The 230,686-nt window shown below is 44.1% G+C and carries 209 protein-coding genes, 1 tRNA gene, 2 other RNA genes, 1 pseudogene and 2 riboswitches (2 of these 215 only partly in view); of the genes and pseudogenes, 50 read left to right on the top strand and 163 right to left on the bottom strand.

Annotated elements, in window-relative coordinates; translation table 11 throughout:
- Positions 1–590, bottom strand: partial view of a branched-chain amino acid aminotransferase gene (locus EDD70_RS05085; protein ID WP_092752358.1) — the 5' portion only. 487 nt of this gene lie to the left of the window's left edge; 590 of the gene's 1,077 nt are visible here — the first part of the coding sequence; the start codon lies at positions 588–590; its stop codon lies off the left edge, out of view.
- A gap of 183 nt (positions 591–773) precedes the next feature.
- Complete coding sequence (gene gdhA, locus EDD70_RS05080) at positions 774–2,126, bottom strand: NADP-specific glutamate dehydrogenase (protein WP_092752360.1); 1,353 nt, start codon at positions 2,124–2,126, stop codon at positions 774–776.
- Positions 2,127–2,415: 289 nt separating this feature from the next.
- On the opposite strand from gdhA, the gene EDD70_RS05075 reads away from it, so the two are divergent.
- Both EDD70_RS05075 and rnpB read left to right on the top strand, forming a co-directional pair.
- Positions 2,416–2,853 carry a TM2 domain-containing protein gene (locus EDD70_RS05075; RefSeq protein ID WP_092752362.1) on the top strand — a complete coding sequence of 146 codons (438 nt, stop codon included), beginning with the start codon at positions 2,416–2,418 and terminating at the stop codon, positions 2,851–2,853.
- Between the two features lie 29 nt (positions 2,854–2,882).
- An RNA gene (gene rnpB, locus EDD70_RS05070) (RNase P RNA component class A) lies at positions 2,883–3,229 on the top strand.
- 73 nt (positions 3,230–3,302) lie between these two features.
- On the opposite strand, the gene EDD70_RS05065 is transcribed toward rnpB, so the two are convergent.
- From EDD70_RS05065 to EDD70_RS05055, 3 genes are all read right to left on the bottom strand, one after another.
- Positions 3,303–4,154, bottom strand: coding sequence for a YitT family protein (locus EDD70_RS05065; RefSeq protein ID WP_092752364.1), 852 nt, complete (start codon positions 4,152–4,154; stop codon positions 3,303–3,305).
- A 128-nt stretch (positions 4,155–4,282) separates the two neighbouring features.
- Positions 4,283–4,549 (bottom strand): pro-sigmaK processing inhibitor BofA family protein, encoded by a 267-nt coding sequence (locus tag EDD70_RS05060; RefSeq protein WP_092752366.1) that lies wholly within the window; start codon positions 4,547–4,549, stop codon positions 4,283–4,285.
- A gap of 86 nt (positions 4,550–4,635) precedes the next feature.
- Entirely contained in the window at positions 4,636–4,893 is a 258-nt protein-coding gene (locus EDD70_RS05055) for a DUF2508 family protein (protein WP_092752368.1), read from the bottom strand.
- Positions 4,894–5,061: 168 nt separating this feature from the next.
- On the opposite strand from EDD70_RS05055, the gene EDD70_RS14895 reads away from it, so the two are divergent.
- The gene (locus EDD70_RS14895) at positions 5,062–5,229 is read left to right on the top strand and encodes a hypothetical protein (RefSeq protein WP_162840809.1); all 168 of its coding nucleotides are present in this window, start codon (positions 5,062–5,064) and stop codon (positions 5,227–5,229) included.
- A 39-nt stretch (positions 5,230–5,268) separates the two neighbouring features.
- On the opposite strand, the gene EDD70_RS05050 is transcribed toward EDD70_RS14895, so the two are convergent.
- The 6 genes from EDD70_RS05050 to ybaK form a co-directional block, all read right to left on the bottom strand.
- Entirely contained in the window at positions 5,269–5,721 is a 453-nt protein-coding gene (locus EDD70_RS05050) for a PTS sugar transporter subunit IIA (protein ID WP_162840810.1), read from the bottom strand.
- 31 nt (positions 5,722–5,752) lie between these two features.
- Positions 5,753–6,904: an N-acetylglucosamine-6-phosphate deacetylase gene (gene nagA, locus EDD70_RS05045; RefSeq protein ID WP_092752372.1), complete on the bottom strand. Its 1,152-nt coding sequence runs from the start codon at positions 6,902–6,904 to the stop codon at positions 5,753–5,755.
- Between the two features lie 53 nt (positions 6,905–6,957).
- A complete protein-coding gene (locus EDD70_RS05040; RefSeq protein ID WP_092752374.1) occupies positions 6,958–7,620 on the bottom strand; it encodes a DUF6320 domain-containing protein in 663 nt (220 codons plus the stop codon).
- Positions 7,607–8,902 (bottom strand): hypothetical protein, encoded by a 1,296-nt coding sequence (locus EDD70_RS05035; protein WP_092752376.1) that lies wholly within the window; start codon positions 8,900–8,902, stop codon positions 7,607–7,609. The genes EDD70_RS05040 and EDD70_RS05035 overlap by 14 nt, the downstream gene beginning before the upstream one ends.
- 114 nt (positions 8,903–9,016) lie before the next feature.
- Positions 9,017–10,612, bottom strand: a complete 1,596-nt coding sequence (locus EDD70_RS05030; RefSeq protein ID WP_092752378.1) for an N-acyl-D-amino-acid deacylase family protein — start codon at positions 10,610–10,612, stop codon at positions 9,017–9,019.
- Between the two features lie 19 nt (positions 10,613–10,631).
- The gene (ybaK, locus tag EDD70_RS05025) at positions 10,632–11,108 is read right to left on the bottom strand and encodes a Cys-tRNA(Pro) deacylase (RefSeq protein ID WP_092752380.1); all 477 of its coding nucleotides are present in this window, start codon (positions 11,106–11,108) and stop codon (positions 10,632–10,634) included.
- 153 nt (positions 11,109–11,261) lie between these two features.
- On the opposite strand from ybaK, the gene EDD70_RS05020 reads away from it, so the two are divergent.
- Entirely contained in the window at positions 11,262–12,155 is an 894-nt protein-coding gene (locus EDD70_RS05020) for a radical SAM protein (RefSeq protein WP_092752382.1), read from the top strand.
- Positions 12,156–12,198: 43 nt separating this feature from the next.
- Here EDD70_RS05020 and EDD70_RS05015 read toward each other — a convergent pair whose 3' ends face one another.
- Positions 12,199–13,239 carry a DNA adenine methylase gene (locus tag EDD70_RS05015; RefSeq protein WP_092752384.1) on the bottom strand — a complete coding sequence of 347 codons (1,041 nt, stop codon included), beginning with the start codon at positions 13,237–13,239 and terminating at the stop codon, positions 12,199–12,201.
- A gap of 174 nt (positions 13,240–13,413) precedes the next feature.
- Here EDD70_RS05015 and EDD70_RS05010 point away from each other — a divergent pair, with 174 nt between their 5' ends.
- Positions 13,414–14,763: an MATE family efflux transporter gene (locus EDD70_RS05010; protein ID WP_205408582.1), complete on the top strand. Its 1,350-nt coding sequence runs from the start codon at positions 13,414–13,416 to the stop codon at positions 14,761–14,763.
- 60 nt (positions 14,764–14,823) lie between these two features.
- Here EDD70_RS05010 and EDD70_RS05005 read toward each other — a convergent pair whose 3' ends face one another.
- The 28 genes from EDD70_RS05005 to EDD70_RS04870 form a co-directional block, all read right to left on the bottom strand.
- Positions 14,824–15,051 (bottom strand): hypothetical protein, encoded by a 228-nt coding sequence (locus EDD70_RS05005; protein WP_092752386.1) that lies wholly within the window; start codon positions 15,049–15,051, stop codon positions 14,824–14,826.
- Positions 15,052–15,099: 48 nt separating this feature from the next.
- Entirely contained in the window at positions 15,100–15,732 is a 633-nt protein-coding gene (locus EDD70_RS05000; RefSeq protein ID WP_092752388.1) for a precorrin-8X methylmutase, read from the bottom strand.
- Between the two features lie 33 nt (positions 15,733–15,765).
- Positions 15,766–17,283 (bottom strand): cobyric acid synthase, encoded by a 1,518-nt coding sequence (locus EDD70_RS04995; RefSeq protein ID WP_092752390.1) that lies wholly within the window; start codon positions 17,281–17,283, stop codon positions 15,766–15,768.
- A gap of 1 nt (position 17,284) precedes the next feature.
- A complete protein-coding gene (locus tag EDD70_RS04990; protein ID WP_092752392.1) occupies positions 17,285–18,400 on the bottom strand; it encodes an alkaline phosphatase family protein in 1,116 nt (371 codons plus the stop codon).
- Complete coding sequence (locus EDD70_RS04985; RefSeq protein ID WP_092752394.1) at positions 18,391–19,455, bottom strand: pyridoxal phosphate-dependent aminotransferase; 1,065 nt, start codon at positions 19,453–19,455, stop codon at positions 18,391–18,393. Before EDD70_RS04985 ends, EDD70_RS04990 begins: the two co-directional genes overlap by 10 nt.
- A 16-nt stretch (positions 19,456–19,471) precedes the next feature.
- Positions 19,472–20,440 (bottom strand): adenosylcobinamide-phosphate synthase CbiB, encoded by a 969-nt coding sequence (gene cbiB, locus EDD70_RS04980; RefSeq protein WP_092752396.1) that lies wholly within the window; start codon positions 20,438–20,440, stop codon positions 19,472–19,474.
- On the bottom strand, positions 20,441–21,046 hold the full coding sequence (locus tag EDD70_RS04975) for a histidine phosphatase family protein (RefSeq protein ID WP_162840811.1): 606 nt from the start codon (positions 21,044–21,046) through the stop codon (positions 20,441–20,443). It lies immediately after the preceding gene.
- Positions 21,043–21,435: a bifunctional adenosylcobinamide kinase/adenosylcobinamide-phosphate guanylyltransferase gene (locus EDD70_RS04970; protein WP_092752400.1), complete on the bottom strand. Its 393-nt coding sequence runs from the start codon at positions 21,433–21,435 to the stop codon at positions 21,043–21,045. Before EDD70_RS04970 ends, EDD70_RS04975 begins: the two co-directional genes overlap by 4 nt.
- The gene (locus EDD70_RS04965) at positions 21,432–22,202 is read right to left on the bottom strand and encodes an adenosylcobinamide-GDP ribazoletransferase (RefSeq protein WP_092752402.1); all 771 of its coding nucleotides are present in this window, start codon (positions 22,200–22,202) and stop codon (positions 21,432–21,434) included. Before EDD70_RS04965 ends, EDD70_RS04970 begins: the two co-directional genes overlap by 4 nt.
- On the bottom strand, positions 22,199–22,738 hold the full coding sequence (locus tag EDD70_RS04960) for a bifunctional adenosylcobinamide kinase/adenosylcobinamide-phosphate guanylyltransferase (protein ID WP_092752404.1): 540 nt from the start codon (positions 22,736–22,738) through the stop codon (positions 22,199–22,201). The genes EDD70_RS04965 and EDD70_RS04960 overlap by 4 nt, the downstream gene beginning before the upstream one ends.
- A 14-nt stretch (positions 22,739–22,752) precedes the next feature.
- Positions 22,753–23,811, bottom strand: coding sequence for a nicotinate-nucleotide--dimethylbenzimidazole phosphoribosyltransferase (gene cobT, locus EDD70_RS04955; RefSeq protein WP_092752406.1), 1,059 nt, complete (start codon positions 23,809–23,811; stop codon positions 22,753–22,755).
- Positions 23,801–25,195: a cobyrinic acid a,c-diamide synthase CobB gene (locus EDD70_RS04950; RefSeq protein WP_092752408.1), complete on the bottom strand. Its 1,395-nt coding sequence runs from the start codon at positions 25,193–25,195 to the stop codon at positions 23,801–23,803. The genes cobT and EDD70_RS04950 overlap by 11 nt, the downstream gene beginning before the upstream one ends.
- Positions 25,185–26,426, bottom strand: a complete 1,242-nt coding sequence (gene cbiE / locus EDD70_RS04945; RefSeq protein WP_092752411.1) for a precorrin-6y C5,15-methyltransferase (decarboxylating) subunit CbiE — start codon at positions 26,424–26,426, stop codon at positions 25,185–25,187. The genes EDD70_RS04950 and cbiE overlap by 11 nt, the downstream gene beginning before the upstream one ends.
- Positions 26,427–26,448: 22 nt before the next feature.
- Complete coding sequence (gene hemL / locus EDD70_RS04940) at positions 26,449–27,765, bottom strand: glutamate-1-semialdehyde 2,1-aminomutase (protein WP_092752413.1); 1,317 nt, start codon at positions 27,763–27,765, stop codon at positions 26,449–26,451.
- Entirely contained in the window at positions 27,766–28,749 is a 984-nt protein-coding gene (gene hemB, locus EDD70_RS04935) for a porphobilinogen synthase (protein ID WP_092752415.1), read from the bottom strand.
- 15 nt (positions 28,750–28,764) lie between these two features.
- Positions 28,765–30,264, bottom strand: a complete 1,500-nt coding sequence (gene cobA, locus EDD70_RS04930; protein WP_092752417.1) for a uroporphyrinogen-III C-methyltransferase — start codon at positions 30,262–30,264, stop codon at positions 28,765–28,767.
- Positions 30,261–31,151, bottom strand: a complete 891-nt coding sequence (hemC, locus tag EDD70_RS04925; RefSeq protein ID WP_092752419.1) for a hydroxymethylbilane synthase — start codon at positions 31,149–31,151, stop codon at positions 30,261–30,263. Before hemC ends, cobA begins: the two co-directional genes overlap by 4 nt.
- Positions 31,152–31,240: 89 nt before the next feature.
- Positions 31,241–32,482 (bottom strand): precorrin-6A reductase, encoded by a 1,242-nt coding sequence (gene cobK, locus EDD70_RS04920; RefSeq protein ID WP_162840812.1) that lies wholly within the window; start codon positions 32,480–32,482, stop codon positions 31,241–31,243.
- A 28-nt stretch (positions 32,483–32,510) separates the two neighbouring features.
- Positions 32,511–33,248, bottom strand: coding sequence for a precorrin-3B C(17)-methyltransferase (cobJ, locus tag EDD70_RS04915; RefSeq protein ID WP_092752423.1), 738 nt, complete (start codon positions 33,246–33,248; stop codon positions 32,511–32,513).
- On the bottom strand, positions 33,245–34,474 hold the full coding sequence (gene hemA / locus EDD70_RS04910; protein WP_242943133.1) for a glutamyl-tRNA reductase: 1,230 nt from the start codon (positions 34,472–34,474) through the stop codon (positions 33,245–33,247). Before hemA ends, cobJ begins: the two co-directional genes overlap by 4 nt.
- On the bottom strand, positions 34,474–35,508 hold the full coding sequence (locus EDD70_RS04905; protein WP_092752428.1) for a cobalt-precorrin 5A hydrolase: 1,035 nt from the start codon (positions 35,506–35,508) through the stop codon (positions 34,474–34,476). The genes hemA and EDD70_RS04905 overlap by 1 nt, the downstream gene beginning before the upstream one ends.
- Before the next feature lie 33 nt (positions 35,509–35,541).
- Complete coding sequence (gene cobM, locus EDD70_RS04900; protein WP_092752430.1) at positions 35,542–36,297, bottom strand: precorrin-4 C(11)-methyltransferase; 756 nt, start codon at positions 36,295–36,297, stop codon at positions 35,542–35,544.
- Entirely contained in the window at positions 36,294–37,001 is a 708-nt protein-coding gene (gene cobI, locus EDD70_RS04895) for a precorrin-2 C(20)-methyltransferase (RefSeq protein WP_092752432.1), read from the bottom strand. The genes cobM and cobI overlap by 4 nt, the downstream gene beginning before the upstream one ends.
- Before the next feature lie 12 nt (positions 37,002–37,013).
- Positions 37,014–38,153 carry a cobalt-precorrin-5B (C(1))-methyltransferase CbiD gene (gene cbiD, locus EDD70_RS04890; protein ID WP_242943081.1) on the bottom strand — a complete coding sequence of 380 codons (1,140 nt, stop codon included), beginning with the start codon at positions 38,151–38,153 and terminating at the stop codon, positions 37,014–37,016.
- 18 nt (positions 38,154–38,171) lie between these two features.
- Positions 38,172–38,996 carry an energy-coupling factor ABC transporter ATP-binding protein gene (locus EDD70_RS04885; protein WP_092752436.1) on the bottom strand — a complete coding sequence of 275 codons (825 nt, stop codon included), beginning with the start codon at positions 38,994–38,996 and terminating at the stop codon, positions 38,172–38,174.
- 4 nt (positions 38,997–39,000) lie between these two features.
- Positions 39,001–39,780 carry a cobalt ECF transporter T component CbiQ gene (gene cbiQ, locus EDD70_RS04880; RefSeq protein ID WP_092752438.1) on the bottom strand — a complete coding sequence of 260 codons (780 nt, stop codon included), beginning with the start codon at positions 39,778–39,780 and terminating at the stop codon, positions 39,001–39,003.
- 3 nt (positions 39,781–39,783) lie between these two features.
- Positions 39,784–40,089 carry an energy-coupling factor ABC transporter substrate-binding protein gene (locus EDD70_RS04875; protein ID WP_092752440.1) on the bottom strand — a complete coding sequence of 102 codons (306 nt, stop codon included), beginning with the start codon at positions 40,087–40,089 and terminating at the stop codon, positions 39,784–39,786.
- Positions 40,090–40,099: 10 nt separating this feature from the next.
- Positions 40,100–40,846, bottom strand: coding sequence for an energy-coupling factor ABC transporter permease (locus tag EDD70_RS04870; protein ID WP_092752442.1), 747 nt, complete (start codon positions 40,844–40,846; stop codon positions 40,100–40,102).
- A 141-nt stretch (positions 40,847–40,987) separates the two neighbouring features.
- Positions 40,988–41,182: riboswitch (cobalamin riboswitch) on the bottom strand.
- Positions 41,183–41,341: 159 nt separating this feature from the next.
- On the opposite strand from EDD70_RS04870, the gene EDD70_RS04865 reads away from it, so the two are divergent.
- Positions 41,342–42,640, top strand: a complete 1,299-nt coding sequence (locus EDD70_RS04865; RefSeq protein WP_092752444.1) for a patatin-like phospholipase family protein — start codon at positions 41,342–41,344, stop codon at positions 42,638–42,640.
- A gap of 36 nt (positions 42,641–42,676) precedes the next feature.
- Here the strand turns inward: EDD70_RS04865 and EDD70_RS04860 are convergent, their stop codons facing one another.
- Entirely contained in the window at positions 42,677–44,068 is a 1,392-nt protein-coding gene (locus EDD70_RS04860) for a D-alanyl-D-alanine carboxypeptidase family protein (RefSeq protein ID WP_092752446.1), read from the bottom strand.
- A 179-nt stretch (positions 44,069–44,247) separates the two neighbouring features.
- Between EDD70_RS04860 and EDD70_RS04855 the strand changes: the two genes are divergently transcribed.
- Positions 44,248–44,766 carry a peptidylprolyl isomerase gene (locus EDD70_RS04855; protein ID WP_092752448.1) on the top strand — a complete coding sequence of 173 codons (519 nt, stop codon included), beginning with the start codon at positions 44,248–44,250 and terminating at the stop codon, positions 44,764–44,766.
- 47 nt (positions 44,767–44,813) lie between these two features.
- Here EDD70_RS04855 and ptsP read toward each other — a convergent pair whose 3' ends face one another.
- Positions 44,814–46,544: a phosphoenolpyruvate--protein phosphotransferase gene (gene ptsP / locus EDD70_RS04850; protein ID WP_092752451.1), complete on the bottom strand. Its 1,731-nt coding sequence runs from the start codon at positions 46,542–46,544 to the stop codon at positions 44,814–44,816.
- Positions 46,545–46,578: 34 nt separating this feature from the next.
- A complete protein-coding gene (locus tag EDD70_RS04845) occupies positions 46,579–46,890 on the bottom strand; it encodes a hypothetical protein (protein ID WP_092752453.1) in 312 nt (103 codons plus the stop codon).
- Positions 46,891–47,058: 168 nt separating this feature from the next.
- Between EDD70_RS04845 and EDD70_RS04840 the strand changes: the two genes are divergently transcribed.
- Both EDD70_RS04840 and EDD70_RS04835 read left to right on the top strand, forming a co-directional pair.
- Positions 47,059–47,538 carry a DUF6530 family protein gene (locus EDD70_RS04840; RefSeq protein ID WP_092752455.1) on the top strand — a complete coding sequence of 160 codons (480 nt, stop codon included), beginning with the start codon at positions 47,059–47,061 and terminating at the stop codon, positions 47,536–47,538.
- 1 nt (position 47,539) lies between these two features.
- Positions 47,540–47,887: a GIY-YIG nuclease family protein gene (locus EDD70_RS04835; RefSeq protein ID WP_092752457.1), complete on the top strand. Its 348-nt coding sequence runs from the start codon at positions 47,540–47,542 to the stop codon at positions 47,885–47,887.
- Between the two features lie 50 nt (positions 47,888–47,937).
- Here the strand turns inward: EDD70_RS04835 and EDD70_RS04830 are convergent, their stop codons facing one another.
- The 11 genes from EDD70_RS04830 to EDD70_RS04780 all read right to left on the bottom strand — a co-directional run bounded on the left by EDD70_RS04830 (position 47,938) and on the right by EDD70_RS04780 (position 60,742).
- Positions 47,938–48,972 carry a 2-hydroxyacid dehydrogenase gene (locus tag EDD70_RS04830; protein WP_092752459.1) on the bottom strand — a complete coding sequence of 345 codons (1,035 nt, stop codon included), beginning with the start codon at positions 48,970–48,972 and terminating at the stop codon, positions 47,938–47,940.
- Between the two features lie 95 nt (positions 48,973–49,067).
- Positions 49,068–49,994 carry a CobW family GTP-binding protein gene (locus tag EDD70_RS04825; RefSeq protein WP_092752461.1) on the bottom strand — a complete coding sequence of 309 codons (927 nt, stop codon included), beginning with the start codon at positions 49,992–49,994 and terminating at the stop codon, positions 49,068–49,070.
- A 15-nt stretch (positions 49,995–50,009) separates the two neighbouring features.
- Positions 50,010–51,386, bottom strand: coding sequence for a uroporphyrinogen decarboxylase family protein (locus EDD70_RS04820; protein WP_092752463.1), 1,377 nt, complete (start codon positions 51,384–51,386; stop codon positions 50,010–50,012).
- 233 nt (positions 51,387–51,619) lie between these two features.
- Positions 51,620–52,687 carry a hypothetical protein gene (locus EDD70_RS04815; RefSeq protein ID WP_092752465.1) on the bottom strand — a complete coding sequence of 356 codons (1,068 nt, stop codon included), beginning with the start codon at positions 52,685–52,687 and terminating at the stop codon, positions 51,620–51,622.
- Positions 52,688–52,696: 9 nt separating this feature from the next.
- Positions 52,697–53,749 carry a phosphodiester glycosidase family protein gene (locus EDD70_RS04810; RefSeq protein WP_205408583.1) on the bottom strand — a complete coding sequence of 351 codons (1,053 nt, stop codon included), beginning with the start codon at positions 53,747–53,749 and terminating at the stop codon, positions 52,697–52,699.
- Entirely contained in the window at positions 53,746–54,813 is a 1,068-nt protein-coding gene (locus EDD70_RS04805; protein WP_092752467.1) for a bifunctional glycosyltransferase family 2/GtrA family protein, read from the bottom strand. Before EDD70_RS04805 ends, EDD70_RS04810 begins: the two co-directional genes overlap by 4 nt.
- Before the next feature lie 19 nt (positions 54,814–54,832).
- Positions 54,833–56,209: a PIG-L deacetylase family protein gene (locus EDD70_RS04800; RefSeq protein WP_092752469.1), complete on the bottom strand. Its 1,377-nt coding sequence runs from the start codon at positions 56,207–56,209 to the stop codon at positions 54,833–54,835.
- A gap of 12 nt (positions 56,210–56,221) precedes the next feature.
- Positions 56,222–57,406 carry a CapA family protein gene (locus EDD70_RS04795; protein ID WP_092752472.1) on the bottom strand — a complete coding sequence of 395 codons (1,185 nt, stop codon included), beginning with the start codon at positions 57,404–57,406 and terminating at the stop codon, positions 56,222–56,224.
- A 16-nt stretch (positions 57,407–57,422) separates the two neighbouring features.
- Positions 57,423–58,697, bottom strand: a complete 1,275-nt coding sequence (locus EDD70_RS04790; protein WP_092752474.1) for a serine hydrolase domain-containing protein — start codon at positions 58,695–58,697, stop codon at positions 57,423–57,425.
- 170 nt (positions 58,698–58,867) lie between these two features.
- Positions 58,868–59,515 carry a fructose-6-phosphate aldolase gene (gene fsa / locus EDD70_RS04785; protein WP_092752477.1) on the bottom strand — a complete coding sequence of 216 codons (648 nt, stop codon included), beginning with the start codon at positions 59,513–59,515 and terminating at the stop codon, positions 58,868–58,870.
- Between the two features lie 180 nt (positions 59,516–59,695).
- Positions 59,696–60,742, bottom strand: coding sequence for an aldose epimerase family protein (locus tag EDD70_RS04780; protein ID WP_092752479.1), 1,047 nt, complete (start codon positions 60,740–60,742; stop codon positions 59,696–59,698).
- 191 nt (positions 60,743–60,933) lie between these two features.
- Between EDD70_RS04780 and EDD70_RS04775 the strand changes: the two genes are divergently transcribed.
- Complete coding sequence (locus EDD70_RS04775) at positions 60,934–62,217, top strand: redoxin domain-containing protein (protein ID WP_092752481.1); 1,284 nt, start codon at positions 60,934–60,936, stop codon at positions 62,215–62,217.
- A 33-nt stretch (positions 62,218–62,250) separates the two neighbouring features.
- On the opposite strand, the gene EDD70_RS04770 is transcribed toward EDD70_RS04775, so the two are convergent.
- Positions 62,251–63,015 carry a peptidylprolyl isomerase gene (locus EDD70_RS04770; protein WP_092752483.1) on the bottom strand — a complete coding sequence of 255 codons (765 nt, stop codon included), beginning with the start codon at positions 63,013–63,015 and terminating at the stop codon, positions 62,251–62,253.
- 980 nt (positions 63,016–63,995) lie between these two features.
- Here EDD70_RS04770 and EDD70_RS04765 point away from each other — a divergent pair.
- The 5 genes from EDD70_RS04765 to EDD70_RS15285 all read left to right on the top strand — a co-directional run bounded on the left by EDD70_RS04765 (position 63,996) and on the right by EDD70_RS15285 (position 66,155).
- Positions 63,996–64,322 (top strand): DUF1292 domain-containing protein, encoded by a 327-nt coding sequence (locus EDD70_RS04765; RefSeq protein WP_242943082.1) that lies wholly within the window; start codon positions 63,996–63,998, stop codon positions 64,320–64,322.
- Between the two features lie 27 nt (positions 64,323–64,349).
- A non-coding RNA gene (gene ssrS / locus EDD70_RS04760) (6S RNA) lies at positions 64,350–64,542 on the top strand.
- Positions 64,543–64,581: 39 nt separating this feature from the next.
- Positions 64,582–65,295: a tRNA threonylcarbamoyladenosine dehydratase gene (locus EDD70_RS04755; protein ID WP_092752487.1), complete on the top strand. Its 714-nt coding sequence runs from the start codon at positions 64,582–64,584 to the stop codon at positions 65,293–65,295.
- Between the two features lie 135 nt (positions 65,296–65,430).
- Positions 65,431–65,781, top strand: a complete 351-nt coding sequence (locus EDD70_RS15290) for a sulfite exporter TauE/SafE family protein (protein ID WP_092752489.1) — start codon at positions 65,431–65,433, stop codon at positions 65,779–65,781.
- On the top strand, positions 65,778–66,155 hold the full coding sequence (locus EDD70_RS15285; protein ID WP_092752491.1) for a sulfite exporter TauE/SafE family protein: 378 nt from the start codon (positions 65,778–65,780) through the stop codon (positions 66,153–66,155). Before EDD70_RS15290 ends, EDD70_RS15285 begins: the two co-directional genes overlap by 4 nt.
- A 20-nt stretch (positions 66,156–66,175) precedes the next feature.
- Here EDD70_RS15285 and EDD70_RS04740 read toward each other — a convergent pair whose 3' ends face one another.
- Complete coding sequence (locus EDD70_RS04740; protein ID WP_092752493.1) at positions 66,176–66,679, bottom strand: NUDIX hydrolase; 504 nt, start codon at positions 66,677–66,679, stop codon at positions 66,176–66,178.
- A gap of 161 nt (positions 66,680–66,840) precedes the next feature.
- On the opposite strand from EDD70_RS04740, the gene EDD70_RS04735 reads away from it, so the two are divergent.
- Entirely contained in the window at positions 66,841–67,185 is a 345-nt protein-coding gene (locus EDD70_RS04735) for a PadR family transcriptional regulator (protein WP_092752495.1), read from the top strand.
- Positions 67,175–67,846 (top strand): permease prefix domain 1-containing protein, encoded by a 672-nt coding sequence (locus tag EDD70_RS04730; RefSeq protein WP_092752497.1) that lies wholly within the window; start codon positions 67,175–67,177, stop codon positions 67,844–67,846. Before EDD70_RS04735 ends, EDD70_RS04730 begins: the two co-directional genes overlap by 11 nt.
- 69 nt (positions 67,847–67,915) lie before the next feature.
- Here EDD70_RS04730 and EDD70_RS04725 read toward each other — a convergent pair whose 3' ends face one another.
- The 8 genes from EDD70_RS04725 to EDD70_RS04690 form a co-directional block, all read right to left on the bottom strand.
- Positions 67,916–68,392 (bottom strand): acyl-CoA thioesterase, encoded by a 477-nt coding sequence (locus tag EDD70_RS04725; RefSeq protein WP_423230121.1) that lies wholly within the window; start codon positions 68,390–68,392, stop codon positions 67,916–67,918.
- A complete protein-coding gene (gene ruvX, locus EDD70_RS04720) occupies positions 68,392–68,817 on the bottom strand; it encodes a Holliday junction resolvase RuvX (RefSeq protein WP_092752501.1) in 426 nt (141 codons plus the stop codon). Before ruvX ends, EDD70_RS04725 begins: the two co-directional genes overlap by 1 nt.
- Positions 68,814–69,494: a histidine phosphatase family protein gene (locus tag EDD70_RS04715; RefSeq protein WP_092752503.1), complete on the bottom strand. Its 681-nt coding sequence runs from the start codon at positions 69,492–69,494 to the stop codon at positions 68,814–68,816. Before EDD70_RS04715 ends, ruvX begins: the two co-directional genes overlap by 4 nt.
- An 81-nt stretch (positions 69,495–69,575) precedes the next feature.
- Positions 69,576–70,205 (bottom strand): uracil phosphoribosyltransferase, encoded by a 630-nt coding sequence (gene upp, locus EDD70_RS04710; protein WP_092752506.1) that lies wholly within the window; start codon positions 70,203–70,205, stop codon positions 69,576–69,578.
- A 33-nt stretch (positions 70,206–70,238) separates the two neighbouring features.
- Complete coding sequence (gene rpiB, locus EDD70_RS04705) at positions 70,239–70,682, bottom strand: ribose 5-phosphate isomerase B (RefSeq protein ID WP_092752508.1); 444 nt, start codon at positions 70,680–70,682, stop codon at positions 70,239–70,241.
- Complete coding sequence (tsaB, locus tag EDD70_RS04700; protein WP_242943083.1) at positions 70,663–71,382, bottom strand: tRNA (adenosine(37)-N6)-threonylcarbamoyltransferase complex dimerization subunit type 1 TsaB; 720 nt, start codon at positions 71,380–71,382, stop codon at positions 70,663–70,665. Before tsaB ends, rpiB begins: the two co-directional genes overlap by 20 nt.
- Positions 71,383–71,465: 83 nt before the next feature.
- Positions 71,466–71,891 carry a tRNA (adenosine(37)-N6)-threonylcarbamoyltransferase complex ATPase subunit type 1 TsaE gene (tsaE, locus tag EDD70_RS04695; RefSeq protein WP_092752510.1) on the bottom strand — a complete coding sequence of 142 codons (426 nt, stop codon included), beginning with the start codon at positions 71,889–71,891 and terminating at the stop codon, positions 71,466–71,468.
- A gap of 18 nt (positions 71,892–71,909) precedes the next feature.
- On the bottom strand, positions 71,910–73,577 hold the full coding sequence (locus EDD70_RS04690) for a formate--tetrahydrofolate ligase (protein WP_092752512.1): 1,668 nt from the start codon (positions 73,575–73,577) through the stop codon (positions 71,910–71,912).
- Between the two features lie 207 nt (positions 73,578–73,784).
- On the opposite strand from EDD70_RS04690, the gene EDD70_RS04685 reads away from it, so the two are divergent.
- The 4 genes from EDD70_RS04685 to EDD70_RS14890 all read left to right on the top strand — a co-directional run bounded on the left by EDD70_RS04685 (position 73,785) and on the right by EDD70_RS14890 (position 78,718).
- Positions 73,785–74,924, top strand: a complete 1,140-nt coding sequence (locus EDD70_RS04685; protein WP_092752514.1) for an FtsW/RodA/SpoVE family cell cycle protein — start codon at positions 73,785–73,787, stop codon at positions 74,922–74,924.
- A gap of 222 nt (positions 74,925–75,146) precedes the next feature.
- Entirely contained in the window at positions 75,147–76,955 is a 1,809-nt protein-coding gene (locus tag EDD70_RS04680) for a cache domain-containing sensor histidine kinase (protein ID WP_092752516.1), read from the top strand.
- Positions 76,945–78,495 (top strand): response regulator, encoded by a 1,551-nt coding sequence (locus EDD70_RS04675; RefSeq protein WP_092752518.1) that lies wholly within the window; start codon positions 76,945–76,947, stop codon positions 78,493–78,495. Before EDD70_RS04680 ends, EDD70_RS04675 begins: the two co-directional genes overlap by 11 nt.
- 61 nt (positions 78,496–78,556) lie before the next feature.
- A complete protein-coding gene (locus EDD70_RS14890) occupies positions 78,557–78,718 on the top strand; it encodes a hypothetical protein (RefSeq protein ID WP_162840814.1) in 162 nt (53 codons plus the stop codon).
- A 205-nt stretch (positions 78,719–78,923) separates the two neighbouring features.
- Here the strand turns inward: EDD70_RS14890 and EDD70_RS04670 are convergent, their stop codons facing one another.
- Both EDD70_RS04670 and guaA read right to left on the bottom strand, forming a co-directional pair.
- On the bottom strand, positions 78,924–79,691 hold the full coding sequence (locus EDD70_RS04670; protein WP_092752520.1) for a hypothetical protein: 768 nt from the start codon (positions 79,689–79,691) through the stop codon (positions 78,924–78,926).
- Between the two features lie 212 nt (positions 79,692–79,903).
- Entirely contained in the window at positions 79,904–81,433 is a 1,530-nt protein-coding gene (guaA, locus tag EDD70_RS04665) for a glutamine-hydrolyzing GMP synthase (protein WP_092752523.1), read from the bottom strand.
- Positions 81,434–81,744: 311 nt separating this feature from the next.
- Between guaA and EDD70_RS04660 the strand changes: the two genes are divergently transcribed.
- Positions 81,745–81,954: a DUF378 domain-containing protein gene (locus EDD70_RS04660; RefSeq protein WP_092752525.1), complete on the top strand. Its 210-nt coding sequence runs from the start codon at positions 81,745–81,747 to the stop codon at positions 81,952–81,954.
- 56 nt (positions 81,955–82,010) lie between these two features.
- On the opposite strand, the gene EDD70_RS04655 is transcribed toward EDD70_RS04660, so the two are convergent.
- Both EDD70_RS04655 and EDD70_RS04650 read right to left on the bottom strand, forming a co-directional pair.
- Positions 82,011–83,063: an FAD-binding protein gene (locus EDD70_RS04655; RefSeq protein ID WP_092752527.1), complete on the bottom strand. Its 1,053-nt coding sequence runs from the start codon at positions 83,061–83,063 to the stop codon at positions 82,011–82,013.
- A gap of 177 nt (positions 83,064–83,240) precedes the next feature.
- A complete protein-coding gene (locus EDD70_RS04650; RefSeq protein WP_092752529.1) occupies positions 83,241–84,440 on the bottom strand; it encodes an acetate/propionate family kinase in 1,200 nt (399 codons plus the stop codon).
- 189 nt (positions 84,441–84,629) lie between these two features.
- Between EDD70_RS04650 and EDD70_RS04645 the strand changes: the two genes are divergently transcribed.
- The 4 genes from EDD70_RS04645 to EDD70_RS04630 all read left to right on the top strand — a co-directional run bounded on the left by EDD70_RS04645 (position 84,630) and on the right by EDD70_RS04630 (position 88,666).
- Entirely contained in the window at positions 84,630–85,826 is a 1,197-nt protein-coding gene (locus EDD70_RS04645) for a tRNA(Met) cytidine acetate ligase (protein ID WP_162840815.1), read from the top strand.
- A 270-nt stretch (positions 85,827–86,096) separates the two neighbouring features.
- Positions 86,097–86,969, top strand: coding sequence for a transporter substrate-binding domain-containing protein (locus tag EDD70_RS04640; RefSeq protein WP_092752533.1), 873 nt, complete (start codon positions 86,097–86,099; stop codon positions 86,967–86,969).
- Between the two features lie 156 nt (positions 86,970–87,125).
- Positions 87,126–87,920, top strand: coding sequence for an amino acid ABC transporter permease (locus tag EDD70_RS04635; protein ID WP_092752536.1), 795 nt, complete (start codon positions 87,126–87,128; stop codon positions 87,918–87,920).
- Positions 87,920–88,666: an amino acid ABC transporter ATP-binding protein gene (locus tag EDD70_RS04630; protein WP_092752537.1), complete on the top strand. Its 747-nt coding sequence runs from the start codon at positions 87,920–87,922 to the stop codon at positions 88,664–88,666. The genes EDD70_RS04635 and EDD70_RS04630 overlap by 1 nt, the downstream gene beginning before the upstream one ends.
- A 96-nt stretch (positions 88,667–88,762) precedes the next feature.
- Here EDD70_RS04630 and carB read toward each other — a convergent pair whose 3' ends face one another.
- The 21 genes from carB to EDD70_RS04525 form a co-directional block, all read right to left on the bottom strand.
- Positions 88,763–91,954: a carbamoyl-phosphate synthase large subunit gene (carB, locus tag EDD70_RS04625; protein ID WP_092752539.1), complete on the bottom strand. Its 3,192-nt coding sequence runs from the start codon at positions 91,952–91,954 to the stop codon at positions 88,763–88,765.
- A complete protein-coding gene (locus EDD70_RS04620; protein ID WP_092752542.1) occupies positions 91,954–93,063 on the bottom strand; it encodes a carbamoyl phosphate synthase small subunit in 1,110 nt (369 codons plus the stop codon). The genes carB and EDD70_RS04620 overlap by 1 nt, the downstream gene beginning before the upstream one ends.
- A 118-nt stretch (positions 93,064–93,181) precedes the next feature.
- The gene (gene pyrF / locus EDD70_RS04615) at positions 93,182–94,114 is read right to left on the bottom strand and encodes an orotidine-5'-phosphate decarboxylase (protein ID WP_092752544.1); all 933 of its coding nucleotides are present in this window, start codon (positions 94,112–94,114) and stop codon (positions 93,182–93,184) included.
- Positions 94,115–94,167: 53 nt separating this feature from the next.
- On the bottom strand, positions 94,168–95,442 hold the full coding sequence (locus tag EDD70_RS04610; RefSeq protein ID WP_242943084.1) for a dihydroorotase: 1,275 nt from the start codon (positions 95,440–95,442) through the stop codon (positions 94,168–94,170).
- A complete protein-coding gene (pyrR, locus tag EDD70_RS04605; RefSeq protein WP_092754534.1) occupies positions 95,436–95,975 on the bottom strand; it encodes a bifunctional pyr operon transcriptional regulator/uracil phosphoribosyltransferase PyrR in 540 nt (179 codons plus the stop codon). The genes EDD70_RS04610 and pyrR overlap by 7 nt, the downstream gene beginning before the upstream one ends.
- A gap of 362 nt (positions 95,976–96,337) precedes the next feature.
- Positions 96,338–97,861, bottom strand: a complete 1,524-nt coding sequence (lysS, locus tag EDD70_RS04600; RefSeq protein WP_092752548.1) for a lysine--tRNA ligase — start codon at positions 97,859–97,861, stop codon at positions 96,338–96,340.
- A 135-nt stretch (positions 97,862–97,996) separates the two neighbouring features.
- Positions 97,997–98,476, bottom strand: coding sequence for a transcription elongation factor GreA (gene greA / locus EDD70_RS04595; protein ID WP_205408584.1), 480 nt, complete (start codon positions 98,474–98,476; stop codon positions 97,997–97,999).
- A gap of 153 nt (positions 98,477–98,629) precedes the next feature.
- The gene (locus tag EDD70_RS04590) at positions 98,630–99,478 is read right to left on the bottom strand and encodes a hypothetical protein (RefSeq protein ID WP_123811014.1); all 849 of its coding nucleotides are present in this window, start codon (positions 99,476–99,478) and stop codon (positions 98,630–98,632) included.
- 98 nt (positions 99,479–99,576) lie between these two features.
- On the bottom strand, positions 99,577–100,842 hold the full coding sequence (locus tag EDD70_RS04585; protein ID WP_092752554.1) for a S41 family peptidase: 1,266 nt from the start codon (positions 100,840–100,842) through the stop codon (positions 99,577–99,579).
- A gap of 91 nt (positions 100,843–100,933) precedes the next feature.
- Positions 100,934–102,127, bottom strand: coding sequence for a murein hydrolase activator EnvC family protein (locus tag EDD70_RS04580; protein WP_092752556.1), 1,194 nt, complete (start codon positions 102,125–102,127; stop codon positions 100,934–100,936).
- Positions 102,128–102,228: 101 nt separating this feature from the next.
- Positions 102,229–103,128, bottom strand: coding sequence for a permease-like cell division protein FtsX (gene ftsX, locus EDD70_RS04575; RefSeq protein WP_162840816.1), 900 nt, complete (start codon positions 103,126–103,128; stop codon positions 102,229–102,231).
- A gap of 1 nt (position 103,129) precedes the next feature.
- On the bottom strand, positions 103,130–103,804 hold the full coding sequence (gene ftsE, locus EDD70_RS04570; protein ID WP_092752561.1) for a cell division ATP-binding protein FtsE: 675 nt from the start codon (positions 103,802–103,804) through the stop codon (positions 103,130–103,132).
- Positions 103,805–103,895: 91 nt separating this feature from the next.
- On the bottom strand, positions 103,896–104,981 hold the full coding sequence (locus tag EDD70_RS04565) for a PucR family transcriptional regulator (protein WP_092752564.1): 1,086 nt from the start codon (positions 104,979–104,981) through the stop codon (positions 103,896–103,898).
- 276 nt (positions 104,982–105,257) lie between these two features.
- A complete protein-coding gene (locus EDD70_RS04560) occupies positions 105,258–105,980 on the bottom strand; it encodes a pseudouridine synthase (RefSeq protein ID WP_092752567.1) in 723 nt (240 codons plus the stop codon).
- Complete coding sequence (locus EDD70_RS04555) at positions 105,977–107,317, bottom strand: MATE family efflux transporter (protein ID WP_092752569.1); 1,341 nt, start codon at positions 107,315–107,317, stop codon at positions 105,977–105,979. Before EDD70_RS04555 ends, EDD70_RS04560 begins: the two co-directional genes overlap by 4 nt.
- A gap of 86 nt (positions 107,318–107,403) precedes the next feature.
- On the bottom strand, positions 107,404–108,108 hold the full coding sequence (locus EDD70_RS04550; RefSeq protein ID WP_092752571.1) for a DUF4830 domain-containing protein: 705 nt from the start codon (positions 108,106–108,108) through the stop codon (positions 107,404–107,406).
- An 83-nt stretch (positions 108,109–108,191) separates the two neighbouring features.
- Positions 108,192–109,379: a cation:proton antiporter gene (locus EDD70_RS04545; RefSeq protein ID WP_092752573.1), complete on the bottom strand. Its 1,188-nt coding sequence runs from the start codon at positions 109,377–109,379 to the stop codon at positions 108,192–108,194.
- A gap of 47 nt (positions 109,380–109,426) precedes the next feature.
- A riboswitch (Fluoride riboswitch) is annotated at positions 109,427–109,498 on the bottom strand.
- 108 nt (positions 109,499–109,606) lie between these two features.
- Entirely contained in the window at positions 109,607–111,679 is a 2,073-nt protein-coding gene (locus EDD70_RS04540; protein WP_092752575.1) for an elongation factor G, read from the bottom strand.
- A gap of 220 nt (positions 111,680–111,899) precedes the next feature.
- Positions 111,900–114,836, bottom strand: a complete 2,937-nt coding sequence (locus EDD70_RS04535; RefSeq protein ID WP_092752577.1) for a cation-translocating P-type ATPase — start codon at positions 114,834–114,836, stop codon at positions 111,900–111,902.
- 48 nt (positions 114,837–114,884) lie between these two features.
- Positions 114,885–115,646, bottom strand: a complete 762-nt coding sequence (gene rlmB / locus EDD70_RS04530; RefSeq protein ID WP_092752579.1) for a 23S rRNA (guanosine(2251)-2'-O)-methyltransferase RlmB — start codon at positions 115,644–115,646, stop codon at positions 114,885–114,887.
- A 122-nt stretch (positions 115,647–115,768) separates the two neighbouring features.
- Positions 115,769–116,032, bottom strand: coding sequence for a hypothetical protein (locus EDD70_RS04525; protein WP_092752581.1), 264 nt, complete (start codon positions 116,030–116,032; stop codon positions 115,769–115,771).
- Positions 116,033–116,537: 505 nt separating this feature from the next.
- On the opposite strand from EDD70_RS04525, the gene EDD70_RS04520 reads away from it, so the two are divergent.
- The 3 genes from EDD70_RS04520 (at position 116,538) to EDD70_RS04510 (ending at position 120,126) form a co-directional block, all read left to right on the top strand.
- A complete protein-coding gene (locus tag EDD70_RS04520) occupies positions 116,538–117,371 on the top strand; it encodes a DNA-3-methyladenine glycosylase family protein (protein ID WP_242943085.1) in 834 nt (277 codons plus the stop codon).
- A gap of 172 nt (positions 117,372–117,543) precedes the next feature.
- The gene (gene fba / locus EDD70_RS04515; RefSeq protein ID WP_092752583.1) at positions 117,544–118,407 is read left to right on the top strand and encodes a class II fructose-1,6-bisphosphate aldolase; all 864 of its coding nucleotides are present in this window, start codon (positions 117,544–117,546) and stop codon (positions 118,405–118,407) included.
- 186 nt (positions 118,408–118,593) lie between these two features.
- A complete protein-coding gene (locus EDD70_RS04510; protein WP_092752585.1) occupies positions 118,594–120,126 on the top strand; it encodes an oligosaccharide flippase family protein in 1,533 nt (510 codons plus the stop codon).
- Between the two features lie 146 nt (positions 120,127–120,272).
- Here EDD70_RS04510 and EDD70_RS04505 read toward each other — a convergent pair whose 3' ends face one another.
- Both EDD70_RS04505 and EDD70_RS04500 read right to left on the bottom strand, forming a co-directional pair.
- A complete protein-coding gene (locus EDD70_RS04505; RefSeq protein WP_092752587.1) occupies positions 120,273–120,707 on the bottom strand; it encodes a hypothetical protein in 435 nt (144 codons plus the stop codon).
- A gap of 289 nt (positions 120,708–120,996) precedes the next feature.
- Positions 120,997–123,330, bottom strand: a complete 2,334-nt coding sequence (locus EDD70_RS04500) for a SpoIIE family protein phosphatase (RefSeq protein ID WP_092752589.1) — start codon at positions 123,328–123,330, stop codon at positions 120,997–120,999.
- A 315-nt stretch (positions 123,331–123,645) separates the two neighbouring features.
- Between EDD70_RS04500 and gltX the strand changes: the two genes are divergently transcribed.
- Positions 123,646–125,100, top strand: coding sequence for a glutamate--tRNA ligase (gene gltX / locus EDD70_RS04495; RefSeq protein WP_092752591.1), 1,455 nt, complete (start codon positions 123,646–123,648; stop codon positions 125,098–125,100).
- 447 nt (positions 125,101–125,547) lie between these two features.
- Here gltX and EDD70_RS04490 read toward each other — a convergent pair whose 3' ends face one another.
- Complete coding sequence (locus EDD70_RS04490; protein ID WP_092752595.1) at positions 125,548–126,246, bottom strand: response regulator; 699 nt, start codon at positions 126,244–126,246, stop codon at positions 125,548–125,550.
- A gap of 12 nt (positions 126,247–126,258) precedes the next feature.
- Positions 126,259–127,836 carry an ATP-binding protein gene (locus tag EDD70_RS04485; protein WP_092752597.1) on the bottom strand — a complete coding sequence of 526 codons (1,578 nt, stop codon included), beginning with the start codon at positions 127,834–127,836 and terminating at the stop codon, positions 126,259–126,261.
- A 188-nt stretch (positions 127,837–128,024) separates the two neighbouring features.
- Here EDD70_RS04485 and EDD70_RS04480 point away from each other — a divergent pair, with 188 nt between their 5' ends.
- The 3 genes and pseudogenes from EDD70_RS04480 to EDD70_RS15375 form a co-directional block, all read left to right on the top strand.
- Positions 128,025–129,212 carry an NAD(P)-dependent malic enzyme gene (locus EDD70_RS04480; protein WP_092752599.1) on the top strand — a complete coding sequence of 396 codons (1,188 nt, stop codon included), beginning with the start codon at positions 128,025–128,027 and terminating at the stop codon, positions 129,210–129,212.
- Positions 129,205–130,512, top strand: coding sequence for a 2-hydroxycarboxylate transporter family protein (locus tag EDD70_RS04475; RefSeq protein ID WP_092752601.1), 1,308 nt, complete (start codon positions 129,205–129,207; stop codon positions 130,510–130,512). The genes EDD70_RS04480 and EDD70_RS04475 overlap by 8 nt, the downstream gene beginning before the upstream one ends.
- A gap of 24 nt (positions 130,513–130,536) precedes the next feature.
- A pseudogene (locus EDD70_RS15375) lies at positions 130,537–130,793 on the top strand (transposase); the annotation flags it as partial.
- A 228-nt stretch (positions 130,794–131,021) separates the two neighbouring features.
- Here the strand turns inward: EDD70_RS15375 and EDD70_RS04470 are convergent.
- Positions 131,022–133,007: a fructose-1,6-bisphosphatase gene (locus EDD70_RS04470; protein WP_092752603.1), complete on the bottom strand. Its 1,986-nt coding sequence runs from the start codon at positions 133,005–133,007 to the stop codon at positions 131,022–131,024.
- 99 nt (positions 133,008–133,106) lie between these two features.
- The gene (locus EDD70_RS04465; RefSeq protein ID WP_092752605.1) at positions 133,107–133,856 is read right to left on the bottom strand and encodes a DUF975 family protein; all 750 of its coding nucleotides are present in this window, start codon (positions 133,854–133,856) and stop codon (positions 133,107–133,109) included.
- A 181-nt stretch (positions 133,857–134,037) separates the two neighbouring features.
- Here EDD70_RS04465 and EDD70_RS04460 point away from each other — a divergent pair, with 181 nt between their 5' ends.
- Together EDD70_RS04460 and trpS are read left to right on the top strand one after the other, a co-directional pair.
- Entirely contained in the window at positions 134,038–135,225 is a 1,188-nt protein-coding gene (locus EDD70_RS04460) for an aminotransferase-like domain-containing protein (RefSeq protein WP_092752607.1), read from the top strand.
- Positions 135,226–135,276: 51 nt separating this feature from the next.
- Entirely contained in the window at positions 135,277–136,287 is a 1,011-nt protein-coding gene (gene trpS / locus EDD70_RS04455; protein WP_092754540.1) for a tryptophan--tRNA ligase, read from the top strand.
- Positions 136,288–136,513: 226 nt separating this feature from the next.
- Here trpS and EDD70_RS04450 read toward each other — a convergent pair whose 3' ends face one another.
- From EDD70_RS04450 to EDD70_RS04420, 7 genes are all read right to left on the bottom strand, one after another.
- Positions 136,514–137,263: a GNAT family N-acetyltransferase gene (locus tag EDD70_RS04450; protein ID WP_092754543.1), complete on the bottom strand. Its 750-nt coding sequence runs from the start codon at positions 137,261–137,263 to the stop codon at positions 136,514–136,516.
- A 151-nt stretch (positions 137,264–137,414) separates the two neighbouring features.
- On the bottom strand, positions 137,415–138,278 hold the full coding sequence (gene prmC / locus EDD70_RS04445) for a peptide chain release factor N(5)-glutamine methyltransferase (RefSeq protein ID WP_092752609.1): 864 nt from the start codon (positions 138,276–138,278) through the stop codon (positions 137,415–137,417).
- The gene (locus tag EDD70_RS04440) at positions 138,272–139,210 is read right to left on the bottom strand and encodes a DUF1385 domain-containing protein (protein ID WP_092752612.1); all 939 of its coding nucleotides are present in this window, start codon (positions 139,208–139,210) and stop codon (positions 138,272–138,274) included. Before EDD70_RS04440 ends, prmC begins: the two co-directional genes overlap by 7 nt.
- Before the next feature lie 29 nt (positions 139,211–139,239).
- Positions 139,240–140,667: a HAMP domain-containing sensor histidine kinase gene (locus EDD70_RS04435; RefSeq protein WP_341465112.1), complete on the bottom strand. Its 1,428-nt coding sequence runs from the start codon at positions 140,665–140,667 to the stop codon at positions 139,240–139,242.
- A gap of 49 nt (positions 140,668–140,716) precedes the next feature.
- Positions 140,717–141,424: a response regulator transcription factor gene (locus EDD70_RS04430; protein ID WP_092752616.1), complete on the bottom strand. Its 708-nt coding sequence runs from the start codon at positions 141,422–141,424 to the stop codon at positions 140,717–140,719.
- A 33-nt stretch (positions 141,425–141,457) separates the two neighbouring features.
- Positions 141,458–142,807 carry an RNA-binding protein gene (locus tag EDD70_RS04425; protein WP_092752618.1) on the bottom strand — a complete coding sequence of 450 codons (1,350 nt, stop codon included), beginning with the start codon at positions 142,805–142,807 and terminating at the stop codon, positions 141,458–141,460.
- 190 nt (positions 142,808–142,997) lie between these two features.
- A complete protein-coding gene (locus EDD70_RS04420; protein ID WP_092752620.1) occupies positions 142,998–143,699 on the bottom strand; it encodes a helix-turn-helix domain-containing protein in 702 nt (233 codons plus the stop codon).
- Between the two features lie 143 nt (positions 143,700–143,842).
- Here EDD70_RS04420 and EDD70_RS04415 point away from each other — a divergent pair, with 143 nt between their 5' ends.
- The 3 genes from EDD70_RS04415 to EDD70_RS04405 are packed head-to-tail and all read left to right on the top strand — an operon-like array spanning position 143,843 to position 146,671.
- Positions 143,843–144,607: a histidine phosphatase family protein gene (locus tag EDD70_RS04415; protein WP_092752622.1), complete on the top strand. Its 765-nt coding sequence runs from the start codon at positions 143,843–143,845 to the stop codon at positions 144,605–144,607.
- Between the two features lie 36 nt (positions 144,608–144,643).
- Complete coding sequence (gene leuB / locus EDD70_RS04410; RefSeq protein ID WP_092752624.1) at positions 144,644–145,729, top strand: 3-isopropylmalate dehydrogenase; 1,086 nt, start codon at positions 144,644–144,646, stop codon at positions 145,727–145,729.
- Positions 145,730–145,744: 15 nt separating this feature from the next.
- Positions 145,745–146,671 (top strand): DUF975 family protein, encoded by a 927-nt coding sequence (locus EDD70_RS04405; RefSeq protein ID WP_092752626.1) that lies wholly within the window; start codon positions 145,745–145,747, stop codon positions 146,669–146,671.
- Between the two features lie 67 nt (positions 146,672–146,738).
- Here the strand turns inward: EDD70_RS04405 and EDD70_RS04400 are convergent, their stop codons facing one another.
- Entirely contained in the window at positions 146,739–146,984 is a 246-nt protein-coding gene (locus tag EDD70_RS04400; protein ID WP_092752628.1) for an AbrB/MazE/SpoVT family DNA-binding domain-containing protein, read from the bottom strand.
- A 201-nt stretch (positions 146,985–147,185) separates the two neighbouring features.
- On the opposite strand from EDD70_RS04400, the gene EDD70_RS04395 reads away from it, so the two are divergent.
- Positions 147,186–147,812: a nucleoside recognition domain-containing protein gene (locus EDD70_RS04395; protein ID WP_092752630.1), complete on the top strand. Its 627-nt coding sequence runs from the start codon at positions 147,186–147,188 to the stop codon at positions 147,810–147,812.
- Between the two features lie 16 nt (positions 147,813–147,828).
- Positions 147,829–148,353, top strand: a complete 525-nt coding sequence (locus EDD70_RS04390; RefSeq protein WP_092752632.1) for a spore maturation protein — start codon at positions 147,829–147,831, stop codon at positions 148,351–148,353.
- A gap of 88 nt (positions 148,354–148,441) precedes the next feature.
- Here the strand turns inward: EDD70_RS04390 and EDD70_RS04385 are convergent, their stop codons facing one another.
- The 28 genes from EDD70_RS04385 to EDD70_RS04250 form a co-directional block, all read right to left on the bottom strand.
- A complete protein-coding gene (locus EDD70_RS04385; protein WP_092752634.1) occupies positions 148,442–148,612 on the bottom strand; it encodes a DUF362 domain-containing protein in 171 nt (56 codons plus the stop codon).
- 114 nt (positions 148,613–148,726) lie between these two features.
- Positions 148,727–149,593 (bottom strand): PSP1 domain-containing protein, encoded by an 867-nt coding sequence (locus EDD70_RS04380; RefSeq protein ID WP_092752636.1) that lies wholly within the window; start codon positions 149,591–149,593, stop codon positions 148,727–148,729.
- A gap of 124 nt (positions 149,594–149,717) precedes the next feature.
- Positions 149,718–150,686: a DNA polymerase III subunit gene (locus tag EDD70_RS04375; protein WP_162840817.1), complete on the bottom strand. Its 969-nt coding sequence runs from the start codon at positions 150,684–150,686 to the stop codon at positions 149,718–149,720.
- A gap of 24 nt (positions 150,687–150,710) precedes the next feature.
- Positions 150,711–151,034, bottom strand: a complete 324-nt coding sequence (locus EDD70_RS04370) for a cyclic-di-AMP receptor (protein WP_092752640.1) — start codon at positions 151,032–151,034, stop codon at positions 150,711–150,713.
- 67 nt (positions 151,035–151,101) lie between these two features.
- Positions 151,102–152,460 (bottom strand): aminotransferase class I/II-fold pyridoxal phosphate-dependent enzyme, encoded by a 1,359-nt coding sequence (locus EDD70_RS04365; protein WP_092752642.1) that lies wholly within the window; start codon positions 152,458–152,460, stop codon positions 151,102–151,104.
- Positions 152,461–152,464: 4 nt separating this feature from the next.
- Positions 152,465–153,520, bottom strand: coding sequence for a lipid II:glycine glycyltransferase FemX (locus EDD70_RS04360; RefSeq protein ID WP_092752645.1), 1,056 nt, complete (start codon positions 153,518–153,520; stop codon positions 152,465–152,467).
- 55 nt (positions 153,521–153,575) lie between these two features.
- A complete protein-coding gene (locus EDD70_RS04355; protein WP_092752647.1) occupies positions 153,576–154,310 on the bottom strand; it encodes an epoxyqueuosine reductase in 735 nt (244 codons plus the stop codon).
- Between the two features lie 234 nt (positions 154,311–154,544).
- Positions 154,545–156,818 carry a vitamin B12-dependent ribonucleotide reductase gene (locus EDD70_RS04350; RefSeq protein ID WP_092752649.1) on the bottom strand — a complete coding sequence of 758 codons (2,274 nt, stop codon included), beginning with the start codon at positions 156,816–156,818 and terminating at the stop codon, positions 154,545–154,547.
- Between the two features lie 139 nt (positions 156,819–156,957).
- Positions 156,958–157,758, bottom strand: a complete 801-nt coding sequence (locus EDD70_RS04345) for a DeoR/GlpR family DNA-binding transcription regulator (RefSeq protein WP_092752651.1) — start codon at positions 157,756–157,758, stop codon at positions 156,958–156,960.
- A 176-nt stretch (positions 157,759–157,934) separates the two neighbouring features.
- Positions 157,935–158,381, bottom strand: a complete 447-nt coding sequence (locus EDD70_RS04340; RefSeq protein WP_092752653.1) for a hypothetical protein — start codon at positions 158,379–158,381, stop codon at positions 157,935–157,937.
- Positions 158,382–158,530: 149 nt separating this feature from the next.
- Positions 158,531–159,685, bottom strand: coding sequence for a ribose-phosphate pyrophosphokinase (locus EDD70_RS04335; RefSeq protein ID WP_092752656.1), 1,155 nt, complete (start codon positions 159,683–159,685; stop codon positions 158,531–158,533).
- 180 nt (positions 159,686–159,865) lie between these two features.
- Positions 159,866–160,351 carry a hypothetical protein gene (locus EDD70_RS04330; protein WP_092752658.1) on the bottom strand — a complete coding sequence of 162 codons (486 nt, stop codon included), beginning with the start codon at positions 160,349–160,351 and terminating at the stop codon, positions 159,866–159,868.
- Positions 160,352–160,514: 163 nt separating this feature from the next.
- On the bottom strand, positions 160,515–160,889 hold the full coding sequence (locus tag EDD70_RS04325) for a hypothetical protein (protein ID WP_092752661.1): 375 nt from the start codon (positions 160,887–160,889) through the stop codon (positions 160,515–160,517).
- A 343-nt stretch (positions 160,890–161,232) separates the two neighbouring features.
- Positions 161,233–161,309 (bottom strand) — tRNA-Arg (locus EDD70_RS04320).
- 150 nt (positions 161,310–161,459) lie between these two features.
- Positions 161,460–162,659, bottom strand: coding sequence for an elongation factor Tu (tuf, locus tag EDD70_RS04315; protein ID WP_092752663.1), 1,200 nt, complete (start codon positions 162,657–162,659; stop codon positions 161,460–161,462).
- 97 nt (positions 162,660–162,756) lie between these two features.
- Positions 162,757–164,838, bottom strand: a complete 2,082-nt coding sequence (fusA, locus tag EDD70_RS04310) for an elongation factor G (RefSeq protein ID WP_092752665.1) — start codon at positions 164,836–164,838, stop codon at positions 162,757–162,759.
- Positions 164,839–164,939: 101 nt separating this feature from the next.
- Positions 164,940–165,410, bottom strand: coding sequence for a 30S ribosomal protein S7 (gene rpsG / locus EDD70_RS04305; RefSeq protein WP_092752667.1), 471 nt, complete (start codon positions 165,408–165,410; stop codon positions 164,940–164,942).
- A 142-nt stretch (positions 165,411–165,552) separates the two neighbouring features.
- Positions 165,553–165,978: a 30S ribosomal protein S12 gene (gene rpsL, locus EDD70_RS04300; protein ID WP_092752669.1), complete on the bottom strand. Its 426-nt coding sequence runs from the start codon at positions 165,976–165,978 to the stop codon at positions 165,553–165,555.
- Positions 165,979–166,208: 230 nt separating this feature from the next.
- Positions 166,209–169,778, bottom strand: a complete 3,570-nt coding sequence (rpoC, locus tag EDD70_RS04295) for a DNA-directed RNA polymerase subunit beta' (protein WP_092752671.1) — start codon at positions 169,776–169,778, stop codon at positions 166,209–166,211.
- Positions 169,779–169,796: 18 nt separating this feature from the next.
- Positions 169,797–173,564, bottom strand: coding sequence for a DNA-directed RNA polymerase subunit beta (gene rpoB / locus EDD70_RS04290; protein WP_092752673.1), 3,768 nt, complete (start codon positions 173,562–173,564; stop codon positions 169,797–169,799).
- Between the two features lie 369 nt (positions 173,565–173,933).
- The gene (locus EDD70_RS04285) at positions 173,934–174,533 is read right to left on the bottom strand and encodes a LysO family transporter (RefSeq protein WP_092752675.1); all 600 of its coding nucleotides are present in this window, start codon (positions 174,531–174,533) and stop codon (positions 173,934–173,936) included.
- Positions 174,530–174,805, bottom strand: a complete 276-nt coding sequence (locus EDD70_RS04280; protein WP_092752677.1) for an aspartate-alanine antiporter-like transporter — start codon at positions 174,803–174,805, stop codon at positions 174,530–174,532. Before EDD70_RS04280 ends, EDD70_RS04285 begins: the two co-directional genes overlap by 4 nt.
- 153 nt (positions 174,806–174,958) lie before the next feature.
- The gene (locus EDD70_RS04275; RefSeq protein ID WP_092752679.1) at positions 174,959–176,368 is read right to left on the bottom strand and encodes an aminopeptidase; all 1,410 of its coding nucleotides are present in this window, start codon (positions 176,366–176,368) and stop codon (positions 174,959–174,961) included.
- A 19-nt stretch (positions 176,369–176,387) separates the two neighbouring features.
- On the bottom strand, positions 176,388–176,966 hold the full coding sequence (locus tag EDD70_RS04270; RefSeq protein WP_162840818.1) for a lytic transglycosylase domain-containing protein: 579 nt from the start codon (positions 176,964–176,966) through the stop codon (positions 176,388–176,390).
- Between the two features lie 40 nt (positions 176,967–177,006).
- Complete coding sequence (coaE, locus tag EDD70_RS04265) at positions 177,007–177,609, bottom strand: dephospho-CoA kinase (RefSeq protein ID WP_162840819.1); 603 nt, start codon at positions 177,607–177,609, stop codon at positions 177,007–177,009.
- Positions 177,610–177,646: 37 nt separating this feature from the next.
- Positions 177,647–178,702, bottom strand: a complete 1,056-nt coding sequence (locus EDD70_RS04260) for an L-threonylcarbamoyladenylate synthase (protein ID WP_092752686.1) — start codon at positions 178,700–178,702, stop codon at positions 177,647–177,649.
- Between the two features lie 18 nt (positions 178,703–178,720).
- On the bottom strand, positions 178,721–179,800 hold the full coding sequence (gene prfA, locus EDD70_RS04255) for a peptide chain release factor 1 (protein WP_092752688.1): 1,080 nt from the start codon (positions 179,798–179,800) through the stop codon (positions 178,721–178,723).
- Between the two features lie 83 nt (positions 179,801–179,883).
- Positions 179,884–180,075: a DUF951 domain-containing protein gene (locus EDD70_RS04250; RefSeq protein WP_092752690.1), complete on the bottom strand. Its 192-nt coding sequence runs from the start codon at positions 180,073–180,075 to the stop codon at positions 179,884–179,886.
- 186 nt (positions 180,076–180,261) lie between these two features.
- Between EDD70_RS04250 and EDD70_RS04245 the strand changes: the two genes are divergently transcribed.
- Positions 180,262–181,191, top strand: coding sequence for a S1 RNA-binding domain-containing protein (locus EDD70_RS04245; RefSeq protein WP_092752692.1), 930 nt, complete (start codon positions 180,262–180,264; stop codon positions 181,189–181,191).
- A gap of 61 nt (positions 181,192–181,252) precedes the next feature.
- On the opposite strand, the gene EDD70_RS04240 is transcribed toward EDD70_RS04245, so the two are convergent.
- Positions 181,253–182,419 (bottom strand): iron-containing alcohol dehydrogenase, encoded by a 1,167-nt coding sequence (locus EDD70_RS04240; protein WP_092752694.1) that lies wholly within the window; start codon positions 182,417–182,419, stop codon positions 181,253–181,255.
- Positions 182,420–182,604: 185 nt separating this feature from the next.
- Here EDD70_RS04240 and EDD70_RS04235 point away from each other — a divergent pair, with 185 nt between their 5' ends.
- A complete protein-coding gene (locus tag EDD70_RS04235; protein ID WP_092752696.1) occupies positions 182,605–183,939 on the top strand; it encodes a CCA tRNA nucleotidyltransferase in 1,335 nt (444 codons plus the stop codon).
- Between the two features lie 230 nt (positions 183,940–184,169).
- Here EDD70_RS04235 and dinB read toward each other — a convergent pair whose 3' ends face one another.
- The 9 genes from dinB to EDD70_RS04190 form a co-directional block, all read right to left on the bottom strand.
- Positions 184,170–185,402: a DNA polymerase IV gene (gene dinB, locus EDD70_RS04230; RefSeq protein WP_092752698.1), complete on the bottom strand. Its 1,233-nt coding sequence runs from the start codon at positions 185,400–185,402 to the stop codon at positions 184,170–184,172.
- Between the two features lie 68 nt (positions 185,403–185,470).
- Positions 185,471–187,066 (bottom strand): ribosomal protection-like ABC-F family protein, encoded by a 1,596-nt coding sequence (gene abc-f, locus EDD70_RS04225; protein ID WP_092752700.1) that lies wholly within the window; start codon positions 187,064–187,066, stop codon positions 185,471–185,473.
- 415 nt (positions 187,067–187,481) lie between these two features.
- Positions 187,482–188,447, bottom strand: coding sequence for an ABC transporter permease (locus EDD70_RS04220; RefSeq protein ID WP_092752702.1), 966 nt, complete (start codon positions 188,445–188,447; stop codon positions 187,482–187,484).
- Positions 188,447–189,526 (bottom strand): ABC transporter permease, encoded by a 1,080-nt coding sequence (locus EDD70_RS04215; protein ID WP_092752704.1) that lies wholly within the window; start codon positions 189,524–189,526, stop codon positions 188,447–188,449. The genes EDD70_RS04220 and EDD70_RS04215 overlap by 1 nt, the downstream gene beginning before the upstream one ends.
- On the bottom strand, positions 189,523–191,061 hold the full coding sequence (locus EDD70_RS04210; RefSeq protein WP_092752706.1) for an ABC transporter ATP-binding protein: 1,539 nt from the start codon (positions 191,059–191,061) through the stop codon (positions 189,523–189,525). The genes EDD70_RS04215 and EDD70_RS04210 overlap by 4 nt, the downstream gene beginning before the upstream one ends.
- 284 nt (positions 191,062–191,345) lie before the next feature.
- The gene (locus EDD70_RS04205) at positions 191,346–192,503 is read right to left on the bottom strand and encodes a BMP family ABC transporter substrate-binding protein (RefSeq protein ID WP_092752708.1); all 1,158 of its coding nucleotides are present in this window, start codon (positions 192,501–192,503) and stop codon (positions 191,346–191,348) included.
- Between the two features lie 329 nt (positions 192,504–192,832).
- Positions 192,833–193,408 carry a nucleotidyltransferase family protein gene (locus tag EDD70_RS04200; protein WP_092752710.1) on the bottom strand — a complete coding sequence of 192 codons (576 nt, stop codon included), beginning with the start codon at positions 193,406–193,408 and terminating at the stop codon, positions 192,833–192,835.
- 281 nt (positions 193,409–193,689) lie between these two features.
- The gene (locus EDD70_RS04195; protein ID WP_092752712.1) at positions 193,690–194,895 is read right to left on the bottom strand and encodes a quaternary amine ABC transporter ATP-binding protein; all 1,206 of its coding nucleotides are present in this window, start codon (positions 194,893–194,895) and stop codon (positions 193,690–193,692) included.
- The gene (locus EDD70_RS04190) at positions 194,888–196,759 is read right to left on the bottom strand and encodes a glycine betaine ABC transporter substrate-binding protein (protein ID WP_092752714.1); all 1,872 of its coding nucleotides are present in this window, start codon (positions 196,757–196,759) and stop codon (positions 194,888–194,890) included. Before EDD70_RS04190 ends, EDD70_RS04195 begins: the two co-directional genes overlap by 8 nt.
- Positions 196,760–197,116: 357 nt before the next feature.
- On the opposite strand from EDD70_RS04190, the gene EDD70_RS04185 reads away from it, so the two are divergent.
- Entirely contained in the window at positions 197,117–197,782 is a 666-nt protein-coding gene (locus tag EDD70_RS04185) for a hypothetical protein (RefSeq protein WP_092754546.1), read from the top strand.
- A 104-nt stretch (positions 197,783–197,886) separates the two neighbouring features.
- Here EDD70_RS04185 and EDD70_RS04180 read toward each other — a convergent pair whose 3' ends face one another.
- From EDD70_RS04180 to EDD70_RS04165, 4 genes are all read right to left on the bottom strand, one after another.
- A complete protein-coding gene (locus EDD70_RS04180; RefSeq protein WP_092752716.1) occupies positions 197,887–198,699 on the bottom strand; it encodes a hypothetical protein in 813 nt (270 codons plus the stop codon).
- Positions 198,693–199,391: an ABC transporter ATP-binding protein gene (locus EDD70_RS04175; RefSeq protein WP_092752718.1), complete on the bottom strand. Its 699-nt coding sequence runs from the start codon at positions 199,389–199,391 to the stop codon at positions 198,693–198,695. Before EDD70_RS04175 ends, EDD70_RS04180 begins: the two co-directional genes overlap by 7 nt.
- Complete coding sequence (locus tag EDD70_RS04170) at positions 199,391–199,759, bottom strand: GntR family transcriptional regulator (RefSeq protein ID WP_092752720.1); 369 nt, start codon at positions 199,757–199,759, stop codon at positions 199,391–199,393. Before EDD70_RS04170 ends, EDD70_RS04175 begins: the two co-directional genes overlap by 1 nt.
- Before the next feature lie 153 nt (positions 199,760–199,912).
- Positions 199,913–200,206, bottom strand: a complete 294-nt coding sequence (locus EDD70_RS04165) for a helix-turn-helix domain-containing protein (protein ID WP_092752722.1) — start codon at positions 200,204–200,206, stop codon at positions 199,913–199,915.
- 154 nt (positions 200,207–200,360) lie between these two features.
- Here EDD70_RS04165 and EDD70_RS04160 point away from each other — a divergent pair, with 154 nt between their 5' ends.
- Positions 200,361–200,585 carry a hypothetical protein gene (locus tag EDD70_RS04160; RefSeq protein WP_092752724.1) on the top strand — a complete coding sequence of 75 codons (225 nt, stop codon included), beginning with the start codon at positions 200,361–200,363 and terminating at the stop codon, positions 200,583–200,585.
- 151 nt (positions 200,586–200,736) lie between these two features.
- Here the strand turns inward: EDD70_RS04160 and htpG are convergent, their stop codons facing one another.
- The 3 genes from htpG to EDD70_RS04145 all read right to left on the bottom strand — a co-directional run bounded on the left by htpG (position 200,737) and on the right by EDD70_RS04145 (position 205,971).
- Positions 200,737–202,629: a molecular chaperone HtpG gene (htpG, locus tag EDD70_RS04155; RefSeq protein WP_092752726.1), complete on the bottom strand. Its 1,893-nt coding sequence runs from the start codon at positions 202,627–202,629 to the stop codon at positions 200,737–200,739.
- A gap of 211 nt (positions 202,630–202,840) precedes the next feature.
- The gene (locus EDD70_RS04150; protein ID WP_092752728.1) at positions 202,841–205,072 is read right to left on the bottom strand and encodes a HelD family protein; all 2,232 of its coding nucleotides are present in this window, start codon (positions 205,070–205,072) and stop codon (positions 202,841–202,843) included.
- 125 nt (positions 205,073–205,197) lie between these two features.
- Positions 205,198–205,971 carry a hypothetical protein gene (locus tag EDD70_RS04145; RefSeq protein ID WP_092752730.1) on the bottom strand — a complete coding sequence of 258 codons (774 nt, stop codon included), beginning with the start codon at positions 205,969–205,971 and terminating at the stop codon, positions 205,198–205,200.
- Between the two features lie 129 nt (positions 205,972–206,100).
- Between EDD70_RS04145 and EDD70_RS04140 the strand changes: the two genes are divergently transcribed.
- The gene (locus tag EDD70_RS04140) at positions 206,101–206,655 is read left to right on the top strand and encodes a GNAT family N-acetyltransferase (RefSeq protein WP_092752732.1); all 555 of its coding nucleotides are present in this window, start codon (positions 206,101–206,103) and stop codon (positions 206,653–206,655) included.
- Positions 206,656–206,725: 70 nt separating this feature from the next.
- Here EDD70_RS04140 and EDD70_RS04135 read toward each other — a convergent pair whose 3' ends face one another.
- The 7 genes from EDD70_RS04135 to EDD70_RS04105 all read right to left on the bottom strand — a co-directional run bounded on the left by EDD70_RS04135 (position 206,726) and on the right by EDD70_RS04105 (position 215,546).
- Entirely contained in the window at positions 206,726–207,955 is a 1,230-nt protein-coding gene (locus EDD70_RS04135) for a glycosyltransferase family 4 protein (protein WP_092752734.1), read from the bottom strand.
- A 123-nt stretch (positions 207,956–208,078) separates the two neighbouring features.
- Complete coding sequence (locus tag EDD70_RS04130; protein ID WP_092752736.1) at positions 208,079–209,452, bottom strand: O-antigen ligase family protein; 1,374 nt, start codon at positions 209,450–209,452, stop codon at positions 208,079–208,081.
- A gap of 3 nt (positions 209,453–209,455) precedes the next feature.
- Complete coding sequence (locus EDD70_RS04125; RefSeq protein ID WP_162840820.1) at positions 209,456–211,333, bottom strand: polysaccharide biosynthesis protein; 1,878 nt, start codon at positions 211,331–211,333, stop codon at positions 209,456–209,458.
- 185 nt (positions 211,334–211,518) lie between these two features.
- On the bottom strand, positions 211,519–212,730 hold the full coding sequence (locus EDD70_RS04120) for an aspartate kinase (protein ID WP_092752740.1): 1,212 nt from the start codon (positions 212,728–212,730) through the stop codon (positions 211,519–211,521).
- Positions 212,731–212,894: 164 nt separating this feature from the next.
- Positions 212,895–213,785, bottom strand: coding sequence for a homoserine kinase (gene thrB, locus EDD70_RS04115; protein ID WP_092752742.1), 891 nt, complete (start codon positions 213,783–213,785; stop codon positions 212,895–212,897).
- A 24-nt stretch (positions 213,786–213,809) separates the two neighbouring features.
- On the bottom strand, positions 213,810–215,054 hold the full coding sequence (locus EDD70_RS04110) for a homoserine dehydrogenase (RefSeq protein ID WP_092752744.1): 1,245 nt from the start codon (positions 215,052–215,054) through the stop codon (positions 213,810–213,812).
- A gap of 51 nt (positions 215,055–215,105) precedes the next feature.
- On the bottom strand, positions 215,106–215,546 hold the full coding sequence (locus tag EDD70_RS04105) for an ACT domain-containing protein (protein WP_092752746.1): 441 nt from the start codon (positions 215,544–215,546) through the stop codon (positions 215,106–215,108).
- 338 nt (positions 215,547–215,884) lie between these two features.
- On the opposite strand from EDD70_RS04105, the gene ytvI reads away from it, so the two are divergent.
- Positions 215,885–216,979, top strand: coding sequence for a sporulation integral membrane protein YtvI (gene ytvI / locus EDD70_RS04100; RefSeq protein ID WP_162840821.1), 1,095 nt, complete (start codon positions 215,885–215,887; stop codon positions 216,977–216,979).
- A 43-nt stretch (positions 216,980–217,022) separates the two neighbouring features.
- Here the strand turns inward: ytvI and EDD70_RS04095 are convergent, their stop codons facing one another.
- The gene (locus tag EDD70_RS04095) at positions 217,023–219,503 is read right to left on the bottom strand and encodes a transglycosylase domain-containing protein (RefSeq protein ID WP_092752750.1); all 2,481 of its coding nucleotides are present in this window, start codon (positions 219,501–219,503) and stop codon (positions 217,023–217,025) included.
- A 204-nt stretch (positions 219,504–219,707) separates the two neighbouring features.
- Between EDD70_RS04095 and EDD70_RS04090 the strand changes: the two genes are divergently transcribed.
- The 4 genes from EDD70_RS04090 (at position 219,708) to EDD70_RS04075 (ending at position 222,765) form a co-directional block, all read left to right on the top strand.
- On the top strand, positions 219,708–220,043 hold the full coding sequence (locus EDD70_RS04090; RefSeq protein WP_123811012.1) for a hypothetical protein: 336 nt from the start codon (positions 219,708–219,710) through the stop codon (positions 220,041–220,043).
- A 66-nt stretch (positions 220,044–220,109) separates the two neighbouring features.
- Positions 220,110–220,481: a VOC family protein gene (locus EDD70_RS04085; RefSeq protein WP_092752754.1), complete on the top strand. Its 372-nt coding sequence runs from the start codon at positions 220,110–220,112 to the stop codon at positions 220,479–220,481.
- A 125-nt stretch (positions 220,482–220,606) separates the two neighbouring features.
- Positions 220,607–221,962: an alanine/glycine:cation symporter family protein gene (locus tag EDD70_RS04080; protein ID WP_092752756.1), complete on the top strand. Its 1,356-nt coding sequence runs from the start codon at positions 220,607–220,609 to the stop codon at positions 221,960–221,962.
- A 56-nt stretch (positions 221,963–222,018) separates the two neighbouring features.
- Positions 222,019–222,765, top strand: coding sequence for a YdcF family protein (locus EDD70_RS04075; RefSeq protein WP_092752758.1), 747 nt, complete (start codon positions 222,019–222,021; stop codon positions 222,763–222,765).
- A 22-nt stretch (positions 222,766–222,787) separates the two neighbouring features.
- On the opposite strand, the gene EDD70_RS04070 is transcribed toward EDD70_RS04075, so the two are convergent.
- The 7 genes from EDD70_RS04070 to mraY all read right to left on the bottom strand — a co-directional run.
- Positions 222,788–223,855 carry a M23 family metallopeptidase gene (locus tag EDD70_RS04070; RefSeq protein ID WP_092752760.1) on the bottom strand — a complete coding sequence of 356 codons (1,068 nt, stop codon included), beginning with the start codon at positions 223,853–223,855 and terminating at the stop codon, positions 222,788–222,790.
- Positions 223,856–223,990: 135 nt separating this feature from the next.
- The gene (ftsZ, locus tag EDD70_RS04065) at positions 223,991–225,145 is read right to left on the bottom strand and encodes a cell division protein FtsZ (RefSeq protein ID WP_092752762.1); all 1,155 of its coding nucleotides are present in this window, start codon (positions 225,143–225,145) and stop codon (positions 223,991–223,993) included.
- 173 nt (positions 225,146–225,318) lie between these two features.
- Positions 225,319–226,566, bottom strand: coding sequence for a cell division protein FtsQ/DivIB (locus tag EDD70_RS04060; protein WP_092752764.1), 1,248 nt, complete (start codon positions 226,564–226,566; stop codon positions 225,319–225,321).
- A gap of 29 nt (positions 226,567–226,595) precedes the next feature.
- A complete protein-coding gene (gene murA, locus EDD70_RS04055; RefSeq protein WP_092752766.1) occupies positions 226,596–227,867 on the bottom strand; it encodes a UDP-N-acetylglucosamine 1-carboxyvinyltransferase in 1,272 nt (423 codons plus the stop codon).
- A gap of 123 nt (positions 227,868–227,990) precedes the next feature.
- On the bottom strand, positions 227,991–229,121 hold the full coding sequence (gene murG / locus EDD70_RS04050) for an undecaprenyldiphospho-muramoylpentapeptide beta-N-acetylglucosaminyltransferase (protein WP_092752768.1): 1,131 nt from the start codon (positions 229,119–229,121) through the stop codon (positions 227,991–227,993).
- Positions 229,122–229,125: 4 nt separating this feature from the next.
- Positions 229,126–230,313 carry a putative lipid II flippase FtsW gene (ftsW, locus tag EDD70_RS04045; protein ID WP_242943086.1) on the bottom strand — a complete coding sequence of 396 codons (1,188 nt, stop codon included), beginning with the start codon at positions 230,311–230,313 and terminating at the stop codon, positions 229,126–229,128.
- A 109-nt stretch (positions 230,314–230,422) separates the two neighbouring features.
- Positions 230,423–230,686, bottom strand: the final stretch of a protein-coding gene (gene mraY / locus EDD70_RS04040) for a phospho-N-acetylmuramoyl-pentapeptide-transferase (protein WP_092752770.1). 747 nt of this gene lie beyond the right edge of the window; 264 of the gene's 1,011 nt are visible here — the last part of the coding sequence; the start codon falls outside the window, past its right edge — the gene reads right to left on this strand; its stop codon occupies positions 230,423–230,425.

Here is a 230,686-nt window from a genome sequence, read left to right as displayed (position 1 = left end):
CATTTTGCAGCGCCTGTGCCGCCTTTTACTGCACGGACAAATTGAGTTTCGATGTAAATTTTAACAGGATTGAGCCCACTCTTGTAATAAGGACCTGACGGAGAAAGAACAACCACGTAAAGATATTTAGAAGATGGCTTTACACCCAGTTTCGGCTCGGTTGCAATAATGAAAGGACGGATGTAAAGAGATGCACCGCTGGTATGGGGCACCCAATCTTTTTCAATTTCAATCAGCTTTTCAAGACCTTCGAGCAGCAGCTTCTCATCTACAGCGGGAATCTGCAAGCGGTCGTTGGATTGATTGAGACGCTTAAAGTTCTCCCACGGGCGGAACATGAGGATACGGTTATCTTCGGTACGGTAAGCCTTCATGCCCTCAAATACGGTTTGGCCATAATGCAGGCACATAGCAGAAGGGTCCATAGGGATTGGTCCGTAAGGCACGATACGAGGGTCATGCCAACCTTTGCCTTCTGTATAATCCATGAGAAACATATGGTCGGTAAAAATTTCGCCAAAGCCTAATTTTCCTTCATCTGTCGGCTTTGTTTTTAGTGTTTTAGCAAGTTCCACTTGAATATTGCTCATATTAGTCACAACCTTATATTATATTTCATTGTCATTTAAACTCATTACTCAACATTTTAGCACTTTACTGTGTGAACGTCAAGTACAGAGAGTACAAGAAAAGGGCGCTGTACGCGCCCCTTTTGCAGCAAACTGCTGTTGCATTTTCATTTATTTTATGTGCATTAATTAGGAATTGCAGGTTTAGTAAGCAACGCCTTGTGCAATCATAGCTGCAGCTACTTTTAAGAAGCCTGCAATATTTGCACCTGCCATAATATTATCATTCAAACCAAACTCTTTTGCAGCATCGTAAGATGCATGGAATATATTCTTCATGATGCCTTTGAGTTTTTCGTCAACCTCATCAAAACTCCAAGAATAGCGCATGGAGTTTTGGCTCATTTCAAGGCCGGAAACAGCAACGCCGCCTGCGTTGGATGCTTTGCCGGGAGCATAAAGAACACCATTGCTGTGAAACGCGTTGATTGCTTCGGGAGTGCAAGGCATATTGGCACCTTCTGCAACTGCTATCACGCCATTTGCAATCAGTTTGTTTGCAGATTCGCCGTCAAGCTCATTTTGTGTAGCACATGGCAATGCAACATCGCATTTTACTCCCCAAATGCCGGCGCAGCCTTCATGGTACTCTGCACCTGCAACACGTTTTGCATACTCGCTGATACGTGCTCTCTCAACCTCTTTGATTTGTTTCATCACATCTAGGTCGATACCGTTTGCATCAAAAACATAGCCGTCGGAATCGCTCATTGCAACAACCTTGCCGCCCAGTTCGGTTGCTTTTTCGGTTGCATAAATTGCAACGTTACCCGAACCGGAAACAACAATGGTTTTGCCCTTTATGCTGTCGTTTTTCATACAGTTGAGCATCTCTTCGGTAAAATAAAGCAAACCGTAGCCGGTTGCTTCGGTTCTTGCGAGTGAGCCGCCAAATGTTAGCCCTTTACCGGTAAGAACGCCCGTAAACTCATTGCGCAAACGTTTGTATTGGCCAAACATATAGCCTACTTCGCGCGCACCAACGCCGATATCGCCTGCCGGTACGTCGGTATCTGGGCCGATATGTTTTGCAAGCTCTGTCATAAAACTCTGGCAAAAGCGCATAATCTCATTATCCGATTTGCCTTTGGGGTTAAAGTCAGAACCACCTTTACCACCGCCCATAGGCAGAGTTGTCAGGCTGTTTTTAAAGGTTTGCTCAAAACCCAAAAATTTAATAATTGAAAGATTGACTGAAGGGTGAAAGCGGCAGCCGCCTTTGTATGGACCGATTGCAGAGTTGAACTGCACGCGATATCCGCGGTTTACCTGTACCTTTCCGTTATCGTCCACCCACGATACACGGAACATAATCATTCTTTCAGGTTCAACCATTCTGTCAATAACGCCTTTTTCAACGATGTCGGGGCGTTTTTCTACTACAGGTTCAAAGCTTTCGAGAACCTCGCCGACTGCTTGTAAAAACTCAGGCTCGTGCGGATTTCTTTTACAAACGCTGTCATATACGCCTTGTAAGTAGGCACTTTTAAATTGCATGGAAATTCCCTCCTAATCTAATATCTGAATGTAATTATATCTTTTTTTATAAAAAAACGCAATAGACATATGCAACTTTCATGCTCATTCATTTCAAATTTTGTCCTTATCACTGATAGTATCTGCTTTGATATATTATGTTTTGCAAGTTTTGCATATAATCATTTCAAAATTAGCAACGATTTACAGCAAGAAAGCGAAGTTTTAATAATTATTAGACAACAGATACATAATATGTTATAATAAGGCGTTGATATCCATATTATTATACTATTGGGGGTATTAAAACATGTTTTGCAGAAATTGCGGTGCAGAGTTATTACAAAATGCCAATATTTGTACACAATGCGGTGTACCCGCAGGGCAAGGCAGACATTTTTGCCCCAACTGTGATGCACCAACCGATGAGTTGGCGGTAGTTTGCATAAAATGCGGCTGCTCGCTGAAGCACTACTATAACTCCTATACTGTAAACGGAGTTCAGGTACAAAGAAAATCAAAACTGGCAGCCGGCCTGTTGGGTATTTTTGTAGGTGCATTTGGTATACACAACTTTTACCTGGGATACACCGACCGCGGAATTGTTCAGCTTTTATTGGGTACCGTCGGCAGCCTTGCCTGCGGAATAGGCCCTGTGGTATCGGCTGTTTGGGGGTTGGTTGAGGGTATCCAAATACTAACCGGCAGTATTAATACCGATGCAAACGGTGTACCCCTCGGCGATTAATTTGCAAAAACTAAATATAGTTAAAACTGCGAGCAAGCAAGACGGCAGCGTGCGTTATCGAAAGGTAACGTATGAGGAAAGTCCGGGCTCCTCAGGGCAAGAATAGCTGCTAACGGCAGCCGGAGGCGACTCTAGGGAAAGTGCAACAGAGATATACCGCCGCGTAAGCGGTAAGGGTGGAAAGGCGAGGTAAGAGCTCACCGGCGCACAGGAGACTGTGCGGCCATGTAAACCCTATTCGGAGCAACACCGTGTAAAGAGGACGAATACGCAGCCCTGCGCGTCCTTGATAGAGGTGGCTGGAGGTGGTTGGCGACGACCATCGTAGATAGATTGCTGTCAAATACAGAACCCGGCTTAAATGCTTGGTCGCATTTTTATAAACAACAAAAAGCTGTTCCGCTAAGCGGAACAGCTTTTTAATTTTGGTGAATTCTATTTTTGTTTCATCAGGCAACACCACGAAAACCTTTTCCGATAATTTCGCTGGTGTTTGTTATAAGTATAAATGCTTTTGCATCTACCGAACGAACATAATGACGTAATTGTACAGCTTGTGCACGGTGCACCGCACAAATAATAACCGTTTTATTCTCATGAGTAAATACACCGTTTGCATCCATACTGGTGGCACCTCGATGAAGGTTTTTCACAATAAAATTGCTAATTTCTTCTGGTTTGGATGTAATAATGGTAAAATATTTGCACAGGTTAATACTCTCTATGACTGAATCGACAACCAAAGCTTTTAGGGCAAGACCAAGGAACGAAAACAACCCTATTTTTATACCAAACACTGAGCCTGCAGCAACGGTAATCAAAAAATCGCTGAGAAGTAAAGCTCGTCCGATATTGATAGCGGTGTATTTTTTTAGTATCATCGCAATTACATCAGTACCGCCTGTAGAAGCATCGATATTGAACAAAATAGCCGAACCGATAGCAGGCAGCATAACGGCAAATACAAGTTCGAGCATTGGCTCATCGGTAAAAGGGTGATTCATGGGGAAAATACGTTCCAGCACCCAAATCTCGGCTGAAAGCATAAAACTAGCATACGCTGTTTTTATACCAAAACCTTTACCAAATACAGCGAAGCCCAACAACATCAACAGCATGTTTAAAATGAATACGAAAGTTCCCGGTGAATAATTTTTGATAAGATCCCCCAAAATAACCGATATGCCACTGACACCGCCAATAGAAAACTTATTTGGAAATTTGAAAAAATAAACACCTACGGCGACTATGAATATACCTAAATTGAGCATCCAAAATTCTTTTGATTTTAACTTTTTCATGCTTGCGTTAACGCTCCTTTAGCGAATAAAAATAGGAAACAGATTCTGTAAAAAATCCATTCCCTATTATACATGGTTATTTAGATTGCCGCAAGCCAAACGCATGAATTAAATTGTATGGTAATCTCTTACAGAGCCCAAATTAGTTTTAAAATAAAAATAGAGATAACACCCGGAAGGCCCAAAAATACGGCCGTAAAAAGAGTACCCACATTCACCAGCAATCCAACACCTGTAAAATACGATGCATAATTGATGACTGCAAGCGACAACACACCCGGCACCGCAGTACCCAGCAGCGAACGCAGAGGTTTTCCGGTTCGTGCATAAATCGTAATCATGAATATCGCCAGCATAATACCGCATACCAAAAAAACAGCTTGTGTCGTAGTCATGTTGTCACTCCGTTTCTGCAGAAATTCCGCACATAGATTGTCTTTACTATTTTCGCTTTTTTGTTTTACACTTTGTGTAAGATGATTTACAGCGAGATTCGAATTCTGTCACTGGTGATGTTTTGCGCTTTCGCTTTTTTTATCAAAAATTCGTAACGTGCCATCAATCCTATCCGCTGATAAATAAGGCTGTCAATTAAATCGCTGTCACCTATCATATTATAACAAGAGTCGATGCTGTCTAATTGTCGGCGAAGCTCAATCAGCTCATCTTGCAGCTCTTTATGAGATGTATCCTGTTGCTCTTTTCCAAAAGCTTTAAGTTTGGCCAATAATTCTGTCATACCATAATCCGCCTTTCGTTTTATTCTATGCGGAAATGATTGACAGTTATACCGTAATTTATACGATTACAGCAATTTGTTTTAAAAAATGAGCGGTTTATTTTTTGCAAATGCGGCATATAATAGTGCTGTGAGAAACGGAAGAATTTAAAAAGGAGGCGATTGTCTTTGGGCGATTTTCAATCCATTATTGAGCGGTATTGCCCTGTTGTGGAGAAAAATGTGCCTGTAGAAATCTCCTATCAAAAAACGGGAACGAAATGCGAGAGCTGCCTGCGTAAACATTTATGTATGCAGGAGCACGGAACCTGCTTGGGTTTCAATCAGGAGAACTGAGCAAAACGGGCTGAATCTGATTAGACTCAGCCCGCTTTACTATTGTTCTTCAAATTTTTTTACAATCGCAATCAATTCATCGGGGGAACTGCATGCTCTCAATTCATTCAAGAAGCAATCCTTCATTAGTAATTCTGCTATTTGCTGTACAAAACGTACATGCCCGTCTTGATCGGGGCTGGCAAAAACCACCGCAACATCAACAGGGTCTTTATCACCTGCACCGAAATTCACCGGATTTTTTAATGTAATTACGCCGGCACATTCGCGGTTAACGCCGTACTCGGGGCGTGCATGCAGCAACACAAAACCTTTGGTAAGCACCATATAGGCACCCTCGGTTTGTACTGTTTGAACGATAGCATCTGCATAACGCTGATGAACTCCTCCGCAGCGAACCAACAACTCCCCTGCCAGCTTTGCCGCTTGCTGCCAGTCATCAGCTTCTGCGCCAAGCTGTATCTGCTGCGGATGAAGCAAGTGAGAAATCATATTCATTCTCCTTTATAAAAAGATGGTGCTATCAGCGTTTATCGTGGATTACTTTACCGTCTATCATAGTAAACACAACATTGTAATTGTCATCAATCGCAATAATATCTGCGGCTTTACCCTTTTCTAGGCTGCCTGTTTTAGAGAGAATCCCAAGCTGACGGGCAGGGTTTTCGGTTGCGTATAAGATAGCGGTTTCAAACGGTACGCCGACCAGTTGTACGGCATTTTTTACGCCGTTAATCAGTTTGAGCGTACTGCCTGCAAGTGCACCTTCTTCGGTGCGTGCAACACCGTTATTTACAATGGTAATCAATTCACCAAGGTAATATTTACCGTCCGGCATACCGCCTGCACACATACAGTCTGTAATAAGAATGACATCTTCAGGGTGCTTACAACGGGTTACAATTTCCATTGAGCGGGGATTTACATGAATCCCGTCGCAGATCATTTCGGCAGCAAAACCATCGGTTGTAAGCGCGGCACCCAAAATGCCAGGTTCGCGGTGGTGCAAAGGACGCATCGCGTTGTAAATGTGTATACAGGCACGCGCGCCAGCTTTGATTGCCGCCTGCGTCTCTTCATATGTAGCGTCAGAATGACCAATCGCTACTGTAACCCCTTGTTTGGTAAGATATTCTATTGCCTCGATTGCCCCTTGTTTTTCAGGTGCGATTGCAATAGTGCGTACATTGCCCCGCGCAGCCTCCAGTACCTCTTTGAGATGCTCAAGATTAATATCCACAATGAATTCTTCGGGGTGTGCACCTTTCATCTTTTTATTGATATAAGGACCTTCGAGAAAAATGCCCCCTATCTTTGCACCTTTTACGCCGCGGTCTTTACAATCGGCAACTGTTTTTACGGCATTTTTCGTGCGTTCAAGAGATGAAGTAACAGTGGTTGGATAAAACGTGGTGACACCCACCGAAGCGAGGTAATCACACATTCCGTCGATAGATTCTTCCTTACAATCCATCGTGTCAAAGCCATTGCCGCCATGCATATGCGTATCGATAAGCCCTGGGAGTACACGATATCCGGTTAGATCAATCAACTCACCACTCACCGACGCATCATCTGAAATGACATTTTTGATCGAAGCACCATCTACTGCAAGTACACCCGGCTGCAGCTTATGGTTAAAATAGATTTGGTCGCTTTTAATCGTATAGGACATTTCTATTACCTCCTTAACGGCAATTGCCGTATTTTATCAAATATAGGTTTGCACTAAAAATGAAAGCGCTTTTTTAACTCGTGCCGTGTTTTTCTCGGAGTAAAAATTACGATACCCAAGATGGTAAGCCCAGAATAAACCGCACCTACAATCGCCGTCCATGCAACTGTGTTTTTATTGAACAAAGAAATTACCGATACAACAATGCCGAGAACCGAAATACCAAGTTGATATAAAATATAATCGCGAAAACGTTTGGGGCGCAGCAAAATCACTGCACTCATAAGCCCTGCGGCAGAAATAAACACAAACGGAATAACATAATTCGTACTCCATTGGTAATAACCTGTAGCGGAATCTATTACAAAGGACAATAACGAAATACCGAAAATTTGAATTAAAGCCAGCAAACCGATATTGCGGCGGGATTTTTTTATAAAGCGGATACTGAGCCACAAATAAACGAGCCCAACTGCTACGATTGCCGACCAGTGCACCGTTTTCGAGGTTAAAATATCAATCAGTACGCAGGCGGTTACCACAACCACCGATAAAAAAATAAGCAGCTTGGTATACTTTTTGGTTTCCGGGATCACAGGCGTTGCCGGAAAATCCTGCTCAAAGTGCTCACCGCGCCGAACAAGCTCACTGTCGCAAAGGGGGCAGCAAAACAAATCGTTTTGTATGGTAACCTTACAGTTTTCACAATACTTCATCTTCATCCACCCTGTTGCTTACAATTTGTACATCCAATCCTTTATCCGATAGGAATCGAAAGAAATACCGTTCCACATCCTTGTCCTCCATGCCCGAAACAAAAGAAACCGTCATCTTATCGCCAAGCGAACATAGGCACACTTTAAAGCACTGCCGCTTGGTGATATTGTTGAGCGACTCAATACGCTCTATAAACGGCAATTGCTCAGCGGGGAGCTTAATCTGCCCCAGATTTGAAATCGTGCTGGTGTATCCTTTCTCCCCTTTGCTGTAAATTGCCCTAAGAAAAATATTTTTAAAAAACAGAGGAATAAAACGTATGGCGAGGTTGCGCTCGGCATTTACGTTATAGGCTATTCGCTCTGTAATATTTTCAATCTTCAATGCATCCTTCATCTGCTTAGAAATTTGCTGAAGAACCTCTTCAAACGTATAGTCGTGCTCGTAAAAGTTGACCGCTACGGTAATAAACGAGAAAAAGTTACGGATGGTGTTAGACTGAAAAAAGCCGCGCAGATTAATAGGTACCGAAAACACAATCGGTTTATTCTCGGCGTAATACTTATAATTGTTCTGATAAATCGAATACATCAGCAGTGACGTAAGATATACCGTAACAGTAACCCCTGCTGCTTTGGAGAGTGCAACCACTCCCATTGTAGGCAAAATACCTTGCGTCACATCAACACGGTCGCTAAAATAACGTGTCCCTTTCATCTGATATGCAGGATTTACTTTGGGCGCTTTGATATGCAAATTGCCTTTACGCAAACGAAGAAAGCTGTCTTCATCCAAAGCATGTTGAGAAAAACCTGTTTCTGCAATCAATTCATTTACGGTAATTGCATCGGGGTAACACTGCTTTAGATAAAAATAGACAATGGTTTTAAGCAATACAACCGCACCAGCACCGTCGGTGAGAGCGTGGAACATTTCAAGATTGATTTTTTTACCCAAATAAGTAACTCGAAACATAAAGCCGTTGTTCTGACTCTTGTCAATCCGGCGAAGAGGGTAAGTACTATCCTCTGTGACGACCGGAGGCTGAAAATTTGTCTCCCAATAGTACCAAAACATCCCTTTGCGCAGCTTGACGTTAAAGGTAGGTAATTCTGCTAAAGCTTTTTCAACCGCTGTGGTTAAGATAGAGGGGTCTATTATATCGGTAAGCTTGGCCGTAATGCGGAACACGCTTGAGTTGCTGGAACTGCGCACTGCAGGGAAAACCTTCGCCGCGTTATCCAATTTATGCCAATAATATTCTTCCCTTTGCTTGCTCATTGGGTATTCGTGCTCCTCTGCCGTTGTTTTTTACAGTATCTCAAACGAATAATATTTTCATATCTCTGGGATTATTATACTACATTTTTTGCTTAGTTAACAGCAACTGCTGTTTTATATTCTGAAAAGTGTTTTGCCTGCGGGAATGTGGGTTAGCACATCGTGATCTACAGCGATTTTACCGCCCACCAAAATAAAGTCAAAACCTTTTGCAAACCTGCGCGGTTCTTGGTAGGTTGCATCGGTGGATAGATTTTTGAGAGCAAATACGTTGATGTCGGCATCGCAGCCCTCGCGCAGAATCCCTTTGCCTTTGAGATGGTAGACGCTTGCGGGCAGTGCCGTCATTTTATGAATTGCCTGTTCGATGGTAAGCACAGGCGACTCACGCACATATTCAATCAGCACTTTGGGGAACGCTGCATACAGTCTTGGATGAGGTACACCGCCTGTGGGATACACAGAATCCGATATAACCGAAGTATATGGATAGCCCAGTATGGTTTTAATATCATCTTCTGACGTGATATAATCCACCATAGAAATTTTACATTGCTCTGATATCAGCATATCGTAAGCGCAGTCATAAGGGTCTTTCCCCTGCTCTGCCGCAATCTGCTCTACCGATTTGCCAATATACTTTTGATTTTCCGGCTGTGTAAGCGTGCTCATAACAATATTACCCCAGCCAACCATATTAACCAGATTTTCAAAGTAATCGGATGGTTTTTTGAGTATCTCAGTAAGTTCACGCCGCTTTTCGGGGTTACTGAGTGCTTTTACAATCCCCGCTGAGCCGCCCTCGAGAAACTGCGGAGGAAGAATTTGAATAAGCTGTGTGGAGCCCGCAGTGTAGGGATAGGCATCGCAGGTAATATCCATACCGCTTTGGCGGGCATTATCTAGTATTTCAAGCGCTTTGGTTACCCCATGCCCCCAATTGCGGCTGCCAATGCATTTAAGGTGGCTGATGTGTAGCGGAACACCGAGCCTGCGGGCAATTTCAATAACCTCATGCAAAGATTGATGAAACGTATCGCCCTCGCCGCGGATGTGGGTGACAAGCGGAACTTGAAAATCGCGCATTGGCTGTAAAACCTCAACAAAACCGTCGATATCATAGCAGTTTTCGGGTGCATATACGATGCCAAGGGTAACACCCAGTGCACCCGCTGCAAGCGAACTGTGCAAATAGTGGTGTGCCTGTGCAAGCTCGGTTGGGGTGAGCCTGCCCGTTTCGTAACCCTTTACCGAGGCTCGTACCGTTCCGTTGCCAATGAGCATACCTACGTTCAGCGGCAGCGGCTGTTTTTGCACCAAAGCAATATATTCTTCAAAATTTGTAAATTTTAACGAAGAGTCAACCTCGCCGATGACCGGCTGCAAAAAAGTAAAAATCTCATCGCGGTGTTCGGGTGGGCACGGCACCACAGAAAGCCCGCAGTTGCCGTTGATAATGGTGGTAAGCCCCTGACGAAGTTCAGGTTCGCCAAACTCCGAGGTAAAGAGGTTCACATCGGCGTGGCGGTGTATATCAATAAAACCAGGCGTAATCAGCCTGCCAGCGGCATCAATTATTTTTTGGGCATCCACAACAATATGCGGTGCAATTTGCGCAATCTTACCATCCTTTACAGCAACATCCGCACAATAGGCGGGGCTGCCGCTGCCGTCCACCACAGTTCCGTTCTGTATTAAAATATCGAACATAAAGCATACCCCCGTTATCTTAATCTGTCAGATCATCAAACCTGCCGCCAACATACGCGGCAAGTGCCTGCGGTGCGAGTTCTACCTGATAGCCGATTTTGCCCCCGCTTACAATGATGTTTTGCTGAGTTAACGCAGATGAATCGAACACTGTCATATATTGTTTTTTCATCCCAATGGGCGAACAGCCCCCGCGAATATAGCCTGTAATTTTGTTGATATCACTGACGTGAATCATTTCCACTGCTTTTTCTCCAACCGATTTGGCACATTTTTTAAGGTTTAGCTCTTTTGCAACGGGAATGACGAATACATAAAAATCTCTGCCCGTCCCCTTGGTTACCAGGGTTTTAAAAACGGCATCGGGGTTTTGCCCCATTTTTTTTGCAACACTTATCCCATCGATACACCCATCGCTATGGTCGTAGCTGTGGGGAGTATATGGGATTTTTTCTTTATCTAAAATACGCATTACATTTGTTTTGAAATCTGCCATGGTCATACCTCCAATATAAAATAATTATAGCACCAACAGTCAAGAAGTTCCAGATACAGGGCTATTGACATTTTAGCCATTTGATGATAAACTTTTTAAGTTTAAAAACTGCTTGTACGTCCTAAAATATAACTGAATGGAGAAAACATCGCTATGAGCGTTTGTAATATCTGCCCTCGTCATTGCAACATCGAGCGCCGCGAAACGCAAAACGGCAGCGGGCAGCTTGGTGTTTGCGGTATGGGGCGGTTGCCTGTGGTAGCGCGCGCGGGCATTCACCATTGGGAGGAACCTTGTATCAGTGGCACGCGCGGCAGCGGTACGGTATTTTTCAGCGGATGCAACTTGAAGTGTTGCTTTTGCCAGAATTATAAAATAAGCACACAGGGCTTTGGTAAAGAAATAACCGTAACACGTCTGCGCGAAATTTACTATGAGTTGATTGAAAAAGGTGTGCATAACATCAATTTGGTAAGCCCTACCCATTATATAGAGGCAGTTTCACAAAGCCTTTGTGAGCCGTTGCCTGTGCCGGTTGTTTACAACAGCAGTGGTTATGAGAGCGCAAATGCCCTCAAACAACTCGACGAAAAGGTGCAGATTTATCTGCCTGATTTTAAATATTCAGATAACGACTGTGCTGTTCGATACTCGAAAGCCGACCGTTATTACGAAACGGCTGCTGACGCAATATACGAAATGTACCGCCAGGTTGGCAGTTACCGCATAAACGATGAAGGTTTACTGCAAAGCGGTGTGGTCATTCGTCATATGATTTTACCGAACAATATTGAAAACACACTGGGTGTGATTGACTGGGTTGCAGACCATTTTAAAAATGGTGAAGTGCTGTTCAGCCTCATGTGCCAATATGTACCATGCGGCAAAGCGGCAGACTACCCTGAAATCAACCGCGTACTTACACCGGAAGAATACAAACGCGTAGAAGACTATTTGTTTTACAGCGGGATAGAAGACGGATTTTTGCAAGAACAAGAGGCTGCAAGCTGCGAGTTTATCCCCAATTTTGATTTGAGCGGCGTATAAAAAACCGGAGTGCAATTGTTCACTCCGGTTTTATTTAATGGTGTTAAGGGTTTTTCACAAGTATATGTAAATACTCCGTGGTCAGCTTATTTTTGTGCCTGCGGTTTTCATCACTATCCGCTTTAAAGCGCCGATAACTCTTTGTACGAACACTGTAACTGCCGTAGAGGCTCATGATTGCTTTAATTTGATCAAGCGGCATGAGCCCTTCGTTGTTGTAACTTAAAAATATGTAACGAAAATCAGCATTCGCAATTAACCGTTCAAATTCCATCAATACATGGCGTGATGAGCAAAAACGGCTTTTTTTCTGGTCGGTTCGAACTCCTGTTTTACCGCGGATAATGGGACTATCGCCCCGTGCGATGGTTTCGAGCATGTGGTAATTTGAACTGTATTGGCGCGCGTTGTAAGGGGGATCGAGATATAAGACATCGCCAGACAGCTTTGTTATAAGCTCGTTTGCATCGCAATTGTGCACCAGATAATTACCATTACCCTTTACAATAGGCATGGGGGTAAGCACAACTTTACGCAGAGCGGTCTTCTTTATCTTTTTTAAAAATGAACCGTAAACGGATGCGGTATTTGCATATTTATCAATGGATGTAAGTAAACTTGCAAGCAAAAAGAAATATTCGTCTTCGGTTATCTCTTTTTGCTGTCTCAATCGTTCGAGTGCAACGCGCATGCCGTCACACTTTGCTGCATTGTAATCAGAAAAATAGCAGCGAGGCGTACTGCTGTCCTGAGTACCGCCAAGAGAGTAGTTTTTATAGATAAAGCCCTCGGTGCATTCGGCAGAACTGAGCAGACTGCAAAGTTCGGCAGCACGTTTTTCTGTTAAGTTGTTGCCCCCCGCCACAAGATGGCGGCACAGTACATAGCTGTAATACATTAAATCGTTTGCAGTAACATTACATCCCAGTTCTTTGGCGGCTGCACTCACTGTGCCTGTACCCGCAAACAAATCTGCAAAATAAAGCTGCCTAGGCAAGCGCTTGTCGCCGTTTGATATTAAAGTATCTTGAATGGTATCTTTTAAAAAATCTATTAAAGAAAGCTTGGAGCCAATATAGTTCATAAAAACTCCTTGTACTGTGTTGTTTTTTAGTCATATAAATCTATTATACATCAAAGCATATTAAAAAGACAGCCTCTATTGAAAAGCCCGCTATTCAATGTTATAATTAGTGGCTGTTGTGCTTTTTTAAAACACAAGTACCTTATTATTTGTCCGAAAAGGAGTGTCAATTATATGGCAGCTGCTGTTATTGATAAAAAATTTTATACTGCAATTTATACAATTGCAATGCCGATTGCCTTGCAGAATATCATTTCGTTCAGTGTAAATCTGATGGATACAGTTATGCTGGGTAAATTGGGAGAGATCGCGCTTTCTGCATCTTCGCTTGCAAACCAGATGTTTTTTATTTTTAATGTAGTATGTTTTGGTGTAGCAAGCGGTGCAATTGTTTTGGCAAGCCAATACTGGGGCAAGCGCGATTCCGTTGCAATACAAAAAATTACGGGACTTGCAGTTAAAATCATCATTGGTTTTTCAGTGCTGTTCACAATCATAGTGGTAGCGTTCCCTACACAGATTATGAGCATATTTTCGCCTGACCGCGAGGTAATTGAGGCAGGAGCACGTTACTTGCGCGTAGTAGCGTTTTCATACACGACGGGCGGCATAAGCGCAACATTTTTAATGATACTGCGCAGTGTGGAAACGGTAAAAATCTCGGTTCTGATTTATTCGATTTCGTTCTGTGTGAATGTATTCTTTAACTACATATTCATCTTCGGTAAGTTTGGTGCACCCGTAATGGGTGTTACCGGGGCAGCGGTGGGCACGGTAATTGCACGTGTAACCGAGTGCATTGTGCTTGTGTTTTATCTCAAATTTTTTGAGAAGAAAATTCAATATAAACTGCGTACTTTGCTATCATTCGATAAAGATTTGATGCAGGATCTTATCCGCTATGGTATGCCGGTTATGATTAACGAATTTTTATGGGCGGTAGGTGTTTCGGTACATTCGGTGATTCTTGGGCATATCAGTGCATCGGTTGTTGCCGCAAACAGTATCTGTAACGTAGTGTATCAACTTGCAACCTCGTTTATATTTGGTGTAGGCAGTGCAACAGCAGTGATTACCGGGAACATCATCGGCTCAGGCGATATTCCCTATCTGCAAAGCTGTGTAAAAAAGTTTAAAAAGCTTTACTTTTTTCTTGGGGTTGCGTCGGCACTTCTTCTCATTCTATTGAAAAAGCCTGTACTATCCATCTATAATATCGAGCCCCAAACGCTTGATTTTGCGAACCAGTTAATGGTAGCTTACGCGTTTGCCATTTTCTTTATGGCTTATACTTGTCCCCTCATTACCGGAATTTTTCGCGGCTCGGGAGATACAAGATTTGCGGCGCTTGTGGATATAGGCTGCCTGTGGTGTGTAATACCAATCGGTGCTGTTGCAGCATTTGTATTTCATCTGCCGCCGCTCATTGTATTTGCATGTTTAAAGATGGATTATCCGCTAAAAACAATGTTTTGTCTGCTGCGGCTGCGCGGCACCAACTGGATTCGCTCTGTTACCCGATAAGAAAAGTTTTAAGGTCATCATCCACTGTAGATGATGACCTTATTTTTTATTGTTTGAAGTTTATCCTTTTTTAAAATACTCAATCCCTAACACTACCAGCCCAGTTATTAAAATGGCAAAGAAAATAAATAGTATCCCAAGCATGCCAAGTTCACATACGGTTGATAATAACCGCCCAGGCGGTGTACTCCACTCCGAAGCCATATTTTTTGCCGCAATAATGATTACTGCCAAATGACCTAATGTGCCAATAATTGCAAGAACGCCACCGATTATAGTTTTTTTCATTGCGGTCATTTCCTTCTATGTTAAATTATCCACCATAATCTTTTGTGGTTACTCTTTTGCCTTATAAAGCAGAGCGTTGCAGATAGCCGCTGCCACGTTGCTGCCTCCCTTGCGCCCTTTTGCAACAATATAAGGTATCTTCGTCTGCATAATCAGTTCTTTCGATTCCACTACGTTTACAAATCCTACCGGTACACCAATAATCAGTTCCGGCGTGATGATTCCGTCTTGTATCAACTCATACAAACGAACCAGTGCGGTTGGTGCATTACCGATGGCAAAGATAACCGGCTTTTTTAACGTTACTGCTTTATCCATACTCGCGGTGGCACGGGTGGTTCCGTTTTGTTTTGCAGTTTGTGCGATATCTTCGTCCGACATAAAACAAAAAGCTTCACCGCCGAAAGCTGCCAGTGTACTTTTGTTGATGCCCGAACGCGCCATTTGGGTATCGGTTACAATGCAAGCACCCGCCTTGATTGCGGCAATGCCCTTTTCAACCGCTTTTTCAGAAAAGCAAAGTGTACGCGCATAGTCAAAATCGGCTGTAGTATGGATTACGCGTTTGATAACAGGCTCGTTTACGGGGTCTAGGCGAATGTTGCCAAGCTCCTCACCGATTATCTCAAAACTTCTGCGCTCTATTTCAGCAGGCAGCACCTTTTGCAATTGTACTTTCATAGGCTCCAACCTTTCTCTTTTTCGTATTTAGGGTTATACGCCGTGCTCTAAAATCTTGTAAATCTGTTTCATGTCAAAAGCTTCTCGTACGCTGTCGGCAAGCAAATCATATTGTTTTTGCTTATAACCGGTAAGGTCAACCGCAGTTACCTTGCTGTAATCAAGCCCCTTTGCTTTATAAAGTGACGTTACAACCGCTTTTGCAACCTCTTCCCTATCAAAAAAGCCATGCATATAACTGCCGTAGACATTGCCGTTGACCGCACCATCGTTAAGTGTTACAGCACGTCCGCCCACTTCGGTAACTGTATTCAAGAATGCACAAGATTCTCCCTCACACGGTGCGGTTCTGCCCATGTGGATTTCGTAGCCTTCAAACGGCGCATCGGAAAGCTCACTTAGTACACCGCCCACGCAGTTTACTGTACCGCAAGCACGTGTGCGTGCCTTTTGCAGTTCGAATACCGTGGTGACAGGCAGCAAACCGATACCTGCCATACTTCCGCCATGTTCCACGTTGTGCGGGTCGTGCAGTTCTTTACCGAGCATCTGGTAGCCGCCGCAGATGCCAAACACCGCACCTCCATGCGCCGCATGCTTCTTGATTTCGGATTCCAATCCGCTTTGACGCAGCCAGAGCAAATCCTCCATTGTGTTCTTTGTACCGGGCAGTATGATTAAATCGGGCTTACCCAACTGTGCAACCGTGTTTACATACCGCAGAGATACACCGGGAACATATTCCAACGCGTTAAAATCGGTAGCATTGGAAATTCGCGGCAAACGGATAACGGCAATTTCGATATCACCTGCGGCGTTGCTGCGTTTAAACCGGTCGGAAAGGCTGTCTTCGTCATCAATATCAATATGCAGATAAGGCACTACTCCCAAAACAGGCACATGGGTGATGTCTTCAAGCATGCTAAGCCCCGGACGAAGAATCTCTTTATCGCCGCGAAATTTGTTTATAATTGTACCTTTGACCATGTCGCGCTCGTCGTCGTCCAGTAGCATCAAGGTACCTGCCAACGCTGCAAATACGCCTCCGCGGTCAATATCTCCGCACAGCAATACGGGGGCTTTTGCAAGCTTTGCCATGCCCATGTTGACAATGTCATTTTCTTTTAGGTTGATTTCAGCCGGGCTGCCGGCGCCCTCCAACACGATGATATCGTACTCTGCAGCAAGCTCGCTGTACGCCTTCATAATGTGCGGGATAAGCTCACATTTCTGCTTATAATATTGTGCGGCACTCATATTGCCCCATACTTCGCCATTTACAATCACCTGTGAACCTACGTCGTTGGTAGGTTTGAGCAAGATGGGGTTCATTCGCACGTCAGGCTCGATACCTGCCGCTTCTGCCTGCATTACCTGTGCCCTACCCATCTCCAATCCATCTGATGTGATAAACGAATTGAGTGCCATGTTTTGCGATTTAAACGGGGCAACGGTATAACCATCCTGCTTAAAAATACGGCAGAGCGCTGCGGTAAGCAGGCTTTTTCCTGCATTGGAGGTTGTCCCTTGTACCATAATTGCCTTTGCCATTCTAAATCAATCCTTTCAGGAGTGAAATCGCCTGTAAAGCGTTGCGTGTGCCAAGATTTCCGTGCTGTTGTTTGGAATTATTATATAGAATAAACGGCTGCGGGTCGGCACGGTGCCTGCCTGTAGCAGAAATAGTAGAGTGGTCTGAGCATACCAAAAATGTTGTGTCTTGCGGTGCCTGCTCAATAAGCGGTGCAACAAGTTCTGCATCAATGCGCTGAAGAAATGCCGCTTTGCCTGCTGCGTCGCACCGATGAGAAAGTTCGTCGGTACCGTTGACATGCACCATTATAAAGTCATATTTATGCACGAGTGTAAGCGCTGTGCGCACTTTGGCAGTTAGGTCGGTATCTGCATCGGCTGTAGCACCTTGCGGTGTAACCACTGTAAGCCCCATTGCAAGGGCAATGCCACGTACAATTTCAGTAGCACATACGGCTGCCCCCGATAAATTATGCAGCTCGGCAAAACTCGGCAAATTTTGTTTCACAGTCACATCCCACGGCAGCAACATATGCGTATGGGCGCTATTTTCATCTTTCCAGCAGTTTTGCAAGGCAAATTCGCTTAAACGTTGGGCAAGTGCATTGCCCTGGGGCAGCAGCTTGCTAATTGGCTCGCCGAGGTGCTGATGAGGAGGATAGGTACAAATTTTGTTTATTCGGCCCGCGCTGTTTTTAAGCACGAGCAAATTTTTGTACCCGCCTATAGGGTAAAACTTGAAGTTTTCGTGAGTTACTCTTTTATAAAGTTGGTTCTTTTGCATATCCGAAAGGTCGGCTGCACAAGAGCTTTGCAGTATGCCGTGCGCATCAACCGAAACTAAGTTGCAACGGCACACAGCATCCTCTTCTGTCAATGCAATCCCCGCAGAAACTGCCTCGAGGTATGCCCTACCTGTGGGGAGTGTTTGCGAAGGCACGCCCAGCAAGGTTGCAATACAAGTGAGGCTGTCCACCTCAAAACCCTGCGGTACGGTTAAAAACTTGCCGTATGCACCATATTGCTTCATATGCAGTAAATGCTTACAATCAGCCGCTTGGAATGGGGTTTTACCGCCTAAAAAGTCTACAGGGTCGTCGGTAAGCCCGTCTAAAATCAGCATCATCATGGGCATAAGGCAAATTCCTCCATTGCACAAATCAGCTTGATGTTATCGTTGTGCGATTTTACGGCAATGCGGCAAAACTCACCTGTAAGCCCCTTGTAATTGCCGCAATTGCGAATCAGTATACCTTTTGCCTCCAGCTTGCTAGATAAGTTGCTGATATGCGGGCGAAAAAATATAAAGTTTGCATGCGAGCCATAAACTTTACATCCAAGACGGCACAACTCGGCTCTGAGGTAGGCACGCTCTTGCGAAATGATTGTTTTGGTTCGGGTTATATACTCTTTTTCGCGTAACGCCTGCACACCCGCAGCCTGCGCAATGTTGGATACACCCCAAGGTGAACCGCAGAGATACATTTTATCTAGCAGTGCATGGTTGCTGCACAGGCAGTACCCAAGCCTCAAACCTGCCATGGCATACATTTTGGTAAATGCACGCAATAAAAACAGATTATCGTAACCAGACAAGAACTCGCTCATGGTATACTCATCGGGGTCATCCAAAAAATCGCAAAAGCACTCGTCCAGTGCAAGTAAAATTTTATGCTGACGGCAATACTGTAATATTTTTTTGAGCAAAGTTTGGCTGATTGGCTGACCGGTTGGGTTGTTGGGGTTACATAAAAACAAAATATCCACATCATCTGTGAGGTCGTCCAAAATACGTTGGGTAAGTAAAAATTCCTCATTCTCTTGCAGCAAATGGTGCTTTACCTCGCACCCCGCGGCGGTAAGTGCCTGCTCGTATTCTTCAAAAGCAGGGGCTGTAACCAACGCTTTTTGTGGGCGAACCGCATACACAAGGCGGTAAATCAAGTCGGAAGCGCCGTTGCCGCAGAGGATGTACGCGGGCGGCAGGTTTTCGCTTTGAGCAATGGCGGCGGTAAGTTCGCGGCAGAGCGGATCGGGGTAGTTGGCACTGTTTTCAAGTGCAGAGATGATTGCCTTTTTTACACCCCACGGTAAACCCTGCGGGTTGATATTCGCTGAAAAATCCAGCACACCATTGGGATGATTTTCTATATAAGAGTAAATATCACCGCCGTGAACTAACTGAACCATCAGAAAACCTCCTTATTTACATAAAGCACAAAACAGCAAATTTTATTGCTGCGCTAACCGCGAAGCATAACACTGCCCCACCATACATCAAATGGTTGGCAGCAGGGATGTCATCGTAATTTACGGGGCGCAAAGCATCACCAATAGTAGGTTTTTTATAAAGCTTACCAAAATAATAAGCATCGCCCGCAAGCTGAATACGCAGTGCGCCCGCACACACACTCTCGGTTTGAGCACTGTTTGGGCTGGCATGGTTGTAACGGTCGCGCCGAAAGATTTTGACAGCATTTTTGCTATCGAGCCCCAACAGAAAAGCCGAAACAATCATAAAGTAGGCGCATAAACGCGCGGGTATATAATTTACTGCATCGTCGAGTTTCGCTGCAAAGCGCCCGAAATGCAGATATTTTTCATTTTTATAACCAAGCATAGAATCCATTGTGTTAACGCCTTTATAGAAAAAGCCCAACGGAGCGCCCCCGATTGCCAAAAAAAGCATAGGCGCCACAACACCGTCCGAGGCGTTTTCTGCAACAGTTTCTACTGCCGCTTTCGCTACCTGAATATCGGTAAGGGCAGCGGTATCGCGCCCTACAATCATTGAAACAGCCGTGCGCGCTGCGGCAAGGTTGCCTTTTTTTAGCTGGGCATATACTTTCATACTCTCGGTTTTTAAGGACTTCGTTGCAAGAATCTGGTAGCACATCAGTGTCTCCAAAGCAAGGCGTAGATAGGGGCTTATCCAATTTGCGGCTGCCAATATACCAAACGGCACAAAAGTACAAATGGCAAGTACAATCAAAACGGTAAGTACACCGCCTCGGCGCAGTGAGCTTTCATCCTTGTCAATGCGACGGCGCAGAAATGTTTCTGTTTTTTCAATAAAAATACCGATAAAGCGAACGGGGTGTGGCAACCAGTGCGGGTCACCGAAAATAAGATCAAGTACAAAGCCAAGACAAAACGCAACGAGAGAAAAAGCCATTTACAGTTCCTCGCAATCAATTTTAGAAAGTAGGGTAATCGTTTTTTGTTCGAGCCAGCTATCGGCATCAAAAAGAAAACCGCACCCGTTTGCAGCATGCCAATCGTAAAAATTACGCTGCGGTGTGGCATAGATGCTCAGCAATGCCATCAGCACACCGCCATGCGCCACAATGGCAATATCATCATAATGGTGTTTCTGTGCATCCTCTAAAATTTGCAGTAGCGCAGTACGGCATCTGGCAAAAAACTCGATTTGCGGTTCTCCGTTTGGGGCATCACTTGCACCCGAAGTATCAATCCAACGACGAAATGCGGGCACATCCTGCAACTCATCGTATGTTTTATACTCGAAATCTCCGTAATGCTGCTCACGTATATTTTCAATTACCGTATAAGGCGTATCATGGTACGCAATATCAGCCGTTTGCATGCAACGCATCATCGGGCTGACATAAACATGCTGTACCGAGGGATAATTTTTTTTTTGCGATAGCTTTTGTATTTCTTTTATACCAATTTGGCACAAAGGCATATCGGTAGAGCCTATGTAACGGCGCTGAATGTTACCCTCTGTTTTACCATGGCGGATAAATGCAATTTTCACAAGCTCTCCCCTTTCAGAACAGTGGCAATACCACAAAATACACGCTCTACGCGCTGTGCATTTTGCGCAAGGCTACAGCATATTCTACCTGTAGTTTCGCGCCAATCACGTTCAAAACGCTCCAACGGCACCACACCGCAACCGATTTCATCGGTGATAATAATGACCTCGGGGTTGTTCACAAGCAGCCTTTCTACATAAGCGTGAGGGTCATCTCCCTGTTGTATGAGCCTTTTTATTACCCGATGCAAGCCGTTGAGAACGACGATATTTTGCACATCAGAAACACTACAGGTGCTGCCCTGAGTAACCTGTGCTTTCGTTAAATTTGTTTGAGCAAGGGCATAATTCAGCTTGCCTTGGTGCGCCCCGCCAATAATCAGCGTCATTGCAAAATCCCCCTAACCGCTACCACAGCTGCCAGCATTGCAAGCTCGCATAAAGATAAAAAGTGCCCTGCGAGGTCTCCCGTAATGCCACCAAAAACGCGGTAAGACATCAAACGGTAGTATAGAAAAACAAGTAATGCAGAGGTAGCAACTGCCCCGCCGATAATCGGTGAAATGATAAGCATTGCACCAATACAAAAAAAGATAAATACAAGCATTGTAATACGTACATTCTTTTTTTGTGCACCATCCGAAAATGCCGCAACCAAACCGCTGCCCTTTGCACAGCGAAAGGTGACAACCGAAAACCCGCTGAGCGAACGAGATAAAACGTACCCAATTGCCAGCACAGACAAGTTTTTTGAGGTAAAGGCAAGCTCTGCCCAAAGTGCAAAACTGAGCAGCAAGTAGGAGATACAGCCCATTACTCCAAAAGCACCGATATGCGGGTCGCTGAGAATTTCCAACTTGCGTTGGGTACTTTGGTGCGAAGACAACGCATCTGTTGTATCGCAAAATCCATCCAGATGAATACCGCCAGTTACAAGCAAAGGCAGCAAAGTACAAACTGCAGCACGTAAAATAACGCCAATTTGCATTGCACCCGCCAAAACTGCCCACAGGTAAAGCAATGCACCCAAAACCGCGCCAATCAACGGAAAAAAGCACATGGCATATTTCATGTTCTGTTTGTTCCAGTCAACACGCGGCATTGGGATTTTAGAATACATGGCAAAGGCAATTACACAAGATTGCAACAGCTTCATTTGCCTTCGCTCCCTTCTTTTTTATGGTAAACGGGTATGGTATAAACAACCTCCACTACACGATGTGCAAGCTCTGCGATGCCGCGGTTAAGGCTGCCGAGCAGCTGCAAATATTGCTGCGTGCTTTCATCGTAGCTTACACCGTCGCTGAATATCTCGTTTGAAACAATAATAACGTGGTTTGCCTGCTCACAAAGGTGATGTACCCCTGTAAGTATGGCTTGTTCTGCTTGTATTCCTACACCTGTTTCACTGTAAAACTCGTTGGCGGCAAGATTGGACAAACATTCGAGCAGCACGGTAGAACCCTGCTCTACCGTAACACCGGCAAGATTGGTATAGCATTCGATGGTTTCAAACCCTTTTTGAGCACGCATTTTGCGGTGACGTGCAACGCGCGCCTCAAATTCTGTATCGTTTATACCCATGGGTTGCATGGTGGCAATATAATAGCGTTTGCCGTTGCATGTAGCAGCAAGCCCTTCGGCATATTCACTTTTACCGCTTGCAGAACCGCCTGTTACCAGTGTAAGCACAGAATTCACCGCCTTTAAACAAGAGGCTGATAATCCTCGATTTCGATTTCGGAAAAAGTACTCATATCATTGTAAACCCTGCATGCCATGCTGAGGATGGGCATAGCGGCAACTGCGCCTGTTCCCTCGCCAAGGCACATACGGCAGGTGAGAAACGGGTGCAAATTCAGTTCCTCCATCAGCAGTTTGCCCGCGGGCTCGTTAGAAACATGCGAGGCGAGCATATAACCTAGCGCATCGGGGCAAAGGCGTACCGCGCACAATGCCGCCACAGCAGATATAAAACCGTCGATGAGCACGGGGAGCTGCATCACCGCACCGCCGAGGAACACCCCAATCAGCCCTGCAATATCAAATCCACCAACCTTTGAAACGGTATCAAGCACATCATCGGGGTTGGGGTGGTTTACCGTAATGGCACGGCGAATCGCTGCTATTTTGCGTTTTAATCCTTCGCCGGAAAGGCCTGCACCGCGGCCGGTGACTTCACTAACGCTTTTATGTAACAATACAGCAGTAATGGCACTGCTTGTTGTTGTGTTGCCAATACCCATTTCTCCTGTTGCAAACAAGTCGTACCCCTGCTGTGCAAACTCTATAACGGTATTAATACCAACCTCGATGGCTGCAACTGCTTGTTCGCGTGTCATGGCAGGCTCTACCGCCATGTTTCTTGTGCCGTAGGCTATCTTTTTTACAATCAACCCATCGGCATCCACATCGCGTGAAACACCAATATCAACAGGTACAACCTTTGCACCCGCAACTTGCGCCATACTGCACACACTGGTGGCACCCGTAGTAAAATTTTTGGTAACCACAGCGGTTACCTCCTGCGATGTTTGGGTAACGCCCTCGGCAACCACACCATTGTCGGCACACATTACAACTACACAAGGCTTTGCAATTTCTATGTTTTTGCCGCGCTTCATAGCCGCAAGCGAAATGACGGCATCTTCAAGCAACCCTAGGCTCTGCAAAGGCTTGGCTATGCTATTCCAGCGCTGCTGTGCCTGCTGTGCCGCTGTATGGTCGGCAGGCTGTATTTGAGAGAGTGCTTCTTCAAAGGTCATCAAGGTCACGTACCTTTCTGTAATTATCGCATTGCTTTAAAAAACGATAGGCGAGATTTGGTTGGGAATAAAAATGCATGTGAGGATAACCCGCATATAAATTGCTGTTCGCATGCACACACTGCCAACTACGGTTGCCTGTGGGCTTTTGTGCGAGAACACCGTTCCCGTTATCGGTACTGTCCCAGTAATGGAACTCGTGTGCCGGCGTAACCTCCCCTGCTTTATGCAGCATACTGTCGCACTGTGCGGTAAGGTTTGCATAGCCAAAACGGCAAAGCTTGTGCGTATTAAAACTTTTCGCATCGATAATGCCGACCATGGGGTAAACTAATCCGTCTGCCCCCTCTATGGATTGATGCAAATACATAAACCCCCCACACTCGGCAATACAAGGCAGCCCTTTCTGAAGTGAAGTATATACACTTTGCAGCATAGCTTTATTGCTTGTAAGCTGCTCGGCATATATTTCGGGGTAGCCACCGCCTAAAAATAAACCGTCAATTTTTGAGGGCAAGGCTGTGTCGGCAATGGGGCTAAACTCAACCAGCTCAGCGCCTAGTTCGCGCAGCAGGTCGAGAGAATCTTCATAATAAAAGCAAAAAGCATTGTCGCGTGCTACGGCAACACGCAAAGGCGGTGTGTTTTGCAAAGGTACAGGCAGCTTGGGCGGTGTAAATGTGGGTTTTTGTGCGGTCTGAGCAAGTTCCAATAAAAAGCCCAAATTAATCGTCTGCTCTGCCTGTGCGGCAAGTTCTTGCAGCTTTTGCTTTAGGTTTTGTATTTCTGACGCTGTTACCAAACCAAGGTGACGGCTTTCGAGTGAACAATCTTTTAGGTTGGGCAGATAGCCTGCCACAGAGATACCTGTTTCCTCTTCAATCACCTGTTTGAGCATGGGGTAGGTCATCGAATTACAGCGGTTGAGCACAACAGCTTTTATGTTATTGTCATCGCGCAAAGATAGAAAACCCTTCACCTGCGCCGCCGCAGAAAGTGACATACCCTGCACGTTGAGCACCAGTACCACAGGGGTTGCGGTTGCTTTTGCAAGATGGTAACTGCTGGCTTGCGTCGTAGTGCCACCCACTCCATCGTAAAAGCCCATGACACCTTCAAGAATCGACAGGTCGCATTCTGCAGCATTTTTTGCAAGTAAATAATTTGCCGTGTTTTCACTGTAGAAAAACAAATCCAAATTACGGCTTTTGGCACCGATTACCTGTGAATGAAACATCGGGTCGATATAATCGGGGCCGCATTTAAACGATGCCAATTTTAGCCCGTGGTTGACAAACGCCTGCAAAACAGCACATGTTACCGTTGTTTTGCCCGCACCGCTGTTTGCCGCCGCAAACATGATGCGCGGAACATTACCGTTCATCGGTATGCCCTCCTCCGCTTAATACATAGACAGGGTTCTGCCCCATCATCATGTGATGGCTGCCCACCACCTTAGCGCGTGCAACCGAAAGCTGTACAATACTGGTATTAACAAGTTGATATTGACAAAAACAATTGGTTGCCGCGGCTACCGTTTCTAATGTAATCGCATTAACTACGATGCGCACGTGCGGATTCTTTTGCAGTGCAATCGCAACAATCTCGGCAAGGCTGCCGGAAGAACCGCCGATAAACAGCGCATCGGGTGCAGGCATGTCTGCAAGTGCCTCCGGTGCCGTACCCGCTACGATATGCAGGTTGTACACACCAAAATTCGCCTTGTTTTGGTGAAGAAGCTCCAACGCGGCAGGGTTCTTTTCGATTGCGTACACTACGCCATCGGGCAAAATACGCGCAATCTCTACACAAACCGAACCGGTTCCCGCTCCCACATCCCAAACGGTATTATCACCGCGCAGGTTGAGAGCGGAGATAGACACCGTGCGCACCTCCGACTTGGTCATGGGTGCATCACCGCGTAAAAAGCATTCATCGGGTAAACCATGCGTAACAGGCGGCGAAACAGGATGACTGTTAAAAACAAGCATCGCGGCAAGCGGCGAAAACTGCTGCTGCATACACTTATGTGCTGTAGCATAGGTAATCTTTTCGTCTTGGTAAGATAACCGCTCGCCCACGCAAACTTGCACATCCCCCAAACCTACAGCACAAAGCTGCGCACATAGCTCGGATACACTTTGATTTTTACCGCCCGTAAGTACAAACACCTTTGCATGATGCCGAACAGCCGTAACTAGGTTTTGCTTTCTCCCGTGCATACTGATGAGTTTTGCATCATCCCAAGTGGTTTTTGCTTTGGCACAAAGGTACTGTACACTGCTAATGCCCGCAATGCACTCCACCTCGTAATGGCAAAGCAGCTCGCAGAGACGTTTTGCTCCGCTGTAAAAGCCTACATCACCGCTCATAAGCACCGACACTTTATAATAATCGGGGTGCTCTTTAAGATAATCAACTATTTCTTCTGCCGAGCAGGAAGAAAAGCGCGCGGCATTTACTTCGCCAAAACTATCGAGCATACGCTGTGCACCAATGAGACAATCGCTGTTTGCAATAATTTGTTCTGCTTGCGAGGTGAGGGTAGCGGGGTTGCCCATGCCAATCCCCACTAAGTAAATTTTCGCCGTCTTCGCCTTTTCTTTCTCGTTCATAAGTACCTCCTGTATGGAGATTTTATATTAATCGGTCATTCTCATTTTCGTGCTCAAAAAAGCTGTTTGCACATTGTAAAGTAAAATCAATATCCTCATCCGTGTGCGCATAAGATAGGAACATCGCCTCGAACTGCGAGGGTGCAAGGTATACACCGTCTCCCAACATCTTTTTAAAGTAACGGGCAAAACGGGCGGTATCAGCCTGCTTTGCCGATGTGTAATTTGTAACAGGCTTATCGGTAAAGAACAGGCACCCCAGAGAACCGATATGATTGACTGTACAACCGTTTTGTTGTGCTATTTTTTGCAATTCATTATAAAAACGGTCGCCAAGTGAGTTGATGCGATGGTAAATTTCGGGGTTGTCACGCAGAATTTTAAGCTGTGTAATACCGGCTGCCATCGCCACAGGGTTGCCCGAAAGCGTACCCGCCTGATAGACACTGCCAACAGGTGCAATCATCTGCATAACATCGCGCCTGCCGCCGTACGCACCTACCGGCATACCTCCGCCAATTATTTTGCCAAACGTGGTAAGGTCCGGTTTCACACCAAACCAACCCTGCGCACCGTCAATCCCCAAACGAAAGCCTGTGATAACCTCATCAAAAATGAGCAATGCTTTGTTTGCTGTACACATTTCTCTAAGTTGTTTTAAAAAACCGTCTTCTGGCAAAACCACGCCCATATTCGCCGCCACAGGCTCGATAATGACCGCGGCAACTTTGTCTTTATTGTCTTCAAACAGCTTTTGCACACTGTCAATGTCGTTGTAAACAGCTGTGAGAGTATCTTCTGCCGTACCCTTGGGCACACCTGCACTGTCGGGCACACCTGCTGTCATCACGCCACTGCCTGCTTTTACAAGCAATGCATCAAAATGCCCGTGGTAGCAACCTTCAAACTTGATGATTTTTGCTTTTTGGGTGTAGCCGCGTGCCGCGCGAATCGCGCTCATCACCGCTTCGGTGCCCGAGTTGACCATACGCACCATATCGATTGACGGCACAAGGTCGCAGATAAGGCGAGCCATAATCACCTCCGCCTCGGTTGCGGCACCAAAACTAAGCCCGTTTTCGACAGCCTGCAAAACTGCCGCTTTTACCGCAGGGTGATTATGCCCAAGAACCATCGGCCCCCAAGAGCAGATGTAATCAAGGTAGGTTCTGCCGTCGGCATCGGTGATGCGAGCACCATTTGCACTTTGCATAAAACGTGGTGTACCCCCTACCGACTGAAAAGCACGCACGGGGCTGTTTACGCCACCGGGAATATACTGCTGAGCCTCACAAAACAACGCACGAGATTTTTCATGCCTGGTTCTTTTCAGTTCCATTTAGCCGATTCTCCCTTCATCAATATAGTGAGCCAAATCAATAGCAAAATAGGTGATAAGAATATCTGCGCCCGCACGAAAGATGCTTACTGCGGTTTCGCATACAATCGCCGCCTCGTCGATAAGCCCTGCTTTTGCAGCAGTTTTTATCATAGCGTATTCTCCGCTGACGCTATAAGCTGCCATGGGTACATCAAAGCTTTGCGCCACCTCGCAGATCACATCGAGGTAAGAAAGCGCGGGTTTTACCATGATAATGTCCGCACCCTGTTCTACATCAAGTGCCGCTTCTTTCATTCCCTCACGGCGGTTGTGGTAATCCATCTGATAACCCTTACGGTCGCCAAACGACGGCGCAGAACCTGCTGCCTCGCGAAACGGGCCATAAAACGCAGAGGAATATTTGACGGCATACGACATAATGGGGATATCGCTATAGCCGTTTTTATCCAAAACATCGCGGATAGCAAGAATTCTGCCATCCATCATATCGGAAGGTGCAACCATATCTGCACCTGCTTTTACATGAGACAGTGCAGTTTTTGCAAGTACCTCAAGGGTTTTATCGTTATCCACCTGATGCCCGCATAATATGCCGCAGTGACCGTGGTTGGTATATTCACACATACACACATCGGTAATCACATAAAACTGGGGGAAGTTTTGCTTTATAGAACGTATTGCCTGTTGAACCGCACCGTTTTCGTCCCACGCGCCGCTGCCGATTTCGTCTTTGTGCTCGGGGATGCCGAACAGCAGCACCGTGTTTACCCCTGCCTCGGTAAGCTCGGTAAGAATACCCGAAAGGCGGTCGGGGCTGTAGCGTTTCTGTCCATCCAGCGAGGGGATGTCCTCAATAATATTGCTGCCCTCCCGCACAAAAAGCGGATAAACAAGAGCGCTTTTTGAAACGCGTGTTTCACGTACCATATTACGGATAGTTTGATTGCTGCGAAGTCTGCGAGGTCTATTTAAAAGTTCCATTTCTTGTAATTCTCCTTACTTTTGGCGGCGCAGGTTGACCAGCAAATCTACCATGCTATCGATGGTTGCCGCCTGTGCTGTCGCTGTTTTCATATGATGCTTCAGTGCCTCCGATGCAGTTTGTTCGCCGATGCAAATGGCATTGACCTGTGAAAAATCAAAATCGCCGATTGCACCTACAAAGCCCCTGACTGTAGACGCGCTGGTAAATGCGACATAATCCATTTCGCCGTTCTCCATTTGGGTGCGTACCATATCTGTGTTTTCACAAGTATAAAGTGTTTCGTATAAAGGAACATCATCGTACGGTACGCCTGCCGCGTCAAGGGCGGCGGTAAGTTCGTGGGAACCGACGCGTGCACGGGTAATCAGTACACGCATACCCTTTGCCACTGCACCCAATTCTGCACCAAGGTGCCCCGCGTTATAGGTGTTGGGTATTAAATCAACAAAAAGCCCGCGAGCTTCCAGTTCATGCGCAGTTGCTGAACCGATTGCAGCAATTTTAAGCCCCGCAAGGCTGCGGATATCCTGCCGCATTTTACGCAGTTCTTCAAAAAAGATGCGCACGCCGCTGGGGCTGGTAAAGGTAATCCAGCCATAACGGCTGAGGTTGTTCAGCGCGGAGTGAAGAACGGTATTATTCTCGATTGCCGCAGTTTGGATGGATGGCAGCTCAACTACCTCAGAACCGAGGGTACGTAATTTTTGAGTGAGTTTGGACGATAATTCGCGCGGGCGGGTAACGACGATACGAACCCCGCCAAGCGGGCGGTCTTCCGCCCAATGAAACTGCTCTGCAAGCGCACACACCCTGCCTACCACAATAATAGCCGGTGTTTGAACGTTTGCCGCCTGCGCATCGCATACAAGGTTTTGTACTGTAGAAACGATTCTGCGCTGATGAGCCGTGGTGCCGCGTTCCAGTACTGCCGCCGGCATATCGGGTGGCATACCGCCTGCAAGCAAACCGTTGCAAATGCTCTCCATCGCACTAACACCCATTAAAAAAACAAGAGTACCGTTTAGTTTAACCAGTGATGGATAATCAATTTCAGCCTCGGGTGCACTTTTGGTGTGCCCCGTAATGATGTGCAGAGATGAAGTAAAATCGCGGTGGGTAACGGGTATGCCCGCATAGGCGGGAACCGAAAGCGCAGAGGTAACCCCCGGAACAATTTCGAAGGATATCCCATGTTTTACAAGTAGCTCCAGTTCTTCGCCGCCGCGCCCGAATAAAAATGGGTCGCCGCCTTTCAGCCGCACTACAAGGTTGCCTGCCAGCGCCTCATCCAACAATATTTGGTTGATTTGGTGCTGCGGTACAGGGTGATTGTTTGCGCGTTTACCCACATTAATACGGCGGGCGGTGGGCGGAATCAGTGCCAAAACGCCCTGCCCTACCAGTTTATCATAAACTACAACATCCGCTTGCTGCAACAAGGCTTTTCCTTTCAATGTAAGCAGCTCCACATCACCGGGGCCTGCACCTACCAAGATAACCTTACCATTCATCGAGGTATCTCCCCTTTCAGCCTGTTTGCAAGGTCAACGCCCATCTGTTCGCCGTCTTCGGCTTTTCCTATAGCAAAACCAATCACGTGCTGCCCTGTTTCTTCATCGTAATAAAGGCCGGTGAGTTTCATTTTATCGTCGGCAAGCTCGGCATGTGCCGCGATGGGGGAACTGCACCCGCCGTCCAGTTCGCGAACAAAAGCACGTTCGGCAATGGCGGCATATTCTGCATGTTTATCATTCACACACTCTAAAAAATCGTAGTTTTCGCCCGCTCTGCCTTGTATAGCCAAAATGCCTTGCCCTGCGGCGGGTATCATTTCATCATACGTAAAAATACGGCTGATGCGATAACCCAAATCCAGGCGATGAAGCCCCGAACAGGCAAGCACCAAAGCAGAGTATTCACCCGCATCCAACTTTGCAAGGCGGGTAACGACGTTGCCGCGAATCAGCTTGGTTTGTACATTGGGGTACAGCTTTTTCAGTTGAAGATTGCGGCGTGCACTGCCGCACCCAATAGGTTTGGTATCATCGAACACCTTGGTGCCATACGGTAAAATCAGTGCATCGCTCGGGTCACCTCGTTTGGAAAAAGCCAAAATAGGCAAATCTTCGGGGGTGTCCATAGGCATATCTTTTAGGCTGTGGACGGTAACATCTACCTTGCGGTCACGCAGTGCGCGGTCAAGCTCTTTCACAAACAACCCTTTACCGCCGATTTTATCCAAGCTTTTGTCTAAAATTACGTCACCGGTCGTTTTCATCGTGACAAGCTCCAGTTCAAGTTCAGGGTGATTGGCGGCAATGGTATCCATCACCAATTTCGTTTGCGCCACAGCCAAACTGCTGTCGCGGCTGCCGACGATGATTTTTCGTTTTTCCATTTGGTCTCCTTTCTACCTAAAACAGCTATTCAAAATACTTGATAGTTTCAGAAAAGCTGTAAAGAAAACGGCGCAAACTGCGTCAAATTTTAATCTATGATAGTGCTGATATGTTTTCGGATATGATCCGTTATTTTCTTAGCTAGATGGTGGTCACTTCCGCTTGCCGTAATACCGATAACAGCGTTTCCGCTCTGCACAATCCCCGGGAAATAGAAACTGCATTCTGCTTTGCAGTCTGCTACGCTTACCAGTATATTTTGGGCAGTGCATTCTTCGTAAACACTGTGGTTTACTGCACGATTGTTAGTGGCTGCAACAGCCAGTGCAGAGCCTTTGCAATCTCCACACCGATATTCGCGCAGTTTAAGTGTAATTCGCCCCTCTTTTGCAAGTGCTTGTATTGGTTGTGTTGCCGTTGGCGAAACAACTTGAACCTTACACCCAAACCCCAGCAGAGTATTCATCCTGCGGGCGGCAATGTTGCCCGCGCCAACCACCGTGACATCTTTGTTACGAAGAGATACAAACAGAGGAAAATAGGGGCTTGCTTGTTTATTTATGTTTGCTTCGGGCAGATAGCCGTACCGCTGTTCCAGTATCTTCGGCAGTTCGCGCAGGGTTACACCGTTTGTTTGCGGTGGCCTGCCTATTACAACAAGATGTGCACCCACAGCGCGTGCCGCTTCGCATTTTTCTGCAAAGCCGCCCGCACTGCCCGAATCTTTGGTGACAAGGCAGGCTGCCCCAATTTGTTTTAGGGTTGCGATGTTCAGCTCGGTGCTAAAAGGGCCCTGCATGCAAATGATATTTTTCGCTGCAAAACCAAGTTGGATACAGCGAGAAAGAGAATCGGGTGTGGGCAGTACGCGCGGAATAATCCGTGTAGCATAATCGGATACTGTAGTAAAACAGTCCAACTCTTTGCTGCCCGTTGTAAGCAGTATCTTTCCGTCGATTCGATTGCAGTATTCCGCGGCTTCTTTTGCATTTTGTACATAAGTGCAGTTTTGCGTGGCACTTTCTTCGCGTAAAATACGCAGATACGGCGTATCGGCTGCAATGCAAGCGGTTTGAATATTGTGTGTAACAGCCGTTGCATAAGGGTGTGTTGCATCAAAAACACAGTCAAAGCGCTGCTCGCGCAAAAGTTGTTCTATATCATCGCTGCCTCGCCTGCCCGCTAATACGGTAAGGTTGGGGTGCTCGGGCAGAACTTCTTCACCGTAATCGGTAGCCACACAAGCGGTAATGTTACACGGGTTAGCTGCAAGCAATTCAATCAGCTGCCTGCCCTCGGTGGTACCTGCAAAAACCAAAAAAAACTGCATCCGTTCTCCCTCCCCTATGTGCTTTAACTCAGCCATTCGACGTATGGCGGTAACCGCGCGGTGTTACCATTTTTCCACCGATATTTTGGGTATTGGAATTACCGATGTAAACGGTGGTAAACATATCAACCTGTGTGTTACGCAATTGCGAAAGCGGCAATACCTGCGCACATTCACCATCGCGCCCGATATTTTGCACAATGCCGCAAATAGTATCTCCGCCGCGGCTTTTTAGCACGATATCGCACGCCTTTTGCAGATAATCGCTGCGTTTTTTACTTGATGGGTTATAAAGGCATAGAACAAAATCACCCTGTGCAGCAAGGTCGAGCCTTTTTTCAATTAGTTCATACGGTGTAAGCAAGTCGCTGAGCGAAATAACCGCAAAATCGTGTATCAACGGGGCACCCAGCACCGCTGCACCGCTGCATGCCGCGGTAATCCCCGCAACAACCTCAATTTCGATAGGCGGATAGTTCTGCGCCAGCTCGTAGATTAGCCCAGCCATGCCGTAAACGCCGGCATCGCCGCTGCACACCATGGCAACCGTGCTGCCTTTGAGCGTTTCTTCAATCGCCATTTTACAGCGGTCAACTTCTTGTTTCATTGGGGTAGAAAGCAGCTGCTTATTAGGAAAATGTTCTTTTATCAAATCAATATATACGGTATAACCGGCTATTACGTCGCTTTGTTCCATCGCTGCAATGGCTCGCGGAGTAATCTGGTTAAAATTGCCCGGGCCTAAACCAACAACATATAGTTTCATGAATGTACCGCCTTTTCTAATCCTTGAATGCAATCTTCCCATTTATCACGGTCAAGATTATCGCGCAAACCAAACATCAGTTTGGCTACCACTTTAATGGATGCATTCTCCACCAATTGGCTTAGACGCTCTTGCTCATCGGTATCGATTGCTAACCGCTGAATGGTTTTGTGGATGCGTCCTGTAATATCTGTGGCTGCAAGTGCACTGATATCGTTTATTTTCGGTACTAACCCGCGGAAATAATACCAGTTTTCAAACTCCTCGTAATATTCTTCTAAAATACGGTTAGCAAGGGCTACCCCTTCGTTTTCAGCTTCCGATACAGATGCTCCGCCCAGGCTGTCGATATCAAATAAACGAACCCCGCGTACATTTGCCAGCTCGCATGAAATATCGCGCGGAACGGCAAGGTCTATCATCAACTTGGGCGAACCATCAAGGTATGGCAAAGCCTCATCGTATTTAATGGTATGATGCGGGCTTACAGTTGCACTTACCACTACCCGGCATTGTGCAAGCTGTTTGTAACGGTCATCGTACGGAACAACACAGCAGCCGGAAGGAATGATGACTTCGCCGGTTTTATAAGTGCGCAAAGTGATTTTAACATTGCAGCCCTGCTCAACAAGTGTTTGGGCAGTAAGCCTGCCCATTTCTCCGTTACCGATGACCAGACAGCACACATCTTGCAAATCGCCGAGTTCTTTATGCAGCAAATCTGCAGTGCGCGTGGCAACGGAAGAATCCAATGCGGTAAGATGTACGGTGGTTTTTACCCGTTTTGCTGCTGTAACCGCAGTACGAAACAACCGCTCCAGTACACTGTCGGAGCATTCGCAATCGTGCGAGAGCGCCAGTGCATCACCCACTTGCGTAATGATTTGGTCTTCACCAAACACCTTACTTTTCATCCCGCAGGATGTAAGCAGCAAATGACGAAGTGCCTGTGCACCGCTTCGTTCGATAAAATAGTTTTCGTAATCTTGCGGGTTTATATTTTTTACCGCACACAGAATTTCGTAGGGTGTTCTGCTCGGCTCGGTTTCGTAACTAAGCCACAGTTCGGTGCGGTTACAGGTAGACAAGATAACACACCCCTCAACACCAAACTCAGCCAAAACACGCTGCATCGCTGCCGCTGCGGTAGATTTGGTAAACGAAAACAACTCACGGTATTCAATTGTTGCTTTGCTGTGGTCGATACCGACCATCTTGATATTCATCAAAACCGTATTCTCCAATCTTCGCATGCAAACGCTGAAGTAACACCGTTTGCGCCGTACTTTTTCACAATGAGCTTTCCGCCCGAGCCGAGCACAGCGGCACGCTCACACACGTTATCTACACCGGTAACACTAGTTACAAACTGCGACGATGCAAATTCACCCTGAACTCGCTCTAGCTGCTGTGCCGTATAAGTAACAAACGGCAATTTATGTGCAAGGCAGAAACCGGTAAGCCCCTGCTCGTTAGCTTTCAAATCAATCGAGCAAACCTGCCGCAGTGCATAGAGAGAAAGATGATGGCGTTGCAGTTCACTGAGCAGATGGCTCTCTATCGTTTTCTGTTCTGTCCCCCGCCTGCACCCAATCCCTGCCGTAATGATACGTGGCACAAGGTTTAAGGTGCAGCCAAAAGGCTTTTTGTTTTCATCCAGCGAAACCATAATACCTATTTCGCTACACGGCTTTTGTGTAAGCCCCTTGGGCAGATCGCCTTCAAAGGCAAAATCGCTTGCAAAACCAATGGATTTTCCATCAAGTAAAGCGGCGGAAATATGTTTTGCGGCTTTTAAATCTGCAATATAAAGTTGATTCTGTACCGCCCAGCTATCCACCGCAAAAATCTGCCTGCAGTCGGTAGCCGTAGAAATCACCGGCTGTGCGCCCACAATAGACGCTACCTGCAACGCAAGGTTGTTTGCACCGCCAATATGCCCTGAAAGCAGAGAAACCACAAAATCGCCTTGTTCGTCGATAACGACAACGGCAGGGTCGGTGGTTTTATCTTTGATATAAGGGGCGATTGCGCGCACTGCAATCCCTACGGCGGATACAAATATCAATCCATCAGAATTTGCAAATGCATTTTTTGCCCACTCGCTTATATTATTTTCAAGAGGGGTTAAACCCGTATCACAAACAAAGCGAGGCATAGTATATGCACTGCAGCTTTGCCCCCGCAAGCTTAAGCCTTTGGCAATATGGGCGCACAGCTGCGCGCCTTTTGCGGTAAACGAGATAAGCGACAAATGCATACAATTCCCCCTTGCTAATGCAGTATTATTATATTATTTTGTAGCCTTGCGGAACTCGGTGGTAAAGGCAGGGTCGTAAAGCTTGCTCCGCTCGTATTTGTCACCGAGAAAACCGCCTACGAGGATAAGCGCTGTTTTAGAAATACCGTGTTCTTTTGCCATCTGGGGCAACGTGCCCACGGTACCAATGACCTGTTTTTCATCGGGCCATGTTGCTTTATACACAATGGCTGCCGGGGTATTTTCGGTGTAACCGCCCTTCAGCAGACGTTCACGAAGCTGCTCGAGCATACCGGCAGAAAGAAAAATCGCCATCGTTGCACCGTGAGACGCAAGAAGTGAGATTTCTTCTTTTTCGGGTACCGGTGTTCTGCCTGCCATACGCGTGATAATAACGGTTTGCGAAACATCGGGCAAAGTATATTCGGCTTTGAGTGCCGCCGCTGCCCCGCAAAACGAGCTAACACCGGGGGTAACATCGTAATCAAAACCCGCCTCATCCAATAAATCCATCTGTTCGCGGATAGCACCGTAAATGGATGGGTCGCCCGTGTGCAGGCGCACTGTGGTTTTGCCTTGCTTTTCCGCCGCAGTCATAACCTCAAGCACATGCTCAAGCGTCATTTTTGCACTGTCGTATATTTCGCAGCCCGCTTTTGCGTTGTCAAGTAAGGCAGGGTTTACCAGTGAGCCCGCGTAGATAATAACATCTGCCTGCTGTAACAAGCGCTGACCGCGTACGGTAATCAAATCGGGGGCACCGCTGCCCGCACCTACAAAATGTATCATGCTTCATCCCCCTCATCTTTCACCACAATCACCGAAAAATAGCTTGCTCCGTCATCGGCATCATCCAGATTACAGAAAACCCGCTCGCCCTCCATCCCGCACTTTTGCACCATCTGCGCGTGTTTCATCTGCCCGCGGGCTTTGAGCTGTTGCTTAACTTCATCAAAAGCTTTCCCTGTTTTCATAAGTATCTTAGTACCGCGCATATCCAAACCCGATTCTGCGCCTTTATACGAAGCAGGCAGCACATGAAGCGGCTGTGCACCCTCGGTAAGCGGTACATTCAGCCTTGCTGCCACCGCACAAAATGACGGAACCCCTGCCACAAATTGTGCTGCCAGCCCCATTGCAATAATGCGTTTATGGATATAAGTGTAAGTAGAGTAAATTGTCGAATCGCCAAGCGTTAAAAATGCAACATTGTTACCCTCTTTAAGCAACTGGGCAATTACCTTTGCACTTTCATCATAGTTTTTATTGAGCAGAAATTTGTCGCGCGTCATAGGCATATACAGCTCGATAATTTTCTTGTTTTCAAGATGATTTGGCACTGCACCGCGCGCAATTTGCAGCGCAACACCCTCGCCGTCACCGGTTTTAGGTACCGCAACAATCTCGCAGTGCTCTATAGTACGAACCGCCTTCATGGTAATCAGCTCAGGGTCACCAGGGCCTACCCCGATGCCGTATAATGTTCCGTTCATTGCTTTTTTCTCCTATCCTTTTGTTGAGTTGATATGAAAATGCTGCATTAATTTTGGCGCGTCGGCGGTCATCCCAAGTGTACCGTAACGGTTTGAGAACAGCACAGCGCCAATTTGCAGTTCGCCGTAAGTTCTTGCCTTGATATGGTCATCTATCTTTTGCAGAATGCTCTGCATTACTTTCTCTTTTAAATGAGCCGTTTCTAAAAGTTCGACGGCTTCATCGGTGGTGATGCATCCCATCAGATGCTGGAGTAAAGGGATTTGTGCACCTGCAAGCGCACTGTGTGCTGTTAAAATTTCCATACGGCAATCGGCATAGCGGGAGTGGGTGTTGAATACCCCGCCCGCAAGCTTTACAAATTTGCCCAAATGCCCCACCAGCAGTACACCTTTCAGCTCAAGCTGCACCGCAAAATCCAGCACGTCGCCCACAAAATTACTGCATTTTACAGCGTTGCACAAATCAATGTGCAGTGTGTTCTGCGCATACACCTCGCCATAGTTGCCCGGTGTTACTACAATATACTGCGCACCGTTTGCCTTGAGCATCTTCATTTCCACCTTGATGGAATCAATCAGTGCCTGTTCGCTCATGGGCTCAACAATACCAGTGGTGCCGAGCACCGAGATGCCGCCCTCGATGCCCAAACGGGGGTTATATGTTTTTTTTGCAATCTCCGCCCCATCGGGAATAATAATTTCTACGGCAATTCCACCGCCGTAGCCGCACTCTTCACAGATTTCAAGCACTGCATCTTCAATCATACGGCGGGGCACGCGGTTGATGGCAGCAGACCCCACTGGGCATTCCAGCCCTGCGCGGGTTACCCTGCCAACGCCTATCCCGCCGTCAATTGTAATGCCTTTTTCGGCATAAGAAACCTTTGCGTAAACGAGAATCCCGTTTGTAATATCCGGGTCATCTCCGCTGTCTTTTTGGATGGCGCACATGGCATAATCCTCACCATGTGACGGGTTATGAACATGCAGTGCAAGCGAAAAGCCCTTGGGTGTCATCAGGTTAATATGAGTAACCTCCTGCCCCGATAAAAGCATCAGCGCAGCTGCCTTTGCCGCCGCAGCTGCGCATGAGCCTGTGGTGTACCCATATCGCAACTTTTTGTTATCAACATAACAATACTTCTCCACTGCTCGCACCATCCTTTATTAAAACAAGTTTTCTAATTCTTCTATGGTTCTGGGGGGCGTTTGTGCTTTTGCAAGCATGCCTTTTTCACAAAGTTTTTGGTACATACGCAGCACAAACGGTATTTGCAAGCCTGTTTTTTCGAGCAAAGGCAAGTCGCTAAATACAACCGGTGGCGTACCCGCTGCCTGTACTTTGCCGTCGCCCAATACCAAAACCCTGTCTGCCCAAGCGTAAGCGGTATTAACATCATGCGTAGCCATTAGTATGGTGATGCCTTCGGCGCTGAGCTTATTAATTTCCTGCATCAAACGCTGCGCATGAATCGGGTCAAGCGCTGAGGTGGGCTCATCAAACAAAATCACCTGCGGGTTCATCGAAAGTACCGATGCAACCGAAACACGTTTCTTCTGTCCGCCGCTTAAAAAATGGGGTGGCTTGTCCTTAAACTGCATCAAATCCATTGCATCAAGGCTTTGCATTACACAGTTATGTACCTGTTCTTTGCTGTACCCCAGGTTGTGGGGGCCAAATGCAACTTCTTGGTAAACATCTACGCAAAACAGCTGCGTTTCAGGGTCTTGAAACACAATGCCAACATTTTTTCGCATTTCAATCAGCCCTTTTTTATCGTAGGTCATCCGCTTACCATCAAACAAAATGCTGCCCGAAAGTGCTTTGTGAACCCCGTTAAGACAAAGGAACAACGTACTTTTGCCCGAGCCGTTTGAACCAAGTACCGCAATACGCTCTCCGAGTTCAATATCAATGCTAACACCCTTGAGTGCCGTGGTACCATCGGGATAGGTATATTTTAAATCTTGTATAGATAGTATTGTCTTCAATGTGTTACCCCGCAATCAATTTGGTAAGAACCGCTGTGACAAGGAGCACCAGCTCGTACACTGCCAATACTGTTTTTTGCCTATTGCTCATACCGGCAAGTTCACCGGTAAAAGCAAAGTCGCCATTGTACCCGCGCGATTCCATAGCATCGTATAGTTTTGTAGATTTTTGAAACGCCCCTACAAACACCGAAGATGCAAGTACCGAGATGGAGCGAAAAGACGCACCGTAGGTAATATTGCCCAAACGCGCTTTTTGCGCCAGCGCCATTTGTTCTGCCATACCGATTAGGATAAAAATGAAACGATAAATCATCATCATGAGTTCTGTAAGCAGTTTTGGGGTATGCATACGGTCGAGCAGACCGAGCAAACAGCCAATCGGTGTGGATACATATAAAAAATACAGGCACGAAATACTTGCCATTGATTTTAAAAATACATTGACAGCCAGTATGGCACCTGCTTGTGTTATGACAAGATAATTGCCCCAAAAAGGCAGGCTGATAAATCCGACAGGCACAGGAGAAAAACCTACCGAAATAGTTACTGTACCTATTAGTAAAAAGCCAAACGGAATGGCACACATTTTTAAAAATCGGCGCATCGGCAGCCCCGAAAGCAGGGTACAAAGCAGCGCCATTAACGCAAAAATGCCGATGGAAAACAGAGCATTGTCCACCAATAATGTGTACACTAACGCAGAGATGGAAAGCCCCGCCTTAAAAGCGGGGCTCACATCCTTGATCTTGGAACTGTATGCGAGCCGATCCATTGTAATCATTAATTATTGATCCTTCTTTTTATACTTCTTGCTGGCTGTGAGATAACCGATGCAAAAGAAGAATACTCCGGAACCCAGCGCAGCCTGCAAGCAGAACAACAAACTTTCGGTTTCGCCGCCCGGAGGCGCCCACATAGGCTCAAACCACGGCTCATATTCAGTATCGATGGAAGTAATAATTTCGTCTGCGGCGCCGTCTGCCCCGCCAAACTCAGAATCTTTTATCGTAAGTAGCGGATAAATAAGAATACCCGCGCAAACAGCAAGTGCTAAAATTACACCTAAAATCTTTTTCGTTTTCGTATTCATTTTTTCCCTCCTATTTCACGGTAACACAAAGCGTATTGAGCTCATCGGAACAAAGCGATGCAATTGCATTGTAAACAAGTACAGTCAGAATACCTTCGACAATGGCAAGAGGGATTTGTGTCATTGCAAAAATACCCATAAATTTGCCCCAAGACTGCATAAAGCTAACACTTTCGTTGTTAAACGCAAGTGCAAGCTGAGTTGCCGTGACTGCATAGGTAAACAAATCCGCCACAAATGCCGCTAAAAACACCTGAACGTTTTTATGTGCTTTGCACTTTTTAGCAAGCAGATATACCCCATAGCCTACAAAGGGCCCTGCTACAGCCATGGAAAAAGCATTTGCACCGAGTGTGGTAAGCCCGCCATGTGCAAGCAAAATTGCCTGAAACAGTAATACAATAAACCCCAGCACTGCCATTGCAGCCGGACCGAACAAGATAGCACCAAGCCCTGTACCCGTTGGGTGAGATGAGCTTGCCGTTACCATAGAAGGCATTTTTAAAGCAGAGAGTACAAAGCAATAAGCACCCGACATTGCCAAAAGCATTTTGATACGGTTGTTACCCGCACACTGCTTTTTGATGGCTAAAAAGCCCCATACAAAAAACGGGAGGAAAATTGCGCTCCATATGAGGCTCCAGTTAGCAGGGAGCATTCCCTCTGCAATGTGCATACCATAGGCAGGCACTGAACTGAGCATCATCATGGACACGAGGATAGATGCTTTTAAGATGTTTTTTTGCGACTTGTTCATTCGTCATTCTCCTTTTTCTTTTTTAGGTCAAGTTCGCATACATGATAAAACACCGCCCCAGCATCTGCACATGCCAAAGCGGTGTTATGAAAATCTACATTCAAAATTTTCAAAACGTACGCTGGCTACCGCAGAACTGTACGCATTTATAAACTGTAGGCAGATATTCTGGCTTGTGCATCTTCACACCGATACGCCTTCCCAGAGGATTTCTCCAGTGACATTTTGATCGGCACTCCGCACTTACAGCAGCGGCCCTGCGCGGGATTTTCACCCGACTTCCCATTTCAACATACTGCCTAAAAGCAATATGTGACCTACAGTTGTAATTATATATTTTATCACTAAAATTGTACCTAAATAAGTACAAACTGTCAAGGGAATATCTTACGATAAACTACAATATATTGTGATTAGCATGATTATATTGCAAGGATTTGCATTGTCTGTTGTGGTATAATGTGGTAATATAATAACAAAAAGGGGGTATGCAATTTGGGTAAAACTGCACTGGTTTTGGCTGGCGGCGGCTCGCGCGGCTCGTACGAGCTGGGGGTTTGGCAGGCATTGCGCGAGATGGATATTGGCATAGACATTGTAACGGGCACATCCATAGGCGCAATCAATGGCTCGCTAATTACACAGGGGGACTACGAAACAGCAGTTGCGCTTTGGGATAAAATAGAAACCAGCCATGTGTTTGATGTACAGATTGACGAACAGCAAAATGTACGGCAAAAAGTAGTGCAAACCTACCGTACGTTTGTACGCAACTTTATCAAACACGGCGGTACAGGCAGCAACCCCTTAAAAGAAACATTAAGCTCTTATTTTGATGAAGAAAAAATCCGTTCATCTCCCATTGATTATGGTGTGGTAACTATGGAAATGGATTCTCGCAAACCTCATGAGCTTTACAAAAATGAAATGCCGAAAGGCAAAATGATTGATTACATCCTTGCAAGTGCATCCATCTACCCTGCCATAAAGCCCTATTTGATAGACGGCATACGTTATATTGACGGTGCATATTATGACAATCTGCCTGTTAAAATGGCGTTGGCACGCGGGGCAACAAACATTATTGCAGTGGATTTGGAAGCATTTGGTGTTGTTAAAAAAGAAGAGCTCCGTCTGGCAAGGCAGGTAAAGCTCATCCGCTCATACTGGGATTTAGGCCCAACACTGGTGTTCGACCGTATGACCATACGGCGCAACATACGATTGGGCTATTTGGATACACTGAAAGCATACGGCGCTTACGATGGACATGCGTACACATTTATTTGCGGGTTTGCTAAAAAACTAACCCAAGATTTTAGTAAAAAAGCCGAAGAAGCAGGAATATTACTCCATAATACAACAGATAAAAATTCGATGCTGGACAAGATGTTTTGGGGACGTATTACAAAATTTTTGGTAGAACGGGGCGTTACTGAAACTAACACAAGCAACATCGCTTTGGTTTGTGCTGAAGTTGCGGGAGAAACCTTTGGGTTAAGCAGCGAAAAAATCTATTCGCAAGATATATGGCTGAAACGCTTAAAAAAAGAGGTTGACGCCGTACAAATACCAGATAAATTGAAAGGCAGTACCGATAATAAACAAGGCATTTTGGATACTCTGCGTGACACCACAACCCTGTTTAATAAGCGTGTACGTACAAAATACGCGGCGTTGGTGATTAAAGAGATACTTAAAACACAAGATACTCAAAAACTGCTTACCAATGTTACGATTATGCCGGATGCTTTTTTCGGCGGCGCTTACCTTGTATTGCAAAATTTAGTGTAAAAAACCGCCATCGGCTTCTGCCGGTGGCGGTTGATTTTATTTTTTACGTCTTGTAGCAGGCGGCAATGGCCTTGTAATAATATCGGGGTCATCATATTGCTGAATACGTTTTATACGCTTTTGGCGGCGATGCCATTTGCAAAACTGGTTGTAGCCACGAATAATCAGCATAACCAAAAACAATAATACAACAAGACCGAGAACGGATAACACCACGATACCAATCACTTTGAGGATACCTATGAGCTGGGAGGTAATGGTAGGTTTTTTAGGAACATCGGCATTTGTGGAGTCTGCTTCGGCATCCAGTGCAAGGATTTGATAATCCATGGGGTAACTGCCAATCTTTTCGTACATGCTTATACTGCTGGTTTCAAAAACAACAGCAGGATGGATTTTTTCATCGGAATAATATTCTGGAACATCATAATCTATGCTGACGTCGGCATCCGACATATTTTTGTGCACAAGAAAACTGTACTCTTTTTCGCCGTAAATATTAACATTTTCAGCCGAACCGCCCGAACGGTAATGCGAAATATTAAACGTTTTCAGTTTGTCTTTGGTGATTGACATGCGTTTAAAATTATCAAAGCTGTAATCCAACAAGGCAATGGAATCTTTAAACTTATCGTACTTGTCCGATTTCAGCACTACAACAATTAGCTTCATACCGTTTTTTTCAGCAAGCGTAACACTGGTATGCTTTGCCTCTTGTGTCCAACCCAACTTGCCCCCGAGAGTACCCTCGTAGTAGAATTTAGACTCAACAAGCATCATATGCTCGGTAGCAAACTTACGCTCTTTTGGCTGCTTGTTTGTGGGGTATATTGTATAGGTATCCTTCATTCCGAATACATCCATAAAACCGGGCACACTAATAGCATATTTTGTAATAAGCGCCATATCGTATGCTGTTGTATAATGGTCATCATCGGGCAACCCGTTTGCGTTAACAAAATGGGTGTTTTTAGCACCTAGTTCTTCCGCTTTTTGGTTCATCATATCGGCAAAATCTTTCATTGTACCGCCGATATGTTCTGCAATCACGTTTGCCGCATCGTTTGCCGAGGGCAGCATCGTTGCATAAACAAGGTCTTTCATTGTTACAATTTCGTCTGGTTGAAGCGCAATGTGAGAACTGTTCGGCTCAATCGCAAATACGGCATCTTGCGTAACATTTACGCTGTCCTCCAGCTTACCTTTTTCAAGCCCCAAAGCAACGGTTAAAATCTTGGTGATACTTGCAGGATACTCTTTTGTATTCATATTTTTTTCAATCAAAACTTGTCCCGTTTCTGCATCCATCACCACGTATGCCTCTGCGACAGTGGGTGGCGGGGTTGAAGCCTCGGCAGCAAAAGCAGTTATTGTATAAGAAGCCGCTATCGCGGCAGAAATGAACAATGCAATCATTTTTTTAAACATAAATAAATCTCCCTACACATATTATCTGTCGCGAATCGACAACCACGTATTTTTTATTATATCAATTAATGGTGTAAAATAAAATAGTATGACGAAAAAAAGTTTTACATTTTAAATTACTAAATCTTGTGGTATAATAACAAACATATTTATTTAAAATATGAAATGAGGTTTATACAATGAAAAACCCAATTGTTACGATTGAAATGGAAAGCGGCGGTATGATCAAAGCGGAATTGTATCCGGACATTGCACCGAATACCGTAAAAAACTTTGTATCACTGGTAAACCGCGGCTTTTATGACGGGGTTATTTTTCACCGTGTCATCCCCGGCTTTATGATTCAGGGCGGCGACCCGCAGGGGATTGGTATTGGCGGCCCCGGTTACTCGATAAAAGGTGAATTTAGCGGAAACGGTTTTAAAAATGACCTTGCCCACACCAAAGGGGTGCTTTCGATGGCTCGTGCACAGAACCCCAACAGCGCAGGCTCACAGTTTTTCGTTATGGTTGACGATGCACCTTTTCTGGATGGCCAATACGCTGCTTTCGGCAAGGTGATTGAGGGCATTGAAGAGGCTGACCGCATTGTGGCTGTTCCGCGTGACCGCAGTGACAAGCCTTATGAAGACCAACGCATGAAAAAGGTGACCGTAGACACTTTTGGCGAAACCTACGATGAACCCGAAACCATATAAGATTGCTACAAACAAAAACAGGGCTTCTCAATGAGAAGCCCTGTTTTTTATTGTGAAAATTTTTTTAAGAGCCTGCGCACATCATCCGCTGAGGTACAGCACAAAACTTCGTCTAAAGATGCACGTATGCCGTTACAGTGCATCTGGCGCACATGATACTTTACCTGTGCCGCATCACAAGGCAAAACGCTGAGTTCATTGATACGCAGCGCCGCCCAAAGAGGTATCAATTCGGTATCGCCCGCAGCCTCGCCGCAAATAGACACGGGGATTTTATGTTTTTGTGCATTGCGTACTACTAACGCAATACTTCGAAGCACCGATGGACTGCAAACATCGTACAACTTTTCTACCTGAGGGTTCAGACGGTCCGCCGCCAAAACAAACTGGGTTAAGTCGTTGGAACCAATACTAAAAAAATCTGCTGTTTTTGCCAAAACGTCGCTAGTGATAACCGCAGCAGGTGTTTCAATCATTACCCCAACAGGCAGGTGCTCATCAAAATGAACATTCTCTTTTTTCAATTGCTTCATTACCCTGTAAAGCAAATGCCGCGTCTGTTTCACCTCATCTGTACCAGAGACCATAGGCAAAAGCAATTTTACCCTGCCATATGCACTTGCTTTAAGAACAGCACGCAGTTGTATACAAAACAGGTCGGGGCGTTCAAGACAAATGCGAATTGCCCTTTTGCCTAAAAACGGGTTTTCTTCTTTAGGCAGCTGCATATAATCTGCGCATTTATCTCCCCCGATGTCAAAAGCGGAAATCACCACATCTCTGCCTTTTGCCTTTTCTGCTGCGCTTTTATAAGCACGAAACAATTGGGCTTCACTTGGATAATCCTTTCCCGAAAGATAAAGAAAATCGCTGCGGTACAAGCCCACTCCGTCAATTAAATCCCAGTCGGCTTTATTCAAATCCTCTGCACTAAAGATGTTTACCGTTACGCGCAGCTCCTGCCCATCCAGCGTAACTGCCTTGAGATCTGCCGCCTTTTCGTAACGGTGGCGTTGTTTATCGTGCTCTGCAATTTGCGCCATATAGCGTTCAATAATTGCCTCATCCGGTTCGCAAACCACTTCGCCCGTATCACCGCTCACCGCAACTGTTGCGCCATCGGTTATACAGCAGGTAGCACCTTGAGCCTCAACAACCATAGGCATACCCATGGCACGGCACAAAATAGAGGCATGCGAATGTATGCTGCCGTGTTCTGACACCACACCTTTGATACAACTGCGGTCGAGCCCTACGATATCAGCAGGGGTAAGTACATCTGCCACCAAAATTAAATTTTGCTTTCCTTTGCTTTTATTAATTTCAAGCGAGGTATTCGTACCCTGCATACGCATGATCAGCTCGTTGGCAATGTTTTCGATATCCGAGCTGCGCTCACGCATGTACTCGTCCTCCATAGCAGAAAAAAGCTCGAATAGACGTTTCATTTCCGATTGCAATGCGTAATCTGCATTCATATGCTCTGTTCGTACCATTTGTTCAATGTTATCGATAATGTCGTCATCTTCCAACAACATGCTGTACATCAAAAATATATCGGCAGAGGGCTGATCCATTTTTTGAAGAGTTTGCTTATACAGCAACGATAACTCTGTACCATACTCTTCACGTGCTTTGCTCAGCCGAGCCAGCTCCGCCTCAGGGTCGGTTATTATTCTGCGCGGAACAATCTGCCGTTTTGGTGTAAATACAACCGCTTTTCCCAATGCACAACCGCTTGCTGAACCAACTCCCCAAACGGTGTTCAGTTCCTTCACCTCCCTATATCAAAAAATATCATATTAAAAAAGTTTATTGCTTCCCTTTTAAATAACAAGCAGTGATATGAGGCTGATAATATTTTTGCTTGGGCAGCAGCCCCGTTTTATTAAAATGCTCGCGGCATGCTGATGTGAGTGCAGCAAGCACTTTTTGGCACAGTTCAACCGATAAATTCTGATTATCATCAAATTCTAAACTTGATTTTTGAAAGGATAATCCATCTTCAAATGTAATAGCTACATTGTATACCAAAAAGCCCGCATAATCTACCGGAACAACCTCAGGCTGATACACCTTGTCTGCAATCACCACATAGTTTTGCTCTATCTGTCTTGCTGTCAAAACCCACCACTCCTCATCCTATTGTTATTGTATCATTTTTAAGATTGTAAAAATAGGTATTTTTTGTAAATACTGTACCTCTTTTATGTATTGACATAAGTTTTACATTATATTATACTTTACTAAATTACTAATTTACTAATTTACTAAATATAAAGGATGAGTAAAATGAAAATACCTACTATGTTAAAACATAAACCGGTAATTGTTTCGGAAAATTACGAAAATGTTGACGGCAGATATGCTTATCAATCGGATGCAAAAGGATTATCTTTGGGGCTTGCACAATGGAATGACCGCGGTAAAGTAGATGTTTCTGCAAAGGTATGGCGCCATACAGGCGAAAAATGGTCACGTCAATCGGAGGAATTGCCCCTGCACCGTGTAATAGACCTTGCCATATTAATATGCCGCACCAAGCAGCATTTTCGCGATGCGTACCGCTACCCTAAATTGTATGATACCGAACAGCCCGTTATCGACCGCGTAGGCATTCAAGGTGACGCTATGACGGTTGCAGTGTGCACGGATAACGAAAATATTGATGAGGACATTGCATTGTTTCGCGACGCATTGGCAGTAGATGATGAGATGTTGGGGGAACGTTTTGCCGTTCTTTCGCGCATTTTAAAAGAAATGGGGTACTGATTTGGACGTAAAAACCCGTAAAAAAGAGATTTTAAAAGAATATAAAGAGCGTGCAATAACCGGTGGTGCTTATGTAATAACCAACAAAGTAACAGGCAAAATGCTGTTAATGTGTGAAACAGATTTGAAAGGGTCGCAGAACCGTTTTAATTTTATGTCGATGACAGGTTCATGCTTTAACAGTAAATTGCAAAAAGATTGGAACGAGTTTGGGGCACGATCATTTACATTTACTATTTTAGAAGAGCTTGAAATGAAAGAGACTCAGAATATTGTAGAGTTTAAAGAGGATTTGAAAATCCTGGAAGAGCTGTGGAGAGAGAAACTAGGCGAAGATAAGCTTTATTAAACCAAAAATACGGCACTGCAAATCAATAAAGATTTGCAGTGCCGTATTTTTTAAAAGCAGCGCCCATTAGGTAATTTTTCGCATTTACCCAACTTGTCGCATTGGTAGCAAATTTCGTTTTGAAGCAATTTGCCTGCAAAGTATTCTTCCAGATTTTTCAACGTGGTTTCTGCAATGTTCTGCAGTGCCTCGTTGGTTAAAAACGCCTGATGCGAAGTGATAAGCACGTTGTGCATTGAAATGAGGCGTGCAAGCACATCATCTTGAATGTTGGTGTTTGAAAAATCTTCGTAAAACAGGTCGGATTCCTCTTCATAAACATCGAGTGCTGCGCCCCCTACTTTACCGGATTTAATTGCTTCCAGCAGTTCATCGCTGTCAATAAGTGCTCCGCGAGAGGTGTTGATGAGGACAACGCCGTCTTTCATAAGTGCAAGTGTTTTTTTGTTGATGATGTGAGCAGTTTCTTTTGTCAGCGGACAATGTAGCGAAATCACATCCGCACGGGCAAACAATTCTTCCTGCTCTACATATTCAATACCGCTGTCTTTTGCCGGGTAAGGGTCGAACGCAAGAACGTTCATACCAAAACCACGGCAGATATCAATAAACACACGGCCAATTTTACCTGTGCCGATAACACCTGCCGTTTTACCGTGCAGGTCAAATCCCGTCAAACCGTTTAGGCTGAAGTTATATTCGCGGGTACGGTTAAAAGCACGGTGCAGCTTGCGGTTAAGGCAAAGCAGCATTGCCATAGCATGCTCTGCAACTGCATAGGGCGAATAAGCCGGTACGCGAACCACATGCAACTTTTGAAACGCCGCCTTAAAATCGATGTTGTTATAACCCGCGCAGCGCATAGCAAGGATGCCAACACCGTTTTTAGCAAGCGTTTCGATCGCATTTTTATCGATTGTATCGTTTACAAAGGCAATGGCTCCGTCATACCCCTGCACCATAGATGCAGTATTGCTGGTGAGTTTTTCTTCAAAGTAAACCAGTTCAAAATCGTAATCGGCTTTTATTTGGTCAAACCAAATTTTATCATAGGGCTTGGTGTCAAAAAAAGCAATTTTTTTCATTTTTCTCCTTCTCCTATGCACCCATTTTTATACATAGTATAAGGTTTCCCACAGCCAATTACAAACATACCAAAAAGAAAAATTTAATTGGGGGTTTAGTCGCCTCGTTCTACCCGTTCAATCTTATCGCGGTACCATTGGGCAGCCTTTTCTAAACTTTTTTGCATTGGCATACCGGGGCCGGCAAGCACTACTATTTTGTTGCCGTTTTCAACCAAACCATCATAAGGCTTTACATCTACCATAGAGCCTACACAATCGACAAGATAATGCTCACCGCCAAGTTTTACAAAACCTTTGATACGATAGGTATCTTCCACAAACATTTCAAGAAACTTTGTAAGCTCATATCCTGTCATATTATCCTTGATGGTTACGAGTGCCTTTTGCAAACCGAGGTCTTTCGTTTGAAACCGCGGCATGTCCTCTTCTTTAACCGCATCCCGCAATTCTTCCAGCCATTGCGGTTTCATATCGCCAAAGCTGGTGCGGTGCATAACAATATGAGGGTAAAATTGGCGAATCAGCTGCTCGGTTTCGGCAATTTGCATTTCATCGGCAAGGTCGGTTTTATTGATGATGAGCAAGTCGCTGATACTGATTTGTTTTTTGCATACTCTCGCAGTATCAAATACCTTTTTCAAGTTGACCGCATCTACAATACAGATGCTGCCTAAAAACTCAATGCCTCCAAATTTATCTTGCTGCGCTAAAATTTTTCGGATATTGGTAGGGTCAGACAGACCGGAAGCCTCAACGATAATCAGTTCGGGAGCATCCATCAGAGCATCTTGAAGTACCGCCTCAAACTTATCAAGGCGGCACGAACAGAAGATGGAACCGTTATTGATTTCATCGACCAGTACGCCCAACTCGGATAACAGCTTGCCGTCAATACCTTCGCGCCCAAACTCATTGACAAGAATGCGCATGCGTTGCCCTGCCATTTGACGAATGAACTTTTTAAGGAATGTTGTCTTCCCCGCTCCTAAAAATCCTGTGATGAGATACAATCCGGTCATATCGTCACCTCGCAATCATTTGCTGTTTATTTCTGCAATGGCAGTTTCAATGGCAGTTTGCAGTTCATCTTTGCTGGGAATAATGGAAGAGAATTTCAGCTTGCCGTTGATGTAGATACATGGCAGATTGGTAACCCCCATCTTTACACAGCGTGCAATGTTCTCTTTTTTGGTAAACTTATATTCTACCATATCAATGGCATCACCAAAATGCTCTTTTGCTACATTTGCTGCCCCCATCATATAGGTGCAAGCAGCGCAGGTAAGCGAATCGAGGGTAAATACCTCTACAAGTGTTTTCTCCAAATGATCGTAGTCGGGCAAGTCCACCTGAATATCTTCTTGCACCGCAACATAATTTTTAATCATCTCGCGTACATCGTCGGGCTGCAAAACCGCCTGTGCAATACCGATGGTGTTTTCAACGGGAATATCAAACGGCATATCACATCCGGGCGCGATGATAAGGTTTTTCTTGTTCTCGATTTTGTCCATTAAGTCTATTACATATTTCATGTTATCCTGCTGTGTACCATGCAGCATAACCGATGTGAGCGGAATATTGCCGCCGATAGCTATGTTGTAACGGTCGGTAATCTCTTTTGCTTTAACTAAATCCACATTTTCATCCACAGAGATCGAGTCGGGATTGGTTTTGCACATTACCTCGATGTTTCTGGTTGCATTGCCGCAAACAAAGAAGGAAGAAAACGCTTTTAGATTGCGGATATGGTCAAACAGCTCGGTGAACGGTTTGGAGAGGAACTCCTCAAAATGGTCGGACGAAACCTGCGAAACCAACGGGTCAACCACTGCAATGATATCCATGCCCGCTTCAATGTAATATTCACAGATTTTTTTCCCCACTTCGGTACAGTAATCCAACAGATTATGTACATAATCTTCATCATCAAACATATCCATAAAAATGTCGTTGCCGCGCAGATGCGAAGCCAATGTGAACGGGCCGCAGATAAGACCGTAAAGAGCAGTTGTATCGCCCACCGCGACTTTCATACGGCGCATTACATCCAAAACCATGGGCAGCCTGCCATCTTCTTTGGTTGGAACAGTGCACTTGCAGGGAATATCGGTTGTATCTTCAAGCGGATGCGTTTTGACAGACGGCGGGCCGTCTTTTGTCCAGACTAGCTCGCACCCTAAAATTTCAGCTTCGATTTGCAGGTCGAATACAACGGGCTGACCGTTGGGCTTGTAAAGTTTGTTCACTTCCATTAGTGCCTTGTACAGCTTTTCGCCGTCGGTTAATACTTCGGTTGCATCGTAGCCTACCAGCTTTCCTGCATGAACACCTGCAAACGGAACCCACGGAACTGCATTGGTTGCCTCATGCCTTAATGTTGCAAAAAGTAAATCTTTTGGTTTGCTCATTGTATACTACCCCTTTACCTATTGATTCAAAATTCGGACTTATTTGATAGCTTTATTATATAATGTTTTTCGGTTGTATTGATTGTAATATCAAACGGGTTTTTGTAACTATTTATTCTTTCATTTTTACAAAATAAATAAAACTGTAACCCAATCGCTCTTATTTTCATATTAAATAACTATGAAATGTGATGCAAAAAAAGCCGCGCACATCATGCACAGCTTTTAGAGTTTTAGCGTGTTACAATGTTTATTAGCTTCCATTGATTGTTTATTTTGATAAACGAAAGCTGATAACTGGAAGGATAAACGTATTCTTTTGTACCCTTTTTTATCACATAATCAAAAGAGATGCTGCCTGTATAATCGTTATCAGAATATTCAAATAAATCCGATAATTTTACATTACGGCATTCAAAAGAATCATGCGGAATATACCACCCGTTGTAAAAATCTTTGATTGCATTGTAAAATTCTGTTTTATCAAAAAGGTATTGCCGCAGTTCAGAAAAACCGGCATCCATGGTGATATACGCGGCATAAGTTTTAGCTGCTTTTTCGAGCAGTTCTTCGTGCTGTTTTTGCACTTCTTTGCTAACGGGCACCGAAACAATTATTTTTGTTGCGCTTTCTTTAATAACTTTGCAAGGTTCTCCGTTTTGTTTTTGTGCAGTAACAACCGGGGGTAAAAGCAGCCCTTCTACATCGTATCGTATTTGATTGGGAATCAAATCTTGCTGTTGTACACCATTGTAGTATTTTGCAGGTTCGTTGTTTGAAGAAACATCGATGCCGAGTTCTTCGCCGTTTACCATAACCTTGACATGCGCAGGTGCAGTAATTGTAAATTTCTCTATGCACGGCAATTGAGCACGTGCCGTCCACCGATAATCGCTGCCCGGTGCAGATGGTGTAACCTCTAGGCTACCTGCCCGTTTCCCTTCAAGATACATATCATACAGCATACTATTGGGGGTTTGCGATGGTTTTTTAATAAAAGTTGCCGTACTCTGCTCACCTTTAAACGTGGATTTTATGTAGCGGATATAATCTTCTTTTTTGGTGAATCGATTAGCTTGAAAGCCGGATGATGCATAAATAGCATCATAATCCCCTGCTTTCAACCAATCGGCATAGCGCTGTAAGGATGCATTAGGAGTGTTTGCCTCATAGCGTGCAAGATACTGCCACAGCCAGGCTAAACTACATATAACTATAATCAGCATAGTTAAAAAAAAGAGGAGAAGCGCCATAAGAAAAAGCCGTTTCTTCTTTTTAGCGGGTATGTATGTTTGCTGCATTTTGTTTACCTACTTTACAATAAAGGCTGTTGGCAATTTGCGTGAACCGTACAGTGATGCACTGACATTGACCACCTCGCCGTTGTATATCATCATACTGGAGGAGCCTCCGTCCAGATTGGCTGCATTGATTGCCCCGTATTGCATCATCACGTCAATGCAATCTTTGTAAGATGCACCGATACTGTGCGCCTGCCTGCCATCAATGACGAGCATGAGCACTGCACCGTCTGCGCGCTGACCAATTACAGTGCGGGGGTTTAGTCCTCCGCCCGTCCCTGCTACATCAACAGGCTTCCCGTTTACAATAAACACAGGGCCAAAACTCACTGCATCCCGCAGCTTCAAGTCGAGCGCCTCTTGCCCTGACATTTTGCCCACAATTAGCTTGTTGCTTTGGTCAAAGCCTATTACTACAGAATCTGCCGTGTTAAGCGACCCATTCACCAGTTTAGAGTCTTTTATAACTACGCCCAGAGGCATCCCACCCCTGCCTACACCGTTCTCATCATAAAAAGCACCGCCGTTAATGCCCGCCGTTGCTTTCTCGTTTTTCACAAAATCCTCCATTCTCACCCCGTCTATGTCTTTGCCAAACACGGGCGCCGTTGCAACCCTAATGCGTGACGGATCATGGACAATGAGCATTTTCCCCTTAAAGGTAGAACCGCCCACCTCCAGCAATTCAATGGTATCTTTGGGTAAAACACTATCACTTTGTATAAACTCTACGCTTGTATCGGTCACCTCTTGAATGTCTACTACCGCATTTTTCAGCTGGATTACTCTAATTTCGTCATCCGAAAAGTACATATGGGCCAAAAATTTAGCCGCACTGGTTTCCATCACAGTTGTTACAAACAAATCCCGCACGGTAGGCGAAGGGCCGCGGCATATCATTGTTATAGCGCCAAACAAAAAAATCAATATAGAAAGCAACAACGTGCCAATCACCGCTAAACAACGTAAAATAGTGCGCCTAACAGGCGAACCTCTGCCTTGTTTGCGTTCGCGGATTTCGGCAAAACGCTTGTTTTTTCGCTGCATTATTTCCGTTGTCAAAATGATTGCTCCTTATTTGTTTTATTAAAGATCAGTTCGCGCTGAATTTTAAAACTGATAAAAAACAGAATAGAATCTGCAATTAACTTTGATACAGCAGCAGGCACATAAAATACCGATGTGAATAAAAACACGGCGCCATAACTTGCCATCATTTGCAAAATACATAAAATATAATATTTAACCATCGTTGTTTTTACCGGAGTTTTGCTGCCAAACACATAGTTTTTATTGAGCAAATAGTTTAAAACCGATGAACATAAACGTGCACCTGCTGTGGCTATCAACAACCTATGCCGTAAAAGCTGCCCTGCAAACAACCGATTCAGCAGCAGAAACAGCGAATAATCACACCCGACAGATGCAATACCCGACCATAAAAATTTTAATATCTGATGATAGATACTAAAGGAATCGCGCAGAGGATTGAAATGCGAGGTAGCATTGTCGTTGATATAAACCGTGCTGATAGGTACTTCTAAAATAGCAATATCAAGGCGTTTCGCTTGCATCAGCATATTGGTTTCATATTCAAAACGTTCGCCGGAAAGGTCAAGTATTTCATAGGCAAATGCAGCGGATATTCCGCGAAGTCCTGTCTGTGTATCCGTTACAGAAATACCGCAAAGTGCTTTAAAACACCATGCCGTTACTTTGTTACCAAATGCGTTGCGGGGCGGTACATCCGGCAAAGAAAAATCACGGCAGCCAAGCACTAGGCTTTCGGGGTTCTGTTCCAGTGCTTCGGCACAGGCGAGAACATCCTCAACCTTGTGCTGATTATCTCCGTCAACGGTTATTACGCCGATGTCGTTGTTTTGGTTATTCAGAAAATAATTTAATGCAGTTTTTAGCGCCCTGCCCTTGCCAAGGTTTTTATTATGGCGCAACAAAACACACTGGCGGTTTTCTGTAACAGCAGCGTTAAAGTAATGTTTATTCTCTTGTTTGCTGCCGTCATCCACCAAAATAATACGTTGGAAGCCGGCTTTTACAAGCCCGCTCACCACCGTTAATAACTTTTCATCGGGGTTGAGTGAAGGCACAATAATACTTACTCTCACCGTTAACTCCTTGTTTGTATTAGTGTTTGGGCTTTCTGCTTTTTCTGTAAGCGAGAATAGTTGCCGCTCCTGTTGTTAAACCCACTGCCAAACAAGCAAGGAGTGCCACCCAAGCGGAAGGCTTGCCAATAATTTTATCATCGGCATTTTCTTGTATCTCTTTAGCCGCAGGTGTTGTTTCAGGTTTTTTTATCTCCAGTTGTTCTTCTACCGATACAGGCTGAGATTCAGGAACCTCAAAACAGATGTTCTCAAAAAAGTCACCGCCTATAACATCCGGCCCAACGGTTGTGCGATAAAGACCGAATTTTCTGCAGTCATAGGGCCCATAATCCTCTACCGTAAAGTATTTTTGCTGAGATACATGCTTTGCAAACCCCTGTTTTGCCATTTCGATTGCGCTTTTTCCGCCAAAATGTTTTAGGGGGATATTCCAATCCATAAGCATCGTGTTTTTATCATAAAGATGCAAATAGGTTTTGGGCACATCCCATACACCGTATTGCTGTGCGCTGCTGGGATATTGAGTAGGGTCGTTACTTCGTTCAAGCGCTTTCTGCAAGGTGAGCGTGTTGTAAATATGTACCCCGTGGCCGTATTCGCCGTTAACATCGTGCCCTACAACTACGTCTGGTTTAAAACGCCGCAATTGCTCTACCTGATAAGCCATAACATCCTCTTGCTTATAAAGCCTCTGCGCCTGTTCCAAACTGCCTGCATATCTATCTGCAAAGCCGGAAATCACCGGGTATGCGGTTATACCAACCTCCCACAATCCATCAATCAATTCGTGTGGACGGTAAGGCTCTGCCCAATGGTTGGTTAGGTAGGCAACCTGCACTTTTAAACCTTTTTCGCCTGCATAATAGGGCATTGTACCGCCAAAAAACAAATGCTCATCGTCTGCATGGGTGGGCAACAGCAGCATGTCTGCATCTTGATAAGGCGGCTGCCAGAGCTGCACCCAAGCGGGCAATTCTCCTTCCGCAAATACATAAATATCACAGATGGTGTTTTTATCGTTGTTTACAGTAAGGGTTACCGTATTTTGCGGCGACTGTAATTCAATAAATTCGTGAATAAATCCATAAGAACCAAATGGTAAGCTGCCTTGTTCGGCAGCCAACGTCCACGGTTGAGGCGGTGTATCCCATATAATATAAAGGCTTTTAAACGGCTGCTCGTTTGTAAGTTTAATGTTGGTTTCGCCTGCACTGCAATATCGTGTGGTACGGTTACCGTCTTTTAACGCCCATACGTCACTGCTGTTTTGTGATGTTGTAAATACACATCCCGCAGTAAGCTCGGCTGCCTGCTCTGCCGCAAAAGTGTTATGGCTGCCAAAAAATATGAAAGGCAGCAGCAATATACAAAATTGTAGCAACAATCGTTTCAAGCCTTGTACTCCTTATTCTATAAACTGTTTATCTATCACTTCTTCAACAAAATTTTTTATAAACTTTGTATCAAACCATTTGCCGTATTTTAACACAACACCATGTTTTTCGGCAAGTTCATCGGTATAATCGGCTAGCGGATAGAGCTTTAAATCGTGAAAGCCTAAACCAAAATGAGTAATCACAACCGAGAGTTTTGGGTCTATAACGCTGATTTTACCCGTAGTATCGTTTTTTTGCACGGTAATTTTTGCAATGCCGCCAATTAAATTTTCGGGGTCTACCTGTGCGGATACAAAATTGCCCAACGAATAGAAAACCAATGCTTTATGCCCGTCTGCACCATCGACATATTCTATCGGTTGCAGCACATGCGGATGCGTACCGATTACAATGTCTGCACCGTATTGAGCAAAATGTTTTGCAATGTTTTGCTGATAAAGCGTCGTCTGCTTCATCCCCTCTTCGCCCCAGTGGACCGAAACCACTACGACATCGGCAACTTTGCGTGCAGCTGTAATCTGCCGTTCGATTGCCTCGAGCTCATCGGTGTAAACAAGCATACCGGCATTTTCATCGGGTAGGCGCAAACCGTTTGTGTGTTGGGTAAAACCCAAAAATGCAAACTTGATACCGTTTTTTGCTATCAACGTTGTTGTGTCGTATTCTTTCTCTGATTGATATGCCCCGATCATAGTAAGCCCTTGTGTAGAGCGCAATATATCAATGGTTTCTGTAAGGCCTTGCAAGCCCTTATCCAGTATATGATTGTTTGCAATATTTACTACATCAAAACCAAGTGTTTTCAAGTCTCCGGCAAGTTGTGTGGGTGCATTAAAGCGGGGATAGCTGGAGGGCGGAAACCCTTTGGCGATGGGAGCTTCTTGATTAATAAAAGAAATATCGGCAGCCGCAATTTGTGCATTCATATTCTCATACACCGGCAAAAAATTATAGCCCTTGTTTTGTGTACGCCGCAAAGCCTGCTCATATATCACATCGTGAATAAGATTATCGCCCGCTGCAAATAAAGTTGCAGTATGTATGGCTTCATCCTTCGGCGGTTTGCTTTCCGCATCGCCCGAGTTAACCGTTTCAGATGAGCCCTGTTTCGAAGAATCGCCTGCAAGCAACCCTCCGGTACAACCCGAAAGCAACAAGCAGGCAAATAACATTATAAAAATTCGTTGTTTCATCCCAAAAATACTCCCATCATAGGTATTGCCAAATCTGTTTCACAATGGCATCATTTACCGCATAAATCTGACTTTCTGCGCGCTTTGCACTCGCCCCGTTGGTAAGGAATACCACGCCGCGCTGAGTACTAGGATCATAGAAAATACAGGAAATAGCGCCATAGGCGTTGCCTTGATGCCCATATAAAGTTACACCCTCAATAATATCGGATGTTATTTGCACAGCAAGCCCCCGCGTTACGTTTGTTTTATAGTCATACACACGAGGGGAATGAATATTATCTAAAGTTTCTTTTTTGAGATAGCACTTACCCTGGTACGTTCCGTCACCAGACAAAATGATGCCGATTTGTGCTGAATCTTCAGCGCTGATAAAAAGGTTGCCATGCCCTAATAGATACATCTGCCCTACCGGGATTTGCCCGTAAATTTCTTTCATATTACCCCAACTTAGCGGGTCTTCGCTGCCAAATGTGGCAATGGAATTACGGTCTTTAATATAGTCGGTGACAAACGATGCATCTATGCCAAGTGGTTCAAACAAAGCATTTTTAGCATAGTCGCAAAATGGCTCGCCCGTAACATTTTCAATGGCACCTGCCACCAAGCCCATACCAAAATTAGAATAGCTATAGGAGGAACCCGGTTTTAAGCCGCTGAAATTATTACGCTGCAAAACTACATCGAGCGCAGGGAACGGTTGTTTATTAATGGCACTTTTGTAACCCGCTCCGTCGATAATTCCCGAGGTATGTGTCATCAGCATTTCTATGGTTGCTTTGTCGTTTGGATAATAAGGATTTTGCAGTTTTTCGTTTACAAGTGCAGCAATATCCGTTTCGAGGCTAAGCCTGCCTTGTTCTTGCAGCTGCATAGCCAACATCGTAGTTACTATTTTAGAGATGGATGCAACCCTGTATTTTGTACCGCAATTTGCAGGAGTTGTATCAGCAGTTGTAACTTCGCCTGTTATTTCGTTGATGCTTTGTGTTTTTCGCAAACTTGCAGTGCCGTAAGAATGGCTGTAAACAATGGCATCATGCTCCCACACAGCAACACTGCTGCCCATTACACCATAATCTTTGTTAATTTGATCTACTGCCGCATCGAGCTTTTCTTTATTGGCAGAAATATGGTTGCTGTATGGTATTTGGGGTTCTTCTATTTGAACAGGCTCAACTTGTACCGGATCGGATTGGATTGACCCTGTTTTATTGCTCTTGGTACACCCGGTTAACATACCGCTGCAAAGAGACAGTGAAAGAATTGCGCAGAAAATTTTAGTAAACATTTTAACGCTTGACCTTCTAAATATAGTATTTAACTATATCATTACAACTATATACCATTTTATTTATAGCGTCAATAAATTACACCTGAAAACCGGCTTGCCAAAAGATAACAAACAGCAAAAAAGCACCATCCACTGCGGTAGATGGTGCTTTACCTTGTAACCGTTGCTTATTTCTTGGGTACAGTCTCCCAATCTTTAAGGAAGCGTTCGATACCCTGTGTTGTGAGAGGATGGTCGATACATTTTTTCATTGTCTCATAAGGCACGGTAGCAATATGAGCACCGGCCATTGCACAAGCAGTAACATCTTCCGGTTTGCGGATAGAAGCGGCAATAATCTCTGTTTCTATACCGTGGATATTAAAGATAGTCGCGATCTCTTCGATCAGTTCAATGCCATGTGCACCCACGTCATCCAATCTGCCGACAAACGGCGAAACAAAGGTTGCTCCCGCTCTTGCAGCGAGCAGTGCCTGTGCTGCTGAAAAAATAAGTGTTACATTGGTTTTAATACCCATTTTGGTTAGAGCTGCAGCAGCCTTCAAGCCCTCTGCACACATTGGAATTTTTATAACAATATTTTTATGAATTTTTACAAGTTCTTTTGCCTCAGCAACCATGCCCTCTGCTTTCATGTCAATAACCTCTGCAGAAATAGGGCCGTCAACGATGGATGTAATCTCGGTAACAACCTCTTTAAAATCTCTGCCTTCTTTCGCTATGAGGCTGGGGTTTGTTGTAACACCGCAGATAACGCCCAAATCGTTGATTTCTCTGATGTACGAAACATTTGCAGTATCCAAAAATAGTTTCATTCGTGTTTCTCCCTTTCTCCTGTGGCTTTTTACCACTTTTCCATTTTCTTTATCATTATAGGTCAAATCGGTTGTTCATACAAGTGTAAAGCGTAAATTACTGTATAAAGCCGATAAAACTATACTAAACCGAAATCAGCCAAGGCTAATTTACAATAATTAGTTAGTGCTTAAAAAATTTCATTTTACTTCAAAACGATAAACGGTGGTATGCCGATAAGTATCTCCTGCACGCAATACCGGGCTGGGGAAATGTGTATGCTTCATCGCATTGGGGTAAAACTGCGTTTCGAGGCACACACCGGTGCGTTTGCCATAGGTTTTACCGCCTTTTGCAGTAAAATTGCTTTGCAAAAAATTACCGGTATAAAGTTGAACTCCGGGCTTTGTGGTAAAAGTTTTCATTAAAATGCCGGTGGATTCTTCCCAAAGCTGCGCTGCTTCTGCTAATCCCTCAGAGGTACGTCTGATAATAAAATTATGATCATAACCTCCGCAGTTTTTAAGCTGTATGTAGTCATCTTCAATGCGTTTGCCTATTGTTTCAAACGTTGTAAAATCAAGCGGTGTGCCTGCAACAGGGGCAATTACACCGGTAGGCAGGCATTCGCTGCTGTTTTCGGTATAGGTATCGCAATTAAGCATCAGCTTATGGTTAAGAATGGTGCCATTGCCTTCCCCCGCAAGATTAAAGTAACAGTGGTTTGTAAGGTTGATAATCGTATCTTGGTCAGTAACGGCACTGTAATCGATAAAAAGCTCGTTATCGTCAGTAAAGCGGTAAATAACCTTCACTGTAAGGTTACTGGGGTACCCCTCTTCCCCGTTGGGGCTGAACAAACTGAGTTCCAAAGCATCCCCCTTAATTTCGCCGTTCCATACACGCTGATTAAAACCAATTTTTCCGCCATGCAAGTGGTTGTTACCGTTGTTGCAATACAGGTGATATTCTACACCGTTTAGTGTAAATATACCTTTTTCAATACGGTTGGCAAAACGCCCTACCAACGCACCAAGGCTTGCATCCTGCTTTTCATAATCTGCAACTGTATCGCATCCAAGGCATACATCAACGAGTTTACCTGTTTTATCAGGCACGTTAATGAATACAAGGCTGCCCCCATAGGTAATTACCCCAACATTGGCACCGCTGCTGTTTGTGAGGGTAAACAATGCAACCGTTTCACCGTTCTTTGTTGTTCCAAATGGCTTTTTGGTAATACTCATACTGAATACGCTCCTCTGTTTTATGTTAATTTCACGCAGCAGAATATGGTTTTATTATAGCGCATCCTTACCGAACCGACAACCCGATATTTTACCGATACACCGTAATTTTTTATACTCGACCTAATTAGGTTGCACTATTGTACAATTATGGTATAATATAAAAAATTATTTAATATAAGGAGGTTCTTATGTTTGAAGGACTTGTCAGCACGGACCACATCAGTTTTTTGTTTGTGTTTTTCGAGGGATTAATTTCGTTCTTTTCACCCTGTGTTCTCCCTCTGATACCCATTTATATCAGTTATCTTGCAGGCAATGCAAAACGCACAGACGAAAACGGCGTGATTACTTATGAACGCAAACGGGTGTTTTTTCATACGCTGTTTTTTGTACTTGGCATATCGTTTTCATTTTTCATATTAGGTTTGTCGTTTTCGGCACTGGGCAGTTTTTTCAACAATTATAAAACGTTATTCAGCCGCATCGGCGGTATCTTGATTGTTTTACTTGGTCTTTTCCAAATTGGCTTTTTAGATATGAAAATGCTGGACCGAGAGCATCGACTGCCGTTTAAATTAAAACTGCAAAATATGAACCCATTGGTGGCATTCCTTATGGGCTTTACTTTTAGCTTTGCATGGACACCCTGTGTAGGGCCGGCGCTGTCATCGGTGCTGATTTTGGCATCGGGTGCAAAAAGTGCACTTATGGGCAACTTATTGGTGTTGGTTTACGCTTTGGGTTTTGTTTTGCCGTTTCTTGCGCTGGGGTTGTTTACTACACAAACACTCAATTTCATCAAAAAACGCCAGCGTATGCTGAAATATACCATCAAAGCAGGCGGTGTTTTGCTCATTCTTATTGGTATTATGACATTTACCGGATGGATGAACGGCATTACAAGCTATCTCAACTCGTTCAGCGGAGGCAACTACACAGCAAACAGCAGTCAATCAGAGAGCACTTCTTCTGCGTCTGAAGATAATTCGTCCTCTGAAGCTTCTTCGCAGCAAGACAAAAAAACAATACCTGCGTTTGATTTTACTCTTACCGATCAATACGGCAACACACACACACTTTCGGATTACAAGGGCAAGGTCGTATTTTTAAACTTTTGGGCAACGTGGTGCCCACCTTGCAGGCAGGAGATGCCGCACATAGAAGAACTGTACAACGAATATGGTAAAAACAGTGAAGATGTAATTTTCATCGGGGTAACCAACCCCAAAACAGACGATCATCCGAATAACACGGACGTATCAATCGATGAAATCAAAACGTTTTTAACCGAAAACGGCTATACATTTCCATCTGTATTCGATGAAACCGGCTCAGTACTGACAGACTACTATGTAAATGCATTCCCCACCACTTATATGATTGACCGGGATGGCAATATTTTTGGTTATGTAAGTAGCGCTCTTACAAAAGATATGATGAAAAATATTATTGAACAAACTTTAGAAGGTTAAAAAAAGGAGCGGAAATATTCCGCTCCTTTTTATTTATCGTTCTATTATAGTAATTTGGGTGATGATAACATCCTCCACCGGTACCCTGTTTTCATCTACCTCAACAGAAGCTATTTCTTCTAGAATATCCATTCCGTCAATCACATAACCAAACACTGTGTTTTTACCGTCCAACCACGGTGCCCCACCAATTTCTTTGTACTTATCAATCACTTTTTTGGGGAACGCAGCCTCTTCCATTTTTGTTAAAGTTTCATCTTCCAGCACAGAATTTTGCACAATGTAAAACTGGCTGCCGTTGGTTCCGTCACCCGAAGGTGCCATACCTACCGCACCTTTAAAGTTCCACAAGTTGAGTGAATGCTCCTGTGCAAACCCTACTTTATTTTCGCTTTCATCCTTAAAGCTACTCTCTCCGCCTGTTCCAGTACCTGTAGGGTCGCCGGATTGAATGAGATAATTATTTACCACACGGTGGAATTTTAAGCCTGTATAATAACCGGAGTGGGTTAGTGCTAAAAAGTTCTCTACAGCTTTCGGTGCAAATTCGGGATAAAGCGCAACGGTAATGTCGCCCATACTGGTTTCGATTAAAGCAACTTCTGCGCCTGCGGGTACATCATTAAACTGAACAAGATTTACTTGATCATCGGTAATTTTCTTATTTTCTTCAACCTGTTCCTCAGGTGTTTTTAATGCATTTTCATCAGAAACAACATTATTTTTACCGCACCCTGCAAAGCTGAGTGCAAGCGCCAATGCCAATACAAGGCTTGCCAATCTCATAAATTTTTTCACAAAAGTCACCCCATCGAACTGTCGTGGTTTTTACTCCGACAGCATCGTTTTCATCTAAAATTAAAACGCTTACTTCACTGCGCGTTTCTAATTTATTATATAATATTCAACCGACGGTGGCAAGCCCTTTTTACTATACTAAAAATGCAAACGCAAATCGAAATTTGTTTGCATGCAAAAAGCCCACAGCAGCTTTTGTTGCCGTGGGCTTGAATTATTGATTGTTTTAAGGCTTATAAATGAATACCTTACGTACTATTTATATAATTTTTATACAGGTTATATCTCCTATCTTCATTTAATGTTCGAATAAAATTGCTGAGGATTACTTACAAAAACAAAATGCATTCTTGCAGTATAATTGGTAGCAAACTATTCGTAAATTAGAGATAGCGCTTTGCCTGCAAATAGGCACTTGCCTCTATTTCCATTGGACTCACCCTTATGAATTCTTTAATGGGGGTAGCCTGACTATTTCATTGGACTCAACCTTTACAATTCAATTTTGCTATTTTTGGAAATATACCAAAAATAATATTAAGTTGTAAACCTTCTCGCTGCATAAACCGCTTACCAATTTAGGCAACCGCCGTTAGGTTAAAGTGATGCGTTTTAACAAACATATAAAACGATGAAACTTTCTTTTTAGGTACGGGTTATGCTTTGAGATTGGTTGCGCATTCCATTTGCAATACGCAACCTGTAAACTGAATTGGTTCTGTTTCCGCGTACACTGGAATCGCCACCTTTCATTGATTGTTGCACTTTATATTTCTCTCTTCTGTGTCTTTAATATAGCACGATTTATATGAAATGTCAATAGTTTTTTTTAATAATTAGAATCTAATTTGTTAAAATAGTATTAAAATTACTTTCTAGTTGACTTATACCTCATTTGTATTATAATATGAAAGTAACAGAAATTCTGTGCAGCTTAAAAGATTACCGGCTGTACCGTTTCAATGAATTTGATGTGCTGTTTGGCACGATGGAGGTTTATTATGGACACCAATGAAGAGATGGAGTTTGGCCCGGATATCTTGACTTTGCAGGATGAAGAAGGCGTTGAACACGAATTTGAAGTGCTTGACACATACGAGGAAGACCACAATCGTTACATTGCTGTTATCCCCGTGGAAGACGAAGAAGTGTTGGCAGATGACGATGGCGAGCTCATTGTTTTAAAAGTAGAAGCTGATGGCGATGAAGAATTTCTGATGGCAATTGAAGATGAAGACGAATTCAACAAGATCTCTGGCATTTTTATGGAGCGACTTGAAGATTACTACGATTTCACCGAAGAATAAACAACTGAATAAATTATAATTTTGCATTGTCTCCTGCCTTGTGCGATATGTATGGTATATATAATCCAACACTTATTAAAAGGGATTCCGGGCTCTTTCGGCAGATTGCAGACCTCCCGCTTTGGTGGACGAAGGGAGCATGAAACCGAAAGGAGGATTTTACCCACCCTGTCTTACGACGGGTTTTAATAAGCCATACTAACGGCAAGGCGGGATATAATATTTTTATGAGCTATTTTTTTAAAGTGAGGGAGCCCGATTGACTGATTTTCTAAAGCGTTCTGCCCTGCTATTGGGTGAAGATAATATGAAAACACTGCAGAATTTGCGAGTAGCGGTAATCGGATTGGGCGGTGTAGGCTGCGCAGCTGCCGAAGCAGTATGCCGTGCAGGGGTAGGACATTTGTTGCTGGTGGATCATGACACGGTGGACATCACCAATTTGAACCGCCAGATTTTTTATACCCAAAAACATGTGGGCTGCAAAAAAACAGAAATTGCAAAATCGCATCTTTTGGAGATTAACCCCAATGCCGATATTCAGGTAGCCGACTGTTTTTATCTGCCTGATACCAGTGATATGGTGTTTGATTTTGCACCGGATTATATTATAGATGCGATTGACACAGTAACCGCAAAATTGCACCTTGCCCAAACCTGCTATGCAAAACAGATCCGCTTAATTTCTTGCCTGGGTACAGGTAACCGTTTGAACCCTATGCAGTTAAAAGTGGGAGATATTGCAGACACAGCAAGCAGCGGCTGCCCCCTTGCGCGTGTTATGCGCCGTGAACTTAAAAAACGTGGTGTACCCAACCTTAAGGTGGTTTTTTCGGATGAACCCGCAGCAAAGGTTTTGGCAAGCAGCGAAAACGGTCGGCACAGCCCGGGCAGTATTTCATTTGTTCCTCCCGTTGCAGGATATATTTTGGCATCCGAAGCGATCAAGGATAGCATCCGATTAAGCAAGTGAGGGATACTTTAACCCCCATTTATCCCAACCAATTCTGTATAAACCAACACGACCTATGGAACACTGTTTTATAGGTCGTGTTTTTTTGCTCATGCGCATCGACAGCCTGACATAATAATTACAGGGGGATGAAAGATGAATTTTGTCATGCACGCTTTGGCAGGTGCATCTATCGGTGTGCTCAACGGTCTGTTCGGTGCAGGCGGAGGAATTGTTGCCGTAGGCTTTTTAAGCAGACTGGATGGGAATATCAAATCTGCACATGCAACTGCTATTTTAATCACATTATTTTTATCAGCGGCAAGTTCCTATATGTATGTTACAAGCGGCAACGTAACATTTTCTGACGCACTCCCCTTTTTACCGGGCGGTATGATCGGGGCAATTGCGGGTGCACTTTTTCTGAAAAAGATACCTGACTTTTGGCTTAGAAAGGTGTTTGCAGTCTTTATACTTTATTCTGCAACTCGGTTACTGCTGCGATGAACGGAATTTGGATATTTGTGTCTTCCCTGCTCGCGGGTATTGCCGCATCCATGGGTGTGGGGGGCGGCGCAATTTTGCTTTTATATCTCACCGCTTTTGCAGGGATGAATCAGCTTACAGCACAGGGAATCAATCTCATCTTTTTTTTACCAATTGCAATAATCGCAGTTTGTATCCATGCAAAAAACAAACTCATCAATTATAAATCGGCTGTCATCTGCATTGCATTTGGGTTTGTTGGTGTATGGTGCGGTTTGTGGCTGACTAAGATAATCAGCGAGGAACTATTGAGAAAGCTGTTTGCAATACTCCTCATTTATATGGGATTACGTGAATTATTTGCTAAAAATAAGAAAAAAGAAAAGGACAGGTGATTATACAATCACCGCCCTTTTTATGTACGTATAAATTGTTCGACTAACGTTATTATTTCGTCTATTTCAGGGTAAGCAAAGAATTGACCATCTTTCAGCATTTCTCTAAGCTCATCAAATGTAATCCACTTCACCTCGCTGACCTCCTCTTGCTGCAGTACCAGTTGCGCCAAATCGGCATTTTTATGTGCAACATACACATCCCAAATGGTGTTGGTACGGAATATTCTTTGCAAAAATATTATGTCATCAGCGGTTAAAGAAATGCCAATCTCTTCCTGCACTTCGCGGATACATCCAGAAACAGAATCTTCTCCCGCAACAATGCATCCTGTCGTCATACCCCAAATATCCGGTAAAATTTTTTTGCTCTGTGCCCGTCTTTGTATCAAAAGCTGTTTTTCTTCATTTACAATCCAAATCTCCATCGCCAAATGGAATTCACCGCTTAACAACTGGCTGCCTCTTTGTTTAATCTTCCCCGTTTTACAGCCGCCTCTGTCATAAACATCCCATAGTTCCATACAATTTTACTCCTTTAAGCCCTACATACAGTCTTCATGTTATTTTAACGCATTTGTCAGGTTCTGTCTAAAAATATTTTTCAAAAAGTACTTTACCTGTCGTAGTAATTATGATATACTACTGTTACTACGACAGACGTAGTAGTTTGTGAGGTGATAGCTTGATCAGCAGTGATGTCATCCGCGGATACAACGATACGATTATTTTGCATTTGCTGTTGGAGCATGACTCCTACGGTTATGAAATCTCGAAAGAGATTGAAGCGCGCTCGGGCGGAGGATACAGCATAAAAGAGACCACTCTTTACTCTGCATTCGCACGTCTTGAAAAAAAGGGGTACTTGGTATCTTATTACGGAGATGAAACTTTTGGCAAGCGGCGCACTTACTATAAAATAACACGGGAAGGCGCAGCTTATTATCGTGAAAAATGTGTGGAGTGGCAGCACACAAAAGCAGTTATTAATTGTTTTACCATTGAGGAGGAGTTGCAGAATGAACGATAAGATTCGAGATTTTGTAGAGGCAATGTTCGCAGGGCTACCCAAAACGCAAGATGTAGTTGAGGCAAAGCTTGGTATTATTGAAAATATGCAGGATAAATACGACGAGCTGATTGCACAGGGCAAAAATGATAACGAAGCATTCGGCATAGTAATATCGCAATTTGGCAGTATGGATGAATTAAAGCGTGAACTGGGTATTGAAGACCAAGCCGATTATAACACATCGGATAATTCGAAGGAAATAAATTCGGAGCTTACCGCAGAATACGAGATTTTTCGTAAACGTTACAGTGTATTTGGCGCTATTGCTGTTGGATTGTACATTCTTTCAGGTGCCTTCTTTATGCTATTTGAAGCTGCTTTTAGCGAACTGGCGGGAATTATTGCATTCTTCATCCCCATAGCATTTGCAACGGCAATTTTTGTGTTTTTTGGTATGAAAGACAGTCGATATCAAGAACGGCTAGGCAGAAGAAAACCTAAATCAGACGTTGATGACGATGATGACCCTGTTGTAGGTGCAATCTATATCGGTGCTACTGTAATTTTTCTTTTATTAGGCTTTATTTGGGGCTTATGGCACCCCGGATGGATTGTATACCTAATTGCAACAATGATTGTGGTACTATATGAAGGCATAATAAAAAACAAAAAAGCGTAGCAAAAACGGGTTGTCTTTGACAACCCGTTTTTTGTACAATAATTATAAGCAACGCAAGTTAAATTCGTTTTAGTAGCCCTCCATACGGCGCTGCTTGCGCAGTTCATGGCGGCGCTCACCCGATGCCCACTCTGCACGTTCCATCTCGGTTTCGAGAATAAGGCCGGGTACCTCGGTAGGTTGTTCTTTTTCATCAAGAGCAACCATCACCAAATAGGCGCGGTTTACCGCACGGCGAAAGCCACCCAAATCCTCCACATAAGTATCGACGCGTACCTCCATAGAGGTTCTCCCCACATGGGTGATACGCCCGATGAGCACGAGTGTATCGTTGGCATATGCACCCGCTTTAAATTGCAGGTTATCAATGGCAGCTGTAGTAATGTTACAACCCGAATGCCTGCGCGCCACCACACCGGCAACAACGTCAATCCACTCCACAAGCTGCCCGCCAAACAGCCTGCCTGCGCCGTTGATGTGTTCGGGCATTAAAATTTGGATTTGTTCGGTTTTGGAATCGGATACATGTTTTGGTTGTCTCATCATCATTCATCCTTATGGTTTTTTCTGTATGCCAGATAACTTTCTAAAATAATGGTTGCGGCTACAGCATCAATCACTTCTTTGCGCTTTTTACCGCGCGTGTTCGTCTCATTTAGGTAGCCAATCGCAGAAACCGTAGTGGAGCGTTCATCCCACAATTTAACGGGAGCGGAAACTAACTCTTGCAGCTTTTGGCTGAACAACTCACATTTTTGTGCACGTTCACCCACGGTTCCGTTCATATTTTTTGGGTAACCTACAACAACCTCCTGCACACCATATTCTTCTACTGCATACGAAACTTTTTTTATGCATTGTTCAAAATCTTTTTCATGTATTACACCTATGGGGGATGCTAGAAATTCGGTGCGGTCACATACGGCAAGCCCTGTTCGAGCATCGCCGAAATCTACTGCCATAATTTTCATTTTGTTTCCTCCGTTATGGTTGTTTTCCACCAACTTTGGTGCGCCAATGTACAAAGCTCGGGAGATAGATGGGTGGTATCGTTTTGATAAACTATTACAGGGGTACAATCTGCGCCATGATACTCGATACAGCACACTGAGGTGTTTTCTTCCCACATCACATCACGCAAACGCTCAATGCCCCAACCGTGGGCATAACAAAGGTAATTTCGAATAGCGCAGCCATGGCTTACAATAGCAATCGTTTTACCTGTATTTTCGTGTACGATATGGTTTACGGTAGATGTAATGCGCTCGTATACTTCTGACATTTTTTCGCCGTTGGGTGCCCAGTACTCATGCGGGGCATTGTCCCACATCTCCTGCTGTTCGGGATATTTCAGCGGAATATCCTCCCACCCCATCCCCTCAAGGTCTCCGCCATTAATCTCGATAAGCCCTTGATTGATATGGACATCCAACCCATGATATTTATTTACCGCAGCTGCTGTTTGGCGGGTGCGCAGCAGCGGGCTGGAATAAATAATATCAAGATGAACATCTTTAAACCGCTCGGCAAGACAAGCTAGCTGTTTATGCCCTTTTTCGGTAACCTCACAATCGTTATGCCCTTGAAAGGTTTTTGCGACATTGCCTGCGGCTTCGGCATGGCGCACCAGATAGACTTTTGTAATCATAGTATCTCCTATTCTGTAGCAATAATATTAAATAAAAAGCCCGCTTCAATAGTTGAAACGGGCTTTTTGAAAGCTATAAAGCTATTTCGTACCAAAAATCCGATCGCCTGCGTCGCCAAGGCCCGGAACGATGTATTTCTGATCGTCGAGCCTCTGGTCGAGCGATGCACAATAGACGGGAACATCGGGATGTGCCTTTTGCAGTGCCTCCAAGCCCTCGGGTGCAGCGATGATGCACATAAACTTAATGCTCTTGACATTGCGCTTTTTAATCATTTTAATGGCATCAATTGCAGAACCGCCGGTTGCAAGCATCGGGTCAAGAACAATAACATCTCTTTCTTCGATATCTGCAGGAAGCTTGCAGTAATATTCAACAGGCATATGGGTGGTTTCGTCGCGATATAAACCGATATGACCAATTTTAGCTGCGGGAACCAGCGAAAGAACGCCTTCCACCATGCCAAGGCCTGCTCTTAAAATGGGGACAAACGCCAGCTTACGGCCGGAGATCACCTTTGTTTTTGCAGTTGCGATAGGAGTTTCAATTTCCACTTCTTTGAGGGGCAGGTCGCGCGTTGCCTCATAACACATGAGCATACCAACTTCGGAAACCAGCTCGCGAAATTCTTTTGAACCTGTGTTTTTGTCTCTCAAAAGAGAAATTTTGTGTTGAATCAAGGGGTGATCCATAATAAGTGCTTTAGCCATTTTTTTGTCCTCCATATATATCAGATTAGTTTATTAACAATCTTCTTTTTCAATGTTCATTAATTTTTGCACTCTTGCGGAATGTCGTCCGCCTTCAAACTCGGTATTTAAAAATACATCAACCAATTCGCAAGCCAAGCCTGCACCAATGGTGCGTCCGCCAAAGCAAATAATATTTGAGTCGTTGTGTTTGCGAGTATATTTTGCACTGAAGTAATCGCTGCAAAGCGCTGCGCGGATACCATGTACTTTATTTGCTGCAATAGAAATACCAATGCCTGTACCGCAACACAAAATGCCTTTATCGCACTCACCGTTTACCACTGCATGTGCCACGGGCAATGCGTAATCGGGGTAATCGCAACTGTCGGTGTTATAGGTACCAAAATCTTTATACTCATAACCGTTTGCGTTAAGCCATGTCATAATTTCTTGTTTCAGCGCAAAACCGCCATGGTCACTGCCGATTGCAATCATGTTTTGTTCCTTCTTTCTTCAAAAGTTCGCGCTCTGCCTGCGGCAGACGCAGGTAAGCAGGCACAAGTTCACCTGCGCCTACCGAAGCTGCCGTTTTTTGCAGTGCCGCCCTGCATACGCTGTTTGCATGTTGATAACGCAGCTGAGGGGGCGCAAGTTGATAACGGCTTTTTTCACCAAAACTATTATAGCACAACAATGCGCCATCTCCAACCATTATTATTGGTTTTTTACTTTGTAATTGTAAAAGATTTTCTTCCAATTCCGTTATGGTAATCGCTTCGTCCGCCGTCAAGCGGGTAACGCTATCACCTTCTACATCAAAGCAAGCGGTATACACCTGCTTACAGCGCGCATCCATAGCACAGCAGGCAATGCAGCTCTGCCCGGTAAGGTTGTAAGCAAGCCCTTCTAATGTAGATACCCCAATGCATGGTATTTTACGCGGAAACGCCATACCCTTTACGGCAGATATCCCTATACGCAGCCCCGTAAACGAACCCGGGCCAACCGACACAGCCAAGTAGTTCAAATCATCCAAAGTAAGCGCAGCGCAGTGCAGCATTGCATCCAGCATAGGCATCAGCGTTTCGCTGTGAGTCAGTTTTACATCCACGTAACTTTCGCATAAAATGCGTTCTTCATCACATACCGCTGCAGAGGCTGCACGTGCCGATGTATCAATTGCCAATATCTTCAAAATCAGTCATCTCCCTACGGCAAAGCACACATCAATTACGTCTTTGCTCTTTTCGTTCCGTTAGCATTTCGCCATTGTAAACACTAAAACCGCTCATCACCCTCAATACAGATTGTGCGTTTATCGCCTTCCCCTGCTGTTATGGTGATAAAGGTTGTATTCTCCGGCAGTGCATCGTCAATCATTTCGCTCCATTCTATAGCAAGAATAGCACCGGTTTCGAGGTAATCGAAAAAGCCGGTGGAATACAGGTCATCGATTGATGTAATGCGGTACATATCGAAGTGATAAAGTTTTGGAGTACAGCGGTATTCGTGCACGATGGCAAAGGTAGGGCTAGAAACTTCACTGCTGTCGCCCAAACCGGCAGCAAGCCCCCGTACAAAAGTAGTTTTGCCTGCACCAAGCCCGCCCCGAAATGCGAGAACATCATCGGGGCGCAGTTTTTCCGCAAGGTCACGCGCCAAGGCTTCGGTCTGTGGTGCACTTGTGCTTTGATAGGTTAACATAAAATCATAATCCTTATTCTAAAATAATCCTGAAATGTGCCCGTTTGCATCTACATCAATCGAGTTTGCCGCAGGCACTCTGGGCAGCCCCGGCATAGTCATAATATCGCCGGTAAGCACTACAATAAAACCCGCTCCCGCACTCAACTTCACATCCTTAACCGTGATGGTAAAGCCTGTGGGGCGGCCAAGTTTTGCGGGGTCATCCGAAAGAGAATACTGGGTTTTGGCAATGCATATAGGCAGTTTGTCTTTACCCAAAGCTTCAATTTCCTTTATAAGCTTTTCTGCCTGTGCGGTGTAATTCACTCCGTTGGCTCCGTAAATTTCTTTTGCAATCATTTCTACTTTTTCTTTGATAGGCAGTTGTTCATCATACAGCAGTTTAAATTTGCTCGGTTTTTCGCAAGCCTCCACTACTTTTTTGGCAAGTTCAGTCGCACCTTCGCCGCCCTTTGCAAATACATCGGATAGCGCAAACTCTACGTCGAGTTCTTCGCAGCAATGCGAAAGTGCGGCAATCTCCTCATCGGTATCGGTAAGAAAGCGATTGATAGCAACCACAACCGGAACACCGTATTTGCGCATATTTTCTACATGCGCCTGCAGATTGCATAAACCGCGATGCAATGCCGCAACATTTTCTTGAGCTACCTCTGCTTTGGGCACGCCGCCGTTGTATTTGAGTGCACGCAAGGTTGCTACCAACACAATTGCAGACGGAGCAAGCCCCGCAAAGCGGCACTTGATATCCATAAACTTTTCGGCACCCAAGTCGCTGCCAAAACCGGCTTCGGTAATACAGTAGTCGGCAAGCTTCAAGCCAAGCTTTGTGGCACGTATGGAGTTACACCCATGTGCAATATTTGCAAACGGCCCACCATGCATCAGGGCAGGGGTGTTTTCGAGTGTTTGAACCAAATTCGGCTTGAGTGCATCTTTCAGCAAAGCAGCCATAGCACCATGCACTTGCAGGTCGCGGGCATATATAGGTTTGCCGTCAAGACTATAGGCAACGAGAATCGAACCCAAACGTGCTTTCAGGTCAGTCAAGTCTGACGCCAGGCATAAAATAGCCATAATCTCACTGGCTACTGTAATCTGAAAGCTATCCTCACGCGGTATTCCGTTGATTTTTCCGCCAAGCCCTACAATGGTGTTGCGCAGTGCGCGGTCGTTCATATCCATACAGCGTTTAAATAAGATTCTGCGCTGGTCGATACCGAGTGCGTTTCCCTGCTGCATATGGTTGTCTAGGATAGCACAAAGCAAATTGTTTGCTGCCGTTATGGCATGCATATCTCCGGTAAAATGCAGGTTGATGTCCTCCATTGGCACAACCTGCGAGTAGCCGCCGCCCGCAGCTCCGCCCTTAATACCAAAAACAGGGCCGAGAGATGGCTCACGCAGCGCAATAATCGCTTTTTTACCTAATTTTGCCATACCCTGCCCCAAACCAACCGTGGTGGTTGTCTTTCCTTCGCCTGCAGGGGTGGGGTTAATAGCAGTGACCAAGATCAGTTTACCGTCATGTTCATCTGCCAAACGGTCGTATATCGACTCGGAAAGTTTTGCTTTGTAATGCCCGTATGGCTCTAACTCATCGTTTTGAATATTCAGTTTCGCTGCAATTTCGGTAATCGGCAGCATTTTCGCAGTCTGTGCAATCTCAATATCACTCAGCATCGATGAATCCCCCTCTATTGTCTGTGCGTTTGCACAATATTGTTTAGATTATATCATATTTCTGTTTCTTATTACAGAGAAAGCCCTGTTATTTTGTTAATTTTTTTCGTTTCATGCAATTTCAACGGGTCATCAATTGCGTTTTGCTGTAGTGTATACTATAATGTATAAGGCTATAAACATTACTATTTTTAAGGATTGTAAAGAATGAAGAAGTTTTTTGGATATATTGGCGATTACTGCAAAACAACCGATTACTGGCTGATTTTACTGAGCCTTTGCTGTTCGGGATTAGGTGTTGTTTTACTGATGGGTATTGCCGGCGACGGTTATATTGGCAGAGGTAAAATTATTACACAAGCTGCTGCTACTTGTGCAGGATTGCTGGCGGCAATCATCCTCTCAAAAATCGATTACCGCTTTATTGCAAAAATGTGGAAGCTGCACGTTCCGCTTGCGCTGTTTTTGGTTATTCTAACATTTACCCCTTTGGGCAAGCAGGTAAAAGAATCGGTTGATGACAGGGCTTGGCTCGAAATTTTCGGTATCGGTTTACAGCCGTCTGAGTTTTTCAAAATCAGCTTTATCATGTCGTTCGCTTATCATCTTTCGCTTGTAAAGGATGATTTGAATTCCACCAAAAACATTCTTTTGCTTTGTGCGCATGGTGCAGTACCGGTACTGCTTATCCACTTTCAGGGCGATGACGGCTCTGCACTTATATTTGCCTTTATTTTTATATTAATGCTTTTCGCCGCGGGTATTGCTTGGAAATACATCATTATGGCGTTTGGCGCCGTTGTAATAGCAATACCGGTAATATGGTTTGGCGGCATTATGAACAACGACCAGAAAATGCGTTTTCTTGCTATCTTTCATCAAGACGATCCTCAGTTTAAAGATATATTCTATCAGCAGTACCATGGTAATATCTCAATTGGGTCTGGCGGAGTTTGGGGCAAAGGCATATTTCATGTAGAGCACCGCTTTGTACCCGAGATGCAAAACGACTTTATTTTTTCGTTTGCCGGTGAGGCAATCGGTTTTATAGGATGTATCAGTATTATTGCACTGCTTGCTGCGGTTTGCTTAAAGATATTGCACAATTCACGCCGTTGCCCTGATGCGCTCGGACAGAACATCTGCGTAGGAGTATTTGCAATGTTGGCATCGCAGTCTATCATCAATGTGGGGATGAACCTGAGTGTAATTCCGGTTATTGGCGTAACGCTGCCGTATTTCAGTGCAGGCGGGTCATCTGTTCTTTCAACCTACATGGGTGTAGGGCTCGCATTAAGTGTTTATATGTTTAATACAAAAGGCTTGTTCGCAGATAATATAGGATAAGCAAGCACCACCAAAGTTGCAAAACGGCTTTGGTGGTGCTTTTGTATTACTCTCCTTTTTAATTTACATAAGGCAATTTTATTATCACCCAACACTTCCATCTTTTGTCCTCTGTAGATGAGGCGGACAAAACTGATCAAAGCGTAGTTTTCCACATGAATATGGATTGCATTGAAACTTTTGCTATGTTATTCTTACAGTATCAGTAAAGGAGAGAGTTGCATGAAACTTTTTCAAACTATCCGTGCACGGTTGTTTCTTTATTACGCGAGCATTATTGTATTGCTCGTTACATTGTTCACATCATATTTTTACTTATATACATCCGTTATGCTGGAAAAACGCGCATCGGAGTCACTGCAGCAAATTGCCATCAACACCAATCAGTATCTTGATGCGGAGTTTAAAAATATGAACTCGGTTGCAAACAGAATTATTTCTTCTGAACCCATAAAGGCAATTTACTATGACAAAACTGCAGTTGAATCAAAATTTTTTGAAAATCAATTGAAAATGTTTCAACTATTATTTACGGTGACAGGTTCTTCTATTAATTACCAAATCAATCTTGTAGGTACCGACGGTAGCTTTACCGAGTTTGGACGCAAGTTTGACATCGGCCGGAGAAGCCCTGAATTGATTTCTGGCCTGCCGTGGATTCAGGAGTGCCTGATGCTGGATGGACGATTCAGTATTTCTCCCCCACGCATCAATGAATGGAATAGCCAAGGCAAACAAGTGATTTCGCTATCCAGGGCTTTTTCGGAGGTGCTTGGCGCAAAATATGATAGCATTGTAGAAGTACAAGAGAATTACAGCGTATTTTCGGAGATGATTGAAAATGCCGTGTCTTTACCTGGCCGCAACTCTAAAACCGGTATAAAAGCTTATGTGTATGATGGAAAAGGAAATCAGGTTTATCCTTTTCCTGGGGAATACCCGCCCTCCATCGATTATTTTCGCTCTATAGATGTTACAGAAAAAAATTATGGTACATGCCCCATTTCCAACGACAAAACACAGGAGATTATTGCTTTTTCCCGCTCTGAATACAGCGGTTGGACCGTAGTGGTGAGTGAATCGGAGAAACAGCTGCTTGCCCCTGTGCGCAGTTTTCGCAACGGAATTTTTCTGCTCGGTTTATTGGTTCTGGTTATTACGCTTGCCATCACCTATGCCATTGCCCAACAGCTCACAGAACCTATCCGCAGCATCCAGCATTCTATCAACAAACTGAATTTGGAAGATCTGAACCCTGCCGAGCCTGCTTCCGACAAAAGTTCCACTTACGAACTGAACAAGCTAAACCAAGCTTATGTACAAATGGTAAACCGCCTGCAAGCCTCGCTGGAAGAAACCGTAACCGCCAAATCGCAAGAAATACAGGCGCGGATGCTTGCCCTTCAAGCACAGGTAAACCCGCATTTTCTTTACAATACCATTACGATCATCAGCATAAAGGCAGAAAAAAACAACGAGACCGAAATTGTTGAAATGTGTGAAAATTTAACGACTATGCTACGTTATATCGCCAAAGAAACATCATCGGCTGTAACGATTGATGTAGAACTCGATTATCTGCAAAAATATCTTTCTTTAATGGAAAGCCGTTATCCAAATCAATTTCGTGTGCAAATCAATCTACCCGATGAATTGAAAAAGGTATGCGTACCTAAGCTGATTATACAACCTATTATAGAAAATTGTTTTAAATATGCTTTTAATATTCGTGCCCCGTGGCTGATTGATATTAAAGGTACAATCAGTGAAAATTACTGGACAATTTCGGTTGCAGATAATGGTATTGGCTTTGATGACGAGGTTCTGCAAACCATCAAATGTAAAATTAATGCCGATACCTTTGAATTTGCCTCGGATGAAAAAGATAAAATCGGGCTGCTGAATATTTATTACAGACTGAAACTGCAATACAAAGACCAAGCCTTATTTACGATTGCCAACAAACCTGAGGGTGGCTCTGTTGTAACCATCGGAGGGTTCATAAAGGAGGAAGGACATTATGAGTGGTAATCCGAACTATCGGGTAGTGGTGGCAGAAGATGAACTGCCTATTTTAGAAAATATAGTCGACAAAATCCATTCGCTGGATTTTTGCTTTACTGTTGTTGGTACAGCAACAAACGGCGAAGATGCACTGGAGATCATTAAACAGCAGCCGCCGCATATTTTGTTTACCGACATCCGTATGCCTATTATGGATGGACTGGAACTGATTAAAAATGCGCTGCTCATTCAACCTAATTTAAAAATTGTTATTATAAGCGGCTACGATGAATTTGAATATGCACAAAAGGCTATCCGATATGGCGTAACCGATTATCTTTTAAAGCCCGTAAAGCTTGCACGCTTGAGCGAAACTGCCCAAAAATTGTACGACTCTTTACGCCAATCTTCAGCTATCAGTGAGCGTGAAATTATCGCAAGCGGGCTTTCGGGGCGCATCAGCCCACATGACCTTCCGTCGGAACTTTCAGGAACTGCTTTTTCCATGCATCTGATTTGCCTCGGCAACCGATACGACCGCTGCCATGACGCCCTGAATATTGAAGCAATTAATGCCTTATGGAATAAAATGAACCCTCAGGGTGTTTTAAATAAAATGTTTGGTGACAGCTTTAAATGGTGGCTGGCAGACGAAAAATATCCAAACTGCAAAATGCTGATTGCAGCCTTTAACGCAGAAAATTTGGGAGAAGTGCTGTATTCCACCCTACGTGCACCTCTTGAACAGCTTTTCCCCATTACTGTTTGCAGCACCTGTTTCCAAATTAATTTTTCTGAAATCTGGAAAGTTGCACAGGAGTTAAGACTTTTACTTCAAAACAATCTGCGTCCGTGCGTTTCCTCCTATATCCCGCTGAAAAGTAACCATGCTACGCAATGTTATACCGAATACGAAGAAAACTCTGAGATTTCCGCCATCGAACTTGCATGTAAAAACGGGCAATTTGAAAGTGCAAAACGCACGTTGGCTTGTTTGCTGCAAAAATGGCAGCAACTGCATATTACTCAATGCAGCTTAGAAAAACAACTGTTTAGTTTGTTAAAAAAGCTAACTGAAATTGGCAGCATACCCAGTTCAGATTTTGCTTTGATAGAAGCAGAAGCTAGCCAAATAATAGCAGAAAACACAGAGGAAACCACTTTATACAGCGAACTTGAGGAGTTGGTATTGCGCCATATAAACATATGTTTTCAGCCAAACGATACTTCTGAAGAAATATATTTTAAAATCAAAAAGTACCTTGATGAAAATTACCATAATCCCATCACCGTAGACTCAATTGCAGAAAATTTTCACTTCAGCTCCTCTTATATATCACGCATTTTTAAAAAGCACAGCGGGCTGCCCCCTTTTCGGTATTTATTAACGCTTCGGATAAACGAAGCCAAACGTTTAATTAAAGAAAACGACGGTATAAATTTTTGCTTAATTTCAGAAATGGTAGGTTATCCCGATCCGCACTATTTCAGCCGTATCTTTAAAAATATGACAGGTTTAAGCCCTTCCGATTATAAAAATAAACATTTTAAAGATAAGCTAGAGTAGTTTAAAATATGCTTTTAATAAATAAAAAAGATGTTTATTAAAACTTGCAGAGATTTTAAAGGTGCAACCATCTGTTTTAACTACTCCTGATATACCCGACAACACCGCTATGACACAACTTATTATGGCTTTGGACGAATACCCAAACATAGATTTGGATATTGAAGAAGACGGAACCGTCAAGATAAAAATCAAAGGTATGGAGGCGCATTTTAAGCTTTGAGAGAAAAAAGGCTTGAAATGATGAGCAACGAACTGCCCGAAGAACTTTACACCGAGTGGCTGCTTAACTGGCAAAAGGGTGAGAATATTTAGGTAGAAAATAAAAAAGCTCTTGAGCAAGAAGAACTTACCCAAGAGGAATAAATAATTAGTAATTATATGATTTTATATAACTCACCTTTATCGGTTTTAAAATTAACCTGCTCTTATTTTACTAAATCCAAAGCCTGTTTAGCAAATTTATCACACTTTCTAATTAAAATATTGGGTAAGAGTTCACCTCCAGTGTCAGCAGAAGCATAAATTAAATTAAAATTTTTAGGCAAATAGAAATCTCCCCAAATCGGTAAATGCCTTGCATTAAATTTTTCAATCTTATCCAAATCACTATCAACTATAACTGCAACAGAATGATTACACTTTTTAGAATTGATTTGAAAATTAGCGGAATCTATGACCTTAGCCCACGCAAAATTTTCAGGTTTATCAACATTGATGCTACTCCACTGTTTACAATATTGCCAAAAATATAGTTCTTTATCATTTATAGATTGTATTGGATTGCTTTGTATTATAGAAGTTATTGAAAATATTTTATCATTAATTGTCTTTGTATTAGTATCTATCGCTAAAATTCTATCATATTCAAGTAGCTTTAAATTAATATCTTCATTCTTTGATACTGGCAGTTTATTTATAACTTTATCGTTTGTATTTCTAGAATAACATGTGCTTACATAGCAGTTAACTCTTTCAATATCTTTGCCTTCCTTGTCTTGAATGTGCACACCTTCTGGTGTAATAGTACATATTCCTTCTTTTATTATTTCAATATCATTTTCATTATCTACATCTGCGTCATAAATATATTGTGATAAATCAAATCCTATACTTTGAAATCGTTTATTTTGATATTTGATTTTACATTTTCCATCAGATATTTTGACAACAAAATCAGGCATTCTTTCACTCATAGCTTTATTTCCTCCATACTGATATTCTTTACAATTTCAGTATAGCTTGAATTACTATAATTTACAATATTTATAAATCTAATGTATATATTATTAACTATGCATTTTCCTTAACTACTCCGCAAAATAAATTCTGTTATCAAAGTGTTATCAACGCACAAATAATAAGACCACAAACCCGCATAAATACTGGGTTTGTGGTCTTTTGTTTATTATTCCCACTCGATAGTAGCCGGTGGTTTGGAGGTAATATCGTAGCAGATGCGGTTAATATGACGCACTTCGTTAACAATACGAACACTCGCCGCTTCCAAAACATCATAAGGGATGCGTGCCCAATCTGCCGTCATAAAATCTGTAGTGGTGACAGCACGCAAAGCAAGGGTATAATCGTAGGTACGCGTATCGCCCATTACACCAACCGAGCGCATATTGGTGAGCACAGCAAAATACTGGTTAATATCTTTTGCAATACCGGCTTTTGCAAGTTCATCACGGAAAATGAAATCGGCATCACGCAGCACGTCCAACTTTTCTTTGGTAATCTCGCCGATAACTCGAATTGCAAGGCCAGGGCCTGGGAATGGCTGACGCCAAACCAAAGTTTCGGAAAGACCAAGCTCTTGGCCAAGTTTACGAACTTCATCTTTAAACAGCAGGCGAAGCGGCTCGATAATCTCTTTAAAATCGACAAAATCGGGCAGACCGCCTACGTTGTGGTGGCTTTTAATCACCGCAGCATCACCCACACCGGATTCAATCACATCGGGGTAAATGGTGCCCTGTGCAAGAAAATCTACTTTGCCAACCTTTTTCGCTTCGTCTTCAAACACACGGATAAACTCTTCGCCAATGATTTTTCGTTTTTGCTCAGGCTCGGTGACACCCGCAAGTCTGCTTAAAAAGCGCTCTTGTGCATTCACGCGCACAAAGTTGATATCCCATTTTGAGAAAGCCGCTTGCACTTCGTCGCCCTCGTTCTTTCTCATACAACCATGGTCAACAAAAATACAGGTAAGTTGATTGCCGATTGCTTTTGCAAGCAGCGCAGCACATACAGAACTATCTACACCGCCTGAAAGTGCCAGCAGCACTTTACCATTTCCAACCTTTTCGCGGATTTGATTGACTGCAGTAACAGCATAATCTCCCATTGTCCAGTCGCCTTTTACTTGGCAAACTTTATTGAGAAAATTATTGAGCATTGCAATACCGTTTTCGGTGTGAAGTACTTCCGGATGGAACTGTACGCCGTACAACTTTTTATCTACATTTTGCATAGCTGCCACCGGAGTAAGTTCGGTATGAGCGGTAACCTCAAACCCTTCAGGCAATTGGCTGACGTAATCGGTGTGGCTCATCCAAGAAACTCCCTTTTCGGGCAACCCTTCAAACAGCTTGCAGTTTGTGTTGTAGTAAGTTTCGGTTTTACCGTATTCGCGGTTATCGGGTGTTGCAACCGTGCCACCCAAAACATGTGCCATAGTTTGGATACCATAGCAGATACCGAGCACAGGAATACCAAGTTCAAAAATTGCTTTATCGCATTTGGGGGAATCTTCAATGTAGACACTGTTTGGTCCCCCTGTAAAAATGATACCTACGGGAGCAATTTCTTTAATTTTTTCAATACTAATATTATAGGGAAAAACCTCACAGTAAACGTTGCATTCACGCACGCGCCTTGCAATCAGCTGGTTGTACTGACCGCCAAAATCTAGTACCAAAATTGTTTGATGCACAGTAGTAACCTCGTCTTTCTATATCGATCTTGCGTAATATCTTTACACTTTATTGTGCCATTATTTTTGCAAAATTGCAATATATACAAATCATTTCATTAAAGTTTTTTGATTATGCTAAATTTTTATAAGACCTGTACACTATACTTGTAGATAAAAACAATAGAATGGTGACAAATTTATGAACAGCACTGTATATTTTTTGTGAATCAGGCAAATAATAAGTTCAATCGGACGCGACCATCCAGCGTTCCGACCAATATACTATTTGTACACACCTTTCAACATTGAGTTTAAGGAGTTGAATTTGAATGCTTGATAAAATTGCTTTGGTGCTGGTTATCATTGGTGCACTGAACTGGGGTTCAATTGGTATTTTCCAATTTGACGTAGTTGCTTGGCTGTTTGGCGGCCAGGGCGCAATGTTTAGCCGTGTTATTTATACACTGGTAGCACTTGCAGGCGTCTGGGCGATTTCTCTGTTATTTCATGACAGTGCCAGAAGAGAAATCCACGAATAATCCTCTCCCCTTTTTCAAAAGCCCCGACTGTAAATTTCAGCCGGGGCTTTTAACATTTAAGAAACAATACGAATACTGTCAATACCGCTTTTCATTACAAAATAGCGAAGGGGCGGAAAATACATAAACGGGCTTTTTAATACTTTACTAAACAGTTTGACGCGCAAACCAAATGTGATTTTGCGGTAAGCCTTATTGGGGTTTGAGGTGCCTGAATTTAGTACTCTGCTTAAATCGTACGCAGTGATAATGGCACTGCTGATGCCCTCGAGCGAACTGGGGCTGATAAATCCGCCTGCCTCGCCGATGAGAAAAGCATTGTCGAAGCCACAGCAAAAATCGCTGAACTTTGAGGGGCGCAACACCAAACAAGCCTCGGTTTTTTGCACCTTACCAAACCGGATACCAATTTGCTGCAAATGCTCTTTTTGGCGTTCAAACCGAATACGGCAGTTTTCAGCCGGGTAAGCACCACCAAAAATAAAACTGCCGTCTTTCGAGATACTCCAAGAATAGCAATCGGTATTTTCAGGGTCAAACACACAAGAATAAAACGGCTTGGGGTTGCTCTCGCTAAACCACTGCTGTATCGAAACATAACTGCGAATTTTTTTGTTAGGGTAAAGCAGCTTGCGCACCAATGAGTGAGCACCATCTGCACCTACAACATAAGTTGCTGTAATACAATGTTCTGTATCCCCCTGTTTAAAACAGACTTCGTAACCGTCCTTTTTTCTCTCTACGCTTGTTACTTGTCCGTCATCAAATACATCTACTTGATGGGGAATGAGTGATTTCAGCCATAAATCAAATTTGTGGCGATCCAGGTTAATGTAAAAACGCTGATAGTGACGTGTAATACCTGTGTGAAAGTCAAGCGTACGCACGGCGAAAATCTGCGGGTCAACCAATACATCTTTGGGCAGGGTAAGGTCAAAACGAGAAAGTGCCTTCTGGGCATCGGTTGCGAGCAGTCCTCCGCATGGTTTGTGAAAACCTTTCGCTCCATTTTGTTTTTTATCGATGGCCGCCACTTTAAAACGCTTATCAAGCAAACGTGCAAGTGTGGCACCGGCAGGCCCTAAACCGATAATGGCAATATCATACATACTACAACTTTCTGTCCCCATAAGACAATTTATATTTTTAGATACAATCGTTTTTAATATCATATCTACAAAAGCATCTTAATATTCTATAAATTTTTAAAAAGCTGTTTCTTATTCAAAAACAGCTTTTTAATAACAACAGATTTTGCAAAACGGTCAGTCTTGCTTACATCTATTTTATTTACCAACAAGTTCTACAGTATCTCTTGCAATCATAATTTCCTCATTGGTTGGGAGAACCCATGCCTCAACTTTGGAGGTAGCCGCAGAAAACTTTGCATCATGGCGTGAAGCATCTTGATTCAGTTCTTTGCTGATTTCAAGTCCAAGATATTCCATATCACTGCAAATCCATTCGCGGATATCATTATCATTTTCGCCGATACCGCCGGTGAAGATGACTGCATCAACGCCGCCCATAGCAGCAGCATAGCCGCCCACAAATTTTTTGATTTGGTAAACAAACATATCCAAAGCAAGTTTTGCACGTTTGTTGCCGTCTTTCGCGGCTGCATGCAGGTCGCGGCAATCGCTGGAAACACCCGAAATACCGAGGAAACCAGATTTTTTATTCATCAGGTTCGACATTTCATCGGGTGTTTTACCCTCTTTATTGGCAATATAGGTAACAACCGAAGGGTCGATTCCGCCGCAGCGGGTGCCCATAATAAAACCATCCAACGGGGTAAAGCCCATCGAGGTATCAAGCACTTTGCCATCTTTAATCGCGGCAATCGAGCTGCCGTTGCCAAGGTGGCATGTAATAATTTTAGTGCCTTCAGGGTTCTTGCCTGTAACACTGAAATATCTTTTACTTACATAACGGTGGCTTGTACCATGAAAGCCGTAACGACGAATGGAGTATTTCTCATAATACTCATACGGAACACCGAACATATAAGCTTTTGCGGGCATTGTCTGATGGAATGAGGTATCGAAAATTGCTACCATCGGTGTTTCTTTACCAAAAACCTCTTGACAAGCCTTCATTGCAGTTGCTTGCGGTGGATTGTGGAGAGGACCAAGCTCGGAGAACGAGAAAATATCCTCAATAACCTTATCGGTAATAACGGTAGAGGTTTTGTAAACCTCGCTGCCGTGCAGTACGCGATGGCCAACAGCCGAAATCTCTTTTACATCATCGATTACTTTGCCATCGCCATGGGTAAGAATATCAACAACCGCCAAGAATGCCTCCTTGTGGGTTGGGAAATCTACATTTTTTTCAACTTGTCTGCCGTCTGCTGTTTTATGCCCTATCAGACCGTCAATTCCTATTCTTTCACAGTTACCTTTTGCCAGCACACTCTCATCTTCCATGTTGATCAGCTGATATTTCAGCGATGAGCTGCCTGCATTGATTACCAAAACCTTCATTTTAGCTGTTCCTCCTAATATCACACAATTTCAAAAAAGATACATATAAAAATACCTTGTTTTTTGTTTGCGCAGCAGATTCTCAAACTGCGAAAAATCGCATAAACTTGACATCTTGCCACACTTTTATATATTATTACAATACAACATAAAATGCAAGGTAAAGTTGCATAAAAGGGGCTGATTTGCTTGAAAATTGCAGGAATTGTTGCGGAATACAACCCATTTCATAACGGACATGCATTTCAAATTGCAAAAACGCGTGAAGCAGGCGCTACACATATTGTTGCCGTAATGGGTGGCAACTATTTGCAGCGCGGTTCTGCGGCACAGTTTGAAAAGCACATTCGTGCAGAAGCTGCTCTGCATTGCGGGGCAGATCTTATCATTGAACTCCCGCTGCCGTATGCATTGTCAACCGCAGAACGGTTCGCAGTAGGTGCGTTAACCTTACTGCAGGCTTTGGGCTGCATCGATATGGTGTGTTTTGGTGCAGAAAGCGCCTTGGAACAACTGCAGCCTCTTGCAAATGCCTTGCTTACCGACGAACTTGCACCACGGATAAAGTATCACCTAAGTTTAGGGCTCACTTTTGCTAAGGCACGTCAGCTTGCCCTTGAAGAGCATTTTAGCAAAGAACAGGCGGCAGTGATTGCAAGCCCAAACAACATTTTAGGCATCGAATATCTAAAAGCGGCAAAACGGTTTGGCTTTACACCCGAGTTCTGCACAGTACAGCGCAAAGGCACAGCACACGACAGCGAAAAAATAAACGGTGCATTCGCATCCGCATCTATGCTGCGTAATTTAATGGATGCGCAAGGTCTTATCGGGCTGCGCCCGTATGTACCCGCACAGGCATACGAAATTTACAGGCGTGCACAAACTGAAGGTTTGGTACCTGCCGATTTTAAAAAGGCTGAATGTTCCCTACTTGCTGTTCTGCGCCGCATGAACCCTGAGGAATTTGCCGCTTTGCCCGATATTTCAGAGGGGTTGGAAAACCGCCTTTACACGGCAATTCGCCGAGCCGATACTGTTGAAAATTTGCAGATGGCGGTAAAAAGCAAGCGTTATCCACTCGCCCGCATTCGCCGCTTGATTTTGTCGGCATATCTCGGCATAACCGAAGCAGATGCTTTGATTTCTCCCCCATACCTGCGTGTATTGGGTTTTAACAAAAACGGGCTTGATATTTTAAATCGAGCTAAAAAATCGGCGGTTCTTCCGCTTTCTTCTTCACTTGCTCAACTGGAACGTGTGAATTCCGACTGCAAACGAATTGCAAAGTTGGAAGCAAGTTCAACCGACCTCTATGCGCTGACACTGCCCAATATTCTTGCTTGCGGGTATGAATACACTTGTAAACCTGTGATGTTGAAATAAAGCATTGAAACTATTTGCTTTTATGAAATTTCGAATTGCAAATCTTGCAAAAATTTAAAAAAAGGATTGACAACCGAACAGGAAGAAGATATAATCACTTTTATCAGGCAAACGCAGTTCACTCCTTATATAAAAAGGAAATTTGCACGTCTGTGAAGTTACCGGGAGGGTGTTGGATTGACAAAAAGTTGACACTCTCTTTGCTTTACAGTGGCAAAGTTTGTGAAGTGAAATGCAAGATGCATTGCAAAATCGAAAGGATTGGCGAACATGAAAATGACAAAAAGGATTATCGCAGCTGTACTTTGTACTGTTATGCTCATCACGTCTATGGCGGCCTGCTCTAAAAAAGCGGCAAATTCTTCGGCCTCCGGTAATTCAGAAAATGCATCAGGCGCAAAACCCGTACTGAAAGTTGGTATGGAGTGCGCATATGCCCCTTACAATTGGACACAAAGCGACAATAAAAACGGCGCCGTACCCATTGCCGGCAGCGGCGAATTTGCCTTTGGCTATGATGTTATTATGGCAAAAAAAATCGCCGAAAAAATAGGCTACGACCTGGAAATTGTAAAAACCGAATGGGATGGATTGCCCCCTGCGGTTGTGTCAGGCAAAATTGATGTTGCCATTGCAGGCATGAGCGTTACAGAAGAACGTTTAAAAACCGTAGACTTCACCGATGTTTACTATAATGCCGATATTTTGGCATTGACCACAAAAGCATCACCTTTTGCATCTGCCGCCAGCCTTGAAGATTTAAAGGGTGCGGTTTGCACCTCGCAGCTCAACACGGTTTGGTACGATTTACTCAAACAGGTACCTGATGCTAAAATTCAACCTGCGCTTGAAAATGTACCTGCTATGATTGTAGCACTGACTTCGGGCAAAATTCAGCTTGTCTGCACCGATAGACCAACGGCTATGGCTGCTGTTTACTCCAACCCCGATTTGGTAATGCTGGATTTTGCAGAGGGCAAAGGCTTTAACGCAAACCCCGAGGACATCAAAATCGGCATTGCAATTTCTAAAAAGAATACCGATTTGAAAGCAAAAATCAACGAGGCACTTAAAACCATCAGCGAAGATGACCGTGCTAAGATGATGGAAGAAGCAATCAAAGCTCAACCTCTGGCAAAATAGCAGTTTTTAAAATCTACACAGTTTGGCATTAGATAGGGGTTCAAAATATTGAACCCCTATTTTCGCGATTTAGCATTCCTTAACACATTATTAACTATCTCTGCTGTGTAAAAAATGCTATACTACCATTAAATTCTACATATTGGAGTGAATGCTATGGCAACCGCAGACCAAAGTTTTTTTGGATGGGTGTGGTTCTTTTTCAATGAATATTGGCCGCAGCTTTTGAAGGGTGCAGGGGTTACACTTTTGCTCGCTCTTGTAGGCACACTCATCGGCTGTATCATCGGGTTATTGGTAGGTATTGTTCAAACAATACCCGTCGACAGCAAAACCAACCCCATACTCAAAGTACTATACAAAATTATTCGCGCTGTGCTCACCGCATATGTCGAAGTATTTCGCGGCACCCCTATGATTGTTCAGGCAATGGTTATCTACTACGGCTCTATGGCATTGTTCCAAATTGATATGACACCGATGTTTGCCGGTTTTTTTATTGTTTCTATCAACACCGGCGCTTATATGGCAGAAACCGTACGCGGCGGCATCTCATCAATTGATGTGGGACAAACAGAGGGCGCAAAGTCGATTGGCATGACGCATTTTCAAACAATGACCTATGTTGTTCTGCCGCAGGCAATGCGCAACATATTGCCGCAAATCGGCAATAACCTTATTATTAATATCAAGGATACCTCGGTGCTGAGTGTTATTTCTGTAACAGAGCTGTTTTTCACCGGCAAATCGGCTGCCGGCGTTTATTACCGCTACTTTGAAGTATTCTTTATTATTTGTGTTATTTACTTTATTATGACATTTGCCTGTTCACGCATCCTGCGCTGGATGGAGAAAAAGATTGACGGCAGTGATTATTATGATTTGGTGCCTACCGACCATTTGATTGACCCATGCGGGCATGTACCTATCAAGCCAAGGAGGAAATTCTAATGGAACAGAACAATCCTGTTATTGAGCTTCGCCATTTGAACAAGCGCTTTGGCACCAACGAAGTACTGCGCGATATCAGTTTTCAGACAAACCACGGCGATGTTATTTGTATTATCGGCGCATCCGGTTCGGGTAAATCCACTATGCTGCGCTGCATCAATATGCTTGAAACTCCAACCTCGGGCGAGGTTTTGTATCACGGAAAAAACATTCTCAACAAAGGTGTTAAGGTGTCTGCCTATCGTGCCAAGGTTGGGATGGTGTTCCAGCAATTCAACCTGTTTAACAACATGACCGTATTACAAAATTGCATGATAGGCACCATGCGTGTGCTAAAAAAAGATAAAAATGCCGCTGAACAACTTGCTCTAAAATACCTCACCAAAGTGGGGATGGCGCCGTATATCAATGCTAAGCCGCACCAGATTTCGGGCGGGCAGAAACAACGTGTTGCCATAGCACGTGCACTTGCTATGGAGCCCGAAGTGCTGCTGTTTGATGAGCCTACCTCAGCGCTTGACCCACAGATGGTAGGCGAAGTACTGGAGGTTATGCGCGACCTTGCCAAAGAGGGGCTGACCATGATTATTGTTACGCACGAAATGGCATTTGCACGCGATGTATCGTCACATGTTGTGTTTATGGCGGATGGCATAATTGCCGAGGAGGGCGCCCCGGAGATGCTGTTTAACAACCCCCAAAATGCACTTACTCGCGAGTTTCTTTCACGGTTTATGCGTGGGTAATCGAGAGTAAAAGATAAACTGCCCTCATAAACTGAGAGAGCATACAGAAAAAGCAGGTATCGGTTAAACCGATACCTGCTTTTTTGTGTAATCAACTTAAATCTTTGTAATATCAATAAAATGCATATCGCCTGTGCCTTTGCCTGTTGCCAAGCAATCTGCCATTGCGTTGGCGGTATCAAGCGAAGTAAAGCAGCAGATAGAACGCTCTACCGTTTTGCGGCGAATCTGCACCGAGTGGCGGTGCGGGTCGCGCCCTTTTGCCGAGGTAGAAATAACATAATCAATTTTGCCGCTTTCAATCAGGTCTATAATGTCGGGTTTGCCTTCGTCAAGCTTGCGTACCGAATTGGTGGCAACCATATGCTGGTTTAGGTTCAGCGCTGTGCCTGGGGTTGCATAAAGGGTAAAGCCCATTCGCTCAAATTTTTCGGCGATTGCAACAACCTCCTGCTGGTCGCTTCTGCGTACAGAAAGCAGTACGCCACCGCTGTGCTTCATTTTATAACCCGCGGCTACCATACCTTTCAGCAGTGCTTCTTCAAAGGTTTTGGCAATGCCCAATACCTCTCCTGTCGATTTCATCTCGGGGCCGAGTTGAGTGTCAAGGTCGTTCAGTTTTTCAAAACTGAATACAGGCACCTTAACCGCAACGTATTCGCCCTCGGGGAACAAGCCTGTACCGTAACCTAAATCTTTCAGCCGCGCACCCAACATAATCTTAGTTGCAAGGTCTACCATCGGTACCCCCGTCACCTTGCTGATATACGGTACCGTACGTGACGAACGCGGGTTCACCTCAATCACATACACCATATCGTTGTACACAACATACTGGATATTGACCAGCCCAATGACTTCTAGCTCTTTTGCAAGCCTGCCCGTAAACTCAATGATGGTTTTGCGGATACGTTCTGACAGCGTTCTTGCAGGATAAACCGAAATGGAATCGCCCGAGTGTACACCCGCACGCTCAATGTGCTCCATAATGCCGGGGATGAGGTAATCGGTTCCGTCACAGATGGCATCTACCTCCACCTCGGTACCCATCATATATTTATCGATCAACACGGGGTTATCTATATGCTGTGTTAAGATAATGCCCATATATTCGACTACATCCGCGTCGCTGTGCGCTATAATCATATTTTGCCCGCCCAGTACGTAGGAGGGGCGCAGCAAAACAGGGTAACCAAGGTCGTTTGCAGCGGCAACCGCATCTTCCGAAGTAAATACGGTGTGCCCTGCAGGGCGAGGAATCCCACATCTTTCAAGCAATTCGTCAAAACGCTCTCTATCCTCTGCCGCGTCGATGCTATCCGCACTGGTACCTAAAATCTTAACGCCCTTTTTCGAGAGATATTTGGTAAGCTTGATGGCAGTTTGCCCGCCGAACTGCACCACAACCGCATCGGGCTGTTCGGTTTCAATGATAGAATCCACATCCTCGGGAGTTAGCGGGTCGAAGTAAAGGCGGTCGGCGGTATCAAAATCGGTAGAGACGGTTTCGGGATTGTTATTTGCTATAATTGCCTCACAGCCCGCCTCTTTGAGCGCCCAGACGCAGTGCACCGAACAATAGTCGAACTCTATCCCCTGCCCTATACGGATAGGACCTGAGCCGAATACGATAATTTTCTTTTTACCTGTTTTGTTTTGTTCGATATGTTCTTTTGCCTCATTGGCATCATCAAAGGTAGAGTAGAAGTAAGGGGTTTGCGCGGCAAATTCGGCAGCGCAGGTATCCACCATTTTATAAGACGCCGCCCTGTGATGCTGAATCTTCTGCCCAGACAGCTTTTCGATGGTAGAATCGAGAAAACCGTATTTTTTAACCGTAATGTATTTTTCTTTTGTAAGCTCACCTTCAGAAATCCAGCTTTCCAACTCGCAGAGGTGTGCGAATTTATACAAAAACCACAGATCAATCATAGTGACTTCGTGAATATGCTGCGGTGTGATGCCGCGTTTGAGCGCCTCGTACACCACAAAAATTCGTTCATCGTTGCAGTCATGCAGCTTGGCGGCAATTTCGTCGGTAGAAAACGCTTTGAGTTTTGGCATGTTCATCGTATCCACACCCAGTTCAATAGAGCGAACTGCCTTGAGCATTGCCTGCTCAAAACTGGTGCCAATGCTCATAACCTCACCCGTTGCCTTCATTTGAGTACCTAATGTACGTTTTGCATACACAAACTTATCAAACGGCCATTTGGGGAACTTTACAACAATATAGTCGATGGCAGGCTCAAAACAAGCATAAGTATTGCCCGTAACGGCATTGATGATTTCATCGAGCGTATAGCCTATGGCAATTTTTGTTGCCACCTTTGCAATGGGGTAACCGGTAGCTTTTGAGGCAAGCGCAGAAGAACGCGACACACGGGGGTTTACCTCAATTACCGCATATTCAAAGCTGGTGGGATGCAGCGCAAATTGACAGTTGCAGCCGCCCTCCACACCCAGCGCATTTACCATATTTAAAGCCGCTGTGCGCAGCATTTGATATTCGTGGTTGGATAGTGTAACGGCGGGCGCTACCACAATACTGTCACCGGTATGTACACCGACGGGGTCAACATTTTCCATCGAACAAACGGTGATGCAGTTGCCGTTTCGGTCACGAATCACCTCAAACTCAATCTCTTTCCAACCGGAGATGCATTTTTCTACCAAAATTTGTGTAATAGGCGACAAACGCAACCCGTTTTTGGCAATTTCACTCAATTCCGTTGCATCCTTAGCAATACCGCCGCCCGTACCGCCCATCGTAAAAGCAGGGCGCACAATCACAGGGTAATCTATCACATTGGCAAATTCCTGTGCATCCTTGAGGTTATCCACTACTTTAGAAGGAATACATGGTTCACCGATGCTCTCCATAGTATCTTTAAAGAGTTGGCGATCTTCCGCCTTGTCAATCGTTTCGGGGTTGGCACCCAACAGTTTTACACCGTTTGCAGCGAGAAAGCCCTCTTTTGCAAGCTGCATCGAAAGAGTAAGCCCTGTTTGCCCGCCAAGGGTGGAAAGTACGCTGTCGGGGCGTTCAATTTCTATAATGCGCTTCACAACATCTAATGTGAGGGGCTCGATGTAAATTTTATCTGCCATTGCTTTATCGGTCATTATCGTAGCGGGGTTCGAGTTGATAAGTACAACCTCCAAGCCCTCTTCTTTGAGCGCACGGCATGCCTGTGTACCCGCATAATCAAATTCTGCCGCCTGCCCAATAATGATAGGGCCGGAACCAATTACAAGAACTTTTTTTATATCACTGCGCAATGCCATTATTTTATCCCCCTTGCATTCATCATGTTTACAAATTCGTTTAGATAGTAGTGTGTATCTCCGGTTCCGGTAAATGCTTCGGGATGGAACTGGATGGAAAATGCAGGGGCGTTTTTGTAGAGGATGCCTTCGCAAGTTTTATCGTTGATGTTATGGCAGAACACTTCGCATACATTTTCGCTGAGCGAAGCGCATTCTACCGTGTAGCTATGGTTTTGTGCTGTGACAAAAGTTTTATTGAGCCTAATATCTATCACCGGCTGGTTGCCGCCACGATGACCATGCTTCATCTTGGTAACTTTACCGCCCGCAGCGCAGGCGAGCAGCTGATGACCCAACCCAACACCCATCACAGGCAAATCTCCTTTTAGCAAGGGTTTAATGTTATCAATCATATCCTTGTAATCATCGGGGCTGCCGGGGCCGCCTGCCAGTACAATGCCGTTGGGGTTTAGGCGCATTGCGCCGGTAAGTGGGGTATGGTAAGGCATTGCCACAACGTCGTAACCCTGCGCGGTAATGCCATTGATAATACTTTGTTTACATCCAAAATCGTAAAGAGCAACTGTACCCTTACAGCTTTTTTCAGCGTGATATAGGGTGTTCTGCTTTACTGAAACGGTCTCTACAGTATCTGTAAGCTTATAGGCTTTTAGTTTATGGAGCAAAGCCGATTTGTCGGTAATTATATCGGTGGTAATCATACCGTTCATTGTACCGTTTTCGCGCAGATGAATGGTAAGAGAGCGGGTATCAATATCGCAAATACCGATAATACCTTGTTCTTTTAAAAATGCATCGATTGTTTGTTCGCTGCGAAAGTTTGATGGCTCACTGCACCATTCGCGTGCAATGTAACCCGCCGCATACGATTTGGCGGATTCGCAATCTTCGCTGTTAATACCGTAATTGCCTGTAAGAGGAAAGGTTTGTGTGATAATTTGCCCGCAGTAGCTAGGGTCGGTAATGGTCTCTTGAAAGCCGACTGCACCGGTTGTGAACACCACCTCACCGATTGCGCTGCCTTGAGCACCGAAGGATTTGCCTTTAAAAATAGTTCCATCCTCCAGCAGAAGTGTTGCTTGTTTCGATTGTTGAATGTTTGACATATCTTCTCTCCTTTTTCCAGCGGCTTTTGCCGCAACCCCGTATTACAAAGGGATTGTCGCGGGTAAGTGAATATCCCCGCCTATTACGCTTTGCCATACAGCAAAGTATTTTACTATTTTATAAATGAATGCCGTTTTCAAAATGCTGAGTAATGTCTTGCTTCATACGCAGTGCTTCGCGGCGTGCTGCCTGTGCAAAGTCACGTTCATCACAGCCCTCTTTTTGCCAAGCGCAGAGGATACCGCGAGAGGAGTTGACAATCGCACCGAGCCCTTTTGCATCGAATGCTCCCATAACATCTTTTGCACCGCCGCCCTGTGCACCATAACCCGGTACCAAAAAGAACGTGTGCGGCATTGCAGAGCGTAATTCAGCAAGCTGCTCGGGGTAGGTTGCACCTACTACAGCACCCACTGCAGAGTAACCCAAGCTGCCCATTGCTGCTTTGCCCCAATTTTCACACATATCACCCATAATGCGGTATACAGGTTTGCCGTCTACCAGCTTATCCTGCAGTTCACCCGACGACTTGTTTGAGGTTTTGCACAGTACAAAGATACCTTTATCACGCTCATTGCAGTAAGGGATGAGCGGAGCAATCCCATCGGTTCCCAGATAACCGTTCACCGTAAGCGCGTCACCGCCAAATGCCTCCATCTCATCATCTAACACTTTGGTTGCCCCGAGATGAGCAACGGCATATGCCTCCATGGTAGTACCGATATCGTTGCGCTTACCGTCGATGATGACGTACATCCCTTTACTTTTCGTATATTCGATGGTTTTACATAACGTTTTCATCCCATAGTAGCTGAACATTTCGTAATAAGCACACTGCGGTTTTACAGCGGGCACAATATCGCAAAGGGCATCAATCAATGCCTCGTTGTACTCTAAAATGGCACGAGATGCACCGCGTAAGTTGCAGCCGTATTCTTTAAAATTTTTCTCAAGGATATAGTTAGGAATATATTCCAGTTTTGGGTCCAGCCCCGCCACGGTGGGGTTTTGGGTTTCGACAATTTTGTGAATCAGTCTGTCAAATGACATGGTTTTCTCCTCTTCTCTGCTTGTTTTATACTTTTGAATTCATCATGAATGGTTTAAGCTTTTCGCTCGTCTTTATAGGTAACTTTTCCGCTTAAGATGGTGTATTTCACTTTGCCAATCAGCTTCTGCCCGTCAAACGGAGTATTGCGTGATTTGCTCTTAAAACACGACGCATCTACTGTCCAAGCTTCATCGGGGTGGAACAGCGTGATATCGGCAGGCTTACCAATGCTGAGCGTTCCACCCTCTATCCCCAAAATTTCGGCAGGATTCAGCGACATTTTGCGCACAATCTCGCTAAGCGGCATACCCTGTTTATGGTAAAGCTCAGTAATCGACGCCGCAAGCGAGGTTTCCAAACCAACAATGCCATTGGGTGCTTGTAAAAAATCCGCCTTTTCTTGGGGCGAATGCGGCGCGTGGTCGGTAACGATGCAATCGAGCGTGCCATCCTGCACACCTGCAAGCACCGCATCAACATCCTCTTGTTCGCGCAGAGGCGGGTTCATACGAAAATTCGCATTGCGGTTTCGTAAAAACTGATCGGTCATCATAAAATAGTGGGGTGCTGTCTCGGCAGTAACACGCACACCGCGTGCCTTTGCCTGCCTGATAATTTCAACCGAGCCTTTGGTAGAAACATGCGCGATGTGGATACGCCCTCCGGTTTCTTCTGCCAGCAGACACTCGCGCTTTGTAATGCTGTCTTCGCTAAGCCGATCCATGCCTTTTACGCCGAGTTCTTCAGAGATAATCCCTTTGTTGATTATTCCGCCATCGATGATTTTTAAATCTTCACAATGGCTGATGATCAACAGTTGATTTTGTGCCCCTTGCACAAGTGCCTGCTTCATTAGGTCATCTTGCTCAACCGGTTTACCGTCATCGCTTACTGCAACGGCACCCGCCGCTTTGAGCACAGCAAAATCGGTAAGCTGCTTACCCTGTTCCCCTTGCGTGATAGCCGCTACGGGGTAAACCTTGCAACAGGCTTTTTCTGCTTGCTCTTGGATATAATGCAGCACTTCGGGGCTGTCTGCAACCGGTTTGGTGTTGGGCATACAAGCAACCGCGGTAAAGCCGCCCGCTGCTGCCGCGGCACAACCGCTCGCAATATCTTCTTTGTAGGTAAAACCAGGGGCACGCAAATGAACGTGCATATCAATCAGCCCTGGGCAAGCCACAAGCCCCTGTGCATTGATACACTCGCTGCCGGTGTCAGGTAAATCTTTACCGATTGCGGCAATTTTACTGCCACGAATGAGAATATCCATAATGCCGTCAATTCCGTTTGCAGGGTCGATTACTCTGGCATTTTGAATCAGCATTGCTTCTCCTCCTCGCATAAAATCACTACACGGTCAATGCCGTCTTGTTCGTCCACAAAAACTTTAACCTTTTCTTCCGCTGAGGTAGGAAGATTTTTGCCAATAAAGTCTGCACGGATGGGTAACTCTCGATGTCCCCTATCTACCAGCGAGGCAAGCTGTATTTTTTCGGGCCTTCCGCGAGCCATCAGCCCGTCAATCGCAGCGCGTACACTGCGCCCCGTGTAAATAACATCATCCACAAGTACCACTTTTTTGCCGGTAACATCAAAGGCAATTTCTGAATGATCTTTCGTGCTTCGGCGCTTGTCGTCGCGGTAGGGGGTAATATCGAGATAACCAACCGGAACTTGCACTTCTTCTAGTTCGGCAATGCGTTTCGCCAGCCGTTTGGCAATAATGGCACCCCGCGATAAAATTCCGATAATGCAGATATCCTGTAGTCCTTTGTTTTTTTCAATAATTTCAAATGAAATTCTGGTAATTGCCCGCCGCATGGCGTTCGCGTCCATAATTTCAGTTTTTTCTTTCAGCAACTCTGTGCCTCCTTTTCTTTATAACAAAAAAACGGCATATCCAGCTCTCAAAAAGAGACCGGACAGGCCGTTTCTAGCTACTATCACTGCACATCAACAAGGCATTTTTACCTACAGATATGCCGTACTACTCACTGATCACTACCTTGCCAGCCTCACGGGACTAACTTAAAGGGTGTGTGTTTTGTATTATTATAACCGAAAGTGTTTGGAATGTAAATGCAAATATATTGCAAATTGCGAAGTAATATGCAATATATTTTGTATCATTCGCCGCAGAGTATGACTCTATACAGCAAATATGCATTTTATCCGTAAAAAAGAGCCGCCCATACAGCGACTCTTTTTATAAACCATTACTATTTATTAGCAATCGGCTTCATAGTTGGGAATAATAGAACATCGCGGATAGAAGCACTGTTGGTAAGAAGCATTACCAAACGGTCGATACCGATGCCCAAACCGCCTGTTGGGGGCATACCGTATTCCATTGCGGTGAGATAATCTTCGTCCACATCGCAAGCTTCGTCATCGCCCGCTGCTTTTGCAGCAGCCTGTGCTTCGAAACGCCCGCGCTGGTCGATAGGGTCGTTTAGCTCAGAAAATGCGTTTGCATGCTCACGGCCCACGATAAACAACTCAAACCGCTCGGTGTAGTTAGGGTCGTTGGGTTTTCTCTTAGCAAGCGGAGAAATCTCTACAGGATGATCCATAATAAAGGTGGGCTGCATCAAATGCTCTTCAACGTAAGTTTCAAAGAACAAGTTCAGAATATCGCCTTTTTGATGACGCTCTTCATATTCGATATGATGCTCTTTTGCAAGTGCTCTCGCATCCTCCAATGTCTCTATCTTGCTGAAATCAACTTTGCCGTATTTCAGCACAGCATCCGACATTGTGAGGCGCTCAAACGGTTTATCCAAATCAATTTCGGTGTCGTCGTAAGTAATTTGAGCAGTACCGAGAACTTTTTTTGCAACATTACGGATAAGATTTTCTGTAATATCCATCATACCGTGGTAATCGGTAAATGCCTGATACAACTCAAGCAGTGTAAACTCGGGGTTATGGCGGGTATCCATACCCTCGTTGCGGAATACGCGCCCAATTTCGTAAACTTTATCAAAACCGCCCACAATCAGTCGTTTCAAGTGCAACTCCAACGCAATACGCAGATACATGTCGATATCCAGAGTATTATGATGGGTGATAAATGGTCTTGCAGATGCACCGCCTGCAATCGAGTGCAATACCGGAGTTTCAACCTCCAAAAATCCTTCATCATTTAAGAAGTTGCGAATCTCGGTAATAATTTTAGAGCGTTTTACAAATGCGTCACGAACATCCGGGTTTACAATTAAATCTACATAACGCTGGCGAAAACGCATATCGGTATCCTTTAGCCCATGCCATTTTTCTGGCAGAGGAAGCAATGATTTTGACAAAATGGCCATCTCATGCGCTTTTACCGAAATTTCGCCGCGGCGTGTACGGAACGCGATGCCGCTAACTCCTACGATATCACCGATATCGAGGTAGCTGCGCATATTTTGATACGTTTCTTCGCCTACAACATCAATCTTTACATACAGCTGAATGCGGCCTGATGCATCGCGCAAATCCATAAACGCCGCTTTGCCCATATCTCGCCAAGACATAATTCTGCCCGCAATGCGAACCTCTTTTTCTTCGTACTCATCAAACTTGTCCACAATATCCTGCGCATAGGCAGTGGTTTCGTAGGTTGTAATTTTAAAAGGGTCGTTGCCGGCATTTTGCATCTCTGCAAGCTTACCGCGGCGAATTTGTAAAATTTCGGAGAGCTGTTGCTCGTTCAATTCGTCGGTTTCTGCCTGAGTGTTTTGGTTTTGGTTTTCCTGCATATATTTTAACCTCCATTTGCCCGCATACAAGGCAGTTAACTGCTTGCAAACAGACTTTCAATTTTCACTTGCTCAACCTCAAAAATGCAGGCTATGGTTCATAGCCCGCATTTCGCATATCCTTACAGTCTTGCGTTATCTGGTAACATCGAGAATCTCATAAGGTACCGGTCCGCTGGGGGCATCGACACTCACCTTGTCGCCTGATTTTTTGCCAATCAGCGCTTTACCCAAGGGGGATTCATCCGATACCTTGTTGTTCATTGGGTCAGACTCGGTAGAGCCTACCACATAGTATTCTTCAATTTCATCAAATTCAAGATCTTTCAGTTTCACTATAGATCCGACACTGACGGTGCCATGTGCTATTTCATCCTCATCCAGCACGCGGGCAATTTTTAACATTGCCTCCACTTCAGCAATGCGTGCTTCTACGATTGCCTGCTCGTTTTTTGCTTCATCGTATTCGCTGTTCTCAGAAAGATCACCAAAGCCGCGAGCAATCTTAATTTTTTCGGCAACCTCTTTGCGCTTGACTGTTTTTAGCGTTTCAAACTCTTCCTGGAGCTTTTTTAGGCCTTCTTCTGTCAGAATTATCTCTTTTGCCAATTTCAATCTTCCTTTCCGGGGCGATACCGACCTCGACAACCAAAGAATTTTTCGGCTAAATTGCCGTTGGTAACCCGCAAAAAACTTTTACGGGTTACCAAGTTCTTTCTATTATAGTCGAGCGTCTAATCAATGTCAAGCCCGTGTTGTAATATTTGGTTAATTTGGGTGATTTGGGAAATTGCTTTGTTCCAGGTACTGTGCAATTTGGGATGGAGTTAGCAGATTTTCTTTGCAGCGAAGAGTATGTGCAGTAAGTTTTTCTGCCCCTTGCCAGCCATTCAGTTCGTACAATGCACCTGCAAAATCAAGCGGTGCAATGCCTTTCGGCGTACAAGCAGCAAGTTCACCACGGGGTTGGATTTGCAGGTCGCCCACCAACTTGCACGCAAAACCACCATCAATGGTACCCGCCGTAAGCACGGGTACAGTTGTTACGATTTTATCTGCAGGGTTGCTGTCAGGGCAAATAACCAGCACAGAACCGCCAAAGCTGTCCATATCGTCGGTTACCACAATACTCGCACCAAGCTCTTCCATAAGATGCTCGGAGAGACGATTGTAGCACTCGACTTGTGTGGTCACTACTTTGACGGTGATGCAATGGTACAGCAGCTCGGGGACAAAATCAACATAACGCGCCATTGGGTCGACAAGGGTGATGATTTTGCGGTAAAGCGGCAGTTTGCTTCGGCGGATAATTTCAACACAAGTGTTTCGCAGTACCTTGGATGTGAGTGCAGTCGGTTCAAAACGACCGATGGAAGAATCCTCCGGAGGGCAAAGGCAACGGGACATAACAAGATTTTTACCTGCGCGTCCGCAAAGTGCGGCAACCTTGTCCCAATCAACATGTTCGCTTCCTGCAGTGAGCAACACATAGCTTCCGAACGGTGTGTTTACCGTTTCGGCTGTAATTTTACGTTGTTTCATTCTATGCAAAAGTCGGGCAAATATGCCTTCACTTTTCTGTTTTTCTACGCGCAGCACTGCAAACAAACCGCTCACCTACCTTTTGCTGTTTGAACATCATATGCTGCGCAGAATAAAAAATATGACTGCCGCGCAAAACACCTGCGCGGCAGCCGGACTATTCAGTTTTCGTGTTATTTTTCAGATGATACACTGGATGCAGGTTTACTTGAGGTTGATTCACCAGCAGCTGATTCTTCTGCGGCTCTGAGAAGACCTTGAACCACCTCCACCGCCTTTTTAATTTGCGGGTCGGTATTTTCATCTAAAGTTGCAAAGTTTTTCTCTTCATCAGCAGTAAGTTTTACTTCGTAATCCGGTTTAACACCCACCAAATTAAAAGTTTCGCTTTCAGGTGTTTTATAAACAGCGGTGGTAAGTAAAATCGCCGAACCATCCGTGAGTTTAATAACGTCCTGTTTGGTACCCTTACCCATCGTTTTGGTACCCACAGTTTTTGCTTTTCCGTAATCTTTTAATACCTGTGCAATAATTTCTGCTTCACGAGCAGTTTTATCGTTGGTAAGAATAACGATGGGCATATTCAGCGCTTTGGAATCCGTCGTTTCGGTTTGCTCGACTTTGCCGTTTTTATAGGTTGCTGTTACAATCGGTTTTGCAGGTAAAATACGATCAAGGATTTTTACAGCAGAATTAAAAATGCCGCCGTTATTATTGCGGAAATCGACTATAAACGAACGTGCCCCTTGATCAATCTGCTTTTCAAGCTGCTTGATGAATTGCTCATCGGTAGTATCGGAGATATTGGATACACGAAGATAGCCAACATTATCCTCTAACATTTTAGGAAAAACCGACGGGATATCGACATAACGCCTTGTTACGTCTAAATCATTGTCCTCACTCTCACGGCGAACCACCAGTTTAATCTTGGTTCCCGGCTCGCCCTGCAGCAACTCCTGCATTTGCGCGCTGTTTTCTGCCTTTACCTCGGTTTCATCAATTTTAATAATCAAGTCACCAATTTTAAGCCCAGAGGATTCGGCAGTGGAACCGGGGTAAATATCTGTGATGACCAGATAGCCGCTGGGGTCTTTATTGGTTACAACACCTATACCCACAATTCTGCCCTCGGCTGTCTGAGATTCTTTTTTATAGGCTTCGGCAGTATAATACTTTGCATATGCGTCGCCGCTGCCTTTTGCATAACCCGAGGACAATGCGTCCATCAAAAGTTTATCGTCAATTTGCCCCGCATAGTTGGTACGGAAAATCTTATCAATTTCCGAAAGCTTACTGTAAATAGCTTCTCGTTCTTTTAAATTGTAAACTTTATCATTAAAGATACTCATTGAAAAGACCATGGTCATAGAGAAGGTTACAGCAGCTACAATTGCCATCAGCGTGAACAAAGCGCCGATTGATACTCTTTTATTCATCTGATTACTCCAATCTGTTCTGAGGCATTACTGAAAGCGCATAAACAAAGTAAAATATCACTTTTAGTCAGCCCCGAATAGTTGCCGCACATTAAATATTAAAATAGCCGGCAGGGTTTACCGCAGTACCGTTTTTACGGATCTCAAAATGGAGGTGCGGCCCGGTGCTCCAACCGGTGGTACCAACCTCGCCGATGGTTTCGCCCTGTTCAACCATATCACCTACGCTGACATACACGTTGTTCTGGTGACCATACAGCGTAGACATACCGCCGCCATGGTCGATAATGACATAGCGCCCGTACCCTCTGCCGGGAGTATAAGAATTGGATGCATAAATAACTTTACCGGCATTTGCTGCACGGATAGGCTGTTGGAAAATCGCCTTACCGGAGGAACTTCTGCCTGCGATGTCGATACCTGTGTGGTAATCGCTGCCGCCGAAACGCCAACCAAAACGTGATGTAATGGTACGGTAGCCGCTGACAGGCCATAAAAAGTCGCCGCCGACGTAGTCGCCAATGGATGCGTTTTCAGCATAAATACGCTGAATTTCGGCCTGTACTTCTTTTTCTTCCTGCATCTTTTGTGCTTTTTTAGCCTCGAACTCTTTTTGCAGGTCAGCAAGCTGCATTTCCTGCTTGGCAACCTCCTGCACCTTTACTGCAAGGTTTGCTTTCTGTGTGCTCATATCAGATTTATCGGCTTCTACCTGCGCTTTGTTTTTTTGAATTTCCGCAAGAGCATCTTCAATGGCACGTTTTGCTGCAAGAAGTTCGTCTATCATTTTTTTATCGTGTGTCGAGGTGCGCTCAAGCATCTCGGTACGTGTCAGAAAATCTGAATACGAATCTGCCCCAAGTACTACACCAAGGGTGGTTGCATCGTCATTTATGTACATCGCACGCATGCGCTGTTTAAATGCCTCGTAGTTTTTATCAATTTCTGCTTGTTTATCTTTAATTTCTTTTTCTTTTTGGTCAATATTCCCTTCAAGGGTATAGATACGGCTGGTGAGAAGTTCGATCTCTTGCTGTGCTAAATACACTTGATTTTGGAGCTGCTTTTTTTCTTTTTCTTTTTTTGTTTTATCGTTTTTTGTCTTATCAATATCTGCTTGAATAGCAGCCTGCTCTTTTTTCAGTGCAGAAATTCTGCTGTTCAAATCTTTAATCTCATTTTTGTAAGAATCATCCGCTGCTTGAAAAGGGGCAGCCTGTGCTGTGAACAGCATCGTAACACAAATTGCAGCTGCCGCAACCCTTTTCCATAAATTTTTCTTCATTCTTGGTGGCACGTCCTTTCCTCTTTTTAACAGTGTTCGTTCGGAGCATTTTTACTGCATCAAAAATAAAACCAGGTTCATTCTCAGCAGGCACAAACGTGCTACACTTTTAAATAATTACGTACAAAAATCATACTGCCCACAACACCAAGCCCTGTACCGCCAATTGCAAAACCGCCGAACAACCTTAACCCAAGCTGCTCAAACGGAATAAGGCTGCCATTAATCGCTTGAATCCAAGAGGACGGATTTTCTACCAACCATTCAAGCAGATAATTGTAACCTGTCCATAAAATAAAATACGCAAAAATGGCAGACACCAAACCCAGAATCAAGCCTTCTACCATAAAAGGCAATTTGATAAACAGGTCGGTTGCACCAACGTATTTCATGATACTAATTTCTTTGCGGCGATTAAACACGGTGATTTTAATGGTATTTGCAATGATGATGAGAGTAACGCAGATGAGGAGAGCAACGATGCCCATACCAAACAGAATTACCAACTTTTTAATGCTGGTAAGTGTTTCTGCAATCTCGGTAGGTGCTTTAACCGATTCGATACCAGAAAGTCCTTCAATATCTTCCACTGTCTTTTTCAGGCGGGAAAGATCATCGATTTTGACACGATATGTATTCGGATAAAAGTTATCATCTTCACGAAGAAGTTCGCCTGCTTCGCCGAGTTTTTCTTTCTCTTTTTGAAAAGCTTCTTCCTTAGAGACAAATACAATGTCCAATAAATTATCAACCTTATGCAGCTCGGTATCAAATTCATCGATTTCGCTCTTTGTCATATCGTCATTAAGTACAATTACAATTTCATTTTGGTCTTCAACATAACCCACAATGCTGTTCATGTTAACACTCAGCAAAATTGCCGAGCCAATCAGCAGCATACAAACGGTTAGTACACCAATGGATGCTACCGACATCAGGCGGTTCACCCACACATTCTTTGAGCCTTCTTTAAGTAAGTACCCTAAACTGCTGCCTCTCATATCATTGCCTCCATTCCGAATCGTCAGCAATAATATGCCCGTGCTCAATTGTAAGAACTCTGCGGTTAAACTGCGCCACCAAATCATGTTCGTGTGTAACCATAATCACGGTGGTGCCAACGTTGTTAATCTCGTTGAGAAGGTCGACGATTTCATAAGATAATTCAGGGTCGATATTGCCGGTAGGCTCATCCGCAATAATAAGGCGCGGATTGTTAACCAAAGCACGTGCCAATGCGACACGCTGCTGCTCGCCGCCCGAAAGCTGCTCAGGCATGCATTTTGCCTTGGAACCAAGACCAACCAGCCCTAAAATATACGGCACACGGCGACGGATGTCGCGAGGAGATACATCGGTGACACGCAGCGCAAATGCTACGTTGTCGTAAACATTCATGTTTGGAATAAGACGGAAATCTTGAAACACCACACCGAGCGAACGGCGAAATTTAGGTATATGCCTGCGTTTCATTTTACTAAGCTTGAAGCCGTTGACTTCAACCTCACCGGAAGTTGGCACCTCCTCGTGCAGAAGCATCTTTATCAGCGTGGATTTGCCCGCGCCCGATGACCCCACAATAAAAACAAATTCTCCGTCTTTAATCTCTAAATTTACGTCCTTCAGAGCCACTGTGCCGTTTTTGTAGGTTTTAGACACATTGGTAAATTTAATCACTTGCACACCGCCCTCTAATCAGGACCGCCATTTTGAACCCCCAAAAGGGCATAGAACTGCCTTGGAGGCCAAAGTCTGCCAAAAAAGTCCTTTAATATTTGATTGGATTGGCTGTCAGATATTTTTTAACCATCAGTGCAACTTTAAAAATGATTGCATGGTCAAATTCTCTTAAGTCTAAGCCCGTCAGTTTTTTAATCTTTTCGAGACGATAAACGAGGGTATTTCTGTGAACAAACAGCTTTCTGGACGTTTCAGAAACGTTCAGATTGTTCTCAAAGAATTTTTGGATGGTGAATAAGGTCTCCTGATCCAAACTCTCTATGGAACCTTTTTTGAAAACTTCGCGCAAGAACATCTCGCACAATGTGGTAGGCAATTGATAAATGAGCCTTGCAATACCCAAATTGTCGTAGCTGACAATGGATTTTTCGGTATCAAACACTTTGCCCACTTCCAGTGCAACCTGTGCCTCTTTAAACGAACGCGCAAGGTCTTTGACGCCCTCTACCGAGGTACCGATGCCCACAATCGCGCGGGTATGAAACTCGCCGCCCAGTGTATCCACAATGGAGCGTGCAAGCTTTTCAAGATCTTTTACTGCAATGCCCGTTTTGATTTCTTTGACCAGAACGATATCCGATTCACTGATGTTGAAAACAAAATCTTTTTGTTTATCCGGGAATAAGTTCTGAATAACGTCAAAGGATGAGATGTCGTTCGCGGCAACCACTCGGATGAGAAGTACAGCACGAGAAACATCGGTATTAAAGTGCAGTTCCTTTGCCTTTACAAAGATATCGCCGGGAAGGATATTGTCCAGAATTACATTTTTGATAAAATTGTTGCGGTCATACTTTTCATCGTAGTACTGCTTGATTGTAAGCAGAGAAACCGCGAGAACGCTGCAAAATTTAGATGCTATCTCGTCGTTGCCCTGTACAAAAACTACATACTCCGGCTTAATCCTGCTGCCAAAAGGCTTGTAAGTAAAACCGTCTTTTGTAAAGGAGTCGCTCACATCCATCGTATCAAACGATGCAAGCTCTGCCTTTTCGCCAATTCTGGTCAAATCACTGCAGGAGATGATTGTCTCCGAATCGTCGATCACACCAACTATTCTGTCAATGGAATCTCGCATTTGATGGATTACGCCTTGAAACAGTCTGTTCGACATAAAAATCCCCTCTTTGCTTATTATATTCGGCAAATTGCCGAAAGTCATTCGATGTCATGTTTGCCAATCATATTTATTTTACCGAATTATTTGTCAATTTGCAACACAATAAACAAAAAAAGTTGTGGATGAATGTGCGAAATCTGCAAATATTTGTTTTAACATCATCCTAAGTCCCTATTTTAAACTAATTTTATTAGAAAAATGTGAACAAACAACCTTTTTATTTATTGTTCAACGTTGAATTGGTAAATTTTATTGTGAAAAATGTAAAAATTATAATTTTGTTGTAATTTTTCTTAATTCATCTTGAGTAAGTTCTCTGCACTCACCCGGTTCTAATTTTTCATCAAGGTATAGAGCCCCCATACGTATACGCTTGAGATGTACCACCTTACGCCCGAAATGTTCAAACATGCGCTTAATTTGATGGTACATTCCTTCAACCAGAATTACCTCTACCAACTCCCGTTCGCCCGTTTCAATTATTTTAAGGCTCGCAGGTTTGCAGTTGGTCTTAACATCCAAGGCAAATCCCTCTTCAAATTTTGAAATAATGTCTTGATCAATCGGCTGGTCCAGTTGTGCAACATAGGTTTTGGGCACATGGTTTTTTGGCGATAATATTCTATGTGCAAAATCGCCATCGTTGGTGATGAGCATAAAGCCTACTGTATCCTTATCCAGCCTGCCTGCAGGGAACAAACCATCGCGCAGAAGATATTCCGGGACAAGATCAACTACGGTTTTCTCCCTGCCGTCCCGCGTGGCGGATACTACCCCCGCAGGTTTATTCATCATAATATAACTATACTTGGTTAGTGTTACCGGCTCTCCGCACAGAGATACCTTATCTTTTTGAATATCAATTTTTAAGTCGGCAGATTTTACCACAACTCCGTTTACACTTACCAAACCTTTACGCACCAGTCCTTTCACGTCCTTGCGCGAAATAGTGGACTGCGCAGCCAGCAGCTTGTCCAGTCTTTCGGGTTTCATACGGTACCCCCCAAAGGAATTTTAATTTGAACCTTTTTATAGTAAATAATTCCCACCAAATCTGCAAGCAGCCATCCGATTGGAATTGCCCACCAGATGCCATCCAATTTTAAAACAGGTGCAAGTGTATAGGCAAGTAATACACGCGTACCGAGAGAAATAACCGACAGAACAATGGACATTGTTACATTGCCCAACCCGCGGTACAGCCCATAGAACATAAACAGGTAGCCGATGAGACAATAAAAAGCACTTACAACACGCAGATAATGCCCGCCGATGGCGATAACCTCTGCTTCGGATGCATGTACAAAAATCAGCATCAGTTTATCTGCAAACAGCCATACTGCCGCTGATATTGCGAGGCAGAATACTGTAATTAGAAGCACACTTACCTTGATGCCTTCTTGGATGCGCTGTTGTTTTTGCGCGCCCTTATTCTGTGCAATGTAAGTTGAAAATGCATTACCGAAATCTTGTACAGGCATATACGCAAACGAATCAATCTTAACTGCTGCTGCAAATGCAGCCATTGTGGTTGCACCAAAAGAGTTTACAAGCCCCTGAATCAGCAAAATACCAAAGTTCATCACCGATTGCTGTATTGAAGTAAGCAATGAATAACTTGCTGTCAGGCGAAAAATACGCCTGCTGAATGTGATTTCTTTTAACTTAAATCTTAAAAAATCAAGTTTTTTGAAACAATAAAAAACACAAAGTACCGCAGATAACAATTGTGCAATTACGGTTGCAACCGCTGCACCCGCAATCCCCATTTTAAAGTTGATAACAAACACCAAATCAAGTACAACATTGGTGAGTGCGGCTATAATCAAAAAATAAAGAGGTGTTTTTGAATTGCCCAGTGCTCGCAGCAAACCTGCCGCCCAGTTATATAAAAAAGTGAAGAAAATACCGCTGAAAATAATCAGCAAATAATCTTTGGTATCCTGCATTAATTCGGAAGGAATATTCATAAATACAATAATATTGTCCACAAATACAATTGAAATTATGCTTAAAACCAGTGAAGTTACACCAATAAAAATAAACGAGGTAGAAACTGTGCTTTTTAAGTCTGCATAGTTTTTTGCACCGAAAAATTGTGAAAATACCACCGATGCACCCATACACAGCCCAAGTAAAATGGAAGTGATGAACACCATCAAAGTAAATGACGAACCTACCGCTGCCAGTGCCCCCGTACCGACAAAACGCCCCACAACGATGGAATCGACTACGTTGTAGAGCTGTTGAAACAAATTACCTATCACCATAGGAACAGCAAAAGATACAATTGCTTTTGACGGTGGACCGTGGGTTAAATCTTTAATCATTTATTACTTCCTTTACATTATCATTGCATACGAGTATATCATAAAACACAAAAAAAGGCACGTTACAAACGCACCTTTTTACAGATTTATTCCTTCTCCTGCAGTATCTTCATCATTTCTATTAAATCAAGATCGGTAGTATCTTCAAGCGGGGGTTCGTCGGGTGAAGCTGCAATCGTTTCTTGCGCCGACGAATCCGGGTTTTCTCCCGCAACGCCTACCGTTTTTTCAACCACTGCGGTTTCTTCTCCCTCAGGTAATGGGAGTTCTTTCACGTTTTCCATCGTAGCCGAATTAGCCTCAAATCCATGCATAAATCCGTCCAATTCGGTAGAACAAACGTCTCCTCCTATTACTTTACCCTCCAGCACCAAAATATTGATACGTGCAAAATCGGGGCATTCGGGGTAATTGGTAATTTTATAAGTATAACGTTTGCAGCGTTTGCCTTTGAATTTTTCGAGGTTAAAGTTTTGACTTTTTTGCAGCTTATTGTATTTGTCGTAAACCTCATCAAACTTTTCAGGAATTACAATCTCTGCAATTTCTTCGGGCTCTTTTTCTGTCTCCCAGCCGAACTGAGAGATAAACTCAAGGCGGTCTTTTTCGGTTTTGGCAACACCTTTTAAAGCATTTTTGCTAATTTTTGTGCTGGCTTCCATCTCCACCTGTTCACCTTTTTTTGATATGCGCAGGCCGATGCCATACACCAGCAGCACAATGACAGCCATAAACATAATACCCAAACCTAAAAGCCGTCTGCTTGATATCTTATAGGATTTTACAAACATAGCCACTCCCCCAACTGATTTTTGTCTTATCACCAATATATGAGGGATGGGCGCGAAATATATCAGATATGCAAACAGATATGCTAAGCATTTTTCGAATGCTGAAGCAAACTGCGGTAACTTTTATCTACACTTACCGCACCAAGCGGTGCTGTGATTAGGATGGAAAGTACTGCCACCGTCATCACAAGCTGTCCGCAAGGCAAGCCCATCGACAGTGGTATTGCACCAATTGCTGCCTGTACCGTAGCCTTAGGCATATATGCAAGCATACAGAAAATACGCTCTTTCACTGTAAGTACTGTTTTAAGCAAGCAACACCACACCCCCGCCATACGAAACAGCAAAGCCCCTGCAATAACCAATACCGCCATTGCGCCCGCAGCCCAAGCGTAACGCAGGTTGACTGTGGCACCAACCAGTACAAACAGCAAAATCTCTGCCCCTACCCACAGTTTAGAGAACTTAGCAGAAAGGCGCGCCGCAAGTGCCGCGTGCGTTTTAAAAATTGTTGCACTCATGCTCATCACCGCAAGTAAGCCGGAAATTGGAAGAACCGTACCCAGCAGTTTCTCCAATTCCATCAGCAAAAATGATACGCTGAGCAGAATGATAACCTTTGCAGAATCGCGGATATGCAAGCGGCGAAACAATACAGAAAGGCACAAGCCTGCCCCAATGCCGACTACAAGCCCCGTAACAATAGAAACGGGAATCTGTACAAATGTTATGGGAGAAAACGCTCCCCCTTTTGCCAAACCCGTAAACGAAGTAAATAATACAATAACAAAAACATCATCTACAGATGCACCCGCCATAATTAACTGCGGGATATCTTTATCCGTTCCGTAGCCAGATTGAATCAAGCGCAGCATCCGAGGCACCACCACCGCAGGGGATACTGCTGCAATCACCGAACCCATGATTGCAGCTTCGAGCACTGTTACACCAAGTAAAAGAGGCGCAAGCAGCATCACACCCGCAATCTCAAACAGTGCAGGAACAAAGCACATTAGTATTGCAGGTCTGCCTACCTTTTTCAGTTCCGAAACATCCAGTGCCAACCCTGCACGCGTAAGTATTATAACAAGTGCAAGCTGCCGCAAATCGGTAGAAATTGATAGAATCGAATCATCTAGTAAATTGAGTGCATAAGGGCTGAGAATGATTCCTGTAATCAGCATCCCTAAAAGCGGGGGCAGTTTTAAGCGAGTGAATAATGAGCCTAACATAAGCCCCAATAAAAAAATAAGAGCAAGACTTGTTAACATAAAAACCTCCTGCGAAGAAATAAAAAAGCTGATAATTTCTGCGATATAAAATCACAGAAGTCATCAGCTTAAAAGCGGTTTTGGTTTTACCACGGGAGAACTTCATTCCCTTTATTTACTCGGCTAGTTTAACACATAAGATAAATTTTGTCAATCAAAAACCGGTACAGAAACTCTGCACCGGTTTTTAATTAACAGTAAAGTTTTAGTTGATTTATAAATGCCGATTAATCCTCTGCATTCATCTCTTTCGCATCTTCAATTACACCTGCCTCAAGCATTTGCGGCAGCTGCTCATAACGTTCAAAAGTAAGGGTGAAGTAGCCCCTGCCTTGCGTCATTTGGCGAAGTGCGGTGGTAAAATCATACATTTCGCTCATCGGCACTTCGGCTTCAATCAGCTGCAAGCCGTCTTCGTCAGGGTTCATGCCCAGCACTCTGCCGCGGCGTTTGTTGATGTCGCCCATCAAATCGCCGGTGTTGGCATCGGGTGCATAAACCTTCAAACTGCCGATTGGTTCCAGCAGAACAGGGCTTGCCTGCGGGATACCCGCTTTATAGGCAAGGCTGGCTGCCATTTTAAACGACATTTCAGAAGAATCCACCGGATGATAAGAGCCATCCACGAGTGTTCCGCGCAAGCCTACCATAGGGTAACCCGCTACGGTACCGCGCTTGATGCAATCGCGCAAGCCCTTTTCTACTGCAGGGAAGAAGTTCTTTGGCACTGCACCGCCAACTACTTTTTCGCAGAACTCCAAATCTTCGACTTCACATGGCTCAAATTCAATCCATACATCACCGAACTGCCCATGGCCGCCCGATTGTTTTTTATGTCTGCCCTGTACTTTCACCTTTTTGCGGATTGTTTCGCGGTAAGGCACACGAGGTTTCTCCAAAGTAACCTCTACGCCAAACTTATTTTTGAGTTTGGAGATCAATACATCCAAATGCTGTTCACCAAGGCCGGATACAAGTTGCTGCTTCGTCTCTTGGTTGTTTTCGTAACAGATGGTAAGGTCTTCCTCCATCAACCGCTGAATACCTGCGGCAATCTTGCCCTCATCTCCTTTTGCTTTCGGAGTCATTGCCATTGTCATACTTGCGGTTGGAAATTTGATTGACGGCAGTTTTACAACACGTTTTGGGTCACAAAGCGTATCACCGGTATTTGCCGAAATTTTAGTGATGGCACCGATATCACCCGCAGAAATAAACGCCGTGTCCTCTTGCTTTTTGCCCTTAACATAGATGATTTTACCCAAACGTTCGGGCTGACCGGTAGTTGCATTGATCGGAACAATATCTGCAGACAGCCTGCCTGCTATTACTTTGACATACGAAAGTTTACCCACAAACGGGTCTGCTATTGTTTTAAAAATATAAGCGGCAAGCGGTTGGGTATCGTCGCACTCAATGGTGATAGGCTCACCATCCGGTGTTTCACCTATCTCATCTGCAACCTTTTTCGCTGTAGGCAGTAAGTCCGCAATGCTGTCCAAAATCATATCTACGCCTTCCATGGTAAGTGCCGAACCGCACACCACGGGGGAAATTGTACCGTCTTTAACGCCGTTACGGATGCCGTCGATGGTTTCTTCTCGGGTAAACTCCTCACCGGAGAAGTATTTTTCAAACAGCACTTCGTCGGTTTCTGCAATTGCTTCGGAAATAGCTGCAACCAAGCCGTCGATTCGGTGCCCGGCATTGGGCATAGGTACCTCGTTCGGGTTGCCTGCACTATCGTATTTGTAGGCTTTCATATCTATAAGATTAATGTAACAGGTGACCGTGCGGTTTTCGTAATAAGGAACCACCAAAGGACAAACACTGGGGCCGAATTTAGTCTTTAATTCCTCCAGCACCTTATAAAAATCCGCATTTTCGGTATCCAGCTTGGATACAACAAACATTCTCGCTTTTTTCAGCTGAGTTGCCAATTTATATGCTTTTTCCGCGCCAACTGTTACTCCTGATTTTCCAGATAAAACGATCATAACACTGTCGGCTGCTCTTACTCCCTCGTAAAAGCCTGCCGCAAAATCGAACAATCCCGGGGTATCAAGAAGATTAATTTTTGTAGAGCCCCAAGTGAGGGGAGCTACCGCCATTGAGACGGAAACCTTGCGCTTTGTTTCTTCCGGATCGAAATCACAGATTGTGTTTGCATCAGCTACCTTTCCAAGTCTGTCCGTAGCGCCTGCTTTAAACAGCAGTGCCTCTGCTAAAGATGTTTTTCCAGAACCGCCGTGCCCAGCCAAGGCAACGTTTTTAATTTTGTCAGCCAAGTATTGCCTCATAGTAAGGTCCCCTTTCGTTCTACCCGTTTCAGGGAATTAAACGGGCAACTAAAATAATAATTGTGTAATCTGGATAATTTTATATCACAACTTACAAACAATTATAGTGTAATTATACTACAAATTTAGAACTAATCAAGCCAAATGGCAAAAAAATACACAGTCACCAAGAGAATTTGATGACTGTGTATTGTGCAGTTTGTATAATTTTGACAAAAAACTAGATTCTTCTCAGTGCAGAGAACAGCCAAACAGCAACACCCCACACCGCTTGATAAATCAATACGGTAACCATGGTAGCTTGCGCCATGCTGCCCATAAACGAGAAAAACGTAATGAGCGTATAGCCTAATATCATACCCACAATTTGAACAATGAGACCGATATTGGTGGCAATTTTAACACTTGATGCAGCAGAAACTGCGATTGCAAAACCTGCAAAATTACCGCTGTGAACGATATAGCCCTTATTGCTGCTCTTTTCGTGATGGATGGCATCAAAACTGCTGTGCAATTTAGCAGGCAATATGCGAATCATCTCTTCGGGCAAATCGTAAATGCGTGCAATTTTTGCCGCAGTAAGATTGGGATCAACCGATTTTACCACCACAGAAATGCCCTTCCGTTCCAAATCGCCCAGGGCAACATCAACCTCTTCGTTTCTCACATAGCTAATAACAAACATGGCGGTCAGTTCGCCTGAATTTGCAAGATACAGGATGTCTCTGTCTTCTGTACGGTATTTCGCCTCGTAATCTTTGCTTGGGGTATCAATACCATGGTGCTTCATCAGCTCGCTGTTGCCTATCAACACACGTTTACCGCCTACCCAGCCTGAAATTCCCATTGCATCCTCATACACAAGGTTTTCAACAGGCTTGAGCATTTTTGTATTGCCCTGAATGATGCGCAAAAAGATGTTTTTTACTGCACCATTGCACATACAAAGTACACTGGATGCATCCAGAATTGCCTCGTCGATGCGATTTTTCTCAAAAGTTTTGATGTTATGCAAAAGCACCTCATCGTTGGTAAACAGCTCGCATGCATCTGCCAAAATAACGTTTGTATCGCTGAAGCGTTCCACTGCGTTGTAACCTGAAAGCACCGCGCCGAATTCCGAAAGGCTGCGGTAAGCTTTATGCAAAGGCAAACTGCCAACTATCGTTGCAGTAATAGGTGAAGCAATGGCAAGAATTGCCGCAAATGTAGACAATGCAATAAACATATCCTTGTTAAAAATATAGGACATGACTGCAACCACTACACTGCCTGCAAATATAATTGGAACTGTAATTTTTGCGATGTTGTCGGTGGTGTCATCGGCATAAGACTGCCGGATAAACTCTTCTGCAAAATCGGTGGGCGTACTGTAAGAAATATGCGGCTCATCAATATTCATATCCCAGGTAAACTCTCTGCCAAGCTCACGTTTATTTAGGGTCTGTACTGTGTATTTGGCTACACTTGACGAAATAAACCTAAAGTTGCCTGTAATTCTGCCAACCGTAAACATTTTACCAACGGTGTTAAACATCAGCCCGATTGCTGATACCGAAAAGTATAAGTGAATGTTACTATCTGCCAAGGATGATGGGTTGAGTATAAGAGAAACGCCCTGCATGACCGACGCAAGTACTGCCAAAGCAGCAAGCGAATCGTTGTTTGCCTTGAGTGTAAACAGCCCCACCACACCATTAGAGATGGTGGAATGGCATGCCAAAGTTGCCGCAATGAGCAGTACCATATTGACGATAACAAAAACAGCAGGAGCCCCTGTTGCTGAAATCATTTCGGGTACAGGCACAGGCAAAGTTTGCGATAAACCAAGGTACAAAAGCCCAATGCTGCACACAATCGTCATAATAAACCGCATCAGTAAGTTGCTGCGCAAAGTATCAAGATCGGCTTTTACCTCAGCTGCTTCTGACGGAGAGTTGTATTCTTCCAACTCCATACGAGCTGAAGATTCGTCCTGCGGTTCGGGTATATCTCCATCTATAACAGGGGCGCCGTTGCCAATCACATCACTATCCTGCTCTTTTAGATTCAGTCCTGTAGGCAGGCTTCGAGTATTATCAAAATCGCTGCCGGTAAAACGATCGTCTGAATTAGATATGGGCAAGTCAAGGCGGGTAAACTCACCGGACGCCTCATCATTTTCCTGCACTGAAAAATCAGCACTTGGATTAAAACGGAAACCGCCTTTCAGCTCCGGTTTTGGAACGGGAACGGATTCTTCCGGTGCAGTGGGCGATTTTTTTGGAGCTTTGATGCGGGTACTTTTAGCCGGAGGCTCTGCTGCACTGCCGAAATTGCTGCGGATACTTTCACGATCGGTGCGGAAGGTTTTTCTTGTTCCGCTGCCGATACTGCTTAACCCGCTGTATTTCATCATAAAATCGTCGTTTTCAATCTCTTTGCGTGATGCTTTATTGGAGTAAGGCACTGTCCGTTCTTGCGGATGAGGCTGTGCTGTTGGAGGATCATCCTCCATATCTTCTCCTGCAACTGCATAAATTGCCGATGCCGGCTCATAAATCTCTTCTTCTCGGCTGCGGTGCATGATACGTTTGCCTACCGAGGGATTCTGCTCGTATTTTTCGTCGTATTGTTGTATCTGAGGTGGTGCAGGGCGTCGATAGTCTTCTTCATAACGTTCGTCGTAATCTACACGGCTGGGTGCAGAACGGCGGACGGGACGTTCTTCCTCGTAATACCCCTCGTACTCCACGGGACGGCGAGTTACCGGACGACGCACCGGACGCTGTTCTTCGTAATAATTATCATACTCTTCGGCACGGTGGGGCACAGCAGGACGGCGCACTGGACGTTCTTGCTCGTAATAATCCTCGTATTCTTCGGCACGGCGAGGCGCCGAGCGGCGTACGGGGCGTTCTTCTTCGTAATATTCTTCATATTCTTCGCCGCGGCGAGGCGCAGGGCGACGTACGGGGCGTTCTTGAGCATAGTCGTCCTCATAATCGCCTCTTTGTGCCCGAGATGAAGAATGACGCGCCGAATACTGTTCATCGTAGGTATTGTCATCGCGTTCTTCCCGTGCATAGGCAGTACGCTGCGGAGTCGATGGAGCACGACCCGATTTTTTGTTTTTTATTTCAGCAAGGATGCTGTCGATGTCATAGTTACGATTCATGTTGATCCAACCTCCCCTGTATTACGAAAGGCATCTTCAGTCTGTTTGCTACAGTTTCATTCTTTGGCGGGCAATTTCGTACATTATGATGCCGCCCGCAACCGATGCGTTAAGTGAATTAATCTGCCCAAGCATGGGCAGTGAAACGGTAAAATCGCATTTTTCTTTAATAAGCCTGCCGACACCATTGCCTTCGCTGCCTATAACCAAACCCACTGCGCCCGAATAATCTACTTTACACCAGTTTTGTCCGTCCATATCAGCACAGTATATCCACACACCACGCTCTTTAAGCTCATCAATTGCAGCCACAAGGTTGGGTACACGCACAATTGGTGTGTAGTTTGCTGCACCCGCCGAGGCTTTAAACACAGTGGGCGAAAGCCCTGCACTGCGGCGTTTAGGGATTATAACGCCGTGAGCACCGCTGCATTCTGCGGTACGGATGAGTGCACCGAGATTATGTGGGTCTTCTATTTCATCTGCAATGATGACAAACAGCGGCTCACCCTTTTCTTCTGCCTTTTGATAAATATCTTCAATCGAGCTGTACTCCACCGCTGAAATGGTAGCCGCTACGCCCTGATGATTTGTGCTGCCGCACATAGCGTCAAGCTTTTGCCCGGTTACATCTTTTACAGGGATGCCGCGGTCTTTTGCCATACCGATAATTTTGCCGATGCTGCCTTTACTGTCAGCGGTGCCTATATATACTTTATCAATGCTTTGATCCGACTTTAAGGCTTCTATCACAGAGTTTCTGCCGTAAATCAAATCGGTTGTTTTATCGTCGATTCTATTTTCATTCATCATGCAGTTTCCTTTCGCTGTTTGAGTACATACTGTTTAAAGAGTTGCTGTACACGTGTGCATATCTAATATCAAATTATACCATAAAATATGACATGATGAAACAATAAAAGAGCAAATTTTTACAGCAAGGTTAAGATGAGTACAATTGCTGCACCGACACATGCAGCAGAAAGCAGTTTAATAACCTCCATAATTGGGATATGATACAAAATTCGACGAAGTTTAAGTGAGCCCGCACTTTTCATAAACTCATCCGCATTACGCTTTATTTCGCTCTCATTTTCATCCAATTTTCGATCTTTTACGAATAAAATTGCTCTCTCAAAATAGTCACTTTGTGTATCAACAACCTCAATAATTTTTTTGTTTACTCCTCTGAGCATTTATAAAACCACCTTTCCCACTATTCCAAATTTTTAATTTGACTATTATTGTTAATCTTCTATTACAAATTGTAGATAAGTAAATTATTCCCATACAATGAAGTTTCATTCATATTTGTAACTAAACAGTAACAAACGGTAGGTTTTTACCCTTATTTTACTGTATATACATAGATTTTTAAAAATATACATACCGATAAAGGCGAGAAACAAGCCATTTTCTGCTATGTATATACTATCAGTATTATTCGTTTCCACATTATCCCTACTAAAAGCTGTGGAAAACTCTGTTGAAAGTGTGGAAAGATTCGCAAAACAGCCTTATGAACAGCTGTTTTTATTTTATTAAAAAAATATTCATTTCTGTTGAAAGTTTATTCGTAAGGCTACAAATAGTAATCATCACTTTACAGTTGCTTGTCCTTTAGCGGGTATATTCTCCGCTTGCAAACCGCCCCGCCCATCTGCTATACTGGTTGCACGATTTTAAGCAGGAGGGCTCAATTTGAACAGTACAATTTGCAGGCTTGCCATCCCGGTCGAAGAGGGTTTTTCTCTTGCCGATACACTAAACTGCGGGCAGTGCTTTCGTTGGAACCAAACCGAAAGCGGCTGGTTTGAGGGCGTAGTGGAAGGTAGGTTTTGCTGTGTTTCGCAGGATGATTATGGAATACTGCTGCAAGGAATAGCAGACGGCGAAGAAGATTTTTGGCGGGATTATTTTGACCTTGCCACCAACTATGCGAATATCAGAACAAAGCTATGCAAAGACAAAACGCTTGCCAAAGCCGCTGAATTTGCACCCGGTATCCGAGTTCTGCGCCAGCACCCGTGGGAAACACTGTGTTCTTTTATCATCAGCCAAAATAACCATTTGGCACGCATCAAAGGCATTGTAGCACGGCTTTGCGAGTGTTTTGGCGACGAAATCACCAACGGTGTTTACTCATTCCCTGCCCCTGAACGTTTGGCTGTTCTCAGTGAAGAAGACCTTGCCCCGCTGCGCAGCGGGTTTCGCGCCAAATACATATTGGATGCAGCGCGTAAAGTAAGTACCGGTGAGGTTGTACTTGCAGACATAAAAACTATGCCGTTGGATGACGCCCGTGCAGCACTGCAAAAAATACACGGAGTAGGGCCAAAGGTGGCAGAATGTGCCCTGCTTTACGGTTTTGCAAGAATGGAATGTTTCCCGATGGATGTGTGGATGAAACGGGCGATGAAGTATCTGTTCCCCAACGGGTTGCCTCAATGCGCGAAAGAAAATGCCGGCATTGCGCAACAATACATTTTTCATTATGCTCGCATGTGTCCGGATGCATTCCCCGAAAAAATGTAAATTTTTTATAAACACATCGTATTCTTGACTTTGTCATAAATTTAACGGCAAAGCAGCTGCATAATTTATCTAAAACGCAGTTTGCTTTTTGCGCTTAAATAATCTATAATAAATACTTGGTAAAACGTTGGTATTTATTACAGATGTAAAAAGTTTGTGGGAGGTTTATTTTATGTTAGTATCTGCAAAAGAAATGCTTACCAAAGCCCGCGAAGGCCATTATGCTGTTGGTCAGTTCAACATCAACAACCTTGAGTGGACAAAAGCGGCTTTACAGGCTGCACAGGAGTGCAATTCCCCAATTATCCTCGGTGTATCTGAGGGTGCAGGAAAATATATGACCGGTTTTAAAACCGTTGCCGCTATGGTAAAAGCAATGGTAGAGAGCATGGGTATTACAGTGCCTGTTGCTTTGCATTTGGACCACGGCTCTTACGAGGGTGCAAAGGCTTGCATCGAGGCAGGTTTTTCTTCTATTATGTTCGATGGTTCTCACTACAGCATTGAAGAAAACATTGAGAAAACAAAAGAGCTTGCTGCTCTTGCCAATGAAAAAGGCATTTCGTTAGAGGCAGAGGTTGGTTCTATCGGCGGCGAAGAAGACGGCGTTGTTGGTGCCGGCGAAGTTGCTGACCCTGCAGAGTGCAAAATGATTGCCGATTTGGGCGTTACCATGCTTGCTGCAGGTATCGGTAACATTCATGGCAAATACCCCGAGAACTGGAAAGGTTTGAACTTTGAGGTTCTTGCTAAAATTCAGGATGCTACCAACGGTATGCCTTTGGTACTGCACGGCGGTACCGGTATCCCCGATGAGATGATTCAAAAAGCAATCAGCCTCGGCGTTTCGAAAATTAACGTAAACACCGAATGTCAGCTGGTATTTGCTGAAGCCACCCGCAAATACATCGAAGCCGGTAAAGACCTGCAGGGCAAAGGGTTCGACCCCCGCAAACTGCTTGCTCCCGGTGCTGCTGCAATCGCAGCTTCTGTAAAAGAAAAGATGGAAATGTTTGGTTCTGTAAATAAAGCTTAATAAAACCATTTCAAAAAGAGTCACTTGCTAAACGCGAGTGACTCTTTTTTGTTGCGTATTTGAAGTATTGCAAGATAGATATATCACATTGCAAAAAAGAACCGCCAGTTTGACAACACGCATTTCTCCACACTGCCCCCGCATATAGATTGTTTGATACTATTTATGAGTGCGGTGAGTAAGTGAATGAAAAAAATTAAAGCCTTTGTCATCAACGCGGTGCTACTGACGGTAACTTCTCTGCTGATGAGAACGGTTGGCGTTTCTTTCGGCGTTTACCTGTCCAATAAAATTGGTGCAGCAGGGATAGGGCTTTATCAGTTGATTATGTCTGTGTATGTACTGGCTGTTACACTCGCCACCTCCGGTGTAAATCTCGCATCTACCCGATTGGTTGCCGAAGAACTGGGAAGAAACAATCCATCGGGCGCAAAAAAAGCAATGCACCGTTGCCTTGCGTACAGCATTATTTTCGGTACTGCTACAGCTATCGTACTTTTTGCCAATGCAGAAACAGTGGGGACTACTTGGCTTTCTGACGAACGTACGATTCCTTCACTCAAACTTCTTGCGGTAAGTTTGCCGTTTATTTCAATGTCTTCTGCCATCAGCGGATATTTTACCGCGGTGCGGCGGGTTTATAAAAGCGCATCTGCACAAGTATTTGAACAGCTGATACGCATCACCCTCACGATTATGGGGCTTACCGCCTTTATGCCGCGTGGTTTGGAATTTGCCTGCCTTGCCATTGTGGGAGGAAGCAGTATCGCAGAGTTCTGCTCGTTCTTTTACTCGTTTCTTCTTTATTTATACGACACAAGGCGTTATAAAACCAACAAGCAGCCCGTTGGAGGTTTAACCAAACGCTTACTTGGCATCTCGCTGCCTGTTGCGTTTAGTGCGTACGCCCGCTCGGGGCTTATCACCATCGAGCATCTTTTGATACCGCGCGGACTAAAAAAATCCGGCGCATCTGCCGAATCTGCTCTGGCTTCTTACGGGTTACTGCAAGGTATGGTATTGCCTGTTATCCTGTTCCCTTCCGCCTTTTTACAGGCGCTTGCAGGATTGTTGGTTCCGGAACTTGCTGAATGCCGCGCCCAGTGCCATGAGGTGCGTATTAATTACATAGTAGGGCGTGTATTTCAGGTTACACTGCTTTTTTCTATCGGCGTAGCGGGGGTAATGTTCTGCTATGCAAACGAACTTGCCGTGGCTATCTACAAAAACTACGATACCGCAAAATATATCTGTATTCTTGCCCCGCTTATCCCCGTGATGTATTTGGATACCGCTGTAGATGGCATGCTGAAAGGGCTGGGCGAACAGGTAAGCTCTATGCGGTACAATATTATTGATGCTTCGTGCAGTGTGGTGCTCGTCTACTTTTTAGTGCCGAAGTTTGCACTTGCAGGTTACATCTGCGCTATTTTTTTCACCGAACTGCTCAATGCTTTACTCAGTACCAACCGCTTGGTTTCTATCACGCAGTTCCGTTTTAATTTATGGGCAAGTGTAATAAAACCGATTTTTGGCATCGTCGGCAGTGCTGCTGCATCAAAGCTGATTTTTCGATTGTTGGGCGTGGCGTTTTCGTCACCCGTCAGCGAGGTTTGTTCGCATATTGCAGTAGCTCTTATTGTTTATCTGCTTTTCTTGTGCCTTTCGTGCTGTATTACACGCGAAGATATTGAGTGGGGCGTATCTATTTTTAAATAGCAGATATGGTGAAAAGATAAAAAAGCACTTAGGGTATCATCATTTTTGATGATACCCTTTCTTTTGTTTAGATACGTCCTATTGTATCTAAAGTACCTAATTCCATCTCTCTGCCACAAAACGGACAATCCAGCCTTTGTCTTTCCTCATTTTAACCTATCACTCCACTTGTATAGCGTTTCGTTAAAATGATAAATTTCTATTTCTATCTCGTATATATTCTTTTCTTTGAACATGAAACCACTCCATTTGGTGAAATTATAGCCGTAAGCTTCTTGAACTATCTCCAATCCATTTTTATCAATATCGCTTGCAAGTTGCGGGAATGTAACCTCTTGCCTTTTGTTTTTATTACAGTAGTAGACATGACTAAAATCAAAATCAATTCCGGATATAGTGACTGACGCTTTTCCTGTTTGCTCGGCACTGTTTCCTTCTATTTTGCAATAGCCATTATCAAAGATAAAAGACACTGTGCCATCTATATTGCCTGCCGTTGCAGAATTGCATATCATCGATGTAACCTTTGCATCGTGCAGGCTAAAAGGCAATGTTACATTTGGTTTTGTAGCTTGGTGCATATTGCACTCACCCCCATATAACAAATTTAATAAGATTATATCACTTTTTTGTATTCTGTTATATTCAACCCCGGGAAGCTCTCTTTAACACAATCTAAAAGATTCATCCAGCTATCAATGTCCGCTTCTTTTGCATATTCTGCAACCACAATACCACACCCTATCTATTTGCTTCCCATTTATATTATCACAATACAATTGTTGGTTCAAATAGCAAAAGCGACAGACGGCAAGCTCGCTATCTGTCGCTTAAAATTATTCTATGAATATTGCGAAAGGTTACTTGGTATTATACCCCTTTACTCAGCTTCATCACCGCAACGGTAATATCATCATCGTGGTTGTCAACACGACGAACCTTGGCTGTGTTTGCAATTTCCTGCGCTAATTCCTGTGCCGAAAGTGATTTACTCAGCTTAATCTGCGGGTACATCCAGTCGATACCCGTTAAAATTACGCCGTCTGAAATCATCACGATGATATCACCCTCGCGCAGTGTCATCGTTGATTTTTCAAACTCCACCCCGCGCAAAATGCCTGCCGGCATAGACATAGATTCTACCTTGCCAACCGTACCGGAACGCAAAACAAAGGTGGGTGCGGCACCCGCTTTGAGGAATTCAGCTTTGCCGGTATAGAGGTCCACACAGGCAAGGTCGATAGTGGAAAGCGATTCTTCATTGGATTTAACCAGCAGCGCTGAGTTTACCATCTTGAGCGCAGCATCAAACTCGAATCCCGCATTGATCAGTTTTGTAAGCAAGCTTACGGTCATTGCAGCATCAATGGCAGCCTTGCCTCCGCTGCCCATACCGTCGCTCACTATCATATGCGCGCGCCCGCGGTTATCAAGAAAGAAGTCGCAGCAATCTCCGCACAATTTGCTGTTGCCGTACGGAATTTGCGCCCTGCCGAACTCTGCACTTAAATTTGCCTTTTCGGCAAACATCAGTTTCGCGGTGCCTTCTGCCTCTTGTATCGCAGGCAAGTCAAAAGTAGTTTCGCATAAATCTGAAAGCTCGGCGGTGATTTCTGCCACAGGCAGCCTTGCAAGCTTAAAAGACGGTAAGGTCACCTCTACATACAGCCTGCCGAATTTATCTTCGTAGCTGGATGCAGCGGAAAGCTCTGTTTTATAGCGCATAAACATATCTACAATACAGCGATTTTTGCGGTTGTCTATCTCGTAAATTTCAGACAACTCTGTTGCGAGAGAGCCGAGCATCATGGACATACCCTCAAACTGGTCGGTGACCACACCGCGTATCTGCGATACTTTTTGGCGGCTGCCCTGACGCTGTGCAAACAAACTGTACTCGGCATTCACCGCAAGCACCATTTCAGGTTTACGAACGCACATTTCGGCAAGCCTGCCGGTAAAATCTTGCTCGGTAATTTTGCCTTTGCGCTTCAGTACTCCGCCAAAATGGTTCATGCTATCCATACTTGCAGAAAAATCTCCGCCCCAGCATTCGCCTCTTTGTTTACAGCGGCGGCAGGCACTATCCACACTTTTACTGTATACAGTGCCAATGTCAACGCTCTGCATCGTCATCAACTTGCCCGAAACCTGTTGCGTGGTTGTCGAAATATCAGATAATGCCTGTGACGCAAAATGCAGCTTGCTCAGCATAATATCCTTTGCCGTCTGTGTTACTGCCTCGGTTTTGCTGCGCCGTGCCAACATCAGCTTGTCCGTCCATGAGGTGGGAATCACCACAAACAGCACACTTGCTGCAAACACTTCGTACATCGAGTTCATAACTTCAAATTGTCCGCCCAACACCAGCGATACAATCCCGTTTACAATAACAAAAATAACAGCACAACCAAAGCTGCCAAAGTTTGCAAACATACCTGCTACCAAGCCGCCAAAGCCGTAAGCCGCAGCCAAATAAGTAAAGCTGCTGCCCAACAACCCCATTGCTGCACCCGCTGTAACACCTGCAACCGCACCTGCTGCCTCATGCCCGTATTTGGCACACATTAAAATGATGACAACCGCTACAATTCTGCCAACGGAAAGCCCTGCTATTAAAAAAGAGCCAAGTGCCATCATAGCAATGGCAAAGGTGATAATAAGGCATGAAATATCTGAGTTGTTAAGGCAGAGCAAATTTTCACGATGTTCGGCAACCGTAAGGCTGCGCATCATAAAAAAGGTGGTGCCTGCAGCAAGAGAAGCCTCCGATGCACTTAAAACAGCATCATATAAAGTTAAACCACCCAGTGAAAACACCGCCAAATCGGCAATTAAAACCGAAATCAGCGCAACAATTGGTACTGCAAAGCCCCTGTATTTTGACAAGCGGGTGTCTGATATCACCCAGCTTGCCGCTACCATAAGCACAACAGCAATTATGTATTTTATATTAGATGTAGGGTTGTAAGAGAAGGTGTAGCCAAGTATAGCCCCCGCCGCTGCCGCAAGAGAATTTTCGCGTTTTACCGATGCGGCAAAGCTAACCCCGAATGGAGCCATTGTATTAAACAGAAAAGCGTTTGCCATAACAAATGCCACCGCTGCACAAATGCCGTTTTCAATCCAGCTGCTTTTTGCTGCAAGCGCCTGTTTGAGCCGACTGCCAAAGCTCGTCCCAATCCTTTGTGTTCCTGCTTTCATCTGCTTCACTCCTGCGCGGCAATTTGCCGCATTAAAATTAATTCTCTTGGTATATTTTCAGAGAACTTCGCATATCATGTTAGTTACATTAAGTTCTTCTTCCATATTATTACATGCTGTATAAAAACATTGTCACAATACTACCGCGCAAAATGGCGAAACGAAGCAAATTGGGCAGAGAACCAACAATGAGCACTTAGACATATTTTAATTGACAAAAACTGCTTGCAAGCTTACAATAAGCTAGATGGCGGACTTTTCTGCCGCAATTTGTTGAGGCTGCGTGCCTCATAGTAAAAGGACGGTAATGAACTGATGAAATTAGAAGGCGTACGTACCCGATTCGCCCCCAGCCCAACAGGATATATGCATGTCGGTAACCTGCGCACCGCGCTTTATGCTTATTTGACAGCAAAAGCAGAGGGCGGCAAATTTTTACTTCGCATTGAAGATACCGATCAGGAACGCTTTGTTGAAGGCGCGATTGATATTATCTATAAAACCCTGCGCGAAACAGGGCTGATTTGGGATGAAGGCCCAGACATCGGCGGCCCTGTAGGCCCATATGTACAAAGTGAACGCATGGGAATGTTTAAAGAATACGCCCTGCAATTGGTTGAAAAGGGCGCTGCTTATTACTGCTTCTGCGATAAGGACAGGCTGGAGGAAGTTCGTGTTCTGCAAAAAGCATCGGGGCAAGCACCGCATTACGACGGGCACTGCCGTGAACTTAGCAAAGAGGAAATTGCCGAGAAGCTTGCATCGGGCATCCCTTATGTCATCCGCCAAAAAATGCCTAAAGACGGTACCACTACATTTCACGATGAAATTTTCGGTGACATCAGTGTAGAGAACGAAACACTGGATGACCAGATTTTAATTAAAACAGACGGTATGCCCACTTACAACTTTGCAAACGTTGTGGACGACCACCTGATGTGCATTTCGCATGTTATCCGCGGCAACGAGTATCTTTCGAGCACGCCAAAATATAATCTGTTGTACGAGGCATTCGGCTGGGATGTTCCCAAATACATCCACTGTCCGCCTGTTATGAAAGACAGCACCCATAAGCTCAGCAAACGCAACGGAGACGCCTCTTACGAGGACTTAATTGAGCAGGGTTACTTGAAAGATGCGGTGCTCAACTACATTGCTCTGCTCGGGTGGAGCCCGAAAGGCGACCGCGAGATTTTCACACTGGATGAGCTCATCAAAGAATGGGATTTTACGGGCATTTCAAAATCTCCCGCTATTTTTGATACACAAAAACTAAGCTACATCAACGGCGAATACATTAAAGCAATGCCGCTTGACGAGTTCCATAAAATAGCACTGCCATGGATTAAGAAAGCAGTAAAACATGACGTAGACACCAAGCTGATTGCGCATATGCTGCAGCCTCGTACCGAGGTTCTGCACGACATACCCGAACAGCTCGATTTTATTGATGAATTACCGGAATACAGTACCGAGTTGTATATACACAAAAAGATGAAAACCAACGAAGAAAACTCGTTGGAAAGCTTAAAAGCAGTACTGCCTGTATTGGAAGCACTGGATGATTACAGTGTGGAGGGTGTGCATGCGGCTTTGTTTCAGGTAATTGAATCACTCGGCGTTAAAAACGGTTTAATTCTTTGGCCGGTTCGTGTTGCTGTTTCAGGCAAGCAATTCACCCCCGGCGGCGGCGTAGAAATCTGCGCACTGCTTGGCAAAGAGGAATCTATAAAAAGAGTGAAAAAAGGCATCGAATTGCTCAGCAAATAAATCGGGGAACAAAAAACGGACGCGTAATGTGAGTGTTCATAAGTATATTTTGTGACCCACCCTAACAATGTGATGTACAAGGCGGATAGTTACGGCTATCCGCCTTTTGTTATGCCTTAAATCGCTTGCCATCTAATCATCAATTCTGTTAGTGCATCTGAACCATAGGCTTCTTCTATGGATGATATATCATTACCATTACTTACATCATCAAGCATCGGACGGTGAGCTCGCTCACCTTTTCTTACACAATACACGCCGCGCGATGTTTGGGCAGATTGGAGGCATAGGAAAAGGTATTGTTGATTTTTGCGAACTGGATTTTACAGAAGTATTGAAGAAAATAAAAAGCTCGAGTACCATAACGGTATCCGAGCAGAATTTTGAAGATATTAAAAATATTTTTTAGAATGCTATGGACTTACTGGGAGATAAACCTTGCATAGATTACTTTTTACTGTGTTTGGAGGATGTACTCAGCTGATACATAATACATGGTCTGCCGCCGGTGGAATAGTCTATTTCACTTATTATTTCTCGCCTATCCAATAAATAGTTCATATAACGTCGCACCGTTACACGCGAAAGTCCGGTTTTTTCCGTAATATCTTCAGCAGTCATTAAAACATTTTTATTTTGTACAAGGCAAGCATATAAAATATCCAATGTTCGCTGTTGCAAACCCTTATCTAGTAGCTCATTGCTGCCCGTTTCTTGCTGTGCTTGCAGCAGTTTGTCTAATGTACTTTGCTCTAAAGGTGTTTTACTGCCTGTTATTTGGCGCTGTGTAATAAACTTTTCCATCGCTTGTGTAAAGCGCTTCATTTCAAATGGCTTTATTAAATAATCTACCAAACCCAACTGCATAAGCTGACCAATTGTTGCCGCGTCATTTACGGCGGTTACCATCACAAAATCTAACGCAATACTCTGTTGACGCACAGCTTGTAAAAATTCCATACCGTTCATAATTGGCATGTAATAATCTACAATTGCAAGGTCGGCAGTATGCGTTTGCAGGTAAGCAAGCGCTTCTTTGCCGCTTCGCAGTTCGGCAGTAACACAAAGCAGTGGGTTTTGTTCTATATACTGGCGGTTGATGGCGGCAACCATCGGGTCGTCCTCTACTATAATTACGTTATACACAACATGTACCCCCTAACCAAATGAAATAGTAATAGAGGTTCCTACTCCAACTTCACTATCCAATACAATTTCTCCGTGGTAACGTTCAATAGTTTCATTCACAAGAGCAAGCCCAATTCCACGGTCTTTTCCTTTGGTACTTACACCTTTTTCAAACACATGCTTTCTTATGTTTGGTGCAATCCCGCCTCCGGTGTCATCTACAGCAATAATGCTGTATTCCTCAGTTGTAAAAACTCCAAGGTCAATTTCTTTTACAGGAAAATCGCTGCTGTTAAGCTGTTCTATGGCATTTTCCAGCAGATTACCAATGATGGTGATGTAGGCATCTGCCGGCAAAATGTCATTCGCAATGCATAAACTCTCTTCTTGTAATCTTAACGTGATGCCAAGTTCGTTTGCTCGTAATATTTTACCAATAATCAGTGCTGCCACATTAGGCAGCGCTATTTTTTTGCTTACTTCGCTTACCGCGCGGGTAGATACAAGACCAGAATTTAAAATTAAGGCGCTTGCCTCTTGATTTTTACCCATTTGGATTAAGCCGAGCAATACATGAAGTTTGTTTGAAAACTCGTGATTGAACGCTCTCATCGTATCTACCATAGTATTTGCACCGGTTAGCGCTTCAGCCAGTTTTGTTACCTCTGTTTTATTACGAAAAATAGAAACTGCGCCAATTACATGGTCTTTATCCTTAATGGGAATACGGTTAGAAAGAATTATTTTGTCTTTAATCGCAATCTGCACGTTGTATTCAGGCTGTCCCTCACGCATTACTCGTGGTAAATTTGTTTCGGAATACAAGTCTACAAGGGGTATCCCTTCCACTTGTGTATCCGGAGGAAAATCCAAAATCATCTTGGCAGAACGATTTACCATAATTATTTTTCCGTCCGCATTAATTGCAACAACGCCTTCTTCCAGTGCATCCATAACCTCTTCACGCTCAACAAATATACGGCTGAACTCTTCCGGAGCAAACCCCATTAGTTTACTGCGTAGATTTCGATTAAATAGCCATGCAGCAATACAGCCCAACGCAAGTGCTCCGATAGAGATTGCAAAAAATGTTAATAAAATTTCACGGCGTAGAGCAGAAATGCTTTTGGTAAGGACAGATACCATAACAAAGCCCAAAATCGAGCCGTCTTTTTCTCGTATAGAAACAAAAGCCCCCCGCTGTGTGCCCAGTGACCCCATACGTTGGCTAATATAAGGCGGGGCACCCTTTAAAGCAGCTCCTTCATCGCCACCAACAAAAACTTCGCCTATTTTGCTGTTGTCACTGTGATATAATCGTATGCTTTTGGCATTACAAACTACAATAATATCAATATTGCGGCTATTATTTAAAAAGGTATTCAAATGCTGCGTTAGTTCCGCTGTTGGCTGCTGTTTACGTAAAGTATCCAGTGTGATAGGGTCGCTGGAAATAAGTGCGGCGGTATTTTGAATATTTGTATCAAGGTTTTTTTGCATAGAAGAAAGGCTGTAATATAATGCAACTGCCATACACAACATCACAGTAATACAAACTACAAAAATCATTTGAATGTAATTTAACCCCTCAACGCTTTGTTTTTTCATTCTTATATCACCTCCAACTATCTTTTATTATAATACAATTTGTTAATTTATTATCATTTTTTTTACTTACAAAAGTTTTTTGAAATTTTCAAAAGATATACATGGTCTTTTTTTTATTATAAGCTGAAAACAACATAATTAACAATACAACCGAAACAGCGATAAAATAAAAAATGGAGGCTGAAACAATGGATTATAATGCACGTAGTCTTGAGCTGCATGAAAAAAAGAAAGGAAAACTTGAAGTTTGCAGTAAAGTTCCTGTAACTTGTAGAGAAGATTTAAGCACTGCTTATACACCCGGGGTTGCCGAACCTTGCCGTAAAATTGCAGCAAATGAAGCAGACGTGTACCGCTATACCGCTAAGGGTAATCTTGTTGCGGTTGTAAGTGATGGCAGTGCCGTATTGGGATTGGGCAACATCGGGCCTAAAGCAGCTATACCTGTAATGGAGGGTAAGTCTGTTCTGTTTAAAGCGTTTGCAAATGTAGATGCTTTTCCAATCTGTTTGGATACTCAGGACACGGAAGAGATTATTAAAGCTGTAAAACAGATAGCACCTGTGTTTGGCGGTATCAACCTTGAAGATATCTCTGCACCACGCTGCTTTGAAATTGAACGCCGATTAAAAGAAGAGCTGGATATACCTGTATTTCATGATGACCAGCACGGCACCGCTATAGTCGTATGTGCAGGGCTGTTAAATGCACTTAAATTGGTTGGTAAGCCTTTCAACCAAGCGAAGGTTGTGATTAATGGAGCTGGTAGTGCAGGCATAAGCATTTGTAAGCTGTTAATGCAATTTGGCATTGGTGATGTGGTATTGGTAGATTTAAAAGGTATTCTTGCAAAAGGGGAAGAGTGGATGAATCCGGCGCAAGCATCCATGGCGGAAGTTACAAACAAAGAGGGTATTAAAGGGGATCTTGCACTGGCGATGAAAGGCTGCGACGTATTTGTTGGTGTTTCGGCACCCAATGTGGTAAACGCAGAGATGGTTGCTTCAATGGCAAAAGATGCCGTTGTTTTTGCTATGGCAAACCCTACACCTGAGATTATGCCTGACGAAGCAAAACGAGGCGGTGCGCGTGTGATAGCAACCGGCCGCAGTGATTTTCCAAACCAAATTAACAACGTGTTGGTGTTCCCCGGTATTTTTCGCGGAGCATTGGATGTGCAGGCGACTGACATCACCGAGGAAATGAAATGCGCCGCCGCCAAAGCGATTGCGTCCATTGTTTCTGATGACGAACTCAGCGAGGATTATATTATTCCAAATCCATTTGATGCTCGAGTATCTGTAGCCGTTGCGAAAGCTGTAGCAGATGAAGCTATTGCCGCGGGCATTAATAAAAAGGAGAATTGTTATGAATGATACTGCTATAAAACAATCTATTTTGCAAAAAGCAAATGCTGTTAAAATTAGCGGAATTCCACTGTTTATTTACCTTGCCATTACTGCACTGGTTGCAGTGTGCATGGTATTGGATTGGCTGCCCGGCGGTATGATTGGTGCATTAGCCATTATGATGGTGTTCGGTTTTCTGCTGAATGCTATTGGTGATAACCTGCCAATTGTTAAAACTTTTTTAGGCGGCGGTGCCATTGTATGCATATTTGGTTCTGCCTCTATGGTAAGTGCTGGTTTAATCCCTGCTTCTGTAATTGAAAACGTAGATACGTTTATGAACGCGACAGGCTTTTTAAACTTTTATATTGCGGCATTAATCACAGGAAGTATTCTTGGTATGGATCGTAAGCTGCTGTTAAAAGCATCTTTACGCTTTTTACCCGTTGCTCTTAGTGCTATGACTTTTGCAGTACTTATGGTTGGCGCTGTTGGCTGGGCAGTAGGGTTCGGCTTTAAAGATGCCATTATGTATATTGCAATACCCATGATGGGTGGCGGTATGGGTGCAGGTGTTGTACCTATGAGCGGTATTTATGCAGCAGAACTCGGCGTTGAGGCAAGCGAAATTATCAGCCGCATGGTACCTGCTTCTACACTAGGCAACTGTATGGCTATTATTGGTGCAGGCTTGTTAGCAAAGTTAGGCGAGGTAAAACCTTCGCTTAGCGGTAATGGCAAGCTCATGGTTAAGCAAGATGATTCATTGAACCAAAAAAATGATGATAAACCGGATTTGCAAACATTGGGCATGGGGCTTATTTTATCCGCCTCGTTTTATTTGCTAGGCACGGTTGTCAATAAGTTTTTGCCGTTTATTCACACCTATGCTTGGATGATTATACTGGTTGCCTTGACAAAAGCTATAGGAATTATACCAAAAAGCTTTGAAAATGCAACACAGCAATGGAGCAAATTTGTAATGAAAAACTGGACAAGTGCATTGCTGGTTGGCATTGGTATCAGCCTAATCGATTTAAAAGCAGTTGCAGCAGCAATATCACCGGTGTACTTACTGCTCGTTATAGTAGTAGTTGGCGGTGTAGCACTTGGCGCTGGTATTGGCGGCCGTCTGGTAGGGTTTTATCCTGTCGAAAGTGCCGTTACTGCAGGTTTGTGCACTACTAATATGGGCGGTACCGGTGACGTTGCCGTGCTTAGCGCCTGCAAAAGGATGGAGCTTTTGCCTTTTGCTCAGATTTCAACACGTATTTGCGGTGCATTGGTACTTATTTTAGCAAGTATACTTGTTAAGATAATGCTATAGATTTTTCCTAAAGGTATGCGGTGAAAAATGCAAAGGGTTGCCGAAAAGTGGAAAGTATTCTATCCTCACGCAATGAAAAGCTGAGATCAGAATTGGGGTGTTCTATTTCCGATTTTTAGTTTTTCAGTTATGTAAGATACCATGAATGCTATTGAAATTCTGGACAGTACTACAAGAAGTTGACCCGCCGGCGAAGCGTATTCCCTAGCAATAAGTCTCTACTAAAGGCATTATATCTTTCAACCTTGCAGGCAACGAAAAAATGGAACCTGCCGCTTTGAGATTGGGGCAAGGTTTACACAGCGAATTTGCAATTATGCACGAGGGCAAACTACCCCTATAATTTTTATTTAAAACCGCAACAAGGGCACCTTTTTTCAAAGGTGCCCTTGTTGTGCTTAAACTGATTTTATATATTATTTTTGTAACTGGGTGCTTAAAAAGTCGCCTTGACTCTCGGTTCACAAGTTGTCTTTATGATTACTCGTATTATGCACCCGTTTTTTATTTTATTTATTATGCTGTTCTTTCAGCACCCCGATACGGTAGGCAGATAACAGCAGCCTTAACCCCTCGATATTCTCTTTGATGACCTGCCCCTCGTCCGTTCCGCTTACTTTTATGCGGCTTTGCATTGTTTCGTAAATCTGAGAGGTAGAAAGAATATCTTTATTTTTGCGTATGGCGTTGCGTGCTCCGTCAAACGGTTCGTGTGAAATGATGCGAATACCATAGGAGTTGAACACCAGTGTATAACCCGCAATACCTGTAGTGGGCTGATATGCCCTGCAAAATCCGCCGTCAATCACAATCAGCCTTCCGTTTGCTTTCACAGGGGTTTCTCCATCTTTACTGCGTACGGGTACGTGCCCGTTGATAATATGCGAGTGCGGGTAATCCAACTCAAACTCTTTTAGCATACGCACACAAGCTTCTTCTGTTGCGCTGTGAACATAATATGGGTTTTTGGGTTCTTCCCATACCGTTTTGTCGTCAACCAACAAGCGTTCAAATGTTGTAATTTTATCTCTGCCGAACAACGGAGAATTTCTGCCGCACCATAAAAACCACATAAAATCTTTGCCCCGCAGTTTTTCGGGTGAATGAGCATTTGCGGTAAATGCCTGCCTTGCCAGCGATTCGGTATAATCCATAAATGCTCTGCCCGAAAGCCTCTCGCCATCACATTCAAATTCCATAAAGCTGCCGTCGGTATTCATAGGGATGCAGCCATGGAACAGTAAATTACCGTTATAGCACTTATACAAGCCTCCCTTTGCATAAAGAAAGCGAACATGCTTTTGCAATTTTTCGCTGTGGCGGAAGGCGAATTTGAGTTGTTCCATCAGCAAAGTTTCTTCATCGGTTAGCTCATAAGGATTCTCGCGGTTAACCGTTGGAAAATCACAGTCGCGCAGTTTATAATCTTTGTTGCCGATACGTACAGTTTTGTGCTCATAATCAATTTTATCCAACAACAAGCGGTCGTCCATGTTAAAACCGGGATTGCGCTGAATTATCTGCCCTTCCAGCTTAAATTGAATCACTGCAATCGCCTTATGCATACATGCCACCAAACGAATATCTTTTGGGTTGCAGTATTGGGCACTTTGCAGCTTGGGGCGAAAACAAGAAACATCTTTTGTACCGTATACTTCAGCCGCAAACAATGCCAGCGGGCGCAGATTGATGCCATAGCCCATTTCAACTACCTCCAAGTTGTTATAGGTAATCGAATTGTTGAGCACACTGGCAATGCAGGTGCGGCTGCCTGCAGCAGCCCCCATCCAAAGGACATCGTGGTTACCCCATTGAATATCAACACAATGGTGCTCCATCAGCGAATCCATAACAATGTCAGCACGTGGCCCCCTATCGAAGATATCGCCTACAATGTGCAAACGGTCGACAACCAAGCGCTTGATGGTATTGCAAAGCGCAAAAATAAATTCATCGGCGCGTTCAATATCGATGATTGTTTCGATAATGTTCTCGTAGTATTTTTCTTTGTTAAGTTCATCATAATTGGTGTGTAAAAGCTCATCGATGATGTATTCAAAGTCTTTTGGCAGCGCCTTTCTCACCTTACTGCGCGTATATTTTGAAGATACAAGGCGGCAGATTTCTATTAGGCGGTTGAGTGTTATACGGTACCATTCCTCCATATCGGCAGAATCTTCTTTTATTTCTTTGAGTTTCTCCTCGGGATAATAGATGAGTGTTGCCAAAACCGCACGCTCTTTCGAGGGCAAACTTTTCTCATACAGCAAATCTACTTTTTCGCGGATAACACCGGATGCATTGTTTAATATATGTAAAAACGCCTCATATTCGCCGTGCAAATCGGACATAAAATGTTCGGTGCCTTTCGGCAGATTGAGAATCGCCTGCAAATTGATGATTTCGGTAGACGCCGCCTGTTCCGTTGGGTATTGAATGGCGAGCGCTTTGAGATATTTTAGATTGTGTAAAACATCTTGTTTGGTGTGCAGCATAATCATTCCCCTTTATCTGATATCATAAAAGTAGTATAGCATTGATTCAAAAGCGGTGCAACGAAAAAGGGACGTATGATACGTCCCTTTTTCGCTCATTTAGTTTGCATTGCCGTAGATTGGAGGATGAAAATCTACCAACTCGTTCGTATCCGAAAAATTAAGTGCAAAAGATTTTGCGCGCATCAAAGCGTACAACTCGGCATCCGTGGCGAATATGTATGGGTCAACAAACAAGGTACCAACACCGCACAGCAATACACCAAGCAGAATCCACCCGATGAACGACAGGTGCAGTACAAAAATACTCATTTTTTCATTGTCTGTCATCAATTTGCTGAGTTCAAAAATACGGTTGGTTTCAATTTTATCGTTTTCTGCCAAAATATAAGGTACCATATAATATTCGTAGCCTTTTATAATGCCCGGCACGATGAGCAGCAAAGTCCAAAGCGTAATTTTTACCGTTACCAGTGCCATAACGCCTACGTTTTTCCAGTATCTTCCGCCTGTAAAGCCATAAAACAAGGTACCAAAATCGCTTTTAAATGTTCTGCTTTCCATAAAATAGCGGTGCAGACCTACTGTCAGCGGGTTGAGCACAAAAAACAGCAGAACTAATCCTACCACCCCAAATATAATGCTAGCGCTTACAACCCCCAACTGCATTGCATTGGTAAGAGTTATTGTCCCCATATTTTGCAGGTCAATAACCAACCTTAACATATTGCCGCCTACGGCACCTGCCCCATTGATTGTGCTGTACACAAGGCATACCGCAAATGCCATCCAATAATACCGCGATAATGCCGCTTTTGCGTTTGCCTTTAGCTCTACTCTTTCCCACATACGCCTTCCTCCAGTGTTGTTTATTTTGTAAAAATATCCAAAAAATTATAGTTCTTTTTTACATTATAACGCCTAACGAGAAAAAAGTAAATTAAACTTTTCTTTCAAATTGTTTGTATTGGTGATATAATTATGTTTATTGTATTTGTTGCTTCATCATTCTTATAAGGGAGGTCTTTTTATGCGTTATATTTTTTCAGATAGAATCAGTGGTTTACAGCCATCTGCCATTCGTGAGATTTTAAAAGCTACGGCTGACCCATCTGTCATCTCTTTTGCTGCTGGCAATCCCGCACCGGAGGCATTCCCCATTGATGATGTGCGGAGAATCACCGCAGATATTTTAGAAAGCGCGCCCATTGCGGCACTGCAATATTCGATTACCGAAGGCTACCCCGCACTGCGCACCACACTTACTGATATGCTGAAAAAACGCTATCACATCGGTAATGAACATGATGGGTTGTTGGTGGTATCGGGTGCACAACAGGGTATCGACCTTGCAACGCGCTGCCTGCTTAATGAGGGCGACACCGTTATTTGCGAGGCACCAAGCTTTATCGGTTCGCTAAATTGCTTTCGCAGTTACCGCGCAAACCTTGTGGGTGTTGATATGGATCAAGACGGTATCAATCTTGAAAAGCTGGAAGAAGCACTAAAAAACAACCCGAACGCACGATTTATTTATCTCATCCCCAACTTTCAAAATCCATCCGGCATCACCATGAGTTGGGAAAAACGTAAAGCTGTTTATGAGCTTGCAAAACGGTACGGAGTATTGATTTTGGAAGATAACCCATACGGCGACTTGCGTTTTTCAGGCGAACATATCCCTGCAATCAAAACACTGGATACGGAAAACATCGTGCTATACTGCGGTAGTTTTTCTAAGATACTATCCCCCGGCATGAGGGTGGGATTTGTATGTGCACACAGTGACATCTTAGCAAAAATGACGGTTGCCAAACAGTGCAACGATGTGCACACCACCATTCTATCACAGATGATTTGCCATAAATTCATCACTGAATGCAACCTCGATGCACATATTGCAAAGCTGCAGGCAATCTACCGCGGCAAATGCAAACTGATGCTGGACAATATTGAACGCTGCTTCCATCCTTCCGTTGCCCATACCAACCCGGAAGGCGGCTTGTTTATTTGGTGTACACTGCCGCAGAGCACCGATATGATGCAATTCTGCCGTACCGCAGCGCAAAACAAGGTAGCAGTCGTGCCGGGCAGCGCTTTTACCACCGATGAAAGTGTGGTAACAACATCATTCCGTATGAATTTTTCTACCCCCACCGACGACAAAATTGTTGAGGGATGTACCATATTGGGCAAACTAACAAACGAACTTTTCTAAAACGACTTAGCTTTATTACAATGGGAGGATATTTTCGTGGAAGAAAACAAAATGACACAACAAACACCCGAACGCAAACAAACGATTTTTTCGGGTATCCAGCCAACCGGTATTATGACATTGGGCAACTATTTGGGTGCCATAAAGAACTGGGTGGAATTGCAGAATACCTATAACTGTGCTTATTGTATTGTTAATATGCACGCTATTACCGTAAAGCAAGACCCCAAAGCCCTAAAACAGCACACGCTTGAGGCATATGCACTGATGCTTGCCTGTGGGGTTGACCCCGAAAAAAGCGTAGCATTCATCCAAAGCCATGTCACCACACATGCCGAACTAAACTGGGTTTTGGCTTGCAGCACACAGTTTGGCGAACTCAGCCGTATGACTCAGTTTAAAGATAAGAGCAAGCGTTATCCTGATAACATCAACGCAGGTTTATTCACTTACCCTGTACTGATGGTAGCCGATATCCTGCTTTATCAAAGCAATTTGGTGCCGGTTGGCATCGACCAAAAACAACATCTTGAACTCACACGCGATGTTGCTATTCGTTTTAACAACACCTACGGCAACACCTTTACCATACCCGAGCCGTATATTCCTAAGCAGGGCGCAAAAATTATGTCGCTTGCCGACCCTACCAAAAAGATGTCAAAATCGGATGACAACGTAAACGGATTCATCTCGATATTGGACAAACCTGAAACGATTGTAAAGAAATTTAAGCGCGCCGTTACCGATTCGGATATGGAAGTTGCTTACCGCGAAGGCAAAGACGGTATCAACAACCTGATGACGATACTTTCTACTGTTACAGGCGACAGCTTTGAGACCATAGAACGCGATTTTGCAGGCAAGGGCTACGGCGACTTTAAAACCGCTGTAGGCGAAGCTGTAGCAGAGCATCTGCGCCCTGTACGCGAAAATTTTGACCGTTTGATGGCGGACAAATCTTATCTGGAAAGCTGCTACAAACGCGGCGCCGAACAAGCAGAAAAAATCAGCCGCCGCACCATGGAAAAGGTTTACAAAAAGATTGGCTTTCTGCCCCGCTGATGAACCGATAATACAAGAAAACTTTATAATATTTGAGACTTCACATAAGGATGTTTTAAGGGCGTTATCGTTTTTGTAACGATAACGCCCTTGCTTTGTATTATGCTCATAATCTCAACGACAAACTGGAATTTGATAACTGCACATTATTATGGAGAAAAAGCATGCAATCTACTGTTTAAAATGCAGTCCTAATAATCAACGGGAAAAAGCCGAAATTATATTTTCATTTTTTGAGTATTCTCTTTAAGTAGGCGACATCTAATAAATTCACTGTCTCAAAATTCCCTTTATAAAACACACCCCAGTTATTGAAAACACAAGGCAATTCCTTTGCTTTTTGTAGCGTATCCACTTGAATCAATGATACAGGAACGTCATTCGTTTCGCAATACTGTTTTATCATCTCGATGCTTTGATAGACAAAGGGGCATTGCATATCGTAATAAATTGTTAGATCTTTGCTTTCAATTTCTTGGGCTTTAACGTTTTGTGCGAACTTTGGCGTTGTTCCGTCAAAAGAAAGTGCAAGTAATTCATATCCATTATCGGTAGTATCAACGACCTGAAAGCCAAACCCCTTCGCAAATGATTGATCAGAAAGAAAAGATTTCTGCTTTTTGGCTCCAAGCATACAAATTCCAGATTTACCCTTTTCTTTGGCATCAGCCAAACAATACTCCATTAGCGCTTTTCCATACCCTTTTCCTTTGTAACTACCAGAAACCCATAAGCAATACACATAATAATAGTTGTCACCAATAATGGGAACCCAAGCTGTTTCAAGGGGAGCATATTCAATAAAGACTGTAGCCTTTGCATTTAACTTCCGAAAGACATGACCTTCATTTAGTCGGTCAGAAAGCCATTGGCGCTTCGCCTCAACACCTTGATGAGGCTTTTTACTGCGTATAATACAGCATAAATGCTCATTGACAAGGTTTTCTGTTGTTAAGTTTACAAAATCAGTATTCAAATTTTCCATTTTGCCACCTCACAATCGCTCCAAATTCACATTTGGTTTATCTGTTAGTAGGATTATATAAAAAATCTTGACAGTGTCAGTACAACACTATCGTATAATTCAACATAGGCAGTGATGTGGACATCTCTCCCAATGGCGCCTGTTATTTGCGCCTGCCCGCAACTACTCGCTCAAATCCGCCCAAATCGTTTTGCACAGTGATGTTGGCAAAACCATTTTGTTCTAAAATGTTCTGTACATCGGTGCTTTGGTCGTCCCCTACTTCATAGGCAAGCCAGCCGCCTTTTTTAAGGCAGTTTTTATAAAGCCGTGTTATTTCACGGTAAAAATGCAAACCGTCTGCTGTGCCGTCTAACGCCATCACAGGCTCTTTTTGTACCTCACGTTGTAACTCTTTTAAATCAGATGTGCGAATGTACGGCGGATTAGAAATAATTAAATCAAACTTTGCAGTATTCTTTTTTGTAAGTATGGAGGGACTGCTCTGTGCCAAAACGTCCAGCTGTAAAGATTTTACGTTATGCGCTTCATTTAACTTGATGTTACGCGTGAGATAACCATACGCGGCATCTGACAGTTCGACAGCCGCTACCTGTGACAACGGCAGGCTCTTTGCCAGAGCAATCGCAACACATCCGCTGCCGCTGCACAAATCAGCAATATGGGGGGCGGGTACGTTTTTCATCAATTTTAGTCCCAATTCCACCAAGGTCTCTGTATCTGCACGCGGAATAAGTACGCCCTCACCCACAAAAAAATCAAGCCCGTAAAACTCCCATTTACCCAAAATATATTGCAGAGGTGTTCCCTTACAGCGTAATGCCAACAGTTCTTCTACGGCATCTATCTGTTTATCGGTAAGCACAGCATCACCTGCAAGCTGATGAGCTCGGTCGATACCTGCTGCGTGCTGAATGATCTCGCAAAGCTCAAAGGCAGGAGCAAATACCCCTGCCTTCTCTAAATTTTGCAGCCATTTCGCCTTGTATTTTTGCAGATTTACCATTTGTCCTCGCCCTCAACTACGGGAAGAACCGGCTTCATCGACTCGATTGCAACCTCAATCTGATCGTCGTGAGGTTCGTTGGTGGTGAGGCGTTGCAGCCAAAGACCGGGCGCAGAAACAATTCTGGTAAGGGGGTTATCGTACCGCCCTGCCAGTTTAATAATCTCATAGGCAATGCCAACTACAACCGGCAGCAGCAACAGCTTAATAAAGATGCGCAGCAGCCCGTTATACCACGGCAAAACCGAAAACACAATAATACTGATGATTAATACAATGAGGATAAAACTGGTGCCGCAGCGAGGATGAAAACGCTTGTATTTACGCACATTCTCTACGGTAAGTTCTTCTCCCGCCTCATAGCAAGCGATGGTTTTATGCTCGGCACCATGGTATTCAAACACACGGCGAATATCGGGCATTTTAGATACCAACGCTAAATATACCACAAAAATAGCTATCTTAAGTAAACCCTCTAACAGAGTTTTATACCCCCCAAGCGGGAGTACCATATCCAAGAATTTAATAGAATAAGTAGGAATCACCATAAATAACAGCATAGCAAGTGCCACACCCGCTACCAATGCAAAACCCGAAATCACCTTCATCATACCATCGCCGAATTTCGCAATCAGCCACTTTTCAAATTTTGTGGGTTCTTCTTCCAAATCCATACCGCTTTTTTCGGCAGATTTCATTAAACATTTGTATCCAAGCGATAGTGAATCGATTAAATTAAATGCTCCGCGTAGTAACGGTGTTTTTTTATACCAGGCATTGGTGCCTTTGTTATTCCATATCTCGGTATCAATGCTGCCGTCCGGCATTCTGGTTGCCATTGCAGAAACTGCAGGTCCGCGCATCATAATACCTTCAATCACTGCCTGCCCACCAATGCTGGTTTTATGGCTGCAAGCCTTTTTTTCATCCATTCGATGATCCCCTTCCTATTTTCGCTGTATCATTCTTCAGTTTTCTTTGCGGCGATGGGCAGCGAAATTTCCACCGTCGTACCCATACCCTCCTCACTGATTAACTCAAGCGTACCGGAGTGCATTTTTATTATTTCATCCGCCACCGCAAGCCCTATACCTGAACCACGGCGCGTAGAGTTGCCTTTATAAAACTTGCTTTTTACCATCGGGAGATCCTGTGCTTTGATGCCACAGCCGGTATCTGAAATGATGATATGCACCATAGCACCGTCTTTGTACACCTTAATGGCAATAACATCCCCGCTGTCTGAATATTTAATGGCATTATCAATAATATTGATAAATACTTGCCGAAGCCTGTTTTTATCGCCCAATACGGGAATAAAATCTTCCGGCTCATCGTAAGTAATGGTCATACCCTCTCGCATTGCACGCTGTGTAAACATCAGATATGCCTCGCCAAGTTCAGCAATAATATCAATTCTATCCAGCATAAGCGTGAGCCTGCCACTTTGCATTCTGCTAAAATCAAGCAGCTCTTCCACCATAGTGGATAAACGGTCGGTCTCTTTTAAAATAACCCGCATACCTTTTTCGATGGTATCTTTATCGCTGCTATCCATAAGTGTTTCACCCCAGCCTTTGATTGCCGTAAGCGGGGTGCGAAGCTCGTGCGACACCGACGAAATAAAGTCGTTCTTCATTTTTTCTGAAGCAGCAAGTTCACTTGCCATATAGTTGATAACTTCGCATAAATCGCCTATTTCGTCATCGTTTTTCTTTTCCAGCCTCGTTTCAAAATCGCCTTGAGCAATTTTTTTGGCTGTTTTACCAATATCGCCAACCGGAATTACGATTGAATTGATAAAATAGGAACTGGAAAACCCAACAAAACAAATAATCCCCACCACTACCAATGTGATGATGCCAATCATTTCATAAATCTGCTTATCTACCTTGCTAAGCGATACCACAAAGCGCAACGCCGCAAACTCGCTGTCTTTCACAGGTGAAATCATCGTGATAGCCATTACCTTTTCGCTGCCCAATTTACCGATGAATTCGCCCGGAGCAGCAGCGCCCGTAAAGGTTGCAGAGCTTGCTTTTGCCTTTGCATCCTCATAGTCGGGCATATCGATTTTACTTTTGGGTTCAAATCCGCTGGAAGTAAGGATAACGTTGCCGGCACCATCGATTGCCATCAGCTCCATCTTTTCCTTATCCTCAAAATTCTCAACTAGGTTGCGTACTTCTGCCTGATAATCGACTGTGATATCCTCGGAATAACGTACCAAAGAACCCGACATCACCGATGCCCGAGACTTGATTGCCGAACTGACACTGTTGTAATAAAACCCTCGGATACCCACCGCAGCTGCGATCTCGATTGCAAGCAGGATGATGAGGATCACGCCGAAGCTGTTCAGCAGCCATCGCTTAGTAATCCGTTTCATCGCCACAGCGTTCCCCTCCTCCCTCAAAACATGCAGGGTTCACCTGTACTTATGCCGGCATGCCCGCCGTCCATTTATATCCAAAGCCCCAAACAGTCAGCAAAAATTGCGGTGCAGAAGGCTCATCCTCAATTTTCATCCGCAGCCTGCGAATGTTGACGTCAACAATTTTAATATCGCCAAAGTAGTTTTCTCCCCAAACTTTACTGAGGATATCGGAACGTTCCAAAGCCACATTTTGGTTGTTCAAGAAAAACTCCATAATCTGATATTCCACCTGCGTTAAATCGATGACTTGTCCGTTTTTGTAAAGCATACGGCTTTTCAGGTTTAGCGTAAACGGGCCGGATACAATCTCATCGGGTTGCTCTTTCTGCTGAGCCGCCATGGTAACACGGCGATGAATCGCATCAACGCGCGCAACCAGTTCTGACGGAGAGAACGGTTTGGTCACATAATCATCCGCACCAATCATCAACCCATTTACCTTGTCCATCTCCTGTGTTTTTGCCGAAAGCATAATAATACCGATGGAACTGCTTTGCGCACGGATTTTTTTACATACGGCAAACCCGTCTATTCCCGGCATCATAATGTCTAGCAAAGCAACATCAAAGTTGCCGTCGTTTTCTTCAAAAATGCGAAGCCCGTCTTCACCGTTTGCAGCATCTACAACCTCGTAGCCTGCCCTTTTTAAATTGATTACCACAAAATCGCGGATTGCATCTTCATCTTCTACTACCAAGATTCGTTTCATTCATCTAACCTCTTTTCTTAATCGATGATTTTATTACGGAAGAATGGTGAAGCGCTTTGAAACTTCTTCGTAAGATATCTGCAAGTTTTTATCCTCCAAATCGGACGGAATGATTGCAAGATATTCATAAATGCCGCGCTCACCCAAAATCCTGTAGTTTTCGGTTTCAAATTTATCCTTCATCTGGCTTTTATTGTTGGTACGCAAACGAAGTAATTGCTGAAAATCGTTATCCAAAGACTGGTCATACACAATAAAACTCCATTCATCGGTTGCCATCTGTCGTTTTACTGTTACAATATCAACCCATTCTTCAGGGTACTCAAAACGGTAACCGGCATCAACATTAATCACACCATACCAAAGCGGTTTAAAATCTGTACCGCTCCAACCAACATACTGCACCGAGTACATTTTATCGCCGTCCATACTGTCATCGTAGCCGGGCAAATAAGATGAAGCAGGCATATACGGCACTTCAATTTTGCCGTCTTGGTTAATATCTTCACAATAAACTTTTAGTTTGCGCTGTGTACTAATTTGTTTATCAATCGGCAGCTGCTCTAAAACATTCAGCATCTTACTGCGGCCGCTGTTAAATTCACATTTTAAAATATCCGTAATGTAATCGCCCGATTCGAGTAGCGAATCGATAAAAACTGCTTCGGTAATGCCGTCGAGCATACCAATTTGTACCCTTTCAAAACTGGAAATGCTGCTGTTTAGCGGAATGGAGGAGCTGCTTTTCAGTTCATCGTTGCTGTAAGAAACCAAGCGCGCCGATGCTTCGCCTGATACAAGATTACTGCGAAGCAACAGCAGTTCTATCATGCCGTCTTTATTAAAGTCGTACAGCAGTTTTTCGTTATAGCCCCATTCGGATGATTGCTGTACAAGCTGCTCATCCTGATACGCAAATACCGTGATTGTTTTATCTTTGTTGCCGGGTTGATTCCATGCAATCACAATATCTTCTGTGTCGACAGACGTCATTTTACAAAAATCAATACTCTCAATATTGCTGCCTTTTCCGCCGATATCATAGGTTGAAACCCAACCCGTATCTGTTTGGTTCAAAATGTTAACACGCACATTGCTGTCGCCCAACTGCGGGTCGTAAAACACCATTGCTTCGTCTTTACCGTCTCCATCCATATCATACAGTACAAACGCAGAGCGGTATTTGCCCGATTTGGGATACTTAAATTTTACATTGCTCGTTCCAAGTGCATCAAACAGTGCGTCACGAATCTTATTCTGCTCAGCGGTAAGTGTAGGCGGAATCATCAAATTTTCTGCGTTGAACTCCATATGAGAACAAGAGGAGAGCAAAAGCGCACAGATAAACATAACAAGCATTATTAAAATTTTTATAGCACGCAAGATGCCGCCCCCTTACCTAAAATACAACTGCATTTTATTATACTATATCCACACAATAAAATAAAGTGGAACATTGTTATGTTCCACTTTATCACAGAAATTTGAACAATTTATATATTTTTGTGTGCAAAGGATGAATTCATTGATACATGCTTTATTTTTACACCATAAAATGGTACAATAATGCATGCTATTTCTTATCATATCCAATTTTTATTTCGCTGTTCTGCACAAGGTTAAACAGTGAGGAGGCACACATAGGATATTGCTCTGTAATGCTTTCGGTTGTAAGCAAAGCATTATCCACATTTTTTACAGGCTCCTGTCCTTCCAACGGCATACCGCTTGCAAGTGTTTGGGCATTTGCACTGCACATCTGCATCATAGCCGATGCATAATTATCGGACAGCCGGTGGGGCACAGTAAACAGTGCATCTTGATTTTTTGGATTTATAGAATAAATAATTCGGAACATTCTGTAAACACCAAGCATTAAAAAAGATGATATTTCATTTGTAAGTGATTTACTGCCCACTCGCTGCAAAAGGTCAAACAAAACATTGAGCGAGTTCGCAATTAGTTTTTTGTTAAGCACCGGCAAAATACTGCCTTTGAATGTGTTTTCTTTCCCTGCTACGGTATCGGGTTCAGGAATATCATCCACCGTCAGTGTTGCACCGGCTCTATCCGGCGATCTGCCAAGCAGGTAGTCGCACGACACATGATAGAAATCGGCTGTACGAACCAGAAAGTCCAGCCCGCATTCGCGAATTCCTTTTTCATAGTGCGACAACAAAGCTTGTGAAATTCCTAATTCACAAGCAGCTTCTTTTTGGCTTATTCCCTTTTCCTTTCGCAAAAGCGTTAAAATTCTGGGAAAATCCGCATTCATAATTACACTACCCCCGCAATGCTTCTCAATCAATTCTCTACGTAAAGTAAATTATAATATATAATGATACCAATTGTAAAGACTGTAATCGAAATTATTCGACATTCTGAGTTAAAAAATATGTTTTTAAAAGGAGAATTTAGGTGATTACTTATAAAATCCATTTCATCCGCCATGGAATTACCGAGGGAAACCTCAAGGGCTTGTATGTTGGTCGCACCGATACCCCTTTATGTGACGATGGACGAAAAAAGTTGCTTGATTTAAAAGAAAATTGCGGTTACCCCGATATTCAAAAACTTTATGTAAGCCCGCTAACACGCTGCCGAGAAACTGCCGAGATCATTTATCCCGACAGTTTTACTGAAATTGTTCAGAATTTTACAGAATATGATTTTGGAGCGTTTGAGGGAAAAGCGATTTCAGAGCTCAAAACAGACCCTGCCTTTAATGCCTGGATTGACTCGGGAATGAAAACCCCGCCGCCCGGCGGAGAAAGCAGTACCGATTTGGAACAGCGCATAAGCGATGCTTTGGAATATGTGTTTGAGAACATGATGAAAAACAAATTGACCTCGGTCGGCGTAATTACACATGGCGGTGTGATTATGACCCTGATGGCAAAATATGCTTACCCCAAACGAGAAAAACCTTATGACTGGATTGTACCCAACGGCACCGGATTTACAATTTTAATGACCCCCCAAATGTGGATGCGCGATGAAGGATTCGAAGTATATGAGCCCATTCCTTACCGTTACCAGGCTTTCCAACGGCTAGGGCTGGAGGCATATCAGGAACAGTTACGTGAGTGGAACGAGGGTGGTTTTGCCGATGACCACTACTTGTATGATTATGCGGATGAGAAAGAAGACGAAAACGCAACGATGGTTACGCCCCGACAATAATCGCCTATTAAAGAATGAAAAAGGAGATTTAAAAATATGAATACATTAAAGGTTTGTATTTTGGCAGGTGATGGAGTAGGCCCCGAAATTACGGCAGAGGCAGTAAAGGTACTAAAGTCTGTTTGTAATGCGAAAAATTATGAACTGCAGCTCACAGAAGGTTTGATTGGCGGGTGCGCCGTTGATGCAGAAGGTATCCCCCTTTCACCGGCAACAGTAGAAAAGTGCCGAGCAGCGGGTGCAGTTCTGCTGGGTGCTGTAGGCGGCCCGCAATACGACAGTTTACCGTCCAATTTACGGCCCGAGGCGGGGTTGCTGGCTATCCGCACCAAATTGGGTTTGTTCGCAAATCTGCGCCCAACAAAAGTATTTCCGATTTTAAAAGAAGTTTCTCCTCTTAAAAATAAAATCATCGAAAACGGAATGGACATTTTGGTAGTACGTGAACTGACGGGAGGCATTTACTTTGGTGAAAAGGGCGTCACCGAGATAGACGGTGAACCATCTGCCTACGATGTAATGATGTACAGCGAATATGAGGTAGAGCGCATTGCAAAAGTTGCATTTGAGGCTGCCTGCAAGCGCAGACACAAGGTTACCTGCGTTGATAAGGCAAACGTGTTGGAATCTTCTAAGTTATGGAGACGTGTGGTCGATCGAGTAGCGGCAGACTACCCGAATGTGGAGCTGTGTTACATGTATGTAGACAACGCCGCCATGCAGCTGATGCGCAATCCATCACAGTTTGATGTACTGCTGACCGAAAATATGTTCGGTGATATCCTCTCAGATGAAGCATCGATGCTCGCAGGCTCTATCGGTATACTGCCCTCGGCAAGCACAGGGCACGGCACATTAGGGCTTTACGAGCCTATCCACGGCTCTGCACCGGATATCGCGGGGAAAGGCATTGCAAACCCGTTAGCCACCATCCTTTCGGTTGCAATGATGCTGCGTTACTCTTTTCACCTAGAAAATGAGGCGCTGTCAATAGAACAAGCCGTAGAAGACAGTTTATTCTTTGGCAGAACCCCTGATTTGGCCGACACCGCCTATCCGGCAAAAACCACCGCCGAAATCGGAAGTTTTATTGCTGAACGTGTTGCGGAAATATTAAAATAAACGAGGCAATCTGCTATGAAACTTAGAACACAAATCAAACAAAATGCCCGCCGTGCTTTGGGCGGCAACTGGGGAAAAGCAATCTGTATTTTTTTTGTTTGCCTTACCATCTATGTAATCTTCAGCTTGCTGCAGGGTCTCATTTCACTACTGCTTAATATCCCCGATTTTCAAGATGTTTTGAAAACACCTAGTTTTTATTTTGATGATGTAGTGAATTTATCGCAACTTTCAATCATTGTTGCAGCAATTTTCACACTGCTCAGCCTAATTGTCAATTCACCGCTGACATTCGGCGTAAAACAATGGTACTATCATCTTGTGGGTGGCGAATCAGATGATGTGGTATCCATATTTTCGTTTTTTTCATGCTGCAGATTATTCTTCAAAGTGATTTGGCACGATATCAATTTGATAATACGCAGGCTATTGTGGGCAATACCTTTTTCTATCATCCCCGGTATCATTACGGGTACTGCTGTTTTAATGCTTTACAATACGCAGCCTACCGATATTATGCGGCTAGGCGGTATTATGCTTTTTATGTTGGGGTTGCTTTTGGCATTGATTGCACAGGTATTCTTTGTTATTTTTACCAACCGTTACTTTCTCTCGGCTTACCTGATTGCTGAGAACCCGGAACTAACTGTAAAAGCTGCAATTAAAACCTCAATACGTTATACCAAACACAATAAAGGCAATATTTTTATGCTGCAGCTTTCATTTATTCTTTGGGGGATATTGTCTCTGCTTGTGCTGCCGTTGCTTTACGTGGTACCTTACTATAGTGCCGCGAATGCACTTTATGCAAAATATTTAATTGAACGAGGCAAACTGCACGAACCGGAAGACGAGACGGTGCGCTTTGATTTGCACAATAACGTAACCGGCGAAATTGAAAAATCAACTGCTTTTGAACAGAACGATACACACGATAAATAGAAACAATTTACAGAAGTTAAAAGAGATGGGCACGTTGTGCCCATCTCTTTTTTGTTTGCATATGAAATTACAGCGACTTCATGCTGTCCAGACATTCTTGACAGATATTCTTCCCCTTATAGATCGTAATGTCACTTGCATTGTTACAGAAGATACACGCAGGCGCATACTTTTTCAGAATGATTTGATCCCCATCAACATAAATTTCTAGAGAGTCCTTCTCTCTGATGTCCAAAGTGTTCCTCAATTCTTTTGGTAACACTATGCGACCTAGTTCGTCTACCTTCCTAACAATTCCTGTAGATTTTACCATTTTTTCATCCCCTTAACTAATTCTCCTGTCGAATAAACCCGTAATATAAATATATCGTAAACTTGAAAACATGTCAAATACTAGCACGTGTATTTTTGTACTATTTCATCCATTTTCTGTATAATTTACAAAATGTTCATAATATTTCATTTTCAATCATAAGATTGATGGTTAAAAAACACAATTTTGGAGGAGTTTTACATGATGACATGGATTTTTAGCGGTATGATTTTGCTTTCTGTGGTATTAGGTGCAATGAATGGAAGAATAACACAAGTTTCCTCTGCTGCATTAAATGAAGGCGGAAAAGCAATTGCATTAGTGATCAGTCTTGCAGGAATTATGAGCCTATGGAGCGGATTGATGAACGTAGCCGAAAAATCAGGATTAACCGAAAAATTCAGCCGTTTATTCTCACCCATATTACGTCTTCTCTTCAAAGGTCTTGACCCCAAAAGCAGTGCCGCAAAAGCAATTTCAATGAATATGGCAGCTAACATGTTGGGCCTTGGCAATGCAGCAACCCCGCTTGGCGTAGCCGCTATGCGAGAGCTGGAGGCGCTTAACCGCACCCCTGCTGTGGCAAGCGACTATATGGTCACATTTGTTGTTTTGAATACGGCATCTTTACAGATTATACCTACCACGACCGCAGCATTGCGCCTTCAAGCAGGTGCAGCCTCGCCATTTGATATTCTGCCTGCGGTATGGGTTACCTCAATCATTTCGGTGGTTTCTGTTTTAGTAATGTCCAGGCTTTTAAGGCGCAACAAAAAATTGCAGAGCTCTGTCACTTCACGTGCACCAAATTTATCCTCAACCAAATGATAGAAAGGATATTAACATGAAAAGTTTCTCGGATTATATTATACCAGTTGTTATGAGCGGTATATTATTATACGGCTTGTACCGCAACGTAGATGTTTTTGGAAGCTTTTTAGATGGCGCAAAAGAAGGGTTAATGACTTCATTCCGCATTATGCCGGCTCTCGTGGCATTAATGACTGCAGTAGGCATGTTTAAGGCATCGGGAGCATTGGATGTGATGACCTACTTTCTTTCACCGTTGGCATCTTTGCTGCATTTACCCCGTGAAGTAATTCCCCTTGCCATCCTTCGCCCCATTTCAGGTAGCGGTGCCATGGCAATTTTTCAAGACATTTTAAACAGTCACGGTCCTGATTCTATTATTGGACGTGTTGCAAGTGTCATGCAGGGGTCAACCGAAACAACGTTTTACACCATAGCTGTATACTACGGAGCTACAAAAGTGAGCAAAACTCGCCATACTTTACCTTCAGCCTTAACAGGAGATTTCGTTGGTTTTATGATGAGTGCCATTACAGTACAGCTGCTCTTTTACCGTTAAAAACACATTAAAATTTGTACTATAAAATGCCCGCAAAAAAGACACACAACAACAGTTGCGTGTCTTTTTAAGCATTCATCTAGGGCGACTATGCCTCTTTGGGAGCTCCAACGGGGCAAACACCTTCGCAAGCGCCACAGCTGATGCAAGTATCAGCGTCGATAACATATTTGCCATCGCCAGCAGAAATAGCAGAAACGGGGCACTCAGCCTCGCATGCACCACAGTTGAGACACTCGTCACTAATTACATATGCCATAATTGTTACACCTCCATAAAAGTTTCAAATTCATTGTACCACAGATCATAAATTTTGCAACCTTATTTGCACAATTATTCTACAAAAAACTACAAATTAATCAAAGCGCAAACACTACTTATCTTCCAAATCTTTAAGCGCAGCGGCTTCATCATGATCTACTCGAATTTGTGCGTCACGAATGATTTTGACTTGATCTTTATTATAGAGGCGGGCAGCACCGTCCGATTTTTCTATCTTCACCTTGAGCATACCGGTAAGCAGATTCACTTCTACCACCGTACCTCGTCCATCGGGTGTGCTGACAAACGCGCCTTGTTTTGGTGTACGGCGCAGCAGGTCTTCATATGCCTCTTGCTCATATTTTAAGCAACACATTAGCCTGCCGCAAGTGCCCGAAATCTTAGTGGGGTTTAATGATAAGCCTTGCTCCTTTGCCATTTTTATGGATACAGGTTGAAACTCCCCCAAAAAAGTGGAGCAGCAAAACGGTTTGCCGCAAATGCCGAGACCACCCAGCATTTTTGCTTCGTCACGTACACCAATTTGGCGCAATTCAATACGGGTACGGAATACCGATGCCAAATCTTTTACTAAGTCCCTAAAATCCACTCTACCGTCTGCAGTAAAGTAAAATAGTATTTTATTATTATCAAATGTGTATTCCACATCTACCAGTTTCATATCCAGTTTGTGAACGGCAATTTTATTTTCACAAATAGAAAAAGCCTGCTTTTCGCGTTGTTTGTTTCTTTCCACTTGCGCAAGGTCTTCTTCGTTTGCAGCGCGAATCACCTTTTTAAGCGGCTTTACAATATCGGTATCGCTTACCTGACGGTTGGGCATTGCCACCTCACCGCATTCGATACCGCGTGCGGTTTCAACAATAACGCGCTGGCCCAGTTCCATCTTTTGCCCGTCCGGGTCAAAATAATAAACCTTGCCCACATTTTTAAATCTTACGCCGATTACTTCAGCCATTTGTTACCTCCTATGGGTATGCCCCACGGTTAACTAGCAAAATGCCTACCTCATATCATTTCAACATCTCTGCCGCGAACGGTGGGTGCTTACAATTTATCTTGTGGTTTTGCCCCATCTGATTTTATCGAAGTGCATTTTTAATTTGAGAACAAAGCCACGCAGAAGCGAGCGGATAACCCATGTTTTGCTCCATCATGCGTAGCATTTCCTCTATTATATCAACAATTCGCCTGCACTGCAATGCAGAGATATAATTATCCAGTTCACATTGACCAAGCGGCGTTTTTTTGCCGCCGTACTTTCGCTTTATAACATCCATAAACACAATTTTAACACGTTTAAGGCATGCTGCAAACCCTTCTTTATCGTTTTCAAATTCTGCAAGTTCCGCCAGTAAATCGTACTCTGTGCCGCGAACTGCAGCATATGCAATTTTTTTTGAAGATTCGATTATCTTAATAAAACCTTCGTCGTGAAAACTTGCAGCCGCTTTACCGATATTGCCTTCAAATACCTCTGCTGCCATTAAATATTCCTGCTCACTGTGTTCTGGTGCTAGCGTATGCAGTACTTGGGCGCAGATACTGATGGGAGGGTTTTCAATGCGCAGCATGGTAACGCGAGAAACGATGGTTTCGAGCAGGCGAGAATGATTATCGCAAGTGAGTATAAACATTACGCCTTTGGGCGGTTCTTCCAAAACTTTCAGCAGCGCATTTTGTGCCTGCACTGTCATATTTTGTGCATCTGCTAAAATATATACTTTACGCTCTGCCTCGTTGGGTTTTATATTTGCCGAGGCACGAATATCACGTATGGCATCTACATTTACATTTTTGGATGATTGCGCCCCGTCAATCAGCATAATATCGGGGTGAACCCCTTGCCCTGCTTTTTTACAATGGCGGCAAATTCCGCACGGCTTGTCCTTACCCGAACATACTGCGGCAGCTGCAACTATTTTGGCAAATGTTTTTTTACCGCTGCCGCTCTCGCCCTCCAAAAGCACTGCATGCGGCAAACGCCCGTCTTTCCATCCCAAGACGAGCGTTGTTTTTGCAAGATTATTTCCGTAAAATGAATCTAACAATTGGTTCTCCATTCTAAAAAGAACTTACAGTTTTTCAAACTTTTCTACGTCCAGCACAAAGATTGTGGCACCGCCTACAGTAACCTCAACCGGGAAGGAGGTGCACATACCAACACCGTAAGATGCGGAGGATGGAACCATTTGCTTGCGCTTTTTGCTGTAAGTACCAACAATATCCATGACCGTATCTACCTTATCATCATCTGTACCGATGAGGAAGGTGGTATTCCCGCTCATAAGAAATCCGCCGGTGGTAGCAAGCTTTGTCACCGAAAAGCCCGCTTTGGTAAGTTCCGAAGAAACAATAGCACCGTCGTCGCTGGATACAATGGCAAGAATGAGTTTCATAAAAATACCCCCTTATGATGTAAATAGTTTGAAACATCATTGTAATGAATATTACTAAATCCTATTACTATAATACCACTTTTATACAACAAATTCCACATGTTTTTAAAAGTTTCACTGCTTCATCATCAATTTTTTCGCCGGGAATCACAATGGGAATACCCGGCGGACAAGGGCAGACCATTGCAGAGGCAATACGCCCCGTGCTGTTTTCTATCGAGACCATTTCGCTGGGCGCAAAAATGGCACTGCGTAAACTCATGGCAGGCTCCAGACGGGGGACAACTTGTGCGGAGGTACTTTGTACTGCAGGTAGATCCCAAGCATTCAAGAATTTTTCTACTCGACGGTAATCGCCGCCGAGGTTTTCAGGGCTTGCCATCAGTACTGCCCACATATCGCTTACATACTCCGGTTCAATGCCCCCTGCACGCAGGCGCTCGCCGAATTGACTGCCCGATATCCCCCAGTTGTAAACTGAGAGCACTAGTTTTGTGTAGTCGCGTGTACCAGCTTTTGAATCCAGCAGAACAAAACCTTTTTTCTCTGCAAGCTCTTCGAGAGCCCGTACTCTGCCGCACACCGCCTCAAACTCTGCCAGCAACTCACCTTTTTCAATATAACTGATACATCGGTCGCACGAGAGCATGATGAGGTAATTGGGGCTGGTGGAGCCAAACATAGACATACGCTGTTTTGCCGCCGGGATGTACCGTTCGTTTGCAATGTGGAGCAATGCACCGCCTGTCAGTACGGGCATTGTTTTATGTAACGAGTCACAGCACATATCCGCGCCTAAGTCGATAGGGTGAAGGCTTGGTTTGCGAAACTTTAAATGCGAGCCATGTGCATTATCTACAAGCAAAGGCACACGATAAGAACGGCATATTTTAGCAATTTGTTCTACATCACTGAGGATACCGAAATAATCGGGGGATGTGATATAAACGGCACAGACATCAGGGCTTTTTTGCAGCTCTACCCGAACATCCTCCGGGCGCAGCCTGCCCCCCATACCACAACCCGCGCTTTGGTCGGGGTAAACCCAAATTGGGCTGAGCCCCAACAGCGCCATTGCATTAAGCGCAGATGTATGCAAATTTCTGCCTGCAATGATTTTTCCGTCTTCTCGTGCTACCAGTGCCAGCATTGTTTGTATACACAATGTTGCGCCGCCTGCAGAAAGCAACGTGCGTTTGGCACCGTATATGCGGGCAAAAGCTTCTTCGGTCTCTCGAATAGCACCATTTGCTTCGTATAAACTGTCTACTCCCTGCACCTCTGTAATGTCGTACAGGTAAGCATCGCTGAACCGGTTGGGTTCACGGTGCATCAGAAAGCCCTTATGCCCGGGCATGTGAAAGCGAGCTGCATCGCGCTTTAAATACTCGTTTACCGCCTTTACAAGCGGAGTTTGCTTTTCCATTTTCCTAACTGTTACCTTTCAGTTTACGCTTGATTTTATTCAATTTATCTTTTGATTCAATTGCAAGGTCTGTCAGCTTGCAAGCAGCCGGATTGTAAATGTAATTAAATTCACCTATCAATTCGTCAAGCTGCCCGTTAAAGCCTTTTTTAAAGCGATATAAACCATACATGTGGTTACTCTCATCCAATATACCCGACACACCCTGAAAATCGTAAACAGAGCAGCCTGTCTCGATTGCCCAGCAAATCATCTCCCACTGTACCAAATAGTTTGGCATTACATTGCGGTAGATGTTATCGGATGCGCCGTAAACATAGCAGGTTTTGCCCGCATAGTTGGTTGTAATGGCACCCGATATAGGTTTATCCTCATAAAACGCCATATACATGCGAACATTTTCACCCAGTGCATCGAGCATACGCTTAAAGTAAGATTTGGGGCGTACATTAAAGCCGTCACGTTCGCCGGTAGTTTGCATAATACGCACAAAGTCGTCCAGGTACTCTTCGCCAACAACGCGCACTTCTACCCCGCGCTTTTGCGCTACACGGATATTGTAACGTGTTTTTTGTGTAAGAGATGCCAGTACCTCTTCTTGCGTTCTGCCCTCGATATAAAGGCGATAGTTAAAACGCGCTTGTATGGTTTCAAAGCCCTCGGGCCCTGCAAAATGCTCAAAACCCATCCCGAGCGCCAGCTTCATAAATTCGGTGTCGGTCATCAGGGTATCGGGGTCCATCTTAAACATATGTGCCTTATAGCGCTTTGCCAGTTCGTCTATACCATGTTTTAAATCGGCAAGTACAGCCTTATCGTGCAAATCGCACACAGGCCCGCGGGGAGAATATAAAAAAGAAGTGCCTATAAAAGGAATCTTCTGAATAAGCACCGCGCAACCGCCTACAATTTTACCTGCATCATTACGCGATACAACCACTTCGTAACCCCAGTTACTTTTTACATCGCGCCATTTTATCGACTGGGTAAAGCAGCTTTGCGGATGCGAAGACGCAAAAGCCTCATATTCGTTGTATTGTTCCTTGGACAGTATTTCCAATGGTTATTCACTCCAATCTTTTCGCTCATCCTATAACTAAATATTATACCACATTCTACCGTACTTGTGAATGACCGCTGATAAGCCTGAGGTTGCGCTCCAACATGCTTGCCCCGCGCCAACCATAGGCACGCGTTTTGTATAATTCACTGTAATTATCTAAAGTTAATATAGGCACAATATTACAATAAAAATCGTTAATAGGGGTAGATTTTGGGTTGCGGTTAAACGGGCAAACATCGGTGCAGATATCGCACCCCCAGGCAAAACCGCCTTGCACGATGCTTTGTTGTTCAAAAGCAGAAAGCTCACCTTTTTTTTGCGTGATTTGCGAACGGCATTCTGCCGTGTTTATCCTGCCCTTTTTGCCAATAGCACCATTTGGGCAAGCGTTTATGCAAAGCGAACATGCACCGCAGGTTTTTACCGACGGAATGGCAGCAGGCAGCTCAAGTGTTGAAACAATTTCTCCTATAAAACAATATGAGCCGTAATCTTCGGTAATAAGCTGTCCATTTTTACCTATGAATCCAAGCCCTGCCAAATACCCCGCGTATACTTCGCGTACAGGGCTGCTGTCGATAAAACTTTCAAAGCTGTGCTCAGGGAACTCCTTACGCAGAATATCAACTGCTTTGTTTAGAAGTTTTCGGGTTATGGTATGGTAATCATCCACTATGGCATAACGCGAAAGATTACGGTTGGGGTAATCGCCTACATAATAAGGGAATAAACAGACAAGTATGCTTTTTGCCCCAGCAGGCAGTCGCTGCCCTGCACGGCAGTTCATCAAGGGGAACGTGTCGGTAAATCGGCATACCCCAAAACGTGGAATTCCGCAATCTTCTATAATTTTTTTTACTTGTTCCGTAGTTTACTCTCCTCCCCTCTTAAAACTGCATCGGTAATAATATTTTACCTAGTTTTTTAAAAATAGCAAGCAAAAGGAGCAGACTTTTGTCCGCTCCTTTTCAATATAGTTCAGTCAAGAAACTTTACAATCTATTTTGCCCTAAACAAACATTTAGTTGCATTTTGAATAACCGCAGGAACGGCAGGATACACAACCGCCCTCATGCTCCATTTCTGCACCGCATTCGGGGCAGAATTTTGCAAGTTTTTGGTAACGCTCTGCGTCTGCTTCCATCTGTTTTGTAATTTTTTCAATCGGTGGTATTTGGTTTGCATCTGTGTTTTGCATTGTTAATTTTTGATAATCGGCAACCCTACGGATGATTTTCGCCATAGCATCGGGGCAAGAGGTACACTTCATACCCGGTTGGCGGATGGTTGACGGGCAGCGAATGCCTTTTAACTGGTCAATCACTTCATCCACACTTACACCCGAACGCAGTGCAACGGATGCCAAACGTGCAGTGGCTTCAGATTGGGACGGGCATCCTCCTGCCTTACCGGTGTTGGTAAATACTTCGCAGATACCGTTTTCATCGTAATTAACGGTAACATACAGGTTACCGCAGCCAATTTTCATACGCTCTGTCATACCGTTTACAGCTTCTGGGCGTGGACGCGGCGTGATATTGGTAACATATTTTGCAGAGGATTTATCAGCACCGGAATCTTTCTGTACAGAACCGATGTTGAGAACTTGGCTGTCACGGCTGCCGTCGCGGTAGATGGTAACGCCCTTACAATCCAGCTTATATGCCTGGATATAAGCTTCTCGTACATCCTCACGGGTTGCATCGTGCGTAAAGTTGACGGTTTTTGATACAGCATTGTCGGTATGGCGCTGAAATGCTGCTTGCATTTTAATATGATGCATCGGGCTGATGTCATGCGAACAGACAAAAACTCGTTTGATGTCTTCCGGGATTTCGGGGAGATGTTGCAAAGAACCCTCCGCAATAATCTCTTTCATCAGCTTATCGGAATAGATGCCCCGTTCCACAAGCACCTGCTTCAAAATGGGATTGGTTTCAATCATCTCCGTATTATCCATTACATTGCGGATGTATGCAAATGCAAATACCGGCTCGACACCCGAAGAGCAGCCTGCCAAAATAGACAATGTACCCGTAGGCGCAATCGTTGTTACCGTGGCATTTCGCAAAGGAGCACCGCTTGCAAATACACTTTCAGAAAACAACGGGAAGCTGCCGCGCGTTTTTGCAAGTTCATGGCTCGCTTTTCTGCCGTTTTCGTTTATAAAGCCCATAACCTTTTCAGCAAGAACAACAGCTTCATCCGAGTTATAGGCAATCCCCATTCTTAACAGCATATCTGCCCAGCCCATAACGCCAAGCCCTATTTTTCGGGTAGCTTTGGTGGTTTTATCTATCAGCTCCAGCGGGTACCGATTCACCTCAATGACGTTATCAAGAAAATGCACTGCTGTATTTACAATACGTTTTAACTTCTCATAATCTATAACGTAGGTGCCGTCCTTGTCCATTTTTAACACAGAAAGAAGATTGATAGAACCGAGATTACATGATTCATACGGCAACAGCGGCTGCTCACCGCACGGATTGGTACTTTCAATTTCACCTTGCGAGGGCACAACATTATCGCGATTGAGGCGGTCAAGAAAGATGATTCCCGGCTCGCCATTTCTCCAAGCATTGTCTACAATTTTATCAAACACCTCTTGCGCGTTCAGCTTGCCGATTTCCAGTTTTGTTCTGGGGTCATACAGGGGATAATCCTCGCCTTTCAATGCAGCCTCCATAAATTCTTCGGTAACACCCACAGAGATATTAAAATTCGTAATATCTGCATTGTCTTTTTTACAGTCGATAAACTGCAGAATATCCGGGTGGTCAACACGCAATATGCCCATATTGGCGCCCCTGCGCGTGCCGCCCTGCTTTACTGCCTCGGTTGCCATATTGAATACCCTCATAAAACTGACAGGCCCCGATGCCACGCCGCCGGTAGTTTTAACCGTACTGCCCGAAGCTCTCAGGCGGGAAAATGAAAAGCCTGTACCGCCGCCGGATTTGTGAATGAGCGCAGCCTGCTTAATCGCTTCAAAAATCTCTTCCATGCTATCCCCCACCGGGAGAACAAAGCATGCAGAAAGCTGCCCCAGAGGCCTGCCTGCATTCATCAGTGTTGGGGAGTTCGGCAGAAATTCCAGCTCCGTCATCATATTGCGGAATTCTTTTGCGGTTTGTTTTGTATCCGCTTTCGAATCAAAATGCAAATCAGCGTCCGCAATTGCGTTTGCTACACGGTCGAACAACCCTTCAACTGTTTCTATCATTTTGCCTTCTTCATCTTTTACCAAATACCGTTTTTCTAAAACAGTTAAACCATTTTTACCAATCTTCATTTAGTGCACCTCTATATCTGTATTTTGTCAGTATTTTAATACTAGATATTGTAGCACGTATCTCTTCGAAACGCAATATCTATTTGATTTTTTCGAAAAATAAGTACAGAGACACTATATATAGTGTCTCTGTACGCTACTATTTTGTAGCTAAATGGTAACGGATTTTATCACGATCCATACGCTGCCTATACACAGAATCGAGCCCATCATCCGTAATCACCAAATCAATTTCATTTAAATCGCATATTTTAGCAAACTGCGCCTTACCAAATTTTGTGTGGTCAACTGCCAAAAACACTTTATCTCCTGCTCCTACAATCAATCTTTTTACGCCAGCTTGCACATAATCAGAATCGGATACTCCGAAATCTACGTCAACCGCATCAACCGACAAAATCGCTTTATCTACATGAATATTCCGCATAAAATCTACTGTAAGCGCGCCGGTAAGCAAATTTCGCCCTTCTTTTTTGATGCCGCCTGTCACAATCAGAGTTGCAGATGAGTGAAAATTAACAGTATTTGCAATATACAAATCGTAGGTCACAATTGTAAGGTTACGATGATTCGTCAGGCATTTTGCAATTTGATAGGTGGTAGAACCTGCATCTAAAAAGACACTTTCTCCATCTGCAATCATTGAGGATACATGCTCTGCAATCGCCTTTTTATTATCTAATTGAACATTTAGATTCGGTGAGTGAATTAGTTCTGCTATCGTTTTTGTGCCGGATAAAATAGCACCGCCATGCGTGCGTTCAATTAACCCTTCTTCGTGTAATTCAGATAGGTCACGGCGGATGGTTGCTTCAGAAACAGAAAACGAAACCGATAACTCTTTTATTTGCGCGCTGCCGTTATCTTCAATATACTCCAAAATTCGTTTTTTTCTTTCAGCCGGAATTGCAATAAACTGTGGGCTTGTAAGGGAAATCATAGTGTACCTCCAAGCAATCAATGTCAAAACTTAAATGTCAGTGTAATTATTACCAATTTGCCCTTTTTTTATTATATCCTTTGTACAAATTAAAAGCAAGATATTAAGAGTTTTATTACATATTTTTGTCATTATGATAAGATTTACAAATATTTATATCATATTGAGATTATGGTCTATTTTGGCATCTTGACTTTTTTGGGAGGCACAATCTTTCGATATTGAATCCAAAAAAGTACAAAAGCACTCAAAATCGATACCATGAACAAAACAGCAAGTAGTATGCGAATCGTTTCGCTGAATAGCAAAGAAACCGACATCCCGCAAAAACCACAAACAAATATAAATTTAAGTGATGCAACCAACCATAGGCGCAGCCGTATTACAGAAAAGGATTGTGCTTGTGTTAGTTCTCTACGAGTCATATGCAGTTGGGGCAGCCTGCGAATAAAGCAGAGCAGCACATAAATGATACCTGCAAAAACGAGTGATACACCGGTTACCACCTTATTTTCAGCCATCCACTTTGTATTCCACATTGCAATTGTAAAAAACAACCAAGTTAAATAAATAAGCAAAGCTGCAGTTGATTGGCGACGAATAGCAGGCTTTTTTTGTCTCACGGGGTACACCTCCGTATAACTATAATGTCAACAGATACTCCTTATTTTATTATAAAGCGCATAGAATGAAGTTGCAACCTATAAGGCATATAAGATGTAGAAACTGCAAGAAAAAAGGCGAGAACTCTGTAATAGTTCCCGCCTTTTGGTTATTTTTGATTTTTTCTTTTTGCTAACAGCATCTTTATCTTTTCATGAGGATCGATGATTGTGCTGACCGAAACGTCATGATTGATAGCAGCAACAAAATAAGCAATATATTTTGAAACATCCACTTCGTGGAACCATTCACGCTGTAAAAGTTCTTCTGTACGGTAAGTGAGGTTTGTACCAAACACGCCGGCAATAATGCCTTGCTCATAAGCCTTATCAAAGGCTTCCAGCCCGTTGGTAAAAATAGCGTAAGTAGCATAGCCAAAAATACGGTTTGCCTTGTGTTTTTTCAGCTCGTAGGCAATATCAAGCATCGATTCGCCGGATGAAATAATATCATCTGCAATAAATACATCTTTGCCTTCAACCGAAGTACCTAAATATTCATGAGCTACAATCGGGTTGCGTCCATTCACCACGCGTGAGTAGTCGCGGCGTTTGTAGAACATGCCAAGGTCAACACCCAAAACCGACGCATAGTACATATTACGGCTCATGGCACCTTCATCGGGGCTTACAACCATAAAACGCTCACGGTCAAAATTAATATCCTTTATATCGCGGAAAAATGCTTTCAGCACTTGATAACTCGGCATTACGTTGTCAAAGCCCATCAGCGGCGTTGCATTCTGCACACGAGGGTCATGTGCATCAAACGTAATGATATTTGAAACACCCATGTTTTGAAGCTCTTGCAGTGCTACAGCACAATCAAGAGATTCGCGGTAGCTGCGGCGATGCTGCCTGCTGCCGTAAAGCAAGGGCATAATAACATTAATGCGATGTGCTTTACCGCTTGCCGCCTGTATCAAACGTTTCAAATCTTGAAAATGGTCATCGGGAGACATTGAGTTTTGTTTGCCAAACATATTGTATTTGCAGTTGTAGTTGCCTACATCTACAACAAAGAATAAATCATCGCCTCGAATAGTGGATTTAATAATGCCTTTGCCATCACCCGAAGAAAAACGCGGACACTCACTATCTACAATGAATGTATCGCGTGCAATTCCGCCACTATTTGCCCATGTAACAAGATGTGCGTCAATCTTTTGCACTAATTCACGTGAACTCTCTGTGGCTATGATGCCAAGTGGAGCTACTCTACTCTCCGAATTAAAAATATCCTGTGCCTCAAGCTGTTGGGTCATTTACAACACTCCTTCGCTACAATTTTATCCTATCTCCCTTTAAAAATCAACAAAAAACAACTGGAATCCACAGGATTATATGAATGCCTAAAAAACTTGAAAACCATGCGATAATCTTGATGAAATAGACAGTGCTTTCTAAGGTTTTATGTAAAAAATTTACTATTGAAAATGCTTGAACTACTCGTTACCTGTACTGATGTTTCCTTTATTATCAATGCTGATTATTGTTTCGTATTTTATTTCGTCTGCTGATTCGTCTGCTAATCCTACTGTAATTTCAATATAATCCAGTTTTTTTGGGTGTACCGTTGCGGTATAGTTTTGGTTCAATCGCCAACTGAAGTTTTCGGTTTCTTTTTCAAATTCGTGCCAACTGATACCGCCCTCGTCTGTCTTCAAACGTCCGCTGACATGAATATAAAGCTTCGTGCTTTGCGGTATTTTTTCGGGAGTATGGAACGATAATTCACCCGACTCTTGCTTGTACGTAACCGACTGCACAAGAGATTGAATTGTTTTTTGTCCATCGGGCTGTTGCACCTCTTGGGCAGATTGCTCAGCACCGATGGATTTACTACGTGCGCATCCTGCCAAAACTCCAAGCAGAGTAGTTAAAATAAAGAAAGCACAACATATTGCTTTTAATTTGTTTCTGAATTGCATAAATACACCTCAATATTAAAATGTAAAACGCCAGGTGAGAACATACATAGCGTTTTTCATATTATAACTTTTTTGTTAATAAACCGGAATAGTAGAATTTTGCAGTTGCGAGCAAACAAAATCCAAAACAATTGATTTTATTTGTGCATGCTGCAAGTCAGCATCACCATCCGTGACATTCTACTACATCTTTGGTTCCTGTATTCTTATAGGAATACCCGCAGTTATTGCATTTAGTAACAGTTGTGTAGGTATATGTTGTTATTTCATCAACACCGTGTCTTTTATGTTTACAGGTTACACGAACTGTTGTACCCTCATCCTCATAAGTTGTATTCTCATATTCACCAAGAAGGCATCTTTGACAAGTAGCACCAATCATCGGAAGTATGCCTGCCTCTGTCAGTTCAGCAACTTCATGAGAATTTAATATCGTACTTTCCCTCGGCTCGCATTCAATAAAATTAGCTGCTGATGCCGGCATTACCATTGTAACCAAAAGCACACATACTAAAATAAGCGATAGAATCTTTTTCAATGCAAACTTCCTCCTTTTGATGTAAAATATTTAATATATGGTATATTTGCCCTCTGTTTTATGATACCATATTAATAATGCTGATATCATAGCAATAAGTAATAAGTATTTACGCATACTTTGTATATTCTGCTATATTCTGTCTTCTTGAGTAGATAAATCGATAGACATTATTCGATGTTAAGAGTTCTTTTATCTAGCCCAGCTAAGATATTGTCTATTCCTAAAAAAGCAACCCACAAAAAAGAAGAACGTGGATTATTATCAATATGGAACTCAAACAATAAAGAAAAGATTAACATGCAAAAAACCTTGAACACAAATTGTGTTCAAGGTTTTTTACTGGCGTGCCTGGAGGGACTCGAACCCCCGACCTACTGGTTCGTAGCCAGTCACTCTATCCAGCTGAGCTACAGGCACATACTGTTTTTTATATCATTTCCGACAGCTTTATTATATTATCATATTTATATACAAAAGTCAACACTTAAAGAGTAAAAATTCCAATTTTTTTAAAAAAGAGTCCTGCTAAAAATAGCAGGACTCTTAAATAACAATATTACTATAGAATTAAGCGTTAATTTTGATAACTACGCCAGAACCTACGGTACGTCCACCCTCACGGATAGCGAAACGCAGACCCTCTTCAATAGCGATAGGAGTGATGAGCTCAACATCCATCTCGATGTTATCGCCAGGCATGCACATTTCAACGCCCTGATCCAAAGCAACTACACCGGTAACGTCAGTAGTTCTGAAGTAGAACTGAGGTCTGTAGTTGTTGAAGAACGGAGTATGACGGCCACCCTCATCTTTTTTCAGGATGTAAACCTGACCACGGAATTTAGTGTGGGGATGAATGGTGCCGGGTTTGCAGAGAACTTGTCCACGCTGAATGTCAGTTCTCTGAACGCCACGGAGAAGAGCACCGATGTTGTCGCCAGCCTCAGCGTAATCGAGGAGTTTACGGAACATCTCGATACCTGTAACTACAGACTTCATCTTCTCGTCCTGCAGACCAATAATCTCAACTTCATCAGCGATTTTAATCTGACCACGCTCAACTCTACCAGTTGCAACAGTACCACGACCAGTGATGGTGAATACGTCCTCAACAGGCATCAGGAAGGGCAGATCGGATTTTCTCTCAGGAGTTGGGATGTAGCTGTCAACAGCTGCCATCAACTCAAGAATAGGAGCATAAGCAGGGTTGCTGATATCGTCTGGAGCTTCCAAAGCCTGAAGAGCAGAACCTTTGATGATAGGAGTATCATCGCCGGGGAAGTCGTAAGAAGAAAGCAGCTCACGGATTTCCATCTCAACGAGCTCAAGGAGCTCAGGATCGTCAACCTGATCAGCTTTGTTCATGAATACAACGATGTAAGGAACGCCAACCTGACGGGAGAGCAGAATGTGCTCACGAGTCTGAGGCATAGGACCATCAGCAGCAGATACAACAAGGATAGCACCGTCCATCTGAGCAGCACCAGTGATCATGTTTTTAACGTAGTCAGCATGTCCCGGGCAGTCAACGTGAGCGTAGTGACGGTTGTCAGTCTCGTACTCAACGTGAGAAGTGTTAATTGTAATACCGCGCTCTCTCTCTTCGGGAGCCTTATCAATCATGTCATAAGCTTCGTAATGAGCCTGACCTTTCATTGCCAGAGTCTTTGTGATAGCAGCAGTCAAAGTGGTTTTACCGTGGTCAACGTGACCGATAGTACCAATGTTAATATGGGGTTTGGTACGTTCGAATTTTGCTTTAGCCATTAGTATTTCCTCCTTAAAATTGGATTTATTTTATTTGTAAGCTACAAGTCTCATTGTAGCAATGTTACTTTGAAATTTCAAGTATTTTAAAGTAAAATTAGTCTTTTTTCGCTCTGGCAGACATAATGGTCTCTGCGATATTTTTAGGAACTTCAATATAGTGAGAAGGCTCCATGGTGTACTGACCACGACCCTGTGTTTTAGAACGAAGGTCGGTAGCATAACCAAACATCTCAGACAAAGGAACGAATGCATCAATCTGCTGTGCACCGTTTCTTGCAATCATGCCCTGAATCTGACCACGACGGCTGTTGAGGTCACCGATAACATCACCCATGTAATCTTCAGGAACCGTTGCCGATACCTTCATGATAGGCTCAAGGATGACGGGATCTGCTTTTCTCATACCATTTTTGAATGCCATAGAACCGGCGATCTTAAACGCCATCTCAGAGGAGTCAACCTCATGATAAGATCCATCATACAAAGTTACAATAACGTCAACAACAGGATATCCGGCAAGAACACCGGCCTGCATTGCGCCCTGAATACCCTGATCGATAGGAGCAATATACTCTTTCGGAATACTACCGCCAACGATAGCATTTTTGAATTCGTAGCCCTTACCGGATTCGTTGGGTTCCATTTTAATTTTACAATGGCCGTACTGACCTTTACCACCGGACTGTCTGGCGTATTTTTCATCTACGTCAACCAGTTTGCGGATGGTTTCTTTGTAAGCAACCTGAGGTTTACCAACATTTGCCTCTACCTTAAACTCGCGAAGCAGACGGTCAACGATGATTTCAAGGTGAAGCTCACCCATACCAGCGATGATGGTTTGTCCTGTTTCTTGATCGGTGTAGGTTCTGAAGGTTGGATCCTCTTCAGCCAGTTTGGATAGACCAATGCCCATCTTCTCCTGACCTGCTTTGGTCTTCGGCTCAATCGCAACACGGATAACAGGCTCTGGGAACTCCATAGACTCGAGGATAATCGGGAATTTGGGGTCGCAGAGGGTGTCACCAGTAGTTGTGTTTTTAAGGCCAACCGCTGCAGCGATATCGCCCGAGTAAACGGTTTCGATGTCCTGTCTGTGGTTTGCATGCATTTGAAGGATACGACCGATTCTTTCGGAATTGTCTTTTACAGAGTTATAAACGGTAGAACCCGCATTAACGGAACCAGAGTATACTCTGAAGAAGCACAACTTACCAACAAACGGATCGGTTGCAATTTTAAATGCAAGTGCAGAAAACGGCTCACTGTCAGAAGATGGTCTTGTCTCTTCTTCCTCGGTATTGGGGTTTACACCCTTGATATCGGGGACATCAATTGGAGCAGGCATAAAGTCGACAACTGCATCCAGCAAAGGCTGTACGCCTTTGTTTTTGTAAGAAGTACCGCAGCAAACAGGAACCATCGTGTTGGCGATAGTAGACTTACGAATTGCAGTCTTAATCTCTTCAACAGTCAGCTCCTCGCCCTCGAGGTATTTCTCCATCAATGCTTCATCGGTTTCTGCAACATGCTCTAACATTTTAATGCGGTATTCCTGCGCTTTTTCCATCATATCCTCAGGGATTTCTTCCTCTCGGATATCTTTGCCCATATCGTCGTAGTAAACTTCCGCTTTCATTTTAATGAGGTCAATAATGCCTCTAAAGAAAGTTTCAGAGCCGATTGGCAGCTGAATTGGAACAGCGTTACATTTTAAACGGTCGAGCATCATGTCTACAACTCTGTAAAAGTCTGCACCCATGATGTCCATTTTGTTAACGTAAGCCATTCTAGGAACATGATACTTATCAGCTTGTCTCCAAACTGTTTCCGACTGAGGCTCAACGCCGCCCTTTGCACAGAAAACGGTTACAGAACCGTCGAGCACACGAAGTGAACGCTCAACCTCAACTGTAAAGTCAACGTGTCCCGGGGTGTCGATGATATTAATTCTATGGCCTTTCCAGTAGCAAGTAGTAGCAGCAGAGGTAATGGTGATACCTCTTTCCTGCTCCTGTGCCATCCAGTCCATTGTAGCTGAACCGTCGTGAGTCTCACCGATTTTATGGTTCTTACCGGTGTAATACAGAATACGCTCGGTTGTTGTTGTTTTGCCAGCGTCAATGTGGGCCATTATGCCTATATTACGAGTGAGCTCTAAAGAAACGTCTCTCGGCATATTGTCCTCCTTAATAAATACGAAAATATCTCACGCTATTTGCCTGTTACGCCGCGCGGGCGAATTGCTTCGCACCGCACTCGTAACCATGTTTTAACGAACTACCATCTGTAATGTGCAAAAGCTTTGTTAGCTTCAGCCATTTTATGAGTGTCTTCACGTTTTTTGAACGCTCCGCCCTGTCCGTTGATGGCATCAAGCAATTCACCGGCAAGTCTTTCTCTCATGGTTCTTTCAGAACGATTTCTGGAATAAGTGGTAATCCAACGCAGACCCAAAGTCTGTTTTCTGTCAGGTCTTACTTCCATAGGAACCTGATAGGTAGCACCACCAACACGGCGAGCCTTAACCTCTAACAGAGGCATTACGCTCTCCATTGCTTCTTCAAAAACCTCAAGAGGATCTCTGCCTGTTTTCTCCTTGATAATATCGAATGCACCGTAGACGATTTTCTGCGATACACCTTTTTTACCATCATACATAACGTTGTTGATTAAACGAGTAACCAACTTGGAATTGTACAGCGGATCTGGCAAAACATCACGTTTTGTTATACGACCTCTTCTTGGCACTTCGCTTCCCTCCTTCACATAATGAATTCATCGGTACTCGAAAGTGACAAAACTCCCGTTTGTGCCAATGCAGAGACATTTATAATATATATAAACATACTGCACCAGCAGTTGCTATTATTAGCAAAAGTTAGGGGTTTTATTACTTCGATGCACCAGCCTTTGGACGTTTTGCACCGTATTTGGATCTAGCCTGCATTCTCTTAGCAACGCCTTGTGCGTCGAGAGTACCACGAATAATATGGTAACGAACACCAGGAAGGTCCTTAACACGTCCACCACGGATCAACACAACGCTATGCTCTTGCAGGTTGTGACCGATACCGGGAATATAAGCTGTTGCTTCGATTCCGTTTGTAAGTCTTACCCTTGCAACTTTTCTAAGCGCGGAGTTTGGTTTTTTCGGTGTAGATGTTCTGATTGCAGTACACACACCTCTTTTTTGAGGAGAATTCTGTTCGGTTGCTTCTCTTTTCTTGGAATTCCATCCTTTTAAGAGAGCAGGAGCAGTGGATTTCTTCTCGATAACCTCTCTACCTTTGCGGACTAATTGGTTAAAGGTTGGCATATTGCACCTCCTTACGAAAAAAAATATTTATATTAGAAGCATGTACCGAAATACATACTTTTAATAACAAAAATGAAGGAGCCGGCAGAACCGGCCCCTTTACGGAAAAATTCAAGCCTTACCAATTAAATATTTTATCATTTATTGGTCAACGTTGTCAAGAGTATATTCTACACTTAAGCAACATTTATCAACAATATTTTGTATAAGCTTACGAATTACCGTCCATTTTATTGTCCAACACTCACAGTGTCATTTATTGGATCGTGGTGGTAAGAAGTTTGCTGCGCAGTAGAAACAACATCTACGTTGGTATAACAGTTCATACCTGTACCGCAAGGCAGCAACTTACCGATAATAACGTTTTCTTTCAGACCTAACAGAGGATCGACCTTACCTTTAATTGCAGCTTCGGTAAGAACTCTTGTAGTCTCTTGGAACGATGCTGCAGACAGGAAGCTGTCTGTTGCAAGAGAAGCCTTTGTAATACCCATAAGCACTGCAGAACTGGTAGCCTGTGTAAGGCCATCTTCGCCTGCTGCAATACGTTCACGAATCGCTTTGTTTTCTGCAACAAAATCGCTCTTGTCAACCAGAGAACCGGTTAGCATATTGGTGCTGCCCGGGTCTTCCACACGAACCTTTTTCATCATTTGGCGAACAATAACCTCGATATGTTTATCGTTGATATCAACGCCCTGCAAGCGGTAAACGCGCTGTACCTCTTGAATGAGGTAATCCTGCACTGCAAGGTAACCTTTGATTGAGAGTACATCATGCGGGTTGACCGAACCTTCGGTAATCATATCGCCTGCTTCAATGACATCGCCTTCATGCACCTTGAGACGGGATCCGTAAGGAATCATATAAGTTTCCTCTTCGCTGCTGTCTTTATTGAATACAACCACATGATTGTTACGTTTAATTTCCTGCATGCGAACTTCACCGTCGGTTTTGCTGATAATCGCTTGTGATTTAGGCTTTCTTGCCTCAAACAGCTCTTCAACACGCGGCAAACCTTGTGTGATATCGTCTGCCGATGCGATACCGCCCGTATGGAAGGTACGCATGGTAAGCTGAGTACCCGGCTCACCGATGGACTGCGCCGCAATAACACCGACTGCCTCGCCCACAGAAACAACTTTGCCGTTTGCAAGGTTGTCACCGTAGCATCTAGCACAAACGCCGTGTTTGCACTCACAGTTAAGAACAGTACGAATCTTAAGATGAGTGATGCCTGCATTGATAACCTTTTTGGCATCGGCCTCATTCATCATTTTATCTTTGGATACCAGCAGTTCGCCCGTCTTCGGATCGAGAACATCTTCAACCGCATAACGACCCATCAAACGTTCGCTCATCGGCTCAATCATCTCGGTGCCGTCTTTGATATCACAAACCACAATACCCTCAGTAGTTCCGCAATCTTCTTGGCGGATAATGACATCCTGCGAAACGTCAACCAAACGTCTGGTGAGGTAACCCGAGTCAGCGGTACGAAGTGCAGTATCGGCAAGACCTTTACGAGCACCACGCGAAGAAATAAAGTATTCCAAAATGTTAAGGCCTTCACGGTAGTTTGCACGAATAGGAATTTCAATTGCCTTACCGGAGGTATTTGCAATCAGTCCGCGCATACCTGCAAGCTGACGAATCTGGTTCATACTACCACGCGCACCGGAGTCTGCCATCATAAAGATGGGGTTGTATTTATCAAGGTTGTCTTTCAGTGCGTTTGCAACCTTTTCTGAAGTTTCGTTCCATGTTTTGATAATCAGTGCATAACGCTCGTCGTTGGAAATAAGACCACGTTTGTACTGTTTGATAATTTTAAGAATCTTCTCATCCGCTTCATCAAGCATCGCTTTTTTCTGCGGAGGAATCACCGCATCACATACTGCAACGGTAATTGCACTCTTGGTAGAATATTTGTAGCCTTGCGCTTTTATCTTGTCCAGCACCTCTGCGGTAAGCGCAGTGCCATGAACTCTGATGCAACGGTCAATGATATCGCCAAGCTGTTTTTTACCTGTGAGAAAATCAATTTCAAGCTTGAACATATTTTCGGGCTTGGTTCTGTCAACATAACCCAAATCCTGCGGGATAGGCTGGTTGAAAATAACACGGCCGACCGTGCAGTCCAACAGCTTAGAAACTTTTCTGCCGCCAATTTCTTTTGTCATTCTAATCTTAACAGGTGCATGCAGTCCAACCGCGCCCTCCTGATAAGCCATCAATGCCTCATTCACATCACGGAATACTTTACCGGTACCTTTTTCTCCATCTTTAACAAGAGTGAGATAATAGGAGCCCAATACCATATCCTGTGTGGGAACCGCAACCGGACGACCGTCCGACGGTTTGAGGAGGTTGTTTGCAGCCAACATAAGGAAGCGCGCCTCTGCCTGTGCCTCGGCAGAAAGGGGAACGTGAACAGCCATCTGGTCACCATCGAAGTCTGCGTTGTAAGCGGTACAAACCAGCGGATGAAGTTTCAGTGCACGGCCTTCAACAAGGATGGGCTCAAACGCCTGAATACCAAGTCTATGCAGCGTCGGTGCACGGTTGAGCAAAACAGGATGGTCTTTGATAACAATATCAAGCGCATCCCAAACTTCAATTCTAGCACGCTCTACCATTTTTCTTGCGTTTTTAATGTTGGTTGCAGCGCCAGTATCTACTAGGCGCTTCATAACAAAGGGTTTAAACAGCTCCAGTGCCATCTCTTTTGGCAAACCGCACTGGTACATTTTTAGCTCGGGGCCAACAACGATAACCGAACGTCCAGAGTAGTCAACACGTTTACCAAGCAAGTTTTGACGGAAACGACCTTGTTTACCCTTGAGCATATCGGAGAGTGATTTCAGCGGACGATTGTTCGGACCGGTAACCGGTCTGCCGCGTCTGCCGTTGTCGATGAGTGCGTCAACAGCCTCTTGCAGCATACGTTTCTCGTTACGAACAATGATGTCGGGTGCACCAAGCTCCAACAATCTTTTCAGACGGTTGTTGCGGTTGATCACACGGCGGTACAGGTCGTTGAGGTCGGAGGTTGCGAAACGTCCGCCGTCCAACTGTACCATCGGGCGGATATCCGGAGGAATGACGGGAACCACATCAAGAATCATCCACTCGGGTTTATTGCCGCTCTTTTTAAACGCCTCAACTACCTCGAGACGTTTGAGGATACGAATTTTTTTCTGTCCGGAAGCTACATCCAACTCCTCGCGGAGTTCATCGTACAGCTTATCAAGGTCAATGGAGCGAAGCAGCTCTTTTACTGCTTCGGCACCAATACCGGCAACAAACTCATCCTCATATTTTTCGCGCATGTCTCTGTACTCTTTTTCAGAAAGCAGCTGTTTGTTTTCCAGCGGAGTAGAGCCATGGTCAATAACAATGTACGATGCAAAGTACAACACTTTTTCAAGCAGACGTGGGGACAAATCAAGCAGCAGCCCCATTCTGGAGGGGATGCCCTTGAAATACCAGATATGCGATACGGGCGCAGCAAGCTCGATATGGCCCATTCTTTCGCGTCTGACCTTGGAGCGTGTTACTTCAACGCCGCAGCGGTCACAAATTTTACCTTTATAGCGCAAACGTTTATACTTACCGCAATTACATTCCCAGTCCTTTTGCGGGCCAAAAATGCGCTCACAGAAAAGGCCGTCACGCTCTGGCTTTAGTGTACGATAGTTGATCGTTTCCGGCTTCTCGACTGCACCATAAGACCATTCTCTGATCTGCTCGGGTGAAGCAAGACCGATCTTAATTGATTCGAATACATTAAATTCCAATTACGACCCCTTCTTCCCTTATAATTTATCATCAAACAAGTCATCATCATCCAAGCCAAATGCTTCGTCAGCATCAAAAATCGGCTCTGTATCGTCAATTTCCACATCTTCTGTCTGATAACTCTCGTCTATCTCTTCTTCATCTTTGACGTATTCCATATCCATCAAAGACTCTTCGCCAACTCTTGGCAATCCTACATCATCATCATCATCAAAGGTTTGTTTCAGGTCAATTTCCTGGTCATCCTTATCGAGAACCTTAATATCCAAACCAAGGGATTGAATTTCTTTAATCAATACCTTGAAGGATTCGGGAATACCCGATTTTGGAATGTTATGACCTTTCACAATGGCTTCGAATGCTTTAACACGTCCCACAACGTCATCCGACTTCACCGTCAGGATTTCTTGCAGGGTGTAAGCTGCACCGTAAGCCTCCAGTGCCCAAACCTCCATCTCACCAAAACGCTGGCCGCCAAACTGAGCTTTACCGCCCAAAGGCTGCTGTGTAACCAGTGAGTACGGGCCGGTGGAACGAGCATGGATTTTATCATCAACCAAGTGATGGAGTTTGAGGTAGTACATATAACCAACGGTTACAGGGCTGTCGAACTGCTCGCCCGTTCTTCCGTCGTACAATGTAATCTTGCCATCCTCGGGCAGATTTGCCATTTTGAACAAATCGCGAATATCTTCTTCGTACGCACCGTCAAATACCGGGGTGGATACCTTCCAACCGAGAGCTGCCGCAGCACGGCCGAGGTTCACTTCAAGCACCTGTCCGATATTCATACGAGAAGGTACGCCCAAAGGATTGAGTACGATATCAAGCGGTGTACCGTCCGGCAAGAACGGCATATCCTCCTGCGGAAGAATACGGGAAACAACACCCTTGTTTCCGTGGCGTCCAGCCATCTTATCACCGACAGAAATCTTACGTTTCTGAGCAATGTAGCAACGAACCACCATATTGACACCCGGAGACAGCTCGTCACAGTTTTCACGGGTAAACACTTTAATATCTACGATAGTACCGTATTCACCATGCGGTACACGCAGGGAGGTATCTCTGACCTCTCTAGCTTTTTCACCGAAGATGGCACGGAGCAGGCGCTCCTCAGCGGTAAGTTCGGTTTCGCCCTTTGGTGTAACCTTACCAACCAAAATATCTCCGGCTCTTACTTCTGCACCGATACGGATGATACCACGCTCATCAAGCTCGCGAAGCGCGTCGTCGGCAACGTTGGGGATATCACGGGTGATTTCCTCGGGGCCAAGTTTCGTATCGCGTGCTTCTACTTCGTACTCCTCCATATGAATGGAAGTATACACATCATCGCGGACAATCTTCTCGTTGATGAGAACCGCATCCTCGTAGTTGTAGCCTTCCCAAGTCATAAAGCCGATAAGTGCGTTTTTACCAAGCGAAATTTCGCCGTTGCTGGTTGCAGGGCCGTCTGCGATAACCTGCCCTTTTTTAATGCGCTCACCTTTGTTGACAATGGGACGCTGATTAATGCAGGTACTCTGGTTGGAACGCATAAACTTAATTAAGCGATAGGTCTCCAGCTCATCGTCATCTGTTTTAATCACAATTTCATTTGCAGAAACTTTTTCTACAACACCGTCAACTTTAGAGACAACCACAACACCCGAATCGACTGCTGCTTTATATTCCATACCTGTGCCTACAATTGGGGATTCGGTCTTCATCAGAGGAACTGCCTGACGCTGCATGTTAGAGCCCATCAGTGCACGGTTTGCGTCGTCATTTTCAAGGAACGGAATCATGGAGGTAGCAACCGAGACAACCATTCGCGGCGATACGTCCATGTAGTCTACTTTTTCGCGCTCAATTTCAAGAATTTCATCGCGGAAACGCCCCGCAACACGCGGACGTTCAAATCGACCCATTTCGTCCAAAGGCTCATTTGCCTGTGCAACGTAAAAATTATCCTCTACATCAGCGGTCATATACACAACTTCATCGGTAACAACGCCGGTTGCTTTTTCAACACGGCGATAAGGTGCTTCAATAAATCCGTACTCATTAATACGAGCAAAGGTTGCAAGGTAAGAAATCAAACCGATGTTCGGGCCTTCAGGCGTCTCAATGGGGCACATACGGCCGTAATGGCTGTAGTGAACGTCACGAACTTCGAAGCCTGCACGGTCACGCGACAAACCGCCGGGGCCCAGTGCAGAAAGACGTCTCTTATGGGTGAGCTCAGCCAGCGGGTTAGTCTGATCCATGAACTGTGAAAGCGGCGATGAACCAAAGAACTCTTTGATTGAAGCCACAACAGGACGGATGTTTACCAGTGCCTGCGGGGTAATGACATCCATATCCTGCGCCTGAATGGTCATTCTCTCGCGTACCACTCTTTCCATTCTGGAAAAGCCGATGCGGAACTGATTTTGTAGCAACTCGCCTACTGAACGGATTCTTCTGTTGCCCAAATGGTCGATATCATCCACATTGCCAACTTCGTAGCAAAGGTTATTGATGTAGTTGATGGAGGCGAAGATATCGTCTTTGATGATATGCTTCGGGATAAGCTTATCGATATTTGCTTTGATTGCTTCTTTGAGGTCATCTTCGCTTTCGTTATTCTCAAGGAGTTCTTTTAAAACACAAAAACGAACTTTCTCATTAATTCCATATTCTGTGCAATCAAATGATACATAATTTTTAATATCTACCATACCGTTGGACAGAATAAGAACATTGATTCCATCCACCGTGATGGTTGCCCTTGAAACACCTGCTGCTTCAACCGCCATAGCCTCGTCGTAATTAAGCACTTTGCCGGGTTCGGCAAGCAGTTCACCGGTCATAGGGTTAACAATAGGCTCGGCAATGACATGACCTGCCAAACGCTGGCCTATGCCGAGTTTTTTGTTGTATTTATACCTGCCCACGCGGGAAAGATCGTATCTTCTGGGGTCAAAAAACAGGTTTTGCAAGTGAGTTACGGCGCTGTCTACTGTAGGCGGCTCACCCGGACGAAGCTTGCGGTAAACCTCAAGCAATGCCTCTTCACCGTTTTTGGTATTATCTTTATCCTGAATAGTTTTTACCAAGCGCTCGTCTTCACCGAAGATTTCGTAGATCTCCATATCCGAGCCGTAGCAGTCGGTCAAACCGTTTTCACTGCCGCCAAGTTTATCATCATCGAGTTTGAGCAATGCACGAATAAAGGTAGTTACAGGGATTTTACGGTTTTTATCAATACGAACGTAGAAGATGTCATTAGAATCGGTTTCATATTCCAGCCATGCACCACGGTTGGGAATGACAGTTGCCGAAAACAGCTTTTTACCTGTTTTATCGTAGTTCATACCGTAATATACACCGGGCGAACGTACCAACTGAGAGACTATAACACGTTCGGCACCATTGATTACAAAGGTACCGCTGTCGGTCATCAGCGGAAAATCACCCATAAAAATATCCTGCTCTTTTACTTCGCCGGTTTCTTTGTTAAGCAAACTGGCACGAACACGGAGCGGCGCAGCGTAGGTTACATCCCTCGCTTTGCATTCTTCCACCGAATACTTCGGGGTACTATCCAAACGGTAGTCGATAAAATCGAGTACAAGATTTCCTGTGTAATCGGTGATTGCTGAAATATCCTGAAATACTTCCTTCAGCCCTTCCTCCAGGAACCACTTGTAAGAATTCTTTTGAACCTCAATTAAGTTCGGCATATCCAGAACTTCATTGATTCGGCTAAAGCTCTTACGAACAGTTTTTCCTAGATGTACATCTTTCACATTCACCATAGGCTTGCTCACTCCATTCATCTATTTACAACCCGATTATACAAAACCCACAAAAATTCTGCCCGAAATTCTGTAAAATTCTGCACAATGGTATTGAATTTTAATTTGCTTTCTGTTATACTAGTTGGTGTTAATGGCACACCTAGCCATTATGATACATTTTATTATTATATTACGATCTTAGCAGAATGTCAATATTTTTGTCCTTTTTTGATAAAAATATTTTATTGACTTGTCCATTTTACCAGTTTACATATGAAGTCAATACAAATTATTCGTTTTTAAGTGTCTGAATGTTTTTCAGGCACTTTTTTATTTTTAAAGCATCATGCAAATCAGGGCGGAGAGTCTTTCCGCCCTTACGGTTTGCTAAATGATATGAAAGGTAATCTCTACAAGAAACGGCACCATAATCGAGCACACTACACCATTAATCACCGATACGATGGCAACTTCTTCGTCGGTACATTTCATAATCATTGGCAAGGTAGTGTCTTCACTGGTAGCACCCGCAGGCGCAATTGCCGCATAATGGTTTAGGTACTTAGCGATTACGGGGATGATAAAAAACGATAGTATTTCGCGGAACACATTGGCAAGAAAGGTTATCGTACCAATTTCTGCTCCCGCAAGTTCGGTCATCATCACACCGGAAAGGCTGTACCACCCAAGCCCCGATGCAATTGCCATACTCACATTCGGTTCCATACCGAAAATCAACCCTGTTATGTACCCGCCCATCACCGAGCTTATCACAATAGCAAACGGTATCAGCAGAATTTTGAGGTTGTTTTCGCGCAGCTTGCGAAAAATCAGCTTGTTTGCCCCCACACTGATACCCACCGATACCATCAGCAAGCTAAGTGCGTAATCTGCTGTAGTTTCGAGCAACTCAACCGTATTGCCAGAAAACAGCCACTGGCCGCAAGCCACACCTAAAACAAGACTCACTATAGCCAGTATGATCATGGTTTGTTCTCCTTAAACATATTTTTGGTTAAAATATATACACATATTACCGAAAATACAATCGGGAGCACAGCAAACATCAGTGACTTTAAGCCTACATTTTGCAAATCTGCAAAAAACGTGGGGCTGCTGCCAAGCCCTGCACCCATACCAAAGATAAGTACCGCAATAAATACATATTGCAGCATCCCGTTAATTTTTTGATATTTTTCAGGAATTATTTTCAGCCCCATAAACATCCCAACCGCCATACAAACCAATACCGTAATCATACCGTCCCCCTGTTATTTTTCTCTTTAATTCATCCTATGTCAAATAGCCAAACATGTGCTTGTCGGCTTGTCGCGCTGTTTCGACAAAAAAAGATGGGGTGCGCCGCCCCCGCGGCAGGCGCCCTCATCTGCAAATTTTTTTGCTAAAAAAGCTTATTTTTCTAATAAAAACTCTTTAAACGCACGGTAAGCCATATAAACATCAATTTTTGATACAACCTCAAACGGAGCATGCATCGAGAGTACGGGAACACCAACATCCACTACATCGACATTAAGTTCTGCAATATACATTGCCACCGTGCCGCCTCCGCCTGCATCCACTTTGCCAAGCTCACCCACTTGCCAAAGCACTTTTTTCTCATCCAGCAAATTGCGCATTTTTGCCATATAGTGTGCAGATGCTTCGCTGGTGCCGCCTTTGCCGCCCGCACCGGTATATTTTGTAACAACAACGCCGTAATTGAGGTATGCGGTGTTTTTACGCTCGTAAACATCGGGGAAGTTCGGGTCAAACGCGGCATTTACATCGGCAGACAGGCACTGAGAGTTTGAAAGAACGGTTCTTGCTTCAACACCGTAAGGCGCAGCAAGGTCTGCAATAAAATAGCGTAAGAATGCACATTTCAACCCTGTATTGCCATTGGAGCCGATTTCTTCTTTATCGGCAAGCACGGTTACTGTGGTATATGCTGGGCTCTCCACCTCTATGGCAGCCTTCAGCGAGGTGTAAGCGCAAACGCGGTCATCGTGCCCGTAAGAGCCAATCATGCTGCGGTCAAAGCCAAGGTCTTTGGCACCAAATGCAGGCACAGCCTCCAATTCGGCAGACAGAAAATCGTGCTCGGTAATGCCGTATTTCTCAAACAAAATATTGGCGATGTTTAACTTCACACGCTCACTTGCCTTGTCATCGCGGAACGGGCGGCAGCCGATAAGAATGTTCAGCTCCTCACCTTTCAGCCCCTCAGAAAGAGGGCGTTTCATTTGTTCCCTGCCTAGATGAGGCAGCAAATCGGTAACGCAGAAGATGGGGTCGCCCTCATCTTCGCCAACCTTAATCTCTATGGTTGTACCGTCTTTTTTCACAATAACGCCGTGCAGTGCAAGAGGAATTGCACCCCACTGGTATTTTTTGATGCCACCATAGTAATGTGTTTTAAGATATGCAAGCTGAGCCTCTTCATAAAGAGGACGCGGTTTCATATCCAAGCGCGGAGAATCGATGTGTGAAGCAACAATTTTTACACCGTCTTCGTAGCCTCTGGTACCGATGGTAGCAAACACCAATGCCTTACCGCGGTTGTTGTAGTAAACCTTTTCACCGGCAGCATATTTTTTGCCGGCTTCAAACTTTTTGTAGCCCTTCCCTTCAAGCAGTTCTACCGTAACCTTAACAGCCTCGTGCTCGGTTTTTGCATCGTTGAGGAACTTTTTATAATCTTCACAAAAGGCATCAACGGTGTCTAATTCTTCGTCCGACAAGATCTGTCCGCCATTTTCGGTTTTAATCAGTAGCTTTTCTTGCAGCAATTCTGCTGCGCTTTTTTCTTGTTCAGCCATAACATAAACCTCCTATATTTTATTCAAATTTATATAATTTGCGGTAAATTTGCCGCGTATCATTGATTTTAGCAACATATTTTTTGGTATCGCCAAACGGGATATTTTGTATATTTTTGCCGTCGATGGAATGCGATTCATCGGCAAGCCATTTTTTAGCATTCCCCCACCCTGCGTGATATGCGCAAAGGGCAGTATCTTCACTTTCAAATTCATCAAGCAGCAGGCGCAACAGTTTTGCCCCATATTTGATATTAATATGAGGGTTGTAAAGATCCTCATAGGTTTCATCGCCTGCATCGGCCATTTTCGTTTTTGTCCAATCGAATGTTTCCTCGGTAAGCTGCATCAATCCGCGTGCACCCACACTTGATTCTACATGGGGGCGAAAACTGCTTTCTGTTCGAATAACCGCATACACCAAGTCGTACGGCAAATCATTTTTATCTGCTTCTTTTTTAATGGTATCGGCGTATTCTATGGGGTACGCCCGTTTATAAAAGGCGCTGTAGGCCGAACGCAGTGCCAAAAAGCATAACGTCAGCAGCAACAGCAATACCACTGTTGTTGTTATTTTTTTGCCTGAAGAAGCCGCCAAACATACACGCCCTTTCTGCGGTGTGCGCCGCAATTTATTTTTATCTTTGCCGCAAAAGTTGTTCTGCCAACTGCTCTGCCTTTGCTATAAGCTCCTGCTGCACCCCATCGTTACACAGCACATACTGCGAACGCTTTGTGTAAAACTCATCCTCATGTTGGCTGGCAATGCGTGCATCTGCCGCCGCATTATCTATATTGTCTCGCGCCATAATGCGAGCTCGGCGCAGGTGTTTGGGCGCTATCACCGAAATAATCTCATTGCACATGCTGTCTGCGCCGCTTTCAAACAAAGTCGGTGCATCCAGTACAACACCATTGGTATTCCCCATATAAATCGTGTTGATACGATGCTGAATTTCTGCTTTGATGTAAGAAAAAATAATCGATTCCAACACACGCAGCTCTTTTTCATCTTGAAAAACAATGGATGCCAACAGCTTGCGGTTGAGGCTTTTGTCGTCATTTAAAATCTTTGTACCAAAATGCTCCGTTAATTTTAAAAGACAAGGCGTACCAGGCTGAGTAACTTCTCGGGCAACCAAATCGCAATTGATGACATCAAAGCCTCTGCTTTTTAAAACGTTGCTTACCGTTGTTTTGCCTGCACCCGTCTGCCCTGTCAGCCCAATAATACGCGCCATCCCGCTCATCCTTTCAATTTCACATAACAGCAGCTTATTAAACCTGTTCTGTGCCTGATGCCGCGTGTACCACCTGAAATGCCGCTGCGCGGATTAAGCGGTTATATAAGGCAAGCCCTACACCGCTTTGTTTGGGGCAGCGTGCATATACCACTTGGGCACCTTCTTCATCCAAACGGCGTAGGCTGTCAAATAATTTTACAGCCTGTTCAGCCTGATTGTTTTCTGCACCGATGGAGATACTGGGGCAACGTAAAAACGGAACATCTTCGTTGTAACACAAGGCAAACTCACCATCGGTATGATGGCTGTTCACATAATCGGCATATTGTGTTTGTGTTCCATCCACTAAAATCACCTTACATTTTGGCGCATAGTGCTTATATTTCATTCCCGGAGAAGACACTTTTGCATTTGGGTCGGGCTGATGAGTAACCGCTTTGTCAACCAATACCTCACCGAGCACCTCACGGAGCTGCTCCAGTGTGACATAGCCGGGGCGCAGCAGTTTTGGCGTTTCACCGGCTAGGGTAATGACGGTAGATTCCACCCCCACCTCGCAATCGCCGCCATCTACAATGGCATCCACTCTGCCCATAAGGTCATGGATACAGTGTTGGGCGCTGGTAGTGCTGGGGCTGCCCGAAAGATTTGCAGACGGCGCTGCAACCGGCACATTGGCACGCCGGATAATCTCTTGTGCCACAGGATGTTTGGGAAAGCGCACAGCAACGGTATCGAGCCCTGCAGAGGTAACAGCAGGGATAAAACTGCTTTTGGGCAGAATGATTGTCAGCGGACCAGGCCAAAATTTATTTGCCAGCTTCATTGCATTTTGCGGTACCTCGCGCACCACGCGGGTAAGCATAGTAAGGTCTGCAATATGCACAATCAGCGGGTTATCCTGCGGCCTGCCTTTTGCCTCAAAAATAGATGTTACGGCTTTTTCATCCTCGGCATTTGCAGCAAGCCCATACACGGTTTCGGTTGGAATCGCAACCAAACCTCCGCCTGCAATGATTGCGGCAGCCTCGTCAAGCTCTTTACTGCTGTTGTTGATGTTTTGTACTTTTAATATTTTTGTGTCTCGCATTATTTTGACTTCCTTTGATTAATCCGCATTGCTCTGTTCCTGCAATTTTTCAGCCTGATCGAAAGTGATAAGTGCATCGATGAGTTCTTGAATATCTCCGTTCAAGATGTTATCGATTTTATACAAAGTCAGCCCAATACGATGATCGGTAACACGCCCTTGCGGGAAGTTATAGGTGCGAATTCGTTCAGAGCGATCGCCTGTGCCAACCTGCAATTTTCTTTTTGAAGCAATTTCTTCGTTTTGTGCCTGAATTTTTTGGTCAAGCAAACGAGAACGCAGCACTTTAAGAGCTTTGTCTTTGTTTTTAAACTGGCTGCGCTCGTCTTGGCATTCTACCACCATACCGGTGGGCAGATGGGTTACGCGAATTGCACTGGAGGTTTTGTTGACGTGCTGACCGCCCGCACCGCTGGAGCGAAATACATCAATCTGCAAGTCTTTGGGGTCAAGCTCAAATTCCACATCATCTACCTCGGGCAACACCGCAACGGTAGCGGTAGAGGTATGAATTCTGCCCTGCGTCTCGGTTTCGGGTACGCGCTGTACACGGTGCACACCGCTTTCAAACTTCAGTTTGGAGTATGCACCATCGCCGTCAATCGAAAAGCTGATTTCTTTATATCCGCCAAGTCCGGTCTCGTTCGCATTAAGCACCTCAGTTTTCCATCCCATGCTGTCTGCATACATAGTGTACATTCTGTAAAGCGAATTGGCGAACAAAGCCGACTCTTCACCGCCTGCACCGCCGCGAATTTCAACAATCACGTTACGGTCATCGTTGGGGTCACGCGGAAGCAGCAGAATTTTAAGCTCTTCCGAAATCTCATCAATCTTTACTTTACTCTCGGCATATTGTTCATCTACAATCGCCTTAAATTCCTTATCCAACCCGCCTTCTTCCAACAGCTCTTTTGCTTCGTTGTATTCGTTTTGCGCTGCCACATATTCACGGTACTTTTCTACAAGTGGGGTAAGGGTTTTGTATTCCTTCATCAGGTTTTTGTATTGCTCGTTGTCATTTACAATACTGGGCTCCATTAATCGCTGGTTGATTTGCTCAAATTTTGCTTCTACATCTTTTAATTTATCAAACATCTTCGAATTCCTTTCGGTTGCTTTTAAAAAGCGGACTTTCAAACCGCCGCGTTAATTTGAAATTCAATGCAATTTTGCGGCAGCTAGAGGTTATGCTCCTCTCGAAATATCTTTTTGATATTTTTTTCTGCTTTAGCACGAGGAACCATTACTTCATGCCCGCACCCCTCACATTTGAGCTTGAAGTCCATACCCGAACGCAACACAAGAAAACGGCTTGCACCGCAGGGGTGTTGTTTTTTCATCTGAAGGATATCGCCCACACGTACATCCATGTAAAATTCCTCCGTCTGCTCAAAATAGTCCACCTGATATTATAGCAGATGCTTTGTCAACATATCAAGTGTTTCACGATAGTTTGTCAGGCTTGCATACAAGAACACTTTTGTTCATATACATCCTTTGGAGTGAACTGTTTGCGGTTTGCAATACGTTTAAAATTGTTTGGAGGTTATGAGAAAATGAATGCTTATTTTAAGCCCGAAGGATGGCTGTGCGACAATCCTGAAAACATTGCTGCATTAAGCAGCCTTGCCGGTTTACAGGAGGCGTGTGCACAGGGGCGCATTCTGGAAGCGCGCGCCATAATCTGCGACAGCGCGCATAATCTGATTGTAGATTGCGGCTGCATCAGAGGTATTATTCCCAAAAACGAGTGTGCCATCGGCATTGAAGAAGGCACCACACGGGAAATTGCCATTATATCACGTGTTAACAAGCCCGTGTGTTTTCGCGTTACCGAATTTCGCAGAGGCAGCGACAACAACACCTATGCTATACTATCGCGCCGTGCAGTACAGCAGCAGTGCATAGAAACATACATTAACAACCTCGCCCCCGGCGATATTATTGATGCGCGTGTAACGCACCTTGAGCCGTTCGGCTGTTTTGTGGATGTAGGGTGCGGTGTCGCTTCGCTTATCCCCATTGATGCTATTTCGGTTTCACGCATATCACACCCGGGAGACCGCTTCCGCACAGGGCAGGATATTCGCGCCGTAGTAAAATCGGTAGATTCCTATGGGCGCATCAGCTTATCTCACAAAGAGCTGTGGGGCACCTGGGAGGAAAACGCCGCCTTGTTCCACAGCGGAGAAACCGTTGCAGGTGTGGTACGTTCTGTAGAGGAGTACGGTGTTTTTGTAGAGCTTACACCCAACCTGGCAGGGCTTGCCGAACCGCGAGAGGGCGTTCGCCCCGGCCAGCAAACCAGTGTTTACATAAAAAGCCTGATTCGTGATAAGATGAAGGTAAAGCTGATTATAGTAGATAATTTTGATGCACAATATGCGGTGACCGCCCCGCCTTACTTTATTGAAGATAACCACATAAGCCACTGGAAATATTCGCCTGATGGTTGCTGTAAACTGATAGAGACGGTGTTTGAATAAGATAAGAAGGGACGCTTTAAAGCGTCCCTTTTTTATAAACAATATCTAAGGGCAAGCAATACTATCGGTATGATTTTTCAAGAATCGAAACGATTTCTTCGTGCGATAACTGATAACGGTCTACTTCAAACAATCCCCCCATGGTATCCTTTGCATGGCGGGCAATTTCCTGCATTTCATCTGCTTTGATGCCATAGTCAGACATTTTAAGGTTATCAACACCGCATGCTTTTTGTAACTCTGCAAGTGCTGTTACAAAATCCTGCGGATGAACCGCATCTGTTTTGCCCAGTGCTTTTGCCATTGCAACAAAGCGTTCGGGGCATACCTTATCGGCAAACAGTTTGTTATACTCTAGCGAAATCATAATCAACCCTGCGCCATGAGGCAGCTTAGGGTGATAACCGCTGAGCGCATGCTCGAGAGAATGCTCGGATGTGCAGCCGGATGTGGACTCTACCATACCTGCAAGCGTATTCGCCAGCGCAACCATAGCGCGTGCTTCTGCGTCACTGCCGTCTCTCACCGCACGCGGCAGATATTTACCAATCAGCTCAATGCTGGCAAGGGCGAACAAATCACTCATAAAATTTGCCGTTTTATTAATGTAACCCTCTGTGGAATGAAACAGAGCATCAAACCCCTGGTATGCTGTAAGATGTGCCGGAATGCTCATCATAAGGTCAGGGTCAATAATAGAGAAATAAGGGAAAGTACCGTCGAAACCGCCGCCGATTTTTTCTCCGGTCTCTTCTTTTGTTACAACCATCCATGGGTCAGCCTCGGTACCCGTACCTGCTGTTGTGGTAATTGCTATAATAGGGAGGGGCTTGTTGGGAACGGGCAAGCCTTTGCCGCTGCCGCCTCCGATATAATCCCAATAGTCACCCTCGTTGGTTGCCATAACGGCAATTGCTTTTGCAGAATCGATGCTGCTGCCGCCGCCCAAGCCAATGACAAAGTCGCAGCCTTGTGTTTTGGCAACTGCTGCCCCTTCCATCACATGGCTTTTGATTGGATTAGGGAGGATTTTATCGAACAGTACATAGTCTGTATCGTTCTTTTTCAGCAAATCAGTTACTTTATCGAGGTAACCGTATTTTTTCATAGATCCCCCTGCAGAAATTACAAGAAGTGCTTTTTTACCGGGCAATTTTTCGGTACCCAATTTTTCAATCTCACCCTTGCCGAAAAACAAGCGAGACGGCATATAATAATTAAAGTTCATTTAAATGTCCCCTTTCAAAGATGTTAAATAGAGTATAGTAATTGCTTCCTAGTACCTGCATTAAAAATAAAAACCAATGAAAATATCAACTTATTTTTTATTACACAACAATAGTAGAAAAACTGTATTTGTAATTTGTTAACTTTTATATTATCATAATATTAAAAATGGAGGTGTACACCTTTATGATAAAAATCCCCGATTATGTTACCGCTGTATTGACTTGCTTGCAAAACAACGGGTTTGAGGCATATGTGGTAGGCGGCTGCGTACGCGACAGCCTGATGGGCATAACACCCCACGACTGGGATGTAACCACTTCGGCACTGCCGCACGAGACAATGGCGGCACTGCAGCAGTATACTCTCATTGAAACAGGGTTAAAGCACGGCACAGTAGCCGCTGTGGTAAATCGTCACCCCGTAGAAATAACTACTTTTCGCATAGACGGCGCATATACGGACAACCGCCATCCCGATGAAGTTTGCTTTACACGAAACCTAAAAGAGGATTTAAGTCGCCGTGACTTTACTGTAAATGCACTTGCTTATAACCCTCAAAGCGGATTAGTGGATTATTTTGATGGACTAAGTGATATTAAAAATAAGGTGATACGCTGTGTAGGCGAACCGGACAAGCGCTTTGGGGAAGATGCTTTGCGAATTTTGCGCTCGCTGAGGTTTGCGTCGGCCCTGGGGTTTTGCATTGAAGAACAAACCGCGCAAAGCCTTGTAAACAATCGTTTTTTGCTGCGGCATATTGCGGCAGAACGTATCGCTGCAGAATTATGCAAGCTGTTGTGCGGTAAACAAGCGCTAAATATATTATTGGATTTTTCTTCTGTTATTACGGAAATTATACCCGAACTAAAAGCCTCAATTGGCTTTGAACAACGCAACCCCTATCATATTTATACGGTGTACGAACACATTGCGCGCAGCGTCGATGCGATTCCCCCAACAATACCGCTTCGCCTTGCCATGCTGCTGCACGATATTGCCAAGCCCGCCTGCTATACAGAAGATGCAGACGGAAGACGGCATTTTTACTCTCACCAAAAAGTCGGCACCGAAATGGCACGTGTAATCCTCAACCGTTTGAGAATAGACACTCACACAATTTCTCAGGTATGCACTTTGGTCAAATACCACGATATGGATTTGGAACCCAGTGAAAAATGTGTGACGCGCCAGTTGAATCGGTTTGGCGAAGAAGTGTTTCGCGAACTGCTGCTGGTAAAGCGCGCGGATAATGCCGCGCAAAGTGAATATGCACAAAGCCATACCAAAATGCTGGATGAGCTTGAACTTGTTCTTGAAAAAGTATTGGAGCAAGGGAAATGTTTTTCGCTGAAAAGCCTTGCAATAAATGGCAGCGATTTGATTGCAGCGGGTGTACCGCAAGGGGTACAGATTGGCGAAACCCTGAGACATCTGTTAGCACTGGTAATGGACGGCGAATGTGAAAATAAGAAAGACGAACTGCTCGCCAGAATACCCTATAAAGATACATTAGACTAACATGCAAAAGGCATGCCCTTGAATTTGGCTGACAAAGCGGCTAAATTCAAGGGCATTTTTGTGTATATTCTCATTTTCAAAAACTTGCCCGTTCTATTCAAAACCTATGCTTTTATATAACTTAGCAGAGAGTTTTGCTTGTTTATTTATTTCAAGCAATATTTACTTTTCTCTTATTTTTTAGCAAAAAGCAATTGCAGTGCTTACCCGCATTGCTTTTCATCTTGCAATTACCGGTCAATCGGTTTTTCGTTTTTAATGCCCAGGTCGCTGCCCAGTAAAGCTGCTGTGCCGATGGCAGACCTGCCAAACTTGCCGCGGATATGATCCATGGTGTGTTCCAGTTTATCCTGCCGTTCACGCTTGGGTTTCTCTTGCGCGTTAAACAGCGAAAGTTGCTCTGAACTGCCTTGGGGTACAAGATTTGCGGCTGTTACTGTAAGCATTCTTATCGGCGCGTTGAGCTTCCAAGAAGCAAGCACCAATTCTATGGCGGCTTTATATATTTCTCTGCCAAGGTGGGTAGGATATTCCAGTGTTTTTTGGCGTGAAATGGTGTTAAATTGCGGGTCTCGCACCTGCACTTGTACGGTATAGCATTCCAACCCATAGTGGCGAAGTCGGGTTGCCACCGTATCGGATAGTGCCGCTGCACCGGCTTTGATGTCTTCCAACCCTTGCAAATTACGACGAAAGGTCATGCCGTTGCCTACGCTTTTTACCTCGCGTTCTTCATATGCCGATTTCACCGGTGAATCATCCAACCCCGCAGCATAGTCGTGCAGCATTTCGCCCATTTTACCAAGCTTTTGTGCCAACAAAGTGCGGTCGGTACCGGCAAGGTCTCCAATCGTGCGCACCCCTAGCAGTTTAAGCGTTTTTGCAGCCGCCTTCCCCACATACAGCAGGGCGGTAACAGGCAGCGGATAAACGATTTCTCGATAATTATCAGGGCTGATGACAGTGGTTGCATCGGGTTTTTTGTAGTCGCTGCCCAGCTTAGCATAAATTTTATTAAAGCTCACTCCTACCGAAACGGTAAGCCCCAGCTCTTTTTTCACTGTTTCGCGGATGGTGTCGGCAATTTGTTTTGCATCTCCGCCAAACAAATGCAGTGTACCGGTGATATCCAGCCATGATTCATCGATACCAAATGGCTCCACACAATCGGTAAACCGCTCGTAAATTTTGTTTACAAGCTTGGAGTACTTTGCATACTCGCTGTGGTGCGGCGCTACCAACGTAAGGTTGGGGCATTTGCGCTGTGCTTGCCAGATGGTTTCTGCCGTGGTAACTTGATATGCCTTTGCAAGTTCGTTTTTTGCTAAAATAATGCCATGGCGGCTGTCGGGGTCGCCGCAAACCGCCATAGGTACCTCTTTTAGTTCAGGGCGCAGCAGACATTCTACCGACGCATAAAAGCCATTGAGGTCACAATGCAATATGGTTCTGTTTTGGTTCAAATCTGCGCCCCCCTTTTTTGCGTTTGATATCTTTATTTTACCTCACCACTGCAAAAAATACAAACCAATCAATTGCCTATTGTAACTATTTTTGTAGCAATGTTCTGCACAAAGCGTTTATCATGCTCCACAAACAACATCGTAGGTGCAGAGCGCAAAATCAACTCTTCTATCTGCACTCGCGAAAGAATATCAATAAAGTTCAGCGGCTCATCCCATACATACAAATGCGCCTGTTGGCAAAGGCTTTTTGCAAGCAGAACCTTCTTTTTTTGTCCTCCGCTGAATTCGCTCATATCTTTTTCAAATTGTATACGCGAAAAATCAAGTTTGCGTAAAATCGCCTTAAATAAACTTTCATCAATCTGTTGGTTTAAGGCAAATGCTTTTAAATCTCCTTGTAAAAAGGAGGTATCTTGTGCAACATAGGAAATAATCAAATCACCGCTGTACAAAAGCTGCCCGGTTGATGGAATGTTCTGCCCGAGCAGCAGTTTTAAGATACTGGATTTTCCACATCCGTTACCGCCGCACAGCGCCACCCTATCCCCCTGTTCTACCATAAAATCCAAGCCTTGAAAAAGCGGTTGGTTGCCGTAGTTGATAGAAAGCCCTATTGCCTGAACCAACCGTGAATTGCGGTAATGCAGCGGGGAAAGTTTAAGGGCATCTGCCTGTTCTAAATTTTTAAGCAGTGCCGATTTTTCTTGCAACGCACGTTGTGCGTGCTGCTCTATCACCTTGGCACGCTTCATCATTTTAGCTGATTTATGCCCAATAAAGCCGCGGTCGGGCGGCACCTGATCTTGAGGGCGATTACCAATTTTTGTGCGCTCCAATCGGTCTGACCAGCCTGCCTTTTGTTTGGCTGCCAAGGTTAGGTTTGCTACTTCTTTTGTAAGGCGATTGTTTTCGGCAAGTTCAAACGCATCCTGCTGGTCTTTGTTTATCTGCCAACTGGTATAGTTACCCTGCTGCACCTCGATGTTTGCACGGTTAATGCAAAGGATATGGTCGACTGCACGGTCGAGCAAATCGCGGTCATGCGAAACAAGGATAAAGCCTTTTTTGGCTGCCAGATAATCCGCAATCGCTTCTCTGCCTTTTGCATCAAGGTGATTGGTGGGTTCGTCAATCAGCAAAAAGTTATCGTGCTTTAAAAAAAGTGCTGCCAGCAGCGCACGGGTGCGTTCCCCGTTGCTTAAAGTATCAAATGGGCGGGATAAAATCTCGCTGCTCATCCCCATTTTGCCTATCTCCTGCTCAATCAGGCTCTCGATAGTATACCCATCGGCATAGGTGTAGCGCTCAAACAAATCCCCGTAAGCCTCCAGCGCTTGCTCTGTTTGCAAATCCAACAAGCGCTGCATTTCGCACTCCCATTCGTCATATGGTGCGATACAGCTTTTAATAACATCCACCGTATTTCGTGCAACGTTCTTTACTTCAAACGGGAAATAATCGAACGAAACCGATGCCGTAATACTGCCTTTGTAAGGGTAACGCCCCAGCAGAAGATTGAGCAGCGTTGTTTTTCCTCTGCCGTTACGCCCTATAAAACCGAGCTTCCAATCGGTATCCAATGTAAAAGAAACATTTTCAAAAACAGGGTCATAACTGCTTTCGTAACTAAATGATAGGTTGTTTACGCTGATTTGAGACATAGTATACCTCCAAACTATAAAACAAATAAAACCATATAAAAATAAAAACAGCCCGCAAGAAAGTACACTTCTTACAGCCTGTTACATGCAGCATAAATCCATAGCAATGCTACCGATTACTGCTTATATCAGCGTTTGAAATTTGTAACTTTCCTGCATATGACAACAAAAAACAAGCCTTACTAAAAGCTTTACTTTATTATTATCAATCTGTTTGCTTTGAGCAAATCTTGCTCGCAAGCCAATTAGCAGGTAAAATTACGCATTTCACAGCCCCTATCATTCATTTTTGCTTATTATAATGCAATATTTTTGTAATGTCAAGTTTTATGCCATCTTAAAAGGACGCACAATCATAAAAATGAGCCATCTGCACTTTACAGATGGCTCTGTTGTTTTTATCACATTACAAATATTATCGGTCTTCGCGGAAATAAGCATTGCCCAGCCAAGCCGGAGCCTGATTCTCTTTCTTTTTGCGTAGGGTAATAAATACAAGAACCGCAATCGTCATAATATACGGCAGCATATCCAATAAAGCAGAGTCGATTGTGATATTGTTGCCGAACAAACGCAACGGTACGTTCTGCATCTTCAGTGCCACACCGCGCAGGGCACCGAACAGGTAAGCGCCAAAAATCGCCTTTGCGGGGTTCCATGTAGAAAAAATAACCAATGCAATAGCAATCCAACCCATACCCGCTGTAATTTCATCCTGCCAGCGCGGTACAAACACCAATGAGAGGTACGAGCCGCCGAGCCCGCACAGAAAACCGCCCAAAAGAATATGAATGTATTTATACAGGGTGATATTAATGCCCGAAGCATCTGCCGCTGCAGGGTTTTCGCCTACAACACGCATGGAAAGACCCATACGAGTTTTCCTCAGATAAATATAGATAACAACTGCGGATATCCACCCGATGTGAACATAAATACTCTGCTTAAACAGTGCCGTGCCAATTACAGGAATAGCAGAAAGACCCGGTATGTTATGTATACCAAGAGCTGCAAGCAAACCTTCCGGCAGAGAAAGCCCTGCAAGATTCTGCCCGATAAAACTTGATATTCCCGTACCGAATATGGTAAGCACCAAACCGGTAACCGTTTGATTACCGCGGAAAGTTACCGTAATAACTGCGTAAATCAAAGCACCTGCCACACCTGCCAGGCCAGACACAATCACTGCAAGCAGCGGATTTCCGGTTTTTAGCGCGGTGAGAAAGCCCATCACAGCGCCGAGCAGCATCATACCCTCAACACCGAGGTTTAAGTGGCCAACTTTTTCGCAAAGGATACCGCCGAGCGTACCGAACAGCAAAGGGGTACCCATCTGGACAGCGGTTTGCAGGAATAATCCCGTTCCGTTTAAGAAATCCATTATGCCTCTACCTCCTTTGCATCAGACGCCGTATTCTTTTTGTATACAAATCTGTACTGAGTAAAGAACTCACTCGCAAGTACAAAGAACAAGATGATACCTTGTAAAATCTCTGCAACCGCAGAAGGGATTTGCAAAGCACTTTGCAAATAGGCACTGCCCTGAAGCAGCATTGCAAAAAAGAACGATACCACCAAGATGGTAGGGGCAGAAAGGCGTGCCAGCCATGCAGTGATGATGGCGGTAAAGCCTAACCCGCTTGAGAGTTTATCGGTAAGCGATTGCTCGATGGCAGATGCTTGCATCATACCCGCAAGGCCGCAAAGCCCGCCGCTAATCAGCACCGATATAAACAAAATTTTCAGTGTATTCATGCCTGCATAGCGTGCAGTTTGTGGGTTTTCGCCCAAAACAGAAATCTCGTATCCCAGTTTGGATTTGCTCATAAGAATGTGGATGATAACCACCATTGCCAGTGCAATAATCCAACCGGAATGTACACCGAACACCTTGGGCAAAATAGCGTTTTCTGTAAACTGCGGCATTTTGGGAAAGCCAAAAGCTTTTGGGTCTTTCCACGGGCCGTACTGCAGGTAAGTAACCCATTTTACGGCGATATAGTTCATCATAAGCGTGACAAGCGTCTCGCTGGTGCCAAATTTTATTTTGAGAATTGCAGGAAAAAAGCACCATATACCACCCATTACCATTGCTACAATTGCCATCAGCGGCAGCAAAAGCGCACGGGGCATATCGGGGAAACAAAACGCAATATAAGCAGCTCCCATTGCTCCCAAATAGAACTGACCTTCTGCCCCAATATTGGAGAATTTCATTTTAAACGCCACCGCAATGCCCAGCGAAAGGGTAATCAGTGGGATTGCTTTGTTAATCGTTTCTTTAAGGCGATAGAGCGAACCGGTAGCCCCTTTAATAATTTCACTGTACACCACAATGGGGCTGTAGCCAAGAATCAGTATAAACCCTGCAGCCACAACCAATGCAATTAGTATGGAAACAACACGTTGAACATTCGATTGTGCAGGCGAGACTTCAGGCCTTTTTACTATTTTAATCATGATGCCTGCACCTCCCCTTTTGTTTCCTTATGCCCCATCATAAGCATACCAATTTCTTCTTTGGTGGTGGTCTTGGGGTCGACAATATCCATAATTTCGCCGCTGTGCAACACCATAATGCGGTCAGAAAGTTCCAGCAAAATGTCAAGGTCCTCACCGATAAACAGAATGCCCACACCTTTTTGCTTTTGCTCGTTGAGCATATCATAAATATTATACGAAGCACCAATATCCAAGCCACGCACCGGATAAGCAGTAATCAGCAGCTGCGGAGAAAGCGCAATTTCGCGCCCCAACAACACCTTTTGAATGTTGCCACCCGATAGCTTTTTGACAATTTGGCTGGGTCCGGTTGTGTTGATATCGTACTGCTTGATGATTTCTTCGGCTTTTGCCTTGCCCGCTTTGCGGTTGATGAAGGCACCCGGCATATTTTGATAGGATTTCAGCAATACATTGTCGGTGATATCCATTGCACCGATTAACCCCATGCCAAGTCTATCTTCGGGAACAAAACTCATGCTGATGCCTTTTCGAATGATGTCTTTCGGCGACATACCAATCAGGTTTTCACCTTTAAATACCATTTCGCCCGAAGACACTTTTTCAAGGCCGGTAATTGCCTCGCAAAGTGCTTTCTGCCCGCTGCCAGCTATGCCTGCCACACCGAGGATTTCGCCTGAAGATAGCGAAAAAGTAAGTTTGTTGAGTACATCAATGTGGTCAACCTGGTTGCGTACCGTAAGGTCTTTTACCTCAAGTATGGTGTGCTTGATTTCAGGGGTCACCTGTGGGCAGTTCAGGTCGAGTGAAATAGGACGCCCCACCATATATTCGGTCAATTCACGGATACTTGTTTCGCTTGTATTGACTGTTTTTATGCTTTCGCCCTTACGCAGTACCGTAACACGGTCAGAAATATCCATAACCTCACCCAGTTTATGCGTGATAATAATTACGGCACAGCCTTCGTTCTTCATATTGCGCAAGATTTGAAACAAGACGCGAATTTCTTGCGGGGTAAGCACTGCAGTAGGTTCATCCAGTACAAGAACATCTGCCCCGCGGTAGAGAACCTTCATAATTTCAACCGTCTGCTTTTCGCTTACCGACATATTATATATTTTTTTGTCCGGGTCAATAGAAAGCCCATATTTTTCTGCAATGGCATTAATTTGCCGTGTAAGTTCTTTTCCGCCGATGAAAAACGAGCCTTTTCGCCCTGCAATAATGTTTTCTTTCGCGCTTAGAACATCCACCAGTTTAAAGTGTTGATGAACCATGCCGATGCCGGCATCAATTGCGTCCTTCGGTGAAGAGAATGCCATCTGTTTGTCCCCCAAAAAGATGGCGCCGCTGTCCGGCTGGTAAATCCCGGAAAGTATACTCATCAACGTGCTTTTGCCCGAGCCGTTTTCACCAAGCAAAGCGTGGATTTCGCCTTTTTTTACATCTAGGCTGATGTTGTTGTTTGCAACAACAGGGCCAAAGGTCTTTGTGATACCACTGAGCCGGATATACGGTTTGTTCTCCATGGAGTATCGCCTGCCTTTTATTTATTTACAATTGAAAACTGAATACATTGCATCCAGATTGTATGCTTTTATATGTTGGATTTCATACTATTAAGCTGAAAACGGCTTGATAATAACTCTTCCGTATTGTTATTCACCAAAAAAGATAGTTGTTAGTCTTATGTCTCTTCGGAAGCACCCTGTCCGTCAATGCTTCCGAAGCCACACAAAGCAGCTTCTTTCAGCTTGATGCAAAGGGATTTTGCTGTAACCGCAAAACCCCTTTTGCAAGATGCTGTATTGTTTTATTTTGCTGTACCGATAACACCCTCAACAAACCAATCGAAAGCAAGCAGCTGCTCATCGGTCATCTTTTCGCCGGCAGCAACCTTAACCTTGCCCTCGTTGTCTTTAATCTCACCTGTAAATACAAACAGAGAACCGTCAACGATTTTAGCCTGAGCCTCTTCAACTTTTTCTTTGGTACCTGCTACGCAGTTTTCAGACAGTTTATCAAGCGAAACCATTCCGGACTTGATGCCTTCCCAGTAAGACTGAGACTTCCAAGTACCGTCAATGATGCTTTGTACATCGTTGACATAGAAGGTACCCCAGTGGAACAGAGGAGCGGTGAGGTATGCCTTCGGAGCTGCAGAAAGTGTGGGGGCGTTATAGCCGATGCATTTTGCGCCTTTTTCCTGTGCAGCAACTTGGGGGCCTGTTGTATCGCAATGCTGAGCAATCATATCGCAGCCATTGTTGAGCAGGTCAACTGCGGTTGCTTTCTCAACAGCAGGGTCATACCAAGAGTTCGTCCATTTTACTTCAACCGTAGCAGTGGGGTTAACCGAACGAACGCCCAGAGTAAATGCGTTGATTCCGCGGATAACTTCGGCAGTTTTCATAGCGGCAACGTAGCCAATCTTACCATTTTTAGTGTTAAGACCTGCAGCAATACCAGAAAGGTAGCGAGCTTCGTAGATACGCCCCATGTAGTTGGACATGTTGTCAGCTGTCATAAATCCAGTTGCATGACCGAAATAAACATCAGGATTTTCTTTTGCAACCGCATCGATAAATTTCATATGACCAAAGCTGGTTGCATAAATTACGTTACAGCCCTGATCTATCAAGCTGCGGATTTGTGCTTCGCAGTCGGCAGTTTCAGGAACATTCTCTATGTACATGGTTTTAACGCCAAGCTTAGTCTCAAGCTCTTTTCTGCCCTGATCGTGAGCAAAAGAGTAACCCTCGTCACCGATAGGACCTACGTATAGAAATCCTACTTTAATGTCTTCTTTTGCAATTGCTTTGTGTGCAGATTCAGCTGACTCTGCAGCAGCTGCTTCCGCGGTAGACTCGGGGGCGCTGTTTTGTGCATCTTGAACCGCCTTTGGTGCGCAGCCTGCCATCATTGACACTGCCAAAACAGTTGCAAGCACAATTGCTAATACTTTTTTCATTTTAGTATACCCTCCTAAATTTAATCTTTCTTTCGTAAGAAATATTAAAAGGGGCAGACGTTACGTATGCCCCTTGTAACCGATTGCATGAACCACTGAACAGAGCGGCTATTTTTCAATCAGCGGGTGCGATTTTATGTTGTTAAGCACCTTAGCTGCCGAAAACATTCTAGCAAACCAAAACGGGCATGTCAATGCGATTTGGAGCAATCTGATTCGCTTTCGGACAAATTCATAGGAATGGTTATAATTTATACTATATTTACTTTTCAACTGGATATTTACACGAATAGTCGTACCTAATACCAACAAAAGCCATAAAAACGTGCCTAATTTGCTTCAAAATCTGCTTTTGTATCAATATCTCGCAAAATTCCGGCGTCGTATATCTGTACCCGGGCAATATTTTGCTGCTCGCTGCGAATTAAATCTCTGCCGCCTTTATCACCGTCCAAGGCTGAGAGCTGTTTACGAAATGATACAGGAAAAATTACGGGGTTTCCGCGTCTTCCACCATAAACCGGTACGGTTATGCGTGTGGGGTTTTTCATAAAACTTTGGCAAAGTGTGTGGATTGTTCCCGTTTTAAGGTCGGGCATATCGGCAAGCGCAAGTAAAAATCCGTCACATGCTCCCGCCGCCTGTACCCCCAAAGCAAGGGAATAACCCATGCCACGCTCTGGCATGCTGTTATGAATATAGGCAAAACCATACTGCTCTGCTATTTCTTTTGTTTCTTGTAACCTGCCTACCACAAGTACTTCGTTCAGCCACATGCTGTTGTGCTTTAAATTTTTAAAAATATACTCCGACATCGGGCAGCCTTTGTAATTCATAAGCAGCTTATTTTCTCCCATACGCGAAGATAACCCTGCTGCCAAAACAATTGCACTTAATTTTTTCATTTTCTGCCCGCCTCACTATGTTGGTATTATTGTACTACGAACTTTAAACCCTTGCAAGTAAAAGTATTAAGAATGACTAATAAAAATATGAACCGATTTTTGGTGATATTTTACTGATAATTTTGTTTTAAATATAATTATTTACAACTAAAACCGACTATTAAAAACAAACATCTCGCTGATTGTATTTTTATGTTAACATCATTACAGTACAAAAACAAGTAAATAAAGCGCAACTCCCAGTGCACCAATGGGTACACTGGGAGTTGTTTTACATTTTATTAAATTAATGAGGACAATACCGATGCTTTTGTAACAATGCCCTCCAAACTGCCGTCTTCTTCCACTACAGCGACAGGATATTTTGCTTCTGCTGCAATCGGCAGAATGTCGCTGATCAGCGTGTCTTTTGTTGTAGTCTGCACGTCTTGTATATATACTTCTCTCAAAGGGAGCTGATCTTTTTTGGCGCGAATAGCATCATCAATTGCAACAATGCCGCGCAGATGCATTTGCTCGTCTACCACATAAGCTGTGGACGTACCGTTGCTGCGCATTTCGCGAATTGCATACTGGGGTGTATCTTTTAAACGCACACAAGTGGGCGTAACCATAACATGTTTCGCACTAAGCACCTTGGTTTTATCGGCACTGTCAATAAATTGGTGTACATAATCATCAGCAGGATGTTCACTCATTTCCTCAGGAGTTCCCACCTGAATCAGTTTACCATCACGCATAATGGCAACCGTGTCTCCAAGCTTAAACGCCTCGTTGATGTCATGCGTGATAAAAACCACTGTTTTTTTCAATTTGCGTTGAATCGAAAGCAATTCAAACTGCATATCCTTACGCACCAACGGGTCAAGCGCAGAGAACGGTTCATCCATCAGCAGTACCTCGGGGTCGTTCGCCAATGCACGGGCAATGCCTACTCGCTGCTTCATTCCACCTGAAAGGCTGCTGATGCTTGAATGTTCATGCCCGTTCAGCCCTACCATATTAATCATCTCTAGGGCTTTTCCTTCTCGTTCAATACGCGGTACGCCTTTTACTTCCAACCCGTAAGCTACATTTCCAATAACATCGCGGTGGCTCATTAAGCCAAAACTTTGAAATACCATCGATATTTTATTTCTGCGGTAATCACGCAAATCTTTTATACCAAATTTATCGATTGCACTGTCTTCGAAAATCACCTTGCCGCTTGTCGGTTTATGCAGCATATTCAAAGTACGCACTACGGTAGATTTGCCTGATCCCGAAAGACCGATGATTACAAAGATTTCACCGCGTTTTACGTTAAAGCTAACGTCCCACAAGGCTACGGTAACACCCGTTTGTTTATAAACAGTATCTTTATCTGCACCGTTTTTCATCATTTTTGTAGCTTCGCTTTTATTTGAGCCATAGAGCTTGGTCAAGTGACTGACCTTTATGATATCATCTTTTACAGTTTCTGTATTATTGTTTGTAATTTCAGCCATTACCGTTTCCCTCCCCTTTCTTGAACCAGCCCTGCGTCAGGCGGTCCATTAATATTGCCACAATTACTACTGCTATTCCGGCAAGCAGTCCGCGCCCGATTTCAATACGGTTAACACCAATCAGCACTTCCATGCCAAGCCCCGATGCACCAATCATCGAACAGGTAACCACCATTGCCATTGCCATCATAAGGGTTTGGTTTACACCAGCAAGGATGGTTGGCATTGCCTGCGGAATTTGCACCTTCCAAAGGCTTTGAAAGCGGGTAGAACCGAATGACCTGGCTGCCTCGACTACCTCTTGGTCTACTTGGCGGATACCATGGCTGGTAAGACGGATAATGGGAACTACTGCATAAATGGTAGTTGCAATTACAGCAGGCGCCTTACCTAAACCAAAGAACAGCACCGCAGGGATTAGGTAAACGAAAACAGGCATGGTCTGCATCGTATCCAGTATCGGGCGGACAATCGTGTTTGCCCGTTCACTGCCCGAAACAAGAATGCCTACCGGGAAACCGATTGCAAGAGAAATTACAACCGATGCCAGTACAATGGATAATGTTTCGTACATCAAACTCCATAATCCTATCATACCAATGATAAAAAGCAGAGCCGAATAAAGCAAACCAATCTGTACTTTACCGGTTAGTTTCCATCCTCCTATAAATACAACTGCAATCAATAACCACCAAGGAATAATGCTTAGTATACCGTAGATAAAACCAATAAGCCCATTTAATCCATCTTTTATTGCGCTAAAAAATCCATCAAACTGTACTGCGAAGCTTTTGACCGAAGCATCAAATGCATCGACGTCGATAGGCAGTGTAAACGGAAAATCCATAAAATAATTTTTCTTTTCTACAGTCAAACCGAGCGCACCTTTTACTTGTTCTGCCTGCTCGCCACTCAGCCATTTGTCAATCAAGTCGCTGTGCTCAGCCAAAAACCATTTTGCAGTATCGGTGTAATTGTCTCCCGTATCCTGCATATGTGCCAAAGCCTCCGAGGTTAGGGCACTGGATGTTTCGTATTTTTTTAAAAACTCACAGAATTCAGGAGCATCTTTTGCAAACTGGTTGCTTACACCAATAGTGACATTTACCGAAGGGCATTCGGTTTTGCCCGCTGAATAACTTGCTTCATCCGTATAAGGATTGTCTTGCAGCAAAACCATATCGTACTTGCCAAGCAACCAGGTGGGCTCCCAATAATAACCGACGGTAGGCTTGCCCTTTTCATAAGCAGAAGTAAATGCCGCAGAAAGTGCTGCATCCGAACCGGGGCGGAAATAAATATAGTCTTTGTCAAGCCCATAAAATTTTACCTTATTGTGCATAATTTCGTCAATTTCCCAACCGGGTATTGCACCATAAATTCTGCCTTTGCTTGGGTTTTCATCGTCCGGAAAGAGATGAGGATATTTTTTGAGATCCTGCACCGTTTTAAGGTCTGGCGCAACAGGCTCAATACCACGTTCGGGGTCGCCCTCTATAACATAGCGCGGCACATAAAAGCCCTGTTTATTATCACCGAAGTTTGTACCGAGGTCTTGAAACAGCCCGGCGGCAAGGTCGGAGTCATAGGTAGCGAGGTTATCGGTCCATTCCTCCATATGCACATCAACTTCACCTTTTTTTAGCGCCTCATGCATGATTGGGGTGGATCCGGGCACTTCTCTCCAAGCATACCCGAAAGCCGATTCAGCAATCAGCCCTGCAACCGCATTGTGAAACTTGATGCTGTCCCAACCTACATCGGCAAAAACAATTTCGCGTGATTTTTTTGCACAGCCCGAAAAGCCTGCAATCACCGAAATTGTAAGTACCAATACAAGTACAATTGATATTGTTCGTTTCATACATTTCCCTCCCATGGAAAACAAATTTTGTCAATCCTAATTTTTGGCGACAACCCCATTCTAACATATAGGTTGTCACTGCGTCAACCACAAATATTCCTAATAGCAGTCTCTTTTTTTAGAATTATTTTGATATTCCTACCAAATTTTACTCCATAAAGCATCATGAATAATGCCGAATAAAGTCTTTTTATCTTTTTATTTAAGCTAAATATCTGTAGGAAAAAGATGGAAGAACCATTCTTCAATATTATTGTTGGCTTATCTTGATGCAGGGTGTATAATAAAAGATACTATTTTAACTCATATTCACTAAAATTAATTATCTTTTCCAATTTAACAGGAGTTTTTATTATGATTCGTGCAATTTTCGAAGCAGGATTTGATTTTGCTTACCTTACTGCTATTTTAATAATTGGCATGGCGATGCTGATTCAATGCCGAGGAAACCCCCAGTATAAGCTTTGGGGCTGGATGGCGATTGTGCTGGGTGTGGGTGATGCATTCCATTTGGTACCCCGCGCTTATGCTCTTTTGACATCGGGGCTTGAAGCCAACATAGTTGCACTGGGTATCGGCAAGCTGATTACATCTGTTACCATGACTGCATTTTATGTGCTGCTGTACCGCATTTGGTACATACGTTACCGCATAAAAAATAAAAACGGACTTACTGCTGCAATTTACGTACTGGCAGCAATACGCACAGCACTTTGTTTGCTGCCGCAGAACGAATGGACAAATGCTACACCACCTGTTTTGTGGGGCATCATTCGAAATATACCTTTTGCGCTGATGGGGCTGCTTTTGATTATTGTATTTTACCGTCAGGCACATAAACACAGTGACTGGTCGTTTCGTTGGCTGTGGCTTGCCGTTACACTTTCATTTGCTTTTTACATACCCGTAGTACTTTGTGCCGGCACCTACCCCATCGTCGGTGTGATGATGATTCCGAAAACAATTGCTTATGTTTGGATAGTTTGGTTAGGTTACAAGGATATGAAAAAGAAATTTCGCTGATACAGTTTTTAAAGGTAATTTTAAGACACAAAAACACCCCCTTTTCAGGAGGTGTTTTTGTGTTTAGGGTTATTGTTATTATATGAGAACCGACTTTTATCGGTTTACTCCAAATTTAGTTTATTTGCGAGGATATAATGAGTGACAAAGTAAAATACTGCACCAACTACTGCACTAATTACTATACCGCCAATCATAATCATATTCATAACATAGCTTGGATTTATTGATTCCCAATTTGGGAACAGAACAGCAACAGAAACAAAAAACACGCTGAGTACCGTTTGCAAAACGATGTTAATTGCAAGATAAGCACCGAACGATGCAAGCAGCTTATGGCTGTTGCACAACTGACCAATTGCGATAGCAGCATAAATCTGTAAGATATTAACCACAATCGAAATAATTGCTGCTAGACCCATTTCAAGTATAAACAGCCCTGCATTTAAACCCAGTTCGGTATTGATTTCTCGGAAAGTTAAGATAATTACATTTGGGATCTCCCTGAGCAATTCGCTGTTCACAACCAAAATGAAAATTGAAAAAACAGTAATGAAACTGCTTATAATCACCCACATTACCGAGACAATCAGCTTATTGGCAATATTCATCCATGGCTTTACCGGTAAGGTAAACATCAGGTATCCTTCATCACCAAGCAAGTTTTTATAAAACCGATGTATCATTACAATTGCAGTAATTACAAAAATTGCAATAATAATAGCAATATACAAAGTCAAAGCAAGTGCTCTTGGTATAGCGCTGAATTGGTCTAAGAACAAAATATCTGCTTCGTTAAAAATATTGAACGAAAAAAACAGCTTATTGATGACTGCGAGAACGAGCAAAGCGCCGTATAACGGAAGAAAAAAACGCGCAGTTGCCTTAATTTCATATTTCATCAGTTTGCCTAGCATCTGAACACCTCCCTGAACAGCGAATCTACCGATTTACCCTGCACCTCGCGGATATCGTCTACCGAATCGGTAAGTACAATATGCCCCTGATTAATAAAAACCACATCATCCAAAACACGCTCGATATCCGAAATAAGGTGGGTAGAGATAATAACGGTTGCATTCTCGTTATAGTTATTGATTATGGTGTTTAAAATATAATCGCGTGCTGCAGGGTCAACACCACCAATCGGTTCATCCAGCAGATAAAGGTCTGCTTCACGGCTCATTACCAAAATCAACTGAACCTTCTCTTTCGTACCCTTCGACATAGTTTTGAGCCTGTCGTTTATATTAATGTTTAATCTTTGCAACATCTCCACCGCTTTGTTTAGGTTGAAATCTTCATAAAAATCTGCAAAGATCTTCAGCATGTCGTCAACTTTCATCCAGTCTGCCAAATAAGTACGTTCGGGTAAATAGCTTACATGTTTTTTTGTTTCAACTCCGGGCGCATTGCCATTGATTAAAATCTCACCGCCAGAGGGTGTAAGCAGCCCGCTTGCAAGTTTAATCATTGTTGTTTTGCCGCTTCCATTGGGGCCAAGCAGACCTACAATTCTTCCACGATGAATGGTAAGATTGATACCGGCAAGTGCATTTCGCCCTCCATAGCGCTTTACAAGTGATTTGCACTCTAAAATTGGTGTCATTAAGCATTCCCCTCCATAACTAGCTGAATTAACTGCAGAGTTTCTTGTTTGGTAAAACCCAAGTTATTCATTTTCTCTAAAAACTCTTTGATTTGCATTTGCGCCAATAAATCTTTAAGCCCCCGAATCATCTGCTCATCCTCCGTAATATATCTGCCGCTGGTACGTTGCGTGTAAACAAGCCCTTTGCGTTCCAGCTCTGCCAAAGCTTTTTGCATAGTATTTGGGTTCACCTCTGCCTGTGCTGCCATATCACGCACAGCGGGAAGCCGCTCGCCCGCATGATATTGCCCCGACACAATTCGTAACTCAATCTGTTCAACCAGTTGTGTATATATGGGGCGATCTGATTTGAGATCCCAATTCATCTTTTCGCCTCCCTGTATTATTGTATTATGGTGTTAGTACAATAATACAATCAAATAAGTACTTTGTCAATATCTTTTTTTATATGAGATTAAATTTTAATAAATAAAAAGAGTCGTACTCTTTTCAGAAAACGATTCCCATAAAAATATATTTTACGACTTGTTTTTTTTAAACTCATAAATCAATTTTATTAATATCTCTTGCTGATGTTCTGTCAAACCTTCTATAATGAGCATTTTTCGGTTTTCAAAACCCAAAAGATAATCTGTTGGAACCTCAAACAAGATTGCCAGATGTTTTAACACCTCTAGCGAAGGAGTCTTAATGTTATTTTCATAGCCGCTGATTGTCGCTTTTGAGAGGTTTAGGCGTTTTGCTACTTGTACTTGTGTCATATTTTTCTGCTCTCGCAGCTCCCGCAGCCGATAACCAAAATCAAACACCATATTCCCGCCTCCTTACCATAATAGTTTAATACATTGTAGTCGCTTTTAAGTGTACTGAATATGTATTATTATCCACCCTGTGTTGACTACACACAGGGAAGATGATATAATTTTACTATTATGTACGATTTTATCGCATTTGGGGGAATATGATATGAAAGGTGTAATATTGGATGCAATTTCTGAACAGAACAATATGTTTATTTCAGACCTCAGAGATGCAAGCGCCAACCTTTATATCATCCAAACTCTGCGAGATACCAAGTGGCAGCTATACGATATAAAAGAGTGTAATTATGCTCTGTCTTATATTTTTGACCGAAAATTAACCTTTACAGACTACGGCGAAATCGTTGATTTTATTAATAGTATATACTAAAAAGGAGCTGATCGCAGGATCAGCTCCTTAAAACATAAATATCAGTTTCACTTTTCAGGGGGAATATCATTAGAGTCCCGTATAAAATATTGGATAGATTACCGTAAAAAGCAGAGTGCAGCAGACTGCACTCTGCTTTTATATTATATACTTAAGCCATAAGCTCACAAATTTGGTTCGAGAACTCAACAGGGTCTTCAATCGGCATACCCTCTATGAGCATTGCTTGTGAATACAGCAAATGAGCATAAGTTTTCACCTTATCTTTATCACTGTCAAACAGTTTGGTAAGTGTGTTGAACACGGGGTGGTTGGCGTTGATTTCAAGCACGCGCTCTGCTTTTACCTTTTGGTCATTCGGCATTGCATTGAGCACTTTCTCCATTTCAAGCGATAGCGCCCCCTTGCTTGCAAGACAAACAGGATGCGTTTTTAGACGTTGTGAAAGGGAAACTGCTGTTACTTTATCGCCCAATGCCTCTTTCATCAAAGCAAGCAGGTCTTTGTTATCTTCTGTCTGCTTCTTTGCCGCTTCTTTTTCCTCTTCGCTTTCAAGGTTTAAGTCACTGCTAGCGGCAGACTTAAACTCTTTACCGTCATATTCATGCATCATGGTAAGTGCAAATTCATCCACATCATCGGTGAGATAGAGTATTTCATAGCCTTTATCTTTGAGCAATTCAATTTGCGGCAGGTGATCAATACGCTCAACTGTTTCACCGGATGCATAGTAGATATTCTTCTGGTCCTCTTTCATTCTGCCGATGTATTCCGCAATGGTGACCAGCTTTTTCTCGCTGGAGGAATAGAACAGCAGCAAATCTTTGAGCAAATCTTTTTTCGCACCGTATTCGCTGTATACGCCGTATTTTAGCTGCAACCCAAAGTTTTTAAAGAATGCCTCGTATTTATCACGCTCACCGTTGAGCATAGCAAGCAGTTCGCTTTTAATTTTCTTTTCGAGCCTGCCCTCAATAATTTTAAGCTGTCTGTCGTGTTGCAGCATCTCACGCGAGATGTTGAGACTTAAATCTTGCGAATCAACCAAGCCGCGCACAAAGCTGAAGCAATCCGGCAGCAGGTCGGCACACTTGTCCATAATCATTACGCCGCTGGCATAAAGCTGCAAACCCTTTTCGTAATCGCGTGTGTAATAATTGTAGGGTGCGCGCGCAGGAATGAACAGCAACGCGTTGTAGGTTGCACTGCCCTCGGTACTGCTGTGGATAACCTTGGCGGGGTCTTCAAAATCATAGAACTTCTCTTTATAAAAGTTGTTGTACTCTTCCGCAGTAATTTCGCTCTTGTTTTTCTTCCACAACGGCACCATACTGTTGAGGGTTTCTACCTCGGTGTAGGTTTCGGTTTCGTTTTCTTCTCCTCCCTCTTTGGGGCGGCGTTTTTCAACTTCCATCTTTATAGGGTAACGGATATAATCGGAGTATTTGCGGACGATTTGCTGTAAGCGATAAGATTCCAGAAATTCATCGTAGTTTTCTTCATCTTTATTCGTCTTCACAGTGAGGATAACATCGGTGCCATGTCCTTCTTTTTCACAGGGTTCAATCGTGTAACCGTCTACACCATGCGACTCCCAGCAGTATGCTTCGTCGCTGCCACACACCTTACTGATTACTTTAACGCAGTCTGCTACCATAAATGCAGAATAAAAGCCAACACCGAATTGGCCAATAATGTCAATATCGTCTTTATTCTCTTTATCGGCATTTTCTTTTTTAAATGCCAAAGATCCGCTTTTGGCGATAGTACCAAGGTTCTGTTCAAGTTCTTCTTTCGTCATACCGCAGCCGTTATCGCTCAGTGTGATTGTACGTGCAGCTTTATCCACAGAAAGATTTATGGCGAAATCATCGCGCGATAAGCCTGTGCTGCCATCGCTGAGCGATTTATAGTATAGCTTATCGATTGCATCGCTTGCGTTGGAAATGAGTTCGCGCAGAAATATTTCGCGGTGGGTATAAATTGAATTGATCATTAAATCCAGCAGACGTTTTGATTCTGCTTTAAATTGTTTTGTAGCCATTGCAATTCCACCTTCGATGTATTTTGGCACTCATTGTGCCAGAGTGCTAATAATACTATAGTACAAACTCTGCCAAAAATCAAGAGAGATTATTGCAGTTTACAGATTTTTAAAAATTGAATTCGTAACTATATCATAAAACAAAAAGGGCAGAACAATTCTGCCCTTTTCTCAACAATATTTTAATTACATTATTTGTTTTAAGCAACAACTATTCTTCAATCAGTTTGCTCAATTTGCCGGTATGGTACAAGTAAAGGCGGTGCAAAGGGCGGGTAGAAGCTACGTAAAGCAGCTTTCTGTCATCCTCCGTCACATAAGCATCACTGTCTGTACCGTAAACAAAAGCCGCATCGAACTCTAGCCCCTTCGCCATGTAAATAGGCAGAATATAAGTTCCCAACCCAATATCCTCGGTATATTCGCCTACAAGACGAAGGTCGGCTTTATCTGAAATACGATGGTACAGTTCATGTGCCTGCGCAAAACTTTTGCACAACACCGCCAATGAACCAAAGCCTTGCTCTTTGCATATCGCAATGTCGTTAAGCAGTTGCGCATCCAGTTCGGGCACAGTTTTCGCCGAGCGTATCTCCGGTTCTTGTTCATGACGGTCAAAACTTTGCTGCCGCGTGTCACTATCGATAAAACGGCGGCTGAATTCGCTGATTTCGGTTGAACAGCGAAAGCTTTTATTCATAGTGGCGAGCGTATTTTTACGTTTACCCAAAATGCTCTTGATTTCTTCGTACAGCGTAAAATCTGCCTGTTTTGCAATCGTCTGATTCACATCACCCAATATGGTGTAGCGGGCGTTTGGCAAGATAGTGCTCAAAATCCTGTAGTGCATAGAGTAATAATCTTGCGCCTCATCGATAACCACCTGTTTGATGTTACTGTGGGGTTTAACACCCAGCATTTTTACTTGCAGGTAAAGCAGTGCCATTCCTTCGGCATAACCTACTGCATTACTGCGCAGGTTTTTACTTATAAAGTCTAGCAGCTCATCGATATGTTCGGGGAGCTTAATCTCACCTGCAATTCGGCAAAACAATTCTTTATCTGCAACCAATTCTTTGTAGACAGACAGAACATTTATACGTGTGAATGTTCTGATTTTATGTGCAAGCACAGTAATCTCTTTAATGGATAAAAGCCTAGCCTGCGCTTTTACCTCAAATTGGTGCTCAGGGTGGTCAAGAACAAACTTCTCTAGCTGTGCAAGCCTGGTCTTTTTGGCTTTGTGCAGTTTTTCAAATAATTTTTCTTCAATAATACGCAGGCGTTTTGCCACAGGCATGTTCACCCTGCTGTGCAGCAATTCTTCACGCAGTGCCTGCCGCGTTACAAGGCATTTACCCCCGTAATAAATGTCGGGAATATCAAGTAAACTGCGTTCATAATAAGCGATAAAGCGGTTTAAAATTTCACAAAAATCAGACGAGAGTTGGAACTCCAACGATTCTTTCAGCAATGCTTGCTGTTTTTTGTCTCCGTCCGAGACCAATTGTTCCAGTATACTGTTGCGGCTTTTGATTGTAATATGGGTGCCGAAATAATCTTCAAAAATAGTTTCAAATGTTTTTGTGGCGATGTTCTCTTCCCCCAACTCCGGCAAAACACCCGAAATATATTTGCCAAACAATGCGTTGGGCGAAAGGATAATAATATTGTTCGCAGCAAGCCCTCCGGTAAGCCCTTCATACATCAAAAAAGCTACGCGGTGCAGGGCAACCGAAGTTTTACCGCTGCCCGCCACCCCTTGCACCATCAGCAAATCACTATTGAGGTCACGGATAATAACATCCTGTTCTCGCTGGATTGTTTCGACAATTGTTTTCATTTTTGGTGACGCGTTTTTTGAAAGGACACTGCGCAAAATATCGTCAACTACATTGACACTGCAATCAAAAAAATAATTCAACTTGCCGTGTTTGATTTCATACTGGCGTTTCAGGTTCATTTCACCTTTGATATCGCCCGACGGAGAACGATAGCTTACCCTGCCGGGTTCACAACGATAAAACAAACTTGAAACGGGTGCACGCCAGTCGTAAACATATGCATCCAGCCCGTCTTCATCGGTAAGGCTGCCTGTACCGATATAGATTGGTTCACGGTCGTAACCATCTTCTGTAAAATCGATGCGCGCAAAATAAGGCATATCAATCATATGCTCGTACATACGCAAGCGTTTCGCCAGCATACGGTAATTGATGGTACGTGCTTCAATATTGCCAAGCTCTTGGTTCGCCTCGGTGAGTTTATCAAAATCATGCGAAAAATGTACGGTATTTTCGTACATCAAGCGGTTGAGTTCTACAAGTTTTTTCTTTTCTTTAATCGCCTGCTCTTGCTGCGACACAAGGCGGGCTTGGGCAAGGTCGGTTACCTTTTGCAGATAGGCCTGCTCAGTCTGAAATTCCTGCTCATACGTTTGCAATTATTCGTACCCCCTTTTGTGGTGCGTAAGTCATAATTTCTTATTATACCACATTTTTGATAATATGTGTAAACGCAATAAAAAAGACTCGTACCACGAAAGTACGAGCCGAAATATATTCGCATTTATTTTTCAGAAACAAGTGCGGTATATGGGCGGATTTCCATAGCGGTTGATTGCGGCGGAATGCTGAAAGTAGCGATACCATTATAGTAAATGTTGATTTTGTCGCCTTTTTTAAGTTCTTCAAGTTTTATATAAAGCTGTGTTTTATCTGAAATATGAAATACCGTTTTCATCCCTTCATCCAATGGCTTTAGCAGCAAAGAAATTTTATCTTTATCCTCACTATTCTCTATTATCTCAACCAGTTCGCCATTAAACACAGAGCGTTCTGCAGGTATCAGCAAGTTAACGGCAATGGCTTTTGCGTATTGCTGTTTTTCTTTTGGGTTTGCACCGTAATAAACTTCGAGATAAGCACCTTTTTCTAACTTATACTTTTCGAAACTCAGCTTGGTTTCTTCTGTAATTGCAACTGGCAATGTAGATGGAGAAAAACCGGTTCCATCGACACTCATCAGCGTCAATAATAAAATTTCCGCATCTGAATCCGGTAAAGAATCTATGGATAGTACTGTACCGCGGTACATCATTGAATCGCTAATCACCAATTTGGGTACTCCTATCATATCGTATCCATCATCCGCTTCGCTCTTGCTCGATGCCGTTACGGGGTTCTGAATGGTTTGTTGTGTTGTCGTTTCACCACTGCTTTGTGATGCATCCGGCATAACCTTGCCGCATGCACTTAATGTGAGAACGATTGCTGCGCAAAATGCCGCCGTACCAATTGCAAGTACAGTTAGTCTAAAAAACAAACCGTTGTATCTATTCATGAAAAAATCCTCTTCTCGTGTTTTTATTATCATGCACTCTATAATTGTATAGTAATCCGAAAAACATCATTTTATTGCAAAATTGTAAAAATAATTTTTCAGCTGCTTTATTGCCTTGGTATTTGCAGTATGATAAAATTGCTTTACACAGCCAAACGCCCCAAAGCAGGCAACCGTATGGCTTTACAGTTTGATATTGAGAACAAGGAGAAAAAAATTATGAATATGATTTGCAAACAGATGGATTACACATCTTTCCCACTATTAAAGCCGCTTTGGGTTAAACTGGTAGAAAACAACGGCAGCAACTCCACTTATTTTTCTCATCTATTTAAAACCTTTACTTTTGAAGTGCACGAATCTTTACTGCAACAAAAAATTGCATCGGGCTGTGAAGTGATATTTTTTGTATTGCTATCCAAAGAAGGCGGTGAGCCTGGGGGGTTCTGCGCTGTTAACTGCAATCGTGAACTTGGCGAGGGCGAGATTGAAATGCTTTATGTAGATGAACGCCTGCGGGGCAGTGGTTACGGCAAACTGCTGATGAGCAAAGCTCTTGCATATTTTGATGAGAACGGTATCTCCAATCTAAAACTGTGTGTGGCGTTTGGTAACGATAAAGCAATCGGTTTTTACCAAAAGTTTGGTTTTTACCCGTTTACCATTGATATGCTGCGAAAATAATCATCCTCATAAAGAAACAAGACCATCTGCCAACTGCAGATGGTCTTGTTTGCTGTAATACCGCTTATGTTTACTGTGTTTCTTTGTCGTTAATCGCATCTATAAAACGTTTTGCCAAAACACTGTAAAGGTTGTTCTCCAAAACGTAAGTTTTCCCGTGTTCGCCCATCGCTGCCCGCTCTGATTCGGGCATCTGTTTGATGGCTTCTATTGCCTCGGCAATTTTTTCAGCATTGTTTTTAGGTAAAACAATGCCGCAGTGCGTTGTTTCTACAGGGTTTTCAGGCACATTCATGGCACAGATAATAGGGCGCCCCGAATACATATAATCGTACAGCTTGTTCATACCAACGCCATAGCGGTATACCTCAAGAGGCAGTGCACCAATATATAAACAATCGGCAAGTGCTAAAATAATTTGCACTTGGTCTTTTTCTACTGCATCAAGAAACATAATATTGCTAAGATTGTTTTGCTTTGCATAGCGTTTGAGCGGTGCCTTTTGCAGCCCGTTGCCAACCATCATATATATCACATTGTTGCTTACATGTTTTGCCGACTTTACTAATTCATCCAGGGCATTGGCAGGGGCAAATCCCCCTAAATACATCACAACAAAATAGCCCTTTTCACGGTAGCGCGTAATTAGGTCGATATGGCGCTGCGGTTGCTTTTTGGGTTCTTCATGCACACAAATACCATTGGGAATGTAGGCGAATTTATCTGTTTTAACGCCCAGCTCTTTCATGTGCAGGTCGACTCTGGGCAAAACGGAAATAACAAAATCAGCGATACGGTATGCATGTTTTACCGCATGCTTTAGTGTTTGCATAATTGGGTGATAAGCACTGTAGCCGTAAATCTCGATAAAGCTTTCGGGATGCACATCGTGTACTTCGTAAACCAACTTTGCCTTTGCTGCTGATGCTATTTTTTGCGCAGGGTAAATATCAAACGGATAGGTAGACGATGCAATTACAACATCGGGTTTATATTTTTCAGCAAGTATCTGCACATTGCGGTTTAATATCTGCACAAAACGGAATACATTTTTGTAACGCTTACGGTCATTTTCTGTATAAGCCGTGGTTTTAACAAGCACAAAACGAACGTTTTCAATCAGCTTTTCACAAATAGGTTCATCTATTAAGGGGTTTTTACTGCGTAAATGTGAAAAATCTGCTGCAACGATGGTAGCATTATGCCCTTGTTTTGCCCATTCACGCGCAAGGTAATAAGGGCGGTATTCCATCCCCATTTCGGGGCTGCCTGCATAATGGTCAATCAACAAAATATTCAAATAACTTCACCTGCCATTTTGTTGGGATTTAATTGGTATTGTTCTTAAACATATTTATATGATGTTAGTTATGCCCGAAAAAAGCTGTGCTATCAGTTTGCTTTTACAAAATACAGACGTACGCTATGAGCCAAACAGCTCTTTTCTGTGCGTACGCAGATACCTGAGATGCAGCAGCATCATTACTGCAAACAGGTAAAAAAATTTATCGTACAGCAAACCGTAGCGGTTGGAAACTAAATTGTTTAAAACAACTACCGCTAACAAGTTGCCGTAAATTGCAGCGGTAGCAAATGACTGGAATGCCAGAGTGAAGCACGCCCAAACCAGCAGCCCAACCATAAAAATACCGATGGCAGCCTTCATATAACCTCCATCCAGCAAATCTGCCAATATAAAGTTGTGTGCCGATAGCAACCCTTTTTCACCTTGTAAATTAGCATATTCTTTTGAGAGCTGTTCGTTATTTACGTTATCGTACAAAGCGATATCGTAAGCAAATCCTCTCCCGATGAATTTTTGCGTCGCGGTAAAACCTTTGAACTCATCCCATGCTATTTTCCAAATCAGTTCTCGTTTTGATAGAAAGTCGCCCTCGCATACCGTTTCGTAACGTTCTGCAGCACTGCCCTCACTTGTTCCACCGCTGCCCGTTGGGCCAACGGAACCATATTTAAGGTACTGTTTACGCATATAATTTTGCATACCCAGTGTACCAAAGCAAAACAAAGTGCTTACAGCAAGTACCACCGCTATTGCAGACAAAACTCCGCGTACACTTTTCGATTTTACTAAATAAATGCAAACCCAAAATCCCAAAATAAAAGGGAGCATTAAAAAGATGCGGCGAGAGGCCGAAAGAAACAAAACAGCAAGCGTTAACGAAGCATCCAGCACAAATAAAACACAGGTACGTAAAGTGCGTTCTGTGGTAACGAACAAGTAAAAAATGCACAATAAGCCCAACAGCAAAGTGCTTGCAAATACATTGTAGTCCGTACGCAATGTAAGGCGCATTGTATAATAGACGGGATAAATATGAAAAAACAAATAGTTGACGATTGTAAACAGCGCTGTAAACGCGGATGCAAGCCCAAAGGTTAGCAGAATGGTACGAAGCTTTTGCAGATTATCGACATATAACAAAACACAAGCAGATAAAAACAGCATAAGTACCACAACCTTGTATTTATCAAAACCAAGATGAGGTACCACGGAGTATGTTACGCTGACTAAATCGATAATTATATAAAGAAGCAACATCAGAGGAATCATCCAAAAACCGCCAAAGCGCCCTACAAGGTCTCGTATAAATGCGGTTCCTCCGTAGCGTGCGCGGTCAAACAATACCAAAAGAAACAGGGCTGCCAAAAGAATCAGCAGAACATCAAACGCATAAAAACTATAAGTTGCCGCAAGTTCAAATAACATTACGGCAAGTGTACATTGCAATATAAAACCAAACAAACTTTCTCTGTTTTGTAAAAACTGTGGCATTGGTTATTCCTCCTTCGATGTGCTCCCCTGCTCTGTTTGCTGCCCAAATGTGGGTACCATTGAACGAACCGCATCAAACAGCGGTTTTAAATCTCCATTTTTTTGCAGTACTTTCTTCAAGATGTTAAGCTGCTCGCAAAGAGTTTCTTCATCTGTTTGCACCGGTTTATTGATATAAATTTTGTCACTCGGTGTTTTGTCGGTATCCTCTTCTGCAAGGCGCAGTTCTTCGAACAATTTTTCGCCCGGACGCATACCGGTAAACACAATTTTAATGTCGCGCTGAGGGACATAGCCCGAAAGACGAATCATATCACAGGCAAGGTCGTAAATCTTAACCGGTTCACCCATATCCAATACAAAAATCTCTCCCCCTTTTGCCATTGCTCCCGCCTCCAACACCAACTGCACCGCTTCGGGGATTGTCATAAAATAACGGCGCATGTCAGGGTGCGTAACGGTGACAGGCCCTCCGCGTTCTATTTGGGTTTTAAAGAGCGGTACCACACTGCCGCAGCTACCCAGTACATTACCGAACCGTACCGCCGCAAATTGTGTATGGCTTTGATGGTCCAGCATTTGGATACACAGCTCGGCAATGCGTTTAGATGCACCCATGATATTGGTGGGGTTTACTGCCTTGTCGGTTGAAATGAGAATAAAACGCCGCACACCGTTGTTCATTGCGGCATGTGCGGTGCGTAAAGTACCAAATACATTGTTTTTAATTGCCTCTTTGGGGTTAAGCTCCATCATCGGCACATGTTTGTGGGCGGCTGCATGAAACAGAACATCGGGATGAAACTGTGCCATCACTTCATCTAGACGATCGTCATCGCGGACAGAGCCAACGCACAGGCGATAGCGCATAGGGTCAAAATGTTCTCTCAGTTCATTGTCGAGCGTGTACATGCCGTTTTCATGAATATCAAAAATAACAAGAAGCCTTGCCCCCATTGCAAGAACTTGCCGGCAAAGTTCAGACCCGATAGAACCCGCGCCGCCTGTAATCATAACACAGCGGTGCGTAACAAATTCGCGCAGCAGCTCTTGGTTTAGTTTTACGCTGTCACGCCGGAGCAAATCCTCCAAACTGATATCGTTGATGGCTGCGGTGTCAAGCCGATTATTGGCAAGCTCTTCAATACTGCCAAACCTTTTTAGGCGGCAATGGTGCTCTCGGCAATCTTCAATTAAGCTTGAGAGCATTTCTCTTGGAAAGTGCTCTATCGCGAGAATCAACTGTGACGCATGGGTGAGAGCGAGGATTTTGGGGAGGTCTTTCGCCGTGCCCTGCACTTTTACATGCTGCACTTTTACCCCCCGCAGTGCAGGGTTGTCATCTACAAAACCAACAACATGCATATGCTCTTTTGGGTGGCTGATAAGGCGCTCGCAAAGGTACCTGCCAACTTCACCGGCACCATAAATCAGCACACGTTCCATAGAATCTCGGTTTTTCAACCCATTCAAACGTGCATTGCCAAGCCGTGCAAGCCTTACCGAAAGACGTATGACAAGCAACAGCACCACCAGCAGCAGTGCCTGAATAATCATAACCTCAATGGGGATACCAAGTTTGAGAAAGCGGTCAAGCAAAAACAGTACACCTTGGGTGCAAGCTACGGCAAACAGCAAACGAGCACCGTCTGCAACCGAAAAGGATGGCAGGTAGCTGCCGCAGCCCAGCAGTAGTTCTATACCAAACAGAATCAAAAAAGCGGTAAGAATGTACCTGTTTTGGTTTTGCAGATAAAATTCGGGGATGGTGCGTACAAATCCGAACTTCAAGCGGAATCCAATCCACACCGATAATGCTACCGCTATCAAATCAAAAGCACCGATTCGCGTTAAAGAAATCAGCCTTTGATGGCTATGCAACGCACTCTCCCCTTTCTTTGCTAAAAGCATTTTGCCTGTACTATCATGTGATATTTTACAGGAGATATGCCTTTTTTCATGTTTGCTAAAAAGTAGGCACTCTATACATTAACAACCAAAATACATAAAAAAACACCGTACTCTCTGCCCAACAGCAGAAAATACGGTGTAAAACAACATTGATATTAATCTTCGTTGATGAACGCATCGTGGATAGCGTTCAAAGCCTTTTCAGAATCTTTCAGGTCGATGAGTACCGAAATTTTAATTTCACTGGTTGAAATCATCTGGATGTTGACACCCGCCTCAGAAAGAGCCTCGAACATTTTGGATGCAACACCGGGATTGCTTTGCATACCTGCACCAACTACAGATACTTTTGAAATATTATCGTCGCACACAACGCCATGTGCATTCAGGTTATCGCTAATGCCGTTCAATATATCCATCGCAGTGTCTTTATGTGAACGAGAAGTGGTAAAGCTAATGTCTTTCGTTCCGTCACGGCCGATAGACTGAAGGATGATATCGACGTTGACCTTTTTTGCTGCTAACTGAGAGAATATTTTAAACGCAACACCCGGAGTGTCCGGTACGCCGATAATAGAAATACGAGCGACGTCGTTGTCACGTGCTACGCCTTTGATTAACATTTTCTCCATTTTGATAACCTCCTTAATCTGTGTCCCTGGTTTTCTTTCCAGACTAGACAGTACCTCCATCGGCACCGAATATTTTTTTGCCATCTCTACAGAACGGTTATGCAGAACATTTGCACCCAGCGATGCAAGCTCCAGCATTTCGTCGTAAGTAATCTCATCCAATTTTTGTGCTTTGGGTACAACACGCGGGTCGGCGGTGTAAACGCCGTCTACATCGGTGTAAATTTGGCAGTTATCGGCATGCAGTGCTGCCGCCAACGCCACGGCACTGGTATCGGAGCCACCGCGACCAAGCGTTGTAATATCATCGTAACGGTTAATACCTTGAAAACCCGCTACAATCACAATATTACGCTTGCCAATTTCATTTTCGATGCGCTCTTTGTTAATTCGGCGAATTCTGGCACGGGTGTGGCTGCTATCGGTTAAAAAGCCTGCCTGCCAACCGGTAAGAGATTTCACCGGAAAACCCATTTTATCGATTGCCATTGCCAATAGAGACATTGAAATTTGCTCGCCCGCAGAAAGCAGCACGTCCATCTCGCGCTGCGATGCATTCGTATTAATCTCGGCAGCTTTTTCAATCAGATCGTCCGTAGTATCGCCCTGTGCAGACACTACAGCGATTACGTCATTGCCCTCTGAATATGTCTCGGTAATAATCTTTGCTACGTTAAAAATGCGCTCGGCATTAGCAACCGATGTGCCGCCGAATTTCTGAACAATCAGAGCCATTGTCTTACCTCCTAAATCTTTGCGCTTATATGTGAAAAAAGAATCGCATTTGCATACTTTATTATATTACAAGACGCGTATATGATTGACAATATCTTTTTTACAGTTTGAGCTTTGCGAGATTGATTGTAAAAAATATATCTCTTTTCAGCATCCCCTTGGTATTAAGGGATTATTCTGGTACCTTCGTTGTCGATGGACAGAACATTTACTTTCCATCCGTCAAGCCCGTTTTCTTGGAGATACTCACGTACGATCCCCTCGAACTCAAAGTTGCCCGAACTGATGATAGACATCAAAGTGCTGCCTGCACCGCTGATGTACGAAGCATAGGCACCGTGCTTATAGCTCATTTCAAGCACATCGTGTGCGCCGTTAATGAGTGAAAGGCGATAGGGCTGATGCAAACGGTCATCTGCTGCAATGCGCAGGTTTTGATAATTGCGCGAATACAACGAAACAGACATTAGAGCAGCGCGCGAAAGATTAAAGACTCCGTCTTTATGCGGTATTTCTTTGGGCAATGCCTCGCGCGCAAACTTAGTTTTGAGTTCAAAATCGGGAATGATGGTAACAAAGCGCAAATCTTCTGCAATCTCTTGTTTTACATAGTATACTTTGCCGTTTTCAAGCACCGCAGTAACCAAACCACCAAGCAGTGCGGGGGTGGAGTTGTCGGGATGCCCTTCCATCGTTGCGGCTATATTAACAAGGTCGCTCGTGCGCAAGGGGTTGCCGAGCATGGCATTGGCACCCACCAAACCGCCGACAATGCAGGCAGACGAGCTGCCCAAGCCGCGTGCCATTGGGATATTATTGATTTGCTCAATGCGAATACCTTTCAGCGGTTTATCGCATAAATCATAAATATATTTTACACACTGGTAAACCAGGTTGCTTTCATCGGTTGGTATTGGTACACCGTCCAGTGCTACTATTTCAATGCTGTCCTGCTCCTCTAAATTTACATAATTGTACATCGAAACCGCAAGACCAAGGCTATCAAAGCCCGCACCGATATTAGCACTGGTAGCGGGAATTTGTACCTTTATCATATAACAACATCCCCTTTACGATGATTAGTAATCCAACACTCTTACGCTGCCAAGCACCTGCAAACCATTTTGGGTAATTTGTTTTATCTTTTCGCTCAGCTCACGTTCGGTGAGTATAGGAGTAATAAATGCAAATTCATCCTCTGCTCCGCTGCGGTAAATTGGCACTATTTCACCAAACAAATCATTGATTACCTTAATTGCTTTATCATAATTATCGTACCCTATTCGAACATACATGCTCGCTTTGGTATCGAGGTAATTCACCGCTGTATTATGCTGTGGGTTATTCTCCCAACGAAGAGATGTGCTGCTGTGCTCTGCTTTGGCAGCATCCACAACGTCTGCCACAACTGCAGATGCAGTGGGCAACTTACCTGCACCCTTGCCGTAGAACACCACATCTCCTGTAGCATCGCCGCGTACCAGTACCGCGTTAAACACATCGTCCACACTCGAAAGCTGGCTGTCGCTGCTTATAAAAGCAGGGCTGACCATTACAGAAACCTTGCCGTTTGGCATACGTTTTGCTCTGCCGATTAGTTTAATCACACCGCCCCAGTTTTTTGCGTATTCCACATCCTCCAGGGTTAGTTTTGTAATTCCGTCTGTATAAACTTCATCGGGGTACACATGTTTACCAAATGCAAGCGATGCCAAAATACAAATTTTACGGCAGGCATCATGGCCCTCTACATCGGCAGCGGGGTTACGCTCTGCGTAGCCAAGCTTTTGTGCCAATGCCAGCGCATCCGAAAATGTCATCTGTTCACGAATCATCTTTGTCAAAATAAAGTTGGTAGTGCCGTTTAAAATACCTGCAATCTCGTCAATTTCATTCGCCACAAGGCATGCATGCAACGGGCGGATGATAGGAATACCGCCACCAACGCTTGCCTCAAAAAAGAAGTTTACATCATGGTCGTTTGCAATTTTAAGCAGTTCTGCACCCTTTGCCGCAACCAGTTCTTTGTTAGAGGTAACAACACTTTTGCCTGCTTCAAGGCAGCGTTTAACATATGTAAAAGCAGGGTTTAATCCACCCATCACTTCCACTACAATGTTGATTTCAGGATCGTTGACAATCAGCTCGAAATCTTTGATGAACTTGTCGGAATACGGCAGACCCGGGAAGTCTCTCAAATCCAGTACATATTTGATATCCATCTCTTTATTGGCTTTTCGCTGCATGCTGGCACGGTTTTTATAAAAAACCTCGAGCACACCCGAGCCAACTACACCGTGGCCCATAACCGCTATTTTCAACATGAAGTAATCCCCCAATTAATTTAATATATCTGCCTGTGCAGAGTAATGCCATTAGCTGCCCGAAAGCAGCTTTGCCTCTACCACACCGGTAAGCCCCTTAATTTGCATAATCAACTCTTGCTCTGTACAGTTGATAGAATTGATTTTTGCCGAAATCGATACATGCGCCACCGAATCTACAGGAATATTTTGGTTGAGTGTTAAAATATTCGCGCCCGAGGTGTACAGCTGCGATATAACGGAGGATAATACTCCCGGTTCGTCGGCAAGTGTGGCATATATGGTAACTATGTTATCGCTCATTTTACTGTTGTACTGCTGTACACAATCTTTGTATTTATAAAAAGCACTGCGCGAAATGCCTGCAAGTTTTGCCGCTTCGCTGGAGCTTTTTGCTTTGCCCTGCGCAATCATTTTTTTGGCATAAACAACCTTTAAAAACACATCGGGCAAAACATCCGTGTCAACAAGCAAAAATTTTGGTTTATCCATTTTTGTACACCTCCCGAGCACATTTGTATCGTTGTGATATACACTATAACACCTCATAACACTTCGCACAATTTTGAATTACGTTTATTGTGCTGTTTTTAAGCTTATATTTCGTCGTTTTTAAAGTTTACAGGGCGTTTTCTCCTGTTTTCTTCTAATATCAAGCCTTAATGAAGGTTGTATCTATTATTTGCGCGTATGTATCATAACTTTTAGTAACATTCACAATAAAACAATCGAATGCAAAAAATAAATTTTTAATTGTCTGTTTTTGGACAGCACAGTTCTTCATATTTACGGCAGTGAAAGGAATATTATATAACAGCGAGGTGAGGTTTTTGACACTGGACGGCAAACGAAAATTTATAATAGATGTTCTTTATGCCGTCGTTGTGGCGGCACTTGCGTTTTTTATTTTTAAATATTTAATATGGTGGATACTGCCGCTGGTACTGGGCTTTGTTATATCGTTCGTGCTAAAACCTGTTGTAAATCTGGTATACCGAATGTCCAGTGCTACGCGGCAATTTTGTGCGGCGATTGTATTGCTGTGCGTTTATGCTGCATTGTTTGCGCTCATTTGGTTGTTACTCCTCCAGTTAATGACCTGTTTGCGCACATTGGTTTCATCACTGCCGCAAACCTATAATACTGTGGTTGTACCTACCGTTGAAGGCCTCAGCAATCAGGTTTCGGCACTGCTTAGCGGCTTTTTTCCCGAACTTGGTGTACAGTTCGTTACTCTTTCGGATACAATTACAAAACAGGTAGGCACTTTTATTAATGGTGTTTCAACTCATTTGATTGAAGGCATTGGTGTTTGCGTAAAAGCAATTCCTGCCTTTTGCCTCACTTTTTTGTTTACCATCTTATCATCCTTTTTTATCTCGATGGATTATACCAACGTTGTGAGCTTTTTTGCAAGGTTGGTTCCCAAGCATCACCGAAAAACGTTGTTTGCCGTTAAAGATTTTCTTGTCAAAATCGTATTCAAGTACGCTAGAGCATACTTGCTTTTGCTTTTTATCACCTTTGCAGAGTTATTTGCAGGGCTTTGGCTGCTGCGCGTTCCTCAAAGTTTTTATTGGGCAGCCGGCATTGCAGCAGCAGACCTTTTGCCCGCTATAGGCACCGGGCTGATTCTCATCCCTTGGGCAGTGTTATCATTTACGCAGGGCAACCGCTTTTTGGGCATTGGTTTGCTCATCTTGTACGGGGTTATCACCATAGCGCGCAATATTATCGAGCCCAAAATCATCGGTGATCATATCGGGCTGCCGCCGCTCGTCACTGTCACTTCCATGTTTTTAGGGCTGAAGCTGTTTGGCGCTGTGGGGATGTTTCTTGCACCTGTTCTTGTTCTGATTTTAAAATTTTTAAATGACAGCGGAACAATTCATCTGTGGGAAATCCCGCCAAAACAAAAAGAATAATCCCCTTTGTCGATTGGGACAGAGGGGATTTCGTCATTTAAGATTATTCTTCTTCCTCAGATATTTCTTCGGATTCGATTGCACCGCTGTGCAGAGTACAGTTGCCCGGCAGTGAACTCTCTTTGTACCAACCCATAGCAGTTTTGGGACAGGACGGCGTTGCAAGGTCGCCCGTTTCGGTACAATACGCCTTTTGCACAACATTGCCGCTTGTAGGAAATGCCTTATTCGGCTGACCTTTGCTTACATCGGTCATAACGCGCTTCCAAATTTGCGGTGGTGGATACGGATTATAATGCGGAATGCCCGCATTTTCTTTATCGTAACCAAACCACAAAGCCGATACATAATAAGGTGTTCCGCCAATAAACCACTGGTCCTTATCCATACTGGATGTACCTGTTTTACCCATGGTAGGCAGGTTGCCCAGCCTTGCAGCGGCACCTGTACCGCCAGAAACAACGCTTTGCAGCAGCTTATTCATAACCTCGGCGGTATCTTCCGATATCACACGTCTGGGCACATCATTTGCCTCTAAAAGCACGTTGCCTTGGTTATCAACCACTTTGGTATACGAATGAGGCTCGTAATACAGCCCACCGTTGCCGAATATCTGATATGCCGCTGTCATATCCAATACCGAAATACCGCCGCTCATACCACCCAGCGCAAGCGGAGAGTAGTCTATATCATGATCAGGATTGAGTGAGTTAATGCCAAGATTATTTTTCAAAAAGTCGTAAGCCACCTGCGGGGTAAGCATATCCAATGTTTTTACCGCAATGGTATTCACCGAGTTCTGGATTGCTCTGTCAATAGTTAACCTGCCCTGTCCATTGTAGTCGTAGTTAGTGGGCCACGGAGTACCCGCAGCTACTCTCTTCTCAACAACATTGCCTTCCTCATCCGTCTCCTGTACGGTTTTTACCGCATCCGATGCACGGACAAGCTGCCCGTTCACAAGGTAACCAAACGGACTGTCATCAGTGAGATATGACCAATGCACAAGGTCGAGGTCTATAGCGGGTGCATAGACAGATATCGGTTTGATGGACGAACCTGTCTGACGAACACCGTCTGTGGCGAGGTTAAAAGTACGGTCACCTGTCTTTTCTCCCCTGCCTCCCGCAATTCCTCTGATGTTGCCCTCATAATCCATAATAACCATCGCACTCTGCGGTTGCTTATCGCCAAGGCTTTGGCCGTAAGATTTACCGCCGTTTGTAATGTAATATCCGGTTACTTTTTGGAAAATTGATTTTTGCGGATTGTACTGAATCTCGTTTGTTATAAACTTTTCATCCAAGATGTCCTGAATTTTCTCATCAACGGTTGTGTAAATTGAAAGACCACCGTTATAAACCAAATCCCATGCCGCCTGTTTTTCGTAGCCAAGCTGCGAACACATATCGGCAATCACTTCTTCAATTACGTAGTCTACAAAGTAAGTGTAAGTTTCAGAACGGGTTTTTTGCGCGGTACTGGTTTTAATTACAAGTTGTTGCTGCCGAGCAGCATCATAATGCTGTTTTAGCTTGCTTTTTTCAGCTTCATACTCACTTTTGCTTATTTTACCGCCAACTACAGGCCCGTATTCTGTTTTTGCCTTGCCGTCCAGCCTTGCTTTGAGCTGGGTCAACTCAATATCAAGCATATTATTCAGTACATAGGCTCGTCTTTCACGGTTTCTTTCTTCATGGTTGAGCAGCTCGTATTTGCTTGGGTTCTGCGTTATAGCAATAATTGCAGCACTTTCCGCGGTATCCAGCTCGTCCACGTTTTTATCAAAGAATAAGTTGGCAGCAGCCTGCACACCGTATACGTTATTACCTGTTGTTGCCGTATTTAGGTATGCCTCCATAATATCGTCTTTGGAATATTCTTTTTCTAACGCCAAAGCACGAAAAATCTCTCTGAGTTTACGGTCTATTCGAACTTGCTTATCGCCCGAAATATTTTTAATTAGCTGCTGTGTTATGGTAGAACCACCCGTTGTTTCGCCGCCAAACACCATCTTTAAAAATGCCTTGAAGGTCATTTTCCAGTCAACGCCTTGGTGCGTTTGAAAGCGTTTGTCCTCGGCTGCCATGGCAGCAAGCTGCATTTGCTTTGGGATTTTATCAAAATCCACCCAAATGCGGTTTTCGTTGCCTTTTATCACCTGCAGCGGATAATCTTCACCCGATTCGGCGTTTTTTGCATATAATGTGGTAGTATAGTTCAGTTCCAAATTTCTCAAGTCGAATTCGGTTTGATCATCAAGAAAATTTACAATATAAACCGTCATAACCGACGCCACAATCGAACCTGTAATTACCATAATTAAAAAGATGGTAACAAAGGTTTTACCGATAATGGAAAAAGTGCCTTTTACTCCCCGCATAACCGACGCAGAACTGCGCTTGTTACGAGAAGGGCGGCTTTGGTTTGTATTGTTTTGGTTGCCGGCTTGGTTTCTGCTGCCCTGCGGATTTCGATTTACAGGACGCCGCGAACGTTCCGGCAGATTATTGTAAGAACCCATAGGTTTTGTCGCCCCCTTGTATTCCTTAGTATTATACCATATTCCAAATGTAAAATGTTAATTTTTTTAAAAGGAATTGACTGTAAAAATTTTATTCTTGCAAAATAATTTTATTAGAATATTTTTCTAAACTATTGCATAGCTGATTTGATTTTTGCCCAAAATAGGGTTAAAACTAAGATATATGAGAAAGGAAGGGACGCTTTGATGCGCACAGGATTACCTGTTACCATGCTGTCTCTTGTTGCAGCTGTGGCTCTAAGCTTCGCCCTTGTAAAATGGTCGACGCCGAAAGAATCTGCCCCTATTAATCGCGGTGCCGAAGCTGTACCCATTGAAGAGGCCGCCGATTACGAATATCTTTTAAAAGATTACCGTGGCAGGCTGGCTGTTTTTCATCGCGGCGCTGCGGACCCCGATTTGGTTTTTGATGTGTATATTCAAAGTTTGCCCGATTATGACCGCGGGCAACTGAAAAATGGCGTTTCGGCAAAAGATTATGCAGAACTTGTCAATTTAATTGAAGATTATACAAGCTAGCATAGTTGAAAAATATTGTTCTTTTCTGTACAATAACATTAATATACAGAAAGGAGTTTATCTGCGATGAAATTTAATTTTGCACACAATAACCTGAATGTATTCAATTTAGAAAAATCTCTTGCTTTTTACAAAGAGGCACTGGGACTGCATGAAGTACGCAGAAAAGCTGCAGACGACGGCAGTTTTATTTTAGCTTTTCTTACCGATGAGAACGAAAGTTATCAGCTTGAACTGACATGGCTGCGTGACCGCCAAGACCCCTACAATTTGGGAGACAACGAAATTCACCTTGCATTCACCACCAACGATATGGAAGCGGCACATGCAAAACATAAAGCAATGGATTGCATCTGTTTTGAAAACCCTGCAATGGGCATTTATTTTATCTGTGATCCGGACGGGTACTGGCTGGAAATAGTACCGCAAAAAGATTAATTGGCTCAAAAAGAGGCGCATACAGCGCCTCTTTTTTTGTTGTTCAGTACTGCAAGCGCTGCCACCGTCTTTTTTCTGCACCTTTTTCATATAGTTTTACAGAATGTATAGGAGGAGGCAGACGCTTGGACTTTTTATTGGGAATCAATCACCGCATCAACGCTGTTGTATGGGGCCCCACCATGCTGATACTTCTGATTGGTACGGGCATTTATTTTACACTCCGCACAGGCTTTTTTCAATTTACCCATTTTAAAAGCATGCTGCGCGTCACGCTGGGCGGAATATTCGGCGGCAAAAAAATCAAGAATCGCAACGGTATTTCCCCTTTGCAGGCGGTTTCCACTGCACTTGCCGGAACTATGGGTGTTGGCAACATCACCGGTGTTGCAACTGCGATCTCTTTGGGGGGCGCAGGCGCCATCTTTTGGATGTGGGTAAGCGCTTTGTTTGGTATGATGACAAAATACGCTGAAGTTGCACTTGCTGTAAGATTTCGCAGTACCGATAAAACCGGCGCACATTATGGTGGCCCTATGCTGTATTTAAGCAAGGGGCTTGGCGCACCTGTTTTGGCATGGGTGTTTTCGGTGCTGTGTGTGGCTGCAAGCTTTGGTATTGGTAACATGACGCAGGCAAATGCAATTTCGGGTGCAATGCTTGCAAGCTTTTCGGTGCCCGTTTGGGTTTCGGGTATTATTTCAGCGGTAATCGTCGCACTGATCATCGTCGGCGGGCTTCGCCGTATTGCGTCTATCACTCAGCTTACCATCCCGCTGATGTCTGCACTGTACATTCTATTTGCACTTGTTGTAATCGGTAAAAATATTACAGCAGTACCCGATGCCCTTGCACAAATTGTACAGGGTGCATTTAACAGCCGCTCGGCATTGGGCGGCTGCGGCGGTTACAGCATTGCACAGGCGATGCGTTATGGTTTTGCACGCGGGGTGTTTTCGAACGAAGCTGGGCTTGGCAGTGCACCCATTGCACATGCAGCCGCCGATACCGACAGTGCAGTGCAGCAGGGCATGTGGGGCATGTTTGAGGTGTTTGCGGACACGATGGTATGCTGTACCCTCACAGCACTGGCATTGCTTACAACAGGCGTGCTGGAGTTACCGTTGGAGAGCGGTGCAATGACCTCAGCAGCGTTCTCGCATTCGTTAGGCAGCCTTGGGGGCGTATTTGTATCGGTTTCGCTGGTGTTTTTTGCAATCTCTTCTATGCTGGGCTGGTGCTATTATGGCGAAGCAAGCCTCAATTACCTTACACGTGGCAGTTCACTTGCCACTTGGGTATACCGTTACCTGTTTGTATTGCTCATTCCTATTGGTGCTGTTACACAACTCGAAACAGTATGGAGTATCTCCGATACACTGAACGGGCTGATGGCTGTGCCGAACCTTATTGGAATACTCGGGCTTTCTGGGGTTGTCTTTGGCTTGACACGCGATTATATTAAAAAGACACGGCGCTAAAATCTATTCACAATTTTGTGCTATGATGAGCTTATTTCAACAATGGAGAGGTCATCATGAAAAAAATTGTTCGCGTGTTTTGCTATGGTTTCTGTGCAGTGGTACTATTTTTCGCTCTCATTCCATCTCTAATCTACGGAATTTGGAATCTATCTGTTGCAGCTATGCTGCTGTTTACAATTGCATTTGGCAGTTATGTATATTTTTATAACAGTATTAAAGCAAAATGGCGCAAGCTTATCAACATACTCTGGACATTGGGCGGCACTGTTGCAGTATGCCTACTAACACTGATGCTGCATGCGGCTTACTTTTCTCCTCCCGCCGTTGCCAACCCGCCCGAAACCGTACTTATATTGGGGGCAAAAATTAAAGGAGACCAACCGAGCCTGATGCTGAGCCGACGGCTGACGGCTGCTGCCGATTACCTGCACAGCAACCCTCATGCGGTGGCTGTGGTATCCGGCGGGCTCGGCGAAGGACAAACCTATACCGAAAGTGCAGTGATGAAACAATATCTCATTCAGCAAGGGGTTGAGGCAAAACGAATCTATGAAGAGAATGCTTCGGGCAATACAAGCCAAAACCTTAAGCTTTGTGCAAAGGTAATAGTACAAAACAATCTCGATACCAATGTCGTAATCTGCACAGATGGTTTCCATCAATTTCGCGCCTCTCTTTTTGCAAAGCGCAACGGGCTTTCGCCCTCGGCAATTTCATCTAATACGCCTTGGGGGCTGGTGCCGATGTACTACGTGCGCGAATGGGCAGGGCTTGTAAAAGCGGTTGTGCTGGGGACATAATATAAACAAAAACGCATCGGGCTTATTCCGATGCGTTTGCTTTTGGTATAGGTGGGTGGTCACCCTGTGCAGTGTAGTCGATATAATTATACTTACGCTTATAAAATCCGGTGTCGCTGTCACGCTCTACCGTACTGCGGTTGCGCGCAAGAAAATTCACCAGCTGGTATACATCTACCCAAATCTCACCGTTCCCATCTTTCTGCGATTCATCAAAGATAAGCTGTAAACCAAAGTGCAGATGAGGTACGTTCATACCATTCACATTTTCTTTATTCGAGTAACCGGTCATACCCAAATACCCAATAACATCTCCGCCTTGCACTGTATCCCCTTCTTTAAGGTCGGGCTGAAATGGTTTATTCTTACGCAGATGTGCATAGTAATAGTAACGCTGGCTGTTAAAACTGCGGATACCGATGCGCCAGCCTCCGTAGCGGTTCCACCCCATTACCTCAACCGTACCCGATTCTACTGCAATAATCGGTGTGCCAACGGTCCCCATCAAGTCGTTGCCCAAATGCCGCCTGCGGTAGCCAAATGAGCGAGAGTTGCCGAAATCGTCGCAGTGGCCAAAGCTGAAGCCTTCTGCAACAGGCAAATACGCCTTAAGCCCATATTTTTCTACCCACCTTAAATTACCGGTTTCATCGGGCAGCTCTATGGCGTAGTCACCCACCATCCCCCCTAATACGGCATCGTATGTTTTGCGAAAATAATTGTAATCTTTATACTTGGCAGCCATTTCTGTAAGATTTTCGCCTGAACGGATGCGCTCCAAAAGCTTATCCACATCGGAGCTTTTGTAAGACTTCCAATTGCCCCAGTAGGTAGCAGCCAGATAACCTAAAATACGGGGCATATCCAGGTCAAGTTCTTCTTCGTTGGCTTTAATTGCTGCCTTATATGCTTTATCCAACGCCGATGCAGGAACATTAAACTCTGCCCACTTTATAAAGTCTTTTTTTTCTTCGCTTTCTTTATTGTTTATCACCATCGCCGTTTTTGTGCCTAAAGACAAAACGGAAACTGTAATGCACACCGCCAGAAAGATTATAACACTCGCATAAGTCTTATTATTAACACGCAACCCTATCACCTGCAAATTCGTTTTTGTATCAGTGTATGAAAAAGGAGCCGCATGCTATGCATGCGGCCCCTGCCTACTTGTTAAAATTTAAAAGGCAGCCGCACAATCATGCAGCTGCCTGAAGGTAAGCTTGTCCTAATTTTTCTGGTTGAATATCTTCATAATATCAAAGAAGTCGGTATCATCATCCTCTTCTTTTATCGGCTCCGGTGCAGGTGCAGGCGGTACCTCCTGCACAACCGGCCTTGCCTGTGTTGCGGTTGCCGTACGCGAGTTCACCGCAGCCTCGTTGGGGGTTGATTTAAACACATAGGGGATATCCATCAGATTTTCTTCAAAGCCTGTGGCAATCACAGTAACCTTCATTTCATCGTTGAGAGTGTCATCGTAAGCAACACCCCAAATCAGGTTTACATCGGGGTGAGTAGACTCATGAATCATAGAGGATGCCACATCGATCTCTTCCAAATCAATATCGGGTGAAACAGTAAAGTTTACGATTACGCCATGCGCACCGTTGATGGAAGTTTCGAGCAGAGGGCTGGATATTGCCGCTTGTGCAGCAAGTTTTGCCTTGTCTTTACCCGATGCGCGGCCAACGCCCATGTGGGCAAAGCCGGCGTCTTTCATAATAGCGGTAACGTCCGCAAAGTCCAAGTTGACCACACCGGTAACATTAATCAAATCAGAGATACTCTGTACGCCTTGGCGTACCACATCATCCGCCATTAAAAACGCATTTGCAAGCGAGATTTTCTGGTCCGATACAGTTTTCAACCGTTCATTTGGAATCACAACCAAGGCATCCACTTGTTCTTTAAGAGCAGTGATGCCCATTTCAGCCTGCTCGGCTCTGCGTTTACCCTCAAAATTAAAGGGCTTGGTTACAACACCAACCGTGAGGATGTCCATTTCTTTTGCAATCTCAGCAATAACCGGCGCTGCACCTGTTCCGGTGCCGCCGCCCATACCTGCAGTGATAAATACCATACTGGTACCCTTCAGTGCAGCTGCAACCTCATCACGGCTTTCCTCCGCCGCGCGCTGACCTTTTTCAGGGTCGCCGCCGGCACCTCTGCCCTTTGTAAGCTTTTCGCCTATTTGAATTTTTTGCGCTGCTTGTGAAAAGATAAGCGCCTGATGATCGGTATTGACAGATACGAAGTCAACACCCTGCATGCCGGACTGGATCATGCGATTGACCGCATTACCGCCGCCGCCGCCCACCCCGAGCACTTTAATCGACACACAATTGTCGTATTCCATATCAATGCTGAAATTGTTAAACATCCAAGGTTTCCCCCTATACAATTTGTGGAGTATGTAAATTAAATAATAATTATAAATTTATATATATTTTACTCTATCATGTTTTTGCTTTCAATTCAATAGGATAGCACAACAAATCCGCAAATTCGGTAATATATTGACGACAGAATACAGACTGTTGAAAAAATCCTATTCTACCCTATTTCGGGCAGCCCTTGCGAATTATATTCCGACTCACTTTCACTGTTCGCGTCATCCTCCTCACTGCTTGCATCAGACGCTTCATCCGAAGATGAAACATCCGGCTTGCTGTTTTGCGAGGTGCTGCCGGAATTGCTTTCATCCGTGCTCAAGCTGCTCTCAGCTGAGCGTTCATCCGAAGCTTCCGGCTGCTCGCCGCCGTTCTGTTCGTAAAGATACTCGGCGTACTCATCTTCTGTCATATCTTGCGCCTGCAGGCTTAATCGGCGTACACGCACCCTTCCCGGATAGGAAGCATCGATTTTACCCTCGAAGGTATCAGCAAGTTTTTCATCAATCACTTTTTGTACGCATTGTATCTTGTAGGCGAGTTCCGCCTCAGAACCAAATTCAACTATTATTTTACCGTTATACCCAACAACCAAATTGAATTTATCACTCAAATCAACGTAATTTACCTGAGTAAATCCGGTTATGCCAACTGTTTGCAGAAAGGCTTTCATCACGTCCATTTGAGAAGATAGGTTGCTTACCGCCTGTTCAGCGGCTCGCTGAGCATCTTGTTTTGCCTGCCGCATCTCTGCCGTATCGCCTTCTTTTGGGTCACCCTTTGCAGCTGCTTCTTTGCGCATTTTGCGAAGCATATCTTCAATTGTGCTGCCCTGGCTTAATTGCAGCGCATTAAAACCTTTTATAATAGGCAATCCCGACATAAGCTCGGTAACGTCTGTCTCAAGCACCCTCCCCGACGAAGATATGAGTATGTAAGTTTCGCCCTGCTGTATTGCACCTGCCGGTTCAGCTTCCATCACCTTTATAGTTATCGTATCGGGTAACCCATATTTAAGATGCACTGCTTCAAAATAACTGTATTTTTTCACTAGGGCATCTTCGATTCCCTTTCGGTCAAGCCGAAACATGTTTACGCCTTCCACAATACCCGAAGTCTTGATAACATCCTGTTTGCTGTAGCGGCTGAGCCCGACTACCTCAATGTTTATCACCTTAAAAAACACGGTGAAGATCAGTACAACACCAACAGTAAGCATCAAAATCAGTACCATAATATAAAGCAGCGCATTGTTTCCGCGACGTTTTAGTTTATGGCGTTTAGAGTTTTGTGCCCGGCTTTGCTGCTGCGCGGCGTAAACGTCGCCCCGCATACGCGGAGCATTTTGCGGCCGGACATTGCTCTGTCGCGTTCGCTGCCCTTTTTGCTTTTTACTTCTTGTATTTTGCATATAGAAAAATCTCCAAATTTATACTTTACTTACGCCTGATCTCCGCAAGAAATTCTCGAAATATTTGCACCAAGCAAATTAAGCTGGCGTTCTAACTGTTCATATCCTCTGTCGACATAATGTACATTCATCACCTCAGTAGTACCCTCTGCTGCCAGTGCCGCCAAAACAAGTGCTGCACCGCCGCGCAGGTCGGTTGCATTTACTTCGGCACTGTGCAATGTGCGTATTCCTTCAACGATTGCCACTCTGCCTTCTACCTTAATATGTGCCCCCATACGCTGTAATTCTACGGCGTGTTTATAGCGGTTTTCAAAAATGTTTTCAACAAACACAGTTGTACCCTGTGCAATACTCATCATCGCCATCAATGGTGCTTGAGCATCGGTTGGGAAACCGGGATAAGGCATAGTACGGATGAGTTTTACCGATGAAAGCTTATGATTGCACGAAAGACTGACTGCGTCGTTGTAGCGGCGGACAGAGCATCCGGCTTCTTCAAACACAGGCAGAATCGATTCCAGATGACGGCAATCAATCCCCGTAAGCCGGATATTGCCTCCCGTCATCGCAGCACCTGCCAGATATGTGGTAGCCACAATTCGATCGGGTATAATGGTATACTCGCAAGGCTGCATGGTTTCTACGCCCTCAATCGTGATTGTGCCCTCGCCTGCACCGCTAATTTTTGCCCCGCAGCGGTTTAAGTAATTTGCCAAATCTACAATTTCGGGTTCACGTGCAGCGTTGGTGATAACGGTCGTCCCTTTTGCTTTCACCGCTGCGAGAATAATATTCTCGGTTGCACCCACACTGGGGAACGAAAGCAAAATATTAGCGCCATGAAATCCTTTATCCACGCTGCAATTTAAGTAGCCGTGGTCTTCTTCAATCTGCATACCCATTTGCTGCAAAGCAGAAAGGTGCAGGTCTATGGGGCGTTGTCCTATCTCGCACCCGCCGGGAAAACTAAGTCTGCATTTTTTACAGCGTGAAGCAATTGCTCCCAGAAAAATTATGGAGGAGCGCATTTCTCGCATTAAGCGGTCAGGTACCTCACATTGTGTAACGGAAGTGGTGTCCACTGTAACCGTGCCGCCCTCACGGTAGCATTTACAGCCTAGATACTCCAAAATCTTAATTGCATATTCTGTGTCCAAAAGATTGGGGCAGTTATGGAGCACCGATTCGCCTGTTGAAACCAGCGCAGCTGCCAGTATGGGCAAACTGCTGTTTTTAGCGCCTTGAACTTGGATATCACCGGTAAGTCGGCTGCCGCCCTGAATCAAATATTTCTGCATATCATTTACCTCGCTTTAAGATGAGCTGAGTTTCGCTATAAACCATCTTATGCAAACAGCAGAAATATGTGAAAATGGTACTTACGGGGCAGGTATATCGTAAAATAGGGTATAAAACATCATTTATTTGGATTTTTGAATCAATGACATAATTTCATTATAAATGCGTTCGTTGGAATCTAAAATCGCTATTTTTGAGGCATTTCTCCCGAGCTGAGTCAATCGGCTTCGGTCGGCAATCATATCTTTCACCGTATCAACCAATCGTTCGCCGGTAAGGTTTTTTTCTTCAATTACACAAGCTGCATCGGCATTTTGCAAAACCATTGCATTGTAATACTGGTGGTTTGATGCAACATTGGGTGATGGAATAAGAATAGATGCTTTACCCGCGGCCTGCAGCTCACTTAATGTAAGGGCACCCGCACGAGAAATAACAAGGTCGGCAGCCGCTAAGCAAACCGGCATGTCCGATATGTACTCGCGAATGTCGAGGTTGGGGTATTGCTTATAATTTTGAATGCCTTGCTTATTTAAAAGGTCTGGGAGTAAATCGACACCATACCTGCCTGTGGCATGGATATGATAGATTTCACCTGTTTTGCAGTGCCATGCCATTAAACGGGCGATGGACTCGTTAATTGCCCGCGCGCCGTTGCTGCCCCCAAACGAGAGCAGACACACGCGGTTGCCAATCCCCATTTTTTTACGGGCATTTTCTCGGTTGGCAAAAATAATGTCCTGACGTATAGGGTTACCCGTCACAACGTATTTGCATTTGGGGTTAAGATATTGTTCCGCCTCAGGCACCGCAAGTAAAACTTTATCTACATAACGGCTGAGCAGCTTTGTGGTAACGCCGGGAAAAGCATTTTGCTCGTGCGTAATGGTTTTATATTGCAGCCTTGCTGCTTCGCGCACTACCGGTCCGCTGACATAACCGCCTGTACCCATAACAACATCGGGGTTAAAATCTTCAATTATCTTTTTGGCGCGGGCTGAAGCTGTAGTGAGGTAAATAATTGCCCGTATATTGTTTTGGATATTATGCCAATTTAGCTGGCGCTGAAACCCTTTGATTTGAATAGGGGCAAAATCGAACCCCTCTTCTCGAACCAAACGTGCCTCCATCCCCGTGGGGTTGCCCACAAACAGCACCGCTGCTTCGGGGTGTTTTTGACGGATTAATTGTGCAACTGCAAGGGCGGGGTTGATATGCCCCGCTGTGCCGCCGCAAGCAAACAAGATTCTCATAAAATTACTCCTTTTCTAAGGCTGCACGGCGAGAAACCGAAAGCACCACGCCCATTTGGGCAAGCAGCATGGTAAGTGAAGTACCACCGTATGAGAAAAACGGCAGACTGATACCGGTATTTGGAATTGTGTTGGTAACCACCGCGATATTAAGCAGCGCCTGCAAGCCTACCTGTACAGTAAGCCCCACTGCAAGCATTGAGCCGAACTTGTCGCGTGCTTTCATTGCAATAACAAAACCGCGCCACACCAACAGTGCAAACAGTATGATAATAATCGCCGCACCCACAAAACCCAGTTCTTCGCAGACTATAGCAAAGATAAAGTCGTTTTGTGGCTCGGGGATATACAAATATTTTTGGCGGGAGTTACCGAGACCAAGGCCCATTAACCCGCCCGATGCAATAGCGTAAAGTGATTGAATTGTCTGATACCCTTTACCGCGGGGATCAAGAAACGGATCGAGCCAGTGCTCGATACGAGAAGCTGCATATTCGATGACACCGGGTATCATAACCACAATACCAAGCGCCACCACACAAGCAATAATTGCAAGCGCAAACCATTTTAAATCGGTACCGCCAATAAACATCATAATCGCGCCGATAGACAAAATAAGTATGGTTCCCGAAAGATGAGGCTCCAAAATCATCAACCCTGCAATCATTGCAAGAATTGTAACAAAAGGGACGATACCGTATTTAAATGTTTTCATACGGTCTTGATTTGCCATTATCAGCTTCGAAAACATGATAACCATTGCAAACTTTGCTATCTCTGAAGGCTGTACGCTACCGCCTGCCGGCAGCCAAATCCACCGCCTTGCCCCGTTACTCGGCGCCATAAACAGTACTACTACAAGCAACATAAGAGAAAATATGAAAATGGGAACTGCAAGCTTATTAAACCAACGGTAATCGAAAAGCGTGGTAGCAATCAACCCGCCAATCCCGAGCGCCACCCACACCAACTGTTTTTTTACATAGAAAAAGCTGTCATCGTTGTGGTAATAGGCGTTGGCATAACTTGCTGAAAACAACATGATTAAACCAAAGGTGACAAGCAACAAAACCAGCACTAAAAAAGTAATGTCTATACTGCCTTTTGCCGCTTTTGGTTTCGCCACGGCATTTTCACGTACATTTCTGCGTGCTTTGCCCATATATCTGCTATCTGCCCTCGCCTGACCCACAATATCATCCTTTCTATCTATCGTCAGCCGTGCACCACACAGGCTCGGCAGCCAACGCTCTGCCCTCTGTTTAACAGAAGAGAGCAGAGCTGTAATGTTTTATTTACAGTTACAGTCTTTGCACCGCCAAAACGGAGAGAATGCATCCAACTGCTGCAACAAGCGAAAATAATGCAACAATACGCACCTCGCTGAAGCCCGACATTTCAAAATGATGGTGGATAGGGCTCATTTTGAATATGCGCTTGCCGGTAAGTTTAAAGCTTGCCACCTGCAGCACTACCGAGCCCGCCTCGCAAATATATACTATGCCAATGGGGATGAGAAATGCAGGCAGCCCCACACCGTAACCCATGGCAACTACGAGGCCGCC

Origin of the sequence: Hydrogenoanaerobacterium saccharovorans (assembly GCF_003814745.1) — a bacterium.
In the GTDB taxonomy this organism is placed as follows: domain Bacteria; phylum Bacillota; class Clostridia; order Oscillospirales; family Ruminococcaceae; genus Hydrogenoanaerobacterium; species Hydrogenoanaerobacterium saccharovorans.
This window is presented reverse-complemented; position numbering and strand designations above follow the sequence as displayed.

What these genes read in the sequence shown, in the direction of transcription:
- gdhA (WP_092752360.1), bottom strand. Translation starts at nt 2,126, where the DNA reads ATGCAATTTAAAAGTGCCTACTTACAAGGCGTATATGACAGCGTTTGT.
- EDD70_RS05075 (WP_092752362.1), top strand. Translation starts at nt 2,416, where the DNA reads ATGTTTTGCAGAAATTGCGGTGCAGAGTTATTACAAAATGCCAATATT.
- EDD70_RS05065 (WP_092752364.1), bottom strand. Translation starts at nt 4,154, where the DNA reads ATGAAAAAGTTAAAATCAAAAGAATTTTGGATGCTCAATTTAGGTATA.
- EDD70_RS05060 (WP_092752366.1), bottom strand. Translation starts at nt 4,549, where the DNA reads ATGACTACGACACAAGCTGTTTTTTTGGTATGCGGTATTATGCTGGCG.
- EDD70_RS05055 (WP_092752368.1), bottom strand. Translation starts at nt 4,893, where the DNA reads ATGACAGAATTATTGGCCAAACTTAAAGCTTTTGGAAAAGAGCAACAG.
- EDD70_RS05050 (WP_162840810.1), bottom strand. Translation starts at nt 5,721, where the DNA reads ATGATTTCTCACTTGCTTCATCCGCAGCAGATACAGCTTGGCGCAGAA.
- nagA (WP_092752372.1), bottom strand. Translation starts at nt 6,904, where the DNA reads ATGTCCTATACGATTAAAAGCGACCAAATCTATTTTAACCATAAGCTG.
- EDD70_RS05040 (WP_092752374.1), bottom strand. Translation starts at nt 7,620, where the DNA reads ATGAAGTATTGTGAAAACTGTAAGGTTACCATACAAAACGATTTGTTT.
- EDD70_RS05035 (WP_092752376.1), bottom strand. Translation starts at nt 8,902, where the DNA reads ATGAGCAAGCAAAGGGAAGAATATTATTGGCATAAATTGGATAACGCG.
- EDD70_RS05030 (WP_092752378.1), bottom strand. Translation starts at nt 10,612, where the DNA reads ATGTTCGATATTTTAATACAGAACGGAACTGTGGTGGACGGCAGCGGC.
- ybaK (WP_092752380.1), bottom strand. Translation starts at nt 11,108, where the DNA reads ATGGCAGATTTCAAAACAAATGTAATGCGTATTTTAGATAAAGAAAAA.
- EDD70_RS05020 (WP_092752382.1), top strand. Translation starts at nt 11,262, where the DNA reads ATGAGCGTTTGTAATATCTGCCCTCGTCATTGCAACATCGAGCGCCGC.
- EDD70_RS05015 (WP_092752384.1), bottom strand. Translation starts at nt 13,239, where the DNA reads ATGAACTATATTGGCTCCAAGCTTTCTTTAATAGATTTTTTAAAAGAT.
- EDD70_RS05010 (WP_205408582.1), top strand. Translation starts at nt 13,414, where the DNA reads ATGGCAGCTGCTGTTATTGATAAAAAATTTTATACTGCAATTTATACA.
- EDD70_RS05005 (WP_092752386.1), bottom strand. Translation starts at nt 15,051, where the DNA reads ATGAAAAAAACTATAATCGGTGGCGTTCTTGCAATTATTGGCACATTA.
- EDD70_RS05000 (WP_092752388.1), bottom strand. Translation starts at nt 15,732, where the DNA reads ATGAAAGTACAATTGCAAAAGGTGCTGCCTGCTGAAATAGAGCGCAGA.
- EDD70_RS04995 (WP_092752390.1), bottom strand. Translation starts at nt 17,283, where the DNA reads ATGGCAAAGGCAATTATGGTACAAGGGACAACCTCCAATGCAGGAAAA.
- EDD70_RS04990 (WP_092752392.1), bottom strand. Translation starts at nt 18,400, where the DNA reads ATGCCCATGATGATGCTGATTTTAGACGGGCTTACCGACGACCCTGTA.
- EDD70_RS04985 (WP_092752394.1), bottom strand. Translation starts at nt 19,455, where the DNA reads ATGGTTCAGTTAGTTCACGGCGGTGATATTTACTCTTATATAGAAAAT.
- cbiB (WP_092752396.1), bottom strand. Translation starts at nt 20,440, where the DNA reads ATGGCTTTTTCTCTCGTTGCGTTTTGTCTTGGCTTTGTACTTGATCTT.
- EDD70_RS04970 (WP_092752400.1), bottom strand. Translation starts at nt 21,435, where the DNA reads ATGACGCTGATTATTGGCGGGGCGCACCAAGGCAAGCTGAATTATGCC.
- EDD70_RS04965 (WP_092752402.1), bottom strand. Translation starts at nt 22,202, where the DNA reads ATGAAGCTGTTGCAATCTTGTGTAATTGCCTTTGCCATGTATTCTAAA.
- cobT (WP_092752406.1), bottom strand. Translation starts at nt 23,811, where the DNA reads ATGACCTTTGAAGAAGCACTCTCTCAAATACAGCCTGCCGACCATACA.
- EDD70_RS04950 (WP_092752408.1), bottom strand. Translation starts at nt 25,195, where the DNA reads ATGAACGGTAATGTTCCGCGCATCATGTTTGCGGCGGCAAACAGCGGT.
- cbiE (WP_092752411.1), bottom strand. Translation starts at nt 26,426, where the DNA reads ATGAACGAGAAAGAAAAGGCGAAGACGGCGAAAATTTACTTAGTGGGG.
- hemL (WP_092752413.1), bottom strand. Translation starts at nt 27,765, where the DNA reads ATGGAACTGAAAAGAACCAGGCATGAAAAATCTCGTGCGTTGTTTTGT.
- hemB (WP_092752415.1), bottom strand. Translation starts at nt 28,749, where the DNA reads ATGGAACTTTTAAATAGACCTCGCAGACTTCGCAGCAATCAAACTATC.
- cobA (WP_092752417.1), bottom strand. Translation starts at nt 30,264, where the DNA reads ATGAATGGTAAGGTTATCTTGGTAGGTGCAGGCCCCGGTGATGTGGAG.
- hemC (WP_092752419.1), bottom strand. Translation starts at nt 31,151, where the DNA reads ATGGAAAAACGAAAAATCATCGTCGGCAGCCGCGACAGCAGTTTGGCT.
- cobK (WP_162840812.1), bottom strand. Translation starts at nt 32,482, where the DNA reads ATGCAGTTTTTTTTGGTTTTTGCAGGTACCACCGAGGGCAGGCAGCTG.
- cobJ (WP_092752423.1), bottom strand. Translation starts at nt 33,248, where the DNA reads ATGAAACTATATGTTGTTGGTTTAGGCCCGGGCAATTTTAACCAGATT.
- hemA (WP_242943133.1), bottom strand. Translation starts at nt 34,474, where the DNA reads ATGAATATCAAGATGGTCGGTATCGACCACAGCAAAGCAACAATTGAA.
- EDD70_RS04905 (WP_092752428.1), bottom strand. Translation starts at nt 35,508, where the DNA reads ATGCATTTGTCGCTTATCTCGTTTACCGCAAAAGGCGCGCAGCTGTGC.
- cobM (WP_092752430.1), bottom strand. Translation starts at nt 36,297, where the DNA reads ATGATACATTTTGTAGGTGCGGGCAGCGGTGCCCCCGATTTGATTACC.
- cobI (WP_092752432.1), bottom strand. Translation starts at nt 37,001, where the DNA reads ATGAACGGAACATTATACGGCATCGGGGTAGGCCCTGGTGACCCTGAG.
- cbiQ (WP_092752438.1), bottom strand. Translation starts at nt 39,780, where the DNA reads ATGATTACAATGGATCGGCTCGCATACAGTTCCAAGATCAAGGATGTG.
- EDD70_RS04875 (WP_092752440.1), bottom strand. Translation starts at nt 40,089, where the DNA reads ATGAATACGAAAACGAAAAAGATTTTAGGTGTAATTTTAGCACTTGCT.
- EDD70_RS04870 (WP_092752442.1), bottom strand. Translation starts at nt 40,846, where the DNA reads ATGAACAAGTCGCAAAAAAACATCTTAAAAGCATCTATCCTCGTGTCC.
- EDD70_RS04860 (WP_092752446.1), bottom strand. Translation starts at nt 44,068, where the DNA reads ATGTTTAAAAAAATGATTGCATTGTTCATTTCTGCCGCGATAGCGGCT.
- EDD70_RS04855 (WP_092752448.1), top strand. Translation starts at nt 44,248, where the DNA reads ATGAAAAACCCAATTGTTACGATTGAAATGGAAAGCGGCGGTATGATC.
- EDD70_RS04840 (WP_092752455.1), top strand. Translation starts at nt 47,059, where the DNA reads ATGAAAATACCTACTATGTTAAAACATAAACCGGTAATTGTTTCGGAA.
- EDD70_RS04830 (WP_092752459.1), bottom strand. Translation starts at nt 48,972, where the DNA reads ATGAAAAAAATTGCTTTTTTTGACACCAAGCCCTATGATAAAATTTGG.
- EDD70_RS04825 (WP_092752461.1), bottom strand. Translation starts at nt 49,994, where the DNA reads ATGACCGGATTGTATCTCATCACAGGATTTTTAGGAGCGGGGAAGACA.
- EDD70_RS04820 (WP_092752463.1), bottom strand. Translation starts at nt 51,386, where the DNA reads ATGAGCAAACCAAAAGATTTACTTTTTGCAACATTAAGGCATGAGGCA.
- EDD70_RS04815 (WP_092752465.1), bottom strand. Translation starts at nt 52,687, where the DNA reads ATGCAGCAAACATACATACCCGCTAAAAAGAAGAAACGGCTTTTTCTT.
- EDD70_RS04795 (WP_092752472.1), bottom strand. Translation starts at nt 57,406, where the DNA reads ATGAAACAACGAATTTTTATAATGTTATTTGCCTGCTTGTTGCTTTCG.
- EDD70_RS04790 (WP_092752474.1), bottom strand. Translation starts at nt 58,697, where the DNA reads ATGTTTACTAAAATTTTCTGCGCAATTCTTTCACTGTCTCTTTGCAGC.
- fsa (WP_092752477.1), bottom strand. Translation starts at nt 59,515, where the DNA reads ATGAAACTATTTTTGGATACTGCAAATGTTTCGTACATCAGAGAAATC.
- EDD70_RS04780 (WP_092752479.1), bottom strand. Translation starts at nt 60,742, where the DNA reads ATGAGTATTACCAAAAAGCCATTTGGAACAACAAAGAACGGTGAAACG.
- EDD70_RS04775 (WP_092752481.1), top strand. Translation starts at nt 60,934, where the DNA reads ATGTTTGAAGGACTTGTCAGCACGGACCACATCAGTTTTTTGTTTGTG.
- EDD70_RS15290 (WP_092752489.1), top strand. Translation starts at nt 65,431, where the DNA reads ATGAATTTTGTCATGCACGCTTTGGCAGGTGCATCTATCGGTGTGCTC.
- EDD70_RS15285 (WP_092752491.1), top strand. Translation starts at nt 65,778, where the DNA reads ATGAACGGAATTTGGATATTTGTGTCTTCCCTGCTCGCGGGTATTGCC.
- EDD70_RS04740 (WP_092752493.1), bottom strand. Translation starts at nt 66,679, where the DNA reads ATGGAACTATGGGATGTTTATGACAGAGGCGGCTGTAAAACGGGGAAG.
- EDD70_RS04730 (WP_092752497.1), top strand. Translation starts at nt 67,175, where the DNA reads ATGAACGATAAGATTCGAGATTTTGTAGAGGCAATGTTCGCAGGGCTA.
- EDD70_RS04725 (WP_423230121.1), bottom strand. Translation starts at nt 68,392, where the DNA reads ATGATGAGACAACCAAAACATGTATCCGATTCCAAAACCGAACAAATC.
- ruvX (WP_092752501.1), bottom strand. Translation starts at nt 68,817, where the DNA reads ATGAAAATTATGGCAGTAGATTTCGGCGATGCTCGAACAGGGCTTGCC.
- EDD70_RS04715 (WP_092752503.1), bottom strand. Translation starts at nt 69,494, where the DNA reads ATGATTACAAAAGTCTATCTGGTGCGCCATGCCGAAGCCGCAGGCAAT.
- upp (WP_092752506.1), bottom strand. Translation starts at nt 70,205, where the DNA reads ATGGCTAAAGCACTTATTATGGATCACCCCTTGATTCAACACAAAATT.
- rpiB (WP_092752508.1), bottom strand. Translation starts at nt 70,682, where the DNA reads ATGATTGCAATCGGCAGTGACCATGGCGGTTTTGCGCTGAAACAAGAA.
- tsaE (WP_092752510.1), bottom strand. Translation starts at nt 71,891, where the DNA reads ATGTTAACCTATCAAAGCACAAGTGCACCACAGACCGAAGCCTTGGCG.
- EDD70_RS04690 (WP_092752512.1), bottom strand. Translation starts at nt 73,577, where the DNA reads ATGCTGAGTGATATTGAGATTGCACAGACTGCGAAAATGCTGCCGATT.
- EDD70_RS04685 (WP_092752514.1), top strand. Translation starts at nt 73,785, where the DNA reads ATGAAGAAGTTTTTTGGATATATTGGCGATTACTGCAAAACAACCGAT.
- EDD70_RS04680 (WP_092752516.1), top strand. Translation starts at nt 75,147, where the DNA reads ATGAAACTTTTTCAAACTATCCGTGCACGGTTGTTTCTTTATTACGCG.
- EDD70_RS04675 (WP_092752518.1), top strand. Translation starts at nt 76,945, where the DNA reads ATGAGTGGTAATCCGAACTATCGGGTAGTGGTGGCAGAAGATGAACTG.
- EDD70_RS04670 (WP_092752520.1), bottom strand. Translation starts at nt 79,691, where the DNA reads ATGAGTGAAAGAATGCCTGATTTTGTTGTCAAAATATCTGATGGAAAA.
- EDD70_RS04660 (WP_092752525.1), top strand. Translation starts at nt 81,745, where the DNA reads ATGCTTGATAAAATTGCTTTGGTGCTGGTTATCATTGGTGCACTGAAC.
- EDD70_RS04655 (WP_092752527.1), bottom strand. Translation starts at nt 83,063, where the DNA reads ATGTATGATATTGCCATTATCGGTTTAGGGCCTGCCGGTGCCACACTT.
- EDD70_RS04650 (WP_092752529.1), bottom strand. Translation starts at nt 84,440, where the DNA reads ATGAAGGTTTTGGTAATCAATGCAGGCAGCTCATCGCTGAAATATCAG.
- EDD70_RS04640 (WP_092752533.1), top strand. Translation starts at nt 86,097, where the DNA reads ATGAAAATGACAAAAAGGATTATCGCAGCTGTACTTTGTACTGTTATG.
- EDD70_RS04635 (WP_092752536.1), top strand. Translation starts at nt 87,126, where the DNA reads ATGGCAACCGCAGACCAAAGTTTTTTTGGATGGGTGTGGTTCTTTTTC.
- EDD70_RS04630 (WP_092752537.1), top strand. Translation starts at nt 87,920, where the DNA reads ATGGAACAGAACAATCCTGTTATTGAGCTTCGCCATTTGAACAAGCGC.
- carB (WP_092752539.1), bottom strand. Translation starts at nt 91,954, where the DNA reads ATGGCATTGCGCAGTGATATAAAAAAAGTTCTTGTAATTGGTTCCGGC.
- EDD70_RS04620 (WP_092752542.1), bottom strand. Translation starts at nt 93,063, where the DNA reads ATGTCAAACATTCAACAATCGAAACAAGCAACACTTCTGCTGGAGGAT.
- pyrF (WP_092752544.1), bottom strand. Translation starts at nt 94,114, where the DNA reads ATGTCATTTGACAGACTGATTCACAAAATTGTCGAAACCCAAAACCCC.
- EDD70_RS04610 (WP_242943084.1), bottom strand. Translation starts at nt 95,442, where the DNA reads ATGCTGATTCAAAATGCCAGAGTAATCGACCCTGCAAACGGAATTGAC.
- lysS (WP_092752548.1), bottom strand. Translation starts at nt 97,861, where the DNA reads ATGCAGGAAAACCAAAACCAAAACACTCAGGCAGAAACCGACGAATTG.
- EDD70_RS04585 (WP_092752554.1), bottom strand. Translation starts at nt 100,842, where the DNA reads ATGAATAAAAGAGTATCAATCGGCGCTTTGTTCACGCTGATGGCAATT.
- EDD70_RS04580 (WP_092752556.1), bottom strand. Translation starts at nt 102,127, where the DNA reads ATGAAGAAAAATTTATGGAAAAGGGTTGCGGCAGCTGCAATTTGTGTT.
- ftsX (WP_162840816.1), bottom strand. Translation starts at nt 103,128, where the DNA reads ATGAGAGGCAGCAGTTTAGGGTACTTACTTAAAGAAGGCTCAAAGAAT.
- EDD70_RS04565 (WP_092752564.1), bottom strand. Translation starts at nt 104,981, where the DNA reads ATGTCGAACAGACTGTTTCAAGGCGTAATCCATCAAATGCGAGATTCC.
- EDD70_RS04560 (WP_092752567.1), bottom strand. Translation starts at nt 105,980, where the DNA reads ATGAAACCCGAAAGACTGGACAAGCTGCTGGCTGCGCAGTCCACTATT.
- EDD70_RS04555 (WP_092752569.1), bottom strand. Translation starts at nt 107,317, where the DNA reads ATGATTAAAGATTTAACCCACGGTCCACCGTCAAAAGCAATTGTATCT.
- EDD70_RS04550 (WP_092752571.1), bottom strand. Translation starts at nt 108,108, where the DNA reads ATGTTTGTAAAATCCTATAAGATATCAAGCAGACGGCTTTTAGGTTTG.
- EDD70_RS04545 (WP_092752573.1), bottom strand. Translation starts at nt 109,379, where the DNA reads ATGTTAACAAGTCTTGCTCTTATTTTTTTATTGGGGCTTATGTTAGGC.
- EDD70_RS04540 (WP_092752575.1), bottom strand. Translation starts at nt 111,679, where the DNA reads ATGAGGCAATACTTGGCTGACAAAATTAAAAACGTTGCCTTGGCTGGG.
- EDD70_RS04535 (WP_092752577.1), bottom strand. Translation starts at nt 114,836, where the DNA reads ATGAATCGTAACTATGACATCGACAGCATCCTTGCTGAAATAAAAAAC.
- rlmB (WP_092752579.1), bottom strand. Translation starts at nt 115,646, where the DNA reads ATGAATGAAAATAGAATCGACGATAAAACAACCGATTTGATTTACGGC.
- EDD70_RS04525 (WP_092752581.1), bottom strand. Translation starts at nt 116,032, where the DNA reads ATGCTCAGAGGAGTAAACAAAAAAATTATTGAGGTTGTTGATACACAA.
- fba (WP_092752583.1), top strand. Translation starts at nt 117,544, where the DNA reads ATGTTAGTATCTGCAAAAGAAATGCTTACCAAAGCCCGCGAAGGCCAT.
- EDD70_RS04510 (WP_092752585.1), top strand. Translation starts at nt 118,594, where the DNA reads ATGAAAAAAATTAAAGCCTTTGTCATCAACGCGGTGCTACTGACGGTA.
- EDD70_RS04505 (WP_092752587.1), bottom strand. Translation starts at nt 120,707, where the DNA reads ATGCACCAAGCTACAAAACCAAATGTAACATTGCCTTTTAGCCTGCAC.
- EDD70_RS04500 (WP_092752589.1), bottom strand. Translation starts at nt 123,330, where the DNA reads ATGAAAGCAGGAACACAAAGGATTGGGACGAGCTTTGGCAGTCGGCTC.
- gltX (WP_092752591.1), top strand. Translation starts at nt 123,646, where the DNA reads ATGAAATTAGAAGGCGTACGTACCCGATTCGCCCCCAGCCCAACAGGA.
- EDD70_RS04485 (WP_092752597.1), bottom strand. Translation starts at nt 127,836, where the DNA reads ATGAAAAAACAAAGCGTTGAGGGGTTAAATTACATTCAAATGATTTTT.
- EDD70_RS04480 (WP_092752599.1), top strand. Translation starts at nt 128,025, where the DNA reads ATGGATTATAATGCACGTAGTCTTGAGCTGCATGAAAAAAAGAAAGGA.
- EDD70_RS04475 (WP_092752601.1), top strand. Translation starts at nt 129,205, where the DNA reads ATGAATGATACTGCTATAAAACAATCTATTTTGCAAAAAGCAAATGCT.
- EDD70_RS04470 (WP_092752603.1), bottom strand. Translation starts at nt 133,007, where the DNA reads ATGCTGCACACCAAACAAGATGTTTTACACAATCTAAAATATCTCAAA.
- EDD70_RS04465 (WP_092752605.1), bottom strand. Translation starts at nt 133,856, where the DNA reads ATGTGGGAAAGAGTAGAGCTAAAGGCAAACGCAAAAGCGGCATTATCG.
- EDD70_RS04460 (WP_092752607.1), top strand. Translation starts at nt 134,038, where the DNA reads ATGCGTTATATTTTTTCAGATAGAATCAGTGGTTTACAGCCATCTGCC.
- trpS (WP_092754540.1), top strand. Translation starts at nt 135,277, where the DNA reads ATGACACAACAAACACCCGAACGCAAACAAACGATTTTTTCGGGTATC.
- prmC (WP_092752609.1), bottom strand. Translation starts at nt 138,278, where the DNA reads ATGGTAAATCTGCAAAAATACAAGGCGAAATGGCTGCAAAATTTAGAG.
- EDD70_RS04440 (WP_092752612.1), bottom strand. Translation starts at nt 139,210, where the DNA reads ATGGATGAAAAAAAGGCTTGCAGCCATAAAACCAGCATTGGTGGGCAG.
- EDD70_RS04435 (WP_341465112.1), bottom strand. Translation starts at nt 140,667, where the DNA reads ATGAAACGGATTACTAAGCGATGGCTGCTGAACAGCTTCGGCGTGATC.
- EDD70_RS04430 (WP_092752616.1), bottom strand. Translation starts at nt 141,424, where the DNA reads ATGAAACGAATCTTGGTAGTAGAAGATGAAGATGCAATCCGCGATTTT.
- EDD70_RS04420 (WP_092752620.1), bottom strand. Translation starts at nt 143,699, where the DNA reads ATGAATGCGGATTTTCCCAGAATTTTAACGCTTTTGCGAAAGGAAAAG.
- leuB (WP_092752624.1), top strand. Translation starts at nt 144,644, where the DNA reads ATGAATACATTAAAGGTTTGTATTTTGGCAGGTGATGGAGTAGGCCCC.
- EDD70_RS04405 (WP_092752626.1), top strand. Translation starts at nt 145,745, where the DNA reads ATGAAACTTAGAACACAAATCAAACAAAATGCCCGCCGTGCTTTGGGC.
- EDD70_RS04400 (WP_092752628.1), bottom strand. Translation starts at nt 146,984, where the DNA reads ATGGTAAAATCTACAGGAATTGTTAGGAAGGTAGACGAACTAGGTCGC.
- EDD70_RS04395 (WP_092752630.1), top strand. Translation starts at nt 147,186, where the DNA reads ATGATGACATGGATTTTTAGCGGTATGATTTTGCTTTCTGTGGTATTA.
- EDD70_RS04390 (WP_092752632.1), top strand. Translation starts at nt 147,829, where the DNA reads ATGAAAAGTTTCTCGGATTATATTATACCAGTTGTTATGAGCGGTATA.
- EDD70_RS04385 (WP_092752634.1), bottom strand. Translation starts at nt 148,612, where the DNA reads ATGGCATATGTAATTAGTGACGAGTGTCTCAACTGTGGTGCATGCGAG.
- EDD70_RS04380 (WP_092752636.1), bottom strand. Translation starts at nt 149,593, where the DNA reads ATGGCTGAAGTAATCGGCGTAAGATTTAAAAATGTGGGCAAGGTTTAT.
- EDD70_RS04370 (WP_092752640.1), bottom strand. Translation starts at nt 151,034, where the DNA reads ATGAAACTCATTCTTGCCATTGTATCCAGCGACGACGGTGCTATTGTT.
- EDD70_RS04365 (WP_092752642.1), bottom strand. Translation starts at nt 152,460, where the DNA reads ATGGAAAAGCAAACTCCGCTTGTAAAGGCGGTAAACGAGTATTTAAAG.
- EDD70_RS04355 (WP_092752647.1), bottom strand. Translation starts at nt 154,310, where the DNA reads ATGAACTGCCGTGCAGGGCAGCGACTGCCTGCTGGGGCAAAAAGCATA.
- EDD70_RS04350 (WP_092752649.1), bottom strand. Translation starts at nt 156,818, where the DNA reads ATGAAGATTGGTAAAAATGGTTTAACTGTTTTAGAAAAACGGTATTTG.
- EDD70_RS04345 (WP_092752651.1), bottom strand. Translation starts at nt 157,758, where the DNA reads ATGATTTCCCTTACAAGCCCACAGTTTATTGCAATTCCGGCTGAAAGA.
- EDD70_RS04335 (WP_092752656.1), bottom strand. Translation starts at nt 159,685, where the DNA reads ATGACCCAACAGCTTGAGGCACAGGATATTTTTAATTCGGAGAGTAGA.
- EDD70_RS04330 (WP_092752658.1), bottom strand. Translation starts at nt 160,351, where the DNA reads ATGCAATTCAGAAACAAATTAAAAGCAATATGTTGTGCTTTCTTTATT.
- tuf (WP_092752663.1), bottom strand. Translation starts at nt 162,659, where the DNA reads ATGGCTAAAGCAAAATTCGAACGTACCAAACCCCATATTAACATTGGT.
- fusA (WP_092752665.1), bottom strand. Translation starts at nt 164,838, where the DNA reads ATGCCGAGAGACGTTTCTTTAGAGCTCACTCGTAATATAGGCATAATG.
- rpsL (WP_092752669.1), bottom strand. Translation starts at nt 165,978, where the DNA reads ATGCCAACCTTTAACCAATTAGTCCGCAAAGGTAGAGAGGTTATCGAG.
- rpoB (WP_092752673.1), bottom strand. Translation starts at nt 173,564, where the DNA reads ATGGTGAATGTGAAAGATGTACATCTAGGAAAAACTGTTCGTAAGAGC.
- EDD70_RS04285 (WP_092752675.1), bottom strand. Translation starts at nt 174,533, where the DNA reads ATGATCATACTGGCTATAGTGAGTCTTGTTTTAGGTGTGGCTTGCGGC.
- EDD70_RS04280 (WP_092752677.1), bottom strand. Translation starts at nt 174,805, where the DNA reads ATGATTACGGTATTGGTTTGTATGGCGGTTGGGATGTTTATGGGGCTG.
- EDD70_RS04275 (WP_092752679.1), bottom strand. Translation starts at nt 176,368, where the DNA reads ATGGCTGAACAAGAAAAAAGCGCAGCAGAATTGCTGCAAGAAAAGCTA.
- coaE (WP_162840819.1), bottom strand. Translation starts at nt 177,609, where the DNA reads ATGGCGCGTATTATTGGGCTGACAGGGCAGACGGGTGCAGGCAAAACA.
- EDD70_RS04260 (WP_092752686.1), bottom strand. Translation starts at nt 178,702, where the DNA reads ATGCGAGACACAAAAATATTAAAAGTACAAAACATCAACAACAGCAGT.
- prfA (WP_092752688.1), bottom strand. Translation starts at nt 179,800, where the DNA reads ATGTTTGATAAATTAAAAGATGTAGAAGCAAAATTTGAGCAAATCAAC.
- EDD70_RS04250 (WP_092752690.1), bottom strand. Translation starts at nt 180,075, where the DNA reads ATGGATGTACGTGTGGGCGATATCCTTCAGATGAAAAAACAACACCCC.
- EDD70_RS04245 (WP_092752692.1), top strand. Translation starts at nt 180,262, where the DNA reads ATGAATGCTTATTTTAAGCCCGAAGGATGGCTGTGCGACAATCCTGAA.
- EDD70_RS04240 (WP_092752694.1), bottom strand. Translation starts at nt 182,419, where the DNA reads ATGAACTTTAATTATTATATGCCGTCTCGCTTGTTTTTCGGCAAGGGT.
- EDD70_RS04235 (WP_092752696.1), top strand. Translation starts at nt 182,605, where the DNA reads ATGATAAAAATCCCCGATTATGTTACCGCTGTATTGACTTGCTTGCAA.
- abc-f (WP_092752700.1), bottom strand. Translation starts at nt 187,066, where the DNA reads ATGTCTCAAATCAGCGTAAACAACCTATCATTTAGTTACGAAAGCAGT.
- EDD70_RS04220 (WP_092752702.1), bottom strand. Translation starts at nt 188,447, where the DNA reads ATGGATTTCTTAAACGGAACGGGATTATTCCTGCAAACCGCTGTCCAG.
- EDD70_RS04215 (WP_092752704.1), bottom strand. Translation starts at nt 189,526, where the DNA reads ATGATTAAAATAGTAAAAAGGCCTGAAGTCTCGCCTGCACAATCGAAT.
- EDD70_RS04210 (WP_092752706.1), bottom strand. Translation starts at nt 191,061, where the DNA reads ATGGAGAACAAACCGTATATCCGGCTCAGTGGTATCACAAAGACCTTT.
- EDD70_RS04205 (WP_092752708.1), bottom strand. Translation starts at nt 192,503, where the DNA reads ATGAAAAAAGTATTAGCAATTGTGCTTGCAACTGTTTTGGCAGTGTCA.
- EDD70_RS04200 (WP_092752710.1), bottom strand. Translation starts at nt 193,408, where the DNA reads ATGAAAAAATTAAGTGCAATTGTTTTGGCAGCAGGGTTATCTTCGCGT.
- EDD70_RS04195 (WP_092752712.1), bottom strand. Translation starts at nt 194,895, where the DNA reads ATGGCTGAAATTACAAACAATAATACAGAAACTGTAAAAGATGATATC.
- EDD70_RS04190 (WP_092752714.1), bottom strand. Translation starts at nt 196,759, where the DNA reads ATGAAACGAACAATATCAATTGTACTTGTATTGGTACTTACAATTTCG.
- EDD70_RS04180 (WP_092752716.1), bottom strand. Translation starts at nt 198,699, where the DNA reads ATGCTAGGCAAACTGATGAAATATGAAATTAAGGCAACTGCGCGTTTT.
- EDD70_RS04175 (WP_092752718.1), bottom strand. Translation starts at nt 199,391, where the DNA reads ATGACACCAATTTTAGAGTGCAAATCACTTGTAAAGCGCTATGGAGGG.
- EDD70_RS04170 (WP_092752720.1), bottom strand. Translation starts at nt 199,759, where the DNA reads ATGAATTGGGATCTCAAATCAGATCGCCCCATATATACACAACTGGTT.
- EDD70_RS04165 (WP_092752722.1), bottom strand. Translation starts at nt 200,206, where the DNA reads ATGGTGTTTGATTTTGGTTATCGGCTGCGGGAGCTGCGAGAGCAGAAA.
- EDD70_RS04160 (WP_092752724.1), top strand. Translation starts at nt 200,361, where the DNA reads ATGAAAGGTGTAATATTGGATGCAATTTCTGAACAGAACAATATGTTT.
- htpG (WP_092752726.1), bottom strand. Translation starts at nt 202,629, where the DNA reads ATGGCTACAAAACAATTTAAAGCAGAATCAAAACGTCTGCTGGATTTA.
- EDD70_RS04145 (WP_092752730.1), bottom strand. Translation starts at nt 205,971, where the DNA reads ATGAATAGATACAACGGTTTGTTTTTTAGACTAACTGTACTTGCAATT.
- EDD70_RS04140 (WP_092752732.1), top strand. Translation starts at nt 206,101, where the DNA reads ATGATAAAATTGCTTTACACAGCCAAACGCCCCAAAGCAGGCAACCGT.
- EDD70_RS04130 (WP_092752736.1), bottom strand. Translation starts at nt 209,452, where the DNA reads ATGCCACAGTTTTTACAAAACAGAGAAAGTTTGTTTGGTTTTATATTG.
- EDD70_RS04120 (WP_092752740.1), bottom strand. Translation starts at nt 212,730, where the DNA reads ATGGCTCTGATTGTTCAGAAATTCGGCGGCACATCGGTTGCTAATGCC.
- thrB (WP_092752742.1), bottom strand. Translation starts at nt 213,785, where the DNA reads ATGATAAAGGTACAAATTCCCGCTACCAGTGCTAATATCGGTGCGGGC.
- EDD70_RS04110 (WP_092752744.1), bottom strand. Translation starts at nt 215,054, where the DNA reads ATGTTGAAAATAGCGGTTATGGGCCACGGTGTAGTTGGCTCGGGTGTG.
- EDD70_RS04105 (WP_092752746.1), bottom strand. Translation starts at nt 215,546, where the DNA reads ATGGATAAACCAAAATTTTTGCTTGTTGACACGGATGTTTTGCCCGAT.
- EDD70_RS04095 (WP_092752750.1), bottom strand. Translation starts at nt 219,503, where the DNA reads ATGGGTTCTTACAATAATCTGCCGGAACGTTCGCGGCGTCCTGTAAAT.
- EDD70_RS04085 (WP_092752754.1), top strand. Translation starts at nt 220,110, where the DNA reads ATGAAATTTAATTTTGCACACAATAACCTGAATGTATTCAATTTAGAA.
- EDD70_RS04075 (WP_092752758.1), top strand. Translation starts at nt 222,019, where the DNA reads ATGAAAAAAATTGTTCGCGTGTTTTGCTATGGTTTCTGTGCAGTGGTA.
- ftsZ (WP_092752762.1), bottom strand. Translation starts at nt 225,145, where the DNA reads ATGTTTAACAATTTCAGCATTGATATGGAATACGACAATTGTGTGTCG.
- EDD70_RS04060 (WP_092752764.1), bottom strand. Translation starts at nt 226,566, where the DNA reads ATGCAAAATACAAGAAGTAAAAAGCAAAAAGGGCAGCGAACGCGACAG.
- murA (WP_092752766.1), bottom strand. Translation starts at nt 227,867, where the DNA reads ATGCAGAAATATTTGATTCAGGGCGGCAGCCGACTTACCGGTGATATC.
- murG (WP_092752768.1), bottom strand. Translation starts at nt 229,121, where the DNA reads ATGAGAATCTTGTTTGCTTGCGGCGGCACAGCGGGGCATATCAACCCC.